The sequence below is a fragment of the Ancylobacter amanitiformis genome (genome assembly GCF_030814815.1).
In the GTDB taxonomy this organism is placed as follows: domain Bacteria; phylum Pseudomonadota; class Alphaproteobacteria; order Rhizobiales; family Xanthobacteraceae; genus Ancylobacter; species Ancylobacter amanitiformis.
Genome location: NZ_JAUSVR010000006.1, coordinates 53,828 through 281,626, shown reverse-complemented (window position 1 = coordinate 281,626; position 227,799 = coordinate 53,828). Strand labels below are relative to the sequence as shown.

Sequence of the window (227,799 nt, the reverse complement as noted above, 5' to 3'; positions counted from 1 at the left end):
GTGCACGGCATCCAGACCTCGGGCAACTGCATCCGCAACGTCACCACCGACCAGTGGGCCGGCGCCACGCCGCAGGAATTCGACGATCCGCGCATCTGGGCGGAGATCCTGCGCCAGTATTCGACACTGCATCCCGAATTCACCTACCTGCCGCGCAAGTTCAAGATCGCCATCACTGCCGCGCCGAAGGACCGTGCCGCCACCAAGGTGCATGATGTCGGCCTGCGCCTCCACCGCAACGAGGCGGGCGAACTGGGCTTCGAGGTGCTGGTCGGCGGCGGGCTCGGCCGCACGCCCTTCGTCGGCAAGTCGGTCCGCGCCTTCCTGCCGGCCCGGCACCTGCTGAGCTATATCGAAGCCATCATGCGCGTGTACAACCAGTACGGGCGCCGCGACAATATCTACAAGGCGCGCATCAAGATCCTGGTGCACGAGATCGGCGCCGAGGCCTTCGCCAAGGCGGTCGAGGCGGAGTGGGAGGCGATCCGCGACGGCGCGCTGCACCTGTCCGACGAGATCATCGCCGATATCCGCTCGCGCTTCCTCTACCCGGACTTCACCCCGCGCGCCGACCCGCCGGCCGCGCTCGTCGCGGCGCTGGAAGACCCGGCCTTCGCCGACTGGCACCGCAATTCCGTGCACCCGCACAAGGTGCCGGGCTACGCCATCGTCACCGTGTCGCTCAAGGCCATCGGAGCCCCTCCGGGCGATGCCACGGCCGACCAGATGGACGTGGTGGCGGCGCTGGCGGATGATTTCGGCTGGCGCGAGATCCGCGTCGGGCACGAGCAGAACCTGTGCCTGCCCAATGTCGCGCAGGAGGACCTGCCGGCGATCTGGCGGCGGCTGGAAGCGGCGGGTCTCGCCACGCCGAACGTCAACCATATCAGCGACATCATCGCCTGCCCGGGCCTCGACTATTGCGCGCTGGCCAATGCGCGCGCCATTCCGGTGGCGCAGGAGATCGCCAAGCGCTTCAAAGACCTCGACCGCTCGCGCGCCATCGGCCGGCTGCATGTCAATATTTCCGGCTGCATCAATGCCTGCGGCCATCACCATGTCGGCCATATCGGCATTCTCGGCGTGGAAAAGAACGGGCAGGAATTCTACCAGATCACGCTTGGGGGGCGCGCCGACGAGCACGCCCAGCTCGGCACCCTGCTCGGGCCAGCCGTGTCCTACGAGCAGGTTCCCGGGCTTATCGAGGACGTCGTCGATACCTATATGGAACTGCGCGCCGACCCGCAGGAACTTTTCATCGACACCGTGGCGCGGCTGGGCGTCGAGCCCTTCAAGGAGCGCGTCTATGCGGCTCATTGAGAATGGAAAGCCGGTCGAGGACCGGTTCGTGCGCGTCTCCGACGACGAGGCGCTGCCCGAGGGCGCTGCCGTGCTGATCGGCATCGAGCGTTTCCTGAAGGACGCCGAAGCGCTGAGGGAGCGGCCGGCGCCGGTCGGGGTGATCTGGCCGAACAGCCGGCCGATCGCCGAGATCGAACCCTATCTCGGGCGGATCGCGCTGATCGCGCTCAACTTCCCGAGCTTCCGCGACGGGCGGGCCTACAGCCAGGCGCGGCTGCTGCGCGAGCGGCTGGGCTGGACGGGTCCGCTGCGGGCGGTCGGCAACGTGCTGCGCGACCAGTTCCTGCTGATGCAGCGCTCGGGCTTCGACCAGATCGAGGTCTCGAAGGCGGCCGACGCCGATGCCTTCGACGAGGCGGTGCATCGCTACACCGTGTTCTATCAACCCGCGACCGACCGGCGCCCCAGCCTCTTGCGCCAGCGCCTCGGGCGCAGCGCTCCCGGAGTCGGGGAATGAACCTCGCCCCTCACAGCGACCCGCTCCCGCCGGCGGCGCCCCCCGCCGAGCCGCAGCTGGACGCGCTCAATCGCGCGCTGGAGGGGGCAGGCCCCGCCGAGATCATCGCCGCCGCCGCGCGCACCGTCGGGCCGGGGCGGCTGAGCCTCGTTTCGTCCTTCGGCACGGAATCGGCGGTGCTGATCGCCTATATGGCGCAGGTGGATCCCGCGATTCCCGTGATCTTCCTCGATACCGGCTGGCTGTTCGCGGAGACGCTGGCCTATCGCGACACGCTCACCCGCCAGCTCGGCCTCACCGACGTGCGCACGATCCAGCCCGATGTCGCCCGCCTTGCCGAAGTCGATGGCGAGGGCGACCTCTGGCACAACGACCCGGACCTGTGCTGCCGCATCCGCAAGGTGGAGCCGCTGGCGCTGGCGCTCAAAGGGTTCGATGGCTGGCTGAACGGGCGCAAGCGCTACCAGGGCGGGCTGCGCGCCAGTATTCCCGTGGTGGAGCGCGACGGCGCGCGGCTGAAGTTCAACCCGCTCGCCAATCTCGACCGCGCCGAGGTCGAGGCCGCCCATGCGCATTTCAGGCTGCCGGACCATCCGCTGCTGGCCAAGGGCTTCACCTCGGTCGGCTGCATGCCCTGCACCAGCCGCGCCGCCGCCGGCGAAGATGGCCGGGAAGGCCGCTGGCGCGGCCGCGCCAAGACCGAATGCGGCATTCACACCCTGCTCAACACGCTTTGAATCGACGGTCCGGCGCCCGGTAAAGCACCCGGGGGGAGACGGCTCGACCTCGGCAATTTACAGGCGGTAGCTGAAGATAAACATATAATCTATTTTATATGTAGAAAATATATTGACCCCATGATTGCCGCGTGAAAATCTCACGCCATGGAATTCACCGGCGCTCTCGGCGCTGACGGGGAGAGGCAGAATGTCGTTCAATTTCAGGTCCACGGCCGCCGCCGCCGTGATCGCCGCGCTGGTGGCGCCGCTGGCGCTGGTGCCGGTGGCCCGCGCCGCGGATGTCACCCTGCTCAACGTGTCCTATGATCCCACGCGCGAATTGTACCAGCAGTACAACAAGCTGTTCGCCGACCGGTTCAAGGCCGAGACCGGCAAGACCGTTGAGATCAAGGCCTCGCATGGCGGGTCGGGCAAGCAGGCGCGCTCGGTGATCGACGGCCTCGAGGCCGATGTGGTCACGCTGGCGCTGGCCTATGACATCGACGCCATTGCCGACAAGGGCTTCATCGCCAAGGACTGGCAGAAGCGCCTGCCCGACAATTCCTCGCCCTATACCTCGACCATCGTGTTCCTCGTGCGCAAGGGCAACCCGAAGGGTATCCGGGACTGGGACGACCTGCTGAAATCCGACGTCAAGGTGATCACGCCCAACCCGAAGACCTCGGGCGGCGCGCGCTGGAACTACCTCGCCGCCTGGGCCTATGCGCTCAAGAAATATGGTTCCGAGGACAAGGCGAAGGCATTTGTCGGCCAGCTCTACAAGAATGTGCCCGTGCTCGACACCGGCGCGCGCGGCTCCACCGTCACCTTCACCGAGCGCGGCGTCGGCGACGTGCTGCTGGCCTGGGAGAACGAGGCGTTCCTGTCGAAGAAGGAATTCGGCGACGACAGGTTCGACATCGTGGTGCCCTCGCTTTCCATCCTCGCCGAGCCGCCGGTGGCCGTGGTCGACAAGGTGGTGGACAAGAAGGGCACGCGGGCGGTCGCCGAGGAGTATCTGAAGTTCCTCTACACCAAGGATGGCCAGAAACTGGCGGCGGAGAATTTCTACCGCCCGCGCGATCCGGAAATCGCCAAGCAGTACGCCAAGGTGTTCCCGAAGATCGACCTCGTGACCATCGACGATCCGGCCTTCGGCGGCTGGCGCAAGGCGCAGGCCACCCATTTCAATGATGGCGGCGTGTTCGACCAGATCTATTCGAACTGAGCGGGACCCAGACAGCGGCGCGGGCCAAACGACGGGCCGGCCGATGTGGCGCCGGGCCTTGCCTCAAGGCCCGGCTTTTTCCGTGAACCGACGCCGCCGGGAGACGCGACGTGAGCGACCTGACCCTCGATCGACCCACGCGGGCCCGCACCGAGCCGCGCCTGCGCCGCAGCCATTCGGTGCTTCCCGGCTTCGGCCTCACGCTCGGCCTGACGCTGCTGTGGCTCTCGCTGGTGGTGCTGATCCCGCTCGCGGCTTTGTTCTTCAAGACCGCCGAGTTGTCCCCCTCCCGCATCGTCGCCATCCTCTCCGCGGCGCGCACGCTCAACGCGTTGAAGATCTCGTTCGGCCTCGCGCTGATCGCCGCCAGCGTCAATCTCGTGCTGGGCGCGGTCATCGTCTGGGCGCTGGTGCGCTACGAGTTTCCCGGCCGGCGCGTGCTGGACGCGCTGATCGACATTCCCTTCGCCCTGCCCACCGCGGTGGCCGGCATCGCGCTCACCACGCTCTATGCCGAGAATGGCTGGATCGGCGGCTGGCTCGCCCCGCTCGGCATCAAGGTGTCGTTCACCCCGCTCGGCATTCTCGTCGCGCTCATCTTCATCGGCCTGCCTTTCGTGGTGCGCACGGTGCAGCCGGTGCTGGAAGACCTCGACCATGAGCTGGAGGAGGCCGCCGCCACGCTGGGCGCCGGACGCTGGACCACCATCCGCCGCGTCGTGCTGCCCGCCGTGCTGCCGGCCTTCCTCACCGGCTTCGCGCTGGCCTTCGCCCGCGCGGTCGGCGAATACGGCTCGGTCATCTTCATCGCCGGCAACCTGCCGAACGTGTCGGAGATCGCCCCGCTGCTGATCGTGATCCGGCTGGAGGAATTCCGCTACGCCGACGCCACCACCATTGCCGCCACCATGCTGGTCGCCTCGTTCCTATTGCTGTTCGTGATCAACGGCCTGCAGCGCTGGTCGGAAAGCCGCACCGGGAGGACCTCATGAGCCGCCCGCCCATCCGCTCGGAGCCGACCGCCGTCAAATGGACCGTGATCGGCCTCGCCGCGCTGTTCATCGCCCTGTTCATCCTGCTGCCGCTGGTCAATGTGTTCGCGCAGGCCTTCGTGAAGGGCTGGGAGGCCTTCGGCGCCGCCATCATCGAGCCCGACGCGCTGGCCGCCATCGAACTGACCCTCATCGTCACCGCCATCTCGGTCGCGGCGAACACGGCGATGGGCCTCGTCATGGCCTGGGCGATCACCAAATTCTCGTTCCCCGGCAAGAGCTTTCTCATCACGCTGGTCGACCTTCCCTTCTCGGTCTCGCCCGTGGTGGCCGGCCTCGTCTTCGTGCTGCTGTTCGGCGCGCAGGGCTATGTCGGGCCGTGGCTGGCGGATCACGACATCCGCATTCTCTTCGCCTGGCCCGGCATCGCGCTGGCGACGATCTTCGTCACCTTTCCCTTCGTGGCGCGCGAACTCATCCCGCTGATGCAGGAGCAGGGCACCACGGAGGAGGAGGCCGCCGTCACGCTCGGGGCCGCCGGCTGGCGGGTGTTCTCGCGCGTCACGCTGCCCAACATCAAATGGGCGCTGCTCTATGGCGTGCTCTTGTGCAACGCCCGCGCCATGGGTGAGTTCGGCGCCGTCTCGGTCGTGTCCGGCCATGTGCGCGGGGAGACCAACACCCTCCCGCTGCAGGTCGAGATTCTCTATAACGAGTACCAGTTCCAGGCGTCCTTCGCGGTCGCCTCGCTGCTCGCCCTGCTCGCCATCGTCACGCTGCTGGCCAAGGCCACGCTGGAAGCGCGCCTCGGCACCGGCAGCCGCCGCCACTGACCCCCGTGGCGCCCCCCCGCGATCAGAACAGGTAGATCGCGGCGACGAAGCCGCCGACCAGCACGAGCGCGAAAATCGCCGTCACCAGCCCCAGCCGTTCCTCGATGAAGGTGCGCGCCGGCGGACCGATCCAGTAGAGCAGCCCGGCGACGAGGAAGAAGCGCAGCCCGCGGGTGATGATCGACAGCACCACGAACCAGAACAGGTTGTAATGGGCAAAGCCCGAGGTGATCGTCACCACCTTGTAGGGGATCGGCGTCAGGCCCTTGATCAGGATGATCCAGTGCCCGTAATGCTGATAGGCGGCGGTGAACGCCTCCATCTTGCTGCCATAGCCGTAGAGCTGGATGAGAAACAGGCCCAGCGATTCATAGAGCAGCGCGCCGATGGCGTAGCCGAACAGGCCGCCGATCACCGAGGCCAGCGTGCACACGCCCGCATACCACCAGGCGCGCTTGGGCCGGGCGAGGCACATCGGCACCAGCATCACATCGGGCGGCACGGGAAAGAACGAGCTCTCGGCGAAGGAGACTGCCGCCAGCGCCCAGGGCGCCGAGGGCCGCTCGGCCAGATTGATCACCCACTGATAGAGACGGCGCAGCATGATGGCTCCGGAAAGGGAAGGTCGTGGATCGACGGCACGAGCGGCTCGACGCGTGCCGCACCGCACGGTGCGCGGCTGTTCTCGACCATAATCAAATGAATCGGGAGCGTTTTCTTGTCGGCGGGGCAGGCACTGCGCGTGCGCTCCCCATTAACCGCAGGCCGGCAGAGAGCCCTAGCGGCGGCGGGCGGGGCCGGAACCGGCTTCGCCGGTGGGAAGGCTGGCCGCACGATGGGGAATCGGGTGGAAATCGAACACGGGGGCATCCGTGGGCGGTGCCGATGGCGGGCCCGCATCGCCCCCCGCGACGCCCCCGGCCTCTTTGCGGGCGCGCTTGGGCATCTTCTCCGCCATGCCGAGCAAATCCTCGCGCCGGGCCATCTCGGTCCACACGTCGTCGGGGTCGATGCCCAGATCCACCCACAGCACGACGAGATTGTAGAGAAGGTCCGCGCTCTCGCATACCGTCGCCGCGACATTGCCGACCACACCGTCGAGCGCGACCTCGACCGCCTCCTCCGCCACCTTCTTGGCGATGAAGGGACGACCCTTGGCAAACAGCCGCGCGGTGCGCGCGGAGGTGTTGTTGCCCCGGCGCGTGGCCACCACCGCATCATGCAGACGACGAATCGAATCGCTCATTCACCAATTCTAGAACCTGCTGTGTGAAGCTGCGGTGTCGTCGCCCCGTCATGGGCGGCGTGCCGTCATCCTTGATGCCGATCGCGATGACGGACTCGATGACGGCGATGTCATGAGACCCGGCGTTGAATGCGGGGCCGTGGCGACTATGCTGCGATGCGGGGATCGGCCGTCGTGTTTTGATCCCCCGCCGCAAACGGGGTATTCAGGCAAGGCTGGGCCCTCGCGGCGGGTCGAAAGCTGGAATGGGAACTGCGAAGCGTGTCGAGCCCTCTCTTCTTCCGCACCCTCGGGAGCCTCGCGGCCTGCGCCGTCGCCCGCGTCGGGCTGGTCGCCGTGCTGGCTGTCGCTGCCATACCCGCGGCCCTGGCGACGCCGGCGCTGGTGATCGAGATCGATAGCGGCAAGGTCCTGCTGGCCGAGGACGCCACCAAGCCGTGGTATCCCGCCTCCGTCACCAAGCTGATGACGGCCTATGTCACTTTCAAGGCCCTCCGCGCCGGCCGCGTGACGCCGGAAACCCTCATCACCGTCTCGGATAACGCCGCCGCGCAGGCGCCCTCCAAGATGGGCTTCAAGGCCGGCACCCAGCTCACCATCGACAACGCGCTCAAGATGATGCTGGTGAAGTCGGCCAATGACATCGCCGTGGTGCTGGCCGAGGGCGTGGGCGGCACCTACGCGGCCTTCATCAACGAGATGAACAACTCCGCCCGCGAACTGGGGATGGACGGCACCCATTACGACAACCCCAACGGACTGCCCTCCCCTGGGCAGATCACCACCGCGCGCGATCTCGCCATCCTCGCCCGCGCCATCTTCACCGAATTTCCCGAGCGGGCGGATCTGTTCCGCATCCCCTCGCTCAAGCTCGGCACGTCGGTCATCCGCAGCTACAACAAGCTGATCGACAGCTATCCCGGCGCCGACGGGATGAAGACCGGCTTCATCTGCGCCTCCGGCTTCAATCTCGTGGCCAGCGCCACCCGGGGCGACAAGCACGTGCTCGCCGTGGTGCTCGGCACCAGTTCCGGCCGCGCCCGCACCGAGCAGGCGGCGCTGCTGCTGGAGAAGGGCTTCCAGCACTCCTGGAAGATTTTCGGCGCCGTGGCCCCCACCGTTGATTCGCTGCGCAACGAGGGCGGCCCGCCGGCCGACATGCGCGCCGAAGTGTGCGGCGGCAAGCGCAAGAATGTCGCCTCGGAAGATGACGACACACCCTCTTCCGCCTCCAGTTTCGTCGCCGCCGGCATGGGCTCGCTCGGCGACAATGTCACCGGCGCCAGCCTGCTGCAGAAGCTGCCCGCCTCCATGCCTCCGGTCGAGGTCTGGGTCGGACCGGTGCCGAGCGCCGAGGCGCTTGCCGCCGCCTATCCGCCCCCGCCGGTGAAGAAGACGCCGCCCAAGGACGCCAAGGCAGCCAAGGACAGCAAGGCGGCCAAGGGCAAGAAGCCCGCCGCGCAGACCGCGATCATCGACACCAGCGACCCCAACGCGCCGCCCGCCCCCGCTCCCGCGCCGGCCGCCAAACCCGCCGCCAAACCTGCTGCGGCCAAGCCCGCGGCGAAACCGGCGGCCAAGCCTGCTGCGGCCAAGCCTGCGGCCAAACCCGCCGCCAAACCCGCTGCGAAGCCGGCCGCGAAGCCAGCGGCCCAGTCGACCGCAGCCTCGCAGCCCTTGCCGAATCCGCCGGCCGCCCCCAGCTATCCCACCGTCCCCGCGCCGCAATAGCGCATGCGCCCGTCGCCCTCTCGCGGCGCGACGGGTGGCACGGCGAGGGGCGAGACGGCCCGTACAGGAACCTGCTTCATGAGCCAGATCACCGGCGAGACGGCCGCGCGGCGACCCGAGCCCATCCCGGTCACACTGCTCACCGGCTTTCTCGGTGCCGGCAAGACCACACTGTTGAACCGGCTGCTGCAGGATCCCGGGCTCGCCGACACGGCCGTGCTGATCAACGAGTTCGGCGAGATCGGCATCGATCATCTGCTGGTGCAGCATTTCGACGATGCCACCGTGCTGCTGGCCTCCGGCTGCCTGTGCTGCACGGTGCGCGGCGATCTCGCCGAAGGGCTCGAACAGTTGCTGCGCCGCATGGATAACGGCGTCATTCCCCCGTTCCGCCGCGTGATGATCGAGACCACCGGCCTCGCCGATCCCGCGCCCATCCTGCATGTGCTGATGATGCATCCCTATCTGGTGATGCGCTTCCGCCTCGACGGTGTGGTGACGCTGGTCGACGCGGTGAACGGCCAGTCGACGCTCGATGAACATCCCGAATCGGTGCGCCAGGCGGCCATTGCCGACCGCATCGTGCTCACCAAGACCGATCTGGTCGACACGCCGGCGCGCGACGCCGATCTGGCGGCGCTGCGGCGGCGGCTGAAGGCGCTGGCGCCCGGCGCGCCGGTGCTCGACGCCGCGCGGGGCGAGGCCGGCGCGGCCGCGCTGCTCAATGCCGGGCTCTACGATCCCACCACCAAGATCGCCGATGTCGGCCGCTGGCTGGCGGACGAGGCGGTGGCGGCGGCGGAAGCGGAATCGCGCGCGCACCGGCATGACGCCAACCGCCATGACGACCGTATCCGCGCCTTCACGGTCGCGACAGATGCGCCGGTGGCGGCCGCCGCCATCGACATGTTCCTGGAACTGGTCCGCGGCACCCATGGCGGCAAGCTGCTGCGCCTCAAGGGCATCGTGAAGCTTGCCGAGGATCCCGAGCACCCGCTGGTGCTGCATGGCGTGCAGCATGTGCTGCATCCCCCGAGCCAACTGGCCCAGTGGCCCGATGACGACCGGCGCACGCGCCTCGTCATGATCGTGCGCGATGTCGAGCCGGCGGTGATCCGCCGGCTGTTCGACGCCTTCATGGGCCTGCCGGCGCTCGACCAGCCGGATGGGACGGCCTTGAGCGACAATCCCCTCGCCCCCGCCACGCTGCGGCGCTGAACGCGCCGGTCGCCGGAGGCAATCCGCCTCCATGCGATGGAGGGAAGACACGGAGCCCGATCCGGTTGCGCCGCAATCGGATCGGCGCGTGCCCTATTGCGGCATTGGCGCGCCGCCGAACTGCAGCTGCGTGGTGCCGGACGCCGGAGCGGCGGCAGGTTGCGCGGCAGGTTGCGCGGCCGGCGCGGCTGCGGCCTGCTGCGCGGCTTCCACCTTCGGGTCGGGCACGCCGAGCACCATGGCCCAGTACACGCTGTACTTGGAGCGCGGGGCGCGCACGGCGGCGATGCCGAGCCGGGTCACGCCGGGCATCAGCATGTTCTTGTTGTGCGAGGGTGAATCGCGCCAGCCGGAAAAGGCCTCGGCCAGCGTGTGATAGCCGGCACCCACATTCTCCGCCGCCTTCAGCCCGGAGAAGCCCGCCGCCTTCAGCCGCACGACGAGGGAGCGCCCGCCAATATTGTGCGAGAGCTGGTCGGCGGCCGCCATGGTCTTGGCCTGCCGCTCGGCCACCGCCATCAGCGTGGGGTCGATCGTCACCGCCGGCAGGCCGCGCGCCTGCCGGTAGTCGCTGAGCAGGGACGCCGCCGCCTGCGGGTCGAGCGTGCCGCCCTTGGCGATATTCGCGTAGAACGTGTCGTTGACCGCGATCGTGGTCGGCTCGCTGGCGCAGCCCGCCAGCAGCAGGGGCACGAGAAGGGCGATGGCAAGGCGCGTCGGCGAGATGGGGAACATCAAGGTCTCGTGGGTCCGAGGTGGGACGGGCGAAGAGAGGATCAGTCGTCGGCAGCCGCCGGGGGCGTGCCGATGGGGCCGCCGCGATAGATGTTCCACGGCGTATAGGGGATGCCGATATGGGCGGCCTTCATCCGGTCCAGCACGGCGAAATGCAGGTCGCTCTTCACCGTGAGCGCGTAGTCGACATTGGCGACGACGCAGCGCAGCTCGAATTTCAGGTAGCTGTCGCCGAACGCCATCAGGAACACGCGCGGCGGCGGCGAGCGCAGCACCTGCGGGTGGTCGCAGGCACAGCCGATGAGGATGTCGCGCACCTCGTCGGCATCGGCGTCATAGGCGACATTCACCGCCACGATCACCCGCCCCGTGGTGTTGGCGTGGGTGAAGTTCTTCACCATGCCGGTGATCAGGTCGGAATTGGGAATGACCACGGCCGCGCGGTCGAAGGTCTCGATCTCGGTGGCGCGCACGCTGATGCGGCGCACATAGCCTTCCTCGCCCTTGACCGAGATGGTGTCCCCGACGCGGATCGGCCGTTCGGCCAGCAGGATGAGGCCGGAGACGAAATTCGACACGATGGATTGCAGGCCGAAGCCGATACCGACCGAGAGCGCACCGGCGACCAGCGCGATGTTCTGCAGGTTGAGGCCGATCTGGCCCATGGACATGGCGACGACGGCGATGGAGCCGACATAGCCGATAATGGTGGAAATCGAGTTCTGCAGGCCCTGGTCGAACGAGGTCTTCGGCAGGATCGCCACCGCGAACCAGCGCTGGATGGCGCGGGCGATGACGATGCCCACCACCAGGAACATCACCGCGCTCAGCACGTCGCCCAGCGTGATGGTGGAGGTGCCGATGGTGAAGCCGAAGGTGATGCGGCTGACCAGATCGCGGACATCGGCGGTGGAGGTGCCGAAAGTGCCGATCACCATCACCAGCACGACGACGGTCGCCAATGCCTTGCACACGCCGGCGACGAGCAGCGCCAGCAATTCGAGGCTGGCCGGACGCACGCCGAGCGTCTTGGCGACATGGCGCGCGCGCGGGCCCGAGGCGATGCCGTCGATGAACACCGCGTTGATCAGCGCGATGATGAGGTAGAGCGCGCCCGCCAGCACAACGGCAAAGAGCGAGCGCGAGGCGAGGTAGGAGGCCACGCTGACATAGCCGGCGACCAGCGCCGCGACGATGCTGGCGTTCAGCACCCAGAAGGGAAAGCGGATCCACTGCAGCATGGTCTGCGAGGGGCCGCCGCCATCCGATTTCGTCTCGCTACGGGCCTCCCCCTTGGCCTCCGGCTTCGCCTCGGTCCTTGTGTCGCCCTTGGCCTCGTCGCCCTCGTCGGCGTCCGGCCCGTCGGCGAGTTCGCCGAGCGCGCGCATGGTGCGCCCGGCCACCAGCACCAGTGCCAGCGCCATACCCGCCGCCGTCGCCACGGTGAGCGGCACCGGCGCGACGAGCGCCCGGTGAATGGTGCTCAGCACGACGGCGGTCGCGACGATCCACAGGCCGAGCGCCGCGTTGCGGTAGATCAGCCGCGCCATCTCGTCCGACACCGGCACCACGCGCCGGCGCGGCGACATGGGCGCCAGCGCGCCGGCCAGCAGGCCGCGCCCGACGGCAAGGATGCACACGGCGATCAGCACGCCCTGGGAAATCTCCACCACGCGCGGCGGCACGAGGTCGAAGGCATTCAGCAGCGCCATCACGGCCAGCGTCGCGGCCGGCGCCGCCGCCATGCCGATAATGGCGACCAGCGCCGACAGCCCGGTCACCTTGAGCGGGGACAGCGGCTCGCCGTCGACATCAAGGTCCACCCGCCGCAAGGGCCTGCTGAACATGTTCTGCAGGAACACGACGAGGGCGATGATACCCAGCGCGCCAAGGCCGACCAGGATCTGGCCGGTGCGCGACATGCGGGCATCCGCATAGGCCCGCCAGTCGGTCAGGAGATAGCGGATGCCGCGGATTTCCACCGGAATGGAGGTGACCGCGGAGATCCACAGATTGGGATCGAGCACGCTGAAGGACCGAGCCAGAAGCGTATCGGTGAACAAGGCGCGGCGCCGGCTGGTGATTCGGTCGGACAGCTGGTCCGCGCGCACGTTGATAAGCCGCACCTGCTTCAGCAGTCCGTCCAGCGCGCTCGCCCGCATCTCCAGCGACTCGCGCTCGCGGGCAATGGATTCGCTTTCCGGCGGCGCGTCGGCGGCGGGCTTGGGCCCCAGTTCCTGCAGGCGCTTGTAGAGGTCGGCCACCGCCGGATCGAGAATGGCGATGCCGGCGCTCAGGTTGTCGCGCACGGGATCGAGCCGGGTGCGCAGCCCATCGAGATCCTCGGAACGCAGCCCGTCACGCCCCAGCGCCGCCTCGACGCCATCGACCACGGCGCGCTGGCCCTCCAGCCGGTCCTGCAGGACCTGCTGCTCGGGCGGCAGCGCGGCCTGCGCGCCCGCCGCCATGGGGGCGAGCATGCCAAGCGCGAGGCAGAGCCACGCGGTGAGAAGGATGAGCGTCGTCGCGGTGGGCCGCAGCATCGCACCGACATCGGCGAAGGAAATGTGCGGGCGCCGCCGCCCGGCGATCGCGCGAGCCGTTGCGAATGTGCGTTGAGCCATGACCGGATCGTATTGGAGCGTGAATGCCCCTGTCTCCGGTGGGATAAGGGCCAAGTCAAGGCGAAGACGTTAACGCAAAGTTACCGCCCGGCCCTCAGGCCGGCGCCACGCCTTGTCCCGCGCCCCGGCAGAGGACCCGGCGCGCGGTCAGTTCCCGCGCATCGACGGCGGAAGCGTGCGCTCCTGCAGGTCGAAAGCAGCGGAGCAGACGGCAAAAACATCGCCGAAAAACTCCCGCAGGCGCGAAAACACGGTGGCGTGCGGGGCCTGGACGCGGCCGATCATCTCGTCGTCGTCCATCGAGAAATTGGCGGCATGATGCACGGCGAGGTTCTTCATGGGCGCGTTGCTCGGCAGGAACACCACCTGCAGTTCCTCGATGCCGCGATTCTGCGCCAGCAGCACGAGATGGCGCATCAGCGCCGAGCCGATGCCCTTGCCCTGGAATTCCCGCTCGACGCTGAACGCCGCCTCGGCCGAAGCCGGCTTGCCGGCGCGCGGCGGCAGCGGGTGCAACTCTGCGACGGCGCGCAATTCACCGTCGACGAAATAACCGATCGCCACCGCATCGCCGCTCGTGACGCGGGTACCGTGACGGGCGATGGCGCCATCGGAGACGACACCGCCGAAGCGCATGAAACGGCTGAGCGGATCGAGCCGCAGCAAATGTTCGACCAGCAAATGACGCTCGGCCGGCAGCACCTTGCGGATCTGGCCCTCGGCCGGATCGACAGGACGGTGAAGCACGGAGGTAGTCGGAAGCGCGGAGGTATTCACAGGCTCCGGCGCGCGCGATGGCGCGCGGTCATCGGAAATCGGGGCGCTCTGTTCGATCGCAGGCATGGCTTGTATCCCGCCGACCACATTCCTTGTTGCGGCGCAGCATAAATATGCGCATCGCACAAGAAGACAACTCCTGCATCTGCATGGCTCGCATGCACCATGCTTGCGTGCAGGCGACCCTCCAAATTACTGCGCCGCTTTGGCGCCGGGCACAATGCGTATCAACCCAAGGCCACCGCGTGGAAAGCGGGCGGTGGCGGCGGAGGGGTCAGCGGCTGGCGCTGATCGCCTCGCCGGTGCCGGCTGCCCTCACGATGGCGCGCCGCAGCGGGCCCTCCGCCGTGACGGCGAAATTGTAGTGGCTCATCGAGAACGGCCCCGCTTCGCCGGGATGGGACGAGCGAAAGCCCACATAGACGCCGAGAAAGCCGCCCTGCTCGCTCAGCAGCGCCGCGCCCGACGTGCCGCCCTCGGCATCGCAATCGATCGCCACCTCCCGCAGCCCGCCATGGCCGCCCGCCGTCACCTTGCGCGCCCGGCAACGCTGCAGGCTGCGCCGCGACACGCCGCCCACGCTGGCCGCCGCCGCGAGCACCACATCCCCCGGCACTGCCATCGCCGGCGCCAGCGGATAGGGCCGCGCGCCCGCGACGACGGCCGCGAGCGGCGCCACCGCCCAGTCCTGCAGGGCGGGCGCGTCATAAGGCTCGCGCGAGCCGGTCACCACCCGCTCCATGTCGATCGGCACGATCCGCCGCTGGCCGCCGGCCTCGATCACGAAGCCGCAGGCCGGGCCGCTGGCGCGCGCGGTGCCATCCGGCGCGAACAGCACATGCGCGGCCGTCACCAGCACATTGGCCGCGCCGACAAGCTGACCGGTGCCGACCGCCCCGCCGCAATGCACCACGCCGGTCGCGCCGAAGCGCGTTGCAAGCTCGCGGGACGACAGCCCGGTGGCATGGGCGAACGCCTCCGGCGCCATCCGGCCGTCCGTGTCGATGATGATGAGCGAGGACGGAAGGTCGCGCGCCAGCGCCGGCCCGCCGGCCTCAACAAACAGACCCAGCGCCAGAGCGGCGAACCCGAAGGCGTGCCGCATGACAGGTCGCATGACGGACCGCATGACAGGCCGCGCACGCATGGGGGGGCAGGCCTCGATGGACCGCAACCCCGCCGCGCAGCGGGGTGGGGTGTTCACGGTCTCTGCGCGGATCGGCTCCTGGTGCATGCCCCGCCCCGTCTCCTCCCGCGCCGGTCTCCTCCCGCGCCGGTCTCCTCCCGCGCCCGTCTTCACCCGCCCGTCGCGACACCCGCGCGCGAGCCCGTCTGACGCGGCCAGTCTGCGGAGGATCGTGTCGGCGTCAAGGCCGCGCGCCGCGTGGCGACACGCCGGGGCGGGGAGCGCCTTGCCACTTCGTCGGAGATCGGGTCTGGCCGCTTGCCCCGAGGGGACGGGGCGGCTAATGCGTGCGCTGCAACAGTCTGGAGTGTCCCGAGATGGCGGACATGCTCACCGCGGAAGCTGGCGGCTCGGTGCTCGCGGCGCGTTACGTCGCGCGGATGGCGGCCGGGGACATCGCGCCCGATTCCGGCCAGGCCAAGGTGGTCGCCGCCCTCGCGCAGCTGGAACAGCGCATCGCCAGCCGCCGGCTGGCGCGCAAATCCTCCGCGCTCGGCTGGCTCTTCGCCCGCCGCGAGGACACCATTCCCCGTGTGCGCGGGCTCTATATCCACGGCGCGGTCGGCCGCGGCAAGACCATGCTGGCCGACCTGTTCTTCGAAAGCGTGGCGGTGCGCAAGCGCAAGCGCCGCGCGCATTTTCACGAGTTCATGGCCGACGTGCACGCCCGCATCTTCAAGGTGCGGGCCGACATGAAGGCCGGCCGGATCAAGGAAGCCGACCCGATCGCCCTGGTCGCCGCCGCCCTCTATGAAGAGGCGTGGCTGCTGTGCTTCGACGAGTTCCACGTCACCGACATCGCCGATGCGATGATCCTGGGCCGGCTGTTCGAGAAACTGTTCGACCTCGGCGTCGTCATCGTCGCCACCTCCAACGTGGCGCCGGAAGACCTCTACAAGGGCGGCCTCAACCGGGCGCTGTTCCTGCCCTTCATCGCCATGATCGAGAAACACATGGAGGTGGTGCGGATCGAGTCGCCCACCGACTACCGCATGGAAAAGCTTGGCGGCGTGCGGATCTGGTTCGTGCCCGACGACGACCATTCCATGGCGCAGATCGACCGCGAGATGGAGAAGATCTGGCATCGCATCGCCGGCAATGATGGCGGCGCGCCCGCCAGCATCAGTTCCGCCGGCCGCCTCATCCGCGTGCCGCGCGCGGGCGGCGGGGCGGCGCGCTTCAGCTTCGAGGACCTGTGCGCCGCGGCGCTCGGCGCCTCGGACTATCTGCGCATCGCGCGCACCTACCACACGGTGGTGATCGACCACATTCCCCAGCTCGACCAGGACCGGCGCAACGAGGCCAAGCGCTTCATCACGCTGATCGACGAGTTCTACGAGAAGGGCGTCAAGCTGGTCGCCTCCGCCGCGGCCGAGCCGGAGGATCTCTATCTCGGCACGGAGGGGGCGGAAGCGTTCGAATGGGCGCGGACCGTCTCGCGCCTGCATGAGATGCGCTCCAGCGACTATATTGCGCGTCCGCACGGCCGCGGCGATTCCGAGGCCTCCGGCGACACGACCGGCCTTGTCGAGACCTGACCGGCGGGCTTGATCGGGATGGCGGGGCAGCTTCATCTGGGGTTCCGCCTCTCCATCACCGGCGCATGGGCCCATGAGCAGTCGACATCACCACGGAAACGAGATTCGGGAACATAGCTGCGCGCTGACCGGGAAGATCATTTCCCAGCGCGACGGCGTTCGGCTCGACATGCTGCGCCCCGCTTTGGCCGATCATATACGCGCCGTGCATCCCGGCATTGCGCCGGACGCATACATCTCCCGCTCGGCGCTGGCGCGGGAGAGGGCCGCCTACATCGCCGCGACCCTGCAGGCCGAGCGCGGCGACCTCTCCCAGCTCGACCATGACGTCATCGACAGCCTCGCCCAGAACGACATCCTGACCGCCAATGTCGAGGAGGAAATCGACCAGCACCGCACCTTCGGCGAGCGCGCGGCGGACGCCATCGCCTCGTTCGGCGGCAGCTGGACCTTCATCATCTCCTTCATGGTGTTCATCAATGTCTGGATGGCGCTGAACATCCTCGGCCTGGTCGGCGGGTTCGACCCCTACCCCTTCATTTTGCTCAATCTCGTGCTGTCCTGCATCGCCGCGCTGCAGGCGCCGGTCATCATGATGAGCCAGAAACGGCAGGAGGCGAAGGACCGGCTGCGCTCGGAGAACGACTATCGGGTCAATCTCAAGGCCGAGTTGGAAATCCGGCACCTGCACGAGAAGATCGATCACATGCTCACGCATCAGTGGGAACGCCTGACCGAGATCCAGACCATCCAGATCGAGCTTATGGAAGACTTGGCGGCACGCCGACGTTAGGCATTCAGTATTTCGTATGCCAAAACGAATACGCGCAAAGTCGTAGCCTGACCTCACGGCGGACGGGGCGTGTTCGCTTGAACCGGGCGGCGATAAGGGCTATCGGATGCCCGCGCGGCGGAGCGCCGCACCCCTCTCGGAAAGTCAGGAAATCTCATGGCTCGAGCTAAGATTGCACTGATCGGGGCCGGCCAGATCGGCGGCACTCTCGCCCTTCTGGCAGGCCTCAAGGAACTCGGCGACGTCATCCTGTTCGACGTGGCCGAAGGTATCCCGCAGGGCAAGAGCCTCGACATTGCGGAAGCCTCCCCGGTCCTCGGCTTCGACGCCAAGCTGGTCGGCACCAATAGCTATGAGGGCATCGCGGGTGCCGACGTGGTCATCGTCACCGCCGGCGTTCCGCGCAAGCCCGGCATGAGCCGCTCGGACCTGCTCGACATCAACCTCAAGGTGATGCAGCAGGTCGGCGCGGGCATCGCCAAATTCGCCCCCGACGCCTTCGTGATCTGCGTCACCAACCCGCTCGACGCCATGGTGTGGGCGCTGCAGAAGGCCTCCGGCCTGCCGACCCACAAGGTGGTGGGCATGGCCGGCGTGCTGGATTCGGCGCGCTTCCGCTATTTCCTCTCCGACGAGTTCAACGTCTCGGTCGAGGACGTCAACGCCTTCGTGCTCGGCGGGCATGGCGACGACATGGTGCCGCTGGTGCGCTATTCCGGCGTCGGCGGCATTCCGCTGCCGGACCTCGTCGCGATGGGCTGGACCACGCAGGCCAAGCTCGACGCCATCGTCGATCGCACCCGCAAGGGTGGCGGCGAGATCGTCAACCTGCTCAAGACCGGCTCGGCCTTCTACGCCCCCGCCGCCTCGGCCATCGAGATGGCGACCTCCTACCTCAGAGACAAGAAGCGCCTGCTGCCGGCCGCGGCCTTCCTCTCCGGCCAATACGGCCAGGACGACCTCTATCTCGGCGTGCCGGTCATCATCGGCGCCGGCGGCGTCGAGCGCATCGTCGAAATCTCGCTCGATGCGACCGAGCAGGCGATGCTCGACAAGTCGGTCGCCTCGGTGAAGGAACTGGTCGCCGAGTGCCAGAAGATCGCCCCCGACCTCGCCTCCGGCCTGGGCACGTGACCTGACCGGCGCGCGGCGGGCCGCCAAGGTTCCGCCGCCGCTCCGCCATGCCGCCTGCGACGCCCCGTCGGGTGCCGCAGCGGCCGCCGACCGCAGCGACCTGTTGCCGATGTGCACCGCCGTGCCGCAATCCTGCGGTATTCATGAAGTGAACACGAGACCTATATAGGTTCTATCGAGCCATTGCCCCGAGGGTCCGGGGCGACCGGAGTCCGACAACGCCCTCGGCGAAGCCGGAAATCCGGCAGAAAATTGCCTCCATCGGACCATTGGTCCCTCAGGAGCCGACAATGTCGCGCGCGGACTTGAACGAAGCCTTCCTGAATACCTCTTTCCTCTACGGCGCCAATGCCGCCTGGATCGAGGATCTCTACGCCCGCTACGAGGCCGACCCGAACTCGGTCGACGCCGAATGGCAGGCCTTCTTCGCCGGGCTCAAGGATGCTCCGGCCGATGTCGAGAAGAGCGCGCGCGGCGCCTCCTGGAAGCAGCCCGGCTGGCCGATCCACGCCAATGGCGAACTCGTTTCGGCGCTCGACGGCAACTGGATCGAGACCGAGAAGGCGGTGGCTAAGAAGGTCGAGGCCAAGGTCGCCGAAAAGGCGCAGAAGGCCGGCGTCGAACTGACCTCGACCGATGTGCAGCAGGCCACGCGCGACTCGGTCAAGGCGCTGATGATGATCCGCGCCTACCGCATGCGCGGCCACCTGCATGCCAAGCTCGACCCGCTGGGTCTGGAGCCGGTGCACCCCGCGCCCGAGCTCGACCCCGCCTCCTACGGCTTCCGCGAGGCCGATCTCGACCGGCCGATCTTCATCGACCACGTGCTCGGCATGGAATTCGCCACCGTGCGCCAGATGGTGGCCATTCTTCAGCGCACCTATTGCGAGACGCTCGGCGTCGAGTTCATGCATATCTCCTCGCCCGAGGAGAAGGCGTGGATCCAGGAGCGCATCGAGGGGCCGGACAAGGAAATCACCTTCACCCGCGAGGGCAAGCGGGCCATCCTCAACAAGCTGGTGGAGGCCGAGGGCTTCGAGAAGTTCCTCGACGTGCGCTACACCGGCACCAAGCGCTTCGGCCTTGACGGCGGCGAGAGCCTGATCCCCGCGCTCGAACAGATCATCAAGCGCGGCGGCAATCTCGGCGTGAAGGAAGTCGTGTTCGGCATGGCCCATCGCGGCCGCCTGAACGTGCTGACGCAGGTCATGGGCAAGCCGCACCGCGCGCTGTTCCACGAATTCAAGGGCGGCTCCTGGGCGCCGGATGACGTCGAGGGCTCGGGCGACGTGAAGTACCACCTCGGCGCCTCCTCGGACCGCGAGTTCGACGGCAACCAGGTGCACCTGTCGCTGACCGCCAATCCCTCGCATCTGGAAATCGTCGATCCCGTCGTGCTGGGCAAGGCGCGCGCCAAGCAGGACCAGCTGGGCGACACCGAGCGCAGCCAGGTGCTGCCGCTGCTGCTGCACGGCGACGCGGCCTTTGCCGGCCAGGGCGTGGTGGCCGAGTGTTTCGGCCTGTCGGGCCTGAAGGGGCACCGCACCGGCGGCTCGATCCACGTCATCATCAACAACCAGATCGGCTTCACCACCTATCCCGGCAATTCGCGCTCCTCGCCCTACCCCTCGGACGTCGCCAAGACCATCGAGGCGCCGATCTTCCACGCCAATGGCGACGACCCGGAAGCCGTGACCTTCGCCGCCAAGATCGCCACCGAGTTCCGCCAGCGCTTCCACAAGCCGGTCGTGGTGGACATATTCTGCTACCGCCGCTTCGGCCATAATGAAGGCGACGAACCCGCCTTCACCCAGCCCTTGATGTACAAGATCATCAAGCAGCACCCGACCACGCTCGAACTCTATTCCAGGAAGCTGGAAGCCGAGGGCGTGATCGAGCCCGGCGAACTCGACCGCATGCGCGCCGAGTGGCGCTCCAAGCTCGATGGCGAATACGAGGCCGGCCAGGCCTACAAGCCCAACAAGGCGGACTGGCTGGACGGGCGCTGGGCGGGCCTCAAGGTCGCCGCCGGCGAGGACGATCCGCGTCGCGGCAATACCGGCGTGGATTTCGCTGTGCTCAAGGAGATCGGCGAGAAGATCACCACCGTGCCGGAGGGCTTCCACCTCCACCGCACCATCCAGCGCTTCCTCGACGCCCGCCGCAAGGCGATCGTGGAGGACGGCACGGGCATCGACTGGTCGACCGCCGAGGCGCTCGCCTTCACCACGCTGCTGCTCGACGGCAACCGGGTGCGCCTGTCCGGCCAGGACAGCGAGCGCGGCACCTTCACGCAGCGCCACTCCGTGCTGACCGACCAGGAGAACGAGGAGCGCTACACCCCGTTCAACCATGTGCGCGAGGGGCAGGCCCAGTACGAGGTCATCAACTCGATGCTCTCGGAAGAAGCGGTGCTCGGCTTCGAATATGGTTACTCGCTCTCCGAGCCGAACGCGCTGACCCTGTGGGAAGCCCAGTTCGGCGACTTCGCCAACGGCGCGCAGGTGGTGTTCGACCAGTTCCTGTCCTCGGGCGAACGCAAGTGGCTGCGCATGTCGGGCCTCGTCTGCCTGCTGCCGCATGGCTATGAGGGCCAGGGTCCGGAACATTCCTCGGCCCGTCTGGAGCGCTACCTGCAGATGTGCGCCGAGGACAACATGCAGGTCGCCAACCTGACGACGCCGGCGAACTATTTCCACGCCCTGCGCCGCCAGCTGAAGCGCGACTTCCGCAAGCCGCTGATCCTGATGACGCCGAAGAGCCTGCTGCGCCACAAGCGCGCCACCTCCACGCTGGCCCAGCTCGGCCCGCAGACCACCTTCCACCGCGTGCTGTGGGACGATGCCGACCGCTCCAACGCGGCGACCCTGCCATCGGAAGCGGTGAAGCTGAAGCCGGACAACGAGATCCGCCGCGTCGTGCTCTGTTCGGGCAAGGTCTATTACGACCTGTACGAGGAGCGCGAGCGCCGGGGCGCCGACGACATCTACCTCTTGCGCGTGGAGCAGCTTTACCCGTTCCCGCTCAAGACGCTGGTGCAGGAAATCGCGCGCTTCAAGCAGGCGGAAGTGGCCTGGTGCCAGGAAGAGCCGAAGAACCAGGGCGCCTGGGCCTTCGTGCAGCCCTATCTGGAATGGGTGCTGGAACAGGCCGGCTCCGCCTCCGCGCGGCCGCGCTATACCGGCCGCCCGGCCTCGGCCGCCACGGCGACCGGCCTGATGTCCAAGCATCTCGCACAACTCAAGGCGTTCCTGCAGGACGCGCTGGGCTGACGATCCGCATACCCTGAGGGAGCGCCGGCCCGCTGGTCGGCAAACGGTGAGGAATTAAGAGCATGGCCACCGAGATCCGCGTCCCGACGCTGGGCGAATCGGTCACCGAGGCAACTATCGGCAAGTGGTTCAAGAAGGCCGGCGAAGCGGTCGCCGCCGATGAGCCGATCGTCGAGCTGGAGACCGACAAGGTCACGATCGAGGTCCCGGCCCCGGCGGCCGGCGTGCTCTCCGAAATCATCGCCAAGGATGGCGAGACGGTCGGGGTCGGCGCGCTGCTCGGCTCCATCGGCCAGGGCGCGGGCGCCAAGGCGGCCCCCGCCGCGGCCCCGGCCGCTCCCGCCAAGTCGGAAGCTCCCAAGTCGGAGGCTCCCAAGGCTGCGGCGGCGCCGGCTGCCCCGGCTCCGGCTGCCGCCCCGATGGCTCCCGCCGGCACCAACGGCCCGGCGGTGGCCAAGCTCGCGGCGGAATCGGGCATCAACCCGGCCCTGCTCGCCGGCTCCGGCAAGGACAGCCGCGTGACCAAGGGCGACATGCTCGCCGCCATCGCGACCAGCGTCGCCGCCCCGGCTCCCGCCGCCAGCGCCCCGGTAACGGTGCGCGCGCCCTCCGTGCCGGCCGATGCCGTGCGCGAGGAGCGGGTGAAGATGACCAAGCTGCGCCAGACCATCGCCCGGCGGCTGAAGGACGCGCAGAACAATGCCGCCATGCTCACCACCTTCAACGATGTCGACATGTCGGCGGTGATGAGCCTGCGCGCGCAGTACAAGGACGTGTTCGAGAAGAAGCACGGCGTGAAGCTCGGCTTCATGGGCTTCTTCTCCAAGGCCGTCATCCAGGCCCTGAAGGACGTGCCCGAGGTCAATGCCGAGATTGACGGGCAGGACCTCGTCTACAAGAACTACTACAATATCGGCATCGCGGTCGGCACCGACAAGGGTCTCGTCGTGCCGGTGGTGCGCGATGCCGACACGCTCTCCATCGCCGGCATCGAGAAGGCTATTGCCGGCTATGGCCGCAAGGCGCGTGACGGCAAGCTCGGCATCGAGGACCTGCAGGGCGGCACCTTCACCATCACCAATGGCGGCATCTACGGCTCGCTGATGTCGACGCCGATCCTCAATGCGCCGCAGTCGGGCATTCTCGGCATGCACCGCATCGAGGAGCGTCCCGTCGTGGTGAAGGGCCAGATCGTCGCCCGCCCGATGATGTATCTGGCGCTGAGCTACGATCACCGCATCGTCGACGGCAAGGGCGCGGTGACCTTCCTGGTCCGCGTCAAGGAAGCGCTGGAAGACCCGACCCGGCTGGTACTGGATCTTTGATCGGCACCGGCCATTGGGTCGCGCTTTCCGGCGCGGCCCGAAAGGTTGAAGATCTCCACGGCCGGCAACGGTCATGGAGATTTCTTTTCGGGCGCCCGGCAAGGCGCTGGCCCGTCTGGACGGTTGCGACGCATGTATTGGCCCGCGCCCGGAATCAAGAAGCACCCGGAAAAGCGCTGGAACCGGCCGGACCGCGTATTCTTCGGCTTCGGTGCCTGCCACATCCTCGCGGGCGTCTATATGCAAGGACCACCGCTGCCGGATTTTCACGCGGAATGGATCGTTCCGCATAGCGGCTTCGGTGGCACCCATTTCTACGTCACCGACGGCGAGATCGCGTTCGACTTTCACGGATATTGCCGGCGGAGCGCGTTACTGGAGCATGTCCGGTCGGGCTGGTCGCGGCGCTTCCCGGGGTGGGCCGCGACTATCGCAACGGTGGACTTCCCGCTGCTTGATACCGCGGCGCTGAACGCGCGCCGCCATCTCGGCCCGGAGCAGTTCTGGGGCGACCCAGTGGAGCGGGCCCGCCGCTTCCTGCTCCGCATTGACCACCCGCGCCGCGCCGATCAGGCACGAGCGTCGCGTTGACCGATTCCGTTGCGGCATCATCCGCCACAAGTGTGACCCTGACCCGCGGTTAGCGCGCGTGACTTCTGGGCATGCCGCATGTAGTTTGCCGGCCGATTGGCCTCGTCCACCCGCCTGCACAAGCTCAACGAGCCCGGTCCGCAGGCAATTCCACGAGAAGAGCGCATGTCCTACGATCTTGTCGTCATCGGCACCGGCCCCGGCGGCTATGTGTGCGCCATCCGTGCCGCCCAGCTCGGGCTCAAGGTCGCGGTGGTCGAAAAGCGCGCCACGTTCGGCGGCACCTGTCTCAACATTGGCTGCATCCCCTCCAAGGCGCTGCTGCACGCCTCGCACCTGTTCGAGGAGGCGAGCCACAACTTTGCCAAGCTCGGCATCGTGGTCGACACGCCCAAGCTCGACCATGCCGCGTTCCTCGCCTTCAAGGACCAGGCCGTGGAGGGCAACACCAAGGGTGTCGCCTTCCTGATGAAGAAGAACAAGATCGACACGTTCCACGGCACCGCCACCATCACGGCGCCCGGCAAGGTCGAGGTGGCGCTCGCCGCCGGCGGCTCGCAGGCGCTGGAAGCCACCGCCATCGTCATCGCCACCGGCTCGGACGTGGCGAAGCTCCCCGGCATCACCATCGACGAGACCCGTGTCGTCTCCTCCACCGGCGGCATCGCGCTGGACAAGGTTCCGGGCAAGCTGCTCGTGGTGGGCGCCGGCGTCATCGGGCTGGAGCTTGGCAGCGTATGGCGCCGGGTTGGTGCCGAGGTTACGGTGGTTGAATATCTCGACCGCATCCTGCCCGGCATGGATCTCGACGTGGCGAAGTCCTTCCAGCGCATCCTGCAGAAGCAGGGCGTCGCCTTCAAGCTCGGCTCCAAGGTGACGGGCGTGGATGCAAGCGGCGCGACGCTCAAGGTTTCCGTGGAACCGGCGGCGGGCGGCGCGGCCGAGGTGCTGGAGGCCGACGTGGTGCTCGTCGCCATCGGCCGCGTGCCCTACACGGAAGGGCTGGGGCTGGAGGCGCTGGGCGTCGAGACCGACAAGCGCGGGCGCGTCGTTACCGACCATTATTACCGCACCAACGTGCCGGGCATCTTCGCCATTGGCGATGCTATCGCCGGCCCGATGCTGGCCCACAAGGCCGAGGACGAGGGCGTCGCCATCGCCGAACTGCTGGCCGGACAGGCCGGCCATGTGAATTACGACGTCATTCCGGCCGTGGTCTACACCTCGCCGGAAGTGGCCTCCGTCGGCAAGTCCGAGGAGGAACTGAAGGAGGCCGGCATCGCCTACAAGGTCGGCAAATTCCCCTTCCTCGCCAATGGCCGCGCCAAGGCCAATGACGAGACCGACGGCTTCGTGAAGGTGCTGGCGGACGAGGCGACCGACCGCGTGCTCGGGGTCCATATTATCGGCGTCGAGGCGGGCGAAATGATCCACGAGGCGGCGGTGCTGATGGAATTCGGCGGCTCTTCCGAGGATCTGGCCCGCACCTGCCACGCCCACCCCACCCGTTCGGAAGCGGTGAAGGAAGCCGCGATGGCGGTGGAGAAGCGCGCCATCCACATGTGAGCGCGGGGCGCCCGCGCCGCGCCAGACCTGCACTGGACCAGATCTGCGCTGGACCAGACCTGCCCTGAAAACGACGACGGCCCGGAGAGCGCTCTCCGGGCCGTTGCGTTTGGAGGAGTGGGGAAGGATCAGCTGCCCTTGGTGTCGGTCGCCACCGGAGGCTTGGCCGAGGCATGGCCCTGGTAGCAATCCGCCAGCGCGGCGCCCGAGAGGGCGGCGGTGAAGGACAGGGCGCACAGGGCCGTCACAATCTTCTTCATGCGTGGTCTCCTCTGGCTGCTTCGGATGAAAGCCAGTGTACGCCCGGCAGGCACGATGAAAAGCGCGCCAGCGGTGGCTAATAACCTAAGGGAAGATAAAAGGCGTTATCTCACGCATCCGTGTAGGTGACGGCCTCGATCTTCCAGCCATCGGGATCGAACAGGAAGGCGGCGTAATAGCCCTCGCCATAATGCGGGCGCAGGCCGGGCGGGCCCGCGTCACGCCCACCGGATGTCAGTCCCGCCGCGTGGAACGCGTCCACCGCCACGCGCGAGGGCGCCATGAAGCAGAGGTGAAAGCCGGGCGGCGGCGTCACCGTGTCCACCCGATGCTGAATCCAGAACGGCGCCGCGCCGGGCCGGCCCTCGGGCGAGGGCCGTTCGCCCAAAGGTCCCCAGCACGCCGATTCGCCCTCCGCCTCCGCGAATGTCATGACGCGCACGAGCCCGAGGGGGGCCAGCACCGCGTCATAGAAAGCAAGCGAGCGCGCATAAATCGAGACGCCGATCGACATATGCTCGATGACCGGCCGAATGGGCTGCATCTCGTCCTCCTGTCGCGTCCTACCGTGCGCGCGGATGCGCCGCCTTCCATGCCGCCATCAAGGCCACCGAATCCACCGCCGCGTAGATCTGCGTGGTGGAGAGCGAGGCATGGCCGAGCAATTCCTGGATCGAGCGCAGATCGCCGCCGCGGCTGAGCAGATGCGTCGCGAAGGAATGGCGCAGCGCGTGCGGTGTGGCGCTGTCGGGCAGGCCGAGGCTGCCGCGCATGCGCTCCACCGCCTGCTGCACGATGCGCGGGGAGAGCGGCCCGCCCTTGACGCCGCGAAACAGCGGGCTGGCCGGCTCCAGTTCATGCGGGCAGGCGCGGGCATAGGCATCCACCGCCTCCAGCACGGCCTTCAGCACCGGCACCATGCGCGTCTTGTTGCCCTTGCCGTGGACGATGATCTGGTCGCCGCGCCCGGGCTCCGGCATGTCGCGGCGCATCAGCCCGAGCGCCTCGGAAATGCGCAGACCCGAGCCATAGAGCAGCGCGATCACCGCCGCGTCGCGCGCCAGCACCCAGGGTTCGCGATCCTCTCCCGCGCGCGTGGCCGGGTCCGCCATGGCGCGCGCGTCAGAGGGAGAAAGCGGACGCGGCAGGGTGCGGGGAATGCGCGGCGCCCGCACGGCGGTGAGCGCCCCCACCTTGCCCAGTCCCTCGCGCTCCATGTGCCGGCCGAAGGAGCGCGCGGCGGCGAGGAAGCGCATCTGCGTGCGCGGCTCGATTCCCTCGGCACGGCGCGCGGCGATCACCGCCCGCACGTCGCGCGGATGCATGTCGGCCAGCGCCCTGAGGTCCGGCACGCGGCCGAGATGGCGCGCCAGAAGGCCGAGAAAGGTCGCGACATCCCGCGCATAGGCCTCGCGCGTCTTGGGCGAGAGCCGCCGCTCATGGCCGAGCCGGGCCAGCCATTGCGTCAACGCGGCGCCGACATCCGGTGCCGCGCCGGCGAGCAGCGCCCGCTCCGCCCGTGCCGCCTTCTGTGCATCGCTCGCCGCCATCGCCCTGCCCTTCCGAACAACATGCTCGCCGATCACTGGCGAGAGTGCCACACGATCCTTAAGTTTCGCCGAGATCGCGCGCGTGGCCCCCGGCGGGAGGGGCGCCGCACCGTCGTGGCGAGGCACGGCGCCGATATGTCGATCCTCCCTCCTGCACACGCCATCGGGAGAGAGGCGGGGCGACCTCAGCGAGAGACGTGACCTCAGCGGGAACGGCATCGTCCCCGCGAATGCGCTATGAAGGCCCACCATGCCCAGCCCCGCCGATTCCCTCCTCCTCTTCCCGCCTCACGAGCGGGTTGTCGATGTGCTGCTGCCCCTCGCGGTGGGCGCGGCCTATTCCTATCGCGTGCCCGAGGGACTGGAGGTGGCGCCCGGCGATATCGTGGTCGTGCCGCTCGGCACGCGCAACGTGCTCGGCTGCGTGTGGCCCCGGGCGGAGGGCGCGCCGCAGGTCGATCCCGCCAAGCTCAAGTCCATCCAGCGCCGCTATGATGTCGCCCCGCTGCGGCCAGAGATGATCGAGTTCATCCGCTGGATCGCGGAATATACCGTTTCTCCGCCGGGCATGGTGCTGCGGCTGGCGCTGCGCCATGACGAGAGCGCCGGCATCGTCCGCGAGCGCATCGGCGTGCGCCTCACCGATGCCCGGCCGGAACGGGCGACCAAGGCCCGCTCCCGCGTGATCGAGGCGCTGGCGGACGGCTTTGTCCGCGCCAGGACGGACGCGGCACGCGAGGCCGGCGTGTCGCCCTCGGTCATTGACGGGCTGATCGATGACGGCGTGCTGGCAACGCTGGTGCTGCCGCCGGAACCCGCCGCCGAGACGCCCGACCCCGACCATGCCCGCCCCGACCTGCTGCCCGCGCAGGGAGAGGCCGCCGCGCGGCTTGTGGAGGCGGTGAAGGGCCGCGCCTTCCGCCCCTTCCTGATCGACGGCGTCACCGGCTCCGGCAAGACCGAGACCTATTTCGAAGCCGTGGCGGAGACCCTCCGGCAGGGCCGGCAGACACTCATCCTGATGCCGGAAATCGCCCTCACCCAGGCCTTTCTCGACCGTTTCGCCCGCCGCTTCGGCGTCAAGCCGGCGGAATGGCACTCGGCTGTCGGCGCGAAGCGGCGCGGGCGGGTGTTTCGGGGCGTCGCCAGCGGCGAGGTGCGCGTGGTGGCGGGGGCGCGCTCGGCGCTGTTCCTGCCCTTCGCCGATCTCGGCCTGATCATCGTCGATGAGGAGCATGACAGCGCCTACAAGCAGGAAGACGGGGTGCATTACCATGCCCGCGACATGGCGGTGGTGCGGGCGCGGCTGGAGGGCGGACCGGTGGTGCTGGTCTCCGCCACCCCCTCCATCGAAACGGAAGTGAACGCGCGGCGCGGGCGTTATGCGCGGCTCGCGCTGCCCGAGCGTTTCGCCGGCACGCGGGTGCCGCGGCTGGAGCCGATCGACCTGCGCCGGGAGGGCCCGCCACGCGGGCGCTGGATCGCCCCCCGCCTCGCCGCCGAGATGGAGCGCACCGTTGCGGCCGGCGGGCAGGCGCTCCTGTTCCTCAACCGCCGCGGCTATGCCCCGCTCACCCTGTGCCGCGCCTGCGGCCACCGCATCAAGTGCCCCTCCTGCTCGTCCTGGCTGGTGGAACACCGCTTCCGCCGCCGGCTCGAATGCCACCAGTGCGGCTATGCCACGCCGGTGCCGACCGAATGCCCGAACTGCCATGAGCCGAATGCGCTCATCCCCTGCGGTCCCGGCGTCGAGCGGCTGCACGAGGAGGTGCAGGCGCTGATGCCGGAAGCCCGCCTGCAGGTGCTCTCTTCCGACCTTGCCGGCGGGGTGGAGCGGCTGCGCGCCGAGCTCAAGGCGATCGAGGATGGCGAGGTGGACGTGATCGTCGGCACCCAGCTGGTCGCCAAGGGGCACAATTTCCCCGGCCTCGCCATGGTCGGGGTGATCGATGCCGATGTCGGCCTCGGCCAAGGCGATCCGCGCGCCGCCGAGCGCACCTTCCAGTTGCTGCATCAGGTGGCCGGCCGCGCCGGGCGCCACACGGTGGAAGGGCGGGCCTTCCTGCAGACCTACATGCCCGAGCATCCGGTGATGCAGGCGCTGGTGGCCGGCGACCGCGACGCCTTCTACGACCGCGAGATCGCCATCCGCGAGGAGGCGCACCTGCCGCCCTTCGGCCGCTTCTGCGCGCTCATCGTCTCCGGCACGGATGCCCATGCCGCGCAGGCCCATGCGCGCGCCGTGGCGGCGTGCTCGCCCTTCACCGACGAGGTGCGCGTGCTCGGCCCGGCCGAGGCACCGTTGGCGCTGGTGCGCGGGCGCCACCGCTTCCGCCTGCTGGCACGCGCCGCGCGCGGCTTCGACCTCTCCGCCTATGTGCGGCGCTGGATGGCCGGCGCGCCGCGCGCCACGGGGAGCCTGCGCGTCGAGATCGACATCGACCCGCAGAGCTTCCTGTAACCCGCGCAGGCGGCGGGCCCGGCCCCGTGCCCGCCTCGGGCGCCTGGAGCCCTTACCCGATCGGGTGAGACCACCCGACCGGATCGGGCGCTGGAGCCCTCATCGAGCGGGTGGAAACACTTCGTCGGCAAGAAGGCGCTTTCGTTTCCATGAGCTGGAGCGTTTTCGAATCGCGAAAGCCGATCGACTTTCGCGGAAAACGCTCTAGCGACGGGCGCAGATGAGCACCATGAGCGGAGCGCGGCTCGCATCGACCGGCTTGGGCGCGAAATGCACCTCGCGCTCGCTCACGATGGTGGTCTCGCCCTCGCGCGGCGCGAGATAGGCGTTCACCACCACCTCATCGGCCTCGCAGGTCAGGTGGCAGCCCTCGGGCGAGAAGCATTCGCGGCGCGAATAGACGCGCACGCTGCCGGGCGCCTCGGCCGCCTTGCCGGCCTCGCCCACCTCTCCCTTGTCGCCCGCCATGCCGGCCGGGCCCTGGGGACCCGCCGGACCCGCCGGACCGGCGGCACCCGCAGGACCTGCCGGGCCGGCGGGACCGGCGACACCGGGATCACCCTTCGGGCCCGCGGGACCCGCCGGGCCGACCGCGCCCTGCGCACCGGCCGGGCCGGCGGCGCCCTGCGGGCCGGAAGGGCCGGCGGGGCCGGGCTGCGGATCGCCGCAGGCGGAGAGGAGCAGAGCGGCGGCGAAGGCGAGGCCCAGATAAACCAATCTCATCGTTTCTTCCCCGAACTGGATGGCGTGTCGTTATCGACCGTTCACTTCCGATATTCGTGTGCGGCGGCCCTTGTGGGGGTTTCGCCCGCAGCCGTGGCGGGTGGCGCCCCCGGAAGCCACCCGGCGCTGCCGAGCGTGCCGCCGGGGGCCTTCAGCGTCAATCGAAATACCGGGAAGACACGACGATGGCGCGACCCTCGGTGCGAGCCTCGCGGTGCGAGCCTCGCGGCTGGGGCCTGCGCCTTTTTTCCTCGCCCTTCCCCCGCGACGGGCGAAGCGGGTAAGCGCTGTTGACGGCGCTGTGCGGCGCGCCTAGTTTTGCGGACATGATGTCGATGAACGAAATGAGCGGGCGCATCAGCCTCGGGCGGCGAATTCGCCGCCCGGCCGACAGGTTCGGCCGGGTTTCCTGACGCGCGTCCCCGTTCTGCTGCTTTCGTCATCGGATATTGCCATGACTGCCGGTCTTCTCCGCCATCGCCTCGTTGTCGAGGCCGATGCCCATCCCAATCTCATGCTGCGCCTGCTCGAGCCCTTCGCCATCCACAATGTCCAGCCCACGCGCGTGCGGCTCGACGCGCCGGAGGATGAGCGGCTGGATCCGACGGACCTGCGCACCCTGCGTGCCGAAATCGGCTTCACCGCGCCGGTGGAACTGGCCGAGCGCCTGTGGGCGCGCATCGACGTGATGGTGCCGGTGCGCAGTTCGCATCTGGTCTCCAGCGCCTCGGCCGCGGTGGCGGCCTGATCGATCATGCTGAACCAGCTCGGCGCCATCGCTCTCATCGTGGCGCCGGTGTTCGGCCTGATCGGCGTCGGGTTCCTCGCCTCGCTCGCCGGCTATATCAGGGAGAAAGCGGCCGAGGGGCTGTCCGAATATGTGTTCGGCCTCGCCGTGCCGGTGCTCATCTTCAAGACGCTGTCCGAGGCGAGGCTGCCCGATGAAGGGCAGCCCTGGGGCTACTGGATCGCCTATTTCACCGGCGCGTTCATCGTCTTCGCGCTCGGCATGCTGGCGGCGCGGCGGCTGTTCGGGCGCAGCCATACCGAGGCGGTGATCCACGGCTTCACCTCGGGGCAGGCGAACACCGTTTTCGTCGGCGTGCCGCTCATCCTCTCGGCTTTCGGGCCGGAGGGCGCGGTGCCGCTTTTCCTGCTGATCGCCGTCCATCTGCCGATCATGATGATGGTGGCGACCGTGCTGACCGAGGGCGCCTCTGCCGGGCTTTCGCTGGCGGGGCTGAAGAAGCTCGGCCGCATGCTCGCCGGCAACCCGATCCTGATCGGCATCTATGCCGGCGCCATCGCCAAGCTGGTCGGCTTCGTGCCGGGCGGCATCCCCAAGCAGGTCTTCGACATGCTGGCGGCCTCGGCCTCGCCCTGCGCGCTGATTTCGCTCGGCCTCGCGTTGCACCGCTACCCGATCCGCGGCGATCTCGGGCCGGCGCTGGTCATCACGGTGCTGAAGCTGATCGTCCACCCGGCCATCGTCTACGCGCTGACCCGGGTGCTGCCGATGCCCCCGGTCTGGGCGGGCGTGTGCGTGACCTTCGCCGCCATGCCGAGCGGCATCAACGCCTATCTGCTGGCGCAGCGCTACAAGGTGGGCGTCGCCGCCTCGGCCGGCGCGGTGTCGCTGTCCACCGCGCTGAGCCTCGTCACCCTCTCAGCCTGGCTGCTCATTCTGGGCGTGGGGTAGCGGCCGCCTCGCCGGCCGTATCCTCCCCCTGCGGCCAGCGCGCCAGCGCCTCCAGCCCGGCCGGCGTCAGCGCATAGACGCCGCGCGCGGTGCGGATGAACCAGCCATAGACATTGGACATGAGGATCTTGCCGGCATCGGGGGCCCGGGCTCGCAGGTCGCGCGGGCGCTGCGGGCCGGCGGCCAGCGCGGCGGCGCAGGTGAGCGCCTGCTGGCGATACGCCGTCATGATCGGCACGCGCGAGGCGCCGCCCACGGCCGGGTCGCCGAGCCGCCGCGTATGCTCCGCCACCAGCCGCGCGCGGCGGCGCGGATCCTTGCGCGGCATGGGCGAGACCGGGCTGACCAGCACCGCCACCTCGCCGCCGTCCGACACCGCGAGCATGCCGAAGCCGAGCCGGCGGCAGAGATTGCGAAAGCGCGAATCGCTCTCGCGGCCCTTGCCGCGCCGGGAGGCGCGCGCCGCCAGCCACACCTCGTCGCACGCGCCCGCACGGTCCACCGCTTGCAGCACCAGTTCCAGATTGAAGCTCAGCTTCATCTCGCCGATCACGACCAGCGGCTCGGCATCCGGCGACAGCGCGACCAGATCGCAGCCGCCGATCTCCCCTTTGACGGTGAAGCCACGCGCTTCGAGAAAGCGCTTGATCGGCAGGTAAAGCGATGTCTCCAGGACCGGCACTCCAGGGCGGGCAATGAGGATGACCAGCGACAGGGATCAAGGCGTGCGGGGGCTGCGCGCGCGCGGCGGCCTCGCGTCCCCGGCCGGCTTTGCCGATGCCTCGACCTTGGCGGCAAGCCAGATGACATGGCGCGCGCCGCCCCCCTTGCCGTTCGCCCGCACCCGTGCCTCCTCAACGGCGAAACCGCTGCGGCGCAGGCGGCCGGTGAAGTCGCTGTCCGGCGCCGAGGACCACACCGCCAGAATGCCGCCGGGACGCAACGCGGCGCGGGCGGCGGCAAGGCCGGCGGGGCTGTAGAGCCCGTCATTGGCGGCGCGGGTCAACCCGCCCGGGCCATTGTCGACATCCAGCAGGATCGCGTCATAGGCCGCGCGGCCGGCGCGGATCGTTGCGGCGACATCGCCCTCGAACAGGCTGACGCGCGAATCGTCGAGGCTGGTGCCGAAGATCGCCGCCATCGGCCCGCGCGCCCAGGCGATGACCGCCGGCACGAGTTCGGCGACCACGACCTGCGCCTGCGGCCCCAGTTCGCCCAGCGCCGCGCGCAGGGTGAAGCCCATGCCGAGCCCGCCGATCAGGAGGCGCGGCGCGGCGCCCTCGCGCAGACGTCCGCAGACCAGCGTGGCCAGCGCCTTCTCCGAGCCGCTGAGGCGGCTGTTCATCAATTCCGTCGCGCCGGTCATGATGGAAAATTCGTCGCCGCGCCGCATCAGGCGCAGGTCGCCGAACCCATCGGGGACTTTCGCGGTGTCGATGAGGGACCAGGGAATCATCGCGGGGCATCCGTGGAAAAAGGCGCCCCTCGCCTATCGCCCGTGACGCGGCACAGGACAAGTGCCCTTCGCGCGCGGCTTCCACGTCGACCTGCCACGCGGGCCCGCGTGGCAGGTCGAGAGCCAATGGGCGGCCGCACGCATGCGGCCGCCCGCTGCCGCTCAGTTCAGCTTCATGCAGTTGGCGTAGAAGGTGGTGGTCGCCGGCCAGTCGGAGAACACGCCGATCACGCCGATGTCGCGGGCCAGCACATCCAGCAGCGCCAGCGTGTCGCCATCGCGGTCGGTCACGGACTTGATCGACTGGTAGTAATAGCCGCCGCCGTCCTTCAGCGGACCGGAGCGCTCCAGCGACCAGGCGATGAGCCCGAGCCCGGCCTTCTTGGCCTCCTGCGCATAGACCGACGGCACAACCTTGCCGTCCTTCACCGTCACCAGCATCCACAGCGGCGGGGCGAGGATCTTCACGCCCTTGTCGGCCAGTTCCTGCATCGAGGGCTGCCAGGTCTCCGGCTTCATGTTGTCGAAGCCCTTGGTGGTCTCGTCGCGATCGTCGAGAAACACCGCCTGCGCGCCGAAGGCCGGCTCGTTCTTGAGCCAGTACAGCACGTCATCGAGCAGGAAGGACTGGGCGTAGACATCCCGGGGATCGACGCCGGCGGCCTTGTACTCGTCGATCATCTGCTGAGCATAGGCCTGCTGCGTGTAATCACCCTCGAACGGCATCGGCACTTCCGGCGTCTTCAGCTCGGGCGTGAACTTGAGGCCCAGCGACTTCACCAGCGCGATGTAATCCTTGTGCGACATCAGGGTGGCGCGGTCGACATAGAGATCGGTGCGCCAGCGCGGCGTGGAGTTCATGTAGTCGGCTACCGTTGTGGCATTGGGGTTGCCGGCGTCCATTTTCGGCTTGAGCGAGCGGAATTCGGCCAGCGTCAGGTCGCTGGTGCAGCACTTGGCGCTCGCCTTGCGGCCCGTGGCGGGGTCGGCGGGCTCGAAGCCCTTGGTGCATTTCGACGCCAGCTCCGGCCGGGCGAGAATGTCGGTCGTGGTGTGCAGGTCGCACTGCGCGTGGCGGCACACCAGCTGGCGATCCTTGGTGAAGGCGATGTCGCACTCGATGACGCCGGCCCCCATGCGCGCGGCGGCGAGATAGCCCTCACGCGTGTGTTCGGGGAACTGCAGCGGGGCGCCGCGATGCGAGATCGAGAAACCCTTGGTGGTGAACGGCCCCTTGCAGCGGGCGAGTTCATCCTTGAGCGGGCCGTCCTTCATCTGGTCAACCAGATAGAACGGGCGCGGACCAAGCTCGGCGGGACCGCCGGGCGCCTGGGCGAGGGCCGCACCGAGGGAGCCGGCGGCGAAGGCGATAAGAAGGAGAGGCGTGGCGAGCAGGGGCGTGGCGAGACGCTTCTTCATGGCAGGCTCCGTCATGCGGGACTGAAGAGGGCGCGCCATGGCTACAGGCCGGTGGTGACATGGATGTTACGTCACGACATAAATATGATGCCGGCTAATCAACGACATCGAGCGCCAGCCGCCGCACCTCCTGCGCCGTTGCCCCGTTCTCCCGCAGCGTGCGCAGGCTTTCCGAGCCGAGCGACTTCGAAAGCTTGCGGCCCTGCGGATCCACCAGCAGCGTATGATGCGTGTAGAGCGGCGCGGGCAGATCGAGCAGCGTCTGCAACAGCCGGTGCACCGAGGTGGCCGCCGTCAGGTCCGCCCCGCGCACCACATGCGTCACGCCCTGCAGCGCGTCGTCGACCACGACGGAAAGATGGTAGCTGGTCGGCACCTCCTTGCGGGCGAGCACCACATCGCCCCAGGCGAGCGGATCCGCCGCAACGGCGCGCGGCTCGATCGACGCCGCGTGCCCCACGCCTTGCCCCGCCTCGCGCCAGTCGAGCGGGCCGGCCAGCGCGACCGCGCGGGCCATGTCGAGGCGCAGCGCGAAGGGCTCGCCAGCGGCGCGGCGCCGGGAGCGCTCGTCGACGCTCATGGCCAAGCGGGGGAAGGGAAACAGCGGCGCGCCATCGGGATCGCGCGGCCAGTCCGGGTGATCCCGGACCGCGCGGTTGATATCCGCGCGGCTCTCGAAGCTCTCATAGACCAGATCCAGTTCGCCGAGCCGGACGAGCGCGGTCCGGTAGTCGTCGAAATGCTCCGACTGGCGGCGCGCGGGCGGCTCCCAGGCGATGCCGAGCCAGGCAAGATCCTCGCAGATCGCCGCCTCATATTCCGGGCGGCAGCGCGCGAGATCGATATCCTCGATGCGCAGCAGCAATAGACCGCCCGCCTGTGCCGCCATGGCCGCGTTGAGCAGGGCGGAGCGGGCATGGCCGAGATGCAGCAGCCCGTTCGGGCTGGGGGCGAAACGGAAGGTGGGGCGCGCGGACGAGATCATCGCCCCTTGATGTAGCGCGTCAGAACTGCCGCTCAACCATCATTTTCTTGATCTCGGCAATCGCCTTTGCCGGGTTGAGCCCCTTCGGGCACGCCTTGGCGCAGTTCATGATGGTGTGGCAGCGATAGAGCCGGAACGGGTCTTCCAGATCGTCCAGCCGATCGCCGGTGGCCTCGTCGCGGCTGTCGATCAGCCAGCGATAGGCCTGCAGCAGCGCCGCCGGGCCGAGATAGCGGTCGCCATTCCACCAGTAGCTCGGGCAGGAGGTCGAGCAGCAGGCGCACAGGATGCACTCATAGAGCCCGTCCAGCTTCTCGCGGTCGCCGCGCCCCTGGCGCCATTCGCGCTCCGGGGCCGGCGTCTCCGTATGCAGCCACGGCTCGACCGAAGCGTGCTGGGCATAGAACTGGGTGAGGTCGGGGACGAGATCCTTCACGACCGGCATGTGCGGCAGCGGATAGACATTCACCGACTTCGCGCTCACGTCGTCCATGCTCTTGAGGCAGGCCAGCGTGTTGGTGCCGTCGATATTCATGGCGCAGGAGCCGCAAATGCCCTCGCGGCAGGAGCGGCGGAAGGTCAGCGTCGGGTCGATCTTGTTCTTGATATAGATGAGGCCATCCAGCACCATCGGCCCGCAATCGTCGCGGTCGACATAATAGGTGTCGACATGCGGGTTCACCCCGTCATCGGGATTCCAGCGATAGATGCGGTACTCGGTCAGCCGGTTGGTGCCCGCGGGCTTCGGCCAGACCTTGCCCGCGACGAGCTGGGAATTCTTGGGAAGTGTAAGCTGGACCATGGCAGTTCCTCAGAAGGCTCGAATGCGGGCCAGGCGGATAGCGTATCGCCGAGAGAGTTGGGCAGCGAAACGATCAACCCGCCCGCGACAGGAGGGGCTGACATTGGCGAAACATACCGGCCAGCCGATCTGGGCGGCTCGTCCGACGACCGGACACGGCAAACCAACATGCGCCGGCCGCCGGATCGAAGCCGATCGATCGATCGCTCTGCGCCTGACGGCTGGTCTCGCCATCACGGTCACATCGACCAGCGGCGGATCTTCCACCGCCACAGCAGAGAGCGAGCCAGCTTGCTGGGGATTTGGCTCGCGATCCGCATGCTTTGACGCAGGCCGGGATCCTCGAAAAGCTGCGGAATGACGAAGTCGGTAATGGTCAGTGAATGGGTCTTCGACGAGAGGGCCGTATTCCGCACGTCCGCATGCTCATCCCGGTGGATGTACATGAGAGGGTTGTTTCGATACCAAGTGGGTATGCTCCGATCAAAGTAGACGTTCGGCCGAACGAGATCGAGCGGAAGGTAGCCGCGGGCACGAAACTTCTCCGCCCAGTAGCTTGGCCACTGCTCGTTGATGTGGTCGGTTCCACCCTGCCCGGGAATCGCCGAGCCGAACAGCACCTTCCTGGATGCGCCGCACATGTTGTCGACGAGCCAATCGGCTCGACTCGCCGGAAGGTGCTCGCCGCACTCCAGCGAAATGGCCAGATCAAAGGCGCCGGCAGAAACCGCCGGGGTCGACGCCAAGGACATATCTGATGTTATCAGTGCAATCGAGCGGTCCACCAGCTGATCCTGCGTAACCCACGGCCCGTCCACTCCGGCCACACGCAAAGCCCCCAATTCGTGCGCTGCCTTGAGCCAGGAACCGGTTCCACAACCAAAATCGATTACTGACTCGGGCCGAATGACGTCGAATACGATCCCAAGAATCTTGAATGCGGATCTATACGAGTCGTCAGCCAAATCTTGAAAGAAGCTCTCGGTATATTTTACCTGCTTGGTCTCCGCCACGGCTCCGCCCCCCCCCCCCAAAGGTAGCGAGCGTCAATACACCCGCTTGCGCGGCTCAATATACTGGATGTCGTTCGACAACGTATAGGTGTGAACCGGGCGATCATCGAGCTTCACCGCGCCCTTGTCGAAATCGACGAAGGCCAGCGTGTGCTTCATCCATGTGGCGTCGTCGCGCTCGGGGAAGTCCTCGCGGGCATGGGCGCCGCGGCTTTCCGTGCGGGCGGCGGCGCTCTCCATCGTGACGATGGCCTGGCCGATCAGGTTGTCATATTCCAGCGTCTCGATGAGATCGGAATTCCACACCAGCGAACGGTCGGTCACGTCGATGTCGCCGGTGCCGGCGAACACGTCGGCGATCAGCTTGCGGCCTTCCTCCAGCACCTCGCCGGTGCGGTAGACGGCGCAGTTGTTCTGCATCACCTTCTGCATCGACAGGCGCAGCTCGGCGGTCGGCGTGCCGCCGGAGGCATGGCGGAAGTGATCCAGCCGCGACAGCGCGAGATCGGCGGAATTGGCCGGCAGTTCGCGCTGCTTGTCGCCGGGGGTGAGGATGTCGGCGCAACGCAGCGCCGCCGCGCGGCCGAACACCACGAGATCGGTCAGCGAGTTCGAGCCCAGCCGGTTGGCGCCGTGGATCGACACGCAGGCGCATTCGCCCACCGCCATCAGGCCCGGCACCACGTGGTCGGGATTGCCGTCCTTCTTGGTGACCACTTCGCCGTGGAAGTTCGTCGGGATGCCGCCCATGTTGTAATGCACGGTCGGCAGGACCGGGATCGGCTCCTTGGTCACGTCGACGCCGGCGAAGATCTTCGCGCTCTCGGAAATGCCCGGCAGGCGCTCATGCAGGATCGCCGGGTCGAGATGGTCGAGGTGCAGGTAGATGTGGTCCTTGTTCTTGCCGACGCCGCGTCCCTCGCGAATCTCCATGGTCATGGAGCGGGAGACGACGTCGCGCGAGGCGAGGTCCTTGGCCGAGGGGGCGTAGCGCTCCATGAAGCGCTCGCCCTCGGAATTGGTGAGATAGCCGCCCTCGCCGCGCGCGCCCTCGGTGATGAGGCAGCCCGAGCCGTAGATGCCGGTGGGGTGGAACTGCACGAATTCCATGTCCTGCAGCGGCAGGCCGGCGCGCAGCACCATGGCATTGCCGTCGCCCGTGCAGGTATGGGCGGATGTGGCGGAGAAATAGGCGCGGCCATAGCCGCCGGTGGCGAGAATCACCGTCTGCGCGCGGAAGCGGTGCAGCGTGCCGTCGTCCATCTTCAGCGCGACGATGCCGCGGCAGCGGCCATCCTCGTCCATGATCAGGTCGAGCGCGAAATACTCGATGAAGAACTCGGCATTGTGCTTCAGCGCCGCGCCGTAGAGCGTGTGCAGGATGGCGTGGCCGGTGCGGTCGGCGGCGGCACAGGTGCGCTGCGCCGGGCTCTTGCCATAATCAATGGTCATGCCGCCGAACGGGCGCTGGTAGATCGTGCCCTGTTCGGTGCGCGAGAACGGCACGCCCCAGTGCTCCAGCTCGTAGACGGCGGCCGGCGCGTGGCGCACGAGATATTCGATGGCGTCCTGGTCGCCCAGCCAGTCCGACCCCTTGACGGTGTCGTACATGTGGTAGCGCCAGTCGTCGGTGCCCATGTTGCCGAGCGAGGCGGCGATGCCGCCCTGTGCCGCCACGGTGTGCGAGCGGGTGGGAAACACCTTGGTCACGCAGGCTGTGCGCAGCCCGGCTTCCGAGCAGCCGACCACGGCGCGCAGCCCCGCGCCGCCGGCGCCGACCACGACGACGTCATAGGTATGATCGGTGATGGGATAGGCGGCCCCGTTCACCGAGGGGCCGGCAGCACCGTTGGAAGCGCCATTGGCGGAGTGGGTTCCGGCCATCGGTCTCTCAGCCTCCGAAACTGATCTTGAGGATGGCGAACGCGCCGGCAGCGCCGACCGCGATCGTGAAGAAGGTGTTGCCGATCAGGGCGAGCACCTTCGTCCCCTCGCTATGGACGTAATCCTCGATCACCACCTGCATGCCGATGCGCATATGGAATGTCATCGAGACCAGAAGCAGTAGCAGAACCAGCGCCGCCAGCGGATGGCGCAGGGTCGACAGGACAGCCTCCTGACCGCCGCCCGCCATGGAGATGACGATCGGCAGGGCGATGATCACGAGGATGATGTTGGCCAGCGCCGTCACGCGCTGCAGCCAGAAATGGCCGGTGCCGGACCGGGCGGAGCCGAGGCCGGCGACCTTGCGGCGCGGAGTGCGCATGGAGGCGCTGGAAGGGCTGCGCGAGGGCGGGCTCGAACGGTTGCTCATGGGCTCAGCCTTTCACCACCGCGATGACGATCCACAGCAGCACGGTCAGCAGGACCGAGCCGCCAAGGGTGGCCTTGGCCATGAACTCGCGCGCCTGCGGCCCGAAACCATGGCCGAAGTCCCATACGAAGTGACGTACGCCGCCCAGAGCGTGATGGATGAGTGCCCAGCTGTAGCCGAACAGAATAATGAGCCCGATCCAGCTGCCCAAAAGGCCGTTCACCGTGGCGAAGGCCTCCGGCGAACTCGCGGCGGCGAGCAGCCAGATCACCGGCAGCAGCGTGCCGAAATAAAGGGCGACGCCCGTGATGCGGTGCACGATGGACATCATCATCGTGAGCATCGGGCGATAAATTTGGAGATGCGGAGAAAGGGGCCGCTCGGCCGCTCCTGGCATATCGATTTTCCCGGTCCCGAAGGCTTGTTTTGCAGTGCGTAGCCGAAACGATTGCTTTTCGCAATCATTCCAAAGGCGACGCCTATCACACAACAAAGTCGCTGTCGCTGCGATGCAGCGCGCGCACCCTAGACGAAGGCCCCAGCGGCGCCAGCCCCTTTTCGCCACCGCCCGTGCCCGAAAGAACGCGGGATCCACGCGCGGCGCTGACGGTTCGTTAACCATCTTCGCCATTTATTTGACTGAAATAAACCGTCTGTAACGTGCCTTTCCGATGGCGCCCGCCCTGCCAAGGTTGCGATGAGCATGCATTTCGCGAAACCCTGCCTCCTGCTCCTTGCATTCGTCGCGAGCCTTGCCGCGCTGGCGGCGACGCCTGCCGCGGCACAGGAGAGCCCCGGCCGCGTCGTGCAGGATGGCGAGCGCACCATCACCTCGGGCGGTCTCAAGCGCGAATTCATCCTGCATGTGCCGAAGAACGCGCCGCCGGGTCCGAAGCCCGTGGTCATCGCCCTGCATGGCGCCCTGCAGCCGGCCTATATCATGCAGCGTTACCTCGACCTCGATGCCGTGGCCGACCGCGAGGGCTTCGTGGTGGCCTACCCCAAGGGCATGAATCTGCTCTGGAATGACGGGCGCAGCACGGTCGCCGGTTTCCTGCCCATCCTCTACCCGCGCGATGACGGCCGGTTCGTGCTGGACGTGCTCGCCACACTGGAGGCCGAGGGGATCGCCGATCCGAATCGCGCCTTTCTCATGGGCTTCTCCAATGGCGGCTTCCTCACCGCCTTCATCGCGTGCCGCTATGCCGAACACTTCAACGCGTTCGCCACGATGATGATGACGGTGCCGGTGGGCTATAACGAGAGTTGCAAGCCCGCGCGGCCGGTGCCGATCCTCATCATGAACGGCACCTATGACCCGATCGTGCCGATGTTCGGCCGGCAGACGCCCGGCGCCCGGCTGATGTCGGCCTCCGAGAGCGCGGAACTGTTCGCCCGCATCGATGGCTGCGCGCCGCCGCAGCAGAGCACCGCGCCGAGCGCGCGCATCCTGCGCTGGGACAATTGCGCGTCGGGCTCGGCGGTGGCCTTCTATGAAATTGCCGGCGGCCACCAGCCGCCCGCCCAGTCCACCGGCGCGGGCGACGCGCTGGCGGCGGTCATTCTCGGCCCGCGCCGCAGCGGGCTCGACGCGCCGCAGGAAATCTGGTCCTTCTTCAAGCGCTTCGACGTGGCCCCGACCGAGGGCGCGGTGATGGCCGACGCCGCCGCGCCCGGTGCGTCGGCTCCCGGGACGGCGGCGATACCGCCCGTCACGCCCGGCGCGGCGCCGGTCATCGCGCCGGTCATGGCCACGAGCGTGCCGGGCGCGCGCAGCAGCGCCTATGCCGCGACAGGATCCCACGCCAATGGTGGCGCGCCGATCCTGCGCAACCCCAGTTCCCCCGCCAATGCCTGGCAGGGCATCGCCTCGACGGACGAGGACGCCGCCCCCGCCGGCGCCCGGGTGGCGCTGGTTCCGCTGCCGCCGCCCTCGCCGCTGCGCCAGCGGAACACCTCCGCGCAGTAGGCCGCAACCGGACCCGCTCCGGCGATGGCTGTGGAGCCCGGCCGGCATGTGCGCCGGCCGCCATGCTTTTGCCGTGAGCCCCCGTTCTACATCGCAGCCCATCGGGCGCGCATCGGATTCGCGCCCGCGGTGAGCGCCGGGTTGACGGCGTCCACCCCAGGCGGCAAGTTCCCGCGTCTTGCGGAACACTTTACCGCCCGCGTGACCATCGCATCCGCCCCGGCGGATGCCGGGGAGGCAGAACGTCCGGTCGCACACGGCGGCCACAAGTGACGCGATGTCGGCGTCGAGCGCCGATGAATGTGGGGATGGCCTGTTGGAGACTCGTCGCGGACCAAACGGCATGCGGCAAAACCGCGGCGCTGGGTTCGATCTGGGCGATGAGCCCCCGCTCGGCGTCGATGGCGATGCCGAGGAGCCGACCAACCGCCGCCGTATCTCCATCCGCTGGCTGATGGCGACACTGCTCACCGGCATCTGCGGTGCCGCGCTCATGGGCGGGGCGGTCTATGCGGCGCTGGATGGCGAGTATCGCTTCGCGCAGAGCCCGGAGACGGTGCGTTCGGCGCTGCGCGGCGCGCTGGCCGCCGGCGAGCGCCCCTCCAACGTCGCCCGCAAGGGCGACCGCATGTCGATCCTTTCGGAGAGCTTCGCCGCCAAGCAGACGCTGCGCCTCGCCTCCACCAGCAAGGACGGCGACAAGGAAGTCATCAAGGTGCGCGCCGTGACCAAGGTCGCGGCCAATCTCGCGCAGGCCGTGACCGCCGCCTCCGTCGACGTGCCGCGATTCAATCCGGCCAAGCTGATCGCCGACAGCACCAATGATGACGGCGAGGCGCCCCAGGCCGAGCCCACCGGGGACCTCACCCTGGTGGTGCGCGACATCGCCGCGGTCCCCCCCAGCACCAAATTCGCGGCCGAACTGCCGATGGAAGACGTGCTGATGAAGGTGCGCGAGGCCGCCGAGTTCAGCACCCCGACCGATACCCGCACGCCCGCGCTGGCCAATCTCGGCATTTCCGGCGCGCTCGCCTTCGCTCCCCCGCCGGCCGGGGGCGCCGCCGCCAGCGCGCTGCAGCAGCCCGAGAATGTCAGCTCGATGGGCAAGTCGGGCGAGGAGGCGACCGGCGGCAATGACTGGGCGGAGCGCGCCGTCGTCACCAAGAAGGGCGACACCGTCGCCTCGATCCTGGTTGATCTCGGCGTGCCGCAGGTCTCCGCTCGCGCCGCGGCCGCCGCGTTCCTGACGCGCGACCTGCAGGGCCCGCTGCCCGAGGGCATGCGACTCAAGGTGCTGCTCGACGGTTCGAGCGGCTCGCCCGTGGCGGTGCGCGTCGCCGTCTTCAACGATACCGGCCATCAGGGCACGGTGGCGCTCTCCGACATGGGCAAGTTCCTGCCGGTGCAGGAGCCCGCCGACACGCAGGTCGCGGACATCGCGCCGGACGATGGCGACGACGATGCCGATGGCGGCGGCGGGCGCGGCGGCGTCACGCTCTATGAAAGCATCTGGGAGACCGCGCTGCGCCACGACGTGCCGCGCCCGGTCATCGAAAGCCTGATCCGCGTCTATTCCTTCGACGTCGATTTCCAGCGCCGGGTGCGCACCGGCGATTCCTTCGAGGTGGTCTATGAGCCCGACGAGGCGGGCGGCGCGGGCGGCGTGCTCTATGCCGGGCTGATCGTCGGCGGCGAGGAGCGGCGCTATTTCCGCTACCAGACCCCGGATGACGGGTTGGTCGATTTCTATGACGAATCCGGCAAGAGCGCGAAGAAGTTCCTGGTGCGCAAGCCGCTCTCGGGCGGCGTGCTGCGCTCGGGCTTCGGCATGCGTCGCCACCCCATTCTCGGCTATAGCCGCCTGCATTCGGGCGTCGACTGGGCCGACCGGGTCGGCACCCCGATCTACGCCGCGGGCAATGGCGTGATCAAGAAGGCGGCCTGGACCTCCGGCTACGGTCGGCGCATCGAGATCCAGCACTCCAACGGCTACGTCACCACCTATTCGCACCAGTCCGGCTTCGCCAAGGGCATCCGCGAGGGGCTGCGCGTGCGGCAGGGCCAGTTGATCGGTTATATCGGCTCGACCGGCCTCTCCACCGGCGCGCATCTTCACTATGAGGTGCTGGTGAACGGCCGCTTCGTCGACCCGATGCGCATCCGCCTGCCGCGCGGGCGCGCGCTCGATGGCAGGATCCTCGCCTCCTTCGAGCAGGAGCGCGAACGCATCGACACGTTGCTCAACCACGGCGCCATGCCCAAGGTCGCTGCCGGGGGCCTGCGCGCGCTCGACGACGACACCAACTGACGCGGGCGAGGAAGACCCGCCAGAGGACGAGCCGACAGAGATGACACCCATGCTTGACGGCCCCCGTCTTTCGCCCCGCTCGGGCCGCCCGGCCGAGGCGCTCGTGGTGCTGCTGCATGGCTACGGCGCCGATGGGCGGGACCTGATCGACCTCGGGCGCCACTGGGCGCCGCTACTGCCGGGCGCCGCCTTCGTCTCCCCGCATGCCCCCGAGCCTTGCGCGATCGCGCCGGTCGGCCGGCAATGGTTCGGCTATGTCGAGCGCAACGATGCCGAACGGTGGGTCGGGGTGCAGTCGGCGCATGCGGCGCTCGATGGTTTTCTCGATGCGGAACTTGCCCGTCTCGGCCTGCCCGGCTCGCGCCTCGCGCTGGTCGGCTTCAGCCAGGGCACGATGATGGCCCTGCATACGGGACTGCGGCGCGCCGCGGCGCCGGCCGGGCTGGTCGGCTTTTCCGGCATCCATGTGGTGCCGCCCGAGCGCGCGCTGCCCGCCTTCGATGCCGGAATCACCGCCCGCCCGCCGGTGCTGCTGGTGCATGGCGATGCCGACGAGGTGATTCCACCCGCCGCCCTGCCCCGCGCCGTCGAGAGCTTGAGCGCGCGCGGCCTCGCGGTGCGCTCGCAGCTCTCCCGAGGCCTTGGCCATGGCATCGATCCGGACGGGCTGGCGCTGGCCGGCCGCTTCCTCGCCGAGGTGCTCGGCTGAACCCGCCCATGGCGGGATATCCGGCCCTGACCCACCTGTGGCGGGCGCGCTCCATGGCCCCCGCCGCGATCCGTACGGCATCCTCCGCACGGCAGCGCTTCACAAGATTGACACGCTAAATATAGACTATCCCCGTGCGCCGTGCGGTGCCGACTTGCCCGTACCGGCGACGAGCCTGTTCCGCAGGAGCCGCTTGGCTCGTGCGATGAGATCAGGCTCCGGGTTCGTGGAACCGGAGTTCTTTGCGATCGGGTGGCGCACCCGATCGCAAAGAACTCCGGCAGGGAGCGAGAGCGTTGACGGCGACATTGTCTCCGGGTGCCTGGCCTGCCCTCGTGCTCAACGCCGATTATCGGCCGCTGAGCTATTACCCGCTGTCGGTCTGGGCGTGGCAGGACGCGATCAAGGCGGTCTTCCTCGATCGCGTGAACATCGTCGAATATTATGAGCGGCAGGTCTCCAGCGCGACCTTCCAGATGCGCCTGCCGAGCGTGGTTTCGCTCAAGGCCTTCATCCGGCCGGCCCGCCAGCCCGCCTTCACCCGCTTCAACGTGTTCCTGCGCGACCGCTTCACCTGCCAGTACTGCGATGCGCGCGAGGACCTGACCTTCGACCACGTCATCCCGCGCTCGCGCGGCGGGCAGACCACCTGGGAGAACGTCGTCGCCGCGTGCTCGCCCTGCAATCTGAGGAAGGGCAGCATGATGCCGGCCGAGGCACGCATGATTCCCCGGCAGAAGCCCTATCAGCCCGCCGTATTCGACCTGCACCAGAACGGCCGGCACTTCCCGCCCAACTACCTCCATGACAGCTGGGTGGATTACCTCTACTGGGATACCGAACTCGACCCGTGAGCCGGGAAGTGGGGAACCTGCTGTTCCCCATGCTCCGGACGGCCGTCTATCGCGCCACCGCGCCGCGAAAGGCAACCAGCGTCAGCGCCGCGGCGATGAGGGCGTTGTAGCCGGCGAGCGAGAGGCCGAGCAGCCGCCACGGCGCCTCGTCGCAGCGCACCACCCGCGCCTGCTGCAGGCTCTCCAGCAGATTGCCCGAGGAGAGCGCCGGCGCCGAGCCCGAGCAGGCGGTCGGCCCCGCCCAAAAGCCCCATTCGACACCGGCATGATAGACCGCCAGTGCGGCGGCCACCGCCATCAGCGTGCCGGCCAATGCCAGCGCGACGCGGGCGAGCGGGGCGCGCCCGCCCAGCGCGCAGATCACCGCGATGAGCGCGATGGGCACGCCGACATAATAGGGAATGCGCTGCTCAAGGCAGAGCGGGCATGGCGCCAGACCCACCACAAGCTGGAAATACCATGCCCCCGCCAGCGTGCCGGCACCGGCCACCGCGACGATAAGGGCGGCGGCGGTCTGCACGCTGCGCAGCTTGGAAGCGGCGGCGGAGGTGACGGGCGAAGCAGCAGGCGAAGCAGCGGTCATGGTGGAATCCAGTGGCAGCGGTTGCGCCAGAGCCCCTCGCGCGAGGCGCTCCAGCCTTCTTCAGCAGCGCATTCCCGGCGGGCGAGACGCAATCCGCGCCGCTCGAAAGCGCTCCATAACTACCCCCGCCGCCACCCGACGCAAGTCACCTCGCCCCGAAGCCGATCACGTCAGCAGCAGGTCCCGCTAGGGAAGGGCGGCGCGCCCGTGCCCCTCCTCCAGCGCGAAGCGCAGCGCCCGCGTCATGGCGGCCGGCAGGATCGAGGCATGGTCCTCGCCCGCCATCCGGTCGAACCGCACCTGCGCGGCCGGGCCGAGTGTCGCGGCCACCTGTGCGGCGAAGGCGCGGGCACGGGCGACCATCGCGCGCTGCGCCCGCCGCGCCGCCATCTCGGCGGCCTCCGGACGGTCCGCCTGCCAGGGGGCGAGCGCCTCTTCCCACTCGCCCACCATCAGCGCCAGCCGCGGCGGCGGACTTTCCAACCCCGCGAGGTATTCCAACCCCGCAAGGTCTTCCAACCCCGCAAGGCCCTCATTGAGCCGCGCCTCGTCCCACCAGATGGACGGGCTCACCGCGACATAGGCGGCGAAGGCGCCGGGGTCGCGCGTCATTACGTCCAGCGTGAACCAGCCGGCCAGCGAATGGCCGAACAGCGTCTGGCGGGCGGGATCGACCGGAACGCGCGCGGCGATGGCCGGCTTCAGCGTCGTCTCGATGAAGCGAAGGAACGCGTCGCGCCCGCCGTGCAGCGACGCCCTTTCCGGGCGCGGCGGCTCGGCGGCGGCATCCCGGCTCGGCCCGACGGTGAAATCGAAGGCGCGGCGGGTGCGGATATCCTCGCCCTCGGGATAGCCGATGCCGACAATCACCGCCTCGCTCACGCCGGTGGCGGACGGACGCCCCGCAGCGCGGGCCATCGCCTGGTGGAAGCTGGCGAAGCCGGCATTGGCGTCCAGCATGTAGATGACGGGGAAGCCGCTTTCCGGCGCCGGCCCGCGCGGGATGGAGCGGAAGATGCGCCAGCCCCGCGCCGCGCCACCCGCGCCCTCCGACGCGGGCGCGAGGTCGAACGCCTCCGTGTCGGGCAGGAGGACGGGCGACGTGACCGATATCATGGTGGACATGGGCGTTCCCGCGGCGGACCTGACGGGCAAGCTCTAGCCCATGCCGGAGACGGCGCAAGCCGCAGCGGGGCAGAATGAAATGATTCTAAGGAATATCCTTTTCCATCAGGAACTTGACCCATCCGGGCCGCTCATGCAGAAGCATCCCGCACCGCCTGCCGCCCCGTGTCTGCCGGGCGGAGGCGCCGGAGACAGGATGACCGGACCCTCGCCCCGCGCGGCCACGCTGCCCGCCTATGCGCACCGGCTGCGCCGGCGCGTCGCCATCCTTCTCGGGCTCGGCGCGCTCATGCTGGTGGCGCTGCTGTTCGACATCGCCACCGGCCCGTCCAACCTCCCGCTCAACGACGTGATCACCGGCATTCTGAACCCCGCCGGCCTCGATGGGCCGGGGCGCGTCATCATTTGGGACGTGCGCCTGCCCTATGCGCTGATGGCGGTTCTGGTCGGCGCCGCGCTGGCGCTGGCCGGCGCGGAGATGCAGACCATCCTCAACAACCCGCTGGCCAGCCCCTTCACGCTGGGCGTCTCTTCCGCCGCCTCGTTCGGCGCGGCACTGGCGCTGGTGCTCGGCGCCAGCCTGCCGTTCGTCCCGGCGGGCTGGAACCTGCCGGCCTTCGCCTTTATCTTCGCCTTCGGCTCGGTGCTGCTGCTGCAGGCGCTGGCCGGCCTGCGCGGCACGGGGGTCGAAACGCTGGTGCTGTTCGGCATCGCGCTGGTCTTCACCTTCAATGCGCTGGTGGCGCTGATCCAGTTCGTCGCCAGCCAGGAGGCGTTGCAGCAGCTGGTATTCTGGAGCATGGGCAGCCTGTCGCGCGCCACCTGGCAGAAGCTCGGCGTGCTGGCGCTGGTGGCGGCGCTGACCACGCCCTTCGCGCTCCACGCCTCCTGGCGCATGACGGCGCTGCGCCTGGGCGAGGACCGCGCCCGCTCCTTCGGCATCTCGGTGGCGCGGCTGCGCTTCTTCTCGCTGCTGCGCGTCAGCCTGCTGGCGGCGACCTCGGTCGCCTTTGTCGGCACGATCGGCTTCATCGGGCTGGTCGCCCCGCACATCGCCCGGATGCTGGTGGGCGAGGACCACCGCTTCTTCCTGCCGGCGAGCATGCTGGCGGGGGCGGCCATCATGTCGCTCGCCTCGGTGGCCTCGAAGACGCTGGTGCCCGGCGCATTGCTGCCCGTCGGCATCGTCACGGCGCTGATCGGCGTGCCCTTCTTCATGGCGCTGATCTTCACCCGGCGGGAGCGGCTGTGATGGCGCCGATGCTCACCATCGAAGGGCTGTCGGTCTTCTATGGCCGGCGCGCCATCCTTGAGAACCTGTCCGTGCCGGCACTCACGGGCGGCAGCGTCACCGCGCTGATCGGCCCCAATGGCGCCGGCAAGACCACGCTGCTGCGCGCGCTGGCGGGGCTGGTGCCGGCGGCAGGTTCGATCCGCCTCGACGATGTCGAGCTGACCCGGCTCACCATTGCCGGCCATGCGCGCTTCGTGACCTACATGCCGCAGGCCCTGCCGCAGCGCGTGGCACTCACCGTGTTCGAGGCGACGCTGTCCGCGCTGATGTCCTCGCGCGAGGGGGGACTGTCCGCGGGAGGCCTGTCCTCGGGTGAAGCTCAGGCGCGCGCGCTGCGCACATTGGAGCGGCTCGGCATCGGCGATCTCGCCATGCGCGGGCTGGACGAGCTTTCCGGCGGCCAGCGCCAGCTCGCCAGCCTCGCCCAGTCCATCGTGCGCGAGCCAACCGTGCTGCTGCTGGACGAGCCGACCAGCGCGCTCGACATCCATCACCAGATGCGGGTGATGCAACTGGTGGAAGAACTGGCGCGCGAGCGCGCCATCATCGTCGTCATCGTGCTGCACGACATCGCCCAGGCGGCCCGCTTCGCCCGCCGCATCGTCGTGCTGGAGCAGGGCCGCATCGCCGCCGATGGCTCACCGGGGGAGGCGATCACGCCGGAAACGCTGGCCCGCGTCTATCGCGTGGAGGCGCGCGTCGAGCACTGCGCGCGCGGGTTCCTGCAGGTCATCGTCGACCGCGCGGTGTGAGCCGGGAAAGCGCCCCACACCCCACCGCTCTCCCCGACGGGGAGAGGGGGTTTTTAGCGCCTCACCCGCGCATCGTGGCGCCGCCATCGACATAGAGGTCGGCCATGGTGATGTGGCCGGCCCGCTCCGAGAGCAGGAACAGCACGGCATCGGCCACATCCTCCGGCGTCGCCAGCTTGGCCAGCGGGATACCGGCCTTGAAGGTTTCCGGCGAGCCGGCAATCACCCGCGCGGCGCCGTTGCCGTCCGCCCACATGCCGGTCTGCATCGGGGTGAGCGTGGAGCCCGGCGCGACGATGTTGCAGCGTATGCCGTGCGGCGCCAGTTCCAGTCCGAGACAGCGGGTGAACATGGTCGCTGCCGCCTTGGAGGCGGCATAGGCCGCCATGGCGTGGCGCGGAATGCCGGCGGCATTGGAGGACACGGTGACGATGGCGCCGCGCCGGCGCGGCTGCATCACCCGCGCCAGGGCCCGCGAGAGGCGGAACACGCCGCTCGCGTTGATGTCGAACACCCGCTCCCATTCGGCATCGGACAGGTCCGTCACCAATTCATGGGACAGCACGCCCGCGACATTGGCGAGAAGGTCGATCGGGCCGATCTCCCGCTCGACCCACGCCACAAGGGCGTCGACCTCGGCCGTGGAGCGCACATCGAGACAGGCGGGAACGGCGGCCGCGCCCAGCGTGGCGGCCAGCGCCTGCAAGGGCTCCGCCTCCACATCGGTGGCGACGACGCGCGCGCCCTCTTCCACCAGACGGCGCACCACGGCGGCACCGATGCCGCCGGCCGCGCCGGTGACGAGGGCGACCTTGCCGCTCAGACCGCTGTCGCGCATGCAACCTTCTCCCTGCTATCGGCCTGCGCCAGCGCCCGTGCCAGCACCGGAGCGACACGCGCGGTCGCTTCCGGGCCGGTGAGGTGGGCGTGCAGGCTCGGCACATCGATGACATCGATCCGCGCCGCATACGGCGCCCACAGATCGGGCGACAGGTCGCGCCCCTGATGATCCAGCGCGGCGCGGAAATGGGTGAGGACGCCGTCATAGCGGCGATGGAAATGCCCGCGGACCAGGGCATTGTTGCCGGCCACCACCCGCACCACGCCATCGAGCGCGGCCTCGGGCAGCCGGCCGAGCGGGCTCGTCGTGGCGCGCAGGAAGGCCAGCACCGCGGCGCGGTTCAACGCCAGCGCCGGCAACCGGTCCGGGTCGTGCCCGGCAATGGCGAGGAGCGCCTTGAGCGCGCCATCCTCCCCCGGGTCCGGCTCGCCGCGCCACACATCGCAGGGGTAGGAATCCAGCAGCGCCACGATCCCGACCTCCGCCGCGTCCTCGCGCAGCTGCACCGCCATGGCCTGCGCGAGGATGCCGCCGACCGACCAGCCGAGCAGATGATAGGGCCCGCGCGGCTGCAGCCGGCGGATGCGCGCCACATAGTCGCGTGCCAGCGCCTCCAGGCTTCCCGGCGTCGCGACGCCCGCCGCCAGCGCCGGTGCCTGCAGGCCATGGACGGTGCGGCGGGGGGAGAGCGCGCGCGCCAGCCGGCCATAGCACCACGACAGGCCGCCGGCGGGATGAATGACGAAGAGCGGCGGCCGGTCGGGCTCGCCCTGCGCCAGCGTCACCAGCGGCCCGAGCCCGGCATCCACGTCGCCCTCGGCCTCGATGAGCCGGGCGAAGCCTTCCACCGTCGGCCGGGCGAACAGCGCGCCGAGGCCCGGATCGTGGCCCCACTGCTCGCGCACTTTCAGGAGCAGCGCGACAGCGTGCAGCGAATCCCCGCCCAGCGCGAAGAAATCATCCTCCGCCGCGATGGGGCCATCGATCGCCAGTTGCGCGGCAAACAGGGCGGCGAGCCGCCTCTCGGTCGGCGTTTCCGGCGCCCGGCTGCCGGTGCCGGCGAAATCGGGGGCCGGCAGGGCCGCCCGGTCGAGCTTGCCATTGGCGGTCACGGGCAGTGCGTCGAGCACGACGAAGGCGGCCGGCACCATGTAGTCCGGCAGTCGGGACGCGAGATCGGCCTTCAGCGCGGCAATATCCATGGCCGGCTCGATGCCCGGTTCGATGGCCGTCGCTTGGCCCGTCGCTTGGGCCGTCCCTTGGGCCGTCCCTTGGGCCGTCCTTTGGCCCGGCTCTCGCACCAGATAGGCGACGATGCGCTTCGTGCCGCGATCCTCGCGCGCGACGATTCCGGCCTGCCGCACGAGGCCGGAAGCCATAAATGCCGCCTCGACCTCGCCGAGTTCGACCCGCAGGCCACGAATCTTGATCTGGTGATCCGAGCGGCCGAGGAACACCACCGCCCCATCCGCCCGCCACAGGGCGAGGTCGCCCGTGGCATAGACGCGCTCACCCGGCCGGAAGGGATCGGGGCGGAAGCGCTCGGCCGTGAGGTCCGGTCGTCCGAGATAGCCGCGCGCCAGTTGCACCCCGCCGAGAAAGAGATGGCCCGGCACGTCCGGTGGCTGCGGGCGCCCGGCCGCATCCAGCACATAGAGCCGCGTGTTCCACACGGGAAAGCCGATCGGCACGGGATTGGCGCGGTCCTCCGGTCCGGCCGGCCAGAAGCTCACATCCACCGCCGCCTCGGTCGGCCCGTAGAGATTATGCAGCCCAGCCTTGAGCGTGCGGTGAAAGCGGTCGCGCAGGTCCGCCGGCAATTCCTCGCCCGAGCAGAAGACACGGGCCAGGACGAGGCCCTGCGCACTCGGCTCGGCGAGGAAGGCGGCGAGCATCGAGGGCACGAAATGCGCCGTGGTGATCGTCTCCTCGCGGAGGATCCGCGCCAGCGCCAGCGGGTCGCGATGCGCCTCGGGCGGGGCGATGACGAGGCAGGCCCCCGTGAGGAGGGGCAGGAAGAATTCCCACACCGAGACGTCGAAAGTCGCCGGTGTCTTCTGCAGGATGCGGTCCTGCGGGCCAAAGCCGTAATGCTCGCGCATCCATTCGAGCCGGTTGACGATCGCCCGGTGCTCGATGACGACGCCCTTCGGCTCGCCGGTGGAGCCGGAGGTGTAGATCACATAGGCCGCGTCTCCCGGCTCGGGCTGCGGCAGGTCGAGGCCGAGCGGTGCGTGCGGCCAGTGCTCCGGCGCCAGAACCTCGACCTTGCCCTCGAAGCGCCCGGCATCCTCCGTCCGCGCCAGCACGAGGCGCGGGCGCGCCGAGGTGAGGATGCGGGACAGCCGCGCGTCGGGCTGGGCAAGGTCGAGCGGCAGATAGGCCGCGCCCGCGCGCAATATGGCGACGAGCGCGATCACCAGTTCGAAGGAGCGCGGCAGGGCGACGGCAATGAGAGAGTCCCCAACGCCCCCGATCGCGGCGAGCGTCTCCGCCAGGGCCCGGCTGCGCGCCTCGAGCCCCGCATAGTCCAGGGTCATGCCGGCGAAGCGCAGTGCCGGGGCGGTCGGCATTGCCGCCATCGTCCGTTCGATCAGCGCCGCCAGCGTGGTGTCGGGCACGGGATGCGCGGTCGCGTTGAGGGTGACGAGATGGCGCTCGGCCTCGGCGGGCGTGGCTGTCGGCACGTCGTCCAGCCTGTCGGCAGCGCTGGTCGCCTCGATGAAATGCTTGAGCCGCAGGGCATGTGCTTCCACGACGGCGGGCGGATAGAGCGCCGGATTGGCGTCGACCTCCAGCCGCAGCCCGTCCGTCCCGTGCAGGCGGAAGGTGAAGGTGATGTCCTCAACCGGCCCGGTGGACAGCACCTCCAGCCGGCTGGTCAGCCCCTCAAAGCGCGGCGTCTCGTCGAAGGGCAGCAGGTTGATCAGCGGCCCGTGCAGCCGCCGCTGCCCGCCCACCCGCTTGAGATCGCGGCGCAGCTGCTCGGAACGGTAGCGCCCGTGCCGGCGGGCGCGCACGAGGCTTCCGGCCACCGCGTGGAGGAAGTCGTCGAGCGGCACGCCGGATGGGACGGCGACGCGCAGCGGCAGCACGTTCATCAGCATGGCCGGCACCCGCGCCGCCGCGCTGCCGAGCCGCGCCATGAACGGCACGCCGACAATCACCTCGGGCGTCTGGGTGTGGCGCTGCACATAGGCCGCGCTGAGCGCGGTGACGATGTCCGGCCAGGGGATGGAGATGCGCTCGGCCCGCGCGCGCAGCCGGGCGAAGGCCTCGGCGTCGATCTCCACGGCGCGGCGGTGAAAGCCATGCGCGAGCGAAGGGGCGGCGGCGAGGCTTCCGGTCGCGAGGCTTCCGGCTGCGAGGCTTCCGGTCGCGAGGCTTGCCACCTCCGGCCGGTCGGCGAACAGCGCGCGCCAGTAGGCGCCGTCCTTCGCCCGCCGGTCGGAGGCGCGATAGGCCGCATCCTCCGTGAACGCCGCGGCGATGCCGGGGGCGGGGGCGCCCGGCATGCGGACGCGCAACCGTGCCGTGTAAAGCTCGGCGACGCGCTGGGTGATGAGGATCATCCCGTAGCCGTCAATGGCCAGATGATGGATGCGCTGCTGCCAGATGTGATGCTGCGGCCCGAGCACGAAAAGCCGCTCGGCCGCGAGCCTGTCGCGCGTCGGGTCGACCGGGGTCGCCATGTCGCGGGCGATGGCCGCCTGCGCCGCCGCGTGTGGATCGTCCTCGCCCGAGAGGTCGATGATATCCAGCACCGGCCGGTTGGCCGGATCGACGACCTGATATGGGCCGGCGGGGTCATCCACCAGTCGCAGCGCCAGCGCGTCGGCCTCATCCACCGCCTGCGCCAGCGCCGCCGCGAAGGCGTCGCGGTCGAGCGGGCCGGTGAAGGCGATGGACTGGCCGGTGTTGAACAGCGGGTTGGCGGGGTCCAGCCGCTGGGCGTACCACAGGCCCGCCTGCGCCTCGGTGAGCGGATGCGCCGGCGCGCGCGGGTCAGACACCACGCGCCGCCTGTCGGGTACGGATCAGTGCCCACCAGCCGTCAAGCGTGGGCGTTTCCGCGAATTCGGCGAATTCCAGCTCCAGCCCGCCCTCGCTCCAGGCGAGCACGAGATTCATGGCCCGCATGGAATCGAGGCCGAGATCCATCAGGCTGTCCTCGCCGCCGATCGCCTCGGGGTCCTCGTGCAGCATCCTGGCGATGTCCGCGCGCATCCTCTCGCGGGTGATCGGCGCGGCCGGGGTGATGATGCGCCGGATGTCGGCGGGCGCGATGGCCATTACAGCTGCTCCCGGATCTGCGCGCTGGTCAGCGGCACGCCGCACGTGTCGGCGACATAGGACAGGGCGAGGTCGTGCTTCGCGCGGGAGAAGTCCGCCAGCGCATCGGCCGCCAGGAACGGCTCGATATCGCGCATGAACGCATCCGCCGCCGTCAGCGTGCAGCCGATATGCGCGTAGACGCCGCAGATGATGATCTGGTCGCGATCGCGCGCGCGCATCAGCGTCTCCAGGTTGGAGCGCTGGAAGGCGCTGTAGCGGTGCTTCACCAGCACGATATCACCCACCCGCGGGGCGAGCGCGCCGACAATGGGCTGGTGCTCGGGCGCCCAGCTCATGCCCGGCCCCCAGAGGTCGGCCTGCAGGCCGCGGTCGCGCCGGTCCTGGTCGCCGTCCTGCGCGGTGTAGAATACCGGCACGCCCGCGCCCCGCGCGGCCTGCGCCAGCGCCGCGATATTGGCGATGACCGGGGCGATGGGGGAGGCATCGGGCGTGAAGACGCGCAGGAAATAGTTCTGCATGTCGTGGATGAGCAGCGCCGCGCGCGCGCGCTCCAGCCGCCACGGCGCGCGGGGCGCGGGCAGTTCGTCCGCGCGCGGGAGATCATAAGGGGCGATGGCCGGCAGACCGGCTTTCACCTGCGCGCTCATTCCCCCGCCTCCGCTTCCGCCTTTTCGAGAAAGCGACGGCGCAGGCCGGCGCGCAGTTCCTTGCGCGAGACCTTGCCGACCGCCGTGGTCTCGAACGCCTCGACGAACACGATCTGGTCGGGCACCTTGAACTCCGCGAGGCCGCGCTTGCGCATGAATGCCTTCAGCACGGCGGCCTTCGGCGTCTCGCCCTGAGGGATGATGAAGGCGCAGGAGCGCTCGCCCAGATAGTCGTCGGGCAGCGACACCACGGCCGCGTCGAACACGGCGGGGTGGGCGAGGAGATGGTCCTCGATCTCCTCGGCGGAGATTTTCTCGCCGGCGCGGTTGATATGATCACCCGCCCGCCCCTGCACGACGAGATAGCCCTCCCCCGTGCGCTTGACCACATCGCCGGTGCGGTAGAAGCCGTCCGGCGTGAAGGCGCGCGCATTCGCGCCGTCATTATTGTGATAGGCGCGGATCGTGTAGGGCCCGCGCGTCAACAGGTGGCCCGCCTCGCCTTCCGGCACGGGATGGCCGGCATCGTCGAGGATCAGCACCTCGTCATCCCCGCTGATCGGCCGGCCCTGCGTGGTGACGATGATCTCCTCGGGGTCATCGAGGCGGGTATAGTTCACCAGCCCCTCGGCCATGCCGAACACCTGCTGCAGCGTGCAGCCGAGCACCGGCTTCACCCGGCGGGCGGATTCGGGCAGGAACTTGGCGCCGCCCACCTGCAGCACCTCCAGCGAGGAGAGGTCGTGCCGCGCGCCGGGCGCCGCCTGCAGCCACAGCAGCGCCAAGGGCGGCACCAGACCGGTGATGGTGACGCGCTCGCGCTCGATCAGCGGGAAGGCCACTTCCGGGCTCGGCGAGGGACTGAGCACGACACGCGCCCCGGCATACAGCGCGCCGAACACGCCGGGCGAACTCATGGGGAAATTATGCGCCACGGGCAGCGCGGCGAGATAGACGCTGTCGGGCGTCAGCTTGCAGATCTCGGCGCTGGCACGGAAGGAATAGATATAGTCGTCATGCGTGCGCGGGATGAGCTTGGACAGGCCGGTCGAGCCGCCGGAAATCTGCAGGAAGGCGACCTCGGACGGATCGGCATCCTCGGGCAGGTCGATATCCCCGCCTTGGGGCAGCGCATCCAGACCCGTGAAGTCCCCCGCCTCGCCCACCACCACGACATGCGCGACATCCGGCACCTCGCGGACAAGGTCCTGCGCGAGGGCGCGATAGTCGAACCCCTCGTGCCGTTCGGCCACGACATAGCCGCGCGCTTCGGCCGTGCGGGCGAAATGGGCAATCTCGACGAGACGATGGGCCGGCAGCGCATAGACCGGGATCAGCCGGGCGCGGAACAGGGCGAACACGACGGCGAGGAATTCCGGGATATTCGGCAGTTGCACGATCACCCGGTCGCCCGGCTGAAGGCCCAGCGCGAGGAAGCCGCGGGCGAGGCGCTCGGCGCGCGCGTGCAACTCGCCAAAGCTCCAGCGCGCGCCACCGCCGACCACCGCGACGTGATCGGGCCGCTCACGGGCCCGGTCGCGCAGCATGCGGGTGAAGGTCTCGCCGCGCCAATAGCCCCGGGCGCGATAGCGGGCGGCGGCCTCCGCCGGCCAGATCTGCTCCAGCTTCCTCACGCGCCGTCCTCCGTCAGCGGGCGGCCATCCTCGTCGATGCCGAGCGCCTGCAGCATGGCGGCGAACTTGGCGGAGGTTTCCTCGCCCTCGGAGACCGGATCCGAGCCCGGCACGATGCCCGCGCCGGCATAAAGCCGCGCCTCCCGGCCCGCGACCTCGGCGCAGCGCAGCGCGACATGCCAGGCCCCGTCGCCCGCCCCGTCGCACCAGCCGACGGCACCGGAATAGAAGCCGCGATCATAGCCCTCCAGCTCGGCGATGGCGCGGGCCGCCGCCGCGCGCGGGGTGCCGCAGACCGCGGGCGTGGGATGCAGCAGCATGGCGAGATCGATGGCGGAAAGGTCGGGCCGGCGCAGGCGGCCGCAGATGCGGGTTCCCAGATGCCACATGCTCGCGGTCGCGGTCAGGCCGGTACCCTCCGGCGTGCCGAGCGCGACGCAATGCGGCGCCAGCTGGTCGAGAATGGCGGTGACGACTTCCCCATGCTCGCGCCGGTCCTTGTCCGAGGCGAGCAGGGCCTGCGCGGCGGCGCGGTCGGCACTCGCCTCACGCCAGCGCCGGGCCGAGCCGGCGAGCGGATGCGAGGTGACGGCCCTGCCCTGCCGGGCGACCAGCAGTTCCGGCGTCGCGCCGACCAGCGCGCGGGCGGGCATTTGCGGCGCGAGGGGGGGGCCGGCGGGGGGCAGCGGCACGCAGAAGGCGGTGACGCCCGCATCCCGCGCCAGCGCCCGCAGCAGCGCGCTGGCATCGATCGGCCGGTCGCTGGACAGGCGCAGGCTGCGCGAGAGAACGATCTTGCGCAGAGCCTCGCCCACCGGCGCGCCTTCGCTCGCCTGCATGCGGGCCAGCGCCTCGGCCACCGCCGCGCGATAGGCGGCGAGCGGGGGCTCGGCCGCGATGCGCATGCACGCCGGGCTGAGCGGCTCGGGCCGCACCAGCGCCGGCGGGGGAAAGGCGGCGGCGAAGCAGGCCCGCCCCGCGCTGCGCGACAGTTCGGCCGGCTGGAACAGATGCGCCGGCGCGCCCCGCTCATAGGGCAACGCGCCGACCACCATGTCCGGGCCGGCCGCACTTGGAGCCGAGATCCCCGGAGCCGAGATCCCCGGAGCCGAGATCCCCGAAGCCGAGATCCCCGAAACCGGCGACGCCGGAGCCGCGCCCTGAGCCGCGGCACTGGCGGCGAGATGCGCGCGCACCCGCGCGCCGAGCGGCTCCCCTCCCTCGGCCACGAGGCCGAGACAGCCCTTGCCGACAAGGGTCTCGCCGCTCGACACCAGCGCGAAGGGCAAGAGCGCGAAGGGCACGCCGGGCGCGAAGCCCGCGCGCTCCTCGGCGCGCTCCTCGGCCGCCCGCCCCTCGGCCTCGGGCATACGCGCGCCTCCGCCGGCAACGACGCTCATCGACACGGTCCGTCTCCGCTTCGCGCTCAGGGCTTGATCAGCGCGACCGTGTCGCCGAACGGATCGACCAGCGGCACCGGGCGGGCGCGCGCCTCCCCCGACGCGGGAGCGCCGGCAGCAGGAGCGCCTGCCACAGGAGCGGCTGCGGGCGGGGAGCCTGCGGGTGCTGCAACGGGCGCCGAAGTCGGCTGCGGTGCGGGTGTGGCGCCGGCGGGCGGTGCCGGCGGACGCGGCCGGGCGACGGCCTTCAGCTTGTTGGTGACATAGACATTGCCGCTCGCCGCATCGACCGCCACCGTCTGCGGCGCCGAGCCGGTGACGACATTGGCGATCGGCTCCAGCGTCTTGGTGTCGACCAGCGTGACATAGCCGCCGGTGCGGTTGGCCACGTAGAGGATGGAGCGGCCGGCATCGATGGCGACGCTGAGCGCCCCGCCGCCGGTCGGGATCTCCTTGACGATCGTGCCGTCCCTGGCGTCGAGCGCGACCACTTCGCCGCTGCCCTGGTGAGCGACGAAGATCCGGTCGCCGGACGGATCATAGGCAAGGTTGATGGCGCCCTCGCCGCCCGAGGGGAAACTCTTCACCTGCTTGGTCGCGAGGTCCACCACATGAACCTGGTTGCCCTCCATGGCCGAGAGGAACAGGCGGTTGCCCTTGGCGTCGAACGCGATGCCGGTGACGCTGCCGGGCAGGTTGTCGATCGTGTCGACCACCTCGTTGCGGGCGCCGTCCACCACCCATACCGAGGACGGCGTGTCGCGGCGGCCGGTAATGGTCACATAGGCGCGGTTATTGGCCTCGTCGACCGCGACCTCGCGCACATGCGCCTTCTCGCCCTTGGCGATCTTGGCCACCACCTTGCCGGTCGCAAGATCGATCACCGCGAGCGCGCCGTCGCGGGTCTGCGTGCCATAGAGCGTCTTGGTCTTGTTGTTGATGCCGAGGCCGAACACCGGGTCGTCGCCCAGCGCGATCGTCTCGCGGGTCTCCAGCGTCACCGGGTCCAGCGCCAGCACGAAGGTCTCCTTGGCCCCGCGCGTGCCTGCCGCGGCGACATAGACGCGGCCGAGCGGCGCGCTGTAGACGATCTCGTACAGCCCCTCGCCCGGCTTGGCCGACCTCACGAATTCCGGATCGGCAGAGGCGGCGCTGCCGCAGGCGGCGAGGGCGAGCACGGCCAGCGCGGCGGATCGCATGAACCCGAGGCGGGACCGGGCGTAAGAGGCGGTCGACATGACGTTTCTCCGTTGAGGGAAGCGGGGAGGAGATGCGCGGCGGCCCCGGCGGCCGGCGCGCATCAGGGAAGATCGATCCAGTTCGGCCCCTGGATGGGAACCGCGAGGAAGCGCTGGTTCACCTGTGCGACCGTCTCGCCGACATCGAGCCCCTTGAAGCGCTCGGGGTGGATCCATTTGGCGAGGATCTCGACGGTGAAGAGGTCGAGCGGGGAATTGAGCAGCTGGTGGCTGAGTCCGTGCACCCGCCCGTCGCGCACCGCGGCGAGCCCGGCGAAACCGGGGCGCGAAATCACCCGCTGCAACGTCTCGCGGGCGCGGGCGGGACTGTATTCCGGCCCGATCAGCAGCCCGGCCGTGCCCTCCATGTGACTGCCGCCGGTGGCGATATAGACCTGCGGGTCCTGGGCGATGACATATTCGAGGTTGAGCTTGCCGAAGGCCCGCGGAATGACCGCCGCGCCGATATTGGCGCCGCCCGCCGCCTCGATGATCTCGCCGACATTGCCCCTGCCGGGCGAGTTGCAGCAATCGGCCGTCATGGCGGCGTGCGGCTCGAGGAAGACGCGCGGACGCTCCGTCGCCGTGAGCCCGGCCAGGGTGTCGCGCACGGCATCGAGATGGTTGCGGCGGAAGGCGAGGAACGCCTCGGCCTGCGCCGTCCGTCCCGTCGCCGCGCCGAGAAGGCGCAGGCTCGGCTCGGTATTGGCGAGCGGATGGACGAAGAAGTCGATCACGACAACGGGGATGCCAGCCGCCTCGATGCGGGCGCGCTCCTCGTCCGAGGGCTGCGAGCCCAGCGAGAACACCGCGAGATCCGGCCGCGCCGCCACCACCTGCTCGACCGAGAGCGCGCCGGCCGAACTCGCCACCTTGGCGAGGCTGTCAATGGCGGGGAACTTCGCCTGGTAGGCCGCGAAGGTCGCCGCGCCGATGCGGTTGATGTCGCGCGGCCAGGCGGCCACCACGCTCACCGGATCGGGATGGATCAGCGCCAGGGCCATCAGAAAGCGCCCGTCATCGATCAGCAACCGCTGCGCCGGCGCGGCCAGACGCCGTTCCCGCCCGGTCACGTCCTTCAGCGCGATATCCGCGACGGCGGGGGAAGCCAGCACGACGAGGCCGAGAACGAGCACGCCGAGCCATCGCCCGAGATGTCCCGCGAAGCGGCCCCCGAGGCGAGCAGCGAACGAAGATCTGCGCGCGGAAAAATCGAAAGACATGAGAAGAAGCCGGACCGACGGGAAGGTTGCTGTCGCTCTTCCGACGAGCAGCACGGACTGTCAACTAAACAATTTGTAATTGCTTGTTTTTAATTAGTCTAATGTGTATTTGATTTTCGGTCACGCTACCCTTTACTTCGATCTACCGCACATCACGCACGCGCATCCTCGCCCTGCGGCGCGCAACTCCCGGCGATGGTAGCGCCGTAAAACCGACGTACAGATCTGCCATGATGTCGAATGTCGCCCTGTGCACAACTCCGGGCCCTCGCGGGACGTCCGGCGAACCGGCTAGAAGGGGACGCCCCTCCCCCGGTCGCGCCGCACGCGGCCGGTTTCCAGAATGAGAGTTTTCCGCAATGCGCGTTGCCATGATCGGAACCGGCTATGTCGGCCTCGTCTCCGGCACCTGCTTCTCCGATTTCGGACATGAAGTGACCTGCATCGACAAGGACGCCTCGAAGATCGAGCGCCTCAAGCAGGGTGAGATCCCCATCTTCGAGCCCGGGCTCGACGATCTGGTGCGCCGCAACGTCGCCGCCGGGCGGCTCCAGTTCGATACCGACCTGACCCAGGCGGTGCGCGGCGCGGATGTGGTGTTCATCGCGGTGGGCACCCCCTCGCGGCGCGGCGACGGCCATGCCGACCTGTCCTATGTGCACGCCGCCGCGCGCGAGATCGCCCGCACGGCGGAAGGCTTCACCGTGGTCGTCACCAAGTCGACCGTGCCCGTGGGCACGGGGGCCGACCTTGAGCACATCATCGCAGAGGCGGCGCCCGAGGCCGACATCGCCGTCGTGTCCAATCCCGAATTCCTGCGCGAAGGCGCGGCGATCGAGGATTTCAAGCGACCCGACCGCGTGGTGATCGGCACCGACGACCCGCGCGCCCGCGAGGTGATGGCCGCGCTCTACCGCCCGCTCTCGCTCAACGCCGCGCCGATCCTGTTCACCGAGCGCAACACCGCCGAACTGATCAAATATGCCGCCAACGCCTTCCTGGCGATGAAGATCACCTTCATCAACGAAATGGCCGACCTGTGCGAGAAGGTCGGCGGCAACGTGCAGGAAGTGGCGCGCGGCATCGGCCTCGACGGGCGCATCGGGTCGAAATTCCTGCATGCCGGCCCCGGTTATGGCGGCTCCTGCTTTCCCAAGGATACGCTGGCGCTGATGCGCACCGCGCAGGAGGCGGGCGCGCCCACCCGCCTCATCGAGACGGTGACGACGGTGAACGAGAGCCGCAAGGCCGCCATGGGCCGGCGCGTGCTGGACGCGCTCGACGTGCCCCCGCGCGGCGCGACCGTGGCGGTGCTCGGCCTCACCTTCAAGCCCAATACCGACGACATGCGCGACAGCCCGGCGATCAACATCGTGCAGTCGCTGCTCGACCGCGGCGTGAAGGTGCGCGCCTTCGATCCGGTCGGCATGGCGGAAGCGCGCAAGGTGCTGCCCGACAGCGTCGAGTATGCCAGCGGCCCCTATGAATGCGCGGAGGGCGCGGACGGGCTCGTCATCGTCACCGAGTGGGATGCTTTCCGTGCGCTCGATCTCGACCGGCTGAAGCAATTGCTCAAGAGCCCGATCGTGGTCGACCTGCGCAACATCTACCCGCCGGGCGACCTGATCAGCCGCGGCTTCAAATATGTCGGCATCGGCCGCGGCCACCTGCCGCCCGCCGCGCCGTGAGGTCCGGGACGATGGCTCCCCGCGCGTGAAAGCGCGACGGCGATCGCGGATTCACGCCGCGCCGGGGGGATGCGAGCGGGAACGACGCGTCCCCGGATGAGGCTCCGCGGTTTGCCGTGCTGGCGCGCCAGCGCGCCATGCTCTAAAAATCCGAATCGATCGCTCGTCCGAGCCTCCGGTTTCTCGACCTTCTCTGGGTGGATTCATGCGCGTCCTGATTCTCGGCGGCACGGGGGCTATGGGCAATCACCTCGTCAAGCTGCTTGACGACCGGGGATTCGACATCGCCGTCACCTCGCGCAGCCGCGAAGGCAGCAAGGGCCGGGTGCGCTACATAAGGGGGGATGCGCAGGATCCCGCTTTCGTCGGGGAGTTGCTGAAAGAGCGATGGGATTGCGTCGTCGACTTCATGGTCTACACGACGCAGAGCTTTTCCGCGCAGGCGGACCGTTTCCTGTCCTCGACCGCGCAATACGTGTTCCTGAGTTCGGCGCGGGTATTCGCCGGCTCGGACCGCCCGATCACCGAGGATTCGCCGCGCCTTCTCGATGTCTCGACGGACAAGGACTACCTGGCCACGGACGAATACGCCCTGACCAAGGCGCGCCAGGAAAACCGGCTGATGGATTCCGGCCGCCGGAACTGGACGATCATCCGCCCCTACATCACCTATGGCGAGGAGCGGTTGCAGCTTGGCCATCTCGAAAAAGAGCACTGGCTCTATCGGGCGCTCCACGGGCGGACCATCCTGTTCTCCAAGGACATCTGCGCGCGCCAGTCGACGCTGGCCTATGGGCTGGACGTGGCCCGCGCCATGGCCGCGACCATCGGCAACCCGAAGGCGCAGGGGCAGGCCTTCAACATGGCAGGGCGCGAGGCGATCCTCTGGAGCGACGTGCTGGACCTCTATGTCGAGGTGCTGGAGGCCCATCTCGGCCGCAAGCCGAAGGTCGTGCTGCAGAATCTGCCGGACACGCTCGCCTGGTCGCCGGCACCGGCCCAGGTGCGGTATGACCGGCTCTACAACCGGGTTTTCGACACGGCCAAGATCGACACGCTCATCGACAGCGGTGATTTCGTGACGCCGCGCGAGGGCCTGCGCGACTGCCTGACGGCATTCCTGAAGAGCCCTCGCTTCCTGGCTATCGACTGGCGGCGCGAAGGGGTCAAGGACCGTTTCACGCGTGAGCGCATAAGCCTTGGCGAAGTGTTTGGCATAAAAAATGCAGTAAAATATTCGGTTTGCCGATATGTGAGCGCCGGGAACTAGTAGCGGGAGGTGAATATGCGGCATTACACAACCGAGAAGAACGTTCAGGTCATTATCTATCTCCTGAAGAATAGTGGCATAAGGCATGTCATCGCCTCCCCGGGCGCCACCAATATAGCCTTTGTGGCGAGCATCCAGAGCGACCCGTTCTTCACCATCTATTCCTGCGTCGACGAGCGCTCGGCGGCCTACATGGCCTGCGGGCTGGCGGCCGAACTGGGCGAGCCGGTCGTGCTGAGCTGCACCGGCGCCACGGCGTCGCGAAACTATGGGCCCGGGCTGACCGAGGCCTATTATCGCAAGCTTCCGGTGCTCGCGATCACCTCGACCCAGATCCAGGCCAAGGTCGGGCATCATGTCGCGCAGGTGATCGATCGCAGTTCCATCCCGAACGACATCGCCAAGCTGAGCGTCCAGTTGCCGGTCGTGAAGGATGCCGACGACCTCTGGGACTGCGAGATGAAGGTCAACCAGGCCATCCTGGCGCTCAAGCGCCACGGCGGCGGGCCGGTGCACATCAACCTGCCAACAACTTACAGCCGTTCGTATGACGTGAAGACCCTGCCCGCCTGCCGGGTGATCGACCGCATCACGCCCGCCGACGTGTTTCCCCCGCTCTCGGGCAAGGTGGCGGTGTTCGTCGGCGCGCACGCGACCTGGTCACCGGCGGAGGCCGACGCGCTGGAGCGTTTCTGCGCCGCCAACAACGCGGTGGTGCTGTGCGACCACACCAGCGGCTATCGCGGCACGCATGGCATCCACTTCGCCCTCGCTGCCGGCCAGGACTCGTTCGATCCGGCGGAGACCGCAGCCGATATCATGATCCATATCGGCGAAATCAGCGGCGACTACGACACGCTGAAAGCCTCGGGCAAGCAGGTCTGGCGCGTGAACCCGGATGGCGAGATCCGCGACACCTTCCGCAAGCTGCGCTATGTCTTCGAGATGCCGGAAATCTCGTTCTTCGCACATTACGCCGAGACGGGTTCCGCCACCGAAAACAGCTATCTTGCCACCTGCCGCGAAAAGCTGCAGCAGGTGCGGGCCAATCTCCCGGAACTGCCCTTCTCGAATGCGTGGCTGGCGTCGCGTATGGCGCATCGCCTCCCGGAGAGCGCGACGATCCATTTCGGCATTCTGAACAGCCTGCGGACCTGGAATTACTTCGACCTGCCGCCGCATGTCACTTCTGCTTGCAATGTCGGCGGCTTCGGCATTGATGGCTGCCTCTCCGCCCTTGTCGGGGCCTCGCTTGCCAACAAGGACAAGCTGTATTTCCTGGTGACCGGCGATCTCGCCTTCTTTTACGACATGAACGCGCTCGGCAACCGCCATGTCGGGCCGAACATCCGCATCCTGCTGGTCAATAACGGCAAGGGTACCGAGTTCACGCAATATGCCCATCCGGGCTCGGCGCTCGGCGACGACGCCAATGTTTTCGTGGCCGCGTCCGGCCATTTCGGCACGCAGTCGCGCAGTCTCGTGAAGAATTACGCGCAGAATCTCGGCTTCGACTACCTGTCCGCGGAGAGCAAGGAGGGGTTCGAGGCGGTGCATGAGCGGTTCCTCTCGCCCGGCGCGTCGGCAAAGCCACTGCTGTTCGAGGTGTTCACCGATGGCGATCTCGAAAGCGATGCGCTGAAGGCCATCAAGAATATCGACAAGCGGCCCACGGCCGACGCCGTCAAGCATGGCGTCAAGCAGCTGGCCAAGGACATGCTTGGAACTGACGGCGTCAACATGGTCAAGAAGCTGATGGGACGATAAATCTCGACTGTCTCCCTATCCTTTTGCTTCTGGATTTCCCCGATGACATCTACCTCTGTCTTTTCGCAGTGCAAGGCGACGCATGCGTGTCGCTGGCCGGCCGGTTTGGGCGCGGTTATGGGCGCGGTTATGGGCCTGCCGCGTGCCCGCTGCGCCGCGCAGGGCGTTCCCGCCTTCCTGCCCCGTCATGTCTGACCCGCAACCCGCGGCACCGGCGCCGGCGCCGGCGCGTCGGGATCGGGCCGGCGCGCGCGGCGCCGTTCGCCCTCATTGGCGCGGACGAAAAAGAGCACGAGCATGATCGGACATAAGGTTGCCCTCGGCGCAGCGCTTCTGACCGCCCTGCAACTGGTCGTCAAATTCGTCGACGTGATCTCGCTGGTGATCATGGCGCGCCTGCTGACGCCGGCCGATTTCGGCCTCGTGGCGCTGGCCGCCTCGGTGCTGCTGATCGTCGGGGCGGTGACGGAGCTGAGCGTCGGCGACGTGCTGGTCCAGCGCAAGGTCATCGAGCCGGAGGACGTCGACACCGCCTTCACCCTCAACCTGCTGCGCGGCCTGCTGGTGATGTTCGTCATCCTGGCCTGCGCCTTTCCGATTGCGGCGCTCTACAACGACCATCGGCTCGCGCTGCTGCTCGGCGCCATGTCGCTCATCCCGTTCGTCAACAGCCTGGCGAGCCCGGCCATGGTGCATTTCCTGCACCGGCTGGAATACCGCCCCACCGCGCAGTTGCAGATCATGGGGCGCCTGGGCGGGCTGGTTATCGCGATCGCTCTCGCCTACGGCACGGGCTCCTACTGGGCGCTGATCGCCAACCAGTTCGTGGCGCAGGTGATTTCCACCTGCTACAGCTACCGCATCGCACCCTATCGCCCCCGGCTGCGGCTGGAGGGCGCCCGCAGCATCCTGCGTTTCGCCGGGTGGATGACCACCTCGCGGATCGTCTCGACGGTGAACCTGCAGTCCGACCGCTTTCTCGTCGGCTATATCCTGGGCAAGGCCCAGCTCGGGCAATACACGGTCGGCAGCGACATCTCCTCGATGACGACCTATGCCTTCGCCACACCCATCATGCAGACCATGTTCGGCGGCTTCTCGCGCCTGCATGGCGACGCGGAACGCATGCGCGCGGCCTATCTCAAGGGCCAGCAATTGCTGGTCATGGCGGTGCTGCCCTTCGGCTTCGGAATGTCGGCGGTCGCCGACCGGCTGATGCCGCTGCTGCTCGGGCCGAACTGGGATGCCGCCATTTCCGCTGTCGTGTGGATGGCGCCGGTGGCGGCGCTGCAGGTGCTCTACCTGCCGATGCTCTCGCTCGCCATGGCGCTCGCCCAGCCGCGCGTGCTGGTGGTGCGCGAGGTGGCAAACCTCATCATGCGGCTGCCGGTGACGTTGGCGGGCGCGTGGTATTACGGCTTCCTGGGGGCGATCATCGCCCGAACCGTCAGCGGTTTCGCGATCATCCTGATGACGCTGATGCTCGGGCGCCGCTTCCTGCGCCTCTCCGTGCTGCAGCAGATCGTCAATGCGTGGCGCAGCCTCACCAGCGCGTGCATCATGGCGGGCGCCGTGCTGGCGCTCAAGCTCGGCCTGCCGCCAATGACGGGCAGCCTGGCGCAGGTGGTGGAGCTCGGGCTGATCATCGCCGCCGGCATGCTGGTCTATGTCGCGACGCATCTGGGGCTGTGGTGGCTCGCCGGACGGCCGGATGGCGCCGAGCGTTTCCTGTTCGGCATGATCCAGCGGCGTGGCAGGGCCTGAAGCGGGGCAGGGCTTGAGGCGCGCGTCCCGCGCCCCTGCCTCTCTTCGACGGCTGTCGCTCCCGCTCAGCCCGCTGGCAGGCGGAGGCGGAATTCCTCGACGCCGCGAGGGCTGCGCCAGGCGTCGGCGATCATCGAGGCGAGATCGGTGCGCTGGGGCTGCCAGCCGAGTTCCTCCACCGCGCGCCGGCTGCCGCAGACCAGCCGCGCCGCATCGCCGGCCCGCCGCGGGGCGGCCGCCACCGGGATTGCGTGCCCGGTCACCCGTCGCGCTTCCTCGACAACCTCGCGCACCGAGAACCCATGCCCGCTGCCAAGACAGAAGACGCGGCTGCCCCGGCCATCCTCCAGCCAGCGAAGGCCGAGCACATGGGCATCCACGAGGTCGCTGACATGGATGTAGTCGCGTATGCAGGTGCCGTCCGGCGTGGCGTAGTCCTCGCCGAAGATGGTGAGGGCGGCGCGCTGGCCGGTGGCCACCTCGAGGATGATCGGGATGAGATGGGTTTCCGGCCGGTGCCACTCGCCGATCTCACCGTCCGGGTCCGCGCCCGCTACGTTGAAATAACGGAAGATCACCGCGTTCACGCCGTGCGACGCCCCGAAATCGCGCAGCATGTCCTCGATGGCGCGCTTGGAGGCGCCATAGGCGTTGAGCGGGCGCTGCGGCGTATCCTCATCCAGCAGCAGCCCGTCATGGTCGCCATAGGTGGCGCAGGTCGAGGAGAAGACGATATCGCGGCAGCCCGCCGCCACCGCCGCCTCGATCAGGTTGAGCGTGCCCAGCACGTTGGCCCGCCAGTAGCGCCCGGGCTGGCTCATGGATTCGCCCACCTGGCTGAGCGCGGCGAAATGCATGACCGCCACGGGCTGCCAGCGGGCGAACACCTCGTCGAGCCGTGCGCGGTCCGACAGGTCACCCGGCTCGAACGGGCCGAAGCGCACGGCCTCCTGCCACCCCGTGACAAGGCTGTCGAATGTCACCGGCACATAGCCGGCCGCCGCCAGCGTCTTGCAGGCATGGGACCCGATATAGCCGGCGCCCCCGGTGACCAGCACATTGCGACCCGTCCGTTCCATGCACCCCGCTCCCGCTGACCCAGGGCCGCCTTATGCGGGGGTCTGCCGGGCTTGGCAATGGTGGCGCGGCAGCGCCCATCGTCCATTGCGGGATTGGCTTTTCAGCCAAGGACCATTCGGGATGGTTCCCTGCCGAAACGTCCGCGATCCCACGCCATGTCGCGGCTATCCGAGTGCCGAAAATGAAACCGCGGGCGGTGAATGCGGCGGTCCATCGCGCGCGCGCCACCTATGATCCGCGGACCCGATCCTTTATCCTTCCACATCATACCCCCACGCTCAACACGACAGGATCGGGCCCCGTGGCTCAACGCATCGGACTACTGACGCTTCCCCTGAGCATCAATTATGGCGGCATGCTGCAGGCAGTGTCCCTTTACCACCACCTGTCCCGGAGCGGCCACGAGGTCATTCTGCTGGAAAGATCGGCGACGATGAAGCGGGGTCGCCGCACCACCCTCGCGGTCGCCCGCAGCCTGCCCGGCATTCTGTCGCTGAGCCAGACGCTGGAACCCTGGACGGAGCGTGCGTCGTCCGGCATGGGCGGGCTCATGCGACGGGTCGCGTATTTCAGCCGGGCCGCCGCCCTTGACCGGCGCGCCTTGGCGCACCGCCCGTTCCTGCGTGCCCAGATGCCCCGCACATCCGGCCCGCTCTACAGTTCCGAGGCGCTCGCCGCGGCCACGGAGGCTCTTGAATTGGACGCGGTCGTGGTCGGCAGCGATCAGGTCTGGCGCGCCGACTATTTACCCAATCGCGCGGTCGAGGACTATTTCCTCGGCTTCGCCACATCGCCCGGCATCCGCAAGATTTCCTATGCCGCCTCGTTCGGCCGGGGGGATTGGCAGTTCCCTGAGATGACGCCGCGGGTGGCTCCCCTCCTCGCGCAGTTCGACGCGGTTTCGGTTCGCGAAATGTCCGGCGTGTCGATCTGCCGGTCCGAATTCGGGCGCTCGGATGCGCGAACCGTGCTTGACCCGACGCTGCTCGTCGACCCCGCGCTGTTCAAGGCCATCGCTGCGCCGCATGTGCAGCGGCGTGGCAAGCTGTTTCTGGAATATCTGCTCGACCCCACGCCCCACACGATCCGCGTGCGGACCGATATTGCCGAGGCGCTCGGGCCCAATCACACGTTCAGCCTGCTGACCACGGATGCCGGCCGCAAGGTGCGGGATGTGCCGAGCTGGCTGCGGGATTTCATGGATGCGGATTACATCCTCACCGATTCCTTCCACGGCACGGTCTTCGCGATCCTGTTCGAAAAGAACTTCGTGTCGATGATGAACCGCGAGCGCGGCGGCGATCGCTTCACCTCGCTGCTCGGCCAATTGGGGCTGATGGACCGCCTGCTGGTCGAGGGCGACCCGGATCGGGCCCGCGACCTCGCGCGAACGCCGATCGACTACGGCCCGGTGCGGGAAAAGCTCGCCGCGCTGCGGCAATCGTCCGATGCGTTCCTGCGCGAGGCGCTCACGCGCGCCTGAGCCTCATTCCGGCGGCGGCGACGGTCTTCCCGCTGGAGCGGGCTTGCGGTGGCGCGCAGGCGCGACGCCCCCGGTCTGGTGGAGCGCCGGCTCCACCAGACATAGCCGAACCCATATGGCCGAACCCATATGGCCGAGCCCCTATGGACGAGCCCCTATGGTTGAGCCCGAACTCGCGCGGCGAATCTATTCCAGCTCGCTGAGGATCTTTTTGATTTTCGCCGAGGACTGGAAATAGTCGATGGTGGAGCGGACGACCAGAACCGGATTTTTCACCAGAAGACCGAACATGGCGACAAAATCGCGGCGCCGATAGGCCAGGGCGAAGGGCCTTGCCTTCACCTCCGCGCGGAAGTGCCGGATCCGGCGTTCCAGCTGGCGTTTTTCCTCGCCGGTCAGTGTCGTGCTGAAGCGGCGGCCCAGTTCGGACAATTCGTTCAGGAACGGCTCGATGCTCGGCGTGGTCCGCGTGTCGGGAGAGGTCGTCCGGGTGAGCCGGCCGATCGGGCTCGTGTAGACGTATCCGGCATAGGGCAGGATGCAGGCGCGTGCCCGCAGGCACAGGAGCCGCGCGTAGAGAACGAAATCCTCCGCGTAGCGAAGATGCTCGTCATAGCGGAGCCCATGTCGGTTGAGAAAGGATCGGCGCAGGATGGGCTTGAGGTTTCCCAGGTCCGCCTTGGTCTTCGGGGAGATGAACCGGCCGAAATCGAGCGCTCCGGCAATGTCGACGAGGAAGAACGGGCCCGTCTGCCGCTCCGCGATGGCATCGTAGGAGACGATGCCATCGGCAATGAAGTCCGCGACTTCGCGACGGCTCAGCAGGGTCTCCAGCCGGTCCGGCAGCCACAGGTCATCGGCATCCAGCACCGCCACCCATTCGCCGGAGGCAGCGTCCAGCGCCAGGTTGCGCGCCCGCGACGGCCCGCCATTGCGGGCGCAGGACAACAGCTTCACGCGCGGCTCGGCGCCATAGAGAGACCGCACCAGATCGGCCGTGCCGTCCGTCGAGCAGTCGTCGACAATGAGGATCTCCAGATCGGACATCGACTGACCGAGGGCACTGTCAATGGCCCGCTGGATCGTCCGCGTCGAGTTATAGGCCGCCACGATGACGCTGACTGAGCACATTCCCGTTTCCCTCATCGACCGAACCGATGCCCCTGATGCCGCCTCAACAGGCCCGCCCTCATGCGCGGCTTCCACCCATTTCAACCGCCAGGCCTCGGCGACGCCTCACCTTCACGACGCCGCTCCGGCGACGCATGCCAACCCGCGTCACCCCCGCCGCAGGGCCCCCGGCGCGGCCTGCTTCCTGCGCCCCAGCCAGCCCACGACCATGCTGGCGATCACCGAGAGGATCAGCACATAGACCAACTGCCGGAACACGTTCCGCGTCGGATAGGCATTGGCGATGACGAACAGGAGGAACACATAGGGCGTAAAGAGAATGTAGAGCACGCCGTTTTTTCGCGAGAGCCGGATCGACAGCCGCACGGTATAGGCAAAGATCCCGAAGAAAACCACGGCATACGGCCATCCGAACAGGATCACCTCGGCCAGGGCGCTCATCGGCACGAACAGATGAAGCCGGATCTGATCCGATTCGAGAATGTTGTTGAAGCCGTCGATGAAGGAGGGGAAAGGCGACATCGACAGAAGGCTGTACCGATCCGAGAAGTTTCCGCCGATCATCAGGGAATCGCTGGTCACGAAAATTCCCTGGAAGAGATTGAGGCTGTAATCGCTGAGATCGAGCCCTTCCGACAGAGCCCCGCCGAGCATGGTCGGGATGGCGGAGATGCCGAATTCGAGATTGCCTCGGCCCCACAGGGCCGCCCCCAGCTCCACGACAGCCGCCAGGCCGAACACGATGCCCACGAGCAGGCGGCCGCGGCGCAGCATCACGATGCCGAGCACGATCGGCACGAACATCAGCATGGCGGACAGGCGCGACGCCGACGCCGTGGCATAGGCGATCATCCATAGCGCAGGGGCGAACCACAGCATCGCCCAGCGGAAATTCCGGCCGAACAGGTTGGAGAAGAAGCCGAAAACCGAGACGATCGCGATGATCGGCGTTGTCGAATGGGCGATCCGCGTGATCGGATTCGAATAAATAAGAGACTCTCCGCCGCCGATAAATAAATACCGATAATTTCTCCACAAAACATCCTTGTCTATAGCAAACAAGTCTATCAATATGATGGATACACAAAATACAAATATGTAATATTGAATATTTCTAGCTGAGTTTATGGAGTTTCTGAGATCGTCAACGATTTTTGTTATATTCCTTATCTTTATTCCGACCGTCGATAGATAAAACAATATAAAAAACGCAAAATAAAACAGAACACCTTCTGTCGTAAAATAGAGAAATGACGACGGAAGCCCATCGACAAGTTCCTGGTAGCCAAGCCAGTCCGCCGACCAGAAAACGATCTGGGACAGGATAATATACATCAGAATGAGATGAGCGGACGTCAACAGGCGGATGCGCACCATCAACTCGGCGAGCATGATCAGTTCGACGAATAGGATCAGATAGAACAGCATCGGATTTCCCTGACGATCCCGGCATCGCGTCGCACGAGGGCGCGCGGCAGGAACTGCCTGTCACGCCCCATGCACGCCATCGCCGGTTTCGACGGCTTCCCTCACGATGCGCTCCATCGTCCGGCCGGTCCAGGTATCGTTCGTCTGCACACGCTTGTGGCCTGCTTCGGCGATGCGGGCAATACGGTCCGGATCGGCCAGCAGGCCGAGACAGATGTCGGCGCACTCGTCGGCGGATGACCAGAACACCGCCTCCTCGCCCTCGCGATACATCTGCAGATGTTCGGAGGTCCGCTCGGCGCACATGAGGATGCCCATCGCGGGGATTTCCGCCGAGCGGGAGGTGTGGAGGTCCTCATTGCCCTTGGACAGCATGGCGATGGCGATGGCGCTGCTGCGCACCGCCGCGGAATATTGCTTCGGGTTGAGATAGCCGGGCAGCACCGCGTGCCGGATGGCGTCATGGTTGGCTGCCTTGTTCCAGCGCGGGCCGATGATCTTCAACGGCACGCCGCGGCGCAGCAGCGTCTCCATGAAGGGGCCCCGCTCGGGAAACCAGGTGCCGACAAAGGACACCGGCGAGCCATAGAGCGCGCGCTCCTCCTCGCTCGGCGGGGCCGGCCGGTGCAGCACCTCATCGGCGAAGAAATTGACCCGGAGAACCCGCCGCGCGCCATGGGACGGCGCCACGTCGGCGGTGGACTGGCGGGCGGTGACGAACAGGTCGTAATGCGGCAGCGCCGCCAGCAGCGTGCGCCAGCGCCGGCCGTCCCGTCCGACAAAGGGATTGTCGCCGTTGAACAGCGCCACCCGCCCGGCGCGTGCGCGCAGGAATTCGACGGCCCCGGGCGGCAGCAACTCGCCATTGTCGACCACGGCAAGATCGAAAAACTGGTCGCCGACGCTGCGGCGAATATGCCGCTCCGCCAGAAAGGCGGTGCCCAGCGCGCCGGAATGCCAGGACCAGATGTTCAGCAGCCGGTTGCTCCGCAGGACCTCATAGGGGTCGACGCCCACCACCGCGTGCCCCAGACGCACGAGCGCGTTCCGCATCATGAGCGATATGCCGCTGGCACTTCCAATATACAGAATCCGCATGGCCCGTTCGCGCGTGTCGCACCCGACAGAAATCATGCAATGCCGAGGCGACCCAGGCCTTGCGCTCGATATGTCCCGGTCCAGCCGGACCGACGACCCGGTGCCGTTTCGGCGAACATGGGTTCACCGAAAATGCTCCCGGTATTCCTCCCGGCGCGCTTTCGCGCGCCCGGCATCCACGTCGCCCGAAAGCGCTCTCGGTTCATCAGGCTTGAGCGTTTTCGAACCGCTAAAGTTGATCAACTTTCGCGGAAAATGCTCTAGCCCCGCGTCAGCCGACCGAGTTCTCCGACCAGGCCGCCGATGATGGCATCGCGCGCCCAGCGCGTCTCCGCCCGCCGGCGCGCGGCAACGCCCAGGCGGGTGCGGGACGGCGCATCGTCGAGAAGTTGCTCGATCGCGGCGGCGAACGCGGCGCCATCTTCCGGCGGCACCACGATGCCGCAGCCTTCCACCTCGTCCGCAAGGCCGGTTCCGGCCGCCGCCGTCGCCACGACAGGGCGGCCCGAGGCGAGCATGTTGGTCAGCTTGGAGGGCAGCACCAGATCGGCCGCTCCCGCCGCCTGCGGCAGCAGGTGAACGCTGGCGAGGGAGAGCAGGTCGCCGAGCCGCTCCTTCGGCTGCAGATCATGGAAGCGGATATTGGCGAGATCCCCTGCCTGCGCTTCGAGATTGGCGCGGTTTGGCCCCTCGCCGCAGATGACGAAGGTCAGGTCGCGGCGATGGCCGAGCCGACGCGCGGCCTCCAGCACGATCTCGATGCCCTGCTTGTTGGCGATGTTGCCGGAATAGAGCGCGACATGGGGCGTGGTCACGTCCCATTCCCCCGCATAGGTCGAGGGCTCCCTACGCGGGGTCACGCTGTCAATGTCCGCCCAGTTGCGGAACTCGACGACGTGGTCCGCCGGCACGCCCTTCTCGCGGCATTTGCGGCACATGGCGGGCGAGATCGAACTTACGCGATCGAACCAGGAGAGCACGCGGTGCTCGAAGGCCAGCGCCAGCTTCAGCGCCGTGCCGCCCTTGACCAGCCCGGTGGCGATGGCCGCCTCGACCTCGAAATCCTGGATGTGCAGCCAGGAGCGTGCGCCGCCCACAGAGGCGGCAAGCCGCGCGACCGGCGCGGCGATCAGCGAGGGCGAGATCTGGATCACCACGTCCGGCCGCATCCGCCGCGCGGCCGACAGCGCGGGAACGAGGCTCGACGCGGCAAAGCTGGCATGGTGCAGGATGCGGCGGGCTCCGGTGGGCTTCGCCGGCACGTAATGGGCGACGCGGGTCAGCGCGACGCCGTTCTCGCGCGTGCGCCGTCGCCAGCCGCCGCGAAAGGCCGCCGGCACGCGCCAGGCGGGGTAATAAGGCTTGCCGGCCACCACCTCGACCACATGGCCGCCGCGCACCAGATGCTCGGCGAGATCGCTGGTATAGACCGCGATACCGACCATGTCGGGCGCGTAGTTGAGGCCGAGGATGAGAATCCGCAGCGCGCGCGGGGCGGCGGGCGTCCCCGCATCAAGGGCGGAAGGTTCAGGCGGCATGGGCCTTGAACCACTCATAGGTCTCGGCGAGGCCCTGCTTCAGGCCGATGCGCGGCGCCCAGCCGAGCGCGCGCAGCTTGTCCGCGCTCATCAGCTTGCGCGGCGTGCCGTCCGGCTTGGTGAGGTCATGCACGATCTCGCCTTCGAAGCCCACCACCTCGCAGACGAGGCGGGTGAGTTCGAGAATGGTGACATCCTCGCCGGAGCCGACATTGACGTGCTCGTAGCCGGAATAGTTCTTGAGCAGGAAGACCAGCGCGTCGGCGCAGTCGTCGCAGTGCAGGAACTCGCGGCGCGGCGTGCCGGTGCCCCAGACGACGACTTCGCGGTCGCCGCGCAGCTTCGCCTCATGCGCCTTGCGGATCAGCGCCGGCATCACATGGCTGGAATTGAGGTCGAAATTGTCGCCCGGCCCGTAGAGATTGGTCGGCATGGCGCTGATGTAGTCGTGCCCGTGCTGGCGACGATAGGCCTGCGCCAGCTTGATGCCGGCGATCTTGGCGATCGCGTACCACTCATTGGTCGGCTCCAGCGGGCCGGTGAGCAGCGAATCCTCGGATATCGGCTGTTCCGCGAATTTCGGATAGATGCAGGAGGAGCCGAGAAAAAGCAGCTTGCCCACGCCGACATTATGCGCGGCGGCAATGAGGTTCGCCTCGATCATCAGGTTGTCGTAGAGAAAATCGGCGGGAAACGTGTCGTTGGCGAGGATGCCGCCGACCTTGGCGGCGGCGATCACCACGACGTCCGGCCGCGCCCGTGCCATGAAGGCCTCGACCGCAGCCTGGTTCTTCAGGTCCGCCTCCGCGCGGGTGGCGGTGATGACCTCGCAGCCCTCCGAGGCGAGGCGGCGCACCACCGCCGAGCCGACCATGCCGCGATGCCCGGCCACGAAGACCTTCTTGCCGGCCAGATCGTACACGATCAGGCCTCCTTCATGATGGTCGAGGTCTGCATGACCCGGAGGTCCTCGACCACCATCTCGCGGCAGAGTTCGCGCACCGACGTGTCGTGCTTCCAGCCCAGCTTCTCGTGCGCCTTGCGCGGGTCGCCGATCAGCAGGTCCACCTCGGTCGGGCGGAAATAACGCGGATCGACCTCGACCAGCACACGGCCGGTGGCCGTGTCATAGCCCTTTTCCTCGACGCCGCTGCCGCGCCATTCCAGCGTGATGCCGACATCCTCGAAGGCCCAGCTCACGAACTGGCGCACTTCCGTCGTTTCGCCGGTGGCGAGCACGAAATCCTCGGGCACGTCCTGCTGCAGGATCAGCCACATGCCGCGCACATATTCGCGGGCATGGCCCCAGTCGCGCTTGGCGTCGAGATTGCCGAGATAGAGCTTTTCCTGCTTGCCCAGCTTGATGGCGGCGGCGGCGCGGGTGATCTTGCGGGTGACGAAGGTCTCGCCGCGCAGCGGGCTCTCATGATTGAACAGGATGCCGTTGGCGGCATACAGGCCATAGGCCTCGCGGTAGTTCACCACGATCCAGTAGGCATAGAGCTTGGCCGCCGCATAGGGCGAGCGCGGATAGAACGGCGTCGTCTCCGACTGCGGCACTTCCTGCACGAGGCCGTAGAGCTCGGAGGTCGAGGCCTGGTAGAAGCGGGTCTTCTTCTCGAGGCCGAGAATGCGGATCGCCTCCAGCAGGCGCAGCGTGCCGATGCCGTCGGCATTGGCGGTATATTCCGGCGTTTCGAACGACACCTGCACATGCGACTGCGCGGCGAGATTGTAGATCTCGTCGGGCTGCGTCTCCTGCACGATGCGGATCAGGTTGGTCGCATCGGTCATGTCGCCGTAATGCAGGATGAAGCGCGGATCCGTCTCGTGCGGATCCTGATAGATATTCTCGATGCGTCCGGTGTTGAAGGAGGATGAGCGCCGCTTCACGCCGTGGACCAGATAGCCCTTGTCGATCAGAAGCTGCGCAAGATAGGCGCCGTCCTGCCCGGTGACGCCGGTGATCAGGGCAACCTTACGGGTCGAAGTCATCTTTGTACGCAGTCCTTGACGCGGTGCAGAGGGAAGTTGGGCAGGGTGGCGGAAACGAACGAGGCCAAGAGGGCGGAAGACGGGGCGGAAGACGAGGCCGGAGACGGGACGGCCGACCGGGCGGGATGGACGCAGGCCGTGGGGGAAGGCCGGTCGAAAGCGAGCCCGGCGGGCCGGCGCGCGCGCAGCCACGAGGCCGTCAAACCGGCATCCTCGCCCCGTCCCGCCCCGCACGACACAGCCCGGCCGCGCCACCACACCGCAAACGTCAACTCGTCCCCACCGGCCCACATGGCCATAGCGCCCAAACACGCCTTGCCCACGCAGGCGGCAGACATGCCGCGAACGTCGAATCGGCCCTTGCAATCTCGGCGCTTCAGCCCCCGAAGCACTTATTGCGGTGCACTCTAATCGGCCGCACATCCGCTGTCACCATGCGCGCCCTGCGATGATTCCGCTTCCGTCATGCTCGATCCCGGATTTTGCCCGAGCCACGATTGTGGCGCGCGGCGCCTTCCCCCGGGCGGCGGGCGTGGTATCCATCAGTTCCCGCCATCCTCCCTTGCGAATCCGCCCTTGCCTTCGAGACAACATGTCCACGATGATGAACGCTGAGGGCCGCGCCACGGGCGCCGGCGCGCAACCCGACATGCCGCCGACGCGCATCTTCCTCGTGCTGCCGGCCATCTGCCGCAGCGCCGGCGGCGTTTCGGAATCCGCGCGCCTTCTCGCCCATGCGCTGGCGCGCCGGCCCGATATCGCGCTGGAGGTGGTGACGCTGGAAAGCGAACATTTCGCGGCCGACCGTCCCGGCTGGCCGGACGTGCCGATCCACGCCTTCCGCTCCCATGGGCCGAGCAATTTCGGCTTCTCGCCCGGCATGCTCGCCTTCCTCCTGCGGCGCCGGGCGGATGTGCTGCATGTGCATGGCGTGTGGATGTTTCATGACCTGTGCGCGCATCTGTCGAAAAGCCGATGGCGCGGCCAGCGCGTGGTGGTGACGCCGCACGGCATGCTGGAGGCCTGGATCATGGCCCGCTCGCGCCGGCTGAAGGCGACGGTCTCCGCGCTCTATCAGGACCGGTTCCTGCGCAAGGCCGACGCGATCCAGGTGCTGACCGTGAAAGAGCGCGCCGATGTCGAGGCGGCGCTCGGCACGGCAGCCTCCTGCGTCGTCGTGCCGAATTTCGTGCCCCCCGCGCCCGTGGTCGAGCTGCGGCCGGACTGGTGGCAGCCGGCCATGGAGGGGCGGCGCGTCCATCTGTTCTTCGGCCGCATCCACGAAAAGAAGGGCTGGCGCGAATTGTGCGACGCCTGGGAGTCGCTGAGCGCGGGAAGCGCCGATTTCGCGGGCGGCAACCAGCTGGTGTTCTGCGGCTGGGTCGATGGCTCGCCCGATTTCGCCGGGCGGATCGAGGCGCTCGCCGCGCGCTTCGGCAACGTCACCTATGCCGGCCCGCAATATGGCGACGGCAAGGCCCGCTCGCTGGCCGGCGCGCACGCGCTGCTGCTGCCCTCCAAGAGCGAGGGCCTGCCGATGACCGTGCTGGAGGCCTGGGCCGCCGGGCTGCCGGTGCTGATGACACCGGCCTGCAATCTCGGCATCGGCTTCGAGCGCGGCGCCGCGCTGGCCATCAGCCCCGACGCCGCCGCGCTGGAACGGGAGATCGCCGATTTCGGCGCCTGGCCGCAGGCGCGGGTGGAAGCCATGGTGGAAAACGCCCGGCAACTGCACCGCGAAGTGTTCTCGCAGGACGCCGTGGTGAGCGCGCTGGTCGCCACCTATCGCGGCGACGCGCGCCCGACCCAAGAGAGATTCACCGAGGTGGGATTGCCCGAGGCGGGACTGCACGAGGCGGGACTGCACGAGGACGTGCCCGCCATGCCGGCGCCGATGGATGCCATGGCGACGCCCTCGCTCTCTCCCGCGTCCTCCGCCGCGCCCTCCGCCGACGGCCCGCTGGCGGCGAACAGCACCGCCACGTTCGAGGGCGCCCCGAGCTTCCCGCTGAAGCACCGGCTGCTGCGGGCGGTGTGGCAGATCACCTGGGCACTGCTCGCCTCCTGGACGCCGCCGCCGCTGCGGCGCTGGCGCGCCATGCTGCTGCGCCTGTTCGGCGCGCGGATCGGCAAGGGCGTGCAGGTCTATGGCAGCGCGCGGATCTGGTATCCGCCCAATCTCGACATGGCGCCCTATTCGGCGCTGGGGCCGGGCGTCATCTGCTATTGCATGGCGCCGACGCGGATCGGCCACCATGTCGTCGTCTCGCAGCGCGCGCATCTGTGCAGCGGTACCCATGACGTGCAGAGCTCCGACTTCCAGCTGCGCGTGCGGCCGATCACCATCCATGACGACGCGTGGATCTGCGCCGAGGCCTTCGTGGGGCCCGGCGTCACCGTGGGCGAAGGCGCGGTGCTCGGCGCGCGCGGGGTCGCCCTGCGCGACCTCAAGGACTGGACCATCTATTCGGGTAACCCCGCCGTGGCGCTGAAGCCCCGCACACCCTTCCGGAGGCGCTGAGCATGGCGCGGAACGACAGCCCCGGCGGGATCACCGCCATCGTCCTCACCTTCAACGAGGCGAAGCATATTGCCCGCTGCATCGACAGCCTGCGCCCGGTGGCCGCGCGCATCTGCGTGATCGACAGCCATTCCACCGACGACACGGCGGAGATCGCCCGCGCGCACGGCGCCGAGGTGTTCCTCAACCCGTGGCGCAACTACGCCACCCAGTTCCAGTGGGGCCTCGACAATGCCGGCATCACCACCGGCTGGACCATGCGCATCGATGCCGACGAATATCTGGAGCCCGCGCTGCAGCAGGCGATCGGCGACTTTCTCGCCCGCCCCGGCACGGTGAACGCGGTCTATTTTCGCCGCAAGGTGGTGTTTCTCGACCGGCCGATCACCCATGGCTTCTTCTACCCCGCGCTCATGCTGCGGCTCTGGCGCAGCGGCGCGGGGCGCATCGAGCAGCGCTGGATGGACGAGCACATCCTGGTCGAGGCCCCCGTCACGGCGACGCTGCCGGGCGACCTCGTCGACCACAACCTGAACGACATCGCCTGGTGGACCGGCAAGCATATCGGCTATGCGCGGCGCGAGGCCTACGACATCATCGCCTCGCGCGCGGCCGGGGAGAGCCGGGAGAAGGCCGCCGATCTCAGCGGATCGGCCCGGCGCAAGCGCTTCCTCAAGGAGCGCATCTACAACCGGCTGCCCACCGCGCTGCGCTCCTCGCTGTATTTCGTCTATCGCTACGTGATCGGCCGCGGCTTCCTGGACGGGAAGGAGGGCTTCTTCTTCCACTTCTTCCAAGCCTACTGGTACCGCACCTATGTCGACGCCTCGCTTCTGGAGCTGGAACGCCGGGCGCAGGCACAGGGCCTCACCGCCTACGAGATGCTGAAGCGGGACGGCATCCTCTCCTGAGCCGGAGCCGCCCGCCGCATGTCCCGCCAGTGATCCCGCGCCGCAGCCGGTGCCGCGGCGCGGGTCGCCCTCACAGGCTCTGATTATAGGCGCCGACTTCGGGGTGGGTGCGCAGCACGCCGTCCACCAGCGCGAACATGTCGCGCATGCGACCTTCCGATACCGGGCTTTCCACCACCACCACCAGTTCCGGCTTGTTGGAGGAGGCGCGAACCAGCCCCCAGGAGCCGTCTTCCACGGTGACGCGCACGCCGTTCACCGTCACGAGGTCGCGGATCTTCTGGCCGTCAATGGTGTCGCCGCGCGCCGCCATCGCCTCGAAATGCTTCACGACCGCGTCGACCACGCCATATTTGGTTTCATCGGCGCAGTGCGGCGACATGGTCGGCGAGGACCAGGTCTTGGGCAGCGCGTCCTTCAATTCGGACAGCTTCCTGCCCGGATTGCGGTCGAGCATGTCGAGAATGGCGATGGCCGAGACGAGGCCGTCATCATAGCCGCGCCCGATCGGCTTGTTGAAGAAATAGTGCCCCGACTTCTCGAAGCCGACCAGCGCGCCGGTCTCGTTGACGCGGCGCTTCATGTAGGAATGGCCGGTCTTCCAGTAATCGGCCTTGACGCCGTTGGCGATCAGCACTGGATCAGTGACGAACAGGCCGGTCGACTTCACGTCGACCACGAACGTGGCGCCGGGATAGAGCGCGGAGAGATCGCGCGCCAGCATGACGCCGACCTTGTCGGCGAAGATTTCCTCGCCCAGATCGTCCACCACGCCGCAGCGATCGCCGTCGCCGTCGAAGCCGAGCCCGACATCGGCCCCCGAGGCCAATACCGCATCGCGCATGGCGTGCAGCATTTCCATGTCTTCCGGGTTGGGGTTGTATTTGGGGAAGCTGTGATCGAGCTCCGTGTCGAGCGGCACCACCTCGACGCCGAGCGCCTCCAGGATACGCGGGGCAAAGGCGCCCGCCGTGCCATTGCCGCAGGCGACCACGGCCTTGATGGGATTCTTCAGCTTCGGCCGGTCGGTCAGGTCCTTGATGTAGACCTCGGGGAAGTTCTCGACATAGGTGTAGCTGCCGCCCGCGCGCTGAATGCCGGCGCCCGAGAGCACGATTTCCTTGAGGCGGCTCATCTCGTCCGGGCCGAAGGTCATCGGGCGGTTCACGCCCATCTTCACGCCGGTCCAGCCATTGTCGTTATGCGAGGCCGTGACCATGGCGACGCAGGGAATATCCAGCGCGAACTGCGCGAAATAGGCCATGGGCGAGAGGGCGAGGCCGATATCGTGCACCTTGATGCCGGCGGCCATGAGCCCGAGCACCAGTCCCTGCTTGATCGACGACGAATAGCCACGGAAATCGTGGCCCGTCACCAGTTCGGGGCGGATGCCCAGTTCATGGATCAGCGTGCCGAGGCCGAGGCCGAGCGCCTGAACACCCATGAGGTTCAGCTCGCTGCCGAACAGCCAGCGCGCGTCATATTCGCGAAAGCCGGTCGGCTTCACCAGCGGCACGGTCTCATAGGCGTAGGTGTTCGGCTTCAGCGAGGCTTCAGGCAAGGGGAACATCGAATACCTCATCCCTTCTTCAGACGATGGACGCGCAGGCGTCGGCGAATTGCACCGGGACCGAACGGACCGGGAAAAACGGGCTGGCAAGAGCCGGATGGACCTGCCGGTCCGGGCACCGCACGGCTGGCCCGCACCTCATGCGCCGCTGGCCAGAAGCTGCTTGAGATAGCCGCCATAGCTGCTCTTCCCCAGCTGGGAGGCGAGGCGCGCGAGCTGGTCGGCGTCGATGAAGCCGAGCTTGTAGGCGATCTCCTCGGGGCAGGCGATCTTGAAGCCCTGGCGCTTTTCGAGCGTGCGCACGAATTCGGCGGCTTCCAGCAGGCTGTCGGGCGTGCCGGTGTCGAGCCAGGCAAAACCACGGCCCATCTGCTCGACATTCAGGTCGCCACTCTCGAGATAGGCGCGGTTGACATCGGTGATCTCCAGTTCGCCACGCGCGGAGGGCGTGAGGTTCGCCGCGATATCCACGACCCGGGAATCATAGAAATAAAGCCCCGTCACCGCCCAGTTGGACTTCGGCACGGCGGGCTTTTCCTCAATCGACAGCGCCTGCATCGCATCGTTGAACGCGACCACGCCGTAACGCTCGGGATCGACCACGTGATAGGCGAAGACCGTGGCGCCGGAGGTGCGGTCGGATGCGCGCGCCAGCAGCGTGCCGAGGCCCGCGCCGTAGAAGATGTTGTCGCCCAGCACCAGCGCCGACGGGCCGCCGGCCACGAAATCGGCGCCGATCGTATAGGCCTGCGCCAGTCCGCCGGGATGGGGCTGCTCGGCATAGCGGATCGACAGGCCCCATTGCTCGCCATCCCCCAGCAGGCGCTGGAAGTGCGGCAGGTCATGCGGCGTCGAGATCAGCAGGATCTCGCGAATTCCGGCCAGCATCAGCGTTGACAGCGGGTAATAGATCATCGGCTTGTCATATACCGGCATCAGCTGCTTTGAGGTCACGAGCGTCATCGGATGCAGGCGCGTGCCCGCGCCACCGGCCAGAACAATACCCTTCATTTGGCAATCCTCAACTGAAATTACGGGGTGTTTCTTGCTCGCGAGCCTCGTCCCGCCGCAGCGATATTGATATAACTACCGTTTAACACGGAGACTTCTCTCCAATATTATCCGTAACTTTGGACTATCTCCCTCATCTGGCGGGCATCGCAGATACCATCCGCCGCGACTGGGACGCCCGTTCGATCGCGGCCTACATATCATCGTTTGGGCGGGAAACAGAAAGCCGCAGCCGGCCGAGTTGCCGCCCCGATCGGCGCTCCGGAGGCATTTGACTCACCCCATGGCGCGCCTTCAAGCTGGGTGTTCAGCCTGCCAGATCCCGTGGCGGCACCGGTCGGGCGCGACGGCTGAGACGAACGCGGCGGCGGAGAAGGAGACGAGCCATGTCGGACGACACCGGACCCAGGCGCCGCCCGGCGGGCAAGCGCGCGGGCAAGCCCGCCACCGCCGAAGCGGCTCCCGCTTCCGCATCCGCTCCCTCCGTTCTCTCCGCTCTCTCCGCGCGCGAGCCTTCCGTCGAGAGCGGGCTGGCCGATGAGAGGATGGAGGCGGCGCAGCAGGCGGAACTCTCGGTGGCCGCCGAGCTTGCCGGCTCCCGCTCATCCGGCGAGGGGCTGGAGGCGCTGATCGCCGGCGCCGCGCCCGACGACGCGGCGCGGCTGCGCAAGTCGCTCGGCATGCCCCGGAAGTCCGGCAGTCCCAGCACGACCAGCGACGAACTGGCCGATGACTGGCGGCTCGGCGGCTATCCCTTCAAGTACAAGATGCTGCGCCGGGACTATGAGCGCGAGAAATTCGTGCTGCAGAGCGAGCTTCTCAAGCTGCAATCCTGGGTGAAGGAAGCGCGCCAGCGGGTGATCATCCTGTTCGAGGGCCGCGACGCCGCCGGCAAGGGCGGCGCCATCAAGCGCTTCATGGAGCATCTCAACCCGCGCGGCGCGCGCGTCGTCGCGCTGGAGAAGCCGAGCGAGGTGGAGCGCGGCCAGTGGTATTTCCAGCGCTATGTCCAGCACCTGCCCACCACGGGCGAGATCGTGCTGTTCGACCGCAGCTGGTACAACCGCGCCGGGGTGGAGAAGGTGATGGGCTTCTGCACCGACGACGAATATCGCGAGTTCCTGCGGCAGGCTCCCGAATTCGAGCGCAATATCACCCGCAGCGGCATCCACCTCTTCAAGTTCTGGTTCTCGGTCAGCCGCGACGAGCAGCGGCGCCGGTTCAAGGAGCGCGAGGTGCACCCGCTGAAGCACTGGAAGCTCTCCCCGGTGGACCTCGCCTCGCTCGACAAATGGGATGACTACACCCGCGCCAAGGAGGCCATGTTCTTCCACACCGACACGGCCGATTCGCCATGGACGGTCATCAAGTCGGACGACAAGAAGCGCGCGCGTCTCAATGCGATGCGCTACGTGCTGCATTCCCTGCCCTATACCAACAAGGACGCCACGCGCATCGGGCCGGTGGACACGCTTCTGGTGGGCCGGGCCAATTCCATTCACGAGCGCGGCGAGCACAGGAGTTCGGCGGAGTAGCGGGCGAGGCCGCACGCCTGCGCACGGCGCTTGACAGGCGACGCCCGGACATCCTTGTTCATGGATGGGACATGCGGAGGATCGCCGATGCGCTACACCGTCAACGTCATCGCCGCGCTGATCGCCGGCACGCTGCTGGTCAGCATGGGCGCGGGCGACGCCCTCGCGCAGTATCGCGAGAACCCGATCCTGCAACGTCCCTCGGTGACGACCCCCATACCCCGGCAGGCGCCCCCGCCGCCGCCGGGCTGGAGCCCGGCCCCGCCGCTGCCGCCCGCCATCCGCCAGAGCATCCCGTGGCCCAGCTGCCTCAAGGAGCCGTGCAACGGGCCACCGCTGATCACGCGGCCCTGACGGACCGGCCGGGTTGCGGGCGCACGCCAGGCTGCGTCCCCCGGCCTTTGGCGCCCGCCGACACACCGGCTACATGTCTACGGAGGACGCCCCGCGTCCCGATGGACGGCGCCAGGCGCGAGGCGGAGGCATGGGAACGGTCCGCGCGCAGGGTCGATTCGGGGAACCGGCGCCGCGCCGGCCGTTCGCGCGAAAGGCCGGCCGGAGACACGCCTGCCGCCGATGATTCGCCCCTCCGGCGCGACCGCCGGGACGGATTCGGCAGGCGCCGGCCGTGCCGCAAAACGGGTAGGCGGTTCAACCGGCCTGATCGCGCGCGCGGAATGATCCAGGTCGCTCCCGCCCTCGCCATCCGATGGCGCGGCCAGACGGCACGAACGCGCGCCGGGCGAGGTGCCCGAACTTGCAACGTCTTTTCAGCGGATTGGGATGCCTGAATGGTGGAGCCGAGGGGATTTGAACCCCTGACCTCTGCAGTGCGATTGCAGCGCTCTCCCAACTGAGCTACGGCCCCACGCGTCAGGCCGCGCCTTGTACGTTCGCGCAATGGGCGCTGTCAAGGCGCGTTGCGCGCGCTCCCCACCGGTTCTGTGAATCGGGGTTGCCGCAATGCAGCGGCGCCTTTAAGCATCATGGTGTTGCACGCAAGGGCGCCCCCGCCGGGCTCCCCCGTTCCGAGGCTCGCGATGTATTCGCTTCTCTGGCTTTTCGACACGCTCATCACGCTTTATGTCTGGATTCTGATTGCTTCGGCCATCCTGTCCTGGCTGGTGGCGTTCAATGTCGTCAACGCGCACAATCAGGTCGTGCGCTCGCTTGGCGAATTTCTCTGGCGGGTGACAGAGCCGGTGCTGGCGCCGCTTCGCCGCATCCTTCCCAATCTCGGCGGCATCGATATCTCGCCGGTGGTGCTCATCATCGTCCTCTACTTCGTGCGCAATCTCGTCTTCGAGCTCGTGACCGGCTGGTGAGCCAGCACCCGCCCCCTGCCCCCGCCTGGGTGGCGGTCGCGGACGGGCTGGTCGTCACCGTGCGGGCCACGCCGCGCGGCGGGCGGGACGCGATTGACGGGCTGGTGGAACTCGGCGACGGGCGGCGGGCGGTGAAGGCGCGCGTCTCGGTGGCGGCGGAGGACGGCAAGGCGAATGCCGCGCTGGCCCGGCTGCTCGCCAAGGCCGGCGGCATCGCCCCCTCGCGCGTCGAATTGCTGTCGGGAGCGACCTCGCGCACCAAGAGCTTCAAGCTGACGGGTGATGCGGCCGAGGTGGCCGCGCGGCTCGGGGCGCTGGTCGGCTAGAGCGGCGCTCCGGGGCGCGCCCGAGGGCCCGTGGAGCGGGCTCAGCCGTTCCAGCCGAAGGCCAGCTTTTCCAGCATGCGCCCGCCAAAGGTCTCGGAGGAGCGCGCAACGCCCGTGCCGCCCATCGCCCGGTAGAAGCCGAGCGCCGGTTCATTGCCGGCCAGCGCCCAGACGGCGAGGCCTTCGAAGCCGCTGGCGGCCAGTTCCTTGCGGGCGTCGCCGAACAGGCGGCGGCCAAAGCCCAGCCCCTGATATTCCGGCCGGAGATAGAGTTCGTAGATCTCGCCCTCATAGGGCAGGCCGCGCGCGCGGTTGCGGCCGAGATTGGCATAGCCGGCGACCGTGTCGCCGAGCGTGAGCACCACGACGCGCGAGCCCCGCTTCAAGGCGGTTTCCCACCAGACCGGGCCACGCCGCTGGATCATCTTCTCAAGCTCGGCACCGGGAATGAGGCCGCGATAGGCCACCCGCCATGCCGCATCATGGATGTCGGTTATGTCGGCAGCGTCAGCCGGGCGAGCCCGGCGCGTCTCGACGAGAAGCGTGCTCATGATCCCGATGGGAGCAAATGCGCTCTCCCGGATCAAGAGCCTCTCTGCAAAATGCACGTTCGATTGAACGCGGCGTGGCCAAGACGACACGCCCCGCCACGCCGCCGGCAAATAGCCGGTGCGTGGACGGCACGTGAAAGCCACTTGGCCGGTATTTGGCCGGCATTTGGCCGAGGGCGTCAGACGCCCTCGGATTCCTTGCGGCGCTCCTCGCGCTTGCGCTCGTTCGGGTCGAGGAAGCGCTTGCGGATGCGGATGGACTTCGGCGTGACCTCGACCAGTTCGTCGTCCTGGATCCAGGCCAGCGAACGCTCCAGCGTCATGCGGATCGGCGGGGTCAGGCGCACCGCCTCGTCCTTCGAGGTGGTGCGGATATTGGTGAGCTTCTTGCCCTTGAGAACATTGACCTCAAGGTCGTTCTCGCGGTTGTGCTCGCCGATGATCATGCCCTGATAGACCTTCCAGCCGGGCTCGATCATCATCGGGCCGCGATCCTCGAGGTTCCACAGCGCATAGGCCACGGCCTCGCCGGCCTCATTCGAGATCAGCACGCCGTTGCGGCGGCCGGGAATTTCGCCCCGGTGCGGCTGATAGGCGTGGAACAGCCGGTTCATGATGGCGGTGCCGCGCGTGTCGGTCATCAGTTCGCCCTGGTAGCCGATGAGGCCACGGGTGGGCGCGTAGAACACCAGGCGCTGGCGGGTGCCGCCGGAGGGCTTCATCTCCACCATCTCGGCGCGGCGCTCGGACATTTTCTGCACGACCACGCCGGAATATTCCTCGTCGACGTCGATCAGCACTTCCTCGATCGGCTCGAGGATCTCGCCGCTCTCATCCTTGGTGAACACCACGCGCGGACGCGAGACGGCGATCTCGAAGCCTTCGCGGCGCATGGTCTCGATCAGCACGGCGAGTTGGAGTTCGCCGCGGCCGGACACGAAGAACGAATCCTTGTCGCTGGATTCCTCGATCTTCAGCGCCACGTTGCCCTCGGCCTCGCGCAGCAGGCGGTCGCGGATGACGCGGCTCGTCACCTTGTCGCCCTCGGTGCCGGCGAGCGGCGAATCGTTGACGATGAAGGACATGGTGACGGTCGGCGGGTCGATCGGCTGCGCCTTGAGCGGCGCGTCGACGCTGAGGTCGCAGAACGTGTCGGCCACCGTGCCCTTGGAAAGGCCGGCAATGGCGATGATGTCGCCCTGCACGCCTTCCTCGATCGGCTGGCGCTCGATGCCGCGGAAGGCGAGGATCTTGGAGACGCGGCCCTGCTCGACCAGCGAGCCGTCCTGCGCCAGAACCTTGATCGACTGGTTCGGCTTGATCGAGCCGGAGGTGATGCGCCCGGTGATCATGCGGCCGAGGAAGGGGTTGGCTTCCAGCAGCGTGCCGATCATGCGGAACGGGCCGTCATCGACGGTGGGCTCGGGCACATGCTTCAGCACGAGGTCGAACAGCGGGGCCATGCCCTCGTCCTGCGAGCCCTCGGCGGTGGTGTTCATCCAGCCATTGCGGCCCGAGCCGTAAAGAATCGGGAAGTCCAGCTGCTCGTCGGTCGCGTCGAGCGCGGCGAACAGGTCGAACACCTCGTTGATGACTTCCTGCGAGCGGGCGTCGGAGCGATCGACCTTGTTGATCGCGACAATCGGACGCAGGCCAACCTTGAGCGCCTTGCCGACCACGAACTTGGTCTGCGGCATCGGGCCCTCGGCGGCGTCGACCAGCACGATGGCGCCGTCCACCATGTTGAGGATGCGCTCCACCTCGCCGCCAAAATCGGCATGGCCGGGCGTGTCGACGATGTTGATGCGGGTATCCTTCCAGACCACCGAGGTGGCCTTGGCGAGGATGGTGATGCCGCGCTCCTTTTCGAGATCGTTCGAATCCATCACACGCTCGGCGACGCGCTGGTTCTCGCGGTAGGATCCGGACTGCTTGAGCAGTTCGTCCACCAGCGTGGTCTTGCCGTGGTCGACGTGGGCGATGATGGCGATGTTGCGCAGCTTCATATGAAAACACCAAAAAGCGGGCCCGAAGGCTTCCGGACCCGCGCTGAATTTTGCGGCGCACTATACTGAGAATGCCCGCCAAGGCAATGAGGGCGCTCGATTTGATCGCTCATCGGGCGCATCTACCGCAGGGTCGGCGCAAATCGCCGCCCTTCAGTGGGTCTCGCGCAGTTCCCAGAGCCGGCGAATCTGCGCCTGCTTGAGGATGGCGCCATCCGGCGTGCGCAGCCAGGCAAGTTCGCGGTTCGCCGGCGACTGGGTCATGGCGAAGGCGACCGCGTCGTCCACGGTCTCGAATTCATAGCTGTCCGGCCAGGCATCGGGAGCGTCGACGGCATGGGACGCCGGCCAGTATTGCAGCCGTACCGGCGGATGATCGGGGGTCATGCATCTTCCTCCTCGGTTCAGGCTTCGCGCCTGTCGAGCGACGGGGCGGTAGCCGAAGCCATGACCCCGGTTCGCGGGGCGCGCCCGTGCGAAGCCACCCGCGGCGCGCCTGCCGGGATCAACGCCTCCGGCCGCGCGGTGGTTCCGCGCGTGGACAAGGCCATGCCTTGCCGCAAGGGTCTCCCTTGAAGCGGTGGCACGGTTTCACCAGTTCTGAAGGGACAGCGAGAAGGGATGGAACCGATGACGCAGATGAGCGACAGCCCGGAGAACGGCAAATCCACGTGCGGCACGCCGGCCGACCCGGCTCCCTATGTCGACGGGGATGTGGATGAGGCCGGCAAGGAGAGCTTTCCCGCCAGCGACCCACCCGCCTTCAGCGGCGTGACCGGCAACGAGCCGCCGCCGGACGAGAAGATCGAGCGCAGCGAGGCGGATATTGACGAGATGCTGGAGGACAGTTTCCCGGCCAGCGACCCGCCCTCCTTCACGCCGATGACCGGGGTGAAGGAGGGCGACTGAGCCCGCAGCCCCTGTCCTTCCGCCGGCAGCCCCTGTCCTTCCGCCCGCGGCCCCGTCCTCCCGCCGGCAGGCCGGGCGTTGCCGGCGGGAGGGCGCGAACCGGCCCGCCGCTTACACCGGCCGCTTCGCCCAGGGCCCGAAGCGGCCATCCGGCTGTGCCGCGCGCAGCAGCATCATCTCGCCGACATTTTCCGGCGACAGCAGGCCGACCAGAAGGCCGGTGGAATCCACCACGCCCACCACCGGCGCGCCTTTTTCGGTGATGAGCCGGAGCGCACGGTCCAGCGGGGCGCGGGTGTCGACGGTGGGAATGTCGCCCTGCATCGCCTCCAGCACCGAGGAGGCCGGGCCCCTGGCCTGCAGCGCGTGGATCATCGCGTCGCGCGTGAGCACGCCGCGCAGGTGGCCGGCGCCGTCGACAATGGGGAATTCCTTCTGCGTGGTGCGGATCAGCGCGTCGGCGGCGTCACCCACGCTCGCCTGCGGGCCCAGCGCCTCGAATTTCGTGATCATCGCATCCTGAACCAGCAGGCCCTGCGCCGCCTGCTTCATCTGCGCCTGGCCAGCCTCGCCGGAAGCCGCGAGGAAGACGAACACGGCGATGATGATCAGCATCGGGTTGCCGAAAATGCCGAGCAGCCCGAACCCGATGGCCAGCGCCTGGCCGATCGAGGCCGCCGTCTGCGTGGCCTGCGCATGGCTCATCCGCATGGCGAGCAGCGCCCGCAGCACCCGCCCGCCATCCATGGGAAAGGCGGGAATGAGGTTGAACACCACAAGGAAGACATTGGCGGCGGCGAGCTTCGCCAGCAGGCTGACCTGCGGGTTTTCGATATTCTCGATGTGCTCGACCCCGACATGGCCGCCGAGGACGAGGAACAGCACGGCGGCGATCGCCACGTTCACCAGCGGCCCGGCAATGGCGACGACCAGTTCCTCCGACGGTTTCTCCGGGATGCGCTCCAGCCGCGCGATGCCGCCGAACGGCCAAAGCGTGACTTCCGGCGTCTTCACCCCGTAGCGGCGCGCCGCGAAGATGTGGCCGAATTCGTGCAGCAGCACGCACAGGAACAGCAGCACCACGAAGGTGACGCCCTCCCACGCGGCGCCGCTTCCGCCCTGCCGGTAATAGGCGGCCCAGATCCAGACCAAGAACAGCAGGAAGGTGACATGGATGCGCACCGCCGTGCCGTAGACGGTGCCGATGGTGAGCGACCAGGGCATGGGCTTCTCCTTCACGCAGCGCGACAGCATAGACCCGCGCCGGCGTCGGGCGCACGCCGTAAACGCCGCCAATGCGCCCTCCAGCCATCATGCCTTGCGTCATGCGACGGAACCCGGCGCGGGACCGGCGGGTTGCCTCCCCGACAGAGGAGATTGCCATGAGCCACGACAGAATGAGCCACGACAGAATGAGCGGCGACAGGACGACGACCGAAGCCGTCGACAAGGCGTGGGCGATGATGGACGACATCCGCATCTGCATGCTGGTCACGCGCGAGGGCGAGACGCTGCGCGCGCGGCCGATGGATGCCCATCCTTCGCGGGAAGAGGGGTGCATCTGGTTCCTATCTGACCGGCGCGGTCACAAGGACGAGGAGATGCGGCACGACCCGCAGGCCGCGCTGACCTTCGCCCATCCCGGCCGCAACGATTACCTCTCCGTTTCCGGGCAGGCGGAAGTCACTGATGACCGCGCCAAGATCGACGAGCTGTGGACCGACATGAACAAGGCGTTCTGGCCGAACGGCAAGACCGATCCCAATATCTGCGTGGTGCGGTTCCTGCCGGAGCGGGCGGAATACTGGGATGGCCCGTCCGGCGCGATCGGCGTCGCGCTCAAGATGATGGCCGCGCGACTGACCGGCTCCCCCACCGACCTCGGCGAAAACCGGAAAGTGTCGCTGGACTGAGCCCAGTCGCGACGATCAGGCCGCGCGCGCCCTCTCGCGCGCGGCCTTGGCGTCACGCACCGGCGGGACGCCGAACAGGCGGCCATACTCGCGGGTGAATTGTGGCACGCTCTCATAGCCTACGGCAAAGGCGGCGGCGCTGGCGGAAGCGCCCTGCGCCGCCATCAGCCGCCGCGCCTCGATCAGCCGCAACTGCTTCTGGAACTGGAGCGGGGATAGCGACGTGACGCTGCGAAAATGCTGATGGAAGGTGGAGGAGCTCATCCCGGCCGCCTCCGCCAACCGGCGAACGGGCAGCGGCCTGGCGAACTCGGCGCGCAGCAGCGCCACGGCGCGGCCGATGCGCTGGGCGTGGCCATCCGGCCAGCCGAGGCGGCGAATCGCGGCCCCATGGCGGCCGGCGAGCAGCCAGTAATGCATTTCGCGCAGGAGCGGCGCCTGCAGTACCGGCAGCGCCGCCGGACGATCGAGCAACTGGAGCAGCCGCAGCGCCGCTGCCGCGACTTCTCCGTCGGTCGGGTCGACCCGCACCGGATCGGCATCGCCCGCCAGCGCTGGCCCCATTTCCCGCACGAGTTCGGCGACAACCGCAAGGTCAAGCTCAAGCACCAGCGAGACATAGGGCGCGGCGTGGCTCGCCCGCATGATCTGGCTGACGATCGGCACATCGGCGGTGATGAGCAGCGAGTCGCCCGCGCGCAGGCCGTACTCGCGCGTGCCCATCGTCACCTGCTTGGCCCCCTGCACCACCAGGCAGACCAGCGGTCGGGCAATGGCATGGGCGACGCCCGACGGCGCGGCGACGCGAAAGAACATGAGCCCGGGGATGGGGGTCGCGGCGATGCCGTTCGCATCCGCGTGCAGCCGGCCGTGCCGGTCCATGATGTCGAGCAGCGTTGTCATGCCGGCATCTTAACCCGATGGGGCGGAAGGAAAAGCACCTTCGGAGGATCAGGCAAGAACTAGCCGCTATCCGGCAACCGCAGGCCGGCGCCGCGCATCATATCTGGCTCGCCCCAATGACAGGAGACGGACCATGACCACGATTACCCTCATCACCGGCGGCAGCCGCGGGCTCGGCCGCAACACCGCGCTCAGCGTTGCCCGTCGTGGCGGCGATGTCGTCATCACCTATCACAGCCGCAGCGAGGACGCGCAGGCCGTCATCGCCGAGATCGAGGCGCTGGGCCGCAAGGCCGTGGCCCTTCAGCTCGACACCGGCAAGGTCGCGGGCTTTGCCGATTTCGCCGCCCGGCTGCGCACCGCGCTCGGCGAGACCTTCGGCCGCGACAGCTTCGACCACCTCGTCAACAATGCCGGCCATGGCTACCACGCGCCGATCGCTGAAACCCCCGAGGATCAGTTCGACCGGCTGGTCGACGTGCACTTCAAAGGTGTGTTCTTCCTCACCCAGACGCTGCTGCCGGTGATCGCCGATGGCGGGCGCATCGTCAATTTCTCCTCGGGCCTGACCCGCTTCGCCTATCCCGGCTACGCCGCCTATTCCGCGATGAAGGGCGCGGTGGAGGTTCTCACCCGCTACATGGCGAAGGAGCTCGGCGCGCGCGGCATTGCGGTCAACACGGTGGCGCCGGGGGCGATCGAGACCGATTTCGGTGGCGGCGCGGTGCGCGACAATCCCGAGATCAACAGGCACCTCGCCGGCATCACGGCGCTGGGGCGCGTCGGCGTGCCCGACGATATCGGCCCGATGGTCGCCAGCCTGCTCTCGCCGGACAATCGCTGGGTCACAGCTCAGCGCATCGAGGTGTCGGGCGGCCAGGCGATCTGAGAGCGTCGATTCGGTAATCGGTTTGCCCGCTTGAGGGACCGTTATCCCGGCCGTGGCCGGGGCGGAGCCTTCCGACCTCATACCCGGGCGTGACCCGGGCACCCAGTGGTCGGGCGCGCGGCAAAGCTCTGGGCCCCCCGGCCAAGCCCGGGGGATGAGGGAGGTTGCGAGTGCGGGCTCAGCCCCTGTCGCTTGCCCGGGCGGAACCCTTCCGCCCGGCTTCGTCGTCCTGCCTTAGCGCCCGACCTTGCGGTCGCGATTGGCCAGCGTGCGCAGGCGCAGCGCGTTGAGCTTGATGAAGCCCGCCGCGTCGCGATGGTCATAGGCGACCGCGCCTTCCTCGAACGTGACGAGGTCCTGATTGTAGAGCGAATAGGGGCTCTCGCGACCGACGACGGTGACATTGCCCTTGTAGAGCTTCAGCCGCACGCGGCCGGTGACCAGTTCCTGGCTCTTGTCGATCAGCACCTGCAGCATTTCGCGCTCGGGCGAGAACCAGAAGCCGTTATAGATCAGCTCGGAATAGCGCGGCATCAGCTCGTCCTTGAGATGCGCCGCGCCGCGGTCGAGCGTGATGCTCTCGATGCCGCGATGCGCCGCGATCAGGATGGTGCCGCCGGGGGTCTCGTAGACGCCGCGCGACTTCATGCCGACGAAGCGGTTCTCCACGAGGTCGAGCCGGCCGATGCCGTTCTCCTTGCCGAGCGCGTTGAGGCGGGTCAGCAGGCTGGCGGGGGAGAGCGCCTCGCCGTCCACGGCGACCGCATCGCCCTGCTCGAAGTCGATGGTGATGTAGGTCGCCTTGTCCGGCGCGTCCTCCGGCGCGATGGTGCGCATATAGACCATCTCGGGCGCCTCATGGGCCGGATCTTCCAGCACCTTGCCCTCGGAGGAGGAGTGCAGCAGGTTCGCGTCGACCGAGAACGGCGCCTCGCCGCGCTTATCCTTGGCGATCGGGATCTGGTGGCTTTCGGCGAAGGCAATCAGCTGCTCGCGCGAGCGCAGGTCCCATTCGCGCCACGGCGCGATGATCTTGATCTCCGGCTCCAGCGCGTAATAGCTCAATTCGAAGCGCACCTGGTCGTTGCCCTTGCCGGTGGCGCCATGCGAGACGGCATCGCCGCCGACCAGCCTAGCAATCTCGATCTGCTTCTTGGCGATCAAGGGCCGCGCGATCGAGGTGCCGAGCAGGTACTGGCCCTCATAGAGCGCGTTGGCGCGGAACATCGGGAACACGTAGTCGCGCACGAATTCCTCGCGCACGTCCTCGATGAAGATGTGCTCGGGCTTGATGCCGAGCATCTCCGCCTTCTTGCGCGCCGGCTCCAGTTCCTCGCCCTGGCCGAGATCGGCGGTGAAGGTCACCACCTCGCAGCCATAGGTGGTCTGCAGCCATTTCAGGATCACCGAAGTGTCGAGACCGCCGGAATAGGCGAGTACCACGCGCTTGACGTCAGCCATGTCGAAGAGTTCCGCACGAGGAAGACCAAAGGGACCCCGGCCAACCGGAGCCGGAAAACGGCGCGGACTATAGGCATGGCACGCGCGCGCGCAACCCTCGGCGTGCGGATTGCGGCGCGCGGTCCGATCGGCGGGACCCGCGCCCTCAGGGCATGCGGGCCGGCGGCCGTGGCCCGGAAGCCGCAGGCGGGGGCACGGGATCCGGCGGGGGAGCGGCGGGAGGCGCCGCCATCGGTCCGGCGGCCGAAACGGGCGCGGAGGTCGGCGATGGAGACGGCAACGGGGCCACGCGCGCCCCGCCAAGCGGCTTCCAGAAGCCGGCGCTCCAGCCAGCCACCAGCCAGTAGGCCAGCCCTCCGGCAAGGCCGGCAGCCACCACGTAGAAAGTGGCCTCGTCCACCGGCGGCGCCGACTGGTCGGCATAGGTCGGGAACAGCCAGGCGGCGAGCCAGGCCGATACCGCGCCATTGGCAACGTGAAAGATCCACGAGCGCACCGCGAAGGTCTCGGCGAACAGGATGCCGATGGCGGCGATCGCCCACATCATCAGGATAAGCGCGGTGAGCACGAACACCGCCGCCGACAGCGCGTCGAGCAGCAGCACGGCATGGTTGATATTCGTGCCGGAGATGAGCCCGCCAATGTCCCAATAGCCGACAATCACCACCAGCATGGTGGTGATCATGCCGGCCATGACGCCGAGCGGCACCACGAGAAACCGCAGCAGCAGGCGCAGGAGAGTGTCCATCAAGAGCTTGCCATCAAGAGGTTGCCATCCGGTTCGGCTCACGCGGGGTGGCGGTCACACCGGCACGGGCGGGGGCATGTGGCAGACGGCCTCGATATTGTGCCCGTCCGGGTCCAGCACGAAGGCGCCGTAATAATTCGGGTGGTAATGCGGGCGCAGGCCGGGAGGCCCGTTATCCCGCCCGCCGGCCGCGAGCGCCGCCGCATAAAAAGCGTCGACCGCCGCCCGGTCGGGCGCGGCGAAGCACACATGAAGCCGGCCCTCGCCGCGCGCGGCCAGCACGCCACCCGAGCCGATCCAGAAGAATGGCTTGCCGCCGCCCGGCCCGGCCGTGGCGCCGAAGCCGGCACGGTCGCCGGCGCGGGTCTCGGCGCGGGTCTCGGCGCGGGTCTCGGCGGCGGACACTTCCATCACCACGGCGAGGCCGAGCGGCGCCAGCGCGCGGGCATAGAACGCCCGGGCGCGGGCGAAATCCGCCACGGGGAAGCCGATGTGATCGATCATGGCCGATCCCCCGCGCGCGGCACTATTCCGCTGCCGCCGCCATGGCGCGCAGGGCGAGGCGCTCGCGGGCGGTGAGCTTCTCGGTCTCGCTCTTCAGCTGGCCGCAGGCGGCGAGAATGTCGCGCCCGCGCGGCGTGCGCACCGGGCTGGAATAGCCGGCGCGGAACACGATGTCGGAAAAGGTCTCGATGGTCTCCCAGTCCGAGCACTCATATTTGGTGCCCGGCCAGGGATTGAACGGGATGAGGTTGATCTTGGCGGGAATGCCGGCCAGCAGCTTCACCAGCGCCTTGGCGTCGGCGGGAGAATCATTGATGCCCTTGAGCATGACGTATTCGAAGGTGATGCGCTTGGCGTTGGAGGCCGGCGGATAGGTGCGGCAGGCCTCCAGCAGTTCCTTCAGCGGGTATTTCTTGTTGATCGGCACCAGCACGTCGCGCAGTTCGTCGCGCACGGCGTGCAGCGAGATGGCGAGCATCGGCCCGACCTCGCGGCCGAGCCGCTCGATCTCCGGCACCACGCCGGATGTCGAGACGGTGATGCGGCGCTTGCCGATGCCGAGCCCCTCGCCATCCGCCAGCACCTCGATCGACCGGGCCACCGAATCATAGGCGTAGAGCGGCTCGCCCATGCCCATGAAGACGATATTGGTCACCAGCCGGTCACCCTCGGTCGGCAGGCCCGGACCCACCGCCCGCTCGCGACCGGGATAGTCGCCGAGCCGGTCGCGCGCCACCATCACCTGCAGCACGATCTCGGCGGCGGTCAGGTTGCGCACCAGGCGCTGCGTGCCGGTGTGGCAGAACGAGCAGTTGAGCGTGCAGCCGACCTGAGAGGAGACGCACAGCGTGCCGCGATCGCTCTCGGGGATGTAGACCATCTCGACATCGTGCGGCTTGTCGCCGGCAATGTCGGGCGGAAGGCGCAGCAGCCATTTGCGGGTGCCGTCATTCGACACCTGCTCGACCACCACGTCCGGCCGCGCCAGCGTGAAGGCAGCACTGAGCTTCTCGCGCAGCCCCTTGCCGACATTGGTCATCTCGTCAAACGAGAGAGCGCCGCGCAGATAGATCCAGTGCCAGAGCTGGGCCACGCGCATGCGCTGCTCGCGCTCGCTCACGCCGATTTCGGCGAGCGCCTGCGCGAGGCCGGCGCGGTCCAGCCCGGCGAGCGAACGCCGTGCCGGCACTGTTGGGACAGCCGGGCCGCGCGTCTCAAGGGGGGCAGCGCTATCGATGGAGACGGGTGTCTCCAGGCCGGACGCCGCTATGATATCGATCAGGTTCATCACTTTATCGGATAATGAAGGTTTGTTGCGCGTATAACACGGATCCACTCCAAAAGCGATCCGACCGCCATGGCCATCAGAAGCCTGATGGCCTCTGTGCTACGCAAACGTTCCGACGAAACATTTGGACGCGCCTTCATGAGAGATGATTATTGGCAGCAGGTACGCGGCGTCGCGATCATTGCCGTCGTCATGATTCACGCGACGAGCGCCGCTCAAAATATCGCCGGATCAAGTGAAAACATCTTAGAAATCATCATACTTCGTCAGTTTATAAACTTTGCGGTCCCACTTTTTCTGTGCATTTCGGGATATTTTGCAACAAACTACAAAAACAGATCAATATTAAAATACTACTTCGACCGATCATCTCGCATAATTTATCCTTATATATTCTGGACAATTTTGTATATATTTACTTTTCACTTCGATAAAATACATAATATCAAATTCATAATATTAATGATTGCAACAGGGAGTGGTATTTTTATCGGATATTTTATAATAGTTCTTTTGCAAATGATATTAATTACTCCAATTATATACTCACTTAAAAGAAATAAACATATAATTACATTAATTATTTTCACTTTTATTGGGTTATTTTACACTTATTACATTAATATTGAGCAGCAAAACTCTTGGATATCAAGATTTCCATATAACGGACTACCATTTTTCGTATGGTATCCATTTTACCACCTTGGTGTTTACATAAAGTCCTGCGAAGATGAAAATCGCACCGTAAACCTGAAACCGAAAGCGCTATTGATCTCATGGGTCGCAGCAGTTGGCCTTTCAATTACTGAGGCCGTAATTCTAATGAAATACGGCATCTCTTCAATGTCATTTTCACAAGTAAAATTTAGCTCTTTTCTTGCATCGACATTTTTATTTTTATATTTTGTTGCTTTTTATCAACAAAATAAACCTAAAATAAAATTTAAGTTTGTTTCGTATTTAGGAAACATATCATTTTTTGTTTACTTTTTTCATCTCATTCCATTAATTTTATTAGAACGTATATTTAAAGAGATTCACATTAATATTTATTCATACATTATGATTATAGTTCTGTCTGTTCTTACTCTCGGATCTTGCTGTATCGCTGCAAATCTAGGAGGTTATTTGCCAAACACTATAAAGAAACGGCTGCTCGGCCTTTAGCCCGCGTCACTTCAGCGGCACCCAGATGTCGATGACCAGATCGTCCTGCGAGGTGGTGCGCGGGTCGGAGCGGTATTCCTCGACATAGAGGTCCTGCGCCTCCAGGTCCTTGGCGTCGAGCAGGTTGGCGATCTGCTCATAGGTCGGGTCCATCGCGTCATAGGGACCGCGATGGGTGAAGCGCAGCGCCTTGCCGGCCGGCGAGGCGGAAAGCTCGACGCCGTCCTGCGGCTTCTCCATGGTCACGCCGTCGAAGGGCACCGCCGCCTCGAAATCAAAGCCGTTATCGTCCGTCGCCGTATAGATGACGAGCGAGGCTCCGACGGGCGTCAGCTTCAGCCGCGCCATCTCGGCGTCGATCTGCCTGAGCGTCGCCACGATCGTGGTGAAGCCCTCGTCCCAGCTGCTTCGCGCCTTCTTGATCAGCACCGGCACGGGCTTGAGCATCGCCTCCTCGCCGAAGCCGTCCGGCCGCTTCAGCGGGTCCTCGATGACCGGCGTGACCGCCTGCGTCTCGACGCCCTTGGGGTCGACCACCGGCGGGGCGATCATGTCGTCCTCGTCCAGCGGCTTCTCGGGCGCGGAGGGGTCTGCCGGGGCCGGCGTGGCGGGGGGAACCTGCGCGTAAGCCGGCCCGGCCAAGGGGGCGCAGAGCCCCGTCATCACGGCGAGCAACAGGGCGGCGCGCCGCATCCGGGCACGTTCAGGGGCAAGGCGTAGCATCATGAGGTCACCGGAAAGCCGCGCGGGCGCTTGCCGCAACATAGCATTGCGCCGCACCCGGCGCAGGCCTTCCCGGGCCCACATCCCGCGATCGTGGCCAAGCGTGACCTGTTTGCCGCGAGCCGGCCGCGGGCAAGCGTTCGTGGGCAAGGGGCGGCGGGCAAGGGGCGGCCGGGAGCCGGGAGCCGGGAGCCGGCGAGGTTCACCCTAGCGGGGATAAACCAGCTCGAACCGCTCGCAGGCGATCTCCAGCTCGTCATTCACGACATGGCCGCTGCCGGCGAGCACGCGCGTGAAATAGGCGAGGTGCGCGGAGCGCCACCACGCCAGCGTCAGGTCGCCCTCCCCCTCGGCTCGTGCGAACTCCTCGTCCACCTCCGCAAAGCGTCGAATGTCGACCGAGCAGGTCCGAATGACCGCCTTCGCCTCGCCGGCGCCGTTTGTCACGATGGACAACTCCCCCGGCTGCGGCAGGGCAAGGCCCGCCAGCTGAAGCTCTGCCAGCGAGGAGGCGGTGGCGCGCTTCTGGCCCGCCAGAACGAGAGCGAGGCAGATATCGGCGTCCGGCGCGTTGTCGCAGAACTGAAAGGCGGCCGGGGCAGCCTCCGGCGCGTCCGCATGCACCGCGCGATAGCGTGCCCAGATGTCTCGAATCGACGGATGCATCCCGGCAGCCTAGCGCCTTTTCCCGTTTTCCCGAATCGGGGAAAGGCTGCGCGCCTCGAGCGCTACCCGTTTTCCGGACGCAGACCGGCATCCACTGCGTTTGAGAGCGCAGCAGCCGCCGGATGGCGCCATCGCCATCATCGGCGCAGCCGCGAGAGCGCAGCCGCGACCATTGAGGCTGGTCATCGCGAACCGCTTCGCCATATAAGGACCGCACCTCTTTCTGGGCCCCGGACCATGGCAGCGCTGGACAATCGCCCCTTCGTCAAGATGAACGGCCTCGGCAACGAGATCGTCGTGCTGGACCTGCGCGACGCGCCGCTGGCAGTGCCGCCCGAGGAGGCGCGCGCGCTGGCCCGGCCGGACGTGCTGCCGTTCGACCAGATCATGGCGCTCTACCCGCCGACAACCGACGGCACGAGCGCCTTCGTGCGCATCATCAATGCCGACGGATCGGAATCGGGCGCCTGCGGCAACGGCACGCGCTGCATCGCGCTCTACGAGGCCGGCCGCACCGGCCGCGATCATCTGCTGTTCGAGAGCGTCGCCGGTCTGCTCGACTGCCGGATCGCCGGCGAGGCCATTACCGCCGACATGGGCATGCCGCGTTTCGGGTGGGCGGACATCCCGCTCGCCGGCCCGGTGGCGGATACCCGCGCCATCGAATTGCAGGCCGGCCCGGCGGAGGCGCCGGTGCTGCGCACGCCCTCCGTGGTCAATGTCGGCAATCCGCACGCCATCTTCTGGGTCGACGACATCGAGGCCGTGGATCTCGCGCATTACGGACCGGAGCTGGAGCACCACCCGATCTTTCCCGAGCGGGCGAATATCTCGCTCGCCCAGATCATCGGCCCGGATCATATCCGGCTCAAGGTCTGGGAGCGCGGCGTCGGCCTCACCCGCGCCTGCGGCTCGGCCGCCTGCGCAACGGCGGTGGCCAGCGCCCGCCTCGGGCTGACGGGGCGGCGCGTCACGATCACCCTGCCCGGCGGCGACCTGGTGATCGACTGGCGCGCCAGCGACGACCACATGCTCATGACCGGCCCGGCCGAAATCGAGTTCGAGGGACGTCTGACCGCCGGCATGCTCGTCGCCGCCGGCACGGCCTGAAGCCCCCGGAATGTCCCTGCCCGCCCCGTCCCCCGCCCCGCCGCCAGATGCGCCGCCCGATGCGCCTCCCTCGCCGGACCGCGCCTCCTTGGACCGCGCCTCGCTGGATGTGGTCACGTTCGGCTGCCGGCTCAACGCGCTGGATTCGGCGAGCGTGAAGGCGATGGCGCGCGAGGCGGGTCTCGCCCGCACGGTGGTGGTCAATACCTGCGCCGTCACCAGCGAGGCGGTGAAGCAGGCGCGCCAGACGATCCGCCGCCTGAAGCGGGAGGATCCCGCGCGCCGCATCATCGTCACCGGCTGCGCGGCACAGACCGAGCCGGCATCCTTCGCCGCCATGGCCGAAGTCGACCGCGTGCTCGGCAATGACGAGAAGATGTCTCCCGCCAGCTGGGCGGCAACGCGCCGCGCGCTCGATTTCGGGCTGGACACTGACGAGAAGGCGCATGTCGGCGACATCATGAGCGTGCGCGCCACCGCGCCGCATCTCATCGACGGCGCCGCCGATACCATCGAGGGGCACACTCGCGCTTTCGTCGAGGTGCAGAATGGCTGCGATCATCGCTGCACCTTCTGCATCATTCCTTATGGGCGCGGCAATTCGCGCTCCGTGCCCATGGGCGCGGTGGTCGCGCGGGTGCGCCAGCTTGTCGAGCAGGGTTTCGCCGAAGTCGTGCTTACCGGGGTCGACCTCACCTCCTATGGCGCCGACCTGCCCGGCGCACCCCGGCTCGGCACGCTGGTGCGCGCCGTGCTCAGGCATGTGCCGGACCTGCGGCGGCTGCGCCTGTCCTCGATCGATTCGGTGGAGGCGGATGCCACGCTGATGCGCGCCTTCGCCGAGGAGGAGCGGCTGATGCCGCATCTGCACCTCTCGCTGCAGGCGGGCGACGACCTCATCCTCAAGCGCATGAAGCGGCGGCACCTGCGGGCCGATGCCATCGCCTTCTGCGCCGAGGCCCGGCGCCTGCGGCCCGACATGGTGTTCGGCGCCGACATCATCGCCGGCTTCCCGACCGAGTCGGAAACCCATTTTCGCGCCTCGCTCGACCTTGTCGATGCCTGCGGGCTGACGCATCTGCACGTCTTCCCCTACTCGCCGCGCCCGGGCACGCCGGCCGCGCGCATGCCGCAAGTGCCGACCCCGGTCATCCGCGAGCGCGCCCGGCGCCTGCGCGAGACGGGCGAGGTCGCCTTGCTGCGCCATCTCGCCGGCGAGATCGGCACACAGCGCGAGATTCTCGCCGAGCGTGGCGGGCTGGCCCGCACGCCCGGCTTCACCCCGGTGCGGCTCGCCCGTGAGCTTGTCCCCGGCACCTTTTCCCATATCCGCATCGCCGGCCACGACGGCACGCGGCTGATCGCGGCGTGAACCTCATGAACGACCCCCAGGCCCCCGATACTCCCGCCCCCCGCCCCGGCTTCTGGAAGCGCCTGACACAGGGCCTGACGCGCACCGCGTCGAACCTGTCGACCGGCATCACCGACCTGTTCACCAAGCGCAAGCTCGACGCGGCGACGCTGGAGGACCTGGAAGACGTGCTGATCCGCGCCGATCTCGGCGTCGATACCGCCGCGCGCATCGCACAGGCGGTCGGCAAGGGCCGCTACGACAAGACCATCGAGCCCGAGGAAGTGCGCTCCCTCGTCGCCGCCGAGATCGAGGCGGTGCTGCAGCCGGTCGCCCAGCCGCTGGTCTTCGCGTCCGATATCCGGCCCTTCGTGCTGCTCATGGTCGGGGTCAACGGCTCGGGCAAGACGACGACGATCGGCAAGCTCGCCGCCACCCTGCGCGCGCAGGGCAAGAAAGTGGTGCTGGCCGCCGGCGACACGTTCCGCGCCGCCGCCATCGAGCAGCTGAAAGTCTGGGCCGATCGCACGGGCGCCAGCGTCGTGGCGCGCGAGCCGGGCGCGGATGCCGCCGGCGTGGCCTTTGACGGCCTGCAGCAGGCCCGCGCGCAGGACGCCGACGTGCTCATCATCGACACGGCCGGCCGGCTGCAGAACCGCGCCGAACTGATGGCCGAGCTGGAAAAGATCGTCCGCGTCATCAAGAAGCAGGAGCCTTCGGCCCCCCATGCGGTGGTGCTGACGCTCGACGCGACGGTGGGGCAGAACGCGCTCTCGCAGGTGGAGGCGTTCCAGCGCGTGGCCGGCGTCACCGGCCTCGTGATGACCAAGCTCGACGGCACGGCGCGCGGCGGCATCCTCATCGCCATCGCCGCCCGATTCGGGCTGCCCGTGCACCTGATCGGTGTCGGCGAAGGGGTCGACGATCTGCAGCCCTTCGCGGCGCGGGACTTCGCGCGCGCCATTGTCGGGCTGGAGAACTGATCCGCGCGACGCTGGCGCGGCGAAAGCCGGCCAATCAGCGCTTGTACTTCCGCCGCAGGTGTTCCGTAGCTACGGTGCGGGGGAATCCGCCGGGGGGCCGCCGTCTTGGGAGCACAGCATGGATAAGCGCGAACCGACGCTGCAGGAGTTCATGTCGTCGGCCAATGCCGGGCGCCATGGCACGGCGGCAAGGCCCTCGCCGGCCAGCGCTCCCGGTGCCGAGCCCGCGACCGGCCCCGCGACATCGGCCGCGTCCCGCACGGCAGGCACTGCCGCGGCGCGCAAGGGGCCGCCGGAGGATCCCGAGGCCTTCCATCGCTGGGTCGAGATCGAGCGGCTCAAGGTCGACATGCGCCGCCTGGAGATCGAGAATCGCCGGCTGGTCAACGAGACCCGCCGCCCCGACGCGGCCGCCGGGCGGCGTCCCGAACTGGCCCGCGCGCATGCGCCGGGATTGACGGCTGGCATCGCCGCCAGCGTGCTGCTGCTCGTGGTGATGCTGGCGCTCGGCCTGTTTCAGGCGGTCACGCTCAACAGCCAGCTGACCTCCCTGCAGGACGAGGTGGCCAGCCTGCGCATGGCCTTCGCCGCGCTGGAGGACAAGGTCGCCGATATCCCCGCCGCGCCGCCGGTGGCCACCGCCAGTGCCAGCCCCCCGGCCGCCGCGCCGGCCCCCGCCCCGGCCCCCGCCGCGGCCCCGACGCCGGCCCCGGCGCCCGCGGAGCCGGAGGTGGCTGCCGCGCCGCCCAAGCCGTCCGGCCCCGGCGCCGGCTATATCGTGCGCGTGTTCGCCCCCACCGGCTCGGTGCCGGCTGCCAAGGTCGATCAGTTCACCAGCGCGCTGAAAGCGGCCGGCTTCGAGGTGCTGATTTCCGATGCGGGCGTCGCCAACCCGACCAGCAACACGCTGTCCTTCAATCCCAGCGCGGAGGCGATGGCGAAGAAGCTCGCCGCGTTGGTGCAGGCCAAGCGCCCCGCGCTCAGCCTGGAGGTGCGTAGCTCGCCCTCCATTCCCGACAGTGCCCGGAACATCCTGATCCTTACCGTGACCGAGGACGCGCTGCGCTGAGCGTGCCGCACCGAGCCCAACAAGGTCGGGCGCGGCCGCGCGGTCACGCCGCCCGGCTGGACTTGTCGCAGGTGGCGCGGATCGCCGCGATATTGGCGCGATAGGCCTCGCGCCCGCCCTTGAACACGGCCGAGCCGGCCACCAGCACATCGGCGCCGGCCTCGACGCAGAGCCCCGCCGTCTCGGGGTTCACCCCGCCGTCAATCTCGATATGGATCGGCCGGCCGCCGATCATCGCCCGCAGCCGATGCACCTTGGGCAGCACGTCGGCGATGAAAGCCTGCCCGCCGAAACCGGGATTGACCGTCATCGGCAGGATGAGGTCCACCTTGTCCAGCACATAGGCCACCGCGCTCTCATGCGTCGCCGGGTTCAGCGCCACGCCGGCCTTCTTGCCGAGCGAGCGGATAAGCTGGAGGCAGCGGTCGAGGTGGTGTGTGGCCTCCGCCTGCACGGTGATGACGTCGGCCCCCGCCCTGGCGAAGGCCTCGATATAGGGCTCCACCGGCTCGATCATCAGATGCACGTCGAACACCTTGTCGGTGCAGGGCCGGATCGCCTTGATGACATCGGGCCCGAACGTGATGTTCGGCACGAAATGGCCATCCATCACATCGAGATGGATCCAGTCGGCGCCGGCCGCGACCACGTCGCGCACCTCCTCGCCGAAGCGGGCGAAATCCGAAGCCAGCATGGAAGGGGCGATGAGCGTCATGGGGGCCTCCCGTCATTGTGTCGGCTGTCATCTCGACCGAAGTCCAGACTCCCTCTCCCCGACGGGGAGAGGGTTGGGGTGAGGGGTCTTCGACGCTTCGCAATGGCGTAGCCCCTCACCGACCCGCTGCGCGGGCCACCTCTCCCCGACGGGGAGAGGGAAGTTCCGTGCCGTCCGGGATGACGATCATTTCAGCGGCGGGTAGCTGTCGATGCCGCCGGAAAAGACCCGGCTGGCGAGGATATCCTCGGCCTCGATCGTGGTCAGGTCCCGTGCCGTCACTGGCCGCTCGCCGTTGAACAGCCGGTTGGCCTGGCGCAGCCGGGCGCGGTCGAGCGCGTTGCGGATGGAGCGGCCATTGGCGAAATGCGGCTGCTTCATCCGCAGGTCGACATAGCGGTGGAAGGCTTCTTCCGCGTCGGGGCTCAGCGCGTAGTTCATGCCGCCCAGAAGGCGCCCGCCAATCGCCTCCAGTTCCTCGCCGGAATAGTCGGGGAAGTCGATATGGTGGGCGACGCGCGAGCGGAAGCCGGGATTGGCGGTGAAGAAGCGCTCCATGCGGTCGGAATAGCCGGCGAGGATGACCACGAGGTCGTCGCGCTGGTTCTCCATCACCTGCAGCAGGATCTCGATCGCCTCCTGCCCATAGTCGCGCTCATTCTCGGGGCGGTAGAGATAATAGGCCTCGTCGATGAACAGGACGCCGCCCATGGCGCGCTTGAGCACATCCTTGGTCTTGGGCGCGGTGTGGCCGATATACTGGCCGACCAGATCGTCGCGCGTGACGGTGACGAGATGGCCTTTCCTGACATAGCCGAGCCGGTGGAGGATCTGCGCCATGCGCAGCGCCACGGTCGTCTTGCCGGTGCCGGGATTGCCGGTGAAGCTCATGTGCAGGGTCGGGCTCACCGCCTGCAGGCCGAAACGGGCGCGCGCGCGGTCCACCAGCAGCAGCGCGCCGATCTCCCGCAGGCGGCGCTTGACCGGGCCGAGGCCGACGAGGTCGGTGTCGAGTTCCTCCAGCACGGCGGCGAGGCCGCTCTCGACGAACTCGGCCCTGAGGTCGATCGCGTCGGGCGGACAGACCCCGCTTTCGACGGGCCGGGCGTCGGCAGACGGGGTGTCGGTGACGGCATCCATGGCGAGAACTCCCGCGGTTCGTCGGGGAAAAGAAAGGGGGACCGGCTCCGGGCGCGGCATTCCAGAGCCGGTCCCTCGCGGTCGGGGAGGAAACAGGTCGACCGCGATAGTTCCGTCGGGGGAGTAGAGGGGAGACCGACGGATGGGCGGCGTTTTCGCAGCGGGAACCCTCCCGCGTCACGAAAACGCGTGACGTGTCAGCCTAGTAGCGCGCGCCCTCCGGGCGGTTCGCCGAATAGGCGCGGGTGGTGTAGCGGATCGAGCGGCCCTCGACCTCCTGCCGCTCCAACGTGAAGCCGGGCTCGTCCGCAGGGCGATCGGTGATGAAGGAGAGGCGCAGCGATTCCCAGGTATGGGTGGAATCGAAGGCGCTCACCCGGATGTAATGCTGGCCCTTATGCGCCTTGCGGCACGCGTTCAGCTCGAACATGACGCCGGCGGCGTCGCGCACGTCGAACATGGGCTGGCCCCACAGTTCCCAATAAGTGTTGCGCGGGTGGGGATCGTCGGTGAACTCGATATTCACCGCCCAGCCATTGTCGATGCAGTACTGCACCTGGCGGGTGATCTGCGGGTCCGTGAGGTCCGGCAGGAAGGAAAAGGCTCCCTGGGTAAGGCGCATGGTGGTGTCTCTCTCTCGTCATCCCGGACGGCCGAAGGCCGAGCCGGGATCGGGTCCAGAAGGAGGGCGCCCCTCGTCGGCTTGCGATCCCGGATCACGCCGCCGGCGTGTCCGGGATGACGCCCTTGGTTGGTTCAGCCTTCAGATCATTCCGCGGCGGTGGCCTGCGGCACGAAGTCGGGCGTGTCGGTGGAGGTGTAGTTGAAGGTCACGTCCTTCCACGTCTCCAGCGCCTGCTTCAGCGGCAGGCAGTGGCGCGCGGCCTGCTGCAGGATTTCCGGCCCCTCGTGCACGATGTCGCGGCCTTCGTTGCGGGCGAGGATCATGCATTCCAGCGCCACGCGATTGGCCTGCGCGCCGGCCTGGATGCCCATGGGATGGCCGATCGTGCCGCCCCCGAACTGCAGCACCACATCCTCGCCGAGCAGGTCGATGAGCTGGTGCATCTGGCCGGCATGGATGCCACCGGAGGCCACCGGCATCAGCTTGCGGGTGGAGGCCCAGTTCTGGTCGAAGAAGATGCCGTGCGCGAGGTTCTGCGGCACGAAATCCTCGCGGCACAGGTCGTAATAGCCCTTGGTCGTGTGGGGGTCGCCCTCCAGCTTGCCGACCACCGTGCCGGCATGGATATGGTCGACACCGGCGAGGCGCATCCACTTGGTGATGACGCGGAACGACACGCCATGGTTCTTCTGCCGCGTGTAGGTCGAGTGGCCGGCGCGGTGCAGATGCAGGATCATGTCGTTGCGGCGCGCCCATTTCGACATGGACTGGATCGCGGTGTAGCCGATGATCAGGTCGATCATGACGATGCTGGAGCCGAGGCTCTTGGCGAACTCGGCGCGCTCGTACATGTCCTCCATGGTGGCGGCGGTCACGTTGAGATAGGTGCCCTTGATCTCGCCGGTCTGCGCCTGCGCCTTGTTCACGGCCTCCATGCAGTAGAGGAAGCGGTCGCGCCAGTGCATGAAGGGCTGCGAGTTGATGTTCTCGTCATCCTTGGTGAAGTCGAGCCCGCCCTTCAGCGCCTCATAGACCACGCGGCCATAATTGCGGCCGGACAGGCCGAGCTTGGGCTTGACGGTGGCGCCGAGCAGCGGCCGGCCGAACTTGTCGAGCCGCTCGCGCTCCACCACGATGCCGGTGGCCGGGCCGTCGAAGGTCTTCACATAGGCGACCGGCAGGCGCATGTCCTCGAGGCGCAGCGCCTTGAGCGGCTTGAAGCCGAACACGTTGCCGATGATCGAGGCGGAGAGGTTGGCGATCGAGCCATTCTCGAACAGGTCGAGATCATAGGCGATATAGGCAAACCACTGGCCCGGCGCGTTCGGCACCGGATCGACCCGGTAGCACTTGGCGCGGTACTTGTCGTGCGCGGTGAGGCGGTCGGTCCACACCACCGTCCAGGTCGCGGTCGAGCTTTCGCCGGCCACCGCCGCCGAGGCCTCGATCGGGTCGACGCCGTCCTGCGGGGTGACGCGGAACAGGGCGATGACGTCGGTGTCCTTCGGCTCGTAATCGGGCTCCCAGTAGCCCATCTTGCGGTATTCCATCACGCCGGCGCTGTAGCGGCTGCGCGGTGGCTCGGTGGCGGTGGTCTTGTCGATGGCGTTCATCGCTCTCGCTCCATTGTAATGGGCTGGCTTACGGGCCCGCGCCGCTGATTTCTGTCGTGAAGCGGGAACGGTTGTCCCTCGCCCCATGCCTCTCCCCCACGGGGAGAGGGAGTTGGAGGCGCCCTCACGTCTCCCCGGCGGGGAGAGGCGGCCCGCGGGGCCGCGTGAGGGGAAGCCTCGCGTGGACGTCACTCCGCCGCGACGCGGGCGCCGCCGATCACCGGATCAAGCGCGCCCGAGGCATAGCGCTTGGCCATCGCCGCCAGCGGCAAGGGCGTGATCTTGGAGGCCTGCCCCGCCGTGCCGAACTGCTCGAAGCGCTCGCGGCAGAGGTCGCGCATCGCGTCCATGGCGGGCTTCAGGAACTTGCGCGGGTCGAACTCGGACACCGATCCGGTGGCGACCCTGCGGAACTGCGCGGTCATGGCGAGCCGGCAATCGGTGTCGATATTGACCTTGCGCACCCCGTGGCGGATGCCGCGCACGATCTCCTCCACCGGCACGCCCCAGGTCTGGGGCATCTCGCCACCCGAGGCATTGAACAGGTCCTGCAGCGCCTGCGGCACCGAGGAGGAGCCGTGCATGACCAGATGCACGTTAGGAAGCCGGCTATGGATCTCCTCGATCACATGCATGGCGAGGATGTCACCATCCGGCTTGCGGGAGAATTTATAGGCGCCATGCGAGGTGCCCATGGCGATGGCGAGCGCGTCGACCCGGGTAGCGGCGACGAAATCGACCGCCTGGGCCGGATCGGTGAGCAACTGGTCGTGGCTCAGCGCGCCTTCCGCGCCGTGCCCGTCCTCCGGTTCGCCGGCGCCGCTTTCCAGCGAGCCGAGCACGCCAAGCTCGCCCTCGACCGAGGCGCCCACCCAGTGCGCGGCATCGACCACGCGGCGGGTAATGGCGACGTTGTAGTCGTAATCCGCCGGTGTCCTGGCGTCCGCCTTGAGCGAGCCGTCCATCATGACGGAGGTGAAGCCGTGCTGGATGGCGGAGAGGCAGGTCGCCTCGTTGTTTCCGTGGTCCTGATGCATGCAGATCGGGATCGCGGGGTACATTTCGGTGAGCGCCTCGATCATGCGCGAGAGCATGATGTCGCCGGCATAGGAGCGCGCGCCGCGGCTTGCCTGCATGATGACCGGCGCGTCGACCGCGGAAGCCGCCTCGAGAATGGCGAGGCCCTGCTCCATGTTGTTGATGTTGAAGGCGGGCACGCCGTAGCCATGCTCGGCCGCGTGGTCGAGAAGCTGGCGAAGGGTGATGCGGGCCATTGGGTTTCTCCTCAGGCGCAGGTCAGGATGTCGCAGACGGCCTCCACCACCCCGCGGGGCGTGATGCCGAAATGCTCGTAAAGGTCGCTGGCCGGCGCCGAGGCGCCGAAGCCGTTCATCCCGACGAAGCGGCCGCGTTCGCCGATCCAGCGGTCCCAGCCGAGCCGCGCGGCGGCCTCGACGGCGACGCGCGGGGCGGTGCCGAGCACCTGCCGGCGGTAGTCCGCGCTCTGCGTCTCGAACAGTTCCCAGCACGGCATGGAAACCACGGCCGCATCGACATCGCGCAGCGCCAGCATGTCCGCCGCCTTGAAGGCGATCTCCACTTCCGATCCCGTGGCCAGCAGCGTCACGTCGCGCCGGCGCTTGGGCTTGCGGGCGACATAGGCGCCGTAGCCGGTGAGGTTCTCTTCCCGGTGCTCGGTGCGGAACGTCGGCAGGTTCTGCCGCGAGAGCGCCAGCACCGAGGGCGTTCCTTCCGCATGCAGCGCCAGTTGCCAGGCTTCCAGCGTCTCCACCGCGTCGGCCGGGCGGAACACGTGCAAGTTCGGCGTCGCCCGCAGCATGGCGAGGTGCTCCACCGGCTGGTGCGTCGGCCCGTCCTCGCCGAGCCCGATGGAATCATGGGTGAACACATAGACCACGCGCTGGCCCATCAGCGCCGAGAGACGGATGCCGCCCCGCGCATAATCGGAGAACACCAGGAAGGTGCCGCCATACGGGATGAAGCCGCCATGCAGCGCGAGCCCGTTCATGACGGCGCTCATCGCGTGTTCGCGGATGCCGTAATGCACATAGCGGCCGGCATAGTCGCCCGGTGCCACCGAGCCGAGCCCCTTGGTGAGGGTGAGGTTCGAGTGGGTCAGGTCGGCCGAACCGCCCAGCGTGAGGTCGGTGGCGGCGTTGATGATGCCGAGCGCCATTTCCGAGGCCTTGCGGCTGGCGACATTCGGCCGGGCTTGCGATAGTTCGCGCTTGTAGGCGCTGAGCTTCTCGTCGAAATCGGCCGGCAGTTCGCCCTCGATGCGGGCGTCGAACTCCGCGCGCCGGCCAGAGGCGGCGAGCCGCTTCTCCCAGTCCTCGCGGGCCGCGCGCCCCCGTGTCGCCACGGCCCGCCAGGCCGTGCGCACGCTCTCGGGAATCTCGAACGGCGGATGGCTCCAGCCGAGCCGGGCGCGGGCGCCCTCGATTTCAGCCGCACCCAGCGGGGCGCCGTGCGCGCCCTCGGTGCCGGCCTTGGTCGGTGCGCCGAAGCCGATCGTGGTGCGGCAGGCGATCAGGCTCGGCCGATCCGAGCGGCGTGCCTCGTCAATGGCGTCGACCACCGCGTCACAGGCATGGCCGTCGACCGAGACGACATCCCAGCCGCTCGCGCGGAAGCGGGCGAGCTGGTCGGTCGAGGTGGAAAGCGTGGTGCGCCCGTCAATGGAGATGCCGTTATCGTCCCACAACACGATGAGCTTGCCCAGCTTCAGATGTCCGGCGAGGTCGATGGCTTCGTGGCTGATGCCCTCCATCAGGCAGCCATCGCCGGCGATGACATAGGTGTGGTGGTCGACAAGGTCGTCGCCGAAGCGCGCGTTCATCATGCGCTCGGCGAGCGCCATGCCCACCGCCGTGGTCAGCCCCTGGCCGAGCGGGCCGGTGGTGGTTTCCACGCCGAACGTGTGGCCATATTCGGGATGGCCGGCGGTCACCGCGCCGAGCTGGCGGAAGCGCTTGATCTCGTCGATCCCCATGTCGGCATAGCCGATGAGATGGTGGATCGCGTAGAGCAGCATCGAGCCGTGCCCGGCCGAGAGGATGAAGCGGTCGCGGTCGGCCCAGTTGGGGCGCGAGGGATCGACCTTCATGAAGCGGGTGAACAGCGCGGTGGCGGCATCGGCCATGCCCATCGGCATGCCGGGATGGCCGGACTTCGCGCGTTCCACCGCGTCCATGGCGAGAGCGCGCAGGGCATTGGCCATGTCGACAGGGGCCGCCGCGATATCGCGGGCCGGCTCGCTGACAGCCGGGTCGCCAAAGGCCTGGTCGTTGGGTCGGTTGAGCATGGTGGTCTCCCGGCTCACGCGGCGCGCCGCTTCTTTTCGACGAGGTTGAGGATCATCGGCGTCAGGATCAGCTGCATCGCGATGTCGAGCTTGCCGCCCGGAATGACGATGGAGTTGGCGCGGCTCATCCACGAGCCCTGGATCATCGAGAGCAGGTAGGGAAAATCGATGCCGCGCGGGCTCTTGAAGCGGATGACGACGATGGATTCGTCGGCCGTCGGGATCCAGCGCGCGATGAACGGGTTCGAGGTATCGACCGTCGGCACGCGCTGGAAGTTGATATCGGTATGGGTGAATTGCGGGCAGATATAGTTCACGTAATCGGGCATGCGCCGCAGGATGGTGTCGGTCACCGCCTCCGTGGAATAGCCGCGATGCGAGCGGTCGCGATGGATCTTCTGGATCCATTCGAGATTGATCACCGGCACGACGCCGATCTTCAGGTCGGCATAGCGCGCGACATCGACATTGCCGCTGATGACCGCCCCATGCAGCCCCTCGTAGAACAACAGGTCGGTCGGGGTCGGGATCGCTTCCCAGTCGGTGAAGGTACCCGGCGGGCCGCCGAATTCCTCCGCCTCCTTGGCGTCGTGCACATAGTGGCGGGTCTTGCCCGAGCCGGTACGGGAATAGGAGCGGAAGGTTTCCTCCAGTTCCTCGAACAGGTTCGAATCGGGGCCGAAATGGCTGTAATGGTGGTTTCCACGCCCTGCTTCCTCCGCCATCCTCTCGCGCATGCCGGCGCGGTCGTAGCGATGGAAGGCGTCGCCCTCGATATAGGCGGCGGTCACGTTCTCGCGGCGGAAGATCTGCTCGAAAATGCGGCGGACCGAGGTGGTGCCCGCGCCCGAGGAACCGGTGACGGAAATGATGGGGTGATGGATCGACATCGCTTCCTCTCCCCTCAGGCGCGCAGCAGGCCGCGGCGGCCGAATAGCGGCGAACGCTCGGGCATGGCGCTGGAATCGTGGTGGTAGCGGCCGATGCGCTCGACCTCGGCGCGCGAGCCGAACACCAGCGGCACACGCTGGTGCAGATGGGTCGGCTGCAGATCGAGAATGGACGTCACGCCATCGGTCGCCGCGCCCTGCGCCTGCTGCATGAGGAAGGCGACGGGGTTGGCCTCGTAGACCAGCCGCAGCCGGCCGTGCGAATAGCCCTGCCGCGCGTCGCCGGGATAGAGATAGACGCCGCCGCGCATCAGGATGCGGTACACGTCGGCCACCATGGAGGCGACCCAGCGCGTGTTGAAATCCTTGGCGCGCGGACCGTCAGTGCCGGCACGGCAATCCTCGACATAGCAGCGCACCGCGAAATCCCAGTGCCGCTCGTTGGAGCCGTTAATGGCGTATTCCGCCGTCTCGGGCTTCACGCTCACCTTCGCTTCCGCCAGCAGGAAAGCGCCGGAGGCCGGGTCGCGGACGAAGATCTGCGTGCCCTCGCCAACGGTGAGCACCAGCGAGGTCTGCGGCCCGTAGACCAGGAAGCCGGCCGCGAGCTGGCGGGCGCCCGGCTGCAGCAGCGCGTCGGGCCCGGTATGGGGCAGGATCGAGAAGATGGTGCCGACGGTGAGATTGGCATCGATATTGGACGAGCCGTCGAGCGGATCGACTGCCACCGCCAGCGTGCCGGCGGGATCGAGCAGTTCAGCCGTCTCCGCCTCCTCCGAGCCGTACAGCGCGACCGGCGCCGCGCGCAGGGCATCGCGGAGCAGCGTGTCGGCGATGACGTCCAGCTCCTTCTGGCTGTCGCCGTCCTCGTGATAGCCGCGCACCGTGGCCAGCGCGCCGGCCAGCGGACCGGCCGCCAGCAGTTCGGAAATCTTCAGGCCGGCATCGGCGAGCGCGTTGACGCTCGCGGCAATGTCGCGACGCAAGGGATCGGTCTGCGACCACCGTGCGAGGTGATCGCTCAACGTCGGGCGTATCATGGCGTTTCCCCAGTTATGGCGAGGGCTTGTGCCCTGTGGCGTGTCGTTTCCGTGAGCCTTCGAGCGGGGAACCCGAAGCGGCGGACGCCTCTTGTTGATGACACACTGCCCGACTTGTGGGCGTAAGGAAATTCGAATATTCTTTGCGTTGCCTTCAATTTTATTGAAATGTAATGCCAGATGCGTAATGCCACGCTCAAGCAGTTGCGCGCCCTCGCAGCGGTCGTCGATACCGGCACCGTCACCGCCGCGGCCAAGCGCCTCAACGTCACGCCCCCCGCCGTGACGATGCAGATTCAGCAGCTGGAAGAGCATCTGGGCCTGCCGCTGCTCGACCGCGCGGGCGAACGCTTCCAGCCAAGCGCGGCCGGGCGCGAGGTGATCGCCGCGGTGCTGCGCATCGAGCACGCGCTGGCCGATTGCGGCGCGGCGCTGGATGCGATGAAGGGGCTGAAATCCGGCCATGTCTCGGTCGGGCTTGTGTCGACGGCGAAGTATTTCGTGCCTAATGCGCTCGGCGCCTTCGCGCGGCTGCATCCGGGTATCGACATCGCGCTGGTCGTGGGCAATCGCGAGGAGATGATCGCGGCGCTGCGCGGCGATGGCGTGGACCTTGCCATCATGGGACGGCCGCCGCTCGACATCGAGGTCGACAAGAGCCTGATCGGCCCGCATCCCCACCTCATCATCGCCCCGGCGGACCATCCCCTGCTCGGCCGGCGCGTGAAGCCCGCAGCGCTGGCCAGCGCGAACTTCCTCTCGCGCGAGCCGGGCTCGGGCACGCGCGGGCTGATGGAGCGGTTCTTTCAGGAATCGGGCATCGAGCCGCGCATCGTGATGGAAATCGGTTCCAACGAGACGATCAAGCAGGCGGTCATGGCGGGGCTCGGCCTTGCCTTCATCTCCGCCCACACCATTGCCGCCGAGGTCACCGACGGGCGCCTCGCCACGCTCGACGTGGAGGGGCTGCCGGAGATCCGCCAATGGTTCGTGGTCAAGCGCTCGGCCAAGCGCCTCACCCCGCCGGCGGCGGCGCTGGTCGAGTTCCTCGCCCGTCGCGGGCCGGAATTCCTGCCGACCCTCAGCCCCGTGCCGCCGCCACGGTAGGGTCAGCGGCGAGGCAGCCGAGCCCGATGAGCGTCGCCCGCACCGCCTCGTTGAGCGGCGTGCGCGGCTCCTCCCCCAGCGTGGCGACAAGGCGGGCATTGTCGAGCCGCACCGGCGCGCGCCAGAGATAGGCCATCTCGCTCAGTTCGCGGAACAGCGGCACCATGGGGGAGACGAGGCGCATCAGCGTCCAGGGCAGTTTCTTCACCGGCAGTCGCGGCTCGCCGAGCGCATGGCGGATGGCGCCGATCATCGCCGTGCCATCCTCATCCCACTGGCCGTCCATGTGGAAGCGGGCGAAGGCCGGCAGGTCCCCGCGCTCGGCGAGGCGCGCCATGGTCTCGCCGACATCCGGCAGATAGGCCCATTGATGGCCGACGCCCGGCCGGCCGGGATAGGTGAGGACGCGGGGCCGGCTGCCCGCTTTCACCAGCGCCTGCCCGAACCAGTTATTGCCCGCGCGCGGGCCGAAATAATCACCCGCCCGCACGACGAGCGCGGTGATGTCGCCCGCCGCCACCGCCGCGGCCAGCCGCCGCTCCATCTCCGCCCGGATCGCTCCCTTGGCGGTGCGCGGGCGCTGCGGTGCCTCCTCGCCGATGAGCGGGAAGCCCTCCGGCCCGGAGCTAAAGGTCTCCGGCCCGTAATTATAGACCGTGCCGGGCAACAGCACGCGCGCGCCGCGCGCGCGGGCGGCCGCCAGCGAATTGTCCAGCATGGGCAGCACCAGCCGGTTCCAGTGGCGATAGCCGGGCGGATTGACGGCATGGACAATGAGTTCGGCGCCCTCGGCGGCGCGGCGCATATCGGCGGCATTCAGCGCATCGCCGCGCACCGGCTCGATGCCCTCGCCGTGCGCCGCGCCGCTGCGCGTCAGGGCCCGCACCCGCCAGCCGCGCCGCGCCAGGGCGAGCGTCACCTCGCCACCAATGCCGCCCGCCGCGCCGACCACCAATGCCGTTCTCATGGAAACCTCCCTCACGTCGATGGGGGAGGATGACGCGGTCAGGCACTCCACGAAATTGCGCAAAATTCTGGATCTACTATACATAAATCGATGAACATCGAGCCGAGCTGGGACCTCTATCGCAGCTTCCTCGCCGTGCTGGAGGAGGGATCGCTCTCCGGCGCGGCGCGGCGGCTTGGCCTGACCCAGCCGACATTGGCGCGCCATCTCGATACGCTGGAGGCGGCGATCGGCGCGCCGCTTTTCCTGCGCACGCAACGCGGCCTCGCCCCGACCGAGGCGGCGCTGGAGCTGCGCCCCTATGCGCGCGCGCTGGCCGCCACATCGGCGGCACTGCTGCGCACGGCCTCGGCGCGGGCGGGCGAGGTGCGCGGCACGGTGCGGCTCACCGCCTCGGAGGTGGTGGGCGCCGAGCACCTGCCGCCAATCCTCGCCAGCCTGCGCGCGCGCCACCCCGGGCTGGTGATCGAGCTGGTGCTTTCCAACACGGTCGAGAATGTGCTGGAACGCGCCGCCGACATTGCCGTGCGCATGGTCGCGCCGGCGCAGGACGCGCTTCTGGCGCAACGCCTGCCGCCCCTGCGGATCGGCCTGCATGCCCACCGCCGCTATCTCGCGCGCAAGGGCATGCCGGCAAGCCTTGCGGATCTCACCGGCCATGACCTGATCGGCTTCGACCGGGAGACGCCGGCCATCCGCGCCGCGCTGCAGCTTTTTCCCATGCTGGCGCGCGGCGGCTACGCGCTGCGCACCGACAGCGACCTCGCCCAGCTCGCGGCGATCCGCGCCGGCTTCGGCATCGGCATCTGCCAACAGGCCATCGCGCGGCGCGACCCCGATCTCGTGCCGGTGCTGGCGGACGTCTTCGCGCTGGATCTGCCGGTGTGGATCGTCATGCACGAGGATCTCAAGGCGAGCGCGCGCTGCCGCGCAGTGTTCGACGCGCTGGTCGAGGGGCTGCGAACGGTGGCGGGCCGCCCGTCCGCCGCGCCATGAAAGCCGCGCCATGAAAAAGGCCGGCTCGCGCCGGCCTTTTCCTTATCGATGCCGGCTCTCCGGTCCGGTGAACCTTACGCCTTGAAGTCTTCCAGCTTGAACGGCAGCGAGCGCAGCCGCTGGCCGGTGGCATCGAAAATGGCGTTGGAGAGCGCAGGCGCGACGCCCGGCACGCCGGGCTCGCCGATGCCGGTCGGGGCATTGGCGGAGGGGACGACATGCACCTCCACAACAGGCATTTCCGACATGCGCAGCGGGATGTAGCTGTCGAAATTCGCCTGCTCCACCACGCCCTTGTCCATCGTGATCTCGTCGTGCAGCGCCGCCCCGAGCCCGAAGCCGACGCCGCCCTCGATCTGCGCGGCGATGACGTCCGGGTTGATGGCGATGCCGCAGTCCACGGCGCAGACCACCTTGTCGACCTTGATCTTGCCATCGACCACCGAGACGTCGATTACGCTGCCGACCACGGTGTTGAAGCTCTCATGCAGAGCGAGGCCGCGCCCCTTGCCGGGCCCCGCCTTCGGCCCCCAATTGGCCTTTTCCGCCAGCAGCTTCAGCACGGCGGAATGGCGCGGCTTGTCCTTCAGCAGTTCGAAGCGCAGCGCTACCGGGTCGCGTCCGGCGGCGTGGGCCAGTTCGTCGATCATCACCTCCACCACCTGGGCTGTGTGGGTGTGGCCGACCGAACGCCACCAGAGCGTGGGCACGCCCACCTTGGTGGTGTGCAGGTCCACGGCGAAGTCGGGGATGGCGTAATTGGTGTCCGCCGCCCCCTCCACCGAGGTGCCGTCCACGCCTTCCTTGACGAGGAAGGATTCGAACGGCGTGCCGACGATGAAGGACTGGCCGACGATCTGCTGCTGCCAGCCGGCGATCTTGCCGTCCGCGGTCAGGCCGGCCCGCACCGTGTGGTAGAACATGGGGCGGTAATAGCCGCCCTTGATGTCGTCCTCGCGGGTCCAGACGAGATGGACCGGCGCCTTGCCGTCAATGGCCTTGAGGATGGTGGCGGCCTCGGCGACATAGTCGGCGGGGATATTGGCCCGCCGGCCGAACGAGCCGCCGGCCCACAGCGTCTCGATTTTCACCTGCTCGGGCTTCAGCCCCAGGATGCCGGCCGTCACCGCCTGCTCGATGGTCTGGAACTGCGAGCCGGTGAAGATGGTGACGCCGTCCGCAGTCTTCTCGATCACGCAGTTCAGCGGTTCCATCGGCGCGTGGGCGAGATAGGGAAACGCGAACTCGGCCTCGATCACCTTGGCCGCGCCAGCCATCCCCTTGGCCGCGTCGCCCCGGCGGGCGGCGGGCTTGCCGCCGGGCGCGGCGGCGAGCTTGCGGTATTCGTCCATCAGCTCGGACGTGCCGCGCATCTCCGCGCCGCTCTCGTCCCATTCGATGGCGGTCAACGCATCGCGGCCCTGGATCGCCGCCCAGGTGTTCTGCGCCAGCACCGCGATGCCGTTCGGCACCGCGACGACATCGACCACGCCCGGCACCTGCTTCGCCGCGCTCGCGTCGAAGCCCTTCACCTTGGCACCGAAGCGGTCGGGACGGCGGATGACGGCGGTGAGCATGCCCGGGCGGCGGATGTCGAGCGCATAGACCGCCTTGCCGTCGGTCTTGTCGGCGGAATCGAGCCGCGGCAGGCGGGTGCCGATCAGCCGGAAGTCCTTCGGGTCCTTCAGCGTCACGTCCTTAGGCACCGGCTGCCGGGCGGCGGCCAGCGCGAAGTCGCCGAACGGGGCGCTGTGGCTGCCGCTGGTCAGCACGCCCTTGGCGATGGTGATGCTGTCCGCCGGCACTTTCCACTGCTCGGCGGCGGCGGCGACCAGCATGTGGCGCGCGGCGGCGCCGGCCTTGCGCAGTTGTTCCCAGCTATTGGCGATGGAGGTCGAGCCGCCCGTGCCCTGGATCGGGCCGAATAGCAGGTTGTTGTAGAGCTGCGCGTCGGCCGGCGCGAAGGCCGCGCGCATCTGGCTCCAGTCGGCGTCGAGTTCCTCGGCGACGATGGTGGTTAGGCCCGTGGTGGTGCCCTGGCCCATGTCGAGATGCTTGATCAGCACCGTGACGGTGCTGTCGGGGGCGATGCGCACGAAGGCATTGGGCATCGGCCCGTCGGCCATCGCGGCGGCGAGGCTCTCGGAGGGGCCGAGGTGAACCCCGATGACCAGCGCGCCGGAAATCGCCGCCGCGGCTTTCAGGAATCCGCGGCGCGAAGGGGCGTCGAGCGTGGCGGATGCGGGAGCGAGGCGCTCAAGCATCCGTGCATAGTCGGCCGGCTGGATGTTGTGCATGGCGCTCACGCGAGGTTGGAGGCAGCTTCGTGGATGGCGGCGCGGATGCGCTGATAGGTGGCGCAGCGGCACACATTGCCGTCCATCGCGGCGTCGATGTCGTCGTCGGTCGGCTTGCGGTTCTCGCTGAGCAGGCCGACCGCCGACATGATCTGGCCGGACTGGCAGTAGCCGCACTGCACCACATCGAGCTTGCGCCACGCCGCGACCACGGCCTCGCCCACCTTACCGGTGCCGGCGACGCCTTCGATGGTGGTGACGTGCTTGCCCTCGACGTCGGACAGGAACGTCTGGCACGAGCGTACCGGCGCTCCGTCCAGATGCACCGTGCAGGCGCCGCACAGCGCCGCGCCGCAGCCGAACTTGGTGCCGGTGAGACCGACAACGTCGCGGATCGCCCACAAGAGCGGCATGTTGCCGTCGGCGTCGATCGTCCGCTCGGTTCCGTTGAGTGTGAATTTCATGAGAAGCCCTCTCCTCGGGGATGAGGAGGCGCAGCAAATGCGGCCGCCCCTCGCTTCCCGGTGCGGGGAGGGCGGCCTTTTCCTAGCGCTCCGTCGCAGAGGCTAGGCTATCATGACAGATATCATCTAATCACCAGTCCGTGAGCTATATCCGTGTGGTTACGGCTCTTTTCGCCGCTCCGCCCGATGCCCTGCCACCGCGCCATCCCCCACGCCGAGCATGCCGCCCACCAGATCGGCGAGGTCGCGAATATCGTCCTCGATGCGATCGTCCCGCCGGCTGGCGGAGGCGTAGAAGATGCCGTCGAGCATGAGGCCAATGCGTCGGGCGACGCGCGGCACGTCGAGCGGACCGAACCGCCCGGCCTCGATCCCCCGTCGCAGCGCGCCTTCCAGCACCCTTTTCTCACCGTCATAGAACCCGGCGATCAGCCCGTCGATTTCCTCGTCGCGGATGTTGGAATTCGCGTAATCCGCCATCAGCTTGACCATCTGCTCCAGCGTGGCGGCCAGTTCGATATGGGTGTCGAGCCAGGCGAGGATCTCCGCCAGCGGCTCCAGTCCGGCGGCCCGGCGCGCCTCGTAGCTCACCACGAGCTGCTCGATCGCATGGCCGAGCGCGCGGCGCACGAGGTCGTCCTTGTTGTCGAAATAGTGGTAGAGCAGCCCGACATTGATGCCGCACGCCTGCGCGATGTCGCGCACCGTGACGATCGAATAATGCTGCTGCGCGAACAGCTTGAGCGCCGTCTGCAGAATGATCGCGCGGCGCTCCGCCGGCTGCAGGCGCTTGCGCGCGGGCTTGGCGTCGGCCGTCGTGGCCATCGCGGGGGCCGGCGTCGCAGCCGACCTTGTGGCCGATATGGCGGTCATGCTCGTTCCCTCCGTAAGAGTACGGATTTTTTGCCTTGCCTATGTGCTATGCGTGCTCATTTGTTAGGCTTGCAGCAGATATTAAGTCCCCGTTTAATAGCCTGGTCCCGCCCGCAGCGCGACATCTTCGTTCCGCGACCAGGAGCCCGTCCCATGAAGCGCATCCTCAGGGCCGCCGCCCTGTTCGCCGGCCTCACCGCCGCGGCTCTCGCCGGAGGCCTGCCGGGTTCGGCCCAGGCCGCCCCCAAGAAGAATTTCAAGCTCGCCTACACGGTCTATATCGGCTTCATGCCGTTCGCCTATCTGAAACAGTCCGGCATCATGAAGAAGTGGGCGGACAAATACGGCATCGATGTCGAGATCATCCAGGCCAACGACTATGTCGGCTCGGTCAACCAGTTCATCGCCGGCGAGATCGACGCTGTCGGCGTCGCCTCCATGGATGGGCTCACCATGCCGGCCGCCGGCGGCGTCGATACCTCGGTCTTCCTCATCACCGACTATTCGAACGGCAACGACATCGTGCTGTCGAAGACCGCGAAGAGCGTGAAGGACTTTGCCGGCCAGGACGTCTACCTGCTGCAATATTCCGTCTCGCACTATCTGCTGAACCGCGCGCTGGAGAAGGACGGCGTCGATCCGGCCTCGGTCAAGACGGTGAACATCTCGGACAGCGAGGTCTCCGCCGCCTTCGTCTCGCAGCCCGACATGAAGCACGCCGTGTCGTGGAAGCCGCTCACCGAGGACATGCTCAAGGTCAAGGGCACGACCAAGCTGTTCGACAGTTCGCAGATCCCCGGCGAGATCATGGACGTGTTCATCGGCAAGGCCGATGTGCTCAAGGACAATCCCGACTTCGCGCGGGCCGTGACCGGCGCCTGGTACGAGGCGCTCGCCATCCTCAAGGAGGGCGGCGCCAAGGCCGAGGAGATGCGCGCGGTGATGACCAGCGCCATGGGCACGGACACCGGCGGCCTGCAGAGCCAGCTCGACACCACCCATTTCTTCTACACCCCGGCTGAAGCGCATGCCTTCCTGACCTCGCCCGAGAACGCGAAGATCTGGAACAGCATCCGCACCTTCTGCTTCCAGCAGGGCCTGTTCGGGCAAGGCGCCACCAGCGTCGATACGATCGGCATCGAAGTGGCCGATGGCACGGTGCTGGGCGACAAGGCCAACATCAAGTTCCGCATCAATGCCAGCTTCGCCAAGCAGGCCGCCGACGGCAAGCTTTGAGCTGCCTCAAGGGAGCCAACAGGGCGAGCCAAACAGCCGGGCGCAGCTCCCTCTCCCCGAGGGGGAGAGGGGTGGGGTGAGGGGCCTTCTCCCGCTCCGCAGCCAAGTTGCCCCCTCACCGACCCGCTTCGCGGGCCACCTCTCCCCGACGGGGAGAGGGAAGTAAAGGCCGCACCATGCGCCGCATCATCAATTATGCGCCTCGCGTCGGCGTCCGGGTGATCCTCGCCGCCCTGCCCTTCGTGGCGGTGCTGGCGATCTACCTGATCGCCTCGAATGCGCGGCTCGCGATCGAGCCGAACGACAAGCTGATGCCCGCCTTCGCCACCTTCTGGGCGACGCTGACGCGCCTCGCCACGACGATCGACAAGGCCACAAATCAGTACCTGTTCTGGTGGGACACCTGGCTCAGCCTGCAGCGGCTGTTCCTCGGGCTCGGCATCTCGGCGCTGGCCGGGCTGGTGCTGGGCATCCTGGTCGGCTTCATCCCCTATCTGCGCGCGACGTTCGAGCCGTTCTTCGCCGCCTTCTCGCTCATTCCCCCGCTCGCCGTGCTGCCGATCCTGTTCATCCTGTTCGGCCTCGGCGAAGTCTCGAAGATCGTGCTGATCGTGTTCGGCATCGCGCCCTTCATCATCCGCGACGTGATGCTGCGCGTCGCCTCGATCCCCGCCGAGCAGATCATCAAGGCGCAGACGCTCGGCGCCAACACGTGGCAGATGATATCCGGCGTGGTGCTGCCGCAGGTGATGCCGCGCCTCATCGATTCCGTGCGCCTCTCGCTTGGCGCGGCGTGGCTGTTCGTCATCGCCGCCGAGGCGATCACCGCCGAGGGCGGGCTCGGCTACCGCATCTTCCTGGTGCGGCGCTATCTCGCGATGGACGTGATCCTGCCCTATGTCGCCTGGATCACGCTGCTCGCCTTCCTCATGGACTGGGGCCTGCGCAGGCTCGCAGCCGCCGCCTATCCCTGGGACCGGATCAAGGCGGCCTGAATGACCACGATCATCCTCGACAATGTGTGGAAGGAATATGAGGACCGCGTGGTGCTGGAGCGCGTCAATCTCGCGCTCGACGACCACGAATTCCTCGTCATCATCGGTCCCTCGGGCGTGGGCAAGACCACGCTGCTGCGCCTGCTGCTCTCTCAGGAACAGCCCTCGCGCGGAAGGATCCTGATCGACGGCGAGCCGATCGCCTCGGAGCCCACCGCCGATCGCGGCGTGGTGTTCCAGCGCTATTCGGTGTTCCCGCACCGCACCGTTCTGGGCAACGTGATGCTGGGCCCGCAATGGGCCGGCGCGCCCATTCTCGGCCGCTTCTTCGGCGCGCGCCGGCGCGAACTCGAATCCCGCGCCATGGCGCTGCTGGAGCGCGTGGGCCTCGCCGATTCCGCGCGGAAGTACCCCGCCCAGCTCTCCGGCGGCATGCAGCAGCGGCTCGCCTTGGCGCAGGCACTCATCATGAAGCCGAAAGTGCTGCTGCTCGACGAGCCGTTCGGCGCGCTGGACCCCGGCACCCGCAAGTCGATGCACCAGCTGGTGCGCGAATTGTGGGAGGAGAATGCGATGACCATCGTCATGGTCACGCATGACCTCTCGGAAGCGTTCCTGCTCGGCACCCGCGTCATCGCCGTGGATCGCCCACGCAACGACCCGCAGGCACCCGAGCGTTTCGGCGCCACCATCGCCTCCGACTTCGAGGCCAAGTTCCGCAGCGTGCGCGACAGTCGCCGCTTCGAGGCCGAGCGCGAAAAGCTCCGCCTCACCCTCGTCTCCGCCGATTCCACCCAGAATTCCTTGCCCGGCGGCATCTCGCCCGTCCGGGCGCTCGTGAAGGACTGATCGCAATGGCCGACAAGCGCTTCCACCTCGCCTGGTTCATGAACTTCACGCCCGACGAATGGCGCGAGCCGTTCGGCCAGGGCGGCAATCCGTGGGACGGGCAGTTCTATGTGGAAATGGCGCAGTCGCTGGAGCGGGCCTGCTTCGATCTCATCATGATCGAGGACAAGCTCATGGTGCCGGAGACCTATGGCGGCTCGCGCGACCTCTCGCTCAAGCATGCCATGATGGTGCCGAAGGCCGATCCCGCGCCGCTGGCGGTGGCCATGGGCATGGCGACCCGGCACCTGGGCGTGGTCGCCACGCTGTCGACCATGGCCTACCCGCCCTTCATGCTGGCGCGGCTGTCCTCGACCATCGACAGCCTGACCAAGGGCCGCTTCGGCTGGAATGTCGTCACCTCCGCCGAGGACCTGATGGCGAAGAATTTCGGCATGGACAAGCTGCCCCCGCGCGAGGACCGCTACGCCATGGCCGAGGAATATATGGAGGTGGTCGGCAAGCTGTTCGATTCGTGGGAGCCCGACGCGGTGGTGCTCGACCGCAAGAACGGCATCTATGCCGATGGGTCCAAGGTCCACACGATCGACCACAAGGGCACCTATTATCAGGTGCGCGGGCCGCTCAACACCGTGCCCTCGCCGCAGCGCCGTCCCGTGTATCTGCAGGCCGGCGCCTCCCCGCGCGGGCGCGACTTCGCCGCCCGGCATGCCGACGCCATCGTCTCGGTGGCCAATGGCGTGGAGGGCATGAAGGCGTTCCGCGCCGATATCCGCGCCCGCGCCGAGAGACTCGGCCGCGACCCGGACGATATCAAGGTGTTCTTCTGCATCTGCCCGAGCCTGGGCGAGACGGAAAGCGAGGCCCGTGCCCGCTATGACAATGTCACCATGTCGGACAGTTTCGTCACCGACGTGCTGATCTCCATTTCCGCCATCACCGAAATCGACTTCGCCCAGTACGACCTCGACAAGCCGCTTCCCGAAAAGCTCGTCACCAATGGCGAATCCGGCACGCTCGACAAGTTCCAGCAATGGGGCTCGGGCAAGACGCTGCGCCAGCTGGCGGCGGCGGGCGGCGGCGGCCTCGTCTCCTCGATGGATCTGATCGGCACGCCGGCGCAGGTGGCCGAGCAGATGGGCGCGGCGATGGACGAGGTGGGCGGCGACGGCTTCCTCATCACCACGCCGGTGCTGCGCGTCTCGCGTCGCTACATCGCGGAGATCTGCGACGGGCTGGTGCCGGAGCTGCAGCAGCGCGGCCTCGTGCGCCGCGAATACAAGCACCAGCTGCTGCGGGACAATCTGCGCGAATTCTGAGCCGCGCCGCCCTGCCTCTCCCCCTCTCGCCGGTCCAACCCCGGCGCCTTTTCCCGGTTCAACATGGAGCATGCCCATGGCGACGTGCGATCCGCACCCGCACCCTGCCAGCCGGCTGAAGCTGGCCGGCACGCCGCCGGGCGCCGGGCCGTTTTCACCGGTGACGCGGCAGGATTATCGCGACGCCATGGCGCGGCTCGGCGCGGCGGTCAATATCGTCACCACCGACGGGCCGGGCGGGCGCCACGGCTTCACCGCCTCGGCGGTGTGCTCGGTGACGGATACGCCGCCGACCCTGCTGGTGTGCCTCAACAAGGGCTCGTCCGCCGCCGCCACCTTCCACGCCAATGGCGTGCTCTGCGTCAACACGCTGGCACCCGAGCACGAGGAATTGTCGCGGCTGTTCGGCGGCGGCACGCCGCCGGCCGAGCGCTTCAAGGCCGGGCACTGGCGCCGCGCGGCGACCGGCGCGCCCATGCTGGTCGGCGCGCCGGCGGCCTTCGACTGCCGCATCACGCGCGCGGTCGAGGTGGGCACGCATGACGTGCTGTTCTGCGAAGTGGTCAATCTGGCATCCGACGGCGCGCAGGACGGCCTCATCTATTTCGGCCGCCGCTATCACGCGGTGGGAAGCGGGGGCGAGGCGTGACAGCCGCGCAGGCGCTGCGGCGCGCCGACCATGGCGCCCGTTTTCGAAGCATTCCGGCGCGGACCCGGCCGGTGCGGCATGGGACCGGGGGCCTGGCAACCGGCTGGAGTCCCTCGCTCATCGGTTCTCGCCGCGGGTTCGGCGGGAGCCGCGCGAGGGTCGGCGAGTGACGAGCGAATAAGCGCGGCCTGCTCAAAACATGGACGTGCCTGATTGTTGAATCCGGCTTAGCGTTTCCCCGCCGCCGAACAGCGCGGCTTCCCGGAACCGGGGAGCTAACTACCTGCCATCAGGCTTGTTTCGCGGTTCTAAGAATAGACACTTTCCAGCCCGGCCGACCAGACGACCGCCCAACTGCATCACCGGTTTCACGCCATCCCCGGAATGTGCCGACGCCGGCCGGATGCCGGTTCCAGAGGAGAGAACAATGCTGACGAAGACCTTCCGCCGGTGCCTCGCCGGTGCCTTTGCCGGGGCCGTCCTCGCCGCCGGTGCCGCCCAGCCCGCGCTCGCGGGCAAGATCTCCATCGGCCACACGGTGTGGGTCGGCTATGGCCCGCTCTACCTCGCCAAGGAACTCGGCTACTTCAAGGAGAACGGGGTCGACGTCGATTTCCAGGTGGTCGATGATTCCGCCCTCGCCATGGCCGCGCAGGCCGCCGGCAAGCTGGACGGCACCGCCACCACGCTGGACGAGATCCTGAAGTATCGCTCGGACAATTTCTGCTTCAAGGCGGTGGCGCTGTTCGACGAGAGCCATGGCGGCGACGGCATGGTCTCGGTCAAGGAGATCAACTCGCTCAAGGATCTGAAGGGCAAGACGGTCGCGCTGAACGAGGGCTCGACCTCGCAGTTCTGGTTCTCCTACCTGCTCAAGAAGGAAGGCATTCCGCTGAAGGATGTCGAGGTGCTCAACATGAGCGCCGACGCCGCCGCCGCCGCCTTCATCGCCGGCCAGGTCCCGGTCGCCGTCACCTGGGAGCCGAATCTCACGCTGGTGAAGACCAAGAATGTCGGCAAGGTGCTCACCGACAGCGCCGCCACGCCGGGCGTCATCGTCGACGTGCTGGAAATCTCCTGCTCGGTTCTGAAAGACCGTCCGGCGGACGTGAAGGGCTTCGTCGCCGGCCTGCAGAAGGCAGTCGACTACATCAAGACCAACCCCGACAAGGCCTATGCCATCATGGCCAAGGGCGTGGGCGGCTATCTCAAGGAGCCCAAGGACTTCGCCGACGCCGCCTCGGGCGTGAAGTTCTACGACAAGGCCATGACGGTGGAATATCTCGGCACCCCGGAAAAGCCGGGCAAGGTGACCGATGTGATCACCCTCGGCAACGAGATCTGGACCGACCTCGGCAAGATCAAGAAGCCGATCGGCTATGCCGAGATCATCGATCCCAGCTTCACCCAGTGATCGCAGCGACGCCCCACGGGTGTTCTCCCCCTCTCCCTGTCCAAACCCGGCTGTTGCCGCGTTCGGTACCGGGAAGGCAGAAGCCGGAAGCATCCGGCTTCTGGGAGAGGGGCGGGGGCAAGGGGCTCCGCCGCTCCGCGATGGCGTCGCCCCTCACCGACCCGCTTCGCGGGCCACCTCTCCCCGGCGGGGAGAGGAAATGACGAGTTGAACACGTAGACTGAACTGAGAGGCTTCATGGCCCGCAAGCGCTCCCTCATCGATGCCTGCCTCACCCCCAAGAGCGAGGTGCCGGCCGGCCTGCGCTATGCCGTCTCCACGCTCACCTGGCTGGTGGTGATCGGCCTGTGGTCGCTGGCGACCTATGGCGGCTTCATGAAGGACATCTTCCTGCCCTCGCCCAGCGCGGTGATCGGCGCCTTCTTCCGCCTGTTCGAGGATGGCACGCTGCAGCAGCACATCTGGGCGAGCCTGCAGGTGGTGGTGATCGGCTTCCTCATCTCCTCCCTCATCGCCGTGCCGCTCGGCCTGCTCATGGGCACGTTCCGCGTGGTGCAGGCCGGCCTCGAACCGCTGGTCAACTTCATCCGCTACCTGCCGGTAACCTCCTTCGTGCCGCTGTTCATCCTGTGGATCGGCATCGGCATCGAACAGCGCATCATGGTCATCTTCTTCGGCACCTTCTTCCAGCAGCTGGTGATGATCGCCGACGTGTCGCGCGGCGTCTCGAAGGACCTGCTGAACGCCTCCTACACGCTCGGCGCCTCGCGCCGCGACGCGCTGCTGCACGTGCTGACCCCCGCCGCGCTGCCGGGCATCGTCGACACGCTGCGCATCACCATGGGCTGGGCCTGGACCTACCTGGTGGTGGCGGAGCTGGTCGCCGCGTCCTCGGGCCTCGGCTACATCTCGATGAAGGCGATGCGCGGCTTCCAGGTGGATGTCATCTTCCTCGCCATCGCGGTGATCGGCCTGCTCGGCCTGTTCACCGACACCGTGTTCCGGCTGGTGCGCCTGCGGCTGGTGCCGTGGGCGAACTGATCCCCCTCAACCGCGACCGGGAGCGAGCGATGAGCGTCGTCCAACTGCAGCGCGAGACCTCGCCGGCGAATGCCGGCATCGGATCGGCGACCTCTGGCGCCGGCGCCACCGAGCCGCGCCTGCGCATCAAGGATGTGCGGCTGGAATATTCCACGCGCGGCAAGAATGTCGTCGCCATCGACAACATCTCCATCGACGTACCGGACAACCAGTTCGCCGTCATCGTCGGCCCCTCGGGCTGCGGCAAGTCGAGCCTGCTCTATCTCGTCGCCGGTCTCGCCGAGCCGACCTCCGGCGAGATCCTGCTCGGCGACGAGGAAGTGGACGGGCCCGGGCCGGACCGCGGCATGGTGTTCCAGTCCTACACGCTGTTTCCCTGGCTCACCGTGCGCGAGAACGTGGAATTCGGCCTCAAGCGCCGCCGCATGCCGGCGAAGCAGCGGGAGGAGATCGTCAACCGCTACCTCAACGAAACGGGCCTTGCCGCCTTTCACGACGCCTACCCCAAGCAGCTCTCCGGCGGCATGATGCAGCGCGTCGCCATCGCCCGCGCGCTCGCCAACGACCCGAAGATCCTTCTCATGGACGAGCCGTTCGGCGCGCTGGACAGCCAGACCCGCAACTCCATGCAGAAGCTGCTGCTGCGGGTGTGGGAAGAGAACCGCAAGACCGTGCTGTTCGTCACCCATGACATTGACGAGGCCATCCTGCTCGGCGACCGCATCTATGTGATGACCGCGCGTCCCGGCCGGCTGAAGGAGGAGATCATCGTCCCCATTCCCCGCCCGCGCTCGATGGACATGGTGATGGATGCGGAATTCATCGCCGTGAAGCGCCGCATCCTCGATCTGCTCAAGAACGAGATCAAGGACGACGAGCATTAGATGGTGCCCCGATCTGAGGGCAGCGCCGCCAGATCGGGGCACGCGGGTTGCATCGGTCGTTCCGAGACGGCCACGCTCAGCGCGGACGCAGCGCCGCCCGCCCGCGGCGCTTCAATTCGTCGATCGAGCTGATCCCCATCAGCCCCAGCGTGAGGCTCACTTCCTCGCTCAGATGGGCGATGATGCGGGCGACGCCCGCCTCGCCGGCGGCGGCGAGGCCATAGACATAGGCGCGCCCCAGCATCACCCCGGAGGCGCCGAGCGCCAGCGCCTTGACGATGTCGGCGCCGCGACGGATGCCGCCATCGAACAGGATTTCCAGGCTGCCGCCCAGCGCCTCGGCGATGTCCGGCAGCGCGGCGATGGTGGAGGCGGCGCCGTCGAGCTGGCGCCCGCCATGGTTCGACACCACGATGGCGTCGACGCCGGCCGCGCGGGCGGTCAGCGCATCCTCCCGCGCCAGGATACCCTTCAGCACCAGCCGCCCGTTCCAGCGCGCGCGCAGGTCGTCGACATCCTTCCAGGACAGGCGGGTGTCGATGCGCCGCGAGAGGTGGCTCGCCTGCTCCAGCACACCCCGGCCGAATTCCGGCCGATGCGCGATGGCTCCCACTTCCGGCCGGCCGGCGCGCAGCATGTCGAGGCTCCACCGCGGCCGCGTGGCGAATTTCAGCGCGAGGGCCGGCGTGATGCGGGTGAGCGAGCGGAAGCCGTTGCGTACGTCGCGTTCGCGCACCGAGGTGATGGCGGTATCGACCGTGACGAACAGCGTCTCGACACCGGCCGCGCGCGCCTGCTCCAGCAATGCGTCGCCGATGGCGCGATCATTCATCACGTAGAGCTGGAAAGCCAGCGGCCCGCTGGTCGCCTGCCGCAGCTGGCCCAGCGAGGCGATGGAGAAGGTGGAGAGGCACAGCCCGATGCCGGCCGCATGCGCCGCCTTCGCCGCGGCCACTTCGCCATGGCCGGCATAGAGGCCGAGAAAACCGACCGGTCCGAGCATGAAGGGCAGCGGATGATCGGTACCGAGGAAGCGGGTCGTGAGGTCGCGCGCCGAGACGTCGTTGAGCACGCGCTGCACCAGCGTCCAGCGGGCAAAATCCTCGCGGTTGGCGCGCAGCGTTTCCTCGGCGAAGGCGCCGCCATCGACATAGTCGAAGAAGATGCGCGGCAACCGGCGACGGGCGGCTTGGCGGGCATCCTCGACATTGACGATCATGATGGGGCGACTCGCGACGGGCTCAATGGCCCTCCTCTATAGGCCGTCCGGCCTCCGCCTGTCCCCTGCCGGGGTCGATGCTGTCGAGGAAGCGCGTGACCATATCCGCGCCGTCCAGCGGCGCGCTGCCGGCCATCACCGCCACCGACAGCCCGATCAGCGAGGACACGGGCGTGTGCGAGCGGGCGCCGGCGCGCAGGTTCATCACCAGCGTCGGGCAGAGGAACAGCCCGAGGCGGACGACCTCGCGCCAGTCGGCCGGCAACAGTTCGCGCGCGCTCAAGGCGGCCAGCAACGGGCGCCAGACCTCGCGCGCCTTCACGTCGAGGAGCGCCGTCCGCACGGGCGACAGCGCCCAGTCGGTGTCGACGACGAGCAGTCCCGGCTCCAGTCGCGCCACGGCGTTGAACCACCCGGTGGCCAGCGCGGGGTCGTAGAGCCAGAACGGGTGCGCGAACACGTTGTGGAAGGTGGCCTTCACCTCGGCGAGCAGGCTCGGCACATTGGCCCCGGCAAAAGCGGGATCGAAGAAGGTGAGCCGGGGCCCCTTGCGTGTCGGGGTGAGCCAGACATTGGCATTATGCGCATCGCCATGGGCGACCACGCCGCCCGCATCCGCCAGCCGTTCCGGCCGCAGCCGCGCCTCGGCGGCGTCGAACAGTTCGGCCAGCGGGCGGGCATAGGTCCGCCCGTTGACGCGGAAGCGCCGGGCGGACAGGTCCTCCCACGACAGTTCCATGCCGGGAAGGGCGAAGGACTGGCCGAGATAGAAATCCTTCAGCCGCCCGCCGGGATAGCGCGGCGGCCCGCCATCGCCCGGCCGGTCGACCAGCCGCTCGTGGAACAGCCGGTGGATCGGCTCGGCGTTCGCCTCCTGTTGGGTGATCGGGTGCAGCGTGGCGAGATAGGTAGCTGTGAGCCGCCGCGACAGCGCGCTCTCGGCCGCCACCGCGCTGACCCGCACGGCCGCATCATCGGCAATGTCGAGCGCGCGCAGCACATCGGAAAAGCGCGGCTCCTCGCGCTTGCGATAGACCAGGATCTGCTCGCCCGGCAGGGTGGAGACATGCACCGGCTGGTCGACCGGCAGGCCGGCGCGGCTGAGGATGTCGGCGCGGTAATACTCGCCGGTCATGCCCTCCTCGCCCTCCTCCTGATGGAACTTGAAGAAGAAGGCGCCCTCCGGCGTCTCGAAGAAGCCGTTCAGCGAATTCAGGCTGTACTGGTCGAGATTGATGCGGAGATTTTCAGGCACGAGCCCGAACAGGTCGCGCAGCAGCGCGGCGAGCGGCGCGCATGCGGCAAGCGGATCGAGCAGCGCGAGCGCGCGGATCTGCGCCGTGCGGCTTGGCGCGGAAAGGGCGCTCATGCGGGCACGCCGCCGGGGCGGATGATGGTTTTCAGGCCCTGCGCCTCGCCCCGGAGCAGCCGGGCATAGGCGTCGGGCACCGCGTCGAGCCCGATCTGGCGGTCGATCAGGCGGGCGAGGTCGCCGGCCAGTTCCGGCAGGCGCGCCACCGCCTCCGCCAGTTCATCGGTGAAGGCGTGGCAGCCGACGAGGTCGATCTCGCGTTCGACAAGAAGGTTGGGATCGAGCGCCAGCCGGCCGTGATAGATGCCGACCAGCGCCACGCGCGCGCCGCCCGCCACCGCCCCGATCAGCGCGCCCAGCGCCGCCGGGCTGCCGGTGGCTTCAACGCCGGCAGCCGGCAGCCGGCCGCCCAGCGCGGCGCGAAGGGCGTCGGGTTCGAGTGCGGCGACGCTGCCGCCCGTGACCTCGGCCACGCACGCGGCGCGGGCGACGTTGCGGTCAGCGAGCAGGATAGGGCCATCATGATCGCGCGCCAGCACCAGCGCCGCCAGCCCGCCGATCGGCCCGCAGCCGACCACCAGCACCGGCTCTCCCTGCCGCGGCGCCAGGCGGCGCACCGCGTGCAGCGCGACCGCCAGCGGCTCGGCCATCGCCGCCACGGCCGGGTCGATGCCGGGCGCGACCGGCAGCAGCAGCCGGGCGGGCAGCACGATCTCCTCGGCGAAGCCGCCGTCGCAGGCCTCGCCGATGAAGCCGAGCCTTTCGCACAGGTGCCGGCGGCCCGCGCGGCAGGCCGGGCATTCCCCGCACCAGAACCGCGAATCCGCCACCACCGCGTCGCCCACCGCAAATCCCTCGACGCTCTCCCCGAGCGCGGCGACCACGCCCGCCAGTTCATGCCCGGCGATGGAGGGCGCGCGGGTGATCCACTGCCCCGTGCGGAAATTATGCAGGTCCGAGCCGCAGATACCGGCGGCGGTGACGGTGAGCCGCACCCAGCCCGGCGCCGGCGCGCCGGGAGAGGGCACCGCCTCCACGCGCAGATCGCCCGCCTTGTGCAGCCGCACCGCCTTCATGTCAGCCGCCCTTCAGCAGTTCGTCGCGGAGCTCGGAGACGGCATTCTCATGGCTGGAGAACCCCTCATAGCGAGCCAGCCGGCGGGCATGGCCGGCCAACTCGGGATAGGCGGCGGCGGTAACATAGCCGATGGAGGAGCGCTTGAGGAAATCCGTCACCGAGAGCGGCCCATAGGTGCGCGCCCAGCGGCTGGTCGGCAGCACCGCATTCGGCCCGAGCACGAAATTGCCGATCGTCACCGGCGTATGGGGGCCCATCAGCACCTCCGCCGCCTCGGTGATGCGGCCCAGATGCGCGAACGGGTCGGTGGAGAGGATTTCCAGGTGCTCCGGCGCATAGGCGTTGACGAAATCGATGCTCTCCTCCAGCGACGAGGTGAGCACGATGCCGCCGCACGGGCCGGTGAGCACCGCCTTCGAGAAGGCGACGCGCTGCTCCGTCATGCGTGCCCAGTGGCCCGGCAGCGCCCTCAGCGCGGCCTCGGCGACCTCGCGCGAATGGGTGACGAGATAGGCCGAGGAATCCGGCCCGTGCTCGGCCTCGATCAGCAAATCGAGCGCCGCCACCGCGCCGTTCACCGTTCCGTCGGCAAAGATGAGCGCCTCGGAGGGCCCGGCCGGCAGGCCGGTGTCGATGATGTCGGACAGAAGCCGCTTGGCCGCCACCAGCCAGGGCGAGCCGGGGCCGACGATCTTGATCGCCTTGCCCACGGTCTCAGTCCCATAGGCAATTGCCGCCACCGCCTGCGCACCGCCGCACTTGTACACCGTCTCGACGCCGGCGAGCCGTGCGGCCACCAGCGTCGCCGCATCGACGCCGCCATCCGTGGTCGGCGGGGTGACGATGGCGATGTTCCTGACCTTCGCCACGCTCGCGGGCACCGCGGTCATCATCGTCACCGAGGGAAAGGCCCCCTTGCCGCGCGGCACGTAGAGCGCCACCGATTCGATCGGCGTCCAGCGGTCGCCGGCAAAGGCGCCGGGGCGCACTTCCTTGAGCCACATCGGCTCGGGCGCCTGCTCCTCATGGAAGCTGCGTATATTGGCGATGCCGAACCGGATGGAATCGATCACCTCGGGGTCGACCGCCTTGAAGGCGGCATCGAACTCTTCTTCCGTCGCCTTCAGCCGGTCGGCGGTGATGTCCGCCTTGTCGAAGTCGCGGCCGAAGCGGGCGAGGGCCTCGTCGCCCTCCAGCCGCACCGCCTCGATGATCGGGCGCACCCGCTCCATGAAGCTCGACAGATCGGTTTCCGAGCGCTTCAGCAGCGCCGCGCGGGCCTTGGCGTCCAGCGTGGCGAGTTCGTGGAAATTGCAGATATCCGACATGGCAGAAGTCCTCACCGCCCCGATGAGGGGCGAGTATGTACAGACATAAGGCCGCTCTCGGGAGGCCAAAGATTGCGCGCCACCTGCCCAAGGCGCAGGCGTTTCGAAGGATGCAGCCCCGATCGGGGCCGCTCAGATCGAGGCAAGAAAGCCGCCATCGACCGGGAGGCACTGGCCGGTCATGTAGGCGGAGGCCTCGGACGCCAGGAAGATGGCGATGCCCGAGAGATCGCCCAGTTCGCCGAAGCGCCGCATGGGGATCTTCGCCCGCATCGAGGCCTGCCAGGCCTCATCGGCATAGAAGACGTCGGTCATCGCGGTGCGGAAATAGCCCGGCGCGATGGCGTTGACGCGAATGCCGAGATCCGCCCATTCCGCCGCCAGCGCCCGCGTCATGCCCAGAAGGCCGGATTTCGAGGAGCCATAGGGCACCGCGGTGGGAATGCCGACTTCCGAGGTGAGCGAGCACAGGTTGATGATGGCGCCGCCGCCCGCCGCCTTCATGACGCCCGCCGCTGCCTGCGCGCAGAAGAAGGCGCCCTTGAGATTGGTGTCGAGGATCCGGTCCCACAGCGCCTCGTCCACCTCCAGCGAGGGGCGGACCTCCTCCATGCCGGCATTGTTGACCAGGATGTCGAGCCCTCCCAGCGCCTGCGCGGCCTCCGCGATGCCCGTATGGCAGCGCGCGACATCGGTCACGTCGAGCGCGAGCGGCACCGCCCGCCGGCCCTGCGCGGCAATGTCCTCCACCGTTTGCGCCAGCGAGGAGACCGCGCGCGCCGTCACCGCCACATCCGCGCCGGCGGAGGCGAGAGCGGTGGCGATCTGCCGGCCGATGCCGCGGCTGGCACCGGTGACGAGCGCCTTGCGGCCGGTAAGATCGAACAGGGGATGTGCACGCATGGTTCAGGTCCCGGCAGGCAGCTGGAGCAGGTTCGAGCGGCGCGACCTCCGGTTGGCGGCGACAAGGCGCTGCAACCCAGGCCGGCAATGTCCGCGGAACGCGCGTTGGGCGGTCATCTTCGAGGAGGCGCGGACCAAGCTCAAGCCGTTCCGCCACGTCGCCACCCGTTTCCAGAGATCCTCCAGCCCCTCCCCGCCGTCTCGCGCGTCGCGGCCATCCGGTAGGCTGGATCAAGCATCCGCGTATTCCGGCGCGCGCCTCCGCTCACGCGACAATGCGGGTCGCATTCCACCGGCCGAGCCGGAAGGGGGTGCCGCCGGCCGGGCCGGAAGGGGGTGCCGTCGCCGCGCCGCGTCACCCCCCCCCACGCGCTTGGCAGAAACCGCCAGCGTGGCGATAATGCCGGCGGGGGATGGTGTCGGCCGCTCCCATGCGCGGGGGAGGCGCCATGAGCGTGGCTGAGACGGCCCGCCCCGAGGGGTGGCGCCCCTTCCCGATCGATCTGAATTGGCGCAACTGGGTGTTCGCGCTGCGCACCGCGCTGGCGGGCGTGACCGCGCTCGCCATTGCCTATTGGCTGGAGATGCAGGACCCGCAATGGGCGATCCTGACCGTCTACCTGCTCGCCCAGCCCACCTCCGGCGCCGCGCTGGCCAAGAGCGCCTATCGCATCTACGGCACGCTGGGCGGGGCGGCCATGGGCCTCGTCTTCCTCGCCCTGTTCGCCGAGTCGGGTCCGCCGCTGGTCGGCTGCGTCGCGCTGTTTGTCGGCCTCACCTTCTATCTCGGGGCACGACTGGCCAATTATGCCGCCTATGCCTTCATGCTCGCCGGCTACACGGCGCTGCTGGTCGCGCTGGAGGGCTCGGCCGATCCGATGAACGCCTGGTCGATCGCCGCCGACCGTACCGGCGAGATCGTCATCGGCATTGTCTGCGGCACGGCAGCCACCGTGCTGATCCTGCCGCGCTATGCCGGCGACGCGCTGCGCGAGCAGATGGCCGCGCTGTTCGGCCGGCTCTGCCGCTACGGCGCGGTGGCGCTGCAGCCGGACATGCCGTTCGCGACCTTCGTGGCGCTGCGCCGGGAGATGGTCGACGCCGTCGTCAAGTTCGACGCGCTGCGCTCCTACGCCGTGTTCGAAGCCCCGGAACTGCGCGCCGACGATGTGCTGCTGCGGCGCACGCTGCGCGAGTTCCTGCGTGTGCTGGCGGTGGCCCGCGGCCTGTTCGTGCGGATCGACGATTTCCGCGTCGAGGGCGCGGGGCCGGTGGTCGAGCAGGTGAGGCCGGCGCTGGAGCACACCCGCGCGACGCTGGAGCGGCTGGCTGCCGACCCCTCCGCCTTCGCCGATCCCCACCGCGTGCGGCGCGATCTGCTGGCAGCGCGCGGCCAGCTCGACGCGGCGGCTCTGCAGCTCCAGGCCATGGCCGGCACGGTGCCGTTCGCGCCGCTGGCCAACGGGCTGCTGATCCTGCGCCGCGCCGGCGACCTGCTGCACGGGCTGTCTTTGGTGATCGTGTGCGAAGCCGCCAGCCTGCGCCGGCGCGGGCGCAGCCACCTGCGCCGGCCGGTCGAGGCGATGCCGGCAGCCGCACGGCGGGAGGCCATGCTGGTGGGCCTGCGCGCCGCGCTCGGCGTGGTGCTCGCCTCAGCCTTCTGGGCCGCGAGCGGGTGGGACCAGGGATTCGGCGCCGTCACCGGGCTGGGGCTGATGCTGTTCTTCTCGGTCAACCAGGACCGGCCGGGCAAGCTCGGCCTGCCGGTGCTGATCTGGAGTGTTCTCGCCATCGCCGCCGCCTATGCCGCCATGGTGTTCGTGCTGCCACGGCTGGAGGGCTATGGCGCGCTGGCCATCTTCCTCGTCCTGGTCCTGCTGCCCGGGGGGCTGATGGCCGGCACGCCCGCCTATGTCTGGCAGGGCATCATTTTCGCCGGCTTCCTCGCCGACCAGATCGGTACCGGCAACCTGTTCCAGCCCGATGAACTCAGCTTCTTCAACGGAAACCTCGCCTTCATCGCGGGCATGATGGCGGGGCTCATGCTGTTCGCGCTGTTTCCGGTGACGTCGCAGGCCTCGCGACGCCGGGCCTGGGCCGCGATCGTCGGCCGCCTGCTCCCCATGGCGGCGCGCGGCGAGCGGCACGAGCGCCGGGTGCTCGGCGAGATCGTCGACATGCTGGCGCAACTTCTGCCGCGCCTGTCGCTCGACCGCAGCGGCGATGAAGACTTCCTGCGCGGCACGCTGGGCGCCGCCTCCTGTGCGCTCGAACTGGGCCGGCTCCACCGCCTGCGCCTCGAACCGGCATTGCCGGCAGAGGCGGACGAGACGCTGGCACGCTTCCTGACGCGCTTCGCCGCCGTGCTGGAGACATGGCCGCGCGCCGGCGCGCGGCTGCCCGACGCCGTCGCGGAGGCCGAGGCGACGGTGGCGACGGCACGCGCTATGCTGGAGGCCCTCACGCTGGCGCCGGGCTCGGCGGCGGCGGCGCTGACCGTGCGGGCGGGAGCCTCGCTGCGTTTCATCGGCGATCGCTTCAGCATCGACCGTGCCATCCTCACCCGATCCTTCCGCGAGGCGTGAGCGTGCTGTTCCCCGCCCATCTCGCCTTCTTCACGCCCGAAGCGCTCGGCTTCTACCTGCCGCCGCTGATGATGTGGGCGGCGCTTGCGCTGCCGCCCTTCCTGCTCCTGCGCTGGGCCATGGGGCGGGCGGGCTTCTACCGGCGGATCTGGCACCGTCCGCTATTCGACACCGCGCTTTACATCATCGTGCTCGGCGCGGTCATGCTGGGTCTGGCCATGCTCGGCCCAGCCACGTCGGGCTCAGCCACCTCGGGCCTTGCCACGTCGGGCCCGGCCACGTCGGGCCTTGCCACGTTCGGTCCTGCCACGTTCGGTCTTGCCTCACTGGATCCGGGCATGCCCGGCTTGCCGCTTGCTGGAGAAGGACAGGCATGAATATCGGCGCCGTCGCCCTGCGGGTCGTCATCACCCTCGCCGCCGCCGCCGCGGCACTGGGTGTGGGCTGGCAGATATGGGTCTATTACACGCTCTCGCCGTGGACGCGCGATGCGCGGGTGCTGGCCAACGTGGTGGAGATCGCGCCCGATGTCTCCGGCCTCGTCAGCGCGGTCAACGTGGTCGACAACCAGCTGGTGAAGAAGGGCGACGTGCTCTTCGTCATCGACCAGCAGCGCTTCAAGGTCGCGGTCGAGCAGGCGAGCGCGCAGGTCGCGATGAAGCAGGCGGCGCTGCAATATGCGCGCGACAGCGCCAACCGCGATACCAGCCTGGTGCGCGAGGACAGCGAGGCGATTTCCGTCCAGTCGGCGGAAAGCGCCACCACCTCGGCCGGCGAGGCCCAGGCGGAGGTCGAGGCCGCGCAGGCCGCGCTGGCCACCGCCCAGATCAACCTCACCCGCAGCGAGGTGCGCGCGCCGGTGGACGGCTATGTCACCAACCTCAACGTCTTCGTCGGCAATTACGCCACGCAGGGCCAGGGCGTGATCGCGCTGGTCGATGCGCATTCCTTCTATGTCTATGCCTATTTCATGGAGACCAAGCTGCCCTTCATCCGTGTCGGCGACGCCGCGCAGATCGAGCTGATGGCCGGCGGGGTGATCGTCCAGGGCGTGGTGGAGGGGCTCAGCCGGGCCATCGCCAACACGACGGACCGCAGCGGCCTGCTGGCCGATGTGAGCCCGCAATTCGACTGGATACGCCTTGCCCAGCGCATCCCCGTCCGCATCCGCATCGGCACGCTGCCGCCCGGCGTGGAGCTGGCCGCCGGCATGTCGGCTACCGTGGTGGTGACGCCGCGACGCACCAGCCCTTGATCGAAGACGTCGCGCGCGCGGCGCGGGTGCTTCCGCCGCGCGGAAATGCCGGCGCCTCAGCTGCCGCGATAGGTGGAATAGCTCCACGGCGTCGCCACCAGCGGCACATGATAATGCCCCTCGGGGTCATCGATGCCGAAGCGCACCGGCACCTCCCCGAGGAAGGGCTGGCCGGGAAGATCGATTCCGCGAGCGGCGAAATAGGCGCCGACATGGAAGACCAGCTCATAGGTGCCCGCGCGCAGCGGCACCCCGCCGATGAGCGGCGCGTCGGTGCGCCCGTCGGCATTGGTATGCGCCTCCTTCAGCCGCGCGCGGCCCGACGCGCCGACCTCGTAAAGCTCGACGCGCACCCCGTGCGCCGGGCCGCCCTTGTGGGTGTCCAGCACATGGGTCGACAGTCGGCCCGCGACCGGCGGCGCACCTGGCCCTTCGACCCGCTCGACGAGGCGCAGGCGGGTGATGTAGCCGATCTCGGCCAGCGCCGCGGCAAGCTCGGTCGGCCGGTCATGTCCGAGGCGCCGCTCGAAGGCGGCGAGGATGGCGTCGCGCGTCTGGCGCCTGACGCAGATGACGAATGGAAAGCCGAACCGCGCCCGATAGGCCGCGTTCAGCCGCTCGAAGCGCGCATATTCGTCGTCCGACAGTTGATCGAAGCCGAGCCCGGCCTGTTCGGACACCGAGGCGGCCGCCATGTCGCCCGCCCGCGCGGCCTTGCCGGCAAGGTCCGGATGGGCGGCGACGAAGGCGACCTGCTCGCCCTCCGGCCGCGCCCAGACCGCCGCCATCAGCGCGGCGTGGAGATCGGCGATGCCGGCGAAGGGCCGCTCGATCGCTGCGGCCTCGGCCACCCACGGGGCGTGCTCGAAAATGCCGTCCAGCGCCGCGACGAAGGCCGCCCGGTCAAGCCCGTTGAGAGTGTCGAGGCTGATGCGGTCCACCATGTTCAGTCCTCGTTTGCGGCGTTTTCGAGCGGGGATTCCGGTTCGCCCGACGACGGCGCGTGGAACCGGCGACCGTCATCTGCCGGCAGCAGCGCATAAAGCGTGTCGGCCTTGAAGGGCGGCGCGCGCAGGCGCACGCCGGTGGCATCGAAAATGGCATTGGCAAGGGCCGGCGCCACCGGATTATAGGGGCTCTCGCTCATCGACTTGGCGCCGAGCGGGCCGACGCGGTCCTGCGTCCGCGCGAAGAACACCTGTGTGTGCGGCACATCGGCGAAGGCGGGAATGTGATAGGAGCGGAAGCTGGCATTGGTCACGGCGCCCTGCCCGTCCAGCGTCAGTTCCTCGTAGAGCGCGGCGCCGATCGCCTGCGCCACGCCGCCCTCCACCTGCCCCCGGCACTGCATCGGGTTGATGACGGTGCCGGCATCGGCGGCATGGAATGAGCGCAGGATGCGGATTTCGCCATAGCGCCGGTGCACCGCGACCTCGAAGCCCTGCACGTTGAAGGCGACCGAGCGCGGCGATCCCCCGGCATCCCCGGTCGCCTCCAGCGGCGCCAGCGCGGCCAGCGGAACTGCGTCCGCGCCGGCCCGCACCGCGTCGGCCTCGATGCGGCACTCGGCGGGCGAAACGCGAAGGCGCGCGGCGCCGGCCTCCCGGATCGCCGCCGCCAGCCGTTCCGCCGCGCGGCGCGTCGCCTCTCCCGCCACCACCGTACCGGTCGAGCCATAGGCGCCGGTATCATGGGCGACGATGTCCGTATCCGACTGGCGGACATGGAGGCGATCCACCGGCACGCCCAGCACGGTGGCGGCGATCTGCCGGTGCACCGTCGTCGTGCCGTTGCCGAATTCGGCGGTGCCGGTGAGGAGTTCGAAGCCGCCCCCTTCCGCGAGCATGAGGCGGGTCTGCGCCACATGGCCACGCGGGGGGATGGTGTCGATCATCGCCGCCGCCATGCCGCGCCCCACCAGCCAGTCCTCCGGCAGGGCCTCCCGCCCCGGCGCGTCGAGCGCCTTTTCGACCCAGTCGAGGCACTGGTCGAGCCCATAGCTGCCTATCTCGACATCATGCGCGCCGCCGCCGGCCGAGGTCATCTCGTCCTGCGGGCCGATGACGTTCAGCCGGCGCAGGGCGAAAGGATCGAGGCCCAGTTTGCGCGCCAGTTCATCCATCGCCGATTCCACCGCAAAAATGGTCTGGCTCAGCCCGTAGCCGCGAAAGGCGCCGCTCGGCAGGGAATGGGTGTAGACGGCCCGCGCCGCCACCTTCTTGTTGGGACAGCGATAAAGCGCGATGCACTCGCCCGCGCCGTGATACATCACCCCCGGCCCGTGATTGCCATAGGCGCCGGTGTCGAGCAGCATGGTGAGCGCGAGGGCGGTGAGCCGGCCCTCGCGGGTGGCGCCGAGCTTCACCCCCACCCTCATCGGGTGGCGGCTGGTGGAGAAGGCGAACTGCTCGGCCCTTGTATATTCCAGCTTCACCGGCCGGCCGGTCTTCATCACGGCAAGGGCCACGATGTCCTCGGTGAGCATTTCCTGCTTGCCGCCGAAGCCGCCGCCCACCCGCTCGGTAAACACCCGCACCGCCGCGCGCGGCAGGTCATAGAGCGTGGCCAGCGCATCGCGGGTGAGGAACGGCGTCTGCGAGGAGGTGCGGATGACGAGCCGGCCCTCGCCATCGCGCCAGCCGATGGCGCCATGCGTTTCCAGATGCGCATGCTGCACGCGCTGGCTCGTGTAGGTCGCCTCGTGCACTACATCGGCCGCGGCAAAGCCGGCCTCGACATCGCCGACGCCGCCCTGCAGTTCGGCGACGAGATTGCGCGCGGGATCGGCGATGCGCGATTCCGGCCCCTTGTCGCCATGCACAAGCGGCGCGCCGGGGATCATCGCGGCCTCAGCATCGAACACCGCCGGCAGCAGTTCATAGTCGACGCGGAGCGCCGCGCAGCCGGCTTCGGCGGCCGCCTCGGTCTCGGCGATGACGGCGGCGACGCGCTGGCCGACATGGCGCAGGAGCGTGTCGAGCACGCGGGTGTCGTCGACATCGTCGGTGACATGATGGTGGCGAGCGGTCGAGAAAAGCCGGGCGGGCGCGTCCTCATGCGTCAGCACCGCGACCACGCCCGGCACCGCCAGCGCCGCCGCCGTGTCGATGCGCAGAATGCGCGCATGGGCATGCGGCGAACGCAGGATCTTCATGTGGGTGAGGCCGGCGAGTTCACCCGCGGGGGCGACATCCATGGTGTAGCGCGCCGCGCCGGTGACGATGGCCGGCCCGGCGGGCGCTGGCAGGCTGCGCCCGACCGAGGCGCCGGCCGCGTCCGGCTCGACGGCGCACTGGCCCTCGATGGCGTCGGCAATGGCGCGATAGCCGGTGCAGCGGCACAGGTTGCCCTTGAGCGCGGCGGGCAGGTCGTGCTTCTGCGCCTGGTCGAGCGCGGCGGCGGTCATCACCATGCCGGCGGTGCAGAAGCCGCACTGAAAACCCTGCGCCTCCAGAAAAGCCTGCTGCATCGGGTGCAGGCCCGGCCCCTCGACCGTCTCCGCCAGCCCCTCGATGGTGGTAACGCAATGCCCCTCCGCCCGAAAGGCCGGGAACAGGCAGGAATGCACCGGGCGCCCGTCCACATGCACGGTGCAGGCCCCGCAATCGCCGGCATCGCAGCCCTTCTTGACGCCGAACCAGCCCAGTTCGCGCAGCAAGGTACGCAGGCATTGCCCCGGCCGGGGCGCCACCTCGTACGACACGCCATTGACGCGAAAAGTCACCCGGCACCCTCCGCCAGTTCGTCGCGTATTTCTTCCGCCAGTTCGCGTGTCATGTGACGGCGCCAGTCCGGCCGGCCATGAATGTCGTCATGATAGAGCGCGTCGGGAATCGCCGTCGCGAGACGGTCCGCCAGAAGCCGCGCGCCCGGCATCGGCTCGAAGCGCAGCTGCACGGGCCGGCGGGTCGCCGCCGTCACGGTGAGGGCGAAGCGGCCGTCGGGCGCCCGCGTGCCGATCACCAGCACGCCGGAGCGCCCGAGCGGGGTGAGCGAGGCGCGACGGAACGCGGCCTGCCGGCGCAGCGCCTCGACCGGCAGTTCGATGGCACGCAGCACCTCGCCCGGCTCCAGCGCGTTGTCGAGCGGTCCGCGCGCGAAATCGATGGCCGGCATCCGCCGCTCGCCGCCATCCGCGCGCCAGATCACGCAGGTTCCTTCCAGCGCCGCGCAAAGCGAGATCATCGGCCCGGCCGGCAGCGCGAGGCAGAGATTGCCGCCCACCGTGGCCATGGACCATATCTTGAACGAGGCGAGGAAGGAGCGGCAGCACGCGGCGATGAGCGAAGCGGCGCGCCAGTCCGGCGGCGGATCGAAGCCATAGAGCCGCTCCACCGTGCAGGTGGCGGCGATGGACAGGCCCGAGGCGCTCGCCTGCAGCGGCGGCCAGTTGAGATCGGTGAGGTCGATCAGCCGACGCACCCCCGGCTGCGGCTCGGAGAACAGCCAGGTGCCGCCGCCGAGGATGGCGTCTCCCGCCCCCGGTGGGGCGAATTCGCTGCGCGCGCGCGGCCGCACGATGGCCGTTACCGAGTTGAGATCCAAAAGCCTGTCCCCGCGAGCCTGCCCCCGTGAGCCTGTGCTGTTCTCAGCCACGCCCGATCGTGCACGCGATCTGGCCGTGCGGCTCGTCGGTCGGCGTGAAGACCTGACCGTCGAAGGCGCGGCCGAAGGGTGAGAGGTCGATCGGCAGGTAATGCTTGTTGGGGCAGGCGATGCTGATCTCGCGGATGTCCGGCACGGCCGCGAGCACCGCCTCGCCCATGAGGTAGAGCGTGTTCTGCACGCCGGGGCTGAACGTGGTGGCGAAGACCTTCAGCGCGGAATCGAGCACGGCCTGGTTCGCGCTTTCATACGAGCCCGGCACGGTGGACCACAGCCAGGAGGCATCCATGGCGGTGGCAAAGAGGCGGTCGGGCGTCGGCTTCAGCGTGGTCGCCTCGTCGAACCAGTAATCTTCCCAGGCCGATTGCGTGGTCTTGAGGAAGGTGAAGCCGCTGACGCCGGAGGAAAGCGTCGTGCCCTCGCGGGTGGCGGTGAGCTTCACGGTCGGCCGGCCATTGCCGTCCAGCACGAAGGAATGATCGTGCGGCGCCCCCTCGATCACGATGCGCGACCATTTGGTCTCGCTGGCGGTGACGCTCACCCCGCTGACATGCGCGTAACGGTCGAGGAAATGGCGCGCGAGGATTCCGGCGAACACCTCGTTCTCTGCGCCGACATGGTCGCGGGCCAGGAAGTTGACGATGTTCTTGATCGAATCGGTCGCGATGACCGACCGGTTGTCGCCTTCCGTGTAGGACGCATCGAAGGCGCCGGTCAGCAGCACCTCGACGGTGAGTTCGCGCACCTCGTGCCGCGCGCTGTCGCGCTTCACACGCATGATGCGCACCCGGCCCTTGCCGTAGCTGTTGCGGATAAGCGCCATTCTGTCCTCTCCCCTGCCTGCGCGGCCCCGGCTCTCACCCGGTCCGGTGTCGAACCATGCGAAACCGATGCCAGAAACCGGTAGCCGGCCGCCGCACGCGCGCGACTCGCGCCATTAGGCATCATCACAGGACGGGAGAGAAGCCGACCAAGGCTCAGAGGGCGAACCGGCAACGGGCCCGCAGTCGCTCCAGCGTGCGGCGAAACACCTCGGCATCGTCGCGCGCATGCGCCAGCACGATGCCGCCCTGAATGCCGACGAGCACCTCCTCGGCAATGCCGTTCGCCTCATGGGCGGGCACGCCGGCGCGGGCCAGCGCGCCCGCCAACGCCACCTGCCAGCGCCAGAAATAGCCGTCGATCACCACGGTGAAGCGCTCGCGGACCTGCCCGAGCGCGAAGGTGCCGATGAGGCAGGCGCGCCGGCCGGAGCGGAAATAGGCATCCACCGCCGCGAACATGGCGGCGATCCGCGCCCGCGCCGCCATCTCGTCCTCCCCCTCGCCGGTGCGCAGGGGAGCGAAGATCTCGCTCTCGAACCAGCCGTCGATCTCGGCCAGCACGGCCTGCACCATCTCCTCCTTTCCGCCGGGAAAGAAGTGATAGAGGCTGCCCTTGCCCAGCCCGGTCCGCTCGCTGATGAGCGCGAGGCTGGTGCCCTGATAGCCGTGGGTGCGAAACAGTTCGCCAAGCGCCGGCACGATGTCCGCCCGCTCGGCGACGAGACGGGCCATCAGGGGATCCTCAAGGGATAGGTGGTGCGGGTGAGGCGGTGGAAGATGACCGCGATCGCCACCAGCGCCACCGCGCCGAGGCCGACCGGCATGATGAGGAAGGCCCATGTCGGGTCGCCGGCAAAGACCAGCAGCGGGTCCGCGCCCGCCGGCGGATGGGTGATGCGCAGCAGCGCCATCAGCGCGATGGCGACGCCGACCGCGATCGCCGCCGCCCACCACGTGCCCGGCAGCACCATGTGCAGCGCCAGCGCCGCCGCCGTCGCCACCACATGGCCGCCGACCACGTTGGCCGGCTGCGAGAGCGGGCTCGCCGGCACGGAGAACAACAGCACCGCACTCGCGCCGAACGGGGCGATCAGCAAGGGCGCCCCGGCATAGACGCTCAGCGCACCGGTGACGCCGATCGCCACCATCGCGCCGATGCCGGCGAGCACGGCGATATGCGGATGATGCGGTGGCTGGTGGCGATGAAAATAATGACGCATATGTGTACCAATCGGTTTTGTATGTACCAATTGGTACAGACACGCAGCCGGTTCTGTCAAGCCGGCGAAAGCGGGTGGCTCCTGCCATCGAATTGGGCGAAACACGACGCAGCCTGTCGTTTCACCCGCCGCACCCGCCCTCTCCCGCTGACGACACCCCCTCGGCGACCGCCATCCCGGACAATCGCATGACCCCGACACCCGTGCTCTTCTCGCTCGCCGGCCGCTCCGCCCTTGTCACCGGCGCCGGCCGGGGCCTCGGCTTCGAAATGGCCAAGGCGCTGGCGCAGGCGGGAGCGGACGTGGTCATCCATGGGCGAAACGAGGCGCGCCTCGCCGCCGCCGCCGAGGCGATCGGCACCGCCACCGGGCGGCAGGTCACGTGGACGGCGTTCGATGTGGCCGATTTCAAAGCCGGGCGCGCGGCCATCGCGGAGATTGCCGGAAGGTTCGGCCGACTCGACATCCTGGTCAACAATGTGGGCGCGCGCGACCGCCGGCCGCTCCGGGACTTCACCCCCGAGGAGGTCGGCGCCCTCTTCGCCACCGACCTGATCGGGCCGACCCTGCTGGCGCGCGAGGCGGCCGAGATCATGGCCCATCACCGCCATGGGCGGCTCATCACCGTGACCTCGATCGCCGCGCAGATCGCCAACCGCAACGATCCCGTCTACACCGCCGCCAAGGCGGGCCTCACCGGGCTGATGCGGGCGCTGGCGGTGGATTATGCCCGCGCCGGCATCACCAGCAACGCCATCGCCCCCGGCATGTTCGCCACAGAGACCAACCAGTCGCTGGTGAACAACACCGAATTCTCCGCCTTCGTCGACATCCGCGTGCCCGTCGGCCGCTGGGGGCATCCGCCGGAGATCGGCCCGGCCGCCGTGTTCCTCGCCTCGAACGAGGCGTCCTTCGTCAACGGGCATGTGCTGGTGGTCGACGGCGGCCAGACGATCCGCATGTAACGCGCCGCATGTAACGCGCCACAGGCACGTGCGCGGCTCGACGGCCCAAGCGCATCCGGTCATACAACCCGCGAACCCGCGGGAGACGATCGATGGCGAATCACTCAGTGCAACCCTTCAGCGACGCGCTGAAACAGGCCAATGCCGAGAACTGGAACGCGGCGCGCCAGCATCGCTTCGTCGAGGAGATCTTTGCCGGCAGCGTGCCCGCAGATGTCATGCGCCGTTACCTGACGCAGGACTACCAGTTCATCGATGGTTTCGTCGCGCTGCTCGGCATGGCGATCGCCACCGTCGACCGTTATGAATCGCGCATCCGCTTCGCCCAGTTCGCGGCAATGATCACCAGCGACGAGAACACCTATTTCCAGCGCGGCTTCGACGCGCTGGGCGTCCCGGAGGCCGAGCGCCGCCAGCCCGCCATCACCGCGCCGACCGCGCGCTTCCAGGCGCTGATGCGCGAGGCCGCCCAGACGCGCGACTATGCGTGCTGTCTTGCCGTGCTCACCGTCGCCGAATGGCTGTATCTGGATTGGGCCGACCGCCCCGGCGCCGTGCTTCCGGCCGATTTCATCCACGCGGAATGGATCACGCTGCACAATAATGACGGGTTTCGCGCATTTGTGATCTGGCTGCGCGGGGAACTCGATCGTGCGGGAGCGGATACGGATGAGACGGGCCGCGCCGCCGCCGCGTCCCTGTTCGGTCGCGCCGTCGCGCTGGAGCGCGCCTTCTTCGACCATATATACTTGTGATTGTTCCGTGACTGTGGCCGGCACACGACCCCCGGCCATTTGTTCAGCGAGCCTTGCAGTTCCGCCGCATTGGCCACTCCTTTACACTTGAATAGATCATCGCAAGATGACTATGCGGAGACGGCGGGCCGGGGGTTGGTATACCAACTCGCCGGCCGATCCGGTCGACGCCTGAAGACTTCGACCTGACACAACCTTAAATCATGTCTGCCTGTCCGATCGTGCTGATCCGCAACAGGCTCGCGAAGGTTTAACTTGCCGCGGACGCCGTTTTTCTTTCCTTGCTTATTGACCTTCGCAAGGACGGTGTTAAATCAGTGGAAGTTCGCCATGGAGAAAATAAATGTCGGAACAGGATAGCTCACCTGTGGACTATCTCGGCCTTACCGCCGATGTCGTGGCCGCCTTTGTCGGCAATAATTCGGTGCCCGCCACGGAGCTTCCCGATCTGATTGCCAAGGTGCATGGCGCTCTGCTTCGCCTTTCCGCCCCGGCCCCGGCGGTGGTGGAAGAGGTACTTAAGCCCGCTGTCCCGGTGAAGAAGTCGGTCACGCCGGAATTTATCATCTGCCTTGAGGACGGACTCAAGTTCAAGTCTCTCAAGCGCCATCTGCGGACCAAGTACAACATGACACCCGAAGAATACCGGGCGAAGTGGGGCCTGCCGAACGATTATCCGATGGTCGCCCCCAGCTATGCTGAGGCGCGTTCCAATCTCGCCAAGAAGATGGGCCTCGGCCAGCAGCGCAAGAAGCCCGCAGTGCCCGCTCCCAAGCCGCGCGGCCGCAAGAAGGTCGCCTGAGGCCCGAGGTCGCCTGGGGTCCAAGGTCGCCTGAGGCGACTCGAGGTGCCCCGCGCCTTGACGCTGCAGGCCTTGACGCTGCAGGCCTTGCACGCTGCCGGGCCTCCACCTTGCCGGCCTTGCACCTTGCCGGCCCTGCACCTGCGAGACGTTTGATGCTGAAATCGCCGTGCCCCGAACAAGTCGGGTCGCGGCGTTTCATTTTGCCGCCCATCCGCGCGCCCGGCAGGGCAGCCGCATCCCGGCGCCGGATCGGCATGGCGATGGGGCGTTGGCATCGGATCGACGCCCCCCTGTCAGGCTGGCAGCGTCGCGAAAGCGGCGAAACCCGTCACCAGGCGGGCGCGACCGGCCCGCTGGCCAGCCAGCGGTCGAGAAAAGCATCGAGCCACAGCCGGATGCGGCCGTCATGCTGCAGACGGTCGAGAAAATGCGCGCGGCGCGGGCGGGCGCCCGGCAGGTCCATGCGGGCCTCGCCATGCACGGTCCAGCGGCACATCATGTGGTGGGTGACTTCGGGGTGGAACTGGATGCCGAAGGCGTTCTCGCCATAACGATAGGCCTGGTTGGGAAAGGCCTCGCCCTCCGCCAGCAATTCGGCGCCGGCGGGCAGCTCGAAGCCCTCGCGATGCCAGTGATAGACGTGATCGGGCCAGGGCGGTGGCTCGTCCGCCGCGCTGCCCAGAAGCGCCCGACCCACAAGCGCCCGGCCCAGAAGCGCCCGGCCCGCATGTGTGGCGCGGATGGGATAATAGCCGATCTCCACCAGCCCCTGCGGGTGCGGCGCGACGCCGGCGCCGAGATGGCGCGCCAGCATCTGGGCGCCGAGGCAGATGCCGAGATAGGGCTTGCCCTCGCTCAGCGGCACGCCGATCCAGTCGATCTCCGCCCGCACGTAATCATGGCAGTCATTGGCGCTCTGCGGCCCGCCGAAGATGATGGCGCCGGTGTGCCCCGCCAGCGTCGTCGGCAGCGGGTCGCCCAGGCAAGGGCGACGCAGGTCGAGCCGATAACCGCGCTCGGTCAAGAGCCGCCCGATCCGTCCGGGGGAGGAATGTTCCTGGTGAAGCACGATCAGGACGGGAAGCGGCATCTTTCGTGAGCAGACCTGTAGCGAGCGATTCGTCTCAGCCGACAGGCAAGGATGACGCCAGATTCCGGCCGCCTCAAGACCGCGACCGAGCTTATTCCTCGCCGGCGTCGCCGGCCGCGTCGCGCACGGTCTTGCGCAGCTGCACCCGGTCGCGCGAACTCACGTTCAGCAGTTCCGCGGCGCGCCACACGAGATTGTCCTCGAATTCAGTGAGCCCGCCATCGGCATAGGCCACCTCGAACATCATCTCGACAATGCGCTTGCGCCCCTCTTCATCCAGCGCCCGGTTGAGCACGCTGGTGAAAGCGTAGAGGTCGACAGCTTCCGCGTCGCGCGCGATGGCCGCTTCCAGAAGCCGCCCGGCATCGTCCTCGCCAAGCTCGAAACGGCGGCCCAGGATGCCGCGCAGCCGGGCCATCTCATCCTCGCCCACCACGCCGTCAATCGTCACGACATGCACCAGCAACGCCGCCGCGGCGAGCCGATAGTCATTCTCGGCGAAGGTGCTCTCGCGGGCCCCGCCGGCAATCTCGGAGATGAAATCGGTCAAGGTGCGCAGCATGCCGCTCGGCTCTCCTGCAGGCGCGAAAGATGATCGGGTTTGGGATCGGGGCTAAGCTTGGCCCTTCGTATTTCTGCGTAGCGGAATCAATTGCGGGGTGCAACGAGCCGCGCACGGGTGGGCGCACGCCTGCGCGCCGGCGTGCAACCGCGCAACACCGGCCGGACACGACGAAGCCGGCGGGCCCTTGGTGCCCGCCGGCTGTCCGCTTGATCCAGTGCCGCGCGAGGCGGCCCGCCTTACTCCAGATAGTCGGCGAAGCGGGCGACGTGCTCGGCCAGCCCGAGCGCGTGATTGCGCACCAGCGTCTCCGCCAGTTCGGCGTCACGCGCCTCCAGCGCCTGGATGATGGCGAGATGATCCTGGATCGAACGGTCGGCCCGATCCTCCTCGCCGATCGTCTTGCGGCGGATCATGCGCATGTGGGTGAACAGGTTCTCGGCCAGATTGACCAGTATCCCGTTCCCCCCCATGGCGATGATCGTCTGGTGGAACTGGATGTTCACCTCGGAATACTCGTCCAGCCGGGCATGCGGAGTGTGCTGGTCTTCCTCGAAGGAGGCGAACATGTGCCGCAGCCGCGCGATCTCGTCGTCGCTCGCCTGCTGGGTGATGAGCCGGGCAGCGAGGCTCTCCAGCGCCGCCCAGACCTGGATCATCTCGATCACCTCGCGCTTGGTCTTGCGCACCACATAGATGCCGCGACGCGGCACCGAGTGGACGAAGCCCTCGCGCTCCAGCTGGGCCATGGCCTCGCGTACCGGCGTGCGGCTGACCCCGAGGCTCTGCGCAAGCTGGCGCTCGTCCAGACGCACCTCGTGCGGCTGGTCGTAGATGTTGAGCGAGACGATGACCTCCTTGAGCGCGCTATAGGCGCGGTTCTTGAAGGTCGAGGTGTCCTCGAGCGGCGCCACCGAGAGCTTGGCGGCCCCGCCATTGATGCGGCGGATGGTGGTGTCGGCACTCATCATCGCGCTCGCACCCCCCGCTGCGGCGTCGCGGGACCCGGGCCGGACCGCGGGATCCCCCGGCGCCGGGCGTGCAGCTTGTAGGTGCAGAACATTGGCAATCCCTCCCATACCCCGTTCCCGTACGGTACCGCCCGACGCTCGCGTGCCACCTTCTTTGCCGGGCGGCCGCGCGGCGCCCAGGCGCCCGTTTTGCCCGATCTCCGCTCTCCGGGGGGCGAGGGAGCCGGCGGGGAGCAGCCGTGCCGCTCTTCGCATGGGCATGGCGCCATGCCCGCCGGAAAATCCCGGGGGGGCATGGCGCCGGCTCTTGAAAGGATCGCCGCGACCGGGATCGCGGCGGGACGGCAGTCCGGGCCCGGATCGAGCCCGGATCTGGCGTCCACTCTGGAACTGTCGTCGACCGGACGTGCGTCTTGCGACGTCAGCCTTGGTCGACGGCCTTCCGTCGACATGGCGGGCGGCAAGGAACGCCGCCCGCTCCATCGATCACGCCGGCTGCGCGACCCGGCGGAACCGGTTCAGCGCGATCTGCAGCAGCGGCCAGATACCGGCGATGATGCCGATACCCATGATCGTGCTCACCAGCCCGTTGGAGAAGAAAATCCCGAGCGAGCCACCCGAGGAGAGCAGCGACTGGCGGAAAGCCTCTTCGGCGCTGTCACCGAGCACGATGGCCAGAACCAGCGGCGCCAGCGGGTAGTTGGTCTTCTTCAGCACGTAGCCGAGCACGCCGAACACCAGCATCATGATGACGTCGAACACGTTGTTGTTCACCGTGTAGGCGCCGATCGCGCAGATCACCAGGATCACCGGGGCGATGATCGAGAAGGGGATGCGCAGGATCGAGGCGAACAGCGGAACCGTCGTCAGGACGAGGATGAGGCCGACGACGTTGCCGAGATACATGGAGGCGATGAGACCCCACACGAACTCGGACTGTTCGACGAACAGCATCGGACCGGGCTGGAGACCCCAGATCAGCAGGCCGCCGAGCAGAACGGCAGCGGTCGGCGAGCCAGGGACGCCCAGCGCGAGCATGGGCAGCATGGCCGAGGTGCCGGCGGCATGGGCGGCGGTCTCCGGCGCGATGACGCCCTCGATCTCGCCATTGCCGAAGTTCTTGCCATTCTTGGAGATGCGCTTGGCAACGCCATAGGCCATGAAGGAGGCCGGGGTGGCGCCGGCGGGGGTGATGCCCATCCAGCAGCCGATGATGCAGGAGCGCAGCGAGGTCGCCCAGTATTTCGGTAGCGTCTTCCAGGTCTTCCACACGATCCGCGGATCGATCTTGGCCGCCTTGCCGCGGAACTCCAGGCCCTCTTCCATGGTGAGCAGGATTTCACCGATGCCGAACAGGCCGATGACCGCGATGAGGAAGTCGAAGCCGTTGAGCAGTTCGGTGGAGCCGAAGGTCAGGCGAAGCTGACCGGTCACCATGTCGAGGCCGACCGCGGCGAGCGCGAAGCCGATCATCATCGACACGATGGTCTTCGCAGGCGGTTCCTTGCTCATGCCGACGAACGAGGCAAAGGCGAGGAAATAGACCGCGAACTTCTCCGCTGGCCCGAACTGCAACGCGAACTGCGCGACGAGCGGGGCGATCAGCGTGATCATGATGACGGCGACGAAGGCGCCGACGAAGGACGAGGTGAAGGCCGCCGTGAGCGCTTCGCCGGCCTTGCCGTTGCGGGCCATGGGATGACCGTCGAAGGTCGTCGCCACGGACCAGGGTTCGCCTGGAATGTTGAACAGAACCGAGGTGATGGCGCCGCCGAACAGAGCGCCCCAGTAGATGCAGGTCAACAGGATGATCGCCGAGGTCGGCGACATGGAGAAGGTGAGCGGCAGCAGGATGGCGACGCCGTTGGCCCCGCCGAGGCCCGGCAGCACGCCGATGATGACGCCGAGCAGGATGCCGACCGCCATCAGCAGGATATTGAACGGATCGGCGGCTATATGAAAGCCGTGGTAAAGATTGATGAAATTCTCAAACATGGGCGCTTCCCCTTGGGCGGCGTCAGCCGGCCCCTTTTCCTCATTGTCTGGTCAGAGTCCGAGCCACGCCTCGAGAGGCCCCTTCGGCAAGGGGATGAGGAACCAGCGCTCCAGCGTGATGTAGAAGAAGGCCGGAACGCCCAAGGCCACCGCCAGGGTGAGCGGCGTGCCGTATTTGCCGAGCCACTTCATGAACACCGAGATCAGAATCACCGACGGCACGTAGATGCCGAGGAACGGCACCAGCGCGACATAGATTGCGGTCGGGATGAGAACCCGGAGAACCTGGCCGAGCTGGCTCCACTCGCTGAACAGTTCCGTGGGGTTCTCGCGCAGTCCGTGCAAGAGGTTGATGATGCTGCAGCCGCAGATGATCAGGCCGACATAGAACGGGAAGAAGCCCGCCTGCGGCCCGTCCGACCCCCAGCCGATGCCGACCAGAGTGCTGCCATAGATGACGATCAGGCCGAAGAGCAGCGTCAGAACGGCGACACCGATCTCGGCATTGCGCTGGGTCGGCCCCGATCCCGCGCCGTGGGGTGCTTGTTGCATTGTTTCACTCCGGAACTTTTTCACGCGTCGGCCGTCCGGCGGGGATCTCCCCCGTCAGCCGTGGATCGACGCATTTTCAAGGTTTGGCGCTTCAGAAGCTGCGTCAGGCGCCGTGCGCCTTCGCCGCGGCGGGGCTGAAGCCAGCCGCGGCGAAGGTCGTCACGATGCGGGACGCGAACGGTCTGCTTGTCGACCGCGGCCGTCCCGTCAGTTGCCGGCGATGAAGCCGGCTTCCTGCATCAGGCCCTTGTGGGTCGCCTCGGCGGCCTCAAGCCAGGTCTTGAACTCGGCACCAGCCATGAAGGTCTGGTTGAACGCGCCATCCTTCATGAGCTGCTTCCATTCCGGGGTCTCGCGGACCTTCTTGAACAGCTCGACGAAATAGGCGACCTGCTCGTCGGTCACGCCCGGCGGCATGAAGATACCGCGCAGCATCAGATATTCGACGTCCACACCCGAGGAAACGCAGGTGGGAACCGAGGACCAGGAGAGGTCGCCGAGGATCTTGTCCGTATAGGGAAGGGTCTTGGAGTCGAACACGCAGAGCGGACGGACCTTGTCGCCGCGCCACTGGGAGACGGCCTCGATCGGGTTGTTGACCGACGAGTTGATGTGACCGCCGACCAGTTGCACGGCCACTTCGCCGCCGCCCTTGTAGGGGATGTAGGTCATCTTCTTGCCGACGGCCTTCTCGAAGGCGACGGTGATGATCTGATCTTCCGACTTGGAGCCGGTGCCGCCCATCTTGAAGGTGCCGTCCGGCGCAGCCTTGATCGCGGCGACATAGTCACCCGCGGTCTTGTAGGGCTCGGACGCGTTCACCCACAGCACGAACTCGTCCAGCGCCAGCATGGCGACCGGGGTCATGTCCTTCCAGTTGAAGGGAATGCCGGTCGCGAGCGGGGTGGTGAACAGGTTGGACAGGGTGATGACGATCTTGTGCGGGTTGCCCTTGGCGTTCTTCACATCCAGGAAGCCTTCGCCGCCGGCACCACCGGACTTGTTGATGACGACGAGCTGCGTCGACATCAGGCTGTGCTTGGCGATGATGCCCTGAAGCGTGCGGGCCATCTGGTCGGCGCCGCCGCCCGTGCCCGCCGGCACGATGAACTCGACCGGCTTGGTCGGCTCCCAGGCCGCCGATGCCGGCAGCATCGACAAGGCGGTCATACCGAGCGCCGCAACGGCACCGAGGCCAAGCGCGTGGAAATGTTTCATTTGGCGTTTCCTTCCCAAAGGGTTCTGGCGAACTGCCGATCTTTTTTCGGTCGGCTCTTCTGATTGGGCTTCGTCTCCCGCCTCCCGGGCCGGGCGAAGCCGCGATAGCCGGCGAGTTTTTCTTCGTCTCTCTGCCGGTTACTCTGTGGAATAAGTTGTACCAAGACTTCGCCGAAGCCAAGCATTAATTCTAAAGTCGAATTGTGCAGTGCAATGACAGTTTGTATTACGTATCCCAATAATAATGAATCTGGTATTCCATCTTTGGTATACGTAATAATTCATAATGTGTGAATACATACCTTATTAATTAAGCCATTGCCAGATAACGCTTTTTATCCAACGAACAAGCGACGCGAACGGACGCCGGTACACGGATGACGCAGAGATGCGGCCGTGCCTGACAGGTCCTCATCTCCTTGCCTCTCCGGCGACCAATAGTTGACCGTGCCGGCTGCCGCCCGATTTTCGCCACCCCATCCGCCACTTTGTCGCCATATTGCGGCACTGCAGCACGCTCGGACCCGCGGATCGTGTCACCGATCCGCCGCAGCCGAGGGGCAGACTGTGCGCCCGTCTCGGTAAGGCGTCGCACTGCGGAATCGTTTTTGCTAGGTATGCGCAGCCGGAGGCGGGCCGGCGACGAAACGGGCGGCATGGCCGGGCCCGGCTTCGTCGTGACTGCTTGTTCCCGCGCCATGGCGACATGAGGAGACGTCTTTCATGACCAGTCGCTTGATTCCGGTCGCGCCCTTCGTGCTGACGGTGTTCGGCGCCACGGGCGACCTGTCCCGGCGCAAGCTGATCCCCGCCCTGTTCCATCGCGATCTCGACGGGCAGATTCCCGACAATGCGGTCATTATCGGCGTATCGCGCCGCGCCCTCAGCCATGAGGAGTTCCGCGCCTTCGCCCATCAGGCGCTGGTCGATCACATCCCCTCCGGCCAGCTCGACGGCTCGCCGGTGGAGAAGTTCCTCGCCCGCCTGTTCTATGTCGCGGCCGATGCCGACGCCGAGCCCGGCTGGTCGGATCTGGCGAGCCTGGTCGCCGCGCAGGGCGACATGATCCCGGTCTATTATCTCGCCACCGCGCCCGCCCTGTTCGGCCCGATCTGCGAGAAGCTCGGCAAACACGGCCTCGCCGAGAAGGGCCGGGTGGTCATCGAGAAGCCGATCGGCAAGGACCTCGCCTCGGCCGTGGCGCTGAACGAGCAGGTGGGGCGCATCTTCCCCGAAGAGCGCGTGTACCGCATCGACCACTATCTCGGTAAGGAGACGGTGCAGAACCTGATGGCGCTGCGCTTCGCCAATGCGCTGTTCGAGCCGCTGTGGAACAACGGCCATATCGACCATGTGCAGATCACCGTCGCCGAAGCGCTGGGGGTCGAGGAGCGTGCCGGCTATTACGACACCGCCGGCGCCCTGCGCGACATGGTGCAGAACCACATGCTCCAGCTCCTGTGTCTGGTCGCCATGGAGCCGCCCCACTCGCTCGACGCCGACGCCGTGCGCGACGAGAAGCTGAAGGTGCTGCGCGCGCTCAAGCCCATCGACGAGCACAACATGGCGTCCGTCACGGTGCGCGGCCAGTATCGCGCCGGCGCCTCGGCGGGCGGCGCGGTGCCCGGCTATCTCGAGGAACTCGGCTCCTCTCGTAGCCAGACCGAGACCTTCGTCGCGGTCAAGGCGGAGGTTGAGAACTGGCGCTGGGCCGGCGTGCCGTTCTACCTGCGCACCGGCAAGCGCCTCGCCTCGCGCGTCTCGGAGATCGTGGTGGCTTTCCGCCCGGTGCCGCACTCGGTGTTTGGCGAGGCGGTCGGCCCGCTTGAGGCCAATCGGCTGGTCATCCGCCTGCAGCCCGACGAGGGCGTCAAGCTGTGGCTGATGATCAAGGATCCGGGCCCGGGCGGCATCCGCCTCACCCATGTGCCGCTCGACATGAGCTTCGCCAAGGCGTTCAAGGTGCGCAATCCCGATGCCTATGAGCGCCTGATCCTCGACGTGGTGCGCGGCAACCAGACCCTGTTCATGCGTCGCGACGAGGTGGAGGCGGCGTGGACATGGGTCGATCCGATCCTCCAGGCCTGGCGCAACGCCAAGGAGGCCCCACGCCCCTACACGGCCGGCACATGGGGCCCTTCCGCCTCCATCGCTCTCATCGAGCGCGACGGCCGCACGTGGCTGGAAGACGGCGCCTGACCGGCGCCTGTGGCTGGAAGACGGCGCCTGATCGGCGCCTATCGCTGGAAGACGGCGCCTGACCGGCGCCTATCGCTGGAAGACGGCGCGCAAAGGCGCCTGTGGCCGGCCTTCAGCATGGCGCAGTTGTGCTTGATGGTGTGCCTTGGCGTCGGCGGGAGATACTCCCTCTCCCTCCCGTGGGGGAGAGGGTTAGAGCGAGGGGGGGCCACGGCTCCGCAATGGAGTGGCCCCTCACCGACCCGCTTCGCGGGCCACCTCTCCCCGATGGGGAGCGGACATACAAGGCGAGGGCGCGGCAGGCGCCCGAAAATTCCGGAACGGCGCCCTGCCGGCGCGCCGAGGTTTGGAGAGAACCGTGAGCCACACGCTGCACGAACTGCCCGATAGCGCTGCGCTCGCCCATGCGCTGGCGGAATTCGTCGCCGACGCGCTCCAGGCGCGGATCGCGCGCGACGGGCTGGCGAGCCTTGCCGTGTCGGGCGGACGCACGCCCACGCGCTTCTTCGAGGAACTCTCCACCCGCGACCTGCCCTGGGAGAAGGTCGGCATCACCCTGGTCGACGAGCGCTGGGTGCGCGAAACCTCGGAGCGTTCCAACGCCCGGCTCGTGCGCCAGCATCTCCTGAAGGGCAAGGCGGCGGCGGCGCGGTTCGTGCCGCTGGCCAATGACGCCGCCACGCCGGAGGCGGGGCTGTTCGCGGTGAACGAGGCGCTGGAGGATCTCGCCTGGCCGCTCGCGGCGGCCGTGCTCGGCATGGGCGATGACGGCCATACCGCCTCCTTCTTCCCCGGCGGCGACCATCTCGCGGAAGCGCTGGACCCGGACGGCGCGCTCGGCCTGCTGCCGATGCACGCGCCCGATGCCGGCGAGCCGCGCATCACCCTCACCCTGCCGGTGCTGCTGGGCGCCGATGCGCTAGCGCTCCATATCGAAGGCGCGGCCAAGCGCCCCGTGCTGGAAAAGGCGTTGGGCGAAGGCCCTGCCGCCGACATGCCGATCCGTGCCGTGCTGCGGGCCGCGCGCCCGCTCGCCATCTACTGGTGCCCGTAAGGCCCAGCTGCGACGGCGGCGCCGCCGGGGCGCCGCTTCCCCACGACCGGCCAACCGGGGCCGGTCGCCGCCTTTTCTGAGGAGAGCCGCATGGCCGACGCCCTTTCGTCCCGCGTGAACGCCCGCGTCAGTGAAGTCACCGACCGCATCGTCCGGCGCTCCTACGACACACGCGCGCGCTATCTGGAGCGGATCGCCCTTGCCGCCGAGCGTGGCCCCAGCCGCGCCAAGCTCGGCTGCGCCAACCAGGCGCACGGCTTCGCCGCCTGCGGCCCCTCGGACAAGGAGATGCTGCGCGAGGGCACGGGGGTCAACCTCGCCATCGTGACCGCCTATAACGACATGCTGTCCGCCCACCAGCCTTACGAGACCTACCCCGAGATGATCCGCGCGGCGGCGCGCCGGGCGGGCGGCGTGGCGCAGGTGGCGGGCGGCGTGCCGGCCATGTGCGACGGCATCACCCAGGGCGAGGCCGGCATGGAACTCTCGCTGTTCTCGCGCGACGTCATCGCGCTTTCCACCGCCGTGTCGCTCTCGCACCAGACCTTCGACGCTGCCGTCTTTCTGGGCATCTGCGACAAGATTGTGCCCGGTCTCGTCATCGGCGCGCTGTCCTTCGGCCATTTGCCGGCGGTGTTCGTGCCGGCCGGGCCGATGACCTCCGGCCTGCCCAATGACGAGAAGGCGAAGATCCGCCAGCTCTTCGCCGAAGGAAAGATAGGCCGCGACGCGCTGCTGGAAGCCGAAAGCCAGTCCTATCACGGGCCGGGCACCTGCACCTTCTACGGCACCGCCAACACCAACCAGATGATGATGGAGATCATGGGCCTGCATCTGCCCGGCGCCTCCTTCGTCAACCCCAACACGCCGCTGCGCGACGCGCTCACCACCGTGGCGGCCGAGCGCGCCATGGCGATCACCGCGCTGGGCAATGACTATCGTCCGGTCGGGCGCATGCTGGACGAGCGGGTCTTCGTCAATGGCGTGGTCGGCCTGCACGCCACGGGCGGCTCGACCAACCACACGATGCATGTCGTCGCCATGGCGGCGGCGGCCGGCATCAAGCTGACCTGGGACGATTTCTCGGACCTTGCCGACGTCACCCCCCTGCTCTGCCGCGTCTATCCCAACGGCAAGGCCGATGTGAACCACTTCCACGCCGCCGGCGGCATGGCCTTCGTCATCCGCGAGCTCCTCAGTGACGGCCTGCTGCATGCCGATGTCGAAACCGTGTGGGGCGGCGGGCTCGACGCCTATGTGCAGGAGCCCGTGCTGCGCGAGGATGGCGCGCTGGACTGGCGCGACGGCACGCCGGAGAGCGGCGACGAGGCGGTGCTGCGCGGCGCCAGGGCGCCGTTCCAGGCGACCGGCGGGCTCCGGCTGCTCTCGGGCGATCTCGGCAAGGCGGTGATCAAGACCTCCGCCATCGCGCCGGAACGCCATGTCATCGAGGCGCCGGCCCGGGTGTTCCACAGCCAGGAGGAACTGCAGGCCGCCTTCAAGGCCGGCAAGCTCACCGGCGATTTCGTCGCCGTGGTGCGTTATCAGGGGCCGAAGGCCAATGGCATGCCGGAACTGCACAAGCTGATGCCGCCGCTCGGCGTGCTGCAGGATCGCGGCGCCAAGGTCGCGCTCGTCACCGACGGCCGGCTCTCGGGCGCCTCGGGCAAGGTGCCCGCCGCCATCCATGTAACGCCGGAAGCCGCCGATGGCGGGGCGATCGCGCTGGTGCGCGACGGCGATCTGGTGCGGGTCGACGCGGTGGCCGGCACGCTCACCGTGCTGGTGGAAGCGGAAGTGTGGGCCGAGCGCGCGCCGGCGCCGGCCAATCTCGCGCCGTCGCATGTGGGGGTCGGGCGCGAGTTGTTCGCCGCGTTCCGCGCGGCGGTCGGCACCGCCGACACCGGAGCGACCATCTTCGCGGTCTGACGGCATCGGCATGCGAATGAGCCGCCGCCCCGGTGGACGGCGGCTCTCTCAGTAGAGCGGGCCGACCTTGCCGAGCGGCAGCATGCCGAGCGCCACGCGGCCATTGCGGAACACGAAGGGGAAGCTGGCGGCGGGCGCGCCATCGAGCGTGCCCGGCATGCCGACCGCCATGATGACGGGGGCGAGGCTGGCGACGAAGCCCGGCAACAGCCCGTTGGCCGCCAGCGCGTTCATCAGCGCCGGCGCATTGGCGAGCTGCAGGTCGATCTTGCCATCCGGCCGGTTCAGCGCATCGAGGCCGATCTGCCCGGTCGCGGCGAGGGCGCCGCCGCCGGTGCTGACGCGCGCCTCCAAGAGGTTCACCCGCCCGCCCGCCGCCTGCCACTGCCGGAGCCGCTCGGCCGGCGGCATGGCGCGGAATTCGGGCACCTGCGTCACCGTCGCCTCGATATCGCCGTCGAGCAGCGGGGCGCCTGCGCCCGATGTCGCCCCGCTCGCCCCCTTCACCCCGGCGGCGATGTCGAGCGAGCCGGCATCGGCATCCGGCGTATGGCGCACGTGCAGCTCGGCATGTCTGGCGGCGAACAGGCTGGTGCCGCCGGCGGAGAGCACGTAGTCATTGGCCGACAGCGACATCCGTTCCGCCCGCGCCCGCATGCCCACCGCGCTCACCTGCAGGAGCGACCAGCTGGCGGTAAGGTCCTGCCCCGTGCCGATATCGGAGAGCCGGCCGGGGGCCTCGAACTCGGCGATGATGTGCCCGGGATTCCACACCTGCGCGACCGCGTGGGCGCGCGTGGCGCTCGCCTCCCATTTGCCGACGCCCTCGCCGGCGAAGGTGACGGTCGGCGCCGTGCAGATCAGCTCGAAGCGGAAGGGAAAGCCGCCGAACTGGCGGTCGGTGCAGCTCCAGGTGCGGCCCTTGCTGGCCTCCTGCGCCATCCAGGCGTCGATCTCGCCGGTGGCGCGGCTGGCGGCATAGAACCAAGCGCCGGTCCAGCCGAGCGCCGCCAGAATGATCAGCCCCACGGGCAGCGCGATCAGCCAGCGGCGGGCGCGGCGCGGCTCCCCGGCAGCGGGGGAAAGCGGCGGCGGCTCGGTCGGCGCGGCGGGCGGGCTCATGCGCGAACTCCTTGGGATTCAGGGATGGCGAGGCTCCGATGCCGGTGCGGCGCGCGTATGGCGGGACAGCGCACCCCGGGCGACGCTCGCACGCCGCCTCTCGCAAGACACCTCTCGCAAGACACCGCGCGGCAAGACGCCGCCTCGCGTGCTTCTCTCGTCTTGAGCCCTCTTACGCCATAGTGTCGCCGCGGGCGACGGCTTTCTCCCTGCGTCTCCCCATCTCCACCTCCCACTCACCCGCGAGCGCTGCCCCCCAGATGACCGCCGATCCCGCCGCCCCGAACGACCTGTGGATTTTCGGCTACGGCTCGCTGATGTGGAATCCCGGCTTCGACTATGAGGAGAAGGCGGCGGGCAAGCTGATCGGCGCGCATCGCTCGCTATGCGTGACCTCGATCCACTGGCGCGGCACGCCGGAAAAGCCGGGGCTGGTGCTGGGCCTCGACCAGGGCGGGGCCTGCGTCGGCCTCGCCTTCCGCGTGGCGCCCGCCCGCGCCGCGGCGACGCTGGCCTATCTGCGCGCGCGCGAACAGGTGACGACGGTCTATCGCGAGGCGGTGCGACGGGTCTGGCTGAAGGACGGCAGCGCCCGCGTGGTGCCCGCCGTGGTCTATCTGGTGGATCGCGGCCACGCCCAATATGCCGGTGCGCTCACCCGGGAGGAGCGCCTGCACCTCATCCGGCAGGGGCATGGCGTGGGCGGGCCGAATGGCGATTATGTCGCCGCCACGCTGCGCCATCTCGACGAGCTCGGCATTCGCGACGCCGACATGCGCTGGCTGATGGAGCGACTGTGAAACCCGGCGCCTGCGCGCCTTCCCAACGCGAACGGGCACCACGTCGCTCGCAAAGGCTTCCGCTGACGCAAAGGCTTCCGCTGATCACAAGGGCGCGAGCGGGCCGCTCACCGCCTCGGGAAGGATGCGCAGGTGAATCTCCTGCGCGCCCACCGCCCGTGCCGCCACCCGCGCCTTGATGCCGGCCGGGCCGGTCCAGAGCGGCACGCGGCGTCCGCCGACATGGCGCACGGCGATCGCCACGGCATCCGGATAATCCGGCGCGTCCTCGGCGGCATAGACCGAAAACACCTGCCGGCGCCCATCCGGCCCGCGCCAGAGGCGGAAGCGCCGCGCCAGCGGCGAATCAGCCGCGCTGAGAGGCCCTTCATCGGTCAGCGAATCACTGGGCACAAGATCGCGTGTCATCATGAGAACAAATCTAGAACATCCGCGAGCCGCGTCAATAGCTCCGAGAGCACCAAAGCGCGACAGCCTTTCGGAGAGATGAACGCGCTTCAGACAAATGCACGCAGGCGCCCCGAGGTTCCCGCCACAAGCGGGAGAACGGGCGCTTGCCCATTCGAGACGCTTCAGCGGTCAGGACGCGCCCGACCTGCGCAAGATCTCGGTCTCGGAGGCCAGCGCGGGCCAGGGGCCGATGCCGACATAGGCGGCGAGGAACTTGACGTATTCGGCGAAGAGCAGCCGCCCGGTGGCGAGCCGGCTCTGCCAGCTCGGCGCGCGCTGGCTGCGGGCGATGACGGGGTAAGGCACCAGCGCGATCTCCGGCATGGCACGGCGCAGCTCGACGAGCGCGCGCGGCATGTGCCAGGCCGACGTCACCACGATGAGCGAATGGAAGCCGTTGGCGCGCGCCCACACCGCCGCCTCGATGGCATTGCCGCGCGTGTTGAGCGCGAAGCGCCCGAGCTCCGTGCAGCAGCTGAGCGCCGTCTCGGTCGCCGGCACGGTGCGGCTGATTTCGGCCAGCGTCGTGTCGCGATGCACGCCGGTGATCAGCAGGCGCCGGCTGCGCTGCTCGGTGAGCAGGATGGTCGCATCGGTGATGCGGTCGGCCCCGCCGGTCAGCACGACGATGCCGTCGGCCGGGGGCGGCAGCGGGCCCGATTCGCGCGGCAGCGCGGCGACGAACACGCCGAAGCCGGCCAGCAGCGCCACGAGCAGCGCCGCGACGACGGCCCCCACCGCGCAGGCGATGAAAGCCGCCCGGCTTCGCCGCCGTGGCGGGGGGACGGGTTCTGGCGAGGGCTGGTCCGACACGGGCGCGAGTCTAGCTTATGCCGCGCAGGGTGCGATAGACCGTCGTCCGCGACGTGATGGCCGTCACCAGCGCGACCAGCACCGAAATCCCGACAATGCCGCCATAGCCGCGCGCATCCAGCGAGACGGCGCCGATCAGCGTATCGCTCGACCCGCCGATCCCCAGCCAGCCCGGCAGGGTGCTGCCGATGAAGAACAGCGCCATGGCCGACCCGCCGCCGATCAGCCCGCCGACCAGCCCGACATTGAGGAAATGGCGCTGGAACTCGGCGGCGATGAAGCCGTCCCGCGCGCCGACGAAATGCAGCACCTCGACGATGGACCGCGCCGCATCGACCGCCGCGCGCGTGGCGAACACCACCGAGAGCACGGTTGCCGCGCCCACCAGCGCGAGCACGGCAAGGCCGATCGCCACCACGGTGCGCGCGGTGGCGGCGAGGCGCTCGGACCATCGCCGGTGGTCGTCGAGGCTGGCGGAGGGCACCTGCGCCGCCAGCGAGGTGCGCAGCGCCGCCAGCGTGTCGGCGCCCGCGCCCGGCGCGAGGCGGATCACCACAAGCCGCGGCACCGGCAGGTTGGCGATGTCGAGGCTGGAGCCCAGCCACGGCTCCAGCAGCGCCGCCGTCTCCTTCTCGTCGAGCGCGCGGGCGCTGGCGACGCCGCTCGTGGCCCGCGCCACCTCTACCGCCTGCGCCAGCGCCGCCGGCATGTCGAGCCCGTCGCCCGGCTTGATCTGGATGGTGGTCTCGCGGGCGATATCGGAGCTCCAGTCCGCCGCCATGGAGCGCACCGCCGCGACGCTGCCAATGGTGATGCCAGCCAGGAAGGTCATGATGGCGACCACGGCGATGAGCGCGCTGCCGGTCACCGTCGCGCTCGGCACGATGGAACGGGTGCCGCCGACATGCGCCTCGGTGGCATGCGCCTCGCCGCGCGAGCGAATGAACAGGCCGGCGAACCCGCGGCGCGCCTTGCTGGGCTCTTCAGTCATAAACGGTCAGCCGCCCCTGGTTGAGCACGAGACGGCGGGCGTCGAACTGGTCCATCAGCCCGATATCATGCGTGGCGATGAGCACGGAGGTGCCGGTCTTGTGCAATTCGAGGAACAGCCGCATCAGCCGGCGCGCAAGGCCGGGATCCACATTGCCGGTCGGCTCGTCCGCCAGCAGGATCTCCGGGCGCGAGATGAGCGCGCGCGCGATGGCGGTGCGCTGCTTCTCGCCGCCCGAGAGCACGGGGGGCAGCACGTGCATGCGCTCGCCGAGGCCCACCCAGTGCAGCAGTTCCTGCACCTCGGCGCGGTAGCTCGCCTCCTCGCGCTCCTGCACCCGCAAGGGCAGCGCGACGTTCTCGTAGGTGGTCAGGTGGTCGAGCAAGCGGAAGTCCTGGAACACGATGCCGATGCGCTGGCGCAGCGCCGCCGTCTCATCGGTCCCGAGTTTGGCGGCATCGCGGCCGAAAATGTTGATCAGCCCGCGCGTGGGGCGCAGCGACAGGAACAGCAGGCGCAGCAGCGTGGTCTTTCCCGCGCCGGAAGGGCCGGTGAGGAACTGGAAGGAGTGCGGCGGGATACCGAAGGTGACATCCCGCAGCACTTCCGGCCCCATGCCGTAGCGCAGCCCGACATTCTCGAAGCGAACCAATCTGGTCTTCCCTCGGCTGCCGGGCCCCCGTCCGGCGAATGATTCTCGTCGGGCATCTTCCTAGCACACGCCGCGCGCGGCCGGCAGGACGACACCCGTGCCCCCGTCGCGGCGTCAACAGCCGCAGGGCCGCCTATCGGCGCGGGCCGCTGGACGCGCGGGCATTGCGCGTTCATCCTGCGCCGCCAAATGTGACCCGAGGACGCCCGGGGGGACGCGGGCCCACAGAAGAGGACAGGGATGACCAAGCCGAGCGAACAGGACCGCGCGCCCGCCGCGCCGCAGGAGACGGCGCCGGGCGCCGCCGACACCGTGGACAGCTATGTCGCGCCCCATGTCGAGGTGCTCTTCGACGCCGACACCATCGCCGCGCGCAACCGCGAACTGGTCGAGCAGATCGTCGCCGCCAAACCCTCCAAGCTCGTCGTCATCGCCGTGCTGAAGGGCAGCTTCGTGTTCGCCGCCGATCTCATCCGCGCCATGCACGTGGCCGGGCTGGCGCCGGAGGTGGAGTTCATCACCCTGTCCAGCTATCGCGATGCGCGGGTGTCCTCCGGCCAGGTCGCGGTGCTGCGCGACATCGATTCCGACGTGCGCGGGCGCGATGTGCTGCTGGTCGACGATATTCTCGAATCCGGCCGCACCCTCGCCTTCGCGAAGGACCTGCTGGCGGCGCGCGGCGCGCGGCGCGTCATGGTCTGCGTGCTGCTGGAAAAGCCGCACAAGCGCGCGGTGCAGATCGACGCCGACTTCGTCGGCTTCAAGTGCCCGGATTATTTCGTGGTGGGCTACGGCATGGACGTGTCGCATGCCTACCGGCAGTTGCCCTTCATCGGCTACATCCCCGACCTGGACGGCTGAGAGGCACGCGGCCGACGCCCCGGCGGGGACGGCACGTCGCCCTCCCCCGCCGCATCCCGCCGTGCCGGGGCCGGGAGCCGTGGCATGGCAAGCCCGGCTCGGGCTCCGGGAGCCGCCATTGCCGGATGAACCACCCGGGCCGCGCGGGCGCGCGGGGACATGCCCGCTCAGAAATCGCGCAGCAGGCGCTCCAGATAGTCAAGTTCGAGGCGCGGGCGCTCCGGTTCGCCGAAGCGGCGGCGCAGTTCCTCCAGCACGCGGCGGGCGCGCTGCATGTCCATTTCGTCCGGTACCTTCACCGTGACGTCGTCGCCATAATCGCGCGAGCGCAGCGGCCGGCCCAGCGGATCGTTACGCTCGGCGGTCTCGCCGGACGGACCGCCGGGCCCTTCGCCCTGCCCGCCTTCCTGCTGCATCGCCTCGGCCATCTGCTGGGCGCCGCGCCGCAGCGCCTGCAGGGCCTCGCTCTGCGCATCGACGGCGCCGGTGCCGTCGCCCTGCCCGAGCGCCCCTTCGGCCTCGCGCATGGCCTGCTCCGCCTCGCCGAGGCCGCCCTCGCCGGGCATGCCCTGGCCCTGACCCTGGCCTTGCTGACCCTGCCCCTGCTGGCCCTCGCCGTTCTGGCCCTGCTGACCCTGCCCCTGTTCGCCCTGCTGACCCTGCTCGCCGGGCTGCCCCTGCTGGCGGCCGCGCATGGCCTGCTGCATCTTCTCGCGCAGCTGGCGGAGCTGGTCGCGCAGTTGCTGCTGGTTTTGCTTCAGGTCGTTGAACGCCTGGTCCTGCTGCTCTTGTCCGTCCTGCCCCTGCTTGAAGGTCTTGTCGCGCAGCTGCTGCTGGCGGCGGATCATGTCGCCGAGCTGGTCGAGCGACTGCGACATCTGGCTCTGGCCCTGCCGGCGCTGCTGCTGGCGGCCCGCCTGCAGGCCGTTGAGCATGTTCTGCAGCTCGCTCAGCATCTGCCGCGCCGCATCGCGCGAACCGGTGCGCGCCATGTCCTCGATGCGGTCGAGCATCTTCTGCAGGTCCTGCGGACGCACGAAGCGGGTATTGGGGTCGGCCGGCTGATTGTTGTCGGCCTGCTGACCGTTGCGCTGCGCCTGTTCGGCCAGTGCCTGCATGAACTCCTGCATCGCCTCGCGCAGTTCCTGCGCCAGACGCTTGATCTCCTCGTCGCTGGCACCGTTCTCCAGCGCGTTCTGCAGCGCCTGCTGGGCGTCGCGCAGCCGCTTCTCGACATCCGAGAGATCGCCATCCTCGATGCGGATCGCGATATCCCAGAGATAATCGACCACGCCGCGCAGATCGTCGTCGCTGCGGGCATTGGCCAGCCGCCAATAGGCGGAGCGCAGGCCCATGTAATGCGCGGCGTTGGGGGTGAATTTCTCGGGCGCGATGGCGAGCGCGTCGAGCGCGGCCTCCACGTCCTCGCGCTCATTGGCGTCCAGCGCCAGAAGGCGCCGCTGCTCGATCAACGCGCGCGCCAGCGGGTTGGCGAAGGTGCGGGCGGGCAGCACGAAGCTGCGCGGGCGGGACTGGCCGCTCTGCCCCGCATCGTCGCGCGCGGTCAGCACCAGCGTCACGCGCGTGCCGGCCCAGGGGCTCTCGGTGAGGTCCTTGGTGGTCTGGCCGGTCGCGGTCCGGCCGCGCGCGCCCGAGAGCGGCAGCGGGAAATTCGGCGCCTCGACCAGCACCCGCGCGGGCGGGCGGGGCGGCGCATTCTTCAGCGCGTGCAGCGGCGGGGCGGGGGGAACGGCGACGAAGGTCGCCTGCGCACCGACAATGCCGTAATCGTCCTCGGCCTTGTAGCTCAGCGCCAGCGCCGTGCGGCCCGACGCCTGCGGCTCCTTGGTCAGCTCGATGGTCGGCGGCTGGTCGGGCTGGGCGCGAAAATGCCAGGCGACGGTTCGCCCGTCCGGCCCCTCGATGCGCGCGGCGCCGTCGGCGGAGATGAGGTAGCGCTGCTCCTCGCCGGCCGCCTTGTCGCGCGCCGGCGCGCCGGCGGGTGTTGCGGCGGAAGGTGTTGCGACGGAAGACGTGGCGGCGGAAGACGTGGCGGCGGAGGGTGTGGTGGCGGAGGGTGTGGCCGGGCTCTTGCCGTCCTCTGCCGGCACCTCGGGCGCGGGCGCGGCGGTGATGCCGCCCTCGATCGCCAGCTTCGCATGGTCGAGGCCGATAATGCGCACCACCAGCTCGCTGCCGGCCGGCACGGTGAGCGCGGCGGCATCGAAGGACGGCATGTCGCCCGCCTCGCCCGGCGGCGGCGTGGCTCCGTTCTGCGCCGCTTCCTGCGAGCGCAGTCCCGGCAGCATGACCGGCGGCCGGCCGGTATAGCCGGGTGGCGTCACCCAGGCATCGATGCGGTAGGGTGCGGGCGGCGAGAAGGCGTGCCAGTCGAACGCCGCGCCGATGCGGCGCAGATGGTCGCCGGGGGCCATGAAGAAAGTGGCGATGACGCCGAGCAGCACCAGCGCGCGCACGGCCCGCCGGTCGATGGCGGCGAGGCGCGGCGACGGCAGGCCGACCCGCAGCCGGCCCAGCTGGGCCGAGGCGCGGGCGACATGCGCGCGCCACAGCGCGGCGGCGACCGGGTCGTCGGGACGGCTCGCCAGCTGGTCGGCGAGCGCGGTGACGGGGCGATGCGGCAGGTGGCTCTCGCGATCCAGCCGGGTCAGCGCCTCGACCGGGGACGGACGACGGATGCGCAGCGCCGGCAGCAGCGCGACAACGAGCAGCACGGAGAACAGGAACAGGCCGGCCGCACGCCCATAAGGCGGCAGCGCCACCCACAGCCCGAGCCAGGAGACGATGAGGAAGAGGCCGAGCGCGCAGGCGACTGCGACGATGGCCGGCCAGCTGCGCTCCCACAGCAGCGCCGCCCCGGCCCGTTGCAGGGCCGACGCCATGCGGTGCGCGGTCTGCCGCTCGTCCGCCTGCCGGACGCTCTGGCGCGCCCGCTCGGCGTCCGCGCGGGAATCACCCGCCCCGCCGTCCATGTTGCCTTCCGGTGCCGCCGTCACGCCATCGAGCCTCCGATTAGCTCCGCACCAGCCCCAACGTCACCTTAACATGGCGACTGGCCGGCGCCAGCCCTGCCGATTCGCTGGGCGCGCCCGTTTCATCATCACATCGTGAAGCGGCGCGGGCGCGAAATGTGGCCGGCGGCGCGCGCGCCGCGTCAGCCGAGCCAGCCGGGAATCCGGTCGAGCGCGATGAGCGCGTCGGCATCGACGCGCGGGCGAATGACGGCGAATTGCCCGCCTTTCACCAGCACTTCCGGCACCAGCGGGCGGGTATTGTAGGTGGAGGCCTGCACCGCGCCATAGGCCCCGGCGGTCATGACGGCGACCAGATCGCCGGCGCGGAGCGGCGCCATCCGCCGCCCCAGCGCCAGGAAATCGCCGGATTCGCAGACCGGGCCAACGATATCCGCGATGATCCGCTCCCCGCCCGGCCGCGCCTCGTGCACGGGCAAAATCTCGTGATGAGCCTCATAGAGGGTCGGGCGGATCAGGTCGTTCATCGCCGCGTCGACGATGACGAAGCGCTTGCCCTCGCCTTCCTTCACATAGAGCACGCGGGTCAGCAGGATGCCGGCATTGGCGACCAGCATGCGGCCGATCTCGAACACCAGGCCGAGGCCGAGATTATGCGTGTGCCGCTTCACCAGCGCCGCATAGGCGGAGGGCAGCGGCGGCTCCGGCTCGCCCGCGACATACGGCACGCCGAGCCCGCCGCCGAGGTCGAGATGGGTCAGCCGGTGCCCATCCGCCATCAGGTCGCGCGCCAGTTCCACCAGCAGCGCGGTGGCGTTGTCGAAGGGTTCGAGATCGGTGATCTGGCTGCCGATATGCATGTCGACGCCGGTGATGCGGATGCCCGGCAGCGCGGCCGCATGGGCATAGACGGCGCGCGCGCGCGAAACCGGAATGCCGAACTTGTTCTCGGACTTGCCGGTGGAGATCTTGTGGTGGGTCCTGGCGTCGACATCCGGGTTGATGCGGATCGAGACCGGGGCGGCGACGCCATGGCTCACCGCCACTTCCGAAAGCGTCAGCAGCTCGGGCTCGCTCTCGACATTGAAGCACTTGATGCCAACGTCGAGCGCGGCGGCCATTTCCTCGCGGGTCTTGCCGACGCCGGAGAACACGATCTTGTGCGGCTCGATGCCGGCCGCCAGCGCCCGCTTCAGCTCGCCACCCGACACGATGTCCGCCCCCGCGCCGAGCCGCGCGAAGGTGGCGATCACCGCCTGGTTGGAATTGGCCTTCAGCGCGTAGCACAGCGTGGTGTTCATCTCGGCGAAAGCCTCGGTAAACACCCGGTGGTGCCGTTCCAGCGTGGCGGTGGCATAGACATAGGTCGGCGTGCCGACATCGCGAGCGATGTCGGCGAGGCTGACATCCTCCGCATGAAGGATGCCGTCGCGATAGGCGAAATGATGCATGGCGTGAGCCTTGGAGGGGCCGGCCGACGGGCCCCGGGGCGGGGTGCCGCGTCAGAGCAGGCCGTCGAGAATGAAGGGCTTGTCCGGCCGGATCGGGCCGGTGTCCTTCGGTTTCTTGCCGTCCGGGCCGGGCTGGCCCATCGGCGAATTGGGCGGCGGCTCAAGCGGGCCCTTGACGCCGCAGCCCCCGAGCGCCAGGGCGCCGCCCAGCACGAGGGCGAGCGCGATCTTTCGGGATGGGCGGATGACGTTTCGGCGGGTCAAGGAGACGTCCTCGGCTGCAGCAGCGATGCGTATGCGCATACTTATATCGCGTTGCCGCGAAACGCGAGTGCCGGCCAATGCCTCACGCATCGAACGTGACCACGACCGGCACATGATCGGACGGGCGCTCCCAGCTGCGGGCGTCGCGTACCACGGTCATGGCGCGGGCGGCGGGCGCGAGGGCGGGGGTCGCCCACACATGGTCGAGCCGGCGGCCCTTGTTGGAGGCCGACCAGTCCGCCGCGCGGTAGCTCCACCAGGTGTAGAGCTTCTCGGTGGGGGGCACGAAATGTCGCATCACGTCGACCCAGCCGCCGGCCGCCTGCAGCCGGGCGAGCCTCTCCACCTCGATGGGTGTGTGGCTGACCACGTCGAGCAGCTGCTTGTGGCTCCACACGTCGGTCTCCAGCGGGGCGATGTTGAGATCGCCGACCAGCACCGAGCGCGCGGCGGGATCGATCGGGTGCAGGTGCTCCCACACGATGGCCTCGTCGAGAAAGGCCAGCTTGTGGCGGAACTTGTCGTTCAGCTCGGGGTCGGGAATGTCGCCGCCGGCGGGGATGTAGAAATTATGGATGGTCAGCGGCGCGGCGAGCCCCGCCTCGCGGCCCAGCACCACGCTAATGTGGCGGGCATCGCCCATGTCGCAGAAACCCTGCCGGCTCACGTCCTCGAACGGGTGCTTCGAGAGGATGGCGACGCCGTGATAGCCCTTCTGGCCATGGATGGCGGCGTGGGCATACCCGAACTTGGCCGCCTCCTTCAGCGGAAAGCGGTCGTCCGGCGTCTTCGTCTCCTGCAGGCAGATGACGTCGGGTTGGTACTCGGCGGCGAGCTTTTCGACGAGGCCGATGCGCAGGCGCACCGAATTGATATTCCAGGTTGCGATGGTCAGCGGCACAAAAAGAACCTAGCGGGCAAGGGAACCGGACGGGATGAGCGGGTCACCCTAACGGATCGGCCCGGCGAATCCAGCCCGGCGAACGGACGTGGCGTCACGCACCCGCCTCGGAGACGGATTGCCCGATCCGATGGCGCGGCGATCCGATCGACGCGCGCGCTAGCGGTCGTTCCGATTGATGACGAACAGCATCGGGTCCGGGCGCTCGGAGGTGTTGAGATTGGCCACCGCCACGGTCGTGTCGAACCCCTGCGGGTCGGTCACGGTCCACTGTTTCAGCTGCATGGTCCTGGCGTCGAACATGATCATCAGCCGGTAGGTGCCGACCATCGGCTGCTTTTCCTCGATCACCACCGTGGCGAACACGTCGTCCTGAAACACCCCGGTGACGTTGGCGTTGCGCGCGAGGTCGAAATTCTCCGCCAGCAGGAAGCGCAGCGGGGTGGCCGAGAGGGGGGTGATGTCCTGCGTCTTCAACCGCTTGTCGCGCACGGCGACCGAACGCCCGTCGGCCACCAGCTCGATCGGGCTCGGCGGGGCGTATTCGAACAGCACGCGGCCGGGCTTGAGGATGAAGAACTCACCCTCGCGCCGCGTCCCGTCCGGGTCCAGCTGCACGAAATTGCCGCTCATCGCCTTGAAACTGTTGAAGTAGTCATTGATGCGCTGGACGGTCGCGGCGGCCGCGCGCTGGTTGGAGGCAGCCGCCATCTGCACACCGGGCGTGGTGCCCGGCGCGGCGGCGGAAGGGGTAGGCGCGGAGGGCGAAGGCGCGGAGGATGGGGCGGAAGACGCAGCGGCCGGCTTCTTGGGCGGCGCGAAGGGTGGCGGCGGCACCTGCGCGAGCGCGCTGCCGAGACCGGTGGCAAGGAAGGCGGAAGCGGCGCAGGCAGCAAGGAAACGGCGCATGGGGCCTCTCGTAGCGCGATACTCGGCGCGATAGTCGGCACGACATCCGGGCGGCAGCGGCAGACGCGCGCGCCCGAGGCTTATCTCGTCATCGATCATGGCAGCTCAAGCCCGATCCGCAAAAAGTGTTCCCCGATCGGGCCGGGAACATTGTCGCAGAGCCGGCTTGGCAGGACCCGCTTGGCAGGACCGGCCTGGCAGGACCGGCCTGTCCCGAGCCGCCCGACGGCACGCCGCGCGATCGATTCGGGCGCCGATTCCACAGGGTGGCACTAGCCGGGCGCTGTGGCGATCCTGTGGCCCGGCGCGGGCCACCCGCCCGGAACCCTCACGGACGCGACGTCCGCTCAATAGTCCTCGCCATCCCCCTCGGTGAGGATCTCGCGTTTGCCGGCGTGGTTGGCGGGCCCCACCAGCCCCTCGCGCTCCATGCGCTCGACCAGCGAGGCCGCGCGGTTATAGCCGATCTGCAGCCGGCGCTGGATGTAGGAGGTGGAGCACTTCTTGTCGCGCATCACCACCGCCACCGCCTGCGAATAGAGATCGCCGCCGCCTTCCGTGCTGCCCCCGCCCATGGCGCCCTTGTCGAACACCGCGCCGTCTTCGCCCTCGAGATCGGTCGTGACCTCCTCGAGATAGGAGGGTGCGCCTTGCGTCTTCAGGTGCTCGACGATGCGCTCCACCTCCTGGTCGGAGACGAAGGGGCCGTGCACGCGCGAGATGCGCCCGCCGCCGGCCATGTAGAGCATGTCGCCCTGACCCAGCAGCTGCTCGGCGCCCATTTCGCCGAGAATGGTGCGCGAATCGATCTTGGATGTGACCTGGAAGGAAATGCGGGTCGGGAAATTCGCCTTGATGGTGCCGGTGATGACGTCGACGCTCGGGCGCTGCGTCGCCATGATGAGGTGGATGCCGGCCGCGCGGGCCATCTGCGCGAGGCGCTGGATGGCGCCCTCGATGTCCTTGCCGGCCACCATCATCAGGTCGGCCATCTCGTCCACCACGATCACGATATAGGGGATGGGCGAGAGGTCCATTTCCTCGCGCTCATAGATCGCCTCGCCCGTCTCCTTGTCGAAGCCGGTCTGCACGGTGCGAACGATCTGCTCGCCCTTGGCCATGGCCTCGCTGACGCGGGCATTGAACCCGTCAATGTTGCGCACGCCGACCTTCGACATCTTCTTGTAGCGCTCCTCCATCTCCCGCACCGCCCATTTGAGGGCGACCACCGCCTTCTTCGGGTCGGTGACGACGGGGGTGAGCAGATGCGGGATGCCGTCATAGACGGAGAGTTCCAGCATTTTCGGGTCGATCATGATCAGCCGGCACTGGTCCGGGCGGTGCCGGTAGAGCAGGCTCAGGATCATGGTGTTGATGGCGACCGACTTGCCCGAGCCGGTGGTGCCGGCGACCAGGAGATGCGGCATGCGGGCGAGGTCGACCACGACAGGCTCGCCGCCAATGGTCTTGCCCAGCGCGATGGCGAGCTTGTAGGCGGTCTCGCCGAAATCCTTGGCCGCGAGGATTTCCCGCAGCAGCACCTTGTCGCGCTTGGGATTGGGCAGTTCGATGCCAATGGCGTTCTTGCCCGGGATCACCGCGACGCGGGCCGAAATGGCGCTCATCGAGCGGGCAATGTCATCGGCAAGGCCGATGACGCGGCTGGACTTGATGCCGGGGGCGGGCTCCAGTTCATACAGCGTCACGACCGGGCCGGGGCGGGCGTTGACGATGGCGCCACGCACGCCGAAATCGTCCAGCACGCCTTCGAGGTCGCGCGCATTCTCCTCCAGCACGTCCTTGGAAAGCGCCGGACCTCCGCGCGGCGGTGGCGGCGAGAGCAGATCGAGCGGCGGCGTCTGGTAGCGCCGGCGCTGCTCCTCCTCGGCCGCGCGCCCGCCCTTGATGGAGCGCAGCGGCGGACGGCGCACGCCGCGCGTGGGGCGCGGGGCGGGAATCTCGATTTCCTCTTCCGGGTCGCCGGCATGGCTTTCGAACCCGGCGACGCCGAAATCGGGATCGACCGTGTCGGGGTTGAAATTGGGCTCCAGGCGGTCCTTGCGAACGAAGCCGTCCTCCTCGACCGGGGCAACAAGGCCGCGCAGCCGGCCCAGCAGGCCGGGCGGGGGCTCGTCGCGCACCGGCCGGCGCACCGGGCGGGCCGAGAGGCGGGCCCGGAAGGAGAGGAAGGCGTGGGTGAACATGCCGATCAGGATGCCGAACGTGCTCGGCTCGTCGTCGACGGCGAGGCCGTCATCCTCGTCGCCCGTCGCCTCGCCGGGCACTTTCAGGCCCATCCCGACGGCGAGCGGCAGGGTGAGCACCGCGCCGAACAGGCAGAGCGCACCGACGACGGCATAATCGAACGCCCCGAGCCAGGCGGTGCGGAACGCATCGGGCACCAGCAGCACGCTGTCGCCGAGCACACCGCCCAGCCCGCGCGGCAGCGGCCAGGCGCCGAAATGCGGCAGGCAGGCGGCAAAGCCCGACGCGAACACCATTCCCGCGACCCAGGCGATCAGCCGGGCCCGCCCGCGACCGGGACGACGATGGGTGAGGGTGAGCCACCCCCACACGCCGATCGGCAGCACCACGGCGAGCGAGGCGACGCCGAACAGCTGCATCAGCAGATCCGCCAGCGCCGCGCCGGGCCGGCCCAGCAGATTCATCGGCGGGGCGTCGCTGGAGCGGCTGAGGCTGGGATCATCGGCCGACCAGCTGGCCAGCGCCACGATCATCAGCGTGCAGACCGCCAGCACGGCGAGGCCGATGCCCTCCTCCATGCGGCGGCCGAGCGCGCCCTTCAATTCGTCCGGCAGCAGGCCGGGCTGCATCTTGCGGCGGCGCGCGGCGCCACGGCCGGCGCCGGGCGCCTCCGCTCCCTTGGCCCCGGCCGCGGCCGCGCCGGTGCGCGGGGCGCGCTTGGGTGCGCGCAGCGATTCGGCATCGAGCCGCGGGGTGCGCATCGTCGTCTGTGTCTGCCGGCCCATGTGTCGCCTGCCCCCTGGTCCTTTCAGGACAGCCCCGCCAGCAGGCGCGGCAAGGCGGCCTGCGTGGTGGCGAGGTCCTGCACGAGCGCGATGCGCAGAAAATCCTGTCCGGGATTGCCGCCGTCCGGCCCGCTGCGGCACAGATAGCCGCCGGGCACGGTGCGCAGCCCCTCGCGTTCCCACAGACGCCGTGCCGCCGCCTCGCCGCCGCCGAGCGCGCCGACATCGAGCCAGAGGAAAAAGCCGCCATCAGGCCGGCGATAGCCGAAGCGCCCGGTGAACACCGCGTCGGCGACGTCGACCTTGGCGCGGTACAGCGCGCGGCTGGCGCTCACATGCGCCTCGTCGGCCAGCGCGGCGATGGCCACATGCTGCAGCGGCTCGGGCACCTGCGGCGCGGCCACGTTGCGGAAATCGGCGAAAGCCTCGATGAAGCGCGCGTCGCCCGCGCAGAAGCCGCAGCGCAGGCCCGGCAGGCTGGAGCGCTTCGACAGCGAATTGAAGGCGACGACATTGGCGAAATCCGGCCCCGCCACTTCGAGAATGCCGGTCGGCGGCTCATCGCCGAGCCAGATCTCGGAATAGCACTCGTCGGCGAAGATCATCACCTCATGGGCGCGGGCCAGCGCGACCAGCTTTTCCAGATAGCCGCGCGGGGCGATGGTGCCCTGCGGATTGGCCGGCGAGGCGAAATAGAGCGCGACGGTGCGATCGAGCAGGCCGGCATCGAGCCGTTCCAGCACGGGTAGCCAGTCCGCGCCCGCCGGCAACGCCACGCTCTCGCAGCCGGCCGCCTCGGCGCCGGCGCCATAGGCGGCGTAGAAAGGATTCGGCAGCAGCACGGCCGGCGCCGCATCGCCGATCATCGCCCGCTTGCGCGGCGAGAGGCGCGCACGGGCCTGCAGCGCGGCGAAGAACAGGCCCTCGCGCGAACCGTTGAGCACCAGCACCTCGCGCTCCGGATCCAGCGGGCGGGCCAGCGCGTAGCGCCGGCCGAACCAGTCGGCGGCCGCGCGGCGGAACTCCGGCAGGCCCCTTCCCGCGGGGTAGCGGCCAAAACCGTCGAGATGGGCCGCCAGCACCGTGCCGACGAAATCGGGCATGGCGTGGCGCGGCTCGCCCACCGCAAGGCTGAGCGACGGCTTGCCCGGCGCGATGTTCGCCAGCAATTCGTTGAGACGGATGAAGGGCGAGCGGGCCGCGGGGCCGGCATCGACGGCCGGATCGCGTGCCAGCGGCACTTTACCCTCAGGACGGAAATCGGACACGTGGAGCGTCTCACCACAGAGTGCGGACTACGGGCGTTCGCCCACAATAGGCCGCGTGCGGTAAAGGCGTTCTTAACCATGCAGGCGCCGCGAGCGCAGGATCGGCCGCGACGCATTGGCGCGGGGCGCGGAGACGAGCGCCACGCCAATGAGAAACCCCGACGGGCGCGGGGCGCGGAGACAGGCGCCGCGCCAATGAGAAACCCCGACGGGCGCGGGGCGCGGAGACAGGCGCCGCGCCAATGGAAAAACCCCGGCGCGGGGACGGGGGCGGGCGCCGGCCCATGAAAAAACCCCGGCGCGAGCGCCGGGGTCGGGTCTCAGGCGGCGACGGGACGGCGCGGGCGAACCGCGCCGATCGCCTCAGCTGTGATAGGCGCGCTCGCCGTGCTCGACGATGTCGAGGCCCTCGCGCTCCTTCTCCACCGACGGACGCAGGCCAACGATGACGTTCACGATGAAGTACAGGATGGCGGAGATCACGCCGCACCACACGATGGTGGTCGCGACGGCCTGGACCTGCACCCACACCTGGTGGCCCATTTCGTAATCGGCGATGCCGGGGCCGCCGAGCGAGGGGGAGACGACGATGCCGGTGCCGATGGCGCCGATGATGCCGCCCACGCCATGGACGCCGAACACGTCGAGGCTGTCATCATAGCCCAGCGCGTTCTTCACCGTGGTGACGAAGAAGAAGCAGACGATGGAGGCGACGAAGCCGAGCACGATCGCGCCGATCGGGCCCGAGAGGCCGGCGGCGGGAGTGATGGCGACGAGGCCGGCGACCATGCCGGAGATCGCGCCCAGCATGCTCGGCTTGCCCTTGGCCAGCCACTCGATGAGCGTCCAGCCGACAATCGCGCCGGCGGTGGCGACGAAGGTATTCACCAGCGCCAGCGTGGTGCCGGCATTGGCCTCAAGGTTGGAACCGGCGTTGAAGCCGAACCAGCCGACCCACAGGACGCTGGCGCCGACCATCGCGAAAGGCAGCGAGTGGGGGGGCATCAGTTCCTTGCCATAGCCGGTGCGCTTGCCGACGATGATGCAGCCGATCAGGCCGGCAATGCCGGCATTGATGTGCACGACGGTGCCGCCGGCGAAGTCGAGCGCGCCGAGGCCGAACAGGTAGCCCTCGGAGAACCACACCATGTGGGCGACGGGGTAATAGACGAAGGTCACCCAGAGAATGCAGAACAGCATGATCGCCGAGAACTTGAAGCGCTCCGCGAAGGCACCGATGATCAGGGCCGGGGTGATGGCCGAGAAGGTCATCTGGAACGCCATGAAGACGTATTCCGGGATCTTCACGCCCTTGGAGAACGTGTCGGCCAGGCTTTCCGTCGTCACGCCGGCGAGGAACGCCTTCTCGAAGCCGCCGATGAAGGCGTTGCCCGAGGTGAAGGTGAGCGAGTAGCCGTAGAACACCCACAGCAGCATCATCACCGCGGCGATGACGGTCACCTGCATCAGCACCGAGAGCATGTTCTTGGCGCGCACGAGGCCGCCATAGAACAGCGCGAGGCCCGGCACGGTCATGAACAGGACCAGGATGGTGGAGAGCATCATCCAGGTGGTGTCGCCCTTGTCCACGGTCGCGACCACGGCGGCAGCCTCGGCAGTGGCCTCGGCACCGACCTGCGGCGCGTCCTGGGCGAAGGCGGCGGCCGCCACCAGCGCCGTGGTCGCCAGCACGGGAAGCCCCGCACGTATCCACTTCTTCATCGTCATGGGTTCAAAGCTCCGTCGCGTTCGGAAAATATCGGGATCAATAGCACTGGCTCAGAGCGCGTCGGCGTCGGTTTCGCCGGTACGGATGCGCACGGCCTGGTCGATCGCGTAGACGAAGATCTTGCCGTCGCCGATCTGGCCGGTCTTGGCCGAGGAGGTGATGGCGTCGATGACCTTGGCGACCTGGTCGGAGGCCACGGCCACCTCGATCTTGAGCTTCGGCAGGAAGCTCACCGCGTATTCGGCGCCGCGATAGATCTCGGTGTGGCCCTTCTGGCGCCCGTAGCCCTTGACCTCCGTGACGGTCAGTCCGTGCACACCAATGCCAGTGAGCGCATCCCGGACTTCCTCAAGCTTGAAAGGCTTGATGATAGCCATGACGATCTTCATGGTTCCTGTCCCCGCTTGGCCCCGAACCCTGCACAGCCGGTTCCGGGCGTTTCATTTCGGACTCGGCCAGGCAGGTCAGTGAAACCCTTGCGGTCAAGCCGAGCGGTAGGAATCAATTCGCGTGCCAACCCAGACGGGTGAAGCAAATTTACATTGCCGCACCCCATGGGGCGGAGGCGCCGCGTCAGCAGCCGGCTTAAATCTGGCCCGCCCCGGCGGCAGCGCGCTGCCCATTTCTTGGTCGGCGCCCTCGGTCAACCTTACGCGCCGCTAAAAAAGTGGCACAAGCCGATTAATTTTTGGTCATTCGCTGCCGGAGACCTTGCCGATCGGCCGAATCAGCCCTTCCTGGGCGACCGAAGCGACCAGCCGACGGCGCTCGTCATAAATCAGGCCGCGTGCCAGACCGCGCGCGCCGGAGGCGCTGGGACTATCCTGGACATAGAGCAGCCAGCCATCGGCGCGGAACGGCCGGTGGATCCACAGCGCGTGATCGAGGCTCGCGGCCTGAATCCCTGCGCCGAGCACGCTGGTGCCATGGACCAGCGTGGTGGCCTCCAGAAGCGTCATGTCGGTCGCATAGGCCAGCACGGCGCGGTGCAGATCGGGTGCATCCGGCAGGGTCGCGGCCGCCCGGAACCACACCATGCGGCGCGGCACGCTGTGCGTCTGGCCGAGCCCGATCGGCTTCAGCTCGATCGGCCGCGGGCGCAGCCAGTAATCACGCACCGGCGCGGGCAGGCGTTCCAGCACATCCGCCGCCAGCGCATCGAGGCCCGGAACGTCCTCCGGCGCGGGCACCTCGCCCTCCACCTCGGCCTCCAGGTCGATCTGGTGGTCGAGGCCCGGCTCCTCGCGATGGAACGACACGGACATGATGAAGATCGGCCGGCCGTGCTGGATGGCGACGGTGCGCCGGGTGGCGAAGCTGCGCCCGTCGCGCACGCGCTCGACCTCATAGAGGATGGGCACGCTCGGGTCGCCGGCGAGCAGGAAATAGGCATGCAGCGAATGCGCGGCGAGATCGACGGTGCGCTGGGCCGCCACCAGCGCCTGCGCCAGAACCTGCCCGCCGAACACGCGCGTGCGGAAGGGCCAGGATTCGGGAGGGTTCCGGCCACGGAACAGGTTGTCCTCCAGCGTCTCCAGATCGAGCAGCTGGAGGAGTTCGGCAGTGGTCGACATCGTGGCTCCGCCTTCCTGGCGCGCAGGGCAGGCCGGCGCGCCGCATTGTTCCTTGTCCGTAGCTAAGGCATATGATGCCCGTCAGACAATGCGCCGAGGCTGCGGGTGCGCGGGCGCGGACGCGGACGCGCGACACGGATCGGCGGGCGCCCGCGCCGGAGCGGCGGCGCGCCGCGCGGGTGGACAGGGGATCTGAGCCAATGACGGACACGGATGCACTCATCGCCGGCGGCGGCCTTGCCGGCCTGTCGCTCGCCCTCGCGCTGGAGCGCGGCCTTGGCGGCGCCCGCCTCGCCGTGGCCGACCCCGCCTTCGCCGCCCCCGCGTCGCGCAGCGCCGACCTGCGCGCCTCCGCCTTCGCCGCCGGGGCACGGCGGCTGTTCGAGACGCTGGGTGTGTGGGAGCGCGTGGCCGATGCGGCGCAGCCGATGCTCGCCATGGAGATCACCGATTCCAAGCTCGGCGATGCCGCCCGCCCGGTATTCCTGTCCTTTGAGGGCGATGTCGCGCCGGGCGAGCCTTTCGCCCACATGGTGCCCAATGCCGTGCTGCAGGACGCGATGACCGATCTGGCGCGCGAGCGCGGCATCGCGCTGCTGCCGACCGGCGTCGCCAGCTTCGCCGCCGGCCCGACGGCGAGCCGGATCGCGCTGAGCGACGGCACCATGGCGACGGCGCAGTTGCTGTGCGCCTGCGACGGCGGGCGCTCGAAGCTGCGCGCGCTCGCCGGCATCGGCGTGGTGGGCTGGTCCTATCACCAGTCGGCCATCGTGATGACGGTCGGCCATGAGCGCCCGCACGAAGGCAAGGCCATCGAGCATTTCCTGCCCGCCGGGCCCTTCGCGATCCTGCCGCTGACCGGCAACCGCTCGTCCATCGTCTGGACCGAGGCGAGCGAGACCGCCAAAAGCCTGCTCACCCTGCCGCGCGTTCTGCTGCTGGACGAACTGGAGCGGCGCTTCGGGCTGCAACTGGGGGCGCTGGAAATTCTCGACGAGCCGCAGGCCTTCCCGCTCGGCTTCCAGATGGCCCGCTCCTTCATCGGCGAGCGACTCGCGCTGGTGGGCGACGCCGCCCACACCATCCACCCGATTGCCGGGCAGGGCATCAACATGGGCCTGCGCGACGTGGCGGCGCTGGCCGAGGTCGTCACCGATACCGGGCGGCTCGGCCTCGACATTGGCGGGCCCGACATGCTGGCGCGCTACCAGCGCTGGCGGCGCTTCGACACGCTCACCATGGGCGCGGCGACGGATGGGCTGAACCGCCTGTTCGGCGTGCGCAACGATGCCGCGCGGCTGGTGCGGGATGTCGGCCTCGGCATCGTGGAGCGGCTGCCGGGCCTGAAGTCCTTCTTCATCCGCGATGCCGCCGGCATTGTCGGCGCGGCGCCGAAGCTGCTGCGCGGCGAGGCCCTCTGAGGCGTCGTCTCGACCGGCATGGCGTGCGATCCGGGGGCCGAACGGGCGTCGGGACGGGCACGCCTGCCCGGCGACCCGCCGTCTCGCGCCGGGCGCAGATGCGCCGATCGTCAGCGGCCGGCCATCTCGTCCTCGGTCAGCGGGCGCGCCTCGTCCGCCAGCATGATCGGGATGCCGTCGCGGATGGGATAGGCGAGCCGCGCCGCGCGCGACACCAGTTCGCGCGCGGCGCGATCATATTCCAGCGTGCCCTTGGTCACCGGGCACACCAGGATCTCCAGCAGCTTGGGATCGAGCTCATAGCCGGAACGGGAATGCGCGTGCGGGTGTTTCTCGGCCATGGTCGTGGTGAACTCCTTGTGTCGCCGGCACCGGCCAGCGGAGGCGGCCGGCACCGGGATTCGGCAATTTCCGCTATATAGCCCAGCGAGCTGACATTCTCACGTCACGCCCGCTCTCGCCCCGCCCGCCCGACCTCACACGTCCTCACCCTCACACCCGCCCGGCCGCATGAACCAGCCCTCGCGAAGCGCCCCGATGGATGCCTCCCCGCTCGATCTCGTGTTCGAACCGCGCCTGCATGGCGAGACCGTCCAGCAATGGGTGTTCCGCCGGCTGCGCCGCTCCATCATGAGCGGGCGCTTCCCGCCCGGGCAGGCGGTGACGATCCGCGGGCTTGCCGAGGCGCTGGGCGTCTCGGCCATGCCGGTGCGCGAAGCGCTGCGCCGCCTGGTCGCCGAGCGCGCGCTGGTGCTGCTGGACAATCGCCGCGTGCGGGTGCCGGAAATGACCGCGCGCCGCTTCGAGGAACTGGTGACGGCGCGCACGCTGCTGGAATGCGAGGCCGCCGCGCGGGCGATGGCGATCGCCGACGCGCCGTTCCGCCGGCGGCTGGTGGCGCTCAACCGCGCCTCCGATGCCGCGGTCGAGGCCAATGATACCGAGGCGATGATCGAGACCAACCTCGCCTTTCATGCCGCGCTCTATGGCGGGCGGCCGGACAATGTTCTGATGCCGCTGATCGAATCGGTCTGGCTGCAGATCGGCCCGTTCATGCGCATGGCGCTGGCCGACCTCGAGCGCTACTATCCGGTCGACCGCCACGCCGAGGCGCTGGCCGCGCTGGAGGCGAAGGACGAGGCCGCGCTGCGCCGCGCCATCGAGGCCGACATTCGCGACGGCATCGGCCATCTCCTGGAAAAGCTGACCTAGCCCCACCGGCACCACCGGCACCACCGGCGGCGCAGCCGTCGCCCGTTACACCGCCGCCGCGAATCGCAGCGCCGCGCGGCGCGTCTCGGCATGGAGCCGGGCGGCGGCGCCGAAGGCGGTGAAGATGCCGGAGGAGAGCCGGTCCTCCCAGAAGCGCCATTCGGGATGCCACTGGATGGCCATGTTGAAGCCCGGCGCATCCGGCACGCGGAAGGCCTCGATGGTGCCGTCCGGCGCGCGCGCCTCGACCGTGACGCCCGGCGCAAGGCGGGCGATTCCCTGCCCGTGCAGCGAATTGACCCGCCATGTCGGCGCCCCCGCCAGGCTTTCCAGCAGGCCGCCCGGCTCCAGCGCCACCTCGTGCACCGGCGCGTACTGGCCGTTGATGTCGAGGCTGGAATCCTCGCGGTGGTCGAAGCGGCCCGGCTGCTCATAGAGCTTCTGGAACAGCGTGCCGCCGAGAGCGACATTCATTTCCTGGAAGCCGCGGCACACGCCGAACAGCGGCACGCCGCGCTCCAGCGCCGCGCGAATCAGTGGCAGCGAAATATCGTCGCGATACGGATCGGCCGGCAGCGGCGGTTCGTGGGGCGCATCGCCATAATGCTGCGGGCCGACATTGGACGGGCTGCCCGGCAGGAAGATGGCGTCGACCGCCGCCAGCACCTCCTCCACCACCATGCGCACGGGCGCCATCGCCGCATCGACCGACGAGATCGTGCCGGGAATGAGCACGGGCATGGCCTGCGCGCCGCGCGCGACCGCGTAGATGTATTTCTCGGTGACGCCGTGCACGACATGGCCATCCCTGGCCTTGACGTCGCTGATCACGCCGATGACTGGACGCATGATGTCTTGATCCTGAAAACCGATCCTGCCGATGTGGGGCGGCACCCCGGCCGCTGTCAACGGCCTTGGCTCACGCGGAGGTCTTGGCTCACGCGAAGGTCCTGGCTCGTGCGGAGGTCTTGGCTCACGCGAAGGTCCTGGCTCGTGTGGAGGTTCTGGCTCGTGCGCGGCCTTGCGCGGCGCCGGTCGGCCACGGCGCGGCGGCGGCGCGGTGCCACCGGCCTGCCTTTGCTCGCGCGCTCGTGCGCTGAGGAATTTTTCCGGAAGATTTCCAAACGACGCCGAACATGTCAGAAAGCCGACTTCATGCCGACGGCTCCGTGCCTCCCGTCCGCAGGGGTTTCATGGTCTTCTCCTCCGTTACGTTTCTCTTCTATTTCCTGCCGGCGTTCCTGATCTGCTATTTCGCGGTGCCCGGCGTTCGCGCCAAGAACCTCGTGCTGCTGGCGTTCTCGCTGGTGTTCTACGCGTGGGGCGGGCTGGCCAATGTCGCGGTGCTGGCCGTCTCGATCGTGGCCAATTACCTCTTCGCGCTGGTCATCGACACCCGCTCGCAGCCCTGGCGGCTGCGCATGCTCGGGCTGGCGGTGGCGGCCAATCTGGCCGGGCTGATCGCCTTCAAATATGCCGGCTTCCTCGCCGAGAACCTCAACGTCCTGCTGGAGCCGACCGGCCTCGCATTGCCGGTGGTTCACCTCGCGCTGCCGCTCGGCATCTCGTTCTTCACCTTCCACGCCATTTCCTACCTCGTCGACGTGTATCGCGGGAAGGCGCGGGCCAATGGCCGGTTCGAGGAAATCGCCGTCTACATCACCATGTTCCCGCAGCTCGTGGCGGGCCCGATCGTGCGCTATTCCACCATCGCGCACCGCATCCGCGCGCGGCGGACCACGCTGGGCCGGGTATCGGCGGGCCTGCGCATCTTCGTCATCGGCCTGTCCTGGAAGGTGCTGATCGCCGATCAGGTGGCGCCCGTCGTCGCGGCGGTGTTCGACAACACGCCCGCCCCCAATCTCGCCGAGGCGTGGCTCGGGGTCAGCGCCTATGCGCTGCAGATCTATTTCGACTTCGGCGGCTATTCCAACATGGCGATCGGCCTGGCGCTGGCCATGGGCGTGAAATTCCCGCGCAATTTCAACCTGCCCTATGGCGCGCTGTCGATCACCGATTTCTGGCGCCGCTGGCACATGAGCCTGTCCAGCTGGTTCCGCGACTATCTCTACATCCCGCTAGGGGGCAACCGGCATGGCCATTGGCACACCGCGCTCAACCTGTGGGCGGTGTTCCTGCTGTGCGGTCTCTGGCACGGGGCGAGCTGGACCTTCATCATCTGGGGCGTCCACCACGGCACGTTCCTGGTGCTGGAGCGCACCCGGCTGGGCGCGCTGCTGAAGGCCGGGCCGCGCCTTGTCGGCCACGCCTATGTGCTGCTCGTCGTGCTGTCCGGCTGGGTCTGGTTCCGCGCCAACGGGCTGGACGAGGCCGGCGCGCTGTTCGCCGGACTGGTGGGGCTCAACGGCACCGGGCCGCTGGCGGTCTCCACTTCCGCGCTGCTGGCGCCGCTCACCATCGCGATGCTGATCCTGGGATGGCCGCTATCCATGTTCGGCCTGCCCCAGCCGGGGGCGAGGCGGATGGCGCCGCGGCTCCGGCAGGCGCTCTACGCCTTCACGGACACGGTCACGGTGGCGCTGCTGTTCGCGCTGTGCGTGCTGTCGGTCGCGGCGGCGACCTATTCGCCGTTCCTGTATTTCCGGTTCTGAGGGGGGAAGCCGCCATGTCCCTGCTGCTTGCCTTCCGCCGCTGGTGGGCCATCCTGTTCGTGGCGGTGCTGTGCCTGCCGGCGATCGGCCATTTCCTGCCCGATCTTCCCGCCCCGATGCGCACCGTGGTGGCGCCCGAGGCGCGCTGGTGGGAGGAGGCCAACAAGCGGATGGACCCTTATCTGAACAACACGTTCGGCTTCCGCGGCGCGGTGCTGGCGGCACACGGCGCCTATGTGCGCTTCATCGGCGCGCCGCGCGGTCCCTCGGTGCTGCGCGGCACCGATGGCTCGCTGTTCTATACCGGCGACCACGCGCTGGAGCAGAGCGTGGGCCAGCTGTTGCGGCCGGCCCAGGTGAGCCAGTTCGTCGACTGGGTGAGGAGCCTCAAGCGCGAAATCGAGCCGTGGGGCGGCCGTCTGGTCGTCGTCATCGCTCCCAACGCCCAGACGATCCAGTTCGACCACCTGCCCGATTATGCGCGCCGGCAGATGAAGCGGCCGACCGAGTATGACCTGCTCGACCAGGACCTCGCCAAGGCCGGCATTCCCCATGCCGACCTGCGTCCGCGGCTGCTGGCGGCCAAGGCCGACGCCCCGGTCTACTGGCGCTTCGACACGCATTGGAACCAGCGCGGCGCGCTGATCGGCTTCAATGCCGCGCTGGCGGCGATCGGGCGCGCCGACCTGGAAATCAACCCGGACGAGGCGCTCGGCCCGCCGGAGCCGCGCACGGATGGCGATCTGGTGCGGCTCACGGGCAATGGCACCAGCGAGCCGGCGGACGTGCAATATCCGGTAAAGCCGCCCGTCGCCGTTGACGCGGCGAGCCTCACGCCGCTTCCCGGCATCGCCCAGGCGCGCTCGCCGCGCTTTCCCTTCCCCCCGCTCGCCTTCGAGACCGGCCATCCGGGTCCGCGCATCATGGTGATCGGCGATTCCTTCACCTACGGGCTGTGGAAGGACTACCTCGCCTATCGCAGCTCCGCCTTCGTGTGGACGCATCACCTGTTCTGCCGCGGCGACCCGGCGCCGATCGCCCGGTTCAAGCCGGATATCCTGATCGTGGCGGCGGCGGAACGGCTGTTCCCCTGCCCGCTCAAGGTGCCCGAATGGGCCGAGAGCGAATTGCGGCGCTGAGCCGGGCGGACGGGCGCTGCCCCCAAGCACGCCCGTGCTTGCCGCCAGGGGGCTCGCGGCATTAGAAGGCGGGCGAAAGGATCCCGCCCATGTCCGCGCTCGATGCCTCGCTCGATGCCTCGCCAGACGCCTCCCCAGAGGCCTCCACTGCCGCTCCCGCCGCGCCGCCGCTCACGGCGGAGCAGTTATTCGCCCGTCTGGCGGAACTCGGCATCGACACACGCACCATCACGCATCCCCCGCTCTTCACGGTGGAGGATTCGCAGACGCTGCGCGGCGACATTGCCGGCGGGCACACCAAGAACCTGTTTCTCAAGGACAAGAAGGGCAACCTCTTCCTCGTCGTGGTCGAGGAGGAGGCCCGCGTCGATCTCAAGAACCTGCACGGCCCGCTGGGCGCCGCGAGCAAGCTCTCCTTCGGCAGCGCCGATCTGCTGGAGGAAGTGCTGGGCGTGAAGCCCGGGGCGGTCACCGCCTTCGCCCCGATCAACGATCGGCAGGGCCGCGTGACGGTGGTGCTCGACATCGAGCTGATGGCCTTCGCCGAGATCAACTGCCATCCGCTGGTCAATACCGCGACCACCACGATCGGCCGCGACGACCTGGTCCGCTTCCTGCGCGCGACCGGGCATGAACCCATCGTCATGGCCGTGCCGCGCCGGGCCGATACGCTGGAACAAGCCTGATGCCGCGCGCGGTTGCAGCGGTTGCATTCCCGGCGCGACGGACCATGTTAAGCGGCAAACAAGCGGTCAACACGACAAGCACTGCGAGGACTGTCCCATGTTGCTGAACCAGCCCGCCAACCCGGCCGAGAACGGGGCCGCCTCTCCCGCTGGCGACGATGTCGTGATCGACGTCACCACCCGGAGCTTCATGAAGGACGTGGTCGAGGAATCGCGCCAGCGCCCGGTGCTGGTGGATTTCTGGGCGCCCTGGTGCGGCCCGTGCAAGCAGCTCACCCCGATCATCGAGAAGGTGGTGCGTGGGGCCAAGGGCAAGATCCGCCTCGCCAAGATGAACACGGACGAGCATCCCGCCGTCGCCCAGCAGCTCGGCATCCAGTCGCTGCCCACCGTCTACGCCTTCGTCAACGGCCAGCCCATTGACGGCTTCATGGGCGCGCAGCCGGAGACGCAGGTGCAGGCGCTGGTCGACCGGCTGGTGGCCGCCGCCAGCGGTGGCGACATCGCCGAAGTGGTCGCCTCGGGCGAGGCCGCGCTCGCCGAGGGCGACCTTGCCGGCGCAGCGGAGATCTTCGCCGCCGTGCTCGCCGAGGAGCCCGCCAATGTGAAGGCCATTGCCGGCCTCGCGCGCACCCAGCTCTCCGGCGGACATGTCGAGGAGGCCAAGGCGACGCTGGCTCTGGCGCCGGAGACCGCGGCGAGCGATGCCGGCATCGCCGCCGTGCGTGCCGCCATCGAGCTGGAAGAGGCGGCGGCCGGGCTCGGCGACGTGCGCGAACTGGAGGCCCGGGTCGCCGCCAACGCGCTCGACCATCAGGCGCGGTTCGATCTGGCGCTGGCGCTCAACGCGCGCGGCCTGCGCGAGGAGGCGGCCGACCACCTGCTCGCCATCGTGCGCAAGGACCGCACCTGGAACGAGGACGGCGCGCGCAAGCAGCTGGTGCAGCTGTTCGAGGCCTGGGGACCGACCGACGAGCACACCATCACCGGCCGGCGGCGCCTGTCCTCCATCCTGTTCGCCTGAGCGGGGCCTCCCCGGCCTTATCCCCAGCGGCCGGCGGCGGGCTCAAGAGGTCGCGCGCGCCCGAGGCGCGCCGTCGCGTCCTCGTCCCGGCGCCGCGCAATTTCCCGCAACGGGCCGGACAGCGCTGTGGATTCAAACGTCGGGACATGCAAAAGCGCAGGGGCGCGGGCATGATCCTGTCCCCGGCGCCGGCCGGCAGGGCTATTCCGCGCTGCCGGCGAGCCAATTTCGGGCGTGTTTCTTTCAGGAGTGCCGATGCCCATCAACCGGCCCTATGGCGGTCCGTCGGAACTGCCGAGCCTCATCCCGCTGTTTCCGCTGGAAGGGGTTCTGCTGCTGCCGCACAGCCAGCTTCCGCTCAATGTCTTCGAGCCACGCTATGTCGAGATGATCGACGCGGCGCTCGCCGGCGGCCGGCTCATCGGCATGATCCAGCCGGCCTTCGATCTGGCCGGCCGGCCGCTCGACGGCGGCAAGGCGCTGGCCGGCGTCGGCTGCGTGGGGCGCATCACCGAGATCGCCGAGAGCGGCGACGGGCGCTATTTGCTGGCGCTGACCGGCATTGCCCGCTTCCGCCTCGTGAAGGAGCTTGAGGTCGGCACCCCGTTCCGGCAGGGCGAGGTCGATTTCGAGGCCTTCCGCGACGACTTCACCCCCGGCTTCGGCGCCGAGGCGGTGGACCGTGGCGCGCTGCTGCGCACGCTCGCCGACTATCTCGACGCCAACGAACTGGAAGCGGATTGGGAGGGCATCAAGAATGCGCCCAATGAGGCCCTGGTCAACGCGCTCGCCATGATGGCGCCGTTCGGCCCGCGCGAGAAGCAGGCGCTGCTGGAGGCCGCGACCCTCGCGGCGCGCGCGGAAATGCTGATCGCCGTCACGCAGATGAGCATGGCCCGCACCGCCGGCGAGGGCGACACCCCTTTGCAGTGACCCCGGGCGCCCTCCCCACCCACCCGCCGTGCACCGGGCAGGGGTGGTGAGGAACCGGTCACCTAAGGGGGGCGTGGTGGCCGGTTCCTCACCTGGCCCCTCCGGGGGGCGGAGGGGATGGGGCGGAGGGGATAAGCGCACCGCAAGCCCTGTCGGCCGGCTACTCCGCAGCTATGGGCGGGCGGGGTGGGGCCGGCAGCGAGCCGACGGCACGCGGGCCGGCGGCAGGGCCAGACATAGCGGGGCCGACCGGATGCGGCCCCGCCCCCTGCGGCGCGACCGGATGGGGCGCCGGAGGCGCGGCGGTGGGTGTCTGCGTCCCCGCATCATAGCCCGGCGGCTCGTCGGTCTCGCCGACGAACCGGTTGAGCAGGCCCCCGAGATAGACGCCGAGATCATCGATCAGCGTGAACACCGCCGGCACGAAGACCAGCGACAGCGCGGTGGAAGCCAGCAGCCCGCCGATCACCGCGATCGCCATGGGCGAGCGGAAGTCGCCGCCCTCACCGATGCCCAGGGCAGAGGGCATCATGCCGGCGACCATGGCGATGGTGGTCATGATGATGGGCTGGGCGCGCTTGCGGCCGGCCTCGATCAGCGCCGTCCCGCGATCCTCGCCCGCATTGATCGCCTCGATGGCGAAATCGACCAGCAGGATGGTGTTCTTGGTCACGATGCCCATCAGCATCAGGAAGCCGATCACCACCGGCAGTGTCAGTGCGTTGTTGGTCAGCAGCAGGGCAACGAAGGCGCCGCCCACCGACAGCGGCAGCGCGATGAGGATGGTGATGGGCTGCAGCACATTGGCGAATAGCAGCACCAGCACGGCGAACACCATGAGGATGCCCGCGCTCATGGCGGTCGTGAAGCCCGAGAAGACCTCGCCCATGATCTCGGCGTCGCCGGTCTCCTTCAGCACCACGCCCGCCGGCAGGTTGCGCGCGGCCGGCAGGGCGTAGACCTCCTCCAGCGCCTCGCCGAGCTGGGTATAGCCGGCAAGGTCGCCTTCGATGGCCACGCGCCGGGCGCGGTCATAGCGATCGAGGCTGGAGGGGCCGGTGCCGAAGGAAATGTCGGCCACCGCCGAGAGCGGCACCGAGGCGCCCGTCCCGGTCCGCACCCGCAGCATCTCGAAGGTGGAGATGTCGGCACGCGCGCGCTCGTCCAGCTGCACGCGGATCGGCACCTGCCGGTCGCCGGCGGAGAACTTGGCGAGATTCTGCGCGATGTCGCCAATGGTGGCGATGCGCACCGTCTGGGCGATGTCGGCCACGGAGACGCCGAGCTCGGCCGCCTCGGCGAGCTTGGGCACGACGCGCAGTTCCGGCCGCTCCAGAGCGACGGTGGAGACCACGTTGGACAGGCCCTTCACCTCGGCGCGGATCTCGCGTTCCAGCTCCAGCGCCGCCTTGTCCACGGTCGCGCCGTCCGAGCCGGACAGAACCAGGGTGAACTCGCGCCCGCCCGGCCCGACGCCGCCCGAGGCACCGAAACTGAACCGTAGGTCGGGGATGGGCGCCAGTTCGCGCACCATGCGGTGCTCGAACTGCTTCTGCGTCTCGTCGCGCTTGTCGCGCGGCACGAGGTTGATGATGACGGTCGCCTTGTTCACCTCGCCGCCGTCGCCAAACGGGCCGCCGGCCGAACTCGAACCGCCGGTGGCATAGACGCTCGCCACCTCGGGCTGGGCCTTCAGGCGGGTGGAGACCTCGTCCACCATGTCGCGGGTCTGGTCCAGCGTGTCGCCGGGAGGCAGTTCCAGGGCGAGCACCGAGCGCGAGACGTCCGAACTGGGGATGAAGCCGGAGGGCAACAGGCTGGACAGCCACATCGAGGCGATGAACAGCACGATGCCGCCCGCCACGGTGAGAAAGCGGTGGCGGACCGAATCGCGCAGCAGCTGCACGTACCAGCGCATCAGCCGGGTGTCTTCGGTTTCCCGGTGGCCCTCGTCGCGCATGAAATAGGCGGCCAGCATGGGCGTCAGCAGGCGCGCCACCAGCAGCGAGAACAGCACGGCCACCGCGACGGTGATGCCGAACTGCCGGAAATACTGGCCGGCAATGCCGCCCATGAAGCTGACCGGCAGGAACACCGCGACGATGGTGAGCGTGGTCGCCACCACCGCGAGGCCGATTTCGTCGGCGGCCTCGATGGAGGCGCGATAGGCCGACTTGCCCATGCGCATATGGCGCACGATATTCTCGATCTCGACGATGGCGTCGTCGACCAGAATGCCCGTCACCAGCGTCACGGCCAGAAGACTCACGCCGTTCAGCGAGAAGCCCAGCATGTCCATCACCCAGAAGGTGGGCAGGATGGAGAGCGGGATCGCAAGGGCGGAGACCACGGTGGCGCGCCAGTCGCGCAGGAACAGGAACACCACGATGACCGCGAGCACCGCCCCCTCGATGAGGGTATGCATGGCGGATTCATAGTCCGCCTTGGTGTATTTCACGGTGGAATCGATCAGCGTGATGCGGATCTCGGGATAGGCGGCCTCAAGCTTGCGCAGTTCCTGCTCGGCCGATTCCGCCACCACCACGTCCGAATAGCCCTTCGCGCGGTAGATGCCGAAGGCGACGACCGGCTTGCCGTCCAGTCGGGCGAACAGGCGCGGCTCGGCGGCGCCGTCGGTCACGGTGCCGAGATCGGCGAGCCGCACATGCCGCCCGCCCGGCAGCGCGATGCGGGTCTCGGCCAGCTGGGCCACGGTGGTGGCGCCGCCGAGCGTGCGCACGGACTGTTCCTGCGTGCCGATGCGGCCGCGGCCGCCGGCAAGGTCGACATTGGTGGCGGCGACCTGATGGTTGACATCCGCCGCCGTCACGCCCAGCGCGGACAGCCGGTCGGGGTCGAGCGAGATACGGACCTCGCGATCCACGCCGCCCTCGCGCTTCACCTGGGCGATGCCGCGCACACCCTGCATGGAGCGGATGACGGTGTCGTCGACGAACCAGGACAGTTCCTCCGGCGTCATGCTCGGCGCCGAGGCGGCATAGGTGGCGATGGCCATGCCTTCGACGTCGATCCGCTGCACCAGCGGTTCCTGGATGTCCTGCGGCAGTTCGGAACGGATATTGGTCACGGCGTCGCGGATATCGTTCACCGCGCGGTCGACCTGCGTCTCCAGCTGGAACTCGATGACGGTGAAGGACTGGCCCTCGGTGACGCTGGAGGTGAGGTGCTTCACCCCCGGCACGCCGGAAATCGCCGTCTCGACGCGTTTCGTAACCTGCGTCTCCAGCTCGCTGGGCGCGGCGCCCGGCTGGATGATGGTGACCGCGACGATGGGCACGTCGATATTCGGCATGCGCGTGATCGGCAGCCGGCCGAACGTGTAGAGGCCGACCACCGTCAGCACGACGAACAGGACGATGGATGGAACGGGTTTGCGGATCGCCCAGGCGGAGACGTTGAGAGCCATCAGACCCCCTCCTTCTCCTGCGAGGTGAGCGGAATGGGCGTGACGCGGTCGCCCTCGCGCAGGAAGCCGCCGGCCTTGGCGACAACGCTGTCACCTTCGTTCACGCCTTCGAGGATCTCGACATAGCCATCGCCCTTGAGGCCGGTGGTGACGGCACGGCGGCGCACGGTGTCGTCCTCGACCACGAAGACGAACACGCCCTCGGAGGTGAATTGCAGCGAGGCCTGCGGCAGGGCGAGGCCGACCCGCCGGGCAATCTCGATCACGCCGCGGCCATAGGCGCCGGGACGCAGCCGCTCGTCGTCGGGCAGCGCCACCGCGACATGGGCGAGGCGGGTGGTGGCATCGACCTTGGCGCCGATCAGCCGCACGCTGGCCTGCAACGGCTCGTTGAAGCCGGCCGGCGTCACCGCCACCGGAAGCCCCAGCGTCACCCGCGGCAGCGCCGATTCCGGCACTTCCGCCTCGAGGTCGATGGCGCCGTCCTTGACGATGCGGAACAGCGGCTCGGGATTGGAGGCGAGGCCGATGGCGCCGATGCGCGCGGACCGGGCGGCGACGATGCCGGCCTCGGGCGCGCGGATGTCGGTACGGTCGATGCGAACGTCGATTTCATCGCGATTGGCGCGGATCTGCGCCGATTCGGCTTCCGAGGCGGTAATCGATTCCTCGGCGGCGGCCACCTGAGCCGCGGCCACCTTGGCGGCGCGCTCGCGGGCATCCAGCATTTCCTGCGAGGTGGCGCCGGTCTTGATCAGCGTGCGCGCGCGCTCGACCGAGGATTCCGCCTCGGTCTGCTCGGCCATGGCCTGCTGCAGCGCGGCCTTCTGCTGGGCGATCGCGGCCCGCGCCTTGGCGGCGGTCGCGGTGTTCTGCGCCAGCAGCGTCTCCAGCGTATCGCGCGAGAGCCGCGCCAGAACCTGGCCCTTGGTGACGCGGTCGCCCTCCTCCACCAGGATGTCGGTGATGCGGAAACCGTCGATCTCCGCCCCGACCATGATCTCCTCGCGCGCCACCAGCGTGCCGGTCACCGACAGCCGCTCGACCACCTCGCGCCGCGCCGCCGGCACGACGGAGATGGAAATGGCGCGCACCGAATTGGGATCCGGCACGGCCACATCATCGGCCTGGGCCGCGTCGGTGATCTGCAGCCCGGAACTGAACCGGTCGCGGAAAGCGAGGCCGACGACACCGACCACCACCACCGTGGCGACGAAGGCAAGCGCAACGCGCCCGCCGAAGGAGGGAGGAAGCTTTATGATCATGGCGTGGTGTCCGGATGGGCGGCGCCAGGAACAGACGCTGCGGCAGCCGACGCAGCAAAGAAGGAAGCGGGCGCCAGCATGCGCGCGATCAGCATCGCGAAAGCCGGCGCGGCACGTTCGAGGGTCAGTTCCGGGTCGAACCGGTTGCGCAGCACGAGGCCGTCGCCAATGGCGTTGATGAGCAGCAGGGCGACATCGGGATCGATCGTCGGGTCGACCTCGCCGCGGGCGCGGGCGGCGAGGAAGGCGCGCCGGAGCGCCACGTTCATCTCGTCCTCGACCGCCTGGAAGGTCGGCTTCAGCGCGGGGTTGCGCGAGGCCTCGGCGTAGATTTCCGGACCAAGCTCAAGACAGATCATCGACAATTCGCCGGAAAACAGCGCATGCCCCATGCGCAGCAGCCCCTCGATGAAGGTGGGCGCGCTCTCCAGCGTCTCCACGAGACCGGCCCTGAGCGCGCGCTCCTCCTCGACGATGGCGATGATGATCGCCTCCTTGGAGGGAAAATAGCGGTAGAGGGCCCCCGGGCTCATGCCGGCCTCGGCACAGATCTCGTGCATCGAGGTGCCGTGAAAGCCGGAACGGGTGAAGCAGGCAATGGCCGCGTCCAGCACGCGGCGACGCGCGTCGATCCGTGTCGGGCCACGGCGGCCGACGACAGTGTCCGGCATGTCAGACGATGCCTCGGCACCGGCACGAACTGCGACCGTCATCGTCCCCCCGGACTTTATTTTTCCCGCATTCGCATTAAGGTTGCAAAAGCGCACGGCGTCAAGAACGAACGTTCGTTCTCCAAATGCCGACAGCGGCCCGCGCGGCGTCCGGCCGCTCAGCCCCGCCCCGCCAGAACCGGCGCGAAAGCCTCGACCACCCGCAGATAGACCGAGCGCTTGAAGGGAATGATCAGCGAGGGCGTCGCCTCCAGCCGCTCCCAGCGCCAGGCAAGGAATTCCGGCTTGTGCTTGCCGCCGCCGGGACGGATGACATCGATCTCGCGGTCGTCGCCGGTAAAGCGCAGCGCGATCCATTTCTGCGTCTGGCCGCGATAGCGGCCCTTCCAGGCCTCGCGGGCGACCGGCTCGGGCAGATCATAGGCAAACCAGTCGGGCGCCTCGGCCAGCGGCTCGACCGAGCGGACATTGGTTTCCTCGTAGAGTTCGCGCAGCGCCGCGTCCTGCGGGCTCTCACCCTCGTCGATGCCGCCCTGCGGCATCTGCCAGGAATGCAGCGCGTCGACATGTTCGGCCCCGCCGATGCGCTGGCCGAGGAAGACCAGGCCCTCGCGATTGACGAGGACGACGCCGACGCACGGACGATAGGGCAACTGGTCGAACGGGATCATTGCGATGGGTCCGCACGTCAAGAGAGGCGGCCGAACAACCGCGCGTCACGTTAAGCCCGCCCCCGGAATGGCGCGAGCGCCACGTTAAAACATGCTTAACGGCGGGCCGCAGGTGGCAGCATGATGGATCGCGGAACAGCGAGCCTGCGCGCCGTCAGCCCGCTTCAAAGGCGCCGGAATACAAGACGTCGGAATACAAGACGTCGGGATACACGGGGTCGGGACGAAATCCGGGCCGGCGCTCAGCGCGCGAAAGTCGGTGTGCCGGACGCGGCCGCGCCCAGGCGCGCCGGCGGCACGACTTCCACCAATTCGTGCACGCCATTGGCCTCGTCGAGGAAGGTGAAGGAACCCGGGCCCGGGCCCTCATCGTCGCCATCATCGTAATGGGGACGCAGCGTCGGCATGTCGACGACGACGGCCGTGTTTTCGCGCTCGAACAGGTTGCGCACCTGCGTCTCCGGCCGCTCCCGCAGGGCCAGCCAGACACCGGCCACCGCGATGACCGCGACGCCGGTCAGGCTGAACATCGCCACCGCCGCCCAGAAGCAGGCATTGTCCTGCCCGGTGTCACGCCCCAGCGGGGCGTCCGTCTCGTTCATCAGCGGCATCATCTGCAGCGGTTCGATACTGGACATGATGCCCTTTTCGGATCGGACCTAGGCGGGATCGCGGCAAGATTGGGTAACTAAGGCGACCGGACAGGAAAAGGGCCCCGTTCCTGTGAAAGAACGGAGCCCGTGGCATTTTTATCACATGCACGAGGAAGGAGAGACGGCGGGGGAACCGCCGTCGTCCCGCATCAGTTCGGCACGGCGGCCTTGGGATCGGCCGGATAGGCGGCGTTCTTCTGCACACCCTGCATCAGGTCGATGGCCAGCTTCAGCTGGGTGTCGTCCTTCGGATCCGGCGGGACATAGGCCGGCGAGCCGGTCTTCTCGTCCTCGCCATTCTTCAGGTGGCCCTTGAGCGAGGCCTCGCCGCGCGTGGTCTCGACGCCCGCGGCCTCGGCCTTCTCCTTCACGTCCTGGGGCACGTCCTGCACCAGTTCGATATCGGGCGAGATGCCCTTCGCCTGGATGGAGCGGCCCGACGGCGTGTAGTAGCGCGCGGTGGTCAGCTTGATCGCGGCATTGCCCGAGACCGGGATGACCGTCTGCACCGAGCCCTTGCCGAAGGAGAGCGAGCCGAGAATGGTGGCGCGCTTGTGGTCCTGCAGCGCGCCGGCGACGATCTCGGAGGCCGAGGCCGAGCCGCCATTGACCAGCACGATCACCGGCTTGCCCTTGGCCAGGTCGCCCGGCCGGGCATTGCGGCGCTCGGTCTCTTCCGGGTTGCGCCCGCGGGTGGAGACGATCTCGCCGCGGTCGAGGAAGGTGTCGGAGACGTCGATGGCCTGGTCGAGCAGGCCGCCGGGGTTGTTGCGCAGGTCGACGATGAAGCCCTTGAGCTTGTCCTCGCCGATCTGCTTGGTCAGGTCTTCGACCGCCTTCTTCACGCCCTCGCCAGTCTGCTCGCTGAAGGAGGTGACGCGGATATAGCCGATGTCGCCATCCTCGACGCGCGAGCGCACCGACTTGATGTTGATGATGTCGCGGGTCAGCGTCAGCACGAGCGGCTTGTCCTGGCCCTTGCGGACGATGGTGAGCCGGATCGGTGTCGCCACCGCGCCGCGCATCTTGTCAACCGCCTGCTGCAGGGTGAGACCCTTCACATCCTCGTCATCCAGCTTGATGATAAGGTCGCCAGCCAGCACGCCGGCCTTGGCGGCGGGGGTGTCGTCGATCGGGGTGACGACCTTGACCAGGCCGTCCTCCATCGTGACCTCGATGCCGAGGCCGCCGAACTGACCGCGCGTCTGCACCTGCATGTCGCGAAATTCCTTCGCGTCCATGTAGGTGGAATGCGGGTCCAGCGAGGAGAGCATGCCGTTGATGGCCGCCTCGACCAGCTTGGAATCGTCCGGCTTCTCGACATAGTCGGCGCGGACGCGCTCGAATACGTCGCCGAACAGGTTCAGCTGGCGGTAGGTGTCCGACGCCGCCGCCATGGCCTGGCCGGGCTGCAGCAGCAGCCGCGGCTGAGCGGCGCCGACCGCGACCAGCGCGCCGACAGCTGCGCCCAAGAGAAATACTGACGTCTTACGCATCATCCGCGTGCCTTCTCGCTCTCGCTCGTCGCCCACCATGGCGTTGGATCGATCGAGTTTCCATCCTTGCGGAACTCGACATAGAGAATGGGTTGGGCGGTTCCAAGGCCAACCGACGACACGAGTTGCGGCCCCTGTCCCATGACCGCAACCGGTTCGCCCGAGAGCACGAACTGTCCCAATTCCACCGTTATCTTATCCATGCCCGCCAAAAGGATATGGTAGCCGCCGCCGGCATTGATGATCAATAGTTGTCCGTAGGAGCGGAACGGGCCGGCATAGACCACCCAGCCATCGCTCGGCGAGGACACCTGCGCCTCCGCCCGGGTGCCGAAGGTCATGCCCTTTTCCTGCCCGCCATAGGCGTCTCCCGCACCGAATGCCTTCAGCACCGGGCCCGCGGTGGGCATGGGCAGCAGCCCCTTGGCCTCGTCAAAGGCAATGCCCGGGGAGAGGCGGCTCGGGTTCTGCAGCGCCGCCAGCCGGGCCGCCGGGCCTTGATCCGCCTTGCTCGGCACGCTCGCGCGGGCCGCCTCGGCGGCCTTGCGCGCGGCGCTCACCTCGGTCTCGATCCGGGCCACCAGCTCGCGCACATTGCCAGCCTCGGCCGCCAGCGTGGCCGCGCGCGCCTCTTCGTCCTTGAGCGCGGCTTCCCCCGCCTCCAGCGAGGCCTGGCGTTGCTCGATCAGCGCGCTGGTGCGCCGGCGCTCCTCCGCCAGCGAGGCTTTCAATTCTGCGAGAGCGTCGCGCTCGCTGGCCGCCTCGTGCATCACCCGCCGCAGCGCCTGCAACTCGCCGGCGAGCAGATCGGTCTCCGATTTCAGCTCCGGCAACACCGCGCCGAGCAGAATGGCGGAGCGCACCGACTGCAGGGCATCGTCCGGCCGCACCAGCAGCGCCGGCGGGGGGCGGCGCCCGAGCCGCGCGAGGCCGCCGAGCACCTCGGCCAGCTGGCCCCGGCGCGAATCGAGCGATTCGCGGATATCGGCCTCCTCGCGGCCGAGCTCGACGAGGCGCTGCTCGCTGGCATCGAGCTTGCCCTCCACCCCGCGCACCTTCTGCGCGGTGTCGATGAGCGCGGTGTTCAGCTTGGCGCGATCGCCCTTGAGCGAGGCGATCTCGCTGGCCAGCCGCGCCTGCTCGGCGGCGCTGCCCTTCATCTCCGCGTCGAGCTGTTGGATGCGCTGCTGCGGCGCGGCACCCTCGCCGCTGGCATCCGCCGCGCCATCCGCCGCCGGGGGCGATTGCGGCCAGGCCGGCGGCGCGGCGAACAGACCGAGGCCCGCCACGCACAACACGGCGAGCCCGCGGCGCCAGCGCGGCCGCACGGGTGAGCTGGGAGGCAGGCGACGGGCGGCAGGCCGTGGGAAGCGCATCAGGAGAAGGAACGCCGGCATCATTAAGGTTGGGTTACCGCGCCCCGTCTGTCCTCAGGCCTTGTGGTAGGGATGGCCCGAGAGAATCGTGGTCGCGCGGTAAAGCTGTTCGGCCATCATCACCCGAACCAGCTGATGGGGGAAGGTGGCACGTCCGAAGGCGATGAGCCGATCGGCCCGCGCGCGCGCCGCGTCGCTGAGGCCATCGGCCCCGCCGATCAGGAAGGCCAGCGCGCGGACACCCCGGTCGCGCAGCGCGGCGATGTCGGCGGCGATCTCCTCGCTCGTGGCCTCGCGGCCGCGCGGGTCGAGCGCGATGACGGTCGCCGCCTCGGGCAGGGCGGCGATGAGCGCCGCGCCCTCCTCGATCATGCGGTCCTCGGGCCGGCGCGCCGCGCTCTCGGGCGTCTCGTGCATGTCGGGCCCCGAAAGGCCCAGCGCGCGCCCGCTCTTGCCGGTGCGGTCGACATAGCGCGCGCACAGCTCGCGCTCGGGCCCGGCCTTGAGCCGGCCCACGGCGACGATCATGAGGCGCACGCGCGGATCAGCCGCGCGTCAGCTTCGGCGCGGCGGCGGGCAGCGCGCCCGACCACATCTTCTCGATGTTGTAGAAGCCTCGCACTTCCGGCTGGAAGACGTGGACGATCACATCGCTCGCATCGATCAGCACCCAATCGCAGGCCGGCATGCCCTCGACCCGGACCCCCTTGACGCCGCGCTCCTTGAGCGCCTCGACAAGGTGATCGGCGATGGCGCCGACATGGCGCTGGGAACGGCCGGACGCCACCACCATGTAATCGGCGATGGTGGTCTTGCCGCGCAGTTCGATGGGAACGATGTCCTCGGCCTTGTCGTCATCGAGACGGGCCAGAACGAGGGCCAGCATCTCCTCGGCGTCGAACGCCTCGGAAACCGGTGCAGCTGCCGGGCTGGGGGCGGCTGCGGAGAGCGCCATGTTGGACAGGGGTCCAGATCCTCTCGTCATTTTGGCAGGAAACACGGTCAGGGAGCCCCCCTGCCGTTAATGCCATTTCAAGATATGTCGAAAACCGCCTGTTTTTCAACCGGCGGCTGCCGCTATCGCGATCAAGAGGGCGATAGGGCGCCCGAATTGTCCCGCATTGCCCGCAACTGGGTCGAGGAAAGCGGCGATTTGAGCCCGTGCAGGAACAGCCAGGCGGGCGGCTTCATCCCCGCCAGGCGGGGCGCCTCGTGCTCCTCGCGCCGCCACGGCGCCAGCGCCAGCGCCGCCGGCGCGGCCATGGCGGGAAAGGTGCAGCCCTGCCGGTCCACCACGCAGATCGGCACGCGCGCGGCGATATCGCGCCAGCGCTGCCAGCGGTGGAAGGAGGCAAGATTGTCCGCCCCCATCAGCCACACGAAATGCACCTGCGGAAACCGCGCCACCAGCGCCGCCACCGTGTCGAAGCTGTAGCGCGTGCCAAGCCCCGCCTCCAGCCCCGTCGGCACCAGCGCGGGATGGTTGGCGATCGCCCGCGCCTGCGCCAGCCGCACGCCGAGCGGGGGCAGCCGGCCATTGTCCTTCAACGGGTTGCCTGGCGTCACCAGCCACCACACCTTGTCGAGCCGCAGGCGCTTGAGCGCCAGCAGGCTGACCGCGCGATGGGCGGCATGCGGCGGGTTGAAGCTGCCGCCATACAGGCCGATGCGCATGCCGGGCGCGAGCGGCGGGATGCGGACATCCCTCGCCGCCGTCCTCGCCACCATGCCGGACCCGGCACCGGCGGGCGGTTCTCCCGCCGCGCGCCTTCCCGGCCCCTTGTCCGGAGCGGGGCGACCGGCCCCGTCATCCGGCATCAGCGAAGGGCGGCGCAATCAGCCGCCATTCTTCTCCGCCTCCATGCGGGCCTTCAGTGCCAGCAGCTTGGCGAAGGGCGAATCGGGGTCCACCGGCTTGTCGCGACGGGTGTCGGGGCGCGGGCCGGCGGTGAAGCGATCCGGCGCCGGACGGCTGGAACGGCCGGCATGGTCGCGATTGCCTTGCTCGCGGTTGCCGAATTCCTTGCGCCCGTCATTGCGGCGGTTGTCGTCGCGGCGATTGTCATCGCGCTTGCCGCCCTCAGGGCGCGGTTCGCGGGCGGGACGCCCGGCATCGCCGCCCTCGGGACGACGCTCACGGCCATCCGTGCGAGCTTCGGAACGCGGCTCGCCACGTCCCTCGGTCCGCCGCTCGTCGCGCGGAGGCCGACGACCGCGCTCGCCTTCCGGCCGCTCGCGCCGCGTGCCGTCCTCGCCCGCTGCGGCAGCCGGTGCGGCCTCCCCGCGCGGGGCGTTGTCGGCGCGCGTGTTATTCTCGGCACGCTGACCTGGCCGGCCCTGCTGGCCGCCCTTGCGGTGCTGCGCGGGACGGTGCTGTCCCGGCGGACGACCGGGACGCCACACCTCGATCATGGCCGGCTCGGCCGGAACCGCCGGCGGCGCAACCGCGTCCGGCGCGGCGGCTTCGTCCACGGTCGCTTCGTCCAAGACCACTTCTTGCGCGGCCACTTCTTGCGCGGGCCCGTCTTCCGAAGCGGCTTCCGCCGGCCCGGCGGACGGGGAATCGGCCGCGGGCTCGGCCTCGAGAGCCGGCTCCACGGTCTGGTCGAACACCGGATCGGTGAAGACCTCCCCGCTGATCCCGGCGGCATCGGCCAGCGGCGCCGCCTCCGGGGCAGGTTCGATGCGTGCCGCGACGATCTCGGCGACAGCCTCGGGCTCCAGCGCCGGCTCGACCGTCTGGTCGAACGCGACATCGGCACCCGCCGTGACCGCCGCCGCGTCCGTCGACGTCTCGACGATGGCGGTCTCGACGATGGCAGTTTCGACGACGGGGGCCTCGACAACGGGGGCCTCGGTTTCGGCGAGGTCGGCGGCGGTAGTATCGGTTGCCGCGTCTTCCGCGGCAGGAACGGCTTCAGCGGGCGCGGCTTCGACAGGCGCCACCTCGACCGGCGCCGCCTCGACCGGGGCAGCCTCGACAGGTGCCGGGCGACGTTCCATGCGATAGCCGAGCGAGCGCAGGATCGAGGCGAAATCCTCGCCCGCGCAGCCGGCCAGCGATGTCATGGCGACGGTGGCGACAAAGCCGCCGCCGTCGAAGGCGCCGGCCGGCTTCTCGCCGGAGGTGTTCGGCCGCCAGGCCAGCGCCGGGCGGATGAGATCGGCCAGACGCTCCAGAATGTCGACGCGCACCGCCCTCTCGCCGGCCACGCGGAAGCCGACCGCGCGGTACAGGCCCTTCTGGATTTCCGGATCGACCGGAATCGAGGTGCGCCCGGAGGCCGCCAGATGCGGCAGCTCGTCGAGCCCCTTCTGCTGCAGGCCGCCATGCTTGAGCGCCCAGAGCTGGGCGGCGAGCGCGCGCGGCGCCGGCTTCAGCAGGGTTGGAATGTAGATGTGGTGGGCACCGAAGCGTACCCCGTGGCCGCGCAGCACGGCGCGCGCCTCCTGGGCGAGACCCTTCATCTCCTCGGCAACCTTGTGGCGCTCCAGCACGCCGAGCGTCTCGACCAGTTGGAAGGCGATGCCCCGGCCGATGCCGGCCACGTCCTCGGCCTTGCCGAGCACGATGAGCGGGCCGAGCAGCTTCTCAATATGCGCCTTCAGCCACAGCTCGATACGGGCCTGCACGGCGTCGCGCGCCGGCCCGGTCAGATGCTCGTCGGCGATGACCTTGAGGCGCGGGCCCAGCACCTCGTCGCCGGGGATCAGCTTGGCCACGGGCTCGCCGACCCAGCGCAGCGTGCCATCCGAGGACAGCACGAAGGCATCGTCCGCGCCTTCCGCCAGGCGCGCGGCGCGCGCCTCGATCTCGCCCGCGAGGGCTTTCTGGGCGGTGGCGCGCAAGGCCTTGGCCTCGGGGCCGGCAGCGGAGGTATCGGCGGCGAACTGGAAGCCGAGCAGGTGGCCGATCACATGGCCTTCCACGACGACGTCGCCGGTCTTGGTGATTTCAGTTTCGAGCATTGCGTTCTCTCGCAGGCGCCGCATCAGCACGCTGGTCCGACGATCAACAAAGCGGTGGGTCAACCGCTCGTGGAGAGCATCGGAAAGCCTGTCCTCCACACGCCGTGTGACACCCCGCCAGTGTTCCGGGTCATCAAGCCAATCCGGCCGGTTCGCCGCGAAGGTCCACGTGCGAACCTGCGCAATTCGTCCCGACAGCGTGTCTATGTCACCTTCCGCTCGGTCCGCCAAGGCCACTTGTTTGGCGAACCAGTCGGTGGAGATACGCCCATGGCGCATCAGATCGTCGTAGACGGTCGAAACGAGGTCGGAATGCGAGGCTGGCGACACCTTCCGGTAGTCCGGCAGCTGGCAGGCCTCCCACAGTCTTTCAACCGCATCCGCCCCCACCGCATGGCGGCGGATGGCGGGGTCGCGCATCAGCGCCTCCAGCACCAGCACGTCCTCGGCGGTGGGCGCGCGGGTCAGGCCTTCCTCGCGCGGAACCTGCGCCAGAGAACGATTCAGCGCCTCGACGGAGGCGAAGTCCAGCGCGCTGTTGCGCCATTGCAGCACCCGGTGGGCATCGAAGCTGTGCGCTTCCAGCCGCTCGACCAGTTCGGCATCGAACGGGGTACAGCGCCCGGTCGTGCCGAAGGTGCCGTCGCGCTGGGCGCGCCCGGCCCGGCCGGCGATCTGGGCGAGTTCGCCGGGGTTCAGCTTGCGGAACTGCCAGCCGTCGAATTTCACGTCGCCGGCAAAGGCGACATGGTCGACATCGAGATTGAGCCCCATGCCGATCGCGTCGGTGGCGACGAGATAGTCGACGTCGCCATTCTGGTACATCTCGACCTGCGCATTGCGCGTGCGCGGCGAGAGCGCGCCCAGCACCACCGCCGCGCCGCCGCGCTGGCGGCGGATCAATTCGGCGATGGCATAGACCTCGTCCGCCGAGAAGGCGACGATGGCCGAGCGGTGCGGCAGGCGGGTGATCTTCTTCTCGCCGGCGAAGCTGAGATTGGACAGGCGCGGCCGCACCAGGATGGAGGCGCCCGGCAGCAGCTTCTCCACCAGCGGGCGCATGGTGGCCGCGCCCAGCAGCAGCGTCTCCTCCCGCCCGCGCCGGTTGAGCAGCCGGTCGGTGAACACGTGGCCGCGGTCGAGGTCGGCGGAAATCTGGATCTCGTCGAGCGCCACGAAGGCGACGTCGAGGTCGCGCGGCATCGCCTCCACCGTCGCCACCCAGAAGCGCGGATTGGCCGGCTTGATGCGCTCCTCGCCGGTGATGAGCGCGACCTGCTCGGCCCCCACCCGTTCGACGAGGCGGGTATAGACCTCGCGCGCCAGCAGGCGCAGCGGCAGGCCGATCAGCCCCGAGGAGTGGCCGATCATGCGCTCGATGGCGAGAGTGGTCTTGCCGGTATTGGTCGGCCCCAGCACCGCGGTCACGCCGCGTGCGCGCAGGGAGGGCGGCAGCGGCTTGGTCCGGTCGAGCCTCGGGACGAGACGCGTCGAGGCTGGAGGGGCGATGTTCATGGAGCCGTTCAGTCCGTCGCGCCGGCAGGGCGGTCCTTGTAGCACAGGAAACCGCCGAAGAGGGAAGACCCGGAGCCCCAAGACCCGGAGCCCCAAGGCCCGGAGCCCCAAGGCCCGGAGCCGCAAGACCCGGAGCCCCCGGCGGGCGCCAGCGCCGGCGGCGGCGCGATCTGCCTTGCGTGACGCGCGGCGCGAAACCGATGCCGACGGCTCAGGGAATGGCCGCCCGGGTGGGGGTCGCCCGCTTGCCGACCATGGGCTCGGTGACGAAGCTCTGCGCCTCCAGCTCGGCGACGCCGATGGCCGTCGTCACCGCCGCGCGGAACGGCACCAGCATGCGCGTGCCGGCGACCGGCGCCAGCCACACGTAGATTTCCTTGTTGTTCATCATGTACTTGACCCCCACGCGGTTCGGCTTGTGGCCGGCCACGGGGCGGTAGGAAACGCGGCACACCACCGAGGGGCCGGCATAGCCCTTCTCGGCCTTCACATCCTCCATGCGCTCGAAACTGAGCGTGAGGTCGTAGCGCTGGCGGCCGTCGAAGATCGACAGCGTGCGCTCGCAGGCCTTGGCGGAGAGCGGCGCCTCGGTGCCGGGCACCAGGATGAGCGCGGCCGACATCGGGTCGAGCACGCCCTTCTTGTCCTTGTCGGTCAGCGGGATGCGGTCCGGCGTCGGCATGACAGGGGGGACGACATTGGCCTCCATCACCGCCGAGCCGCTCATCACCATCCGGATGGCCTCCGACTTGCGGTCGGATTCGGCTTCCATGGCGAAGGCCCGCGGGGCGAGGAGGCCACGTTCGATCTGGCCGCGCGCGCCGGCCGTGCCCTTGGCCGAGGACACCGCCTGAACGACGCCGGTCAGCCGGGCGCTGCCGGAGGCGGTATAGGCCTTCTCGTCCACTTCCAGCACGAAAGCGGCGCGGCCGAGTTCCAGGCCGGCAAGGGAAAGCTTGTAGCGTGCCTCAAGCCGGCCGTCGGCGAGCGCCCCGGTGGCCAGAGTGCCGACACCGGCCAGCGCGAGAACCGCCGAGGCGCAGAAGCGATGCATTGAACGTGAATCCCGATGCGGACGGCGAATCGCCCGGATTGCATCCGAACCGCCTTTTATCGCACCTTTCGATGGCGGCGGAAGTCGGCGGAACTGTGACTCGCGCGCTCACGAAGCCGATAGCCGGCGGCGCAAAGCGGCGCTGCGGTGTGACGGCGGCCTTGACGGGGCTTGGGGGTGCCCTTATAGGAGCGCACTCCTAATTTGACAGATGCCGCATGCGGGATCGTCAGGCTGCCCTCGTGGCCTGCGGCGCAACGGCATGAAACGTGAAGGAAGTCCACGATGTCGCGTCGGTGCGAACTTACCGGGAAGGCGGTTCTGACCGGCAATCTCGTGAGCCACTCCAACCGCAAGACCCGTCGGCGGTTTCTGCCGAACCTGGTGAACGTCACGCTCACCAGCGATCTGCTGAAGCGGTCGGTGAAGCTGCGCGTGAGCGCCAATGCCCTCAAGACCGTCGATCACCGCGGCGGGCTCGATGCGTTCCTGATCAAGGCCAGCATGGACGACCTGTCGCCCAAGGCCGCCGATCTGAAGCGCGCCGTGGCCAAGGCGACCGTCGCCGCCGCCGCCGCTTGAGTGCGATGAACGTCGCCGGCACGAAGATTACGGTTTTCCGGCTGGCCGCTCCCGTCATCGCCATGATGACGGTGGTGGCGGCGTCCAACGTGCTGGTGCAATACCCGGTACAGCAGTTCGGCCTTGCCGAGGTGCTGACCTGGGGTGCGTTCACCTATCCGATCGCCTTTCTCGTCAATGACCTGACCAACCGCCGCTTCGGCCCCGCCGTGGCGCGGAAAGTGGTGTATTTCGGGTTCGCTCTCGCCGTGGTGCTGTCGATCGCGCTGGCGACGCCGCGCATCGCGCTGGCCTCGGGCTCGGCCTTCCTGGTCGGCCAGCTGCTCGACATCACGGTCTTCAACAGGCTGCGCCGCCTCAGCTGGTGGCAGGCGCCGCTCGCCGGCAGCCTGTTCGGCTCGGCGCTCGACACCGTGCTGTTCTTCTCCCTCGCCTTCGCCGGCGACGCGGACATGTCCTTCTCCGTCACCTACGCGTCCACCGGCATCACCGTGCCGCTGTGGGTGGGCCTCGCCTTCTTCGATTTCCTGGTGAAGGCCGGCTGCGCGCTGCTCGCCCTCGTGCCTTACGGCGCCTTGATGGGCTGGCTGAAGCCGTGGAGCGGCGCGAGCGCCCAGGGTTCGGCGCGCTGATCTTCTGACGCCGCCCGTGCGCGGGTCTGGCCACGCGCCGTTCTGGCCGCGTCTTCCCGCCTCGCTTGCCCCGACATTCTCCCGCCGATATTTGTCCGGTCACTCCATCACCGCGAAACGCAGCAGCAAAGTGCGCTGGAGCGGGGAGAAATTGTCGTCGGACAGCAGGGTGAGGATCAGCTCGCCCGCCGCGTTCCGGTGCAGCGCGATCCCCTCCATATTGTCGATCGCCGCGGTGCCGCTGGCCTCGATCAGCACCTCGCCGCGAATAAGCGCGCCGGGCCGGATATCGGCGAGCGGGAAGCGGCGGATGCGCATGAACACGCCGCGCAGCATGTCGAAGCGGCGCTCCAGCAGATAGACCCGTCCATCATCGGACAGCGCGGCATCGGTGGCGGAGAAGCCGTCGATGCGCTCCACCGCGAATGCGCCGAGCGGCGCGGGCCTGTCCAGCGGGCCGAACAGGAAGCCCGGCAGCACGGCGGGATCGCTCGGGCTTTCCTCGGCGATGATGATCAGCGGGGCCGGCGCACCCGGCGTTCCCGCCGGCGGGGCGAGCAGCGCCTCCAGGCTTTCATTGCCGCCGAGCGTCGCCAGTTGCGGATCCGCGAGAAGGCGCCGGCCGGTCGCGCGCAGCGGATCGTCCCCCGCGAACGACCAGACTTCCTGGGCATGCTCGATGCCGGCGAGGAAGCCGCCGGGAACCCGCGCAAGCGATTCGATGTCGCCGCGCCCCTGCCGCCGCAATTCGCCCCCGCCGGCCGCCCGGAGCGGCGCGAGGAACGCCGCGTGGATGCCGGTTGGCCGATCACCCTCCGCTGCGATCCGCCCCGTCAGCCAGAAGCCGCGATCGGTAACGGCGGCCATTCCCTGCCCGTCCGCATCCAGAACGAGGCCCGACAGCCCGCCGAAATCGCGCGCGGGGGACGTCAGCACCAGCCCGCCGCGAAATTCTAGCGGCCCGAGGCGGTCGGTGCCGGTGGGCAGGAAGCGCTCGATCGGCGTTGCATGGATCTCGATCGGCACCGCCTGCGCGCGGGCGGCGGCCGGCGCGGCGAGCAGAAGGAGAATGGCGAGGGAACGGCGGAAGGGGATCGGCATGTCGGATGTCGCTTCGCGTCAGGGGAGCATGCGCCGCACGAGCCCGTCGCGGCGGATGAAGTGGTGCCATAGCGCCGCCGCCACATGCAGCGCGACGAGGCCGGCGATGAGATAGGCCAGCACGACATGTACCGGCCCGGTGCCCAGCTGCTTGCCGAGCGCGGTCACGGTGAGGGCGCCGAGAAGGGGCTGCACCAGGATGGCGAGATAGAGCAGGCCATGCGTGGCATGGGCGACGATCTGCGTAACGCGCGACAGGCCTTCGGGCAGCGCCGGGGCGCGGTGGGTCAGGCGCCAGGCGATGCGCAGCACGGCCAGCGCCAGCACCCCGTAGCCGGAATAGAGATGGAAGCGGAACAGATAGAAGCGCGGCTCCGTGCCGCGATCGAAAAACCCCCAGCTCCAGCCGGTCGCGAACTGCACCAGTACCAGCCCGGCGACGGCCCAGTGCAGCAGGCGGGCGATGCGGTCGTAGCGATCGGTCATGGGCAGGCTCCGGCTCGGCGAATCGCGACAGGGTGGGCGGCGGCATATTGCGGTGCAAACGACTTCCGTGCCATGTCACGGGTCATGGGACGCGGCATGCGCCGGTTTCGGGCATGGCCAAAACTTGTGCACCCGCGCCGGCCCGGATGTCGCGCGGGACGGCATCGAAACGCGAGGGGTCAGGAGACGCTTGTGGCGCGCGCTGCATCATCGGACCGCATGGCGGCGGCGCCCCCGCCGCCGGAGGGGGCCGCCGAACCGCCCGCCGGCCGGAAAAGCTCGCGCTCGGCCACGCCGCGCACGCCCCGCCGGGCCCGGCAGGTGGAGGCCAAGCGCACCGCCATCCTCGATGCCGCGCTCGGCCTGTTCTCGCGGCTCGGACTGCACGGCACCACGGTCGAGCAGATCGCCGAACAGGCCGCCGTCTCCAAGACCAACCTGTTCTACTATTTCGCCTCCAAGGAGGAGGTCTATGTCGCGGTGCTCAGCCGGCTGCTCGACGAGTGGCTGGCGCCCCTGCGCGCGCTGGAGCGCGACAGCGACCCGGCGAAGGCCATTGGCGAGTATATAAGGCGCAAGATCATGTTCTCGCGCGCCCACCCGGAAGCCTCGCGGCTGTTCTGCCTGGAGATCGTGCGCGGCGCCCCGCTGCTGCGCCGGGAGTTGGAGACATCGCTCAAGGAACTGGTCGACGCCAAGGCGGAGGTGATCCGCGCCTGGACCGAGTCCGGCCGGCTCGCCCCGGTCGATCCGCGCCACCTGATCTTCGCCATCTGGGCCACGACGCAGCATTATGCGGATTTCGCGGCACAGATCGATGCGCTGCTGGAAACAGGGCTGGACGACGAGGCCTTTGCCGAGGAGGCTGTACGTAATATCCAGCGCATCATCCTCGACGGCCTGCGTGTACGCTCGCCCGACTGAAGCGCCGTTCAGGGGACGCTCGCTCATGCACCGCCGAGGCTTTCTGCGTTCCGCCGCCGGCGTGTCGCTGGCAACCTTCTTCGCCGTTCCGGCGGTCAACACCCAGCAGCTCGGCACCCGCACGCTCGATGTCGAGGCGCTGCTGTTCGATCCCGACGCGCCGAATGGTGGCAATGCCAAGGGCGACGTCACCATCGTCGCCTTCTTCGACTATAATTGCGGCTATTGCCGCAAGGCCTCGCCCGCGCTGGCGCGGCTGCTGCGCGAGGACGGCAATATCCGCCTCGTCTACAAGGACTGGCCGATCCTGTCGGAAGCTTCCGTCGTCGCCGCCCAGTTGGCGCTCGCCGCGCGCTACCAGGACAAATACGAGATCGCCCACCGGACGCTGATGGAACTGCCCGGGCGTTCGTCCACGGAGCGGATGATGGCGGCGCTGGCGGGCGCCGGGATCGATCGCAAGCGCCTCTCCATCGATCTCAAGGCTCATGCCGGCGACATTGGCGGGCTGCTCAAGCGCAACAACGAACAGGCGCTGGCGCTGGAACTGCCGGGCACGCCGGTCTACCTGATCGGCCCGTTCAAGGTGGCCGCGGCGCTCGACCTGCAAGGGTTCAAGGACGTCGTGTCGGATGCCCGCCAGCGCGCGGCGGACAAGTAGCGCCCTCCGGCGGGGGGCGGCCCGGCTCGCGGCCCGGCCGCAAGGCCGCCGCGGGGACCGACCCCGCGACGGCGGCGGATGCGTCAGCGTCGGTCAGAGACCGAGGCAGACATATTTGACGTCGAGATATTCATCGAGCCCGTATTTCGAGCCCTCGCGACCGAGGCCGGATTCCTTGACGCCCCCGAACGGGGCGACCTCGGTGGTGATGACGCCGGCATTCACCCCGACCTGGCCGTAGCGCAGCGCCTCGGTGACGCGGAAGGCGCGGGAAAGGTTGCTTGTGTAGAAATAGCAGGCGAGGCCGAACTCGGTGTCGTTGGCCAGCCGCACCGCCTCGTCATCGGTCTCGAAGCGGAACACCGGCGCGATCGGGCCGAAGATCTCCTCGCGGGAGAAGTTCATCTCAGATGTCGCGTCGGCGATCACGGTCGGCTCGAAGAACTGGCCGCCGAGCGCGTGGCGCTTGCCCCCCGCGACGACCCTGCCGCCCTTGGCGAGCGCGTCGGCGATGAAGCTCTCGGTCTTGGCGATCGCCTTGTCGTCGATCAGCGGGCCCTGGGTGACGCCCTCCTCAAGGCCGGAGCCCACCTTGAGCGTGGCCGAGGCGGCGGCCAGCTTCTCGACAAAGGCGTCATAGATGACGGCCTGCGCATAGAAGCGGTTGGCACAGACGCAGGTCTGGCCCGAATTGCGGTACTTGGAAGCCAGCGCGCCTTCCACCGCCTTGTCGAGGTCGGCGTCGTCGAAGACGATGAAGGGCGCATTGCCGCCCAGTTCCATCGACACGCGCTTGACCGTGTCGGCGGCCTGCTTCAGCAGGATCTTGCCGATCGGCGTGGAGCCGGTGAAGGTGATCTTGCGCACGATCGGGTTCGCCGTCATCTCGCCGCCAATCGCGGAAGCCGAGCCGGTGAGGATGTTGACCACGCCGGCGGGATAGCCGGCCTGTTCGGCCAGCACGCCCCAGGCAAGGCCGGAATAGGGGGTCTGCGTCGCCGGCTTCACCACCGAGGTGCAGCCGGTGGCCAGAGCCGGGCCGATCTTGCGCGCCAGCATGGAGGACGGAAAGTTCCACGGCGTGATGGCCGCGACCACGCCGACCGGCTGCTTGATGGCGAGGATGCGCCGCTCGCCCCAGGGCGAGGGGATGACATCGCCATAGGCCCGGCGGGCTTCCTCGGCGAACCACAGCACATAGGCCGCGCTGGCCCCCACCTCGCCCATGGATTCGGCCAGCGGCTTGCCCTGCTCGACGGTGAGCAGTTCGGCCAGCGCGCGCTGGTTATCCATGATGGCGGCATGCAGGCGGCGCAGCAGCTTGGCGCGCTCGTCCGCCGTGGTGCGGGAGAAGCTCTCGAACGCCCGGTCGGCCGCCGCGATGGCGCGCACGGTCTCGGCGCGGCCGGCATTGGGCACGGTGCCGATCACCTCGCCGGTCGCGGGATTGGTGACGTCGATGGTGGCGCCGCTATCGGCGCCCTGCCATTCGCCGTCGATGAAATTCGCCTCGCGCTTGAAATCCGACCAGTTCATGAGCCCTGCTCCTTCTTCGGCGCCGGCCCTCATGGCCGATGCCGCGTGAAGGCTATCTACCGCCCGCGCATGGGCGCGACAACGCCCATGTGATCACACCGCATGTGGCCCGCTCGCGCTGTCGGTCGCCGCGCGAGATGGAAGCGCGCAGCCCTCCGCCCTCCCCTCGCACCCCCGGGCCGGCGCCGGGCGGGCCCCGTCTATTCCGCCCCGCTATCGACCAGCGGGGTGAAGCCGCCGAAGATCATGCGCTGGCCGTCGAACGGCATGTCGGTCATGTCCTTCATGCGCGGGTCGTCCATGAACGCCTTCATGCCGGCATCGCGCACCTGCCTGGACGGCCAGACGATCCAGGAGAACACCACCGTCTCCTCGGGCGTCGCCTGCACGGCGCGGCGGAAATCGGTGACGTCGCCGTCGGGCACGTCGTCGCCCCAGCATTCCACCAGCCGCAGCGCTCCATGGTCGCGGAAGATGACGGCGGCCTTCTCCGCCATGACGCGGTAGGCTTCCTGGTTGGCGGTGGGCACGGCGACGATGAATCCGTCGATATAGCTCATCCTGTGCTCCTGTCGGTCAGCCATGCGCGATGGTGCGCCACGCGTCACGAGGCGGCGTCGTAGCCGGAAGGTTTTCCGTTACCATCCCCGCTCGTGGCCGCGCTGGCGGCGCCTTCCGCACCGACCTGACCGGCCTGGCCGGTCCCCTGCGCGGCGGCTTCCGGGTCCATCCAGACCGACTCCCAGATATGGCCGTCCGGATCCTCGAGGCTGCGGCTGTACATGAAGCCGAAATCCTCCTTCGGCGCGGGATCGGCCATGCCGCCGGCGGCCACCGCCCGGTCGATGACGGCATCCACCGCCGCGCGGTTCTCCTGCGAGAGCGCGAGCAGCACCTGGCTGGTGGCGCGCGCGTCGGCGACGGGCCGGGGGGTGAACTGGGAGAAGCGCGGATGGGTGAGCAGCATCACGTAGATCGCCTCCGACAGCACCATGCAGGCGGCGCTCTCGTCGGAGAAATGCGGGTTCCGCGTCGCGCCCATCGCCTCGTAGAAGGCCACCGAGCGGGCTAGCTCGGCCACGGGCAGGTTGACGAAGATCATCCGTGTCGAAGCGTTCATGGCATCCCTTCCCTAACGTTCGTTTCGCTGCCCGTCCGTATCGCCTGCGCGCCTCTTTCGCCGCAGCCTGTTTTGAGGCGATAAAGGGCGCTGGCGGGCGGGGACAAGCCGTCGCGCGATGAAAATGACGTAGCGGCGGCAACGGCGCGGTGGCGGGCGCCGCGCGCAAGGCCGCCCGGATTGCCAACCACGCCAAGGGACGCGCATGGCAGCCTATCTCGTGACCTTCGAACTGGCCGACCCCCGGCGGACGCAACGGCTGATCGCGGAGCTCCGGCAGATGTCGTGGACCCAGCTCGGGCCGGCGGCCTATGCCGTCATGACGGACGAGACCGACGAGGAACTGTTCTTCCGGCTGCGCGAACTGGTCGAGAACGGGGAGAGCCTCTACGTCGTGCTGCTGCGCAAGCCCTATCGCGGCATGGGGTTCCGGGAGGTGAACCACTGGCTGGAGCAGAACCTGCGCTGGTAGACGGCACCACGCGGAGTGGGCCCGGCCGGCCAAAAGAAAAGCCCCGGCTCGCGCCAGGGCTTGTCCGTTTCGTCGTTTCGTCGGGCCGCTCAGTTGTTGCGGTTGCCGAACAGCTGCAGCAGCATGACGAAGAGGTTGATGAAGTCGAGATAGAGGGTCAGCGCGCCCATGATCGCCTTGCGGCCGGCCACCACGTCGTCGTCGCCGGCGAAGTACATTTCCTTGATGCGCTGCGTGTCATAGGCGGTGAGGCCGGAGAAGATCAGCACGCCGGCGACCGAGATGACGAACTGCATCATGGTCGAGGCGAGGAAGATGTTCACCACCATCGCGATGATCAGGCCGAACAGGCCCATGACCAGGAACGAGCCCATCGCCGAGAGGCTGCGCGTGGTCGTGTAGCCGTAGAGGCTGAGCGCGCCGAAGGCCGCGGCGGTGATGAAGAACACCCGCACGACGCTGTCATGGGTGTAGACGAGGAAGATGGACGACAGCGACACGCCGATCAGCGCGGCGTAGATCCAGAACACGCCCTGCGCGGCACCCACGCTCATGCGGTCGACGCGGAAATTGAGGAAGAGCAGCGCCGCGAAGGGAGCGAAGATCACCACCCAGCGCAGCGGGCTCATGAACAGCGCCACGCCGAGATCGGTGAGGTAGAGGCCCGGCGCGATGGCGGCCGCGGTCGGCACGCTGGAGACGGCGAGCATGTAGATGCCCAGCGCCGCCGCGCCGGTGATGGCGAGGCCGAGCGTCATGTAATTGTAGACGCGCAGCATGTAGGTGCGCAGGCCCTGGTCGAGCTCGGCCTGCGACCGTGCCGCGCCGGCTCCGAAGCGCGGCACGGAAGCGTTGCGGTTGAAGTCGGACATGGTCGAACCCTTTTCCCCGGTTTCCGGCATTCCCGCCGCCGGCCGGGAGGCGCGGCGGCAAACGGAATTTCACCTGGAATATGAGGGCCGCCCCGCCCCGCCGCAAGTGAAGTTTGCGACAGGATCCACGCGGCGCCGTCGCCGGGACGGAAGCCATCCCGCTCTTACAGGTTGCGCAGGATGCGCGCCGGCTTCTGGCCCAGCGCCCGCCATGTGCCGATCAGCCCGAAGCCGACCGTGAGCACCAGCGCGGCCGCCACCGCCCCCAGCGCCGCGCCGGAGGACCAGGCGAAGGGCAGGTTCATCACACGGGTGACGACGACGAAGGCCGCGATCGCCCCCGCCCCCACCGCCACCAGCGCCGTCACCAGCCCCAGCGCGGCATATTCCAGCGCATAGGCGCCGATCAGCCGCGCGCGGGTGGCGCCGAGCGTCTTCAGGATCACCGCGTCATAGACCCGGTGGTGCTGGCCCGCCGCCAGCGCCCCCGCCAGCACCAGCACGCTGGAGAGCAGCGTGACGAGGCTGGCGCCGCGGATCGCCAGGATGAGCTTGGAGGCGATGTCGCTGAACTGCGCCAGCGCCTCCTTCACCCGCACCGCCGTCACCGCGGGAAATTCGCCGGCCACCGCGCGGGCAATGCTGCGCTCGCCGGCCGCGTCGCCCCCGCCGGGAAAGGCGAGCGTGGCGAGCGAGGTGTGCGGCGCGCCCGCGAAGGTGTTGGGCGAGAACACCATGACGAAGTTGATGGCGAGCCGATCCCACTCCACCTTGCGCAGATTGGCGATCCGCGCGGTGATCGGCCGGCCGAGCACGTTGACGCTGACGCTGTCGCCGACCTTGAGCCCGAACGCATCGGCGATCTCGCCCTCGAAGGAGACCAGCGGCGGGCCGGCATAATCGGCCGGCCACCACGCGCCGGCGGTGACGCTGGACCCCTCGGGCAGGGCTTGCGAATAGGTGATGCCGCGATCGGAAGAGAGCACCCAGGCGAATTCCGGCGGCGGGGTTATGCTCTCCACCGGCCGGTCGCCGAGCGTGATCAGCCGGCCGCGCAGCATCGGCACGATCTCGACCTTGCCCTCGGGCGCGTGCGCCCTGAGAAAATCGGCGAAGCGCTCGCTCGCGCCGCTGTCGATGTCGAGAAAGAAGAAGCTCGGCGCCGCCGCCGGCAGCCGGCCGGTGAGTTCGCGCGTCAGGCTGCGGTCGATCAGCGCGAGCGACACCAAAAGGGTGAGGCCGAGGCCGAGCGAGAGCACGACGGTCGGCGTCAGCGCCGCCGGGCGATGAATATTGGCCAGCGCCAGCCGCGCCACGGTGGAGCGCGGGCGCGGCAGCCGGCGCGCCACCGCCATGATGCCGAGCCCGACGAGGCGCAGCGTCACCAGCACGCTGGCGGCGGCGATCAGGTAATAGACCGCGATCCGCCGCTCCTGCGAGGCGGCGATGGCCAGCCCCGCCAGCGCGGCGATGGCGAGCGCGGTCAGGATCACGTAGATGCGGCGCGGCCGGCGGCGGGCGGTCTCCACATCGTCGCGGAACAGCGCCGAGACCGGCACGTCATGGGTCATGCCCAGCGGCCAGAGCGCGAAGGCCAGCGCGATCAGCCCGCCATAGCCGAGCGCCAGCGCCAGCGCCGCCGGCTGCAGGCCGGGCTCGATCGGCACCGGCAGCAGGTAGCCGAAAGCGCCGGCAATGAGAAAGGGCAGCACCGCCCCCACCACGAGGCCGATGGCGATGCCCATGGTGGCGATCAGCCCGACCTCGACGAGATAGATGGCGAATACCGTGCCGCCCGGCGCGCCGAGGCTCTTGAAGGTGGCGATCACCGCGCGCTTGGCGTCGAGATGGCTTTTCACCGCATTGGCGACGCCTACCCCGCCGACCAGCAGGGCGGTGAGGCCGACAAGGGTCAGGTACTGGGTGAAGCGCTTGACATTGTCTTCCAGACGCGGCGCCGCCGCCTCGCGCGTGCGCACCTCGAAGCCGGCATCGGGCGCCGCCGTCTTCACCCCCTCGACAAAGGCCGCGAGCCGGCCGGGATCGGCGAGCCTCACGCGGTACGTCCAGCGCGCCAGGCTGCCGGGCTGGATCAGCTTCGCCGCATCGAGCCCGGCGAGCGAGACCAGCAGGCGCGGGCCGAAGCCGAAGCCGGTGGCGAGCGCGTCCGGCTCGCGCTCGATCAGGCCGGCGAGCCGCAGGTTCGCCTCGCCCAGCTGGAAGCGGTCGCCCAGCTTCAGCCCCAGCCGGTCGGCCAGCGCGGGGTCGGCCAGCGCGCCATAGGCGCCGTCCCGCTCGGCCAGCGCCTCGCCAAGTGGCTGCGGCGGGGCCGTCTCCAGCGTGCCGACCATGGGGTAGGCGCCGTCCACCGCCTTCAGCTCGACCAGCGTGGATTCGAGCTTGTCCCCCTCCCCCGCCCGCGCCATGGCGCGCAGCGTGGCGATGGTGGAAACCCGCCCGCCGGCGGCGAGCAGCCGGAGTTCGTCCGGGCTCGCCTGCCGCTGCACCAGCGAAAAGGCCGCGTCACCGCCGAGCAGCGCCGTGCCCTCGCGGGCGAGCCCGTCGGTGAGCGCACGCGAGAAGGAGCCAACGCCGGCAATCGCCGCCACGCCCAGCGCCAGGCAGCCGAGAAACACGCCGAAGCCGCGCACCCCGCCGCGCAGTTCACGCAGGGCGAAACGCAGGGCCAGCGCCAGACGGAACCGCAGCCCGGCACCGGCACGCACCGCGCCGGCCGGGGAAGACGTCGCCGCCAGCGTCATGCCGACACTCCCGCCGGGATATCCGCCAGCGCGTCAGCCGGCAGGTCCGCGGATGCGCCCGATTGCGCCGCATCCGGCTCGATCTGGCCCGAGCGCAGCCGCACCGTGCGGTCGCAGCGCCGGGCCAGGGCCGGATCATGCGTGACGATGACCAGCGTCGCCCCCCGCCGCGCCTGGGCGGCGAACAGGAGGTCCATGATCTGCTTGCCCGTCGCCTCGTCCAGATTGCCGGTCGGCTCGTCGGCAACCAGGATGCGCGGCTCGGGAGCCAGCGCGCGGGCCACCGCCACGCGCTGCTGCTCACCACCCGAGAGCTGGGCGGGATAGTGACCCTGCCGGTGGCCGAGGCCGACCGCGGCGAGTTCGGCGGCGGCGCGCGCGAAGGCGTCCGCCCGCCCGGCCAGTTCCAGCGGGATGGCGACATTCTCGATCGCCGTCATGGTCGGGATGAGATGGAAGGCCTGGAAGACGATGCCGACATGGCGGCCGCGAAAGCGCGCCAGCGCGTCCTCGTCGAGCCGGGTGAGCTCCTCCCCCGCCACGTGCACCGAGCCGCCATCGGCCCGCTCAAGCCCCGCGAGCACCATCAGCAGGCTCGACTTGCCCGAGCCCGAGGGGCCGACCAGTCCCACCGCCTCACCTTGGCCAATGGCGAGAGATATGCTTTTGAGGATGTGGACACGCGCCGCGCCGGCGCCGAGGGAGAGTTCGACCCTGTCGAGGCGGATGGCGGGCGGATTGGCCAGAGGGCCCGGTGCCGGCAAGCTATTGGAGTTCGGCTGCATGTCTTTGTGTGCGTTCCTCGGCAACGTGACCGTCCGGCCCCCCGTGCCTGCACCATATGGCGGCGCACATCGATCGGGAAAGGCCGCCCGGCCTCATTGGGCGCGGCTGCTCGCGCTCGCGCTCATCGGCCTGTTCGCCCTTGCAGCACCCGCGCAGGCCGCGCCGCTGCGGCTCGTGGCCTTTGGCGACAGCCTTACGGCGGGCTATGGCCTGCCGGCCAACCAGTCCTTTCCGGCCCGGCTGCAGGCCGCGCTGACGCAGGCGGGACACGATGTTTTGATCGAGAATGCCGGGGTTTCCGGCGACACGACCAGCGCCGGGCTGGCCCGGCTCGACTGGTCGGTGCCGGATGGCACCGACGGGGTGATCCTTGAACTCGGCGCCAATGACGCGCTGCGCGGGCTCGATCCTTCCATCCCCGAGACGTCGCTCGACGCCCTTCTGGCGCGGCTGAAGGCGCGCGGCATTCCCGTGCTGCTGGCCGGCATGCTGGCACCGCCCAATCTGGGGCAGGCCTATGGCGAGCGGTTCAACGGGATCTATGGCCGGCTGGCGGCCAAATACGACGTGCCGCTCTACCCGTTCTTCCTCGACGGCGTGGCCGGCCACCCCAACCTCGTCCAGCCGGACGGCCTGCATCCCACGGCCCAGGGGGTGGACGTGATCGTCGCGCGGATCCAGCCGGCGGTCGAGGCCTTCCTCGCGCAGCTCAAGGCGCGCAAGGACGGCTGACGCGGACGGGCGACAATGCGGCCCTCGGGTGTGGCCCGCCCGCGCTCGACAAGGCCGGAGGCGTCCGATATCGCTCGCGCCGGGGGACGGCGCCCGCCGTGCCGCGGCTCCCCCGATCGCGGCGATCGATCCGGGGCTCGATGAAGTACAGAAGCGAAATCGACGGACTCCGGGCCGTGGCCGTGCTGCCGGTCATCCTGTTCCACGCCGGGGTGAGCGTGTTCAGCGGCGGCTTTGTCGGCGTCGACATCTTCTTCGTCATTTCCGGCTATCTCATCACCACCATCCTCATCGCCGACCTTGAGCGCGGGCAGTTCTCGATCCTCACCTTCTACGAGCGGCGGGCGCGGCGCATCTGTCCGGCGCTGTTCCTGGTCATGGCGGCGTGCCTGCCCTTCGCCTGGGCGTGGATGGGGCCGCTGGAGCTGCGCGATTTCGGCCGCAGCATCGTCTCCGTCGTGTTTTTCGTCTCCAATTTCGTGTTCTGGCGCGAGGACGGCTATTTCTCCGCGCCGGCCGAACTCAAGCCGCTGCTGCACACCTGGAGCCTTGCCGTCGAGGAGCAGTATTACCTGTTCGCGCCGGTCTGCCTCTTCCTGCTGTGGCGCTTCGGCAAGAAGGCGCTGTTCTGGGCGACGGTGGCAACGGCGCTCGCCAGCCTGGCGCTGACCGAATGGGGCTGGCGCCATGCGCCGAGTGCCAATTTCTACCTCACCCCGTTCCGCGTGTGGGAGTTGCTGGCCGGTTCGCTCTGCGCCATGCGGATGACGTGGCGGGCGCCGCGCGGCAATGACGCGCTGGGTGCCGCCGGGCTGGCGCTCATCCTGTTCGCGATCTTCCGCTTCGACGGCAAGACACCCTTCCCGAGCCTCTACGCGCTGGCCCCCGTGGGCGGGGCGGCGCTGATCATCCTCTATGCCCGGCAGGGCACATGGACGGCGCGGCTGCTCTCGCTGCCGCCTCTGGTCGGCATCGGCCTCATCAGTTACAGCGCCTATCTCTGGCACCAGCCGCTCTTCGCCTTCGCCCGCATCCGCGCGCTGGCAGCTCCCCCGGAAGCGTTGCTGCTGGGATTGGCGGCGCTGTCGCTGGTGCTCGCCTATCTGAGCTGGCGTTTTGTCGAGCAGCCGTTCCGTCGCGGGCCGCTCCCCTGGCTGCCGGGCCGGCGCGTGCTCGTCGCCTCCTGCGCGGTGGGGACGGTGTTCGTCGCGCTGGGCCTCTATGGCAGTCTCACCGGCGGCCTGCCGGAGCGCTTCCCCATCCCCGCGCCCGGCAGCCGCGAGGCGATGCTGCTCGACACGCTGAAGGGCAACGAACTGGGCCAGGATTGCTGGCCGGACGGGCTGAAGCCCGGGGCGCCGCGCAAAGCGATCCTGTGCCCCATCTTCACGCCGGAAAACCCCCGGCGGCGCATCCTCGTGATCGGCGACAGCCACGCGCACATCCTCCTGCCGGCCTTCGCGCAGATCGGCAGGACCGACGCGGTCTCGTGGATGGGTCTCGCCAGCTGCCCGCCTTTCCTCGGCGTCACGGTGCGCGGCGCCGCGTTCGGGGCGGGCGTGTGCGAGCCCTTCGCCCGTCAGCAATATGAAACGGTCAAGGCCGGCGGCTACGACATGGTGGTGCTGGTCTCGGCGTGGTCCTACTACCTCAACAGCCTGAGCGAGGGGCCGCCGGACAGCGCCTCCATGCTGCCGCCGGACAGCGCCCCACCGGAGGCCCGCCCGCCGGATGGCGGCGCGCCCGGCGGGCCGACGCTTGCGGGCTCGAAGGCGGTGTTCGCCCGCTTCATCCCGCGCACCGTCCGGGCCTATGCCGATCTCGGCGTCACCGTCGTGCTGATCGACCAGGTTCCCGAACAGCCCGCCTTCCCGCAGAAGGTGCTGCGCCAGGCGGTCTATCTCGGCCGCAGCGGCGGAGTGTCACCCGAGCAGTTCGAACAGGCGGTGCGGGAGACGTCGCAGAGCGTGGCGGCCGACACGGCGGCGCATGGCTTCGCCAGCGCCGTGCTGTCCCGGCTCGCCGGCGCCAATGTCTGGGTGCTGTCGTTCAAGGACCTGTTCCAGCAGAACGGCGTGTATCTCTGGGGCGACCGCAACGGCAGCTATTATTTCGACAATAACCACCTCTCGCTCTATGGCGCGCGCTTTGTCGAGACCAGCCTGACGGCGGCCCTCACCCGGATCGAACAGGCGACGGCGCGGAATTGAACATATCCCCTCCCTGACGAACGCCCCACATCCCGCCCGGCATCTTGCCCGCCGGGCGTGCGGCGCCTATCCTCAACCCACCCCCTCCCCTCGAAAACCCGATACATCGCCATGCATTATCGCCCGCTCGGCCGCACCGGCCTGGAGGTCAGCGCCATCTGTCTCGGCACCATGACCTTCGGCCAGCAGAACACCGAAGCCGAAGGCCATGCGCAGCTGGACTATGCGCTGGACCGCGGCATCAACTTCCTCGACACCGCCGAACTTTACTCGATCCCGCCCAAGCCCGAGACGCAGGGCTCCACCGAGCGGGTCATCGGCTCGTGGCTCAAGGCGCGCGGCACCCGCGACAAGGTGATCCTTGCCACCAAGGTCTGCGGCCTGTCCGAAATGACCTGGTTCCGCGACGACGGCGCGCCCGCCCGCCCGACACGCGGGCAGATCCGCGAGGCGGTCGAGAAGAGCCTCCGGCGCCTGCAGACCGACTATATCGACCTCTACCAGTTGCACTGGCCCGGCCGGCCCATGGCGGAGTTCGGCTCCAACCCCACCCGCTGGACATCGGCACCGGGCGAGGAGACGCCGATTGCCGAGACGCTCGATGTCTTCGCCGAGCTGGTGCGGGAGGGCAAGGTGCGCCATGTCGGCCTCTCCAACGAGAGCGCCTGGGGCACGATGCGCTACCTCGCGGAGGCCGAGCGCTCGGGCGCGCCGCGCGTCGCCTCGATCCAGAACGCCTATCACCTGCTGAACCGCACCTTCGAGACCGCGCTCGCCGAGGTGAGCCTGCGCGAGGCGGTCGGCCTGCTCGCCTATTCCCCGCTGGCGCAGGGTTTTCTCACCGGCAAGTACCAGAAGGGCGCCCGCCCGCCCGGCGCGCGCTCGACGCTGTTCGATCGCGGCCAGCGCTACCAGAAGCCGGGCGCGGAAGCGGCGATCGACGACTATCTCACTATTGCCCGCGAGGAGGGGCTCGACCCCGCGCAGATGGCCATCGCCTTCTGCCTGTCGCGCCCGTTCATGACCTCGGTCATCATCGGCGCCACTTCGATGGCGCAGCTCGCCACCGATATCGACGCCATCGATGTGGCGATCACGCCGGAAATCGAGGCGAAGATCGACGCAGTGCACCAGCTGCGCGGCAATCCCTGCCCGTAGCGCCGGAGCCGGCGGCACGCACGCCCGGCGGGATGAGCATCCCGCCGGCCATTGTCCGGGGCCTGTTTCCCGGGGCCTGTTTCCCGCGGCCTATTTCTCGGCGCCCGGCGCGATGCCGTGGCGCGTCATCAGCGGCATCTGCGCCATGGCGAAGATGAAGGTCAGCGGCAGGTAGCCGAAGGTCTTGAACGCCACCCAGGCATCGGTCGACACGCTGCGCCAGACGATCTCGTTCACCACAGCCATGACGAGAAAGAACACGCCCCAGCGGATGGTGAGGACGCGCCAGCCCTCATCGGTCAGTTCGAACACGTCGCCGAGCACATAAGGCAGCAGCGGCTTGTTGAACGCCAGCCCGCCGAGCAGCGCGATGCCGAACAGGGCGTTGACCATGGTCGGCTTCATCTTGATGAAGTGATCGTCCTGCAGCACGAGGGTGAGCGTGCCGAACACCAGCACCACTCCCGCCGACACCAGCGGCATCACCGCGATCTTGCGCGCGAGATACCACATGGCCGCCAGCGCGATCAGCGTCGCCAGCATGAAGGCGCCGGTCGCCGCATAGATGCCGCCCTTGGCATTGGCGATGAAGAACACGGCGAGCGGGCCCATCTCCAGCGCGAACTTCGTCACCGGGTGCAGGCGGCGCAGGACCCGGGTCCCGGCATCGCCGGCCTCGGGCCGGATCATGTCCGACCCTGTCCTGTTGGTCGCGGTCCTGTCGGTCGCGGTCCTGTCCGGCTTCATCGTCTCGGGGCTCGTCATCGCGGCATGGCTCCTTGAGGTCGGCGCAAGGGGACGCCCCTCAGGCGGGCTTGTCCAGTTGCTTCAGCCAGCGCTTGGCCTGCGCGCGGACATTCTTCGGCGCGGTGCCGCCATAGGAGACGCGGCTCGCCACGGATTTCGCCACCGAGAGCACGCCGAATACCTCATTGGTGATGCGTGGCTCCACCTCTTGCATGTCGGCCAGCGACAGCTTGTGCAGCGCCACGTCGCGGCCCGCCGCCAGCGCGACGATGCGGCCGGTGACATGGTGTGCCTCGCGGAACGGCAGGCCGAGCACGCGCACCAGCCAGTCCGCGAGGTCGGTGGCGGTGGAATAGCCCGAGCCCGCGGCGTCCTTCATGCGCTTCTCGTCCGGCACCATGTCGCGCACCATGCCGCTGGTGGCGGCGATCATCAGCGAGAGGGTGGAGAGCGCGTCGAACGCGCCTTCCTTGTCTTCCTGCATGTCCTTGGCATAGGCGAGCGCGAGGCCCTTCATTACCATCAGCAGCCCGGAGAACGCGCCGGCGATGCGGCCGATCTTGGCGCGCACCAGTTCGGCCGCGTCCGGGTTGCGCTTCTGCGGCATGATCGAGGAGCCAGTGGTGAAGCGATCCGAGAGCTTGAGCAGCCCGGTGAGGGGCGAGGTCCAGATGACGATTTCCTCCGCGAAGCGCGAGAGATGCATGGCCGCGATCGAGGCCGCCGCCAGCGTCTCCAGCACGAAATCGCGATCGGACACCGAATCGAGCGAGTTGGCGGTCGGCCGGTCGAATCCCAGCGCCTTCGCCGTGGCGAAGCGGTCGATCGGGAAGGAGGTACCGGCCAGCGCCGCCGCGCCGAGCGGGCATTCGTTCAGCCGCGCGCGGGCGTCCCGGAACCGGCCGCGATCACGCCCGAGCATCTCGACATAGGCGAGCAGGTGGTGGCCGAATGTCACGGGCTGGGCGGTCTGCAGATGGGTAAAGCCCGGCATGACCGTGCCGGAATGCACCAGCGCCTTCTCCACCAGCGCCTTCTGCAGGTCCTTGAACTGGGCGTCGAGCGTGTCGATCGTGTCCCGGACATAGAGCCGGAAATCGGTCGCCACCTGGTCGTTGCGCGAACGGGCGGTATGCAGCCGGCCGGCCGCCGGGCCGAGCAGCACGGCGAGGCGCGATTCGATGTTCATGTGAATGTCTTCCAGCGCGCGCTGGAAGGTGAAATCGCCCGCGTCGATCTCTGACAGGATCGTGTCTAGACCGGCGACGATCTTTTCGGCATCAGCCTTGTCGATGATCCCCTTCGCCGCGAGCATCGAGGCATGCGCCTTCGACCCCGCAATGTCCTGCGCATAGAGGCGCTGGTCGAAACCGATGGAGGCGTTTATCTCCTCCATGATCGCGTCGGGGCCGGTCTCGAAACGGCCGCCCCACATCTTGTTGCTCATGCTGACTTTTCTCCGCGAGGACGGCCATGACCGAACGACCTGAGGATGCGACGCCCCCCGAAGGGCGGGGCACGGCGCGCGCCAAGGGCCGGTTCGCCCTCATCGTGGCGGCCGCGCTTGTGCTCGGCGCCGCTGCCGGGCTGGCAGGCGTATACGGGATCGGGGGCGGGGGGCGCAACGCCGTTGCGCAGCACGAGGCGCCGGCAGCCCCGGAAGAGGCCACCATAGCCGCGCGCGGGGGCGATGCCGCCTGCACCGCCGCCAGCGACACCGGCCGCCGCATCGCCGATCTCGCCAAGGGCGAACTCGCCGCCTTCGCCCCGACACTCAAACCGACCCGCATTCCCGATCTCGCCTTCCTCGCCCCCGACGGCACGCCGAGCAGCCTGTCCAAAGTGGGGGGCGACGGGCTGAAACTGGTCAACATCTGGGCCACCTGGTGCGTGCCCTGTCGCAAGGAAATGCCCGCGCTCGACGAATTGCAGGGCACGCTCGGCGCCACGACGGCGACCGGCAAGGATGCAACGGCGCTGCCCGGTTTCGCGGTGATCGCCATCAATATCGACCAGCGCAATCCCGAAAAGCCGAAGACCTTCATGGACGAGACCGGCATCCGGCATCTGGCGCTCTATACCGACCCCAAGGCGCAGGCCTTCCAGGACCTGCGCGCGGTGGGGCGCGGCTTCGGGCTGCCGACCACCATGCTGATCGACGCGCAGGGCTGCGAGATCGGCCATATTGCCGGGCCGGCGGAATGGGCGAGCCCGGACGCGGTGGCGCTGATCGAGGCGGCCCGCCGCGCGCCGGCGGGGCTATAGCGCGTTCGAGCCTCGGGCGACGCGTTCCGCGCCGAGGGGAGGCCGTGGTGAACCGCCGGAACCTCCTCGCCCTCCTCGGGGCACCTCTGCTGGGCGCGCTTGCCACCGGCACGAGCCGGGCGGATGCGCCGGCCTCCGCTCCCTGCCGCGCGCCCGGCCGCGCGCCCGACGCGGTGCTCCCGCTGTGGCCCGGCACGCCTCCCGGCGGCGGCGGCCCGCGGGGCGCGGTCGCGAGCGGCCCGCGCGACGCCCGGCGCACCATCGCCCGCCCCAGCCTGACGCTGTTCCACCCGGACCGGCCGACCGACACGGTGATCCTCATCGCCTCCGGCGGCGGCTACCGGCGGATCGAGGACGGAAACGAGGCGCTGCCGGCCGCACGCTGGCTCGCCGGGCGGGGTATCGCCGCCGCCGTGCTCGATTATCGCCTGCCGGGCGAGGGCTGGAAGGCGGCGGCGGCCGCGCCGTTGCAGGATGCGCGCCGCGCGCTGCGGCTCATCCGGGCCGGCGCGAGCGGGACCGCGCCCACCCGCGTCGGCCTGCTCGGCTTTTCCGCCGGCGCGCATCTGCTGGCGCTCACCGCCGGCGCCGCGCCGATGGGCGACTATCCCCCGGTGGATGCCACCGATGCGACGGTGGGAAGCGCGGATTTCGCCGCCTTCATCTATCCCGTGCTGAGCCTTTCCCCGGACCTGACGCCGACCTCGACGCAGCGCCTGCTGGCCGGTCGCCACCCTTCGCCCGGGGAGGCGGCGCGCTGGTCGGCGGAGACCTATGTCACGCCCGCCTTTCCCCCGAGCTTTCTGGTGCAGGCGGCGGACGACCCGGTCAGCGATCCCCGGCAGGCCCCGCTCATAGCTCGCGCCTGTGAAGGCGCCGGCGTGCCGGTGGAACTGCACAGGCTCCCCTCCGGCGGGCACGGCTTCGGCATGGGCCGGCCCGGCACCCCCAGCGCCGACTGGCCGCGCTGGTACGCCGCGTGGCTGGCTCATCCCGCGACCTCGCACGGCTGAAACCCGGCGAAATCGGGTAGGCGAACGCCGCGCGAGGACGTATGACCCTGCGCGAGCCGGCTCGCCCGCCGCGGTCATCGGCCGATTGGGCGGGGCGGCGGGTCCCATCCGCCGCTCGCCCGTCCCGTGCGGAGTGGCCGCGTTCGCGCAGGAGCGTTGCATGTCCGCCTCCCCATCCGCCGCCCGTCCCGGCTCTCCGCCCTCGGTGGCGGGCGCGAGGACGCCGCTGTCGACGCCGCTACCCATGGCGGCCGGCGACTGGGGGGCGCTGGTGCTGCTGTCGCTGATCTGGGGCGGCTCGTTCTTCTTCGGCAAGGTGGCGGTGCAGGAGATATCCCCGCTCACCATGGTGCTGGGGCGGGTGTCCATCGGCACCGCGGCGCTGTTCGTCATCGCCCGGATCGGCGGCGTGCACGTGCCGCTCAACCGCCGCCTGATCGGCGAATTCCTGATCATGGCGGTGATCGCCAATATCATTCCCTTCGGCCTCATCGCCTGGTCGCAGCAGCATATTCCCAGCGGCCTGTCCTCGATCCTCAACGCCGCCACGCCGCTCTTCACCGTGCTGGTGGCGCAGGCCTTCACCCGCGACGAGAAGTTCACCGCCGGCAAGCTGGCCGGCGTGGTGCTGGGCTTTGCCGGCGTGGCGGTCATGATGGGGCCGGCGCTGATCGGCCAGCTCGGCGGCCATCAATTGCCGGCCCAGCTGGCGGCCATCGGCGCGACCGTGTCCTATGGTTTCGCCGCGGTCTATGGCCGGCGCTTCCGCCACCTGCCGCCGATCGGCGTCGCCATGCTGCAACTCGCCGCCTCAAGCGTGCTGCTCGCGCCCCTCGCGCTCGCGATCGACCAGCCCTGGACGCGGCCGCTGCCCTCCCCGCATGTGCTGGCGGCGCTGATGGGGCTGGGCGTGCTCTCCACCGGCATCGCCTATATCCTGTATTTCCGCATTCTCGCGCGCAACGGCGCGACCAACATCTCGCTCGTCACCTTCCTCGTGCCGGTGAGCGCCATCCTGCTCGGCGCGCTGTTCCTGGGCGAGGCGCTGGAGCCGCGCGAACTGGCCGGCTTCGCGCTCATCGCGCTGGGGCTGGCGGCGATCGACGGGCGGCCGGCGCGCTGGGTGGGGCGCGGGATGCGATAGGCTTGCAAAGCCGCCACGGCCCTGAGAGCATCCATGCGCTTCACGGAGACCCCTCGCGATGGCAAGGATGCAGGTTCAGCTGCGCAGCATCGGCGGCACGGGCGCGGCGCTGGGTTGGGCCGGCGCGCATACGCTGGTGGTCGACCGGGCCGAGGGGCGTGCCGGCGGCACCGGGCTTGGCTTCAATGGCGGGGAGTTGCTGGCGCTCGCCATCGGCGGATGCCTCTGCAACGACCTCCACTATGTCGCGCAGGAGATGGGGATCGCGATCGAATCGATCGACGTCGGCGTCGAGTTGACGCTTGCGGGCGCGCCACTGCTGGCGACCCGCGCCCTGGTGCGGGTTGAGGTGGTGCCCGTCGATCCGGCGAGCGATATCGGCGCTCTGGTCGAGCGGGCGCGGCAGGATTCCACGGTGAGCAATTCGGTCGCGCGAGGTTTGGCCGTCGATTTCCTGACGGCCTGAGAGGGAAACCCTCAGCGCGTCGGCACCGGCTTCTCGCCGCGATAATCATAGAAGCCGCGCTGGGTCTTGCGCCCCAGCCAGCCGGCCTCGACATATTTCACCAGCAGCGGGCACGGGCGATACTTCGAATCGGCCAGCCCCTCGTGCAGCACCTGCATGATGGACAGGCAGGTATCCAGCCCGATGAAATCGGCGAGCTGCAGCGGGCCCATCGGGTGGTTGGCGCCGAGCCGCATGGCGGTGTCGATGGCGTCGACCGAGCCCACGCCCTCATAGAGCGTGTAGATCGCCTCGTTGATCATCGGCAGCAGGATGCGGTTGACCATGAAAGCCGGGAAATCCTCCGACACCGCATAGGTCTTGCCGAGCCGGGTGACGAAGGCCTTGGAGAGCTCGAAGGTCTCGTCCTCGGTGGCGATGCCGCGCACCAGCTCGACGAGCTGCATGAGCGGCACGGGGTTCATGAAGTGAATGCCGATGAAGCGCTCCGGCCGGTCGGTCGAGGCGGCGAGCCGGGTGATCGAGATGGACGACGTGTTGGTGGCGAGGATCGCCTCGGGCTTGAGGAACGGGCAGACCGCGGCGAAGATCCTGCGCTTGATCTCCTCCTTCTCCACCGCCGCCTCGATCACCAGATCGACCTCGGAGAGGTCGGCCGTCTGGTCGGTGCCGTGGATGCGCCCGAGCGCGGCCTGCTTCTCCTCATCCGAATACAGCCCCTTGCCAACCTGGCGGGACATGTTGCCGTTGATGGTGGCGAGGCTCGACTTGAGGCGGTCCTTCTCCAGGTCGTTGAGCACGACATCGTAGCCGGCAAGCGCGCACACATGCGCGATCCCGTTGCCCATCTGGCCGGCGCCGATAATGCCGACGCGCTTGATCTCGAAACCCATGGCCACGTTGTCCTGCCCCTGCTGACGGCTCGGTGCTCAGTATAAAGGCTCTCAGGCTTTCGCCTTAGCAATTTCCGCCGTCAGTTCCGGCACCAGCTGGAACAGGTCGCCGACCAGGCCGAAATCGGCCACGGAGAAGATCGGCGCGTCCTCGTCCTTGTTGATAGCGACGATGACCTTGGAATCCTTCATGCCGGCCAGATGCTGGATGGCGCCGGAAATGCCCACCGCGACATAAAGGTCGGGCGCCACCACCTTGCCGGTCTGGCCGACCTGCCAGTCATTCGGCGCGTAGCCGGCATCCACCGCGGCGCGCGAGGCCCCGACCGCCGCGCCCAGCGCGTCGGCCAGCGGCTCGATGACCTTGGCGAAGTTCTCCGCCGAGCCGACGGCCCGCCCGCCCGAGACGATGATGCGCGCCGCGGTCAGGTCCGGGCGCTCGCTGGCGGCGATCTGCTCGCCGACGAAAAGCGTGCCGGCCGGAGCATCCGCCGGGGTGATCGCGCGGATCGGCGCCGCCCCGCCCTCGCCCGTCGCGGCGAAGGCGGCGGTGCGGATGGTCACCACCTTCCTGGCGTCGCGCACGCGCACGCGCTGGATGGCGTTGCCGGCATAGATCGGCCGCTCGAAAATATCGGGCGCGATGACGGCGATGGCGTCGGACACCTGCATCACATCGATCAGCGCGGCGATGCGCGGCAGCACGCTCTTCCACACGGCGGTGGAAGGCGCAATGAGCGCGTCATACTCGCCCGCGAGCGCGACGCCCAGGCTCGCCACCGGCTCGGCGAGGCGGTGCGCATAGACCGGCGCGTCGGCGAGCAGCACTTCGGCCACGCCCTCGAGCCGGGCGGCGGCCTCGGCGGCGGGACGTGCATTCTCGCCCACCACGAGCACATGCACCGGCGCGCCCAGCG

The 227,799-nt window shown here is 68.5% G+C and carries 200 protein-coding genes, 1 tRNA gene and 2 pseudogenes (2 of these 203 only partly in view); 83 read left to right on the top strand and 120 right to left on the bottom strand.

Going from position 1 to position 227,799, the window contains the following annotated elements:
• The 6 genes from QOZ99_RS11930 to cysW form a co-directional block, all read left to right on the top strand.
• Positions 1-1,320: the 3' portion of a nitrite/sulfite reductase gene (locus QOZ99_RS11930; protein WP_306890178.1), read on the top strand. The gene continues 336 nt to the left of window position 1, outside the view; 1,320 of the gene's 1,656 nt are visible here — the last part of the coding sequence; its start codon lies beyond the left edge, outside the window; it ends in the stop codon at positions 1,318-1,320.
• Positions 1,307-1,819: a DUF934 domain-containing protein gene (locus tag QOZ99_RS11925; protein WP_306890177.1), complete on the top strand. Its 513-nt coding sequence runs from the start codon at positions 1,307-1,309 to the stop codon at positions 1,817-1,819. The genes QOZ99_RS11930 and QOZ99_RS11925 overlap by 14 nt, the downstream gene beginning before the upstream one ends.
• Positions 1,816-2,556 carry a phosphoadenylyl-sulfate reductase gene (locus QOZ99_RS11920; protein WP_306890176.1) on the top strand — a complete coding sequence of 247 codons (741 nt, stop codon included), beginning with the start codon at positions 1,816-1,818 and terminating at the stop codon, positions 2,554-2,556. Before QOZ99_RS11925 ends, QOZ99_RS11920 begins: the two co-directional genes overlap by 4 nt.
• Before the next feature lie 190 nt (positions 2,557-2,746).
• Positions 2,747-3,766: a sulfate ABC transporter substrate-binding protein gene (locus tag QOZ99_RS11915; RefSeq protein WP_306890175.1), complete on the top strand. Its 1,020-nt coding sequence runs from the start codon at positions 2,747-2,749 to the stop codon at positions 3,764-3,766.
• A gap of 161 nt (positions 3,767-3,927) precedes the next feature.
• A complete protein-coding gene (gene cysT, locus QOZ99_RS11910) occupies positions 3,928-4,758 on the top strand; it encodes a sulfate ABC transporter permease subunit CysT (protein ID WP_306890204.1) in 831 nt (276 codons plus the stop codon).
• Entirely contained in the window at positions 4,755-5,591 is an 837-nt protein-coding gene (gene cysW, locus QOZ99_RS11905) for a sulfate ABC transporter permease subunit CysW (RefSeq protein ID WP_306890174.1), read from the top strand. The genes cysT and cysW overlap by 4 nt, the downstream gene beginning before the upstream one ends.
• Positions 5,592-5,613: 22 nt before the next feature.
• On the opposite strand, the gene QOZ99_RS11900 is transcribed toward cysW, so the two are convergent.
• A complete protein-coding gene (locus QOZ99_RS11900; RefSeq protein WP_306890173.1) occupies positions 5,614-6,195 on the bottom strand; it encodes a YqaA family protein in 582 nt (193 codons plus the stop codon).
• 174 nt (positions 6,196-6,369) lie between these two features.
• A complete protein-coding gene (gene hisE / locus QOZ99_RS11895) occupies positions 6,370-6,837 on the bottom strand; it encodes a phosphoribosyl-ATP diphosphatase (RefSeq protein WP_306890172.1) in 468 nt (155 codons plus the stop codon).
• 327 nt (positions 6,838-7,164) lie between these two features.
• Here hisE and QOZ99_RS11890 point away from each other — a divergent pair, with 327 nt between their 5' ends.
• Entirely contained in the window at positions 7,165-8,568 is a 1,404-nt protein-coding gene (locus QOZ99_RS11890) for a D-alanyl-D-alanine carboxypeptidase family protein (protein ID WP_370876841.1), read from the top strand.
• 78 nt (positions 8,569-8,646) lie between these two features.
• Entirely contained in the window at positions 8,647-9,786 is a 1,140-nt protein-coding gene (locus QOZ99_RS11885; RefSeq protein ID WP_306890170.1) for a CobW family GTP-binding protein, read from the top strand.
• Between the two features lie 93 nt (positions 9,787-9,879).
• Here the strand turns inward: QOZ99_RS11885 and QOZ99_RS11880 are convergent, their stop codons facing one another.
• The 4 genes from QOZ99_RS11880 to QOZ99_RS11865 all read right to left on the bottom strand — a co-directional run bounded on the left by QOZ99_RS11880 (position 9,880) and on the right by QOZ99_RS11865 (position 15,027).
• Positions 9,880-10,521 (bottom strand): CAP domain-containing protein, encoded by a 642-nt coding sequence (locus QOZ99_RS11880; protein WP_306890169.1) that lies wholly within the window; start codon positions 10,519-10,521, stop codon positions 9,880-9,882.
• A 41-nt stretch (positions 10,522-10,562) separates the two neighbouring features.
• Positions 10,563-13,145: a DUF3772 domain-containing protein gene (locus QOZ99_RS11875; RefSeq protein ID WP_306890168.1), complete on the bottom strand. Its 2,583-nt coding sequence runs from the start codon at positions 13,143-13,145 to the stop codon at positions 10,563-10,565.
• Positions 13,146-13,292: 147 nt separating this feature from the next.
• Positions 13,293-13,847, bottom strand: a complete 555-nt coding sequence (locus QOZ99_RS11870; RefSeq protein WP_306890167.1) for a GNAT family N-acetyltransferase — start codon at positions 13,845-13,847, stop codon at positions 13,293-13,295.
• Positions 13,848-14,196: 349 nt separating this feature from the next.
• A complete protein-coding gene (locus tag QOZ99_RS11865; RefSeq protein WP_306890166.1) occupies positions 14,197-15,027 on the bottom strand; it encodes a trypsin-like peptidase domain-containing protein in 831 nt (276 codons plus the stop codon).
• Between the two features lie 398 nt (positions 15,028-15,425).
• Here QOZ99_RS11865 and zapE point away from each other — a divergent pair, with 398 nt between their 5' ends.
• From zapE to lpdA, 7 genes are all read left to right on the top strand, one after another.
• Positions 15,426-16,646 (top strand): cell division protein ZapE, encoded by a 1,221-nt coding sequence (zapE, locus tag QOZ99_RS11860; RefSeq protein ID WP_306890165.1) that lies wholly within the window; start codon positions 15,426-15,428, stop codon positions 16,644-16,646.
• 73 nt (positions 16,647-16,719) lie between these two features.
• Entirely contained in the window at positions 16,720-17,439 is a 720-nt protein-coding gene (locus tag QOZ99_RS11855) for a DUF1003 domain-containing protein (RefSeq protein ID WP_306890164.1), read from the top strand.
• Positions 17,440-17,595: 156 nt separating this feature from the next.
• Positions 17,596-18,573 carry a malate dehydrogenase gene (mdh, locus tag QOZ99_RS11850; RefSeq protein ID WP_306890163.1) on the top strand — a complete coding sequence of 326 codons (978 nt, stop codon included), beginning with the start codon at positions 17,596-17,598 and terminating at the stop codon, positions 18,571-18,573.
• A gap of 290 nt (positions 18,574-18,863) precedes the next feature.
• Positions 18,864-21,845, top strand: coding sequence for a 2-oxoglutarate dehydrogenase E1 component (locus QOZ99_RS11845; protein WP_306890162.1), 2,982 nt, complete (start codon positions 18,864-18,866; stop codon positions 21,843-21,845).
• A gap of 62 nt (positions 21,846-21,907) precedes the next feature.
• Entirely contained in the window at positions 21,908-23,170 is a 1,263-nt protein-coding gene (gene odhB, locus QOZ99_RS11840; RefSeq protein WP_306890161.1) for a 2-oxoglutarate dehydrogenase complex dihydrolipoyllysine-residue succinyltransferase, read from the top strand.
• A gap of 132 nt (positions 23,171-23,302) precedes the next feature.
• Positions 23,303-23,761 carry a hypothetical protein gene (locus tag QOZ99_RS11835; RefSeq protein WP_306890160.1) on the top strand — a complete coding sequence of 153 codons (459 nt, stop codon included), beginning with the start codon at positions 23,303-23,305 and terminating at the stop codon, positions 23,759-23,761.
• Positions 23,762-23,926: 165 nt separating this feature from the next.
• Positions 23,927-25,327 carry a dihydrolipoyl dehydrogenase gene (gene lpdA / locus QOZ99_RS11830; protein ID WP_306890159.1) on the top strand — a complete coding sequence of 467 codons (1,401 nt, stop codon included), beginning with the start codon at positions 23,927-23,929 and terminating at the stop codon, positions 25,325-25,327.
• Positions 25,328-25,455: 128 nt separating this feature from the next.
• Here the strand turns inward: lpdA and QOZ99_RS11825 are convergent, their stop codons facing one another.
• From QOZ99_RS11825 to QOZ99_RS11815, 3 genes are all read right to left on the bottom strand, one after another.
• The gene (locus QOZ99_RS11825; protein ID WP_281379568.1) at positions 25,456-25,587 is read right to left on the bottom strand and encodes a hypothetical protein; all 132 of its coding nucleotides are present in this window, start codon (positions 25,585-25,587) and stop codon (positions 25,456-25,458) included.
• 110 nt (positions 25,588-25,697) lie between these two features.
• Positions 25,698-26,132 carry a VOC family protein gene (locus tag QOZ99_RS11820; RefSeq protein WP_306890158.1) on the bottom strand — a complete coding sequence of 145 codons (435 nt, stop codon included), beginning with the start codon at positions 26,130-26,132 and terminating at the stop codon, positions 25,698-25,700.
• A 19-nt stretch (positions 26,133-26,151) separates the two neighbouring features.
• Positions 26,152-27,138, bottom strand: coding sequence for a tyrosine recombinase XerC (locus tag QOZ99_RS11815; protein ID WP_306890157.1), 987 nt, complete (start codon positions 27,136-27,138; stop codon positions 26,152-26,154).
• 250 nt (positions 27,139-27,388) lie between these two features.
• Here QOZ99_RS11815 and QOZ99_RS11810 point away from each other — a divergent pair, with 250 nt between their 5' ends.
• Entirely contained in the window at positions 27,389-29,599 is a 2,211-nt protein-coding gene (locus QOZ99_RS11810) for a primosomal protein N' (RefSeq protein WP_306890156.1), read from the top strand.
• 204 nt (positions 29,600-29,803) lie between these two features.
• Here QOZ99_RS11810 and QOZ99_RS11805 read toward each other — a convergent pair whose 3' ends face one another.
• Positions 29,804-30,322, bottom strand: coding sequence for a fibroblast growth factor (locus tag QOZ99_RS11805; protein WP_306890155.1), 519 nt, complete (start codon positions 30,320-30,322; stop codon positions 29,804-29,806).
• Positions 30,323-30,776: 454 nt separating this feature from the next.
• Between QOZ99_RS11805 and QOZ99_RS11800 the strand changes: the two genes are divergently transcribed.
• Both QOZ99_RS11800 and QOZ99_RS11795 read left to right on the top strand, forming a co-directional pair.
• Positions 30,777-31,070 (top strand): hypothetical protein, encoded by a 294-nt coding sequence (locus tag QOZ99_RS11800; RefSeq protein WP_306890154.1) that lies wholly within the window; start codon positions 30,777-30,779, stop codon positions 31,068-31,070.
• 6 nt (positions 31,071-31,076) lie between these two features.
• Entirely contained in the window at positions 31,077-32,021 is a 945-nt protein-coding gene (locus QOZ99_RS11795; RefSeq protein ID WP_306890153.1) for an AEC family transporter, read from the top strand.
• Here the strand turns inward: QOZ99_RS11795 and QOZ99_RS11790 are convergent.
• The 9 genes from QOZ99_RS11790 to sdhC all read right to left on the bottom strand — a co-directional run bounded on the left by QOZ99_RS11790 (position 32,002) and on the right by sdhC (position 40,407).
• Positions 32,002-32,694 (bottom strand): DUF2161 domain-containing phosphodiesterase, encoded by a 693-nt coding sequence (locus tag QOZ99_RS11790; protein ID WP_306890202.1) that lies wholly within the window; start codon positions 32,692-32,694, stop codon positions 32,002-32,004. The two genes, QOZ99_RS11795 and QOZ99_RS11790, sit on opposite strands and share 20 nt — an antisense overlap.
• A gap of 45 nt (positions 32,695-32,739) precedes the next feature.
• A complete protein-coding gene (locus QOZ99_RS11785) occupies positions 32,740-33,477 on the bottom strand; it encodes a polyamine aminopropyltransferase (RefSeq protein WP_306890152.1) in 738 nt (245 codons plus the stop codon).
• A 162-nt stretch (positions 33,478-33,639) separates the two neighbouring features.
• A complete protein-coding gene (locus QOZ99_RS11780) occupies positions 33,640-34,896 on the bottom strand; it encodes a glycerophosphodiester phosphodiesterase family protein (protein WP_306890151.1) in 1,257 nt (418 codons plus the stop codon).
• Positions 34,897-34,990: 94 nt separating this feature from the next.
• Positions 34,991-35,881, bottom strand: coding sequence for a tRNA glutamyl-Q(34) synthetase GluQRS (gene gluQRS / locus QOZ99_RS11775; protein ID WP_306890150.1), 891 nt, complete (start codon positions 35,879-35,881; stop codon positions 34,991-34,993).
• A gap of 19 nt (positions 35,882-35,900) precedes the next feature.
• Positions 35,901-36,683, bottom strand: a complete 783-nt coding sequence (locus QOZ99_RS11770) for a succinate dehydrogenase iron-sulfur subunit (RefSeq protein WP_306890149.1) — start codon at positions 36,681-36,683, stop codon at positions 35,901-35,903.
• A gap of 239 nt (positions 36,684-36,922) precedes the next feature.
• A complete protein-coding gene (locus tag QOZ99_RS11765; RefSeq protein WP_306890148.1) occupies positions 36,923-37,696 on the bottom strand; it encodes a methyltransferase domain-containing protein in 774 nt (257 codons plus the stop codon).
• A 33-nt stretch (positions 37,697-37,729) separates the two neighbouring features.
• Positions 37,730-39,580, bottom strand: a complete 1,851-nt coding sequence (gene sdhA, locus QOZ99_RS11760; RefSeq protein ID WP_306890147.1) for a succinate dehydrogenase flavoprotein subunit — start codon at positions 39,578-39,580, stop codon at positions 37,730-37,732.
• A 7-nt stretch (positions 39,581-39,587) separates the two neighbouring features.
• Entirely contained in the window at positions 39,588-40,010 is a 423-nt protein-coding gene (sdhD, locus tag QOZ99_RS11755; RefSeq protein ID WP_306890146.1) for a succinate dehydrogenase, hydrophobic membrane anchor protein, read from the bottom strand.
• A 4-nt stretch (positions 40,011-40,014) separates the two neighbouring features.
• On the bottom strand, positions 40,015-40,407 hold the full coding sequence (gene sdhC / locus QOZ99_RS11750; RefSeq protein WP_306890145.1) for a succinate dehydrogenase, cytochrome b556 subunit: 393 nt from the start codon (positions 40,405-40,407) through the stop codon (positions 40,015-40,017).
• Between the two features lie 300 nt (positions 40,408-40,707).
• Between sdhC and QOZ99_RS11745 the strand changes: the two genes are divergently transcribed.
• The 4 genes from QOZ99_RS11745 (at position 40,708) to QOZ99_RS11730 (ending at position 45,850) form a co-directional block, all read left to right on the top strand.
• Positions 40,708-41,979: a CE1 family esterase gene (locus QOZ99_RS11745; RefSeq protein WP_306890144.1), complete on the top strand. Its 1,272-nt coding sequence runs from the start codon at positions 40,708-40,710 to the stop codon at positions 41,977-41,979.
• Positions 41,980-42,322: 343 nt separating this feature from the next.
• The gene (locus QOZ99_RS11740; RefSeq protein WP_306890143.1) at positions 42,323-44,287 is read left to right on the top strand and encodes a M23 family metallopeptidase; all 1,965 of its coding nucleotides are present in this window, start codon (positions 42,323-42,325) and stop codon (positions 44,285-44,287) included.
• 49 nt (positions 44,288-44,336) lie between these two features.
• The gene (locus QOZ99_RS11735; RefSeq protein ID WP_306890142.1) at positions 44,337-44,996 is read left to right on the top strand and encodes an alpha/beta hydrolase; all 660 of its coding nucleotides are present in this window, start codon (positions 44,337-44,339) and stop codon (positions 44,994-44,996) included.
• Between the two features lie 296 nt (positions 44,997-45,292).
• The gene (locus QOZ99_RS11730; RefSeq protein ID WP_306890141.1) at positions 45,293-45,850 is read left to right on the top strand and encodes an HNH endonuclease; all 558 of its coding nucleotides are present in this window, start codon (positions 45,293-45,295) and stop codon (positions 45,848-45,850) included.
• A 46-nt stretch (positions 45,851-45,896) separates the two neighbouring features.
• On the opposite strand, the gene QOZ99_RS11725 is transcribed toward QOZ99_RS11730, so the two are convergent.
• Both QOZ99_RS11725 and QOZ99_RS11720 read right to left on the bottom strand, forming a co-directional pair.
• The gene (locus QOZ99_RS11725) at positions 45,897-46,433 is read right to left on the bottom strand and encodes a disulfide bond formation protein B (RefSeq protein ID WP_306890140.1); all 537 of its coding nucleotides are present in this window, start codon (positions 46,431-46,433) and stop codon (positions 45,897-45,899) included.
• 186 nt (positions 46,434-46,619) lie between these two features.
• Entirely contained in the window at positions 46,620-47,558 is a 939-nt protein-coding gene (locus QOZ99_RS11720) for an alpha/beta hydrolase (protein ID WP_306890139.1), read from the bottom strand.
• Between the two features lie 196 nt (positions 47,559-47,754).
• On the opposite strand from QOZ99_RS11720, the gene QOZ99_RS11715 reads away from it, so the two are divergent.
• Positions 47,755-48,810 carry a FecCD family ABC transporter permease gene (locus QOZ99_RS11715; RefSeq protein ID WP_306890138.1) on the top strand — a complete coding sequence of 352 codons (1,056 nt, stop codon included), beginning with the start codon at positions 47,755-47,757 and terminating at the stop codon, positions 48,808-48,810.
• Positions 48,810-49,604, top strand: a complete 795-nt coding sequence (locus QOZ99_RS11710; protein ID WP_306890137.1) for an ABC transporter ATP-binding protein — start codon at positions 48,810-48,812, stop codon at positions 49,602-49,604. The genes QOZ99_RS11715 and QOZ99_RS11710 overlap by 1 nt, the downstream gene beginning before the upstream one ends.
• 61 nt (positions 49,605-49,665) lie before the next feature.
• Here the strand turns inward: QOZ99_RS11710 and QOZ99_RS11705 are convergent, their stop codons facing one another.
• The 8 genes from QOZ99_RS11705 to QOZ99_RS11670 all read right to left on the bottom strand — a co-directional run bounded on the left by QOZ99_RS11705 (position 49,666) and on the right by QOZ99_RS11670 (position 60,796).
• Complete coding sequence (locus tag QOZ99_RS11705) at positions 49,666-50,442, bottom strand: 2,3-dihydro-2,3-dihydroxybenzoate dehydrogenase (protein WP_306890136.1); 777 nt, start codon at positions 50,440-50,442, stop codon at positions 49,666-49,668.
• Entirely contained in the window at positions 50,424-54,458 is a 4,035-nt protein-coding gene (locus tag QOZ99_RS11700) for a non-ribosomal peptide synthetase (RefSeq protein WP_306890135.1), read from the bottom strand. The genes QOZ99_RS11705 and QOZ99_RS11700 overlap by 19 nt, the downstream gene beginning before the upstream one ends.
• Complete coding sequence (locus QOZ99_RS11695) at positions 54,451-54,738, bottom strand: phosphopantetheine-binding protein (protein ID WP_306890134.1); 288 nt, start codon at positions 54,736-54,738, stop codon at positions 54,451-54,453. Before QOZ99_RS11695 ends, QOZ99_RS11700 begins: the two co-directional genes overlap by 8 nt.
• Positions 54,738-55,388, bottom strand: coding sequence for an isochorismatase family protein (locus tag QOZ99_RS11690; protein ID WP_306890133.1), 651 nt, complete (start codon positions 55,386-55,388; stop codon positions 54,738-54,740). The genes QOZ99_RS11695 and QOZ99_RS11690 overlap by 1 nt, the downstream gene beginning before the upstream one ends.
• A complete protein-coding gene (locus QOZ99_RS11685) occupies positions 55,385-57,022 on the bottom strand; it encodes a (2,3-dihydroxybenzoyl)adenylate synthase (RefSeq protein WP_306890132.1) in 1,638 nt (545 codons plus the stop codon). Before QOZ99_RS11685 ends, QOZ99_RS11690 begins: the two co-directional genes overlap by 4 nt.
• Positions 57,019-58,392 (bottom strand): isochorismate synthase, encoded by a 1,374-nt coding sequence (locus QOZ99_RS11680; RefSeq protein ID WP_306890131.1) that lies wholly within the window; start codon positions 58,390-58,392, stop codon positions 57,019-57,021. The genes QOZ99_RS11685 and QOZ99_RS11680 overlap by 4 nt, the downstream gene beginning before the upstream one ends.
• 56 nt (positions 58,393-58,448) lie before the next feature.
• Positions 58,449-59,660: a YncE family protein gene (locus tag QOZ99_RS11675; protein WP_306890130.1), complete on the bottom strand. Its 1,212-nt coding sequence runs from the start codon at positions 59,658-59,660 to the stop codon at positions 58,449-58,451.
• A 62-nt stretch (positions 59,661-59,722) separates the two neighbouring features.
• On the bottom strand, positions 59,723-60,796 hold the full coding sequence (locus QOZ99_RS11670; RefSeq protein WP_306890129.1) for an ABC transporter substrate-binding protein: 1,074 nt from the start codon (positions 60,794-60,796) through the stop codon (positions 59,723-59,725).
• A 446-nt stretch (positions 60,797-61,242) separates the two neighbouring features.
• Between QOZ99_RS11670 and QOZ99_RS11665 the strand changes: the two genes are divergently transcribed.
• The 4 genes from QOZ99_RS11665 to QOZ99_RS11650 all read left to right on the top strand — a co-directional run bounded on the left by QOZ99_RS11665 (position 61,243) and on the right by QOZ99_RS11650 (position 67,372).
• Complete coding sequence (locus QOZ99_RS11665; protein WP_306890128.1) at positions 61,243-62,571, top strand: UDP-glucose dehydrogenase family protein; 1,329 nt, start codon at positions 61,243-61,245, stop codon at positions 62,569-62,571.
• Positions 62,572-62,776: 205 nt separating this feature from the next.
• A complete protein-coding gene (locus QOZ99_RS11660; RefSeq protein WP_306890127.1) occupies positions 62,777-63,841 on the top strand; it encodes an NAD-dependent epimerase/dehydratase family protein in 1,065 nt (354 codons plus the stop codon).
• A gap of 15 nt (positions 63,842-63,856) precedes the next feature.
• A complete protein-coding gene (locus tag QOZ99_RS11655; RefSeq protein ID WP_306890126.1) occupies positions 63,857-65,608 on the top strand; it encodes a thiamine pyrophosphate-binding protein in 1,752 nt (583 codons plus the stop codon).
• Between the two features lie 297 nt (positions 65,609-65,905).
• Complete coding sequence (locus QOZ99_RS11650) at positions 65,906-67,372, top strand: lipopolysaccharide biosynthesis protein (protein ID WP_306890125.1); 1,467 nt, start codon at positions 65,906-65,908, stop codon at positions 67,370-67,372.
• Positions 67,373-67,437: 65 nt separating this feature from the next.
• On the opposite strand, the gene galE is transcribed toward QOZ99_RS11650, so the two are convergent.
• The gene (gene galE / locus QOZ99_RS11645; protein WP_306890124.1) at positions 67,438-68,451 is read right to left on the bottom strand and encodes a UDP-glucose 4-epimerase GalE; all 1,014 of its coding nucleotides are present in this window, start codon (positions 68,449-68,451) and stop codon (positions 67,438-67,440) included.
• A 32-nt stretch (positions 68,452-68,483) separates the two neighbouring features.
• On the opposite strand from galE, the gene QOZ99_RS11640 reads away from it, so the two are divergent.
• Positions 68,484-69,935 carry a polysaccharide pyruvyl transferase family protein gene (locus QOZ99_RS11640; protein ID WP_306890123.1) on the top strand — a complete coding sequence of 484 codons (1,452 nt, stop codon included), beginning with the start codon at positions 68,484-68,486 and terminating at the stop codon, positions 69,933-69,935.
• A gap of 186 nt (positions 69,936-70,121) precedes the next feature.
• Here QOZ99_RS11640 and QOZ99_RS11635 read toward each other — a convergent pair whose 3' ends face one another.
• From QOZ99_RS11635 to gmd, 6 genes are all read right to left on the bottom strand, one after another.
• Positions 70,122-71,066 (bottom strand): glycosyltransferase family 2 protein, encoded by a 945-nt coding sequence (locus QOZ99_RS11635; protein ID WP_306890122.1) that lies wholly within the window; start codon positions 71,064-71,066, stop codon positions 70,122-70,124.
• 147 nt (positions 71,067-71,213) lie between these two features.
• Positions 71,214-72,494: a hypothetical protein gene (locus QOZ99_RS11630; protein ID WP_306890121.1), complete on the bottom strand. Its 1,281-nt coding sequence runs from the start codon at positions 72,492-72,494 to the stop codon at positions 71,214-71,216.
• A 60-nt stretch (positions 72,495-72,554) separates the two neighbouring features.
• Positions 72,555-73,550 (bottom strand): CgeB family protein, encoded by a 996-nt coding sequence (locus QOZ99_RS11625; RefSeq protein WP_306890120.1) that lies wholly within the window; start codon positions 73,548-73,550, stop codon positions 72,555-72,557.
• Positions 73,551-73,852: 302 nt separating this feature from the next.
• Positions 73,853-75,130 (bottom strand): WcaI family glycosyltransferase, encoded by a 1,278-nt coding sequence (locus QOZ99_RS11620; protein WP_306890119.1) that lies wholly within the window; start codon positions 75,128-75,130, stop codon positions 73,853-73,855.
• A complete protein-coding gene (gene fcl / locus QOZ99_RS11615; protein WP_306890118.1) occupies positions 75,120-76,052 on the bottom strand; it encodes a GDP-L-fucose synthase in 933 nt (310 codons plus the stop codon). Before fcl ends, QOZ99_RS11620 begins: the two co-directional genes overlap by 11 nt.
• 2 nt (positions 76,053-76,054) lie before the next feature.
• Entirely contained in the window at positions 76,055-77,125 is a 1,071-nt protein-coding gene (gmd, locus tag QOZ99_RS11610) for a GDP-mannose 4,6-dehydratase (RefSeq protein WP_306890117.1), read from the bottom strand.
• A 592-nt stretch (positions 77,126-77,717) separates the two neighbouring features.
• Between gmd and QOZ99_RS11605 the strand changes: the two genes are divergently transcribed.
• Both QOZ99_RS11605 and QOZ99_RS11600 read left to right on the top strand, forming a co-directional pair.
• Complete coding sequence (locus QOZ99_RS11605; protein ID WP_306890116.1) at positions 77,718-79,646, top strand: glycosyltransferase; 1,929 nt, start codon at positions 77,718-77,720, stop codon at positions 79,644-79,646.
• A 2-nt stretch (positions 79,647-79,648) separates the two neighbouring features.
• Positions 79,649-80,557, top strand: coding sequence for a glycosyltransferase family 2 protein (locus tag QOZ99_RS11600; RefSeq protein WP_306890115.1), 909 nt, complete (start codon positions 79,649-79,651; stop codon positions 80,555-80,557).
• A gap of 70 nt (positions 80,558-80,627) precedes the next feature.
• Here the strand turns inward: QOZ99_RS11600 and QOZ99_RS11595 are convergent, their stop codons facing one another.
• A complete protein-coding gene (locus QOZ99_RS11595) occupies positions 80,628-82,127 on the bottom strand; it encodes a phosphomannomutase/phosphoglucomutase (protein ID WP_306890114.1) in 1,500 nt (499 codons plus the stop codon).
• A 138-nt stretch (positions 82,128-82,265) separates the two neighbouring features.
• Complete coding sequence (rfbA, locus tag QOZ99_RS11590) at positions 82,266-83,138, bottom strand: glucose-1-phosphate thymidylyltransferase RfbA (protein ID WP_306890113.1); 873 nt, start codon at positions 83,136-83,138, stop codon at positions 82,266-82,268.
• A 386-nt stretch (positions 83,139-83,524) separates the two neighbouring features.
• On the opposite strand from rfbA, the gene ppk2 reads away from it, so the two are divergent.
• Both ppk2 and QOZ99_RS11580 read left to right on the top strand, forming a co-directional pair.
• Entirely contained in the window at positions 83,525-84,673 is a 1,149-nt protein-coding gene (gene ppk2, locus QOZ99_RS11585; protein ID WP_306890112.1) for a polyphosphate kinase 2, read from the top strand.
• Between the two features lie 87 nt (positions 84,674-84,760).
• On the top strand, positions 84,761-85,027 hold the full coding sequence (locus tag QOZ99_RS11580) for a hypothetical protein (protein WP_306890111.1): 267 nt from the start codon (positions 84,761-84,763) through the stop codon (positions 85,025-85,027).
• 438 nt (positions 85,028-85,465) lie between these two features.
• Here QOZ99_RS11580 and QOZ99_RS11575 read toward each other — a convergent pair.
• A tRNA-Ala gene (locus QOZ99_RS11575) sits at positions 85,466-85,541 on the bottom strand.
• A 172-nt stretch (positions 85,542-85,713) separates the two neighbouring features.
• On the opposite strand from QOZ99_RS11575, the gene QOZ99_RS11570 reads away from it, so the two are divergent.
• Both QOZ99_RS11570 and QOZ99_RS11565 read left to right on the top strand, forming a co-directional pair.
• Positions 85,714-85,998, top strand: a complete 285-nt coding sequence (locus QOZ99_RS11570; RefSeq protein WP_183189112.1) for a YggT family protein — start codon at positions 85,714-85,716, stop codon at positions 85,996-85,998.
• Entirely contained in the window at positions 85,995-86,324 is a 330-nt protein-coding gene (locus tag QOZ99_RS11565) for a DUF167 family protein (RefSeq protein ID WP_306890110.1), read from the top strand. The genes QOZ99_RS11570 and QOZ99_RS11565 overlap by 4 nt, the downstream gene beginning before the upstream one ends.
• 41 nt (positions 86,325-86,365) lie before the next feature.
• On the opposite strand, the gene QOZ99_RS11560 is transcribed toward QOZ99_RS11565, so the two are convergent.
• The 3 genes from QOZ99_RS11560 to QOZ99_RS11550 all read right to left on the bottom strand — a co-directional run bounded on the left by QOZ99_RS11560 (position 86,366) and on the right by QOZ99_RS11550 (position 89,268).
• Positions 86,366-86,875 (bottom strand): GNAT family N-acetyltransferase, encoded by a 510-nt coding sequence (locus QOZ99_RS11560; RefSeq protein ID WP_183189111.1) that lies wholly within the window; start codon positions 86,873-86,875, stop codon positions 86,366-86,368.
• A gap of 179 nt (positions 86,876-87,054) precedes the next feature.
• The gene (gene typA / locus QOZ99_RS11555) at positions 87,055-88,881 is read right to left on the bottom strand and encodes a translational GTPase TypA (protein ID WP_306890109.1); all 1,827 of its coding nucleotides are present in this window, start codon (positions 88,879-88,881) and stop codon (positions 87,055-87,057) included.
• Positions 88,882-89,034: 153 nt separating this feature from the next.
• The gene (locus QOZ99_RS11550; protein ID WP_306890108.1) at positions 89,035-89,268 is read right to left on the bottom strand and encodes a hypothetical protein; all 234 of its coding nucleotides are present in this window, start codon (positions 89,266-89,268) and stop codon (positions 89,035-89,037) included.
• A gap of 243 nt (positions 89,269-89,511) precedes the next feature.
• Between QOZ99_RS11550 and QOZ99_RS11545 the strand changes: the two genes are divergently transcribed.
• Entirely contained in the window at positions 89,512-89,790 is a 279-nt protein-coding gene (locus QOZ99_RS11545; RefSeq protein WP_306890107.1) for a hypothetical protein, read from the top strand.
• 111 nt (positions 89,791-89,901) lie between these two features.
• On the opposite strand, the gene QOZ99_RS11540 is transcribed toward QOZ99_RS11545, so the two are convergent.
• Complete coding sequence (locus tag QOZ99_RS11540) at positions 89,902-91,014, bottom strand: site-2 protease family protein (protein WP_306890106.1); 1,113 nt, start codon at positions 91,012-91,014, stop codon at positions 89,902-89,904.
• Positions 91,015-91,172: 158 nt separating this feature from the next.
• Between QOZ99_RS11540 and QOZ99_RS11535 the strand changes: the two genes are divergently transcribed.
• Positions 91,173-91,703: a pyridoxamine 5'-phosphate oxidase family protein gene (locus QOZ99_RS11535; RefSeq protein ID WP_306890105.1), complete on the top strand. Its 531-nt coding sequence runs from the start codon at positions 91,173-91,175 to the stop codon at positions 91,701-91,703.
• A gap of 15 nt (positions 91,704-91,718) precedes the next feature.
• Here QOZ99_RS11535 and QOZ99_RS11530 read toward each other — a convergent pair whose 3' ends face one another.
• A complete protein-coding gene (locus tag QOZ99_RS11530) occupies positions 91,719-92,606 on the bottom strand; it encodes an AraC family transcriptional regulator (RefSeq protein ID WP_306890104.1) in 888 nt (295 codons plus the stop codon).
• A gap of 133 nt (positions 92,607-92,739) precedes the next feature.
• On the opposite strand from QOZ99_RS11530, the gene QOZ99_RS11525 reads away from it, so the two are divergent.
• Positions 92,740-93,495, top strand: a complete 756-nt coding sequence (locus tag QOZ99_RS11525; RefSeq protein WP_306890103.1) for an SDR family NAD(P)-dependent oxidoreductase — start codon at positions 92,740-92,742, stop codon at positions 93,493-93,495.
• Positions 93,496-93,729: 234 nt separating this feature from the next.
• Here the strand turns inward: QOZ99_RS11525 and QOZ99_RS11520 are convergent, their stop codons facing one another.
• The 4 genes from QOZ99_RS11520 to rlmN all read right to left on the bottom strand — a co-directional run bounded on the left by QOZ99_RS11520 (position 93,730) and on the right by rlmN (position 97,496).
• The gene (locus tag QOZ99_RS11520) at positions 93,730-94,956 is read right to left on the bottom strand and encodes an argininosuccinate synthase (protein WP_306890102.1); all 1,227 of its coding nucleotides are present in this window, start codon (positions 94,954-94,956) and stop codon (positions 93,730-93,732) included.
• 145 nt (positions 94,957-95,101) lie between these two features.
• Complete coding sequence (locus tag QOZ99_RS11515; RefSeq protein WP_306890101.1) at positions 95,102-95,704, bottom strand: hypothetical protein; 603 nt, start codon at positions 95,702-95,704, stop codon at positions 95,102-95,104.
• 54 nt (positions 95,705-95,758) lie between these two features.
• Positions 95,759-96,208, bottom strand: coding sequence for a VOC family protein (locus QOZ99_RS11510; protein ID WP_306890100.1), 450 nt, complete (start codon positions 96,206-96,208; stop codon positions 95,759-95,761).
• Between the two features lie 22 nt (positions 96,209-96,230).
• A complete protein-coding gene (gene rlmN, locus QOZ99_RS11505) occupies positions 96,231-97,496 on the bottom strand; it encodes a dual-specificity RNA methyltransferase RlmN (protein WP_306890099.1) in 1,266 nt (421 codons plus the stop codon).
• 69 nt (positions 97,497-97,565) lie between these two features.
• On the opposite strand from rlmN, the gene QOZ99_RS11500 reads away from it, so the two are divergent.
• Positions 97,566-98,663 (top strand): acyltransferase, encoded by a 1,098-nt coding sequence (locus QOZ99_RS11500; RefSeq protein ID WP_306890098.1) that lies wholly within the window; start codon positions 97,566-97,568, stop codon positions 98,661-98,663.
• A 6-nt stretch (positions 98,664-98,669) separates the two neighbouring features.
• On the opposite strand, the gene QOZ99_RS11495 is transcribed toward QOZ99_RS11500, so the two are convergent.
• Entirely contained in the window at positions 98,670-99,389 is a 720-nt protein-coding gene (locus QOZ99_RS11495) for a GyrI-like domain-containing protein (protein WP_306890097.1), read from the bottom strand.
• A 204-nt stretch (positions 99,390-99,593) separates the two neighbouring features.
• Positions 99,594-100,052 carry an ASCH domain-containing protein gene (locus QOZ99_RS11490; protein WP_306890096.1) on the bottom strand — a complete coding sequence of 153 codons (459 nt, stop codon included), beginning with the start codon at positions 100,050-100,052 and terminating at the stop codon, positions 99,594-99,596.
• 237 nt (positions 100,053-100,289) lie between these two features.
• Here QOZ99_RS11490 and dapF point away from each other — a divergent pair, with 237 nt between their 5' ends.
• From dapF to QOZ99_RS11470, 4 genes and pseudogenes are all read left to right on the top strand, one after another.
• Positions 100,290-101,162: a diaminopimelate epimerase gene (gene dapF, locus QOZ99_RS11485; RefSeq protein ID WP_306890095.1), complete on the top strand. Its 873-nt coding sequence runs from the start codon at positions 100,290-100,292 to the stop codon at positions 101,160-101,162.
• Between the two features lie 10 nt (positions 101,163-101,172).
• Positions 101,173-102,534: a tRNA (N(6)-L-threonylcarbamoyladenosine(37)-C(2))-methylthiotransferase MtaB gene (mtaB, locus tag QOZ99_RS11480; RefSeq protein ID WP_306890094.1), complete on the top strand. Its 1,362-nt coding sequence runs from the start codon at positions 101,173-101,175 to the stop codon at positions 102,532-102,534.
• Between the two features lie 47 nt (positions 102,535-102,581).
• Positions 102,582-103,496, top strand: a pseudogene (gene ftsY / locus QOZ99_RS11475) (signal recognition particle-docking protein FtsY); the annotation flags it as partial.
• A 118-nt stretch (positions 103,497-103,614) separates the two neighbouring features.
• Positions 103,615-104,565 (top strand): hypothetical protein, encoded by a 951-nt coding sequence (locus tag QOZ99_RS11470; RefSeq protein ID WP_306890092.1) that lies wholly within the window; start codon positions 103,615-103,617, stop codon positions 104,563-104,565.
• 43 nt (positions 104,566-104,608) lie between these two features.
• On the opposite strand, the gene rpe is transcribed toward QOZ99_RS11470, so the two are convergent.
• The 8 genes from rpe to QOZ99_RS11430 form a co-directional block, all read right to left on the bottom strand.
• Complete coding sequence (rpe, locus tag QOZ99_RS11465) at positions 104,609-105,280, bottom strand: ribulose-phosphate 3-epimerase (protein ID WP_306890091.1); 672 nt, start codon at positions 105,278-105,280, stop codon at positions 104,609-104,611.
• Between the two features lie 186 nt (positions 105,281-105,466).
• Positions 105,467-106,420: a CbbX protein gene (gene cbbX, locus QOZ99_RS11460; protein WP_306890089.1), complete on the bottom strand. Its 954-nt coding sequence runs from the start codon at positions 106,418-106,420 to the stop codon at positions 105,467-105,469.
• A 202-nt stretch (positions 106,421-106,622) separates the two neighbouring features.
• Entirely contained in the window at positions 106,623-107,042 is a 420-nt protein-coding gene (locus QOZ99_RS11455; RefSeq protein WP_306890088.1) for a ribulose bisphosphate carboxylase small subunit, read from the bottom strand.
• A 146-nt stretch (positions 107,043-107,188) separates the two neighbouring features.
• On the bottom strand, positions 107,189-108,658 hold the full coding sequence (locus QOZ99_RS11450) for a form I ribulose bisphosphate carboxylase large subunit (RefSeq protein WP_306890087.1): 1,470 nt from the start codon (positions 108,656-108,658) through the stop codon (positions 107,189-107,191).
• Between the two features lie 188 nt (positions 108,659-108,846).
• The gene (gene fba, locus QOZ99_RS11445; protein WP_306890086.1) at positions 108,847-109,932 is read right to left on the bottom strand and encodes a class II fructose-bisphosphate aldolase; all 1,086 of its coding nucleotides are present in this window, start codon (positions 109,930-109,932) and stop codon (positions 108,847-108,849) included.
• A gap of 11 nt (positions 109,933-109,943) precedes the next feature.
• Positions 109,944-111,899 (bottom strand): transketolase, encoded by a 1,956-nt coding sequence (gene tkt / locus QOZ99_RS11440; RefSeq protein ID WP_306890201.1) that lies wholly within the window; start codon positions 111,897-111,899, stop codon positions 109,944-109,946.
• A gap of 98 nt (positions 111,900-111,997) precedes the next feature.
• On the bottom strand, positions 111,998-112,873 hold the full coding sequence (locus QOZ99_RS11435; protein ID WP_306890085.1) for a phosphoribulokinase: 876 nt from the start codon (positions 112,871-112,873) through the stop codon (positions 111,998-112,000).
• A gap of 14 nt (positions 112,874-112,887) precedes the next feature.
• Entirely contained in the window at positions 112,888-113,913 is a 1,026-nt protein-coding gene (locus QOZ99_RS11430; RefSeq protein ID WP_306890084.1) for a class 1 fructose-bisphosphatase, read from the bottom strand.
• 180 nt (positions 113,914-114,093) lie between these two features.
• On the opposite strand from QOZ99_RS11430, the gene QOZ99_RS11425 reads away from it, so the two are divergent.
• Complete coding sequence (locus tag QOZ99_RS11425) at positions 114,094-115,020, top strand: LysR family transcriptional regulator (protein WP_306890083.1); 927 nt, start codon at positions 114,094-114,096, stop codon at positions 115,018-115,020.
• Here QOZ99_RS11425 and QOZ99_RS11420 read toward each other — a convergent pair.
• Complete coding sequence (locus tag QOZ99_RS11420) at positions 114,995-115,987, bottom strand: NAD-dependent epimerase/dehydratase family protein (protein WP_306890082.1); 993 nt, start codon at positions 115,985-115,987, stop codon at positions 114,995-114,997. The two genes, QOZ99_RS11425 and QOZ99_RS11420, sit on opposite strands and share 26 nt — an antisense overlap.
• Before the next feature lie 90 nt (positions 115,988-116,077).
• Here QOZ99_RS11420 and QOZ99_RS11415 point away from each other — a divergent pair, with 90 nt between their 5' ends.
• Entirely contained in the window at positions 116,078-116,983 is a 906-nt protein-coding gene (locus QOZ99_RS11415; RefSeq protein WP_306890081.1) for a LysR family transcriptional regulator, read from the top strand.
• 74 nt (positions 116,984-117,057) lie between these two features.
• Here the strand turns inward: QOZ99_RS11415 and QOZ99_RS11410 are convergent, their stop codons facing one another.
• The 3 genes from QOZ99_RS11410 to QOZ99_RS11400 form a co-directional block, all read right to left on the bottom strand.
• The gene (locus tag QOZ99_RS11410) at positions 117,058-119,280 is read right to left on the bottom strand and encodes a xanthine dehydrogenase family protein molybdopterin-binding subunit (protein ID WP_370876839.1); all 2,223 of its coding nucleotides are present in this window, start codon (positions 119,278-119,280) and stop codon (positions 117,058-117,060) included.
• Positions 119,281-119,285: 5 nt separating this feature from the next.
• Entirely contained in the window at positions 119,286-119,744 is a 459-nt protein-coding gene (locus QOZ99_RS11405; RefSeq protein WP_183189085.1) for a (2Fe-2S)-binding protein, read from the bottom strand.
• Positions 119,745-119,903: 159 nt separating this feature from the next.
• On the bottom strand, positions 119,904-120,617 hold the full coding sequence (locus QOZ99_RS11400; protein WP_306890080.1) for a TetR/AcrR family transcriptional regulator: 714 nt from the start codon (positions 120,615-120,617) through the stop codon (positions 119,904-119,906).
• A 153-nt stretch (positions 120,618-120,770) separates the two neighbouring features.
• Between QOZ99_RS11400 and QOZ99_RS11395 the strand changes: the two genes are divergently transcribed.
• The 8 genes from QOZ99_RS11395 (at position 120,771) to QOZ99_RS11360 (ending at position 129,004) form a co-directional block, all read left to right on the top strand.
• Positions 120,771-121,853, top strand: coding sequence for a putative urea ABC transporter substrate-binding protein (locus QOZ99_RS11395; RefSeq protein ID WP_306890079.1), 1,083 nt, complete (start codon positions 120,771-120,773; stop codon positions 121,851-121,853).
• Between the two features lie 176 nt (positions 121,854-122,029).
• Positions 122,030-122,848 carry an ABC transporter permease gene (locus QOZ99_RS11390; RefSeq protein ID WP_306890078.1) on the top strand — a complete coding sequence of 273 codons (819 nt, stop codon included), beginning with the start codon at positions 122,030-122,032 and terminating at the stop codon, positions 122,846-122,848.
• Complete coding sequence (locus tag QOZ99_RS11385) at positions 122,849-123,697, top strand: ABC transporter ATP-binding protein (protein WP_306890077.1); 849 nt, start codon at positions 122,849-122,851, stop codon at positions 123,695-123,697.
• Between the two features lie 5 nt (positions 123,698-123,702).
• Entirely contained in the window at positions 123,703-125,016 is a 1,314-nt protein-coding gene (locus QOZ99_RS11380; protein ID WP_306890076.1) for an NtaA/DmoA family FMN-dependent monooxygenase, read from the top strand.
• Positions 125,017-125,203: 187 nt separating this feature from the next.
• Entirely contained in the window at positions 125,204-125,665 is a 462-nt protein-coding gene (locus QOZ99_RS11375) for a flavin reductase (protein WP_306890198.1), read from the top strand.
• 427 nt (positions 125,666-126,092) lie between these two features.
• A complete protein-coding gene (locus tag QOZ99_RS11370) occupies positions 126,093-127,079 on the top strand; it encodes an ABC transporter substrate-binding protein (protein WP_306890075.1) in 987 nt (328 codons plus the stop codon).
• A 237-nt stretch (positions 127,080-127,316) separates the two neighbouring features.
• Positions 127,317-128,120, top strand: coding sequence for an ABC transporter permease (locus QOZ99_RS11365; protein WP_306890074.1), 804 nt, complete (start codon positions 127,317-127,319; stop codon positions 128,118-128,120).
• Positions 128,121-128,149: 29 nt separating this feature from the next.
• Entirely contained in the window at positions 128,150-129,004 is an 855-nt protein-coding gene (locus tag QOZ99_RS11360; RefSeq protein WP_306890073.1) for an ABC transporter ATP-binding protein, read from the top strand.
• A gap of 76 nt (positions 129,005-129,080) precedes the next feature.
• Here the strand turns inward: QOZ99_RS11360 and QOZ99_RS11355 are convergent, their stop codons facing one another.
• The 5 genes from QOZ99_RS11355 to QOZ99_RS11335 all read right to left on the bottom strand — a co-directional run bounded on the left by QOZ99_RS11355 (position 129,081) and on the right by QOZ99_RS11335 (position 134,844).
• The gene (locus QOZ99_RS11355) at positions 129,081-130,223 is read right to left on the bottom strand and encodes an alpha-hydroxy acid oxidase (RefSeq protein ID WP_306890072.1); all 1,143 of its coding nucleotides are present in this window, start codon (positions 130,221-130,223) and stop codon (positions 129,081-129,083) included.
• Between the two features lie 22 nt (positions 130,224-130,245).
• Positions 130,246-131,592, bottom strand: coding sequence for a hypothetical protein (locus QOZ99_RS11350; protein WP_306890070.1), 1,347 nt, complete (start codon positions 131,590-131,592; stop codon positions 130,246-130,248).
• A complete protein-coding gene (locus tag QOZ99_RS11345; RefSeq protein WP_306890069.1) occupies positions 131,589-132,611 on the bottom strand; it encodes a zinc-dependent alcohol dehydrogenase in 1,023 nt (340 codons plus the stop codon). The genes QOZ99_RS11350 and QOZ99_RS11345 overlap by 4 nt, the downstream gene beginning before the upstream one ends.
• 1 nt (position 132,612) lies before the next feature.
• Positions 132,613-133,941 carry a histidinol dehydrogenase gene (gene hisD, locus QOZ99_RS11340; protein WP_306890068.1) on the bottom strand — a complete coding sequence of 443 codons (1,329 nt, stop codon included), beginning with the start codon at positions 133,939-133,941 and terminating at the stop codon, positions 132,613-132,615.
• Between the two features lie 132 nt (positions 133,942-134,073).
• Positions 134,074-134,844, bottom strand: a complete 771-nt coding sequence (locus tag QOZ99_RS11335) for an SDR family NAD(P)-dependent oxidoreductase (protein ID WP_306890067.1) — start codon at positions 134,842-134,844, stop codon at positions 134,074-134,076.
• Between the two features lie 449 nt (positions 134,845-135,293).
• Between QOZ99_RS11335 and QOZ99_RS11330 the strand changes: the two genes are divergently transcribed.
• The 3 genes from QOZ99_RS11330 to QOZ99_RS11320 are packed head-to-tail and all read left to right on the top strand — an operon-like array spanning position 135,294 to position 138,684.
• A complete protein-coding gene (locus QOZ99_RS11330; RefSeq protein ID WP_306890066.1) occupies positions 135,294-137,429 on the top strand; it encodes an FUSC family protein in 2,136 nt (711 codons plus the stop codon).
• Entirely contained in the window at positions 137,426-137,806 is a 381-nt protein-coding gene (locus QOZ99_RS22315) for a DUF1656 domain-containing protein (RefSeq protein ID WP_370876838.1), read from the top strand. Before QOZ99_RS11330 ends, QOZ99_RS22315 begins: the two co-directional genes overlap by 4 nt.
• A complete protein-coding gene (locus QOZ99_RS11320; RefSeq protein WP_306890065.1) occupies positions 137,803-138,684 on the top strand; it encodes an efflux RND transporter periplasmic adaptor subunit in 882 nt (293 codons plus the stop codon). Before QOZ99_RS22315 ends, QOZ99_RS11320 begins: the two co-directional genes overlap by 4 nt.
• A 56-nt stretch (positions 138,685-138,740) precedes the next feature.
• Here QOZ99_RS11320 and uraD read toward each other — a convergent pair whose 3' ends face one another.
• The 6 genes from uraD to QOZ99_RS11290 all read right to left on the bottom strand — a co-directional run bounded on the left by uraD (position 138,741) and on the right by QOZ99_RS11290 (position 145,333).
• Positions 138,741-139,628: a 2-oxo-4-hydroxy-4-carboxy-5-ureidoimidazoline decarboxylase gene (gene uraD, locus QOZ99_RS11315; protein ID WP_306890064.1), complete on the bottom strand. Its 888-nt coding sequence runs from the start codon at positions 139,626-139,628 to the stop codon at positions 138,741-138,743.
• A gap of 2 nt (positions 139,629-139,630) precedes the next feature.
• Positions 139,631-142,408, bottom strand: a complete 2,778-nt coding sequence (locus tag QOZ99_RS11310; protein ID WP_306890063.1) for a molybdopterin-dependent oxidoreductase — start codon at positions 142,406-142,408, stop codon at positions 139,631-139,633.
• Positions 142,405-143,229: an FAD binding domain-containing protein gene (locus QOZ99_RS11305; RefSeq protein WP_306890062.1), complete on the bottom strand. Its 825-nt coding sequence runs from the start codon at positions 143,227-143,229 to the stop codon at positions 142,405-142,407. Before QOZ99_RS11305 ends, QOZ99_RS11310 begins: the two co-directional genes overlap by 4 nt.
• Positions 143,230-143,272: 43 nt before the next feature.
• Positions 143,273-144,112: a factor-independent urate hydroxylase gene (pucL, locus tag QOZ99_RS11300; RefSeq protein WP_306890061.1), complete on the bottom strand. Its 840-nt coding sequence runs from the start codon at positions 144,110-144,112 to the stop codon at positions 143,273-143,275.
• Between the two features lie 154 nt (positions 144,113-144,266).
• Complete coding sequence (locus QOZ99_RS11295) at positions 144,267-144,845, bottom strand: TetR/AcrR family transcriptional regulator (RefSeq protein WP_306890060.1); 579 nt, start codon at positions 144,843-144,845, stop codon at positions 144,267-144,269.
• On the bottom strand, positions 144,845-145,333 hold the full coding sequence (locus tag QOZ99_RS11290) for an HPP family protein (RefSeq protein ID WP_306890059.1): 489 nt from the start codon (positions 145,331-145,333) through the stop codon (positions 144,845-144,847). Before QOZ99_RS11290 ends, QOZ99_RS11295 begins: the two co-directional genes overlap by 1 nt.
• Before the next feature lie 188 nt (positions 145,334-145,521).
• Here QOZ99_RS11290 and QOZ99_RS11285 point away from each other — a divergent pair, with 188 nt between their 5' ends.
• From QOZ99_RS11285 to QOZ99_RS11275, 3 genes are all read left to right on the top strand, one after another.
• Complete coding sequence (locus QOZ99_RS11285; protein WP_306890058.1) at positions 145,522-146,298, top strand: SDR family oxidoreductase; 777 nt, start codon at positions 145,522-145,524, stop codon at positions 146,296-146,298.
• A gap of 92 nt (positions 146,299-146,390) precedes the next feature.
• Positions 146,391-147,053, top strand: a complete 663-nt coding sequence (locus QOZ99_RS11280; protein ID WP_306890057.1) for a TenA family protein — start codon at positions 146,391-146,393, stop codon at positions 147,051-147,053.
• Positions 147,054-147,396: 343 nt separating this feature from the next.
• Positions 147,397-147,855: a Ros/MucR family transcriptional regulator gene (locus QOZ99_RS11275; RefSeq protein WP_183189064.1), complete on the top strand. Its 459-nt coding sequence runs from the start codon at positions 147,397-147,399 to the stop codon at positions 147,853-147,855.
• A gap of 331 nt (positions 147,856-148,186) precedes the next feature.
• Here the strand turns inward: QOZ99_RS11275 and QOZ99_RS11270 are convergent, their stop codons facing one another.
• From QOZ99_RS11270 to QOZ99_RS11245, 6 genes are all read right to left on the bottom strand, one after another.
• Positions 148,187-148,948 carry a glutamine amidotransferase gene (locus QOZ99_RS11270; RefSeq protein ID WP_306890056.1) on the bottom strand — a complete coding sequence of 254 codons (762 nt, stop codon included), beginning with the start codon at positions 148,946-148,948 and terminating at the stop codon, positions 148,187-148,189.
• A 91-nt stretch (positions 148,949-149,039) separates the two neighbouring features.
• Positions 149,040-149,510 carry a tellurite resistance TerB family protein gene (locus QOZ99_RS11265; RefSeq protein WP_306890055.1) on the bottom strand — a complete coding sequence of 157 codons (471 nt, stop codon included), beginning with the start codon at positions 149,508-149,510 and terminating at the stop codon, positions 149,040-149,042.
• A 239-nt stretch (positions 149,511-149,749) separates the two neighbouring features.
• Entirely contained in the window at positions 149,750-150,481 is a 732-nt protein-coding gene (locus QOZ99_RS11260; RefSeq protein ID WP_183189061.1) for a GntR family transcriptional regulator, read from the bottom strand.
• Between the two features lie 486 nt (positions 150,482-150,967).
• Positions 150,968-152,476 carry a tripartite tricarboxylate transporter permease gene (locus QOZ99_RS11255; protein ID WP_306890054.1) on the bottom strand — a complete coding sequence of 503 codons (1,509 nt, stop codon included), beginning with the start codon at positions 152,474-152,476 and terminating at the stop codon, positions 150,968-150,970.
• 51 nt (positions 152,477-152,527) lie between these two features.
• Positions 152,528-153,028, bottom strand: a complete 501-nt coding sequence (locus tag QOZ99_RS11250) for a tripartite tricarboxylate transporter TctB family protein (RefSeq protein WP_306890053.1) — start codon at positions 153,026-153,028, stop codon at positions 152,528-152,530.
• Positions 153,029-153,235: 207 nt separating this feature from the next.
• Positions 153,236-154,246: a Bug family tripartite tricarboxylate transporter substrate binding protein gene (locus QOZ99_RS11245; protein WP_306890052.1), complete on the bottom strand. Its 1,011-nt coding sequence runs from the start codon at positions 154,244-154,246 to the stop codon at positions 153,236-153,238.
• 723 nt (positions 154,247-154,969) lie between these two features.
• On the opposite strand from QOZ99_RS11245, the gene zwf reads away from it, so the two are divergent.
• The 3 genes from zwf (at position 154,970) to edd (ending at position 159,428) form a co-directional block, all read left to right on the top strand.
• Positions 154,970-156,445, top strand: coding sequence for a glucose-6-phosphate dehydrogenase (zwf, locus tag QOZ99_RS11240; RefSeq protein WP_306890051.1), 1,476 nt, complete (start codon positions 154,970-154,972; stop codon positions 156,443-156,445).
• Between the two features lie 358 nt (positions 156,446-156,803).
• Positions 156,804-157,499, top strand: coding sequence for a 6-phosphogluconolactonase (gene pgl, locus QOZ99_RS11235; protein ID WP_306890050.1), 696 nt, complete (start codon positions 156,804-156,806; stop codon positions 157,497-157,499).
• A 90-nt stretch (positions 157,500-157,589) separates the two neighbouring features.
• Positions 157,590-159,428 (top strand): phosphogluconate dehydratase, encoded by a 1,839-nt coding sequence (gene edd, locus QOZ99_RS11230; protein WP_306890049.1) that lies wholly within the window; start codon positions 157,590-157,592, stop codon positions 159,426-159,428.
• 48 nt (positions 159,429-159,476) lie between these two features.
• Here the strand turns inward: edd and QOZ99_RS11225 are convergent, their stop codons facing one another.
• Positions 159,477-160,550: a DUF2125 domain-containing protein gene (locus tag QOZ99_RS11225; protein ID WP_306890048.1), complete on the bottom strand. Its 1,074-nt coding sequence runs from the start codon at positions 160,548-160,550 to the stop codon at positions 159,477-159,479.
• A gap of 260 nt (positions 160,551-160,810) precedes the next feature.
• Here QOZ99_RS11225 and QOZ99_RS11220 point away from each other — a divergent pair, with 260 nt between their 5' ends.
• On the top strand, positions 160,811-161,350 hold the full coding sequence (locus tag QOZ99_RS11220; protein WP_306890047.1) for a gamma-glutamylcyclotransferase: 540 nt from the start codon (positions 160,811-160,813) through the stop codon (positions 161,348-161,350).
• Positions 161,351-161,434: 84 nt separating this feature from the next.
• Here the strand turns inward: QOZ99_RS11220 and QOZ99_RS11215 are convergent, their stop codons facing one another.
• The 4 genes from QOZ99_RS11215 to ftsE all read right to left on the bottom strand — a co-directional run bounded on the left by QOZ99_RS11215 (position 161,435) and on the right by ftsE (position 164,256).
• Positions 161,435-161,761: a hypothetical protein gene (locus tag QOZ99_RS11215; RefSeq protein WP_306890046.1), complete on the bottom strand. Its 327-nt coding sequence runs from the start codon at positions 161,759-161,761 to the stop codon at positions 161,435-161,437.
• A 168-nt stretch (positions 161,762-161,929) separates the two neighbouring features.
• Positions 161,930-162,538: a YdcF family protein gene (locus QOZ99_RS11210; RefSeq protein ID WP_306890045.1), complete on the bottom strand. Its 609-nt coding sequence runs from the start codon at positions 162,536-162,538 to the stop codon at positions 161,930-161,932.
• Between the two features lie 85 nt (positions 162,539-162,623).
• Positions 162,624-163,604 (bottom strand): cell division protein FtsX, encoded by a 981-nt coding sequence (locus QOZ99_RS11205; protein WP_306890044.1) that lies wholly within the window; start codon positions 163,602-163,604, stop codon positions 162,624-162,626.
• Positions 163,597-164,256: a cell division ATP-binding protein FtsE gene (gene ftsE / locus QOZ99_RS11200; protein WP_183189050.1), complete on the bottom strand. Its 660-nt coding sequence runs from the start codon at positions 164,254-164,256 to the stop codon at positions 163,597-163,599. The genes QOZ99_RS11205 and ftsE overlap by 8 nt, the downstream gene beginning before the upstream one ends.
• 240 nt (positions 164,257-164,496) lie before the next feature.
• On the opposite strand from ftsE, the gene hpt reads away from it, so the two are divergent.
• Entirely contained in the window at positions 164,497-165,117 is a 621-nt protein-coding gene (gene hpt / locus QOZ99_RS11195; protein ID WP_306890043.1) for a hypoxanthine phosphoribosyltransferase, read from the top strand.
• A 167-nt stretch (positions 165,118-165,284) separates the two neighbouring features.
• Here hpt and QOZ99_RS11190 read toward each other — a convergent pair whose 3' ends face one another.
• The 10 genes from QOZ99_RS11190 to QOZ99_RS11145 all read right to left on the bottom strand — a co-directional run bounded on the left by QOZ99_RS11190 (position 165,285) and on the right by QOZ99_RS11145 (position 179,196).
• Positions 165,285-168,134, bottom strand: a complete 2,850-nt coding sequence (locus QOZ99_RS11190; protein WP_306890042.1) for a TIGR02302 family protein — start codon at positions 168,132-168,134, stop codon at positions 165,285-165,287.
• A gap of 158 nt (positions 168,135-168,292) precedes the next feature.
• Positions 168,293-169,561 (bottom strand): diaminopimelate decarboxylase, encoded by a 1,269-nt coding sequence (gene lysA, locus QOZ99_RS11185; RefSeq protein ID WP_306890041.1) that lies wholly within the window; start codon positions 169,559-169,561, stop codon positions 168,293-168,295.
• Positions 169,562-169,612: 51 nt separating this feature from the next.
• Complete coding sequence (lptM, locus tag QOZ99_RS11180) at positions 169,613-169,825, bottom strand: LPS translocon maturation chaperone LptM (RefSeq protein ID WP_306890040.1); 213 nt, start codon at positions 169,823-169,825, stop codon at positions 169,613-169,615.
• An 82-nt stretch (positions 169,826-169,907) separates the two neighbouring features.
• The gene (locus QOZ99_RS11175; protein WP_306890039.1) at positions 169,908-170,726 is read right to left on the bottom strand and encodes an exodeoxyribonuclease III; all 819 of its coding nucleotides are present in this window, start codon (positions 170,724-170,726) and stop codon (positions 169,908-169,910) included.
• Between the two features lie 159 nt (positions 170,727-170,885).
• Complete coding sequence (locus QOZ99_RS11170; RefSeq protein ID WP_306890038.1) at positions 170,886-171,635, bottom strand: outer-membrane lipoprotein carrier protein LolA; 750 nt, start codon at positions 171,633-171,635, stop codon at positions 170,886-170,888.
• A 347-nt stretch (positions 171,636-171,982) separates the two neighbouring features.
• Positions 171,983-174,625 carry a DNA translocase FtsK gene (locus QOZ99_RS11165; RefSeq protein WP_442320111.1) on the bottom strand — a complete coding sequence of 881 codons (2,643 nt, stop codon included), beginning with the start codon at positions 174,623-174,625 and terminating at the stop codon, positions 171,983-171,985.
• Between the two features lie 23 nt (positions 174,626-174,648).
• Positions 174,649-175,866 carry an aminotransferase class I/II-fold pyridoxal phosphate-dependent enzyme gene (locus QOZ99_RS11160; protein ID WP_306890195.1) on the bottom strand — a complete coding sequence of 406 codons (1,218 nt, stop codon included), beginning with the start codon at positions 175,864-175,866 and terminating at the stop codon, positions 174,649-174,651.
• A 390-nt stretch (positions 175,867-176,256) separates the two neighbouring features.
• Positions 176,257-177,621, bottom strand: a complete 1,365-nt coding sequence (locus tag QOZ99_RS11155) for an ammonium transporter (RefSeq protein WP_306890037.1) — start codon at positions 177,619-177,621, stop codon at positions 176,257-176,259.
• A 51-nt stretch (positions 177,622-177,672) separates the two neighbouring features.
• Positions 177,673-178,011 (bottom strand): P-II family nitrogen regulator, encoded by a 339-nt coding sequence (locus QOZ99_RS11150; protein WP_183189043.1) that lies wholly within the window; start codon positions 178,009-178,011, stop codon positions 177,673-177,675.
• Between the two features lie 303 nt (positions 178,012-178,314).
• On the bottom strand, positions 178,315-179,196 hold the full coding sequence (locus QOZ99_RS11145; protein WP_306890036.1) for an acyl-CoA thioesterase: 882 nt from the start codon (positions 179,194-179,196) through the stop codon (positions 178,315-178,317).
• Between the two features lie 200 nt (positions 179,197-179,396).
• On the opposite strand from QOZ99_RS11145, the gene QOZ99_RS11140 reads away from it, so the two are divergent.
• Entirely contained in the window at positions 179,397-180,617 is a 1,221-nt protein-coding gene (locus QOZ99_RS11140; protein WP_306890035.1) for a ubiquinone biosynthesis hydroxylase, read from the top strand.
• Positions 180,618-180,727: 110 nt separating this feature from the next.
• Here the strand turns inward: QOZ99_RS11140 and QOZ99_RS11135 are convergent, their stop codons facing one another.
• Entirely contained in the window at positions 180,728-180,958 is a 231-nt protein-coding gene (locus tag QOZ99_RS11135; RefSeq protein ID WP_306890034.1) for a Trm112 family protein, read from the bottom strand.
• Positions 180,959-181,154: 196 nt separating this feature from the next.
• On the opposite strand from QOZ99_RS11135, the gene QOZ99_RS11130 reads away from it, so the two are divergent.
• Complete coding sequence (locus QOZ99_RS11130) at positions 181,155-181,829, top strand: GntR family transcriptional regulator (protein ID WP_306890033.1); 675 nt, start codon at positions 181,155-181,157, stop codon at positions 181,827-181,829.
• A gap of 45 nt (positions 181,830-181,874) precedes the next feature.
• Here the strand turns inward: QOZ99_RS11130 and QOZ99_RS11125 are convergent, their stop codons facing one another.
• A complete protein-coding gene (locus QOZ99_RS11125) occupies positions 181,875-182,678 on the bottom strand; it encodes a gamma-glutamyl-gamma-aminobutyrate hydrolase family protein (protein ID WP_306890032.1) in 804 nt (267 codons plus the stop codon).
• A gap of 344 nt (positions 182,679-183,022) precedes the next feature.
• Between QOZ99_RS11125 and QOZ99_RS11120 the strand changes: the two genes are divergently transcribed.
• From QOZ99_RS11120 to QOZ99_RS11100, 5 genes are all read left to right on the top strand, one after another.
• Complete coding sequence (locus QOZ99_RS11120; protein WP_306890031.1) at positions 183,023-184,441, top strand: MBOAT family O-acyltransferase; 1,419 nt, start codon at positions 183,023-183,025, stop codon at positions 184,439-184,441.
• A gap of 14 nt (positions 184,442-184,455) precedes the next feature.
• Positions 184,456-185,580: an alginate O-acetyltransferase AlgX-related protein gene (locus QOZ99_RS11115; protein WP_306890030.1), complete on the top strand. Its 1,125-nt coding sequence runs from the start codon at positions 184,456-184,458 to the stop codon at positions 185,578-185,580.
• An 89-nt stretch (positions 185,581-185,669) separates the two neighbouring features.
• Positions 185,670-186,266, top strand: a complete 597-nt coding sequence (locus QOZ99_RS11110) for a prolyl-tRNA synthetase associated domain-containing protein (RefSeq protein ID WP_306890029.1) — start codon at positions 185,670-185,672, stop codon at positions 186,264-186,266.
• A gap of 97 nt (positions 186,267-186,363) precedes the next feature.
• Complete coding sequence (trxA, locus tag QOZ99_RS11105; protein WP_306890028.1) at positions 186,364-187,290, top strand: thioredoxin; 927 nt, start codon at positions 186,364-186,366, stop codon at positions 187,288-187,290.
• A 255-nt stretch (positions 187,291-187,545) separates the two neighbouring features.
• Positions 187,546-188,223, top strand: a complete 678-nt coding sequence (locus tag QOZ99_RS11100; RefSeq protein WP_306890027.1) for an LON peptidase substrate-binding domain-containing protein — start codon at positions 187,546-187,548, stop codon at positions 188,221-188,223.
• Between the two features lie 160 nt (positions 188,224-188,383).
• On the opposite strand, the gene QOZ99_RS11095 is transcribed toward QOZ99_RS11100, so the two are convergent.
• From QOZ99_RS11095 to QOZ99_RS11040, 12 genes are all read right to left on the bottom strand, one after another.
• Positions 188,384-191,650 carry an efflux RND transporter permease subunit gene (locus tag QOZ99_RS11095; RefSeq protein ID WP_306890026.1) on the bottom strand — a complete coding sequence of 1,089 codons (3,267 nt, stop codon included), beginning with the start codon at positions 191,648-191,650 and terminating at the stop codon, positions 188,384-188,386.
• Entirely contained in the window at positions 191,650-192,915 is a 1,266-nt protein-coding gene (locus QOZ99_RS11090) for an efflux RND transporter periplasmic adaptor subunit (RefSeq protein WP_306890025.1), read from the bottom strand. Before QOZ99_RS11090 ends, QOZ99_RS11095 begins: the two co-directional genes overlap by 1 nt.
• Complete coding sequence (locus tag QOZ99_RS11085; RefSeq protein ID WP_306890024.1) at positions 192,912-193,586, bottom strand: TetR/AcrR family transcriptional regulator; 675 nt, start codon at positions 193,584-193,586, stop codon at positions 192,912-192,914. The genes QOZ99_RS11090 and QOZ99_RS11085 overlap by 4 nt, the downstream gene beginning before the upstream one ends.
• A 158-nt stretch (positions 193,587-193,744) precedes the next feature.
• Entirely contained in the window at positions 193,745-194,257 is a 513-nt protein-coding gene (locus tag QOZ99_RS11080; protein ID WP_306890023.1) for an RNA pyrophosphohydrolase, read from the bottom strand.
• A gap of 242 nt (positions 194,258-194,499) precedes the next feature.
• Positions 194,500-194,895, bottom strand: a complete 396-nt coding sequence (locus QOZ99_RS11075; protein ID WP_306890022.1) for a hypothetical protein — start codon at positions 194,893-194,895, stop codon at positions 194,500-194,502.
• Positions 194,896-195,059: 164 nt separating this feature from the next.
• On the bottom strand, positions 195,060-196,409 hold the full coding sequence (locus tag QOZ99_RS11070; protein ID WP_183189028.1) for a S41 family peptidase: 1,350 nt from the start codon (positions 196,407-196,409) through the stop codon (positions 195,060-195,062).
• Positions 196,406-197,695 (bottom strand): murein hydrolase activator EnvC family protein, encoded by a 1,290-nt coding sequence (locus tag QOZ99_RS11065; RefSeq protein WP_306890021.1) that lies wholly within the window; start codon positions 197,693-197,695, stop codon positions 196,406-196,408. The genes QOZ99_RS11070 and QOZ99_RS11065 overlap by 4 nt, the downstream gene beginning before the upstream one ends.
• Before the next feature lie 141 nt (positions 197,696-197,836).
• On the bottom strand, positions 197,837-198,310 hold the full coding sequence (rlmH, locus tag QOZ99_RS11060) for a 23S rRNA (pseudouridine(1915)-N(3))-methyltransferase RlmH (RefSeq protein WP_370876840.1): 474 nt from the start codon (positions 198,308-198,310) through the stop codon (positions 197,837-197,839).
• A gap of 16 nt (positions 198,311-198,326) precedes the next feature.
• Positions 198,327-198,737, bottom strand: coding sequence for a ribosome silencing factor (gene rsfS / locus QOZ99_RS11055; RefSeq protein ID WP_183189025.1), 411 nt, complete (start codon positions 198,735-198,737; stop codon positions 198,327-198,329).
• Positions 198,738-198,868: 131 nt separating this feature from the next.
• Positions 198,869-199,510 (bottom strand): nicotinate-nucleotide adenylyltransferase, encoded by a 642-nt coding sequence (locus QOZ99_RS11050; protein WP_306890193.1) that lies wholly within the window; start codon positions 199,508-199,510, stop codon positions 198,869-198,871.
• Positions 199,511-199,618: 108 nt separating this feature from the next.
• On the bottom strand, positions 199,619-203,266 hold the full coding sequence (locus tag QOZ99_RS11045) for a helicase-related protein (protein ID WP_306890019.1): 3,648 nt from the start codon (positions 203,264-203,266) through the stop codon (positions 199,619-199,621).
• Positions 203,267-203,477: 211 nt separating this feature from the next.
• The gene (locus tag QOZ99_RS11040; RefSeq protein ID WP_306890018.1) at positions 203,478-204,320 is read right to left on the bottom strand and encodes a DUF3108 domain-containing protein; all 843 of its coding nucleotides are present in this window, start codon (positions 204,318-204,320) and stop codon (positions 203,478-203,480) included.
• A 285-nt stretch (positions 204,321-204,605) separates the two neighbouring features.
• Here QOZ99_RS11040 and rpmB point away from each other — a divergent pair, with 285 nt between their 5' ends.
• Positions 204,606-204,902: a 50S ribosomal protein L28 gene (gene rpmB, locus QOZ99_RS11035; protein WP_306890017.1), complete on the top strand. Its 297-nt coding sequence runs from the start codon at positions 204,606-204,608 to the stop codon at positions 204,900-204,902.
• A gap of 5 nt (positions 204,903-204,907) precedes the next feature.
• Entirely contained in the window at positions 204,908-205,534 is a 627-nt protein-coding gene (locus QOZ99_RS11030) for a queuosine precursor transporter (RefSeq protein WP_306890016.1), read from the top strand.
• Positions 205,535-205,633: 99 nt separating this feature from the next.
• Here the strand turns inward: QOZ99_RS11030 and QOZ99_RS11025 are convergent, their stop codons facing one another.
• Positions 205,634-206,635 (bottom strand): esterase-like activity of phytase family protein, encoded by a 1,002-nt coding sequence (locus QOZ99_RS11025; protein ID WP_306890015.1) that lies wholly within the window; start codon positions 206,633-206,635, stop codon positions 205,634-205,636.
• Positions 206,636-206,653: 18 nt separating this feature from the next.
• Positions 206,654-207,121: a cytochrome b gene (locus tag QOZ99_RS11020; RefSeq protein ID WP_306890014.1), complete on the bottom strand. Its 468-nt coding sequence runs from the start codon at positions 207,119-207,121 to the stop codon at positions 206,654-206,656.
• Between the two features lie 192 nt (positions 207,122-207,313).
• Here QOZ99_RS11020 and rutR point away from each other — a divergent pair, with 192 nt between their 5' ends.
• Complete coding sequence (gene rutR / locus QOZ99_RS11015) at positions 207,314-208,045, top strand: HTH-type transcriptional regulator RutR (RefSeq protein ID WP_306890013.1); 732 nt, start codon at positions 207,314-207,316, stop codon at positions 208,043-208,045.
• 25 nt (positions 208,046-208,070) lie between these two features.
• Positions 208,071-208,706 (top strand): DsbA family protein, encoded by a 636-nt coding sequence (locus QOZ99_RS11010; protein WP_306890012.1) that lies wholly within the window; start codon positions 208,071-208,073, stop codon positions 208,704-208,706.
• A gap of 93 nt (positions 208,707-208,799) precedes the next feature.
• Here the strand turns inward: QOZ99_RS11010 and QOZ99_RS11005 are convergent, their stop codons facing one another.
• The 3 genes and pseudogenes from QOZ99_RS11005 to QOZ99_RS10995 form a co-directional block, all read right to left on the bottom strand.
• Positions 208,800-210,242, bottom strand: a complete 1,443-nt coding sequence (locus QOZ99_RS11005; protein ID WP_306890011.1) for an NAD-dependent succinate-semialdehyde dehydrogenase — start codon at positions 210,240-210,242, stop codon at positions 208,800-208,802.
• Positions 210,243-210,442: 200 nt separating this feature from the next.
• Complete coding sequence (locus tag QOZ99_RS11000) at positions 210,443-210,802, bottom strand: DUF1428 domain-containing protein (protein WP_306890010.1); 360 nt, start codon at positions 210,800-210,802, stop codon at positions 210,443-210,445.
• 137 nt (positions 210,803-210,939) lie between these two features.
• Positions 210,940-211,362: pseudogene (locus QOZ99_RS10995) on the bottom strand (VOC family protein); the annotation flags it as partial.
• 205 nt (positions 211,363-211,567) lie between these two features.
• Here QOZ99_RS10995 and QOZ99_RS10990 point away from each other — a divergent pair.
• Positions 211,568-211,834, top strand: a complete 267-nt coding sequence (locus tag QOZ99_RS10990) for a hypothetical protein (RefSeq protein ID WP_306890009.1) — start codon at positions 211,568-211,570, stop codon at positions 211,832-211,834.
• A gap of 89 nt (positions 211,835-211,923) precedes the next feature.
• On the opposite strand, the gene QOZ99_RS10985 is transcribed toward QOZ99_RS10990, so the two are convergent.
• From QOZ99_RS10985 to QOZ99_RS10975, 3 genes are all read right to left on the bottom strand, one after another.
• Complete coding sequence (locus QOZ99_RS10985) at positions 211,924-212,706, bottom strand: Bax inhibitor-1/YccA family protein (RefSeq protein ID WP_183189014.1); 783 nt, start codon at positions 212,704-212,706, stop codon at positions 211,924-211,926.
• Between the two features lie 164 nt (positions 212,707-212,870).
• Positions 212,871-215,468: an ABC transporter permease gene (locus QOZ99_RS10980; protein ID WP_306890008.1), complete on the bottom strand. Its 2,598-nt coding sequence runs from the start codon at positions 215,466-215,468 to the stop codon at positions 212,871-212,873.
• Positions 215,465-216,253, bottom strand: coding sequence for an ABC transporter ATP-binding protein (locus QOZ99_RS10975; protein WP_306890007.1), 789 nt, complete (start codon positions 216,251-216,253; stop codon positions 215,465-215,467). Before QOZ99_RS10975 ends, QOZ99_RS10980 begins: the two co-directional genes overlap by 4 nt.
• Here QOZ99_RS10975 and QOZ99_RS10970 point away from each other — a divergent pair.
• From QOZ99_RS10970 to QOZ99_RS10960, 3 genes are all read left to right on the top strand, one after another.
• Positions 216,252-216,986 (top strand): arylesterase, encoded by a 735-nt coding sequence (locus QOZ99_RS10970; protein WP_306890006.1) that lies wholly within the window; start codon positions 216,252-216,254, stop codon positions 216,984-216,986. The genes QOZ99_RS10975 and QOZ99_RS10970 overlap by 2 nt on opposite strands.
• A 140-nt stretch (positions 216,987-217,126) precedes the next feature.
• Positions 217,127-219,196 carry an acyltransferase family protein gene (locus QOZ99_RS10965; RefSeq protein WP_306890005.1) on the top strand — a complete coding sequence of 690 codons (2,070 nt, stop codon included), beginning with the start codon at positions 217,127-217,129 and terminating at the stop codon, positions 219,194-219,196.
• A gap of 111 nt (positions 219,197-219,307) precedes the next feature.
• Positions 219,308-220,354 carry an aldo/keto reductase gene (locus QOZ99_RS10960; RefSeq protein WP_306890004.1) on the top strand — a complete coding sequence of 349 codons (1,047 nt, stop codon included), beginning with the start codon at positions 219,308-219,310 and terminating at the stop codon, positions 220,352-220,354.
• A 90-nt stretch (positions 220,355-220,444) separates the two neighbouring features.
• On the opposite strand, the gene QOZ99_RS10955 is transcribed toward QOZ99_RS10960, so the two are convergent.
• The gene (locus tag QOZ99_RS10955) at positions 220,445-221,044 is read right to left on the bottom strand and encodes a septation protein A (RefSeq protein ID WP_306890191.1); all 600 of its coding nucleotides are present in this window, start codon (positions 221,042-221,044) and stop codon (positions 220,445-220,447) included.
• A gap of 115 nt (positions 221,045-221,159) precedes the next feature.
• A complete protein-coding gene (gene argH / locus QOZ99_RS10950) occupies positions 221,160-222,548 on the bottom strand; it encodes an argininosuccinate lyase (RefSeq protein WP_306890003.1) in 1,389 nt (462 codons plus the stop codon).
• A 26-nt stretch (positions 222,549-222,574) separates the two neighbouring features.
• On the opposite strand from argH, the gene tlpA reads away from it, so the two are divergent.
• The 4 genes from tlpA to QOZ99_RS10930 all read left to right on the top strand — a co-directional run bounded on the left by tlpA (position 222,575) and on the right by QOZ99_RS10930 (position 225,989).
• Complete coding sequence (tlpA, locus tag QOZ99_RS10945; RefSeq protein WP_306890002.1) at positions 222,575-223,366, top strand: thiol:disulfide interchange protein TlpA; 792 nt, start codon at positions 222,575-222,577, stop codon at positions 223,364-223,366.
• 47 nt (positions 223,367-223,413) lie between these two features.
• On the top strand, positions 223,414-224,379 hold the full coding sequence (locus QOZ99_RS10940; RefSeq protein WP_306890001.1) for an alpha/beta hydrolase: 966 nt from the start codon (positions 223,414-223,416) through the stop codon (positions 224,377-224,379).
• 160 nt (positions 224,380-224,539) lie between these two features.
• Positions 224,540-225,523, top strand: a complete 984-nt coding sequence (locus QOZ99_RS10935) for a DMT family transporter (RefSeq protein ID WP_306890000.1) — start codon at positions 224,540-224,542, stop codon at positions 225,521-225,523.
• Positions 225,524-225,590: 67 nt separating this feature from the next.
• Positions 225,591-225,989 carry an OsmC family protein gene (locus QOZ99_RS10930; protein WP_306889999.1) on the top strand — a complete coding sequence of 133 codons (399 nt, stop codon included), beginning with the start codon at positions 225,591-225,593 and terminating at the stop codon, positions 225,987-225,989.
• A gap of 11 nt (positions 225,990-226,000) precedes the next feature.
• Here the strand turns inward: QOZ99_RS10930 and QOZ99_RS10925 are convergent, their stop codons facing one another.
• Positions 226,001-226,882, bottom strand: coding sequence for a 3-hydroxybutyryl-CoA dehydrogenase (locus tag QOZ99_RS10925; RefSeq protein ID WP_306889998.1), 882 nt, complete (start codon positions 226,880-226,882; stop codon positions 226,001-226,003).
• Between the two features lie 51 nt (positions 226,883-226,933).
• Positions 226,934-227,799, bottom strand: the 3' portion of a protein-coding gene (locus QOZ99_RS10920) for an electron transfer flavoprotein subunit alpha/FixB family protein (RefSeq protein WP_306889997.1). It continues 79 nt past the right edge of the window; the window shows 866 of its 945 coding nt (coding positions 80-945); the start codon falls outside the window, past its right edge — the gene reads right to left on this strand; it ends in the stop codon at positions 226,934-226,936.

Excerpts from the sequence above, each read along its gene's own strand:
- QOZ99_RS11285 (WP_306890058.1), top strand. The coding sequence starts at position 145,522 with ATGACCCCGACACCCGTGCTCTTCTCGCTCGCCGGCCGCTCCGCCCTT.
- QOZ99_RS11795 (WP_306890153.1), top strand. The coding sequence starts at position 31,077 with ATGCTGAACCAGCTCGGCGCCATCGCTCTCATCGTGGCGCCGGTGTTC.
- QOZ99_RS11780 (WP_306890151.1), bottom strand. The coding sequence starts at position 34,896 with ATGAAGAAGCGTCTCGCCACGCCCCTGCTCGCCACGCCTCTCCTTCTT.
- rfbA (WP_306890113.1), bottom strand. The coding sequence starts at position 83,138 with ATGAAGGGTATTGTTCTGGCCGGTGGCGCGGGCACGCGCCTGCATCCG.
- QOZ99_RS11705 (WP_306890136.1), bottom strand. The coding sequence starts at position 50,442 with ATGCGCGACAGCGGTCTGAGCGGCAAGGTCGCCCTCGTCACCGGCGCG.
- mdh (WP_306890163.1), top strand. The coding sequence starts at position 17,596 with ATGGCTCGAGCTAAGATTGCACTGATCGGGGCCGGCCAGATCGGCGGC.
- QOZ99_RS11165 (WP_442320111.1), bottom strand. The coding sequence starts at position 174,625 with ATGGGCCGGCAGACACAGACGACGATGCGCACCCCGCGGCTCGATGCC.
- QOZ99_RS11805 (WP_306890155.1), bottom strand. The coding sequence starts at position 30,322 with ATGAGATTGGTTTATCTGGGCCTCGCCTTCGCCGCCGCTCTGCTCCTC.
- QOZ99_RS11370 (WP_306890075.1), top strand. The coding sequence starts at position 126,093 with ATGCTGACGAAGACCTTCCGCCGGTGCCTCGCCGGTGCCTTTGCCGGG.
- QOZ99_RS11040 (WP_306890018.1), bottom strand. The coding sequence starts at position 204,320 with ATGCATCGCTTCTGCGCCTCGGCGGTTCTCGCGCTGGCCGGTGTCGGC.
- QOZ99_RS11560 (WP_183189111.1), bottom strand. The coding sequence starts at position 86,875 with ATGAGCACGCTTCTCGTCGAGACGCGCCGGGCTCGCCCGGCTGACGCT.
- gluQRS (WP_306890150.1), bottom strand. The coding sequence starts at position 35,881 with ATGATCTCGTCCGCGCGCCCCACCTTCCGTTTCGCCCCCAGCCCGAAC.
- QOZ99_RS11090 (WP_306890025.1), bottom strand. The coding sequence starts at position 192,915 with ATGATCATAAAGCTTCCTCCCTCCTTCGGCGGGCGCGTTGCGCTTGCC.
- pucL (WP_306890061.1), bottom strand. The coding sequence starts at position 144,112 with ATGGCGCTTATCCGCAACAGCTACGGCAAGGGCCGGGTGCGCATCATG.
- hisE (WP_306890172.1), bottom strand. The coding sequence starts at position 6,837 with ATGAGCGATTCGATTCGTCGTCTGCATGATGCGGTGGTGGCCACGCGC.
- QOZ99_RS11545 (WP_306890107.1), top strand. The coding sequence starts at position 89,512 with ATGACGCAGATGAGCGACAGCCCGGAGAACGGCAAATCCACGTGCGGC.
- QOZ99_RS10930 (WP_306889999.1), top strand. The coding sequence starts at position 225,591 with ATGCAGGTTCAGCTGCGCAGCATCGGCGGCACGGGCGCGGCGCTGGGT.
- QOZ99_RS11385 (WP_306890077.1), top strand. The coding sequence starts at position 122,849 with ATGACCACGATCATCCTCGACAATGTGTGGAAGGAATATGAGGACCGC.
- QOZ99_RS11225 (WP_306890048.1), bottom strand. The coding sequence starts at position 160,550 with ATGAGCCCGCCCGCCGCGCCGACCGAGCCGCCGCCGCTTTCCCCCGCT.
- QOZ99_RS11260 (WP_183189061.1), bottom strand. The coding sequence starts at position 150,481 with ATGATGAGTGCCGACACCACCATCCGCCGCATCAATGGCGGGGCCGCC.
- QOZ99_RS11400 (WP_306890080.1), bottom strand. The coding sequence starts at position 120,617 with ATGACCGCCATATCGGCCACAAGGTCGGCTGCGACGCCGGCCCCCGCG.
- QOZ99_RS11785 (WP_306890152.1), bottom strand. The coding sequence starts at position 33,477 with ATGATTCCCTGGTCCCTCATCGACACCGCGAAAGTCCCCGATGGGTTC.
- QOZ99_RS11490 (WP_306890096.1), bottom strand. The coding sequence starts at position 100,052 with ATGCATCCGTCGATTCGAGACATCTGGGCACGCTATCGCGCGGTGCAT.
- QOZ99_RS11540 (WP_306890106.1), bottom strand. The coding sequence starts at position 91,014 with ATGCCCTGGTCGCTCACCATCGGCACCGTCTACGGCACGGCGGTGCGC.
- QOZ99_RS11600 (WP_306890115.1), top strand. The coding sequence starts at position 79,649 with ATGGCGCGGAACGACAGCCCCGGCGGGATCACCGCCATCGTCCTCACC.
- QOZ99_RS11815 (WP_306890157.1), bottom strand. The coding sequence starts at position 27,138 with ATGGCGGCGAGCGATGCACAGAAGGCGGCACGGGCGGAGCGGGCGCTG.
- QOZ99_RS10935 (WP_306890000.1), top strand. The coding sequence starts at position 224,540 with ATGTCCGCCTCCCCATCCGCCGCCCGTCCCGGCTCTCCGCCCTCGGTG.
- rpmB (WP_306890017.1), top strand. The coding sequence starts at position 204,606 with ATGTCGCGTCGGTGCGAACTTACCGGGAAGGCGGTTCTGACCGGCAAT.
- QOZ99_RS11030 (WP_306890016.1), top strand. The coding sequence starts at position 204,908 with ATGAACGTCGCCGGCACGAAGATTACGGTTTTCCGGCTGGCCGCTCCC.
- QOZ99_RS11255 (WP_306890054.1), bottom strand. The coding sequence starts at position 152,476 with ATGTTTGAGAATTTCATCAATCTTTACCACGGCTTTCATATAGCCGCC.
- QOZ99_RS11720 (WP_306890139.1), bottom strand. The coding sequence starts at position 47,558 with ATGTCCACCATGATATCGGTCACGTCGCCCGTCCTCCTGCCCGACACG.
- QOZ99_RS11510 (WP_306890100.1), bottom strand. The coding sequence starts at position 96,208 with ATGATCGATCACATCGGCTTCCCCGTGGCGGATTTCGCCCGCGCCCGG.
- QOZ99_RS11050 (WP_306890193.1), bottom strand. The coding sequence starts at position 199,510 with ATGGTGGCGAGGACGGCGGCGAGGGATGTCCGCATCCCGCCGCTCGCG.
- cysW (WP_306890174.1), top strand. The coding sequence starts at position 4,755 with ATGAGCCGCCCGCCCATCCGCTCGGAGCCGACCGCCGTCAAATGGACC.
- QOZ99_RS11130 (WP_306890033.1), top strand. The coding sequence starts at position 181,155 with ATGGATGCCTCCCCGCTCGATCTCGTGTTCGAACCGCGCCTGCATGGC.
- QOZ99_RS11430 (WP_306890084.1), bottom strand. The coding sequence starts at position 113,913 with ATGATACGCCCGACGTTGAGCGATCACCTCGCACGGTGGTCGCAGACC.
- QOZ99_RS11865 (WP_306890166.1), bottom strand. The coding sequence starts at position 15,027 with ATGCGGCACGCCTTCGGGTTCGCCGCTCTGGCGCTGGGTCTGTTTGTT.
- QOZ99_RS11855 (WP_306890164.1), top strand. The coding sequence starts at position 16,720 with ATGAGCAGTCGACATCACCACGGAAACGAGATTCGGGAACATAGCTGC.
- dapF (WP_306890095.1), top strand. The coding sequence starts at position 100,290 with ATGGCAGCGCTGGACAATCGCCCCTTCGTCAAGATGAACGGCCTCGGC.
- QOZ99_RS11000 (WP_306890010.1), bottom strand. The coding sequence starts at position 210,802 with ATGAGCTATATCGACGGATTCATCGTCGCCGTGCCCACCGCCAACCAG.
- QOZ99_RS11420 (WP_306890082.1), bottom strand. The coding sequence starts at position 115,987 with ATGAGAACGGCATTGGTGGTCGGCGCGGCGGGCGGCATTGGTGGCGAG.
- QOZ99_RS11265 (WP_306890055.1), bottom strand. The coding sequence starts at position 149,510 with ATGCTGCGCACCTTGACCGATTTCATCTCCGAGATTGCCGGCGGGGCC.
- QOZ99_RS11135 (WP_306890034.1), bottom strand. The coding sequence starts at position 180,958 with ATGGCCGAGAAACACCCGCACGCGCATTCCCGTTCCGGCTATGAGCTC.
- QOZ99_RS11075 (WP_306890022.1), bottom strand. The coding sequence starts at position 194,895 with ATGTCCAGTATCGAACCGCTGCAGATGATGCCGCTGATGAACGAGACG.
- argH (WP_306890003.1), bottom strand. The coding sequence starts at position 222,548 with ATGAGCAACAAGATGTGGGGCGGCCGTTTCGAGACCGGCCCCGACGCG.
- QOZ99_RS11500 (WP_306890098.1), top strand. The coding sequence starts at position 97,566 with ATGGCCATCAGAAGCCTGATGGCCTCTGTGCTACGCAAACGTTCCGAC.
- rlmH (WP_370876840.1), bottom strand. The coding sequence starts at position 198,310 with ATGATCGTCGCCGTGGGCCGGCTCAAGGCCGGGCCCGAGCGCGAGCTG.
- QOZ99_RS11345 (WP_306890069.1), bottom strand. The coding sequence starts at position 132,611 with ATGAAGGCGGTGCGGCTGCACAAGGCGGGCGATCTGCGCGTGGAGGCG.
- QOZ99_RS11520 (WP_306890102.1), bottom strand. The coding sequence starts at position 94,956 with ATGGCTGACGTCAAGCGCGTGGTACTCGCCTATTCCGGCGGTCTCGAC.
- QOZ99_RS11595 (WP_306890114.1), bottom strand. The coding sequence starts at position 82,127 with ATGTTCCCCTTGCCTGAAGCCTCGCTGAAGCCGAACACCTACGCCTAT.
- QOZ99_RS11470 (WP_306890092.1), top strand. The coding sequence starts at position 103,615 with ATGGATAAGCGCGAACCGACGCTGCAGGAGTTCATGTCGTCGGCCAAT.
- QOZ99_RS11365 (WP_306890074.1), top strand. The coding sequence starts at position 127,317 with ATGGCCCGCAAGCGCTCCCTCATCGATGCCTGCCTCACCCCCAAGAGC.
- odhB (WP_306890161.1), top strand. The coding sequence starts at position 21,908 with ATGGCCACCGAGATCCGCGTCCCGACGCTGGGCGAATCGGTCACCGAG.
- uraD (WP_306890064.1), bottom strand. The coding sequence starts at position 139,628 with ATGGTGGACCGCATCAGCCTCGACACTCTCAACGGGCTTGACCGGGCG.
- QOZ99_RS11095 (WP_306890026.1), bottom strand. The coding sequence starts at position 191,650 with ATGGCTCTCAACGTCTCCGCCTGGGCGATCCGCAAACCCGTTCCATCC.
- QOZ99_RS11605 (WP_306890116.1), top strand. The coding sequence starts at position 77,718 with ATGTCCACGATGATGAACGCTGAGGGCCGCGCCACGGGCGCCGGCGCG.
- QOZ99_RS11120 (WP_306890031.1), top strand. The coding sequence starts at position 183,023 with ATGGTCTTCTCCTCCGTTACGTTTCTCTTCTATTTCCTGCCGGCGTTC.
- QOZ99_RS11735 (WP_306890142.1), top strand. The coding sequence starts at position 44,337 with ATGCTTGACGGCCCCCGTCTTTCGCCCCGCTCGGGCCGCCCGGCCGAG.
- QOZ99_RS11155 (WP_306890037.1), bottom strand. The coding sequence starts at position 177,621 with ATGACGATGAAGAAGTGGATACGTGCGGGGCTTCCCGTGCTGGCGACC.
- QOZ99_RS11515 (WP_306890101.1), bottom strand. The coding sequence starts at position 95,704 with ATGGACACTCTCCTGCGCCTGCTGCTGCGGTTTCTCGTGGTGCCGCTC.
- QOZ99_RS11070 (WP_183189028.1), bottom strand. The coding sequence starts at position 196,409 with ATGATGCGTAAGACGTCAGTATTTCTCTTGGGCGCAGCTGTCGGCGCG.
- QOZ99_RS11825 (WP_281379568.1), bottom strand. The coding sequence starts at position 25,587 with ATGAAGAAGATTGTGACGGCCCTGTGCGCCCTGTCCTTCACCGCCGCC.
- QOZ99_RS11835 (WP_306890160.1), top strand. The coding sequence starts at position 23,303 with ATGTATTGGCCCGCGCCCGGAATCAAGAAGCACCCGGAAAAGCGCTGG.
- QOZ99_RS11680 (WP_306890131.1), bottom strand. The coding sequence starts at position 58,392 with ATGCCCGAGGCCGAGGGGCGGGCGGCCGAGGAGCGCGCCGAGGAGCGC.
- QOZ99_RS11335 (WP_306890067.1), bottom strand. The coding sequence starts at position 134,844 with ATGCGTGCACATCCCCTGTTCGATCTTACCGGCCGCAAGGCGCTCGTC.
- ppk2 (WP_306890112.1), top strand. The coding sequence starts at position 83,525 with ATGTCGGACGACACCGGACCCAGGCGCCGCCCGGCGGGCAAGCGCGCG.
- trxA (WP_306890028.1), top strand. The coding sequence starts at position 186,364 with ATGTTGCTGAACCAGCCCGCCAACCCGGCCGAGAACGGGGCCGCCTCT.
- QOZ99_RS11920 (WP_306890176.1), top strand. The coding sequence starts at position 1,816 with ATGAACCTCGCCCCTCACAGCGACCCGCTCCCGCCGGCGGCGCCCCCC.
- galE (WP_306890124.1), bottom strand. The coding sequence starts at position 68,451 with ATGGAACGGACGGGTCGCAATGTGCTGGTCACCGGGGGCGCCGGCTAT.
- rsfS (WP_183189025.1), bottom strand. The coding sequence starts at position 198,737 with ATGGCGCTCTCCGCAGCCGCCCCCAGCCCGGCAGCTGCACCGGTTTCC.
- QOZ99_RS11690 (WP_306890133.1), bottom strand. The coding sequence starts at position 55,388 with ATGAGCGCGCAGGTGAAAGCCGGTCTGCCGGCCATCGCCCCTTATGAT.
- cbbX (WP_306890089.1), bottom strand. The coding sequence starts at position 106,420 with ATGGATGCCGTCACCGACACCCCGTCTGCCGACGCCCGGCCCGTCGAA.
- fba (WP_306890086.1), bottom strand. The coding sequence starts at position 109,932 with ATGGCCCGCATCACCCTTCGCCAGCTTCTCGACCACGCGGCCGAGCAT.
- QOZ99_RS11620 (WP_306890119.1), bottom strand. The coding sequence starts at position 75,130 with ATGCCGCCTGAACCTTCCGCCCTTGATGCGGGGACGCCCGCCGCCCCG.
- QOZ99_RS11745 (WP_306890144.1), top strand. The coding sequence starts at position 40,708 with ATGAGCATGCATTTCGCGAAACCCTGCCTCCTGCTCCTTGCATTCGTC.
- QOZ99_RS11290 (WP_306890059.1), bottom strand. The coding sequence starts at position 145,333 with ATGCGTCATTATTTTCATCGCCACCAGCCACCGCATCATCCGCATATC.
- QOZ99_RS10975 (WP_306890007.1), bottom strand. The coding sequence starts at position 216,253 with ATGCAGCCGAACTCCAATAGCTTGCCGGCACCGGGCCCTCTGGCCAAT.
- QOZ99_RS11425 (WP_306890083.1), top strand. The coding sequence starts at position 114,094 with ATGCGTAATGCCACGCTCAAGCAGTTGCGCGCCCTCGCAGCGGTCGTC.
- lysA (WP_306890041.1), bottom strand. The coding sequence starts at position 169,561 with ATGCATCATTTCGCCTATCGCGACGGCATCCTTCATGCGGAGGATGTC.
- QOZ99_RS11100 (WP_306890027.1), top strand. The coding sequence starts at position 187,546 with ATGCCCATCAACCGGCCCTATGGCGGTCCGTCGGAACTGCCGAGCCTC.
- QOZ99_RS11415 (WP_306890081.1), top strand. The coding sequence starts at position 116,078 with ATGAACATCGAGCCGAGCTGGGACCTCTATCGCAGCTTCCTCGCCGTG.
- QOZ99_RS11390 (WP_306890078.1), top strand. The coding sequence starts at position 122,030 with ATGCGCCGCATCATCAATTATGCGCCTCGCGTCGGCGTCCGGGTGATC.
- QOZ99_RS11715 (WP_306890138.1), top strand. The coding sequence starts at position 47,755 with ATGACCGGACCCTCGCCCCGCGCGGCCACGCTGCCCGCCTATGCGCAC.
- QOZ99_RS11355 (WP_306890072.1), bottom strand. The coding sequence starts at position 130,223 with ATGATCGTCAATGTCGAGGATGCCCGCCAAGCCGCCCGTCGCCGGTTG.
- QOZ99_RS11140 (WP_306890035.1), top strand. The coding sequence starts at position 179,397 with ATGACGGACACGGATGCACTCATCGCCGGCGGCGGCCTTGCCGGCCTG.
- gmd (WP_306890117.1), bottom strand. The coding sequence starts at position 77,125 with ATGACTTCGACCCGTAAGGTTGCCCTGATCACCGGCGTCACCGGGCAG.
- QOZ99_RS11640 (WP_306890123.1), top strand. The coding sequence starts at position 68,484 with ATGCGGGGGTCTGCCGGGCTTGGCAATGGTGGCGCGGCAGCGCCCATC.
- QOZ99_RS11845 (WP_306890162.1), top strand. The coding sequence starts at position 18,864 with ATGTCGCGCGCGGACTTGAACGAAGCCTTCCTGAATACCTCTTTCCTC.
- QOZ99_RS11045 (WP_306890019.1), bottom strand. The coding sequence starts at position 203,266 with ATGAACATCGCCCCTCCAGCCTCGACGCGTCTCGTCCCGAGGCTCGAC.
- QOZ99_RS11800 (WP_306890154.1), top strand. The coding sequence starts at position 30,777 with ATGACTGCCGGTCTTCTCCGCCATCGCCTCGTTGTCGAGGCCGATGCC.
- QOZ99_RS11435 (WP_306890085.1), bottom strand. The coding sequence starts at position 112,873 with ATGTCGATCCATCACCCCATCATTTCCGTCACCGGTTCCTCGGGCGCG.
- QOZ99_RS11250 (WP_306890053.1), bottom strand. The coding sequence starts at position 153,028 with ATGCAACAAGCACCCCACGGCGCGGGATCGGGGCCGACCCAGCGCAAT.
- QOZ99_RS11550 (WP_306890108.1), bottom strand. The coding sequence starts at position 89,268 with ATGACCCCCGATCATCCGCCGGTACGGCTGCAATACTGGCCGGCGTCC.
- QOZ99_RS11275 (WP_183189064.1), top strand. The coding sequence starts at position 147,397 with ATGTCGGAACAGGATAGCTCACCTGTGGACTATCTCGGCCTTACCGCC.
- typA (WP_306890109.1), bottom strand. The coding sequence starts at position 88,881 with ATGAAGCTGCGCAACATCGCCATCATCGCCCACGTCGACCACGGCAAG.
- QOZ99_RS11170 (WP_306890038.1), bottom strand. The coding sequence starts at position 171,635 with ATGCGCCGTTTCCTTGCTGCCTGCGCCGCTTCCGCCTTCCTTGCCACC.
- edd (WP_306890049.1), top strand. The coding sequence starts at position 157,590 with ATGGCCGACGCCCTTTCGTCCCGCGTGAACGCCCGCGTCAGTGAAGTC.
- QOZ99_RS11405 (WP_183189085.1), bottom strand. The coding sequence starts at position 119,744 with ATGAAATTCACACTCAACGGAACCGAGCGGACGATCGACGCCGACGGC.
- zwf (WP_306890051.1), top strand. The coding sequence starts at position 154,970 with ATGACCAGTCGCTTGATTCCGGTCGCGCCCTTCGTGCTGACGGTGTTC.
- QOZ99_RS11530 (WP_306890104.1), bottom strand. The coding sequence starts at position 92,606 with ATGACAACGCTGCTCGACATCATGGACCGGCACGGCCGGCTGCACGCG.
- sdhD (WP_306890146.1), bottom strand. The coding sequence starts at position 40,010 with ATGAGCAACCGTTCGAGCCCGCCCTCGCGCAGCCCTTCCAGCGCCTCC.
- QOZ99_RS11675 (WP_306890130.1), bottom strand. The coding sequence starts at position 59,660 with ATGTCGACCGCCTCTTACGCCCGGTCCCGCCTCGGGTTCATGCGATCC.
- mtaB (WP_306890094.1), top strand. The coding sequence starts at position 101,173 with ATGTCCCTGCCCGCCCCGTCCCCCGCCCCGCCGCCAGATGCGCCGCCC.
- QOZ99_RS11455 (WP_306890088.1), bottom strand. The coding sequence starts at position 107,042 with ATGCGCCTTACCCAGGGAGCCTTTTCCTTCCTGCCGGACCTCACGGAC.
- sdhA (WP_306890147.1), bottom strand. The coding sequence starts at position 39,580 with ATGGCCGGAACCCACTCCGCCAATGGCGCTTCCAACGGTGCTGCCGGC.
- QOZ99_RS10925 (WP_306889998.1), bottom strand. The coding sequence starts at position 226,882 with ATGGGTTTCGAGATCAAGCGCGTCGGCATTATCGGCGCCGGCCAGATG.
- zapE (WP_306890165.1), top strand. The coding sequence starts at position 15,426 with ATGGCGGACATGCTCACCGCGGAAGCTGGCGGCTCGGTGCTCGCGGCG.
- QOZ99_RS11010 (WP_306890012.1), top strand. The coding sequence starts at position 208,071 with ATGCACCGCCGAGGCTTTCTGCGTTCCGCCGCCGGCGTGTCGCTGGCA.
- QOZ99_RS10990 (WP_306890009.1), top strand. The coding sequence starts at position 211,568 with ATGGCAGCCTATCTCGTGACCTTCGAACTGGCCGACCCCCGGCGGACG.
- QOZ99_RS10970 (WP_306890006.1), top strand. The coding sequence starts at position 216,252 with ATGTCTTTGTGTGCGTTCCTCGGCAACGTGACCGTCCGGCCCCCCGTG.
- QOZ99_RS11410 (WP_370876839.1), bottom strand. The coding sequence starts at position 119,280 with ATGCACAACATCCAGCCGGCCGACTATGCACGGATGCTTGAGCGCCTC.
- QOZ99_RS11655 (WP_306890126.1), top strand. The coding sequence starts at position 63,857 with ATGCGGCATTACACAACCGAGAAGAACGTTCAGGTCATTATCTATCTC.
- QOZ99_RS11450 (WP_306890087.1), bottom strand. The coding sequence starts at position 108,658 with ATGAACGCCATCGACAAGACCACCGCCACCGAGCCACCGCGCAGCCGC.
- QOZ99_RS11525 (WP_306890103.1), top strand. The coding sequence starts at position 92,740 with ATGACCACGATTACCCTCATCACCGGCGGCAGCCGCGGGCTCGGCCGC.
- QOZ99_RS11725 (WP_306890140.1), bottom strand. The coding sequence starts at position 46,433 with ATGACCGCTGCTTCGCCTGCTGCTTCGCCCGTCACCTCCGCCGCCGCT.
- QOZ99_RS11625 (WP_306890120.1), bottom strand. The coding sequence starts at position 73,550 with ATGATGCGGAACGCGCTCGTGCGTCTGGGGCACGCGGTGGTGGGCGTC.
- QOZ99_RS10985 (WP_183189014.1), bottom strand. The coding sequence starts at position 212,706 with ATGTCCGACTTCAACCGCAACGCTTCCGTGCCGCGCTTCGGAGCCGGC.
- QOZ99_RS11360 (WP_306890073.1), top strand. The coding sequence starts at position 128,150 with ATGAGCGTCGTCCAACTGCAGCGCGAGACCTCGCCGGCGAATGCCGGC.
- QOZ99_RS10965 (WP_306890005.1), top strand. The coding sequence starts at position 217,127 with ATGAAGTACAGAAGCGAAATCGACGGACTCCGGGCCGTGGCCGTGCTG.
- QOZ99_RS11085 (WP_306890024.1), bottom strand. The coding sequence starts at position 193,586 with ATGCCGGACACTGTCGTCGGCCGCCGTGGCCCGACACGGATCGACGCG.
- QOZ99_RS10960 (WP_306890004.1), top strand. The coding sequence starts at position 219,308 with ATGCATTATCGCCCGCTCGGCCGCACCGGCCTGGAGGTCAGCGCCATC.
- QOZ99_RS11875 (WP_306890168.1), bottom strand. The coding sequence starts at position 13,145 with ATGGCTCAACGCACATTCGCAACGGCTCGCGCGATCGCCGGGCGGCGG.
- QOZ99_RS11270 (WP_306890056.1), bottom strand. The coding sequence starts at position 148,948 with ATGCCGCTTCCCGTCCTGATCGTGCTTCACCAGGAACATTCCTCCCCC.
- QOZ99_RS11320 (WP_306890065.1), top strand. The coding sequence starts at position 137,803 with ATGAATATCGGCGCCGTCGCCCTGCGGGTCGTCATCACCCTCGCCGCC.
- QOZ99_RS11570 (WP_183189112.1), top strand. The coding sequence starts at position 85,714 with ATGTATTCGCTTCTCTGGCTTTTCGACACGCTCATCACGCTTTATGTC.
- QOZ99_RS11145 (WP_306890036.1), bottom strand. The coding sequence starts at position 179,196 with ATGTCGACCACTGCCGAACTCCTCCAGCTGCTCGATCTGGAGACGCTG.
- rpe (WP_306890091.1), bottom strand. The coding sequence starts at position 105,280 with ATGACGCTCATCGCCCCTTCCATGCTGGCTTCGGATTTCGCCCGCTTC.
- QOZ99_RS11125 (WP_306890032.1), bottom strand. The coding sequence starts at position 182,678 with ATGCGTCCAGTCATCGGCGTGATCAGCGACGTCAAGGCCAGGGATGGC.
- QOZ99_RS11770 (WP_306890149.1), bottom strand. The coding sequence starts at position 36,683 with ATGGTCCAGCTTACACTTCCCAAGAATTCCCAGCTCGTCGCGGGCAAG.
- QOZ99_RS11395 (WP_306890079.1), top strand. The coding sequence starts at position 120,771 with ATGAAGCGCATCCTCAGGGCCGCCGCCCTGTTCGCCGGCCTCACCGCC.
- QOZ99_RS11915 (WP_306890175.1), top strand. The coding sequence starts at position 2,747 with ATGTCGTTCAATTTCAGGTCCACGGCCGCCGCCGCCGTGATCGCCGCG.
- hisD (WP_306890068.1), bottom strand. The coding sequence starts at position 133,941 with ATGTCGGATATCTGCAATTTCCACGAACTCGCCACGCTGGACGCCAAG.
- QOZ99_RS11495 (WP_306890097.1), bottom strand. The coding sequence starts at position 99,389 with ATGATGCTACGCCTTGCCCCTGAACGTGCCCGGATGCGGCGCGCCGCC.
- QOZ99_RS11580 (WP_306890111.1), top strand. The coding sequence starts at position 84,761 with ATGCGCTACACCGTCAACGTCATCGCCGCGCTGATCGCCGGCACGCTG.
- QOZ99_RS11205 (WP_306890044.1), bottom strand. The coding sequence starts at position 163,604 with ATGACTGAAGAGCCCAGCAAGGCGCGCCGCGGGTTCGCCGGCCTGTTC.
- lpdA (WP_306890159.1), top strand. The coding sequence starts at position 23,927 with ATGTCCTACGATCTTGTCGTCATCGGCACCGGCCCCGGCGGCTATGTG.
- QOZ99_RS11710 (WP_306890137.1), top strand. The coding sequence starts at position 48,810 with ATGGCGCCGATGCTCACCATCGAAGGGCTGTCGGTCTTCTATGGCCGG.
- QOZ99_RS11665 (WP_306890128.1), top strand. The coding sequence starts at position 61,243 with ATGCGCGTTGCCATGATCGGAACCGGCTATGTCGGCCTCGTCTCCGGC.
- QOZ99_RS11535 (WP_306890105.1), top strand. The coding sequence starts at position 91,173 with ATGAGCCACGACAGAATGAGCCACGACAGAATGAGCGGCGACAGGACG.
- QOZ99_RS11280 (WP_306890057.1), top strand. The coding sequence starts at position 146,391 with ATGGCGAATCACTCAGTGCAACCCTTCAGCGACGCGCTGAAACAGGCC.
- QOZ99_RS11215 (WP_306890046.1), bottom strand. The coding sequence starts at position 161,761 with ATGATGACACGCGATCTTGTGCCCAGTGATTCGCTGACCGATGAAGGG.
- QOZ99_RS11110 (WP_306890029.1), top strand. The coding sequence starts at position 185,670 with ATGTCCGCGCTCGATGCCTCGCTCGATGCCTCGCCAGACGCCTCCCCA.
- QOZ99_RS11020 (WP_306890014.1), bottom strand. The coding sequence starts at position 207,121 with ATGACCGATCGCTACGACCGCATCGCCCGCCTGCTGCACTGGGCCGTC.
- QOZ99_RS11080 (WP_306890023.1), bottom strand. The coding sequence starts at position 194,257 with ATGATCCCGTTCGACCAGTTGCCCTATCGTCCGTGCGTCGGCGTCGTC.
- QOZ99_RS10980 (WP_306890008.1), bottom strand. The coding sequence starts at position 215,468 with ATGACGCTGGCGGCGACGTCTTCCCCGGCCGGCGCGGTGCGTGCCGGT.
- QOZ99_RS11375 (WP_306890198.1), top strand. The coding sequence starts at position 125,204 with ATGGCGCGGCTCGGCGCGGCGGTCAATATCGTCACCACCGACGGGCCG.
- QOZ99_RS11660 (WP_306890127.1), top strand. The coding sequence starts at position 62,777 with ATGCGCGTCCTGATTCTCGGCGGCACGGGGGCTATGGGCAATCACCTC.
- hpt (WP_306890043.1), top strand. The coding sequence starts at position 164,497 with ATGACCAAGCCGAGCGAACAGGACCGCGCGCCCGCCGCGCCGCAGGAG.
- QOZ99_RS11885 (WP_306890170.1), top strand. The coding sequence starts at position 8,647 with ATGAGCCAGATCACCGGCGAGACGGCCGCGCGGCGACCCGAGCCCATC.
- QOZ99_RS11810 (WP_306890156.1), top strand. The coding sequence starts at position 27,389 with ATGCCCAGCCCCGCCGATTCCCTCCTCCTCTTCCCGCCTCACGAGCGG.
- rlmN (WP_306890099.1), bottom strand. The coding sequence starts at position 97,496 with ATGAACCTGATCGATATCATAGCGGCGTCCGGCCTGGAGACACCCGTC.
- QOZ99_RS11245 (WP_306890052.1), bottom strand. The coding sequence starts at position 154,246 with ATGAAACATTTCCACGCGCTTGGCCTCGGTGCCGTTGCGGCGCTCGGT.
- QOZ99_RS11635 (WP_306890122.1), bottom strand. The coding sequence starts at position 71,066 with ATGTGCTCAGTCAGCGTCATCGTGGCGGCCTATAACTCGACGCGGACG.
- tlpA (WP_306890002.1), top strand. The coding sequence starts at position 222,575 with ATGACCGAACGACCTGAGGATGCGACGCCCCCCGAAGGGCGGGGCACG.
- QOZ99_RS11330 (WP_306890066.1), top strand. The coding sequence starts at position 135,294 with ATGAGCGTGGCTGAGACGGCCCGCCCCGAGGGGTGGCGCCCCTTCCCG.
- QOZ99_RS11150 (WP_183189043.1), bottom strand. The coding sequence starts at position 178,011 with ATGAAGATCGTCATGGCTATCATCAAGCCTTTCAAGCTTGAGGAAGTC.
- QOZ99_RS11650 (WP_306890125.1), top strand. The coding sequence starts at position 65,906 with ATGATCGGACATAAGGTTGCCCTCGGCGCAGCGCTTCTGACCGCCCTG.
- QOZ99_RS11005 (WP_306890011.1), bottom strand. The coding sequence starts at position 210,242 with ATGAACTGGTCGGATTTCAAGCGCGAGGCGAATTTCATCGACGGCGAA.
- QOZ99_RS11695 (WP_306890134.1), bottom strand. The coding sequence starts at position 54,738 with ATGGCCATCGCGCCCGCCGACATCCGGCGCATCATCACCCCGGCCGCG.
- sdhC (WP_306890145.1), bottom strand. The coding sequence starts at position 40,407 with ATGCCAGGAGCGGCCGAGCGGCCCCTTTCTCCGCATCTCCAAATTTAT.
- QOZ99_RS11630 (WP_306890121.1), bottom strand. The coding sequence starts at position 72,494 with ATGCTGTTCTATCTGATCCTATTCGTCGAACTGATCATGCTCGCCGAG.
- QOZ99_RS11025 (WP_306890015.1), bottom strand. The coding sequence starts at position 206,635 with ATGCCGATCCCCTTCCGCCGTTCCCTCGCCATTCTCCTTCTGCTCGCC.
- QOZ99_RS11925 (WP_306890177.1), top strand. The coding sequence starts at position 1,307 with ATGCGGCTCATTGAGAATGGAAAGCCGGTCGAGGACCGGTTCGTGCGC.
- QOZ99_RS11295 (WP_306890060.1), bottom strand. The coding sequence starts at position 144,845 with ATGGCCCGTCTCGTCGCCGAGCGGGCGGACATCGTGCCGGCGCTTGGC.
- QOZ99_RS11115 (WP_306890030.1), top strand. The coding sequence starts at position 184,456 with ATGTCCCTGCTGCTTGCCTTCCGCCGCTGGTGGGCCATCCTGTTCGTG.
- tkt (WP_306890201.1), bottom strand. The coding sequence starts at position 111,899 with ATGGCCAATGCCCTGCGCGCTCTCGCCATGGACGCGGTGGAACGCGCG.
- QOZ99_RS11820 (WP_306890158.1), bottom strand. The coding sequence starts at position 26,132 with ATGCAGCCCATTCGGCCGGTCATCGAGCATATGTCGATCGGCGTCTCG.
- QOZ99_RS11880 (WP_306890169.1), bottom strand. The coding sequence starts at position 10,521 with ATGTTCCCCATCTCGCCGACGCGCCTTGCCATCGCCCTTCTCGTGCCC.
- QOZ99_RS10955 (WP_306890191.1), bottom strand. The coding sequence starts at position 221,044 with ATGATCCGGCCCGAGGCCGGCGATGCCGGGACCCGGGTCCTGCGCCGC.
- QOZ99_RS11220 (WP_306890047.1), top strand. The coding sequence starts at position 160,811 with ATGACCGCCGATCCCGCCGCCCCGAACGACCTGTGGATTTTCGGCTAC.
- QOZ99_RS11350 (WP_306890070.1), bottom strand. The coding sequence starts at position 131,592 with ATGAGCGCCCTTTCCGCGCCAAGCCGCACGGCGCAGATCCGCGCGCTC.
- QOZ99_RS11380 (WP_306890076.1), top strand. The coding sequence starts at position 123,703 with ATGGCCGACAAGCGCTTCCACCTCGCCTGGTTCATGAACTTCACGCCC.
- QOZ99_RS11900 (WP_306890173.1), bottom strand. The coding sequence starts at position 6,195 with ATGCTGCGCCGTCTCTATCAGTGGGTGATCAATCTGGCCGAGCGGCCC.
- QOZ99_RS11740 (WP_306890143.1), top strand. The coding sequence starts at position 42,323 with ATGCGGCAAAACCGCGGCGCTGGGTTCGATCTGGGCGATGAGCCCCCG.